162 protein-coding genes, 1 tRNA gene and 3 pseudogenes (1 of these 166 only partly in view) are annotated in these 179,278 nt (G+C 46.5%); 67 read left to right on the plus strand and 99 right to left on the minus strand.

From position 1 onward, the window contains the following. Positions 1-111 carry the 3' end of a lytic transglycosylase gene (locus tag EYR25_RS15700; protein WP_133181311.1) on the plus strand. It extends 1,437 nt beyond the left edge of the window, so only the last 111 of its 1,548 coding nucleotides appear in the window; its start codon lies beyond the left edge, outside the window; its stop codon occupies positions 109-111. Positions 112-312: 201 nt separating this feature from the next. Here the strand turns inward: EYR25_RS15700 and EYR25_RS15705 are convergent, their stop codons facing one another. The 3 genes from EYR25_RS15705 to EYR25_RS15715 form a co-directional block, all read right to left on the minus strand. Next, the gene (locus EYR25_RS15705; RefSeq protein WP_023265592.1) at positions 313-882 is read right to left on the minus strand and encodes a BsuPI-related putative proteinase inhibitor; all 570 of its coding nucleotides are present in this window, start codon (positions 880-882) and stop codon (positions 313-315) included. Between the two features lie 92 nt (positions 883-974). Continuing rightward, the gene (locus tag EYR25_RS15710; RefSeq protein WP_133181313.1) at positions 975-2,798 is read right to left on the minus strand and encodes an AsmA family protein; all 1,824 of its coding nucleotides are present in this window, start codon (positions 2,796-2,798) and stop codon (positions 975-977) included. 40 nt (positions 2,799-2,838) lie between these two features. Then, a complete protein-coding gene (locus EYR25_RS15715; protein WP_133181315.1) occupies positions 2,839-3,333 on the minus strand; it encodes a putative 4-hydroxy-4-methyl-2-oxoglutarate aldolase in 495 nt (164 codons plus the stop codon). A 218-nt stretch (positions 3,334-3,551) separates the two neighbouring features. On the opposite strand from EYR25_RS15715, the gene EYR25_RS15720 reads away from it, so the two are divergent. Further along, positions 3,552-3,872: a hypothetical protein gene (locus EYR25_RS15720; protein ID WP_023265589.1), complete on the plus strand. Its 321-nt coding sequence runs from the start codon at positions 3,552-3,554 to the stop codon at positions 3,870-3,872. Between the two features lie 174 nt (positions 3,873-4,046). Here the strand turns inward: EYR25_RS15720 and EYR25_RS15725 are convergent, their stop codons facing one another. Next, complete coding sequence (locus EYR25_RS15725) at positions 4,047-5,837, minus strand: DUF885 domain-containing protein (protein ID WP_133181317.1); 1,791 nt, start codon at positions 5,835-5,837, stop codon at positions 4,047-4,049. 311 nt (positions 5,838-6,148) lie between these two features. On the opposite strand from EYR25_RS15725, the gene EYR25_RS15730 reads away from it, so the two are divergent. Both EYR25_RS15730 and EYR25_RS15735 read left to right on the plus strand, forming a co-directional pair. Continuing rightward, positions 6,149-7,612 (plus strand): DEAD/DEAH box helicase, encoded by a 1,464-nt coding sequence (locus tag EYR25_RS15730; protein ID WP_133181319.1) that lies wholly within the window; start codon positions 6,149-6,151, stop codon positions 7,610-7,612. A 45-nt stretch (positions 7,613-7,657) separates the two neighbouring features. Continuing rightward, complete coding sequence (locus tag EYR25_RS15735; protein ID WP_133181321.1) at positions 7,658-8,155, plus strand: peptidylprolyl isomerase; 498 nt, start codon at positions 7,658-7,660, stop codon at positions 8,153-8,155. Between the two features lie 198 nt (positions 8,156-8,353). Here the strand turns inward: EYR25_RS15735 and EYR25_RS15740 are convergent, their stop codons facing one another. The 3 genes from EYR25_RS15740 to EYR25_RS15750 are packed head-to-tail and all read right to left on the minus strand — an operon-like array spanning position 8,354 to position 10,155. After that, positions 8,354-8,794: a YcgN family cysteine cluster protein gene (locus tag EYR25_RS15740; RefSeq protein ID WP_133182902.1), complete on the minus strand. Its 441-nt coding sequence runs from the start codon at positions 8,792-8,794 to the stop codon at positions 8,354-8,356. A 56-nt stretch (positions 8,795-8,850) separates the two neighbouring features. Next, complete coding sequence (locus EYR25_RS15745; RefSeq protein WP_133181323.1) at positions 8,851-9,852, minus strand: lytic murein transglycosylase; 1,002 nt, start codon at positions 9,850-9,852, stop codon at positions 8,851-8,853. Positions 9,853-9,876: 24 nt separating this feature from the next. Then, positions 9,877-10,155, minus strand: a complete 279-nt coding sequence (locus EYR25_RS15750) for a YcgL domain-containing protein (RefSeq protein WP_011717311.1) — start codon at positions 10,153-10,155, stop codon at positions 9,877-9,879. A 123-nt stretch (positions 10,156-10,278) separates the two neighbouring features. On the opposite strand from EYR25_RS15750, the gene minC reads away from it, so the two are divergent. The 3 genes from minC to minE are packed head-to-tail and all read left to right on the plus strand — an operon-like array spanning position 10,279 to position 12,041. Further along, a complete protein-coding gene (gene minC / locus EYR25_RS15755; RefSeq protein ID WP_133181325.1) occupies positions 10,279-10,944 on the plus strand; it encodes a septum site-determining protein MinC in 666 nt (221 codons plus the stop codon). A 27-nt stretch (positions 10,945-10,971) separates the two neighbouring features. Next, positions 10,972-11,781: a septum site-determining protein MinD gene (gene minD, locus EYR25_RS15760; RefSeq protein WP_023265582.1), complete on the plus strand. Its 810-nt coding sequence runs from the start codon at positions 10,972-10,974 to the stop codon at positions 11,779-11,781. Between the two features lie 2 nt (positions 11,782-11,783). Beyond that, positions 11,784-12,041 (plus strand): cell division topological specificity factor MinE, encoded by a 258-nt coding sequence (minE, locus tag EYR25_RS15765; RefSeq protein WP_007648439.1) that lies wholly within the window; start codon positions 11,784-11,786, stop codon positions 12,039-12,041. A gap of 188 nt (positions 12,042-12,229) precedes the next feature. On the opposite strand, the gene rnd is transcribed toward minE, so the two are convergent. From rnd to tsaB, 7 genes are all read right to left on the minus strand, one after another. Further along, positions 12,230-13,339, minus strand: a complete 1,110-nt coding sequence (gene rnd / locus EYR25_RS15770; RefSeq protein ID WP_165953587.1) for a ribonuclease D — start codon at positions 13,337-13,339, stop codon at positions 12,230-12,232. Positions 13,340-13,410: 71 nt separating this feature from the next. Further along, positions 13,411-15,084, minus strand: a complete 1,674-nt coding sequence (gene fadD / locus EYR25_RS15775; protein ID WP_133181327.1) for a long-chain-fatty-acid--CoA ligase FadD — start codon at positions 15,082-15,084, stop codon at positions 13,411-13,413. A 199-nt stretch (positions 15,085-15,283) separates the two neighbouring features. Then, complete coding sequence (locus tag EYR25_RS15780; protein WP_133181330.1) at positions 15,284-16,150, minus strand: alpha/beta fold hydrolase; 867 nt, start codon at positions 16,148-16,150, stop codon at positions 15,284-15,286. A 21-nt stretch (positions 16,151-16,171) separates the two neighbouring features. After that, complete coding sequence (locus EYR25_RS15785; protein WP_133181332.1) at positions 16,172-16,984, minus strand: class I SAM-dependent methyltransferase; 813 nt, start codon at positions 16,982-16,984, stop codon at positions 16,172-16,174. 131 nt (positions 16,985-17,115) lie between these two features. Beyond that, the gene (locus EYR25_RS15790; RefSeq protein ID WP_133181334.1) at positions 17,116-17,823 is read right to left on the minus strand and encodes a M50 family metallopeptidase; all 708 of its coding nucleotides are present in this window, start codon (positions 17,821-17,823) and stop codon (positions 17,116-17,118) included. After that, positions 17,816-18,124, minus strand: a complete 309-nt coding sequence (locus EYR25_RS15795; protein ID WP_133181336.1) for a hypothetical protein — start codon at positions 18,122-18,124, stop codon at positions 17,816-17,818. The genes EYR25_RS15790 and EYR25_RS15795 overlap by 8 nt, the downstream gene beginning before the upstream one ends. A gap of 143 nt (positions 18,125-18,267) precedes the next feature. After that, positions 18,268-18,978, minus strand: a complete 711-nt coding sequence (gene tsaB / locus EYR25_RS15800; RefSeq protein WP_133181338.1) for a tRNA (adenosine(37)-N6)-threonylcarbamoyltransferase complex dimerization subunit type 1 TsaB — start codon at positions 18,976-18,978, stop codon at positions 18,268-18,270. Between the two features lie 373 nt (positions 18,979-19,351). Here tsaB and hemB point away from each other — a divergent pair, with 373 nt between their 5' ends. Next, a complete protein-coding gene (gene hemB / locus EYR25_RS15805; protein WP_133181340.1) occupies positions 19,352-20,350 on the plus strand; it encodes a porphobilinogen synthase in 999 nt (332 codons plus the stop codon). A 95-nt stretch (positions 20,351-20,445) separates the two neighbouring features. Here the strand turns inward: hemB and EYR25_RS15810 are convergent, their stop codons facing one another. Further along, positions 20,446-21,351 (minus strand): bifunctional methionine sulfoxide reductase B/A protein, encoded by a 906-nt coding sequence (locus EYR25_RS15810; RefSeq protein WP_133181342.1) that lies wholly within the window; start codon positions 21,349-21,351, stop codon positions 20,446-20,448. Positions 21,352-21,728: 377 nt separating this feature from the next. Between EYR25_RS15810 and EYR25_RS15815 the strand changes: the two genes are divergently transcribed. Both EYR25_RS15815 and ylqF read left to right on the plus strand, forming a co-directional pair. After that, positions 21,729-22,568 carry an isopenicillin N synthase family dioxygenase gene (locus EYR25_RS15815; RefSeq protein WP_133181344.1) on the plus strand — a complete coding sequence of 280 codons (840 nt, stop codon included), beginning with the start codon at positions 21,729-21,731 and terminating at the stop codon, positions 22,566-22,568. 147 nt (positions 22,569-22,715) lie between these two features. After that, positions 22,716-23,657 (plus strand): ribosome biogenesis GTPase YlqF, encoded by a 942-nt coding sequence (ylqF, locus tag EYR25_RS15820; RefSeq protein WP_133181346.1) that lies wholly within the window; start codon positions 22,716-22,718, stop codon positions 23,655-23,657. Positions 23,658-23,953: 296 nt separating this feature from the next. On the opposite strand, the gene EYR25_RS15825 is transcribed toward ylqF, so the two are convergent. From EYR25_RS15825 to EYR25_RS15845, 5 genes are all read right to left on the minus strand, one after another. Beyond that, positions 23,954-24,394, minus strand: coding sequence for a hypothetical protein (locus EYR25_RS15825; RefSeq protein ID WP_133181349.1), 441 nt, complete (start codon positions 24,392-24,394; stop codon positions 23,954-23,956). Positions 24,395-24,730: 336 nt separating this feature from the next. Then, positions 24,731-25,033, minus strand: a complete 303-nt coding sequence (locus tag EYR25_RS15830; RefSeq protein WP_133180191.1) for a hypothetical protein — start codon at positions 25,031-25,033, stop codon at positions 24,731-24,733. 669 nt (positions 25,034-25,702) lie between these two features. Further along, positions 25,703-26,167: a low molecular weight protein-tyrosine-phosphatase gene (locus tag EYR25_RS15835; protein ID WP_165953588.1), complete on the minus strand. Its 465-nt coding sequence runs from the start codon at positions 26,165-26,167 to the stop codon at positions 25,703-25,705. 71 nt (positions 26,168-26,238) lie between these two features. After that, positions 26,239-27,255, minus strand: a complete 1,017-nt coding sequence (locus tag EYR25_RS15840) for a hypothetical protein (RefSeq protein WP_133181353.1) — start codon at positions 27,253-27,255, stop codon at positions 26,239-26,241. Between the two features lie 107 nt (positions 27,256-27,362). Beyond that, a complete protein-coding gene (locus tag EYR25_RS15845) occupies positions 27,363-28,262 on the minus strand; it encodes a DNA ligase (RefSeq protein WP_133181355.1) in 900 nt (299 codons plus the stop codon). A gap of 251 nt (positions 28,263-28,513) precedes the next feature. Between EYR25_RS15845 and EYR25_RS15850 the strand changes: the two genes are divergently transcribed. Further along, complete coding sequence (locus tag EYR25_RS15850; RefSeq protein WP_039978589.1) at positions 28,514-28,885, plus strand: diacylglycerol kinase; 372 nt, start codon at positions 28,514-28,516, stop codon at positions 28,883-28,885. Between the two features lie 152 nt (positions 28,886-29,037). Here the strand turns inward: EYR25_RS15850 and hdfR are convergent, their stop codons facing one another. Next, complete coding sequence (gene hdfR / locus EYR25_RS15855; protein WP_133181358.1) at positions 29,038-29,895, minus strand: HTH-type transcriptional regulator HdfR; 858 nt, start codon at positions 29,893-29,895, stop codon at positions 29,038-29,040. Positions 29,896-30,003: 108 nt separating this feature from the next. On the opposite strand from hdfR, the gene EYR25_RS15860 reads away from it, so the two are divergent. The 3 genes from EYR25_RS15860 (at position 30,004) to EYR25_RS15870 (ending at position 32,651) form a co-directional block, all read left to right on the plus strand. Next, positions 30,004-30,459, plus strand: coding sequence for a MaoP family protein (locus EYR25_RS15860; RefSeq protein ID WP_023268238.1), 456 nt, complete (start codon positions 30,004-30,006; stop codon positions 30,457-30,459). A gap of 20 nt (positions 30,460-30,479) precedes the next feature. Beyond that, a complete protein-coding gene (locus EYR25_RS15865) occupies positions 30,480-31,484 on the plus strand; it encodes an ATP-grasp domain-containing protein (protein ID WP_133181360.1) in 1,005 nt (334 codons plus the stop codon). Positions 31,485-31,787: 303 nt separating this feature from the next. Beyond that, a complete protein-coding gene (locus tag EYR25_RS15870; protein WP_133182906.1) occupies positions 31,788-32,651 on the plus strand; it encodes a hypothetical protein in 864 nt (287 codons plus the stop codon). Positions 32,652-32,705: 54 nt separating this feature from the next. Here the strand turns inward: EYR25_RS15870 and EYR25_RS15875 are convergent, their stop codons facing one another. Beyond that, a complete protein-coding gene (locus EYR25_RS15875; protein ID WP_165953509.1) occupies positions 32,706-34,331 on the minus strand; it encodes a M28 family metallopeptidase in 1,626 nt (541 codons plus the stop codon). Positions 34,332-34,490: 159 nt separating this feature from the next. Here EYR25_RS15875 and EYR25_RS15880 point away from each other — a divergent pair, with 159 nt between their 5' ends. Continuing rightward, positions 34,491-35,516 (plus strand): GGDEF domain-containing protein, encoded by a 1,026-nt coding sequence (locus tag EYR25_RS15880; protein WP_069454818.1) that lies wholly within the window; start codon positions 34,491-34,493, stop codon positions 35,514-35,516. 111 nt (positions 35,517-35,627) lie between these two features. Here the strand turns inward: EYR25_RS15880 and EYR25_RS15885 are convergent, their stop codons facing one another. Genes EYR25_RS15885 through pdsO form a run of 3 tightly spaced genes read right to left on the minus strand, consistent with a single transcriptional unit; the run spans position 35,628 to position 39,428 of the window. Next, the gene (locus EYR25_RS15885; protein ID WP_133181364.1) at positions 35,628-36,308 is read right to left on the minus strand and encodes a class GN sortase; all 681 of its coding nucleotides are present in this window, start codon (positions 36,306-36,308) and stop codon (positions 35,628-35,630) included. 9 nt (positions 36,309-36,317) lie between these two features. After that, positions 36,318-38,585 carry a marine proteobacterial sortase target protein gene (locus EYR25_RS15890; protein WP_133181366.1) on the minus strand — a complete coding sequence of 756 codons (2,268 nt, stop codon included), beginning with the start codon at positions 38,583-38,585 and terminating at the stop codon, positions 36,318-36,320. 45 nt (positions 38,586-38,630) lie between these two features. Then, positions 38,631-39,428 (minus strand): sortase-associated OmpA-like protein PdsO, encoded by a 798-nt coding sequence (pdsO, locus tag EYR25_RS15895; protein ID WP_133181369.1) that lies wholly within the window; start codon positions 39,426-39,428, stop codon positions 38,631-38,633. A 231-nt stretch (positions 39,429-39,659) separates the two neighbouring features. Here pdsO and pdsR point away from each other — a divergent pair, with 231 nt between their 5' ends. The 3 genes from pdsR (at position 39,660) to EYR25_RS15910 (ending at position 43,863) form a co-directional block, all read left to right on the plus strand. Next, the gene (gene pdsR / locus EYR25_RS15900; RefSeq protein ID WP_011622965.1) at positions 39,660-40,352 is read left to right on the plus strand and encodes a proteobacterial dedicated sortase system response regulator; all 693 of its coding nucleotides are present in this window, start codon (positions 39,660-39,662) and stop codon (positions 40,350-40,352) included. Positions 40,353-40,379: 27 nt separating this feature from the next. Further along, on the plus strand, positions 40,380-42,539 hold the full coding sequence (gene pdsS, locus EYR25_RS15905) for a proteobacterial dedicated sortase system histidine kinase (protein WP_133181371.1): 2,160 nt from the start codon (positions 40,380-40,382) through the stop codon (positions 42,537-42,539). 124 nt (positions 42,540-42,663) lie between these two features. After that, the gene (locus EYR25_RS15910; RefSeq protein WP_133181373.1) at positions 42,664-43,863 is read left to right on the plus strand and encodes a cystathionine beta-lyase; all 1,200 of its coding nucleotides are present in this window, start codon (positions 42,664-42,666) and stop codon (positions 43,861-43,863) included. Positions 43,864-43,975: 112 nt separating this feature from the next. On the opposite strand, the gene EYR25_RS15915 is transcribed toward EYR25_RS15910, so the two are convergent. Then, complete coding sequence (locus EYR25_RS15915) at positions 43,976-44,449, minus strand: CreA family protein (RefSeq protein WP_165953589.1); 474 nt, start codon at positions 44,447-44,449, stop codon at positions 43,976-43,978. Positions 44,450-44,500: 51 nt separating this feature from the next. Continuing rightward, positions 44,501-45,955, minus strand: a complete 1,455-nt coding sequence (gene yegD, locus EYR25_RS15920; RefSeq protein WP_133181377.1) for a molecular chaperone — start codon at positions 45,953-45,955, stop codon at positions 44,501-44,503. Positions 45,956-46,279: 324 nt separating this feature from the next. Here yegD and ppk1 point away from each other — a divergent pair, with 324 nt between their 5' ends. Further along, positions 46,280-48,442 carry a polyphosphate kinase 1 gene (gene ppk1, locus EYR25_RS15925; protein ID WP_133181379.1) on the plus strand — a complete coding sequence of 721 codons (2,163 nt, stop codon included), beginning with the start codon at positions 46,280-46,282 and terminating at the stop codon, positions 48,440-48,442. A 42-nt stretch (positions 48,443-48,484) separates the two neighbouring features. After that, positions 48,485-50,041 carry an exopolyphosphatase gene (ppx, locus tag EYR25_RS15930; RefSeq protein ID WP_133181382.1) on the plus strand — a complete coding sequence of 519 codons (1,557 nt, stop codon included), beginning with the start codon at positions 48,485-48,487 and terminating at the stop codon, positions 50,039-50,041. A gap of 70 nt (positions 50,042-50,111) precedes the next feature. On the opposite strand, the gene EYR25_RS15935 is transcribed toward ppx, so the two are convergent. Then, entirely contained in the window at positions 50,112-50,981 is an 870-nt protein-coding gene (locus tag EYR25_RS15935) for an ion transporter (protein WP_039978594.1), read from the minus strand. Between the two features lie 157 nt (positions 50,982-51,138). Between EYR25_RS15935 and EYR25_RS15940 the strand changes: the two genes are divergently transcribed. From EYR25_RS15940 to EYR25_RS15950, 3 genes are all read left to right on the plus strand, one after another. Continuing rightward, a complete protein-coding gene (locus tag EYR25_RS15940) occupies positions 51,139-51,654 on the plus strand; it encodes a L,D-transpeptidase family protein (RefSeq protein WP_039978619.1) in 516 nt (171 codons plus the stop codon). Positions 51,655-51,735: 81 nt separating this feature from the next. Then, the gene (locus EYR25_RS15945) at positions 51,736-52,344 is read left to right on the plus strand and encodes a VOC family protein (protein ID WP_133181384.1); all 609 of its coding nucleotides are present in this window, start codon (positions 51,736-51,738) and stop codon (positions 52,342-52,344) included. A gap of 236 nt (positions 52,345-52,580) precedes the next feature. Further along, positions 52,581-52,841: a DUF5062 family protein gene (locus EYR25_RS15950; protein ID WP_011717351.1), complete on the plus strand. Its 261-nt coding sequence runs from the start codon at positions 52,581-52,583 to the stop codon at positions 52,839-52,841. Between the two features lie 81 nt (positions 52,842-52,922). Here EYR25_RS15950 and EYR25_RS15955 read toward each other — a convergent pair whose 3' ends face one another. Together EYR25_RS15955 and EYR25_RS15960 are read right to left on the minus strand one after the other, a co-directional pair. Next, a complete protein-coding gene (locus EYR25_RS15955) occupies positions 52,923-53,843 on the minus strand; it encodes a M23 family metallopeptidase (protein WP_165953510.1) in 921 nt (306 codons plus the stop codon). A gap of 64 nt (positions 53,844-53,907) precedes the next feature. Next, positions 53,908-54,783: a 6-pyruvoyl trahydropterin synthase family protein gene (locus EYR25_RS15960; RefSeq protein WP_133181386.1), complete on the minus strand. Its 876-nt coding sequence runs from the start codon at positions 54,781-54,783 to the stop codon at positions 53,908-53,910. 527 nt (positions 54,784-55,310) lie between these two features. Here EYR25_RS15960 and EYR25_RS15965 point away from each other — a divergent pair. Beyond that, complete coding sequence (locus EYR25_RS15965; RefSeq protein WP_023268260.1) at positions 55,311-56,312, plus strand: cytochrome-c peroxidase; 1,002 nt, start codon at positions 55,311-55,313, stop codon at positions 56,310-56,312. A gap of 137 nt (positions 56,313-56,449) precedes the next feature. Here EYR25_RS15965 and yejK read toward each other — a convergent pair whose 3' ends face one another. Further along, positions 56,450-57,478, minus strand: a complete 1,029-nt coding sequence (gene yejK / locus EYR25_RS15970) for a nucleoid-associated protein YejK (protein ID WP_023268261.1) — start codon at positions 57,476-57,478, stop codon at positions 56,450-56,452. 77 nt (positions 57,479-57,555) lie between these two features. On the opposite strand from yejK, the gene EYR25_RS15975 reads away from it, so the two are divergent. The 5 genes from EYR25_RS15975 (at position 57,556) to EYR25_RS16000 (ending at position 62,988) form a co-directional block, all read left to right on the plus strand. Next, entirely contained in the window at positions 57,556-57,774 is a 219-nt protein-coding gene (locus EYR25_RS15975; protein ID WP_011622981.1) for a YejL family protein, read from the plus strand. Positions 57,775-57,840: 66 nt separating this feature from the next. Continuing rightward, positions 57,841-59,631, plus strand: coding sequence for a DUF3413 domain-containing protein (locus tag EYR25_RS15980; protein ID WP_133181389.1), 1,791 nt, complete (start codon positions 57,841-57,843; stop codon positions 59,629-59,631). Between the two features lie 488 nt (positions 59,632-60,119). Then, positions 60,120-61,052: a GGDEF domain-containing protein gene (locus EYR25_RS15990; RefSeq protein WP_133181390.1), complete on the plus strand. Its 933-nt coding sequence runs from the start codon at positions 60,120-60,122 to the stop codon at positions 61,050-61,052. 519 nt (positions 61,053-61,571) lie between these two features. Then, the gene (locus tag EYR25_RS15995; protein WP_133181392.1) at positions 61,572-62,039 is read left to right on the plus strand and encodes a hypothetical protein; all 468 of its coding nucleotides are present in this window, start codon (positions 61,572-61,574) and stop codon (positions 62,037-62,039) included. 103 nt (positions 62,040-62,142) lie between these two features. Further along, entirely contained in the window at positions 62,143-62,988 is an 846-nt protein-coding gene (locus EYR25_RS16000) for an MBL fold metallo-hydrolase (RefSeq protein ID WP_133181394.1), read from the plus strand. Positions 62,989-63,257: 269 nt separating this feature from the next. On the opposite strand, the pseudogene EYR25_RS21405 reads toward EYR25_RS16000, so the two are convergent. After that, a pseudogene (locus EYR25_RS21405) lies at positions 63,258-63,419 on the minus strand (IS91 family transposase); the annotation flags it as partial. Here EYR25_RS21405 and EYR25_RS21410 point away from each other — a divergent pair. Continuing rightward, entirely contained in the window at positions 63,361-63,828 is a 468-nt protein-coding gene (locus EYR25_RS21410; protein ID WP_243729979.1) for a site-specific integrase, read from the plus strand. The pseudogene EYR25_RS21405 and the gene EYR25_RS21410 overlap by 59 nt on opposite strands. A gap of 138 nt (positions 63,829-63,966) precedes the next feature. On the opposite strand, the gene EYR25_RS16015 is transcribed toward EYR25_RS21410, so the two are convergent. Both EYR25_RS16015 and EYR25_RS16020 read right to left on the minus strand, forming a co-directional pair. Continuing rightward, positions 63,967-64,043, minus strand: a tRNA-Pro gene (locus EYR25_RS16015). 196 nt (positions 64,044-64,239) lie between these two features. Further along, positions 64,240-65,715: an alpha/beta hydrolase gene (locus EYR25_RS16020; RefSeq protein WP_133181397.1), complete on the minus strand. Its 1,476-nt coding sequence runs from the start codon at positions 65,713-65,715 to the stop codon at positions 64,240-64,242. A 170-nt stretch (positions 65,716-65,885) separates the two neighbouring features. Between EYR25_RS16020 and EYR25_RS16025 the strand changes: the two genes are divergently transcribed. After that, positions 65,886-66,431 carry a DUF6942 family protein gene (locus tag EYR25_RS16025; protein ID WP_133181399.1) on the plus strand — a complete coding sequence of 182 codons (546 nt, stop codon included), beginning with the start codon at positions 65,886-65,888 and terminating at the stop codon, positions 66,429-66,431. Positions 66,432-66,521: 90 nt separating this feature from the next. On the opposite strand, the gene nadE is transcribed toward EYR25_RS16025, so the two are convergent. The 15 genes from nadE to EYR25_RS16100 form a co-directional block, all read right to left on the minus strand. Beyond that, complete coding sequence (nadE, locus tag EYR25_RS16030; RefSeq protein WP_133181401.1) at positions 66,522-67,352, minus strand: ammonia-dependent NAD(+) synthetase; 831 nt, start codon at positions 67,350-67,352, stop codon at positions 66,522-66,524. A gap of 136 nt (positions 67,353-67,488) precedes the next feature. Then, a complete protein-coding gene (locus EYR25_RS16035; RefSeq protein WP_023265734.1) occupies positions 67,489-68,793 on the minus strand; it encodes an inosine/guanosine kinase in 1,305 nt (434 codons plus the stop codon). A gap of 190 nt (positions 68,794-68,983) precedes the next feature. After that, complete coding sequence (gene hemH / locus EYR25_RS16040; protein WP_011717368.1) at positions 68,984-70,030, minus strand: ferrochelatase; 1,047 nt, start codon at positions 70,028-70,030, stop codon at positions 68,984-68,986. 80 nt (positions 70,031-70,110) lie between these two features. Then, complete coding sequence (adk, locus tag EYR25_RS16045) at positions 70,111-70,755, minus strand: adenylate kinase (RefSeq protein ID WP_133182910.1); 645 nt, start codon at positions 70,753-70,755, stop codon at positions 70,111-70,113. 141 nt (positions 70,756-70,896) lie between these two features. After that, a complete protein-coding gene (locus EYR25_RS16050; protein ID WP_133181403.1) occupies positions 70,897-71,760 on the minus strand; it encodes a tetratricopeptide repeat protein in 864 nt (287 codons plus the stop codon). Between the two features lie 117 nt (positions 71,761-71,877). Then, entirely contained in the window at positions 71,878-73,791 is a 1,914-nt protein-coding gene (htpG, locus tag EYR25_RS16055) for a molecular chaperone HtpG (protein WP_023265730.1), read from the minus strand. 313 nt (positions 73,792-74,104) lie between these two features. Further along, on the minus strand, positions 74,105-74,704 hold the full coding sequence (recR, locus tag EYR25_RS16060; RefSeq protein WP_023265729.1) for a recombination mediator RecR: 600 nt from the start codon (positions 74,702-74,704) through the stop codon (positions 74,105-74,107). A gap of 12 nt (positions 74,705-74,716) precedes the next feature. Then, positions 74,717-75,046, minus strand: coding sequence for a YbaB/EbfC family nucleoid-associated protein (locus EYR25_RS16065; RefSeq protein WP_047540411.1), 330 nt, complete (start codon positions 75,044-75,046; stop codon positions 74,717-74,719). A 169-nt stretch (positions 75,047-75,215) separates the two neighbouring features. After that, the gene (gene dnaX / locus EYR25_RS16070) at positions 75,216-78,293 is read right to left on the minus strand and encodes a DNA polymerase III subunit gamma/tau (protein WP_133181405.1); all 3,078 of its coding nucleotides are present in this window, start codon (positions 78,291-78,293) and stop codon (positions 75,216-75,218) included. Positions 78,294-78,422: 129 nt separating this feature from the next. After that, positions 78,423-78,974, minus strand: a complete 552-nt coding sequence (apt, locus tag EYR25_RS16075) for an adenine phosphoribosyltransferase (protein WP_023265726.1) — start codon at positions 78,972-78,974, stop codon at positions 78,423-78,425. A 181-nt stretch (positions 78,975-79,155) separates the two neighbouring features. After that, entirely contained in the window at positions 79,156-79,524 is a 369-nt protein-coding gene (locus EYR25_RS16080; RefSeq protein WP_133181407.1) for a YbaN family protein, read from the minus strand. Between the two features lie 120 nt (positions 79,525-79,644). Beyond that, positions 79,645-79,767 (minus strand): hypothetical protein, encoded by a 123-nt coding sequence (locus tag EYR25_RS21510; protein WP_011623018.1) that lies wholly within the window; start codon positions 79,765-79,767, stop codon positions 79,645-79,647. Between the two features lie 156 nt (positions 79,768-79,923). Continuing rightward, positions 79,924-80,664, minus strand: coding sequence for an HvfC family RiPP maturation protein (locus tag EYR25_RS16090; RefSeq protein WP_133181409.1), 741 nt, complete (start codon positions 80,662-80,664; stop codon positions 79,924-79,926). After that, positions 80,664-81,503 carry an HvfB family MNIO-type RiPP peptide maturase gene (locus EYR25_RS16095; RefSeq protein ID WP_133181411.1) on the minus strand — a complete coding sequence of 280 codons (840 nt, stop codon included), beginning with the start codon at positions 81,501-81,503 and terminating at the stop codon, positions 80,664-80,666. Before EYR25_RS16095 ends, EYR25_RS16090 begins: the two co-directional genes overlap by 1 nt. Positions 81,504-81,646: 143 nt before the next feature. Next, positions 81,647-82,075, minus strand: a complete 429-nt coding sequence (locus EYR25_RS16100; protein WP_133181413.1) for an HvfA family oxazolone/thioamide-modified RiPP metallophore — start codon at positions 82,073-82,075, stop codon at positions 81,647-81,649. Positions 82,076-82,334: 259 nt separating this feature from the next. Between EYR25_RS16100 and EYR25_RS16105 the strand changes: the two genes are divergently transcribed. Both EYR25_RS16105 and EYR25_RS16110 read left to right on the plus strand, forming a co-directional pair. Then, positions 82,335-83,282: a tRNA-dihydrouridine synthase gene (locus EYR25_RS16105; RefSeq protein ID WP_133181415.1), complete on the plus strand. Its 948-nt coding sequence runs from the start codon at positions 82,335-82,337 to the stop codon at positions 83,280-83,282. 163 nt (positions 83,283-83,445) lie between these two features. Next, the gene (locus EYR25_RS16110) at positions 83,446-83,805 is read left to right on the plus strand and encodes a TraR/DksA C4-type zinc finger protein (protein WP_133181417.1); all 360 of its coding nucleotides are present in this window, start codon (positions 83,446-83,448) and stop codon (positions 83,803-83,805) included. Between the two features lie 74 nt (positions 83,806-83,879). Here the strand turns inward: EYR25_RS16110 and EYR25_RS16115 are convergent, their stop codons facing one another. From EYR25_RS16115 to EYR25_RS16130, 4 genes are all read right to left on the minus strand, one after another. After that, entirely contained in the window at positions 83,880-86,528 is a 2,649-nt protein-coding gene (locus EYR25_RS16115) for a TonB-dependent receptor (protein ID WP_133181419.1), read from the minus strand. A 436-nt stretch (positions 86,529-86,964) separates the two neighbouring features. Beyond that, complete coding sequence (gene ushA, locus EYR25_RS16120; RefSeq protein ID WP_023265717.1) at positions 86,965-88,683, minus strand: bifunctional UDP-sugar hydrolase/5'-nucleotidase UshA; 1,719 nt, start codon at positions 88,681-88,683, stop codon at positions 86,965-86,967. Between the two features lie 363 nt (positions 88,684-89,046). Continuing rightward, positions 89,047-89,712 (minus strand): alpha/beta hydrolase, encoded by a 666-nt coding sequence (locus EYR25_RS16125; RefSeq protein WP_133181421.1) that lies wholly within the window; start codon positions 89,710-89,712, stop codon positions 89,047-89,049. Between the two features lie 52 nt (positions 89,713-89,764). Beyond that, positions 89,765-89,992, minus strand: a complete 228-nt coding sequence (locus EYR25_RS16130) for a DUF3389 domain-containing protein (RefSeq protein WP_039977262.1) — start codon at positions 89,990-89,992, stop codon at positions 89,765-89,767. Between the two features lie 388 nt (positions 89,993-90,380). On the opposite strand from EYR25_RS16130, the gene EYR25_RS16135 reads away from it, so the two are divergent. Beyond that, positions 90,381-92,309, plus strand: coding sequence for a M1 family metallopeptidase (locus tag EYR25_RS16135; protein ID WP_133181423.1), 1,929 nt, complete (start codon positions 90,381-90,383; stop codon positions 92,307-92,309). 276 nt (positions 92,310-92,585) lie between these two features. On the opposite strand, the gene EYR25_RS16140 is transcribed toward EYR25_RS16135, so the two are convergent. Beyond that, positions 92,586-93,074 carry an FKBP-type peptidyl-prolyl cis-trans isomerase gene (locus tag EYR25_RS16140; protein ID WP_011623029.1) on the minus strand — a complete coding sequence of 163 codons (489 nt, stop codon included), beginning with the start codon at positions 93,072-93,074 and terminating at the stop codon, positions 92,586-92,588. A gap of 209 nt (positions 93,075-93,283) precedes the next feature. Next, entirely contained in the window at positions 93,284-94,576 is a 1,293-nt protein-coding gene (locus EYR25_RS16145) for a lytic murein transglycosylase (RefSeq protein ID WP_165953511.1), read from the minus strand. A 407-nt stretch (positions 94,577-94,983) separates the two neighbouring features. Between EYR25_RS16145 and EYR25_RS16150 the strand changes: the two genes are divergently transcribed. Together EYR25_RS16150 and EYR25_RS16155 are read left to right on the plus strand one after the other, a co-directional pair. After that, positions 94,984-95,343 carry a DUF2750 domain-containing protein gene (locus tag EYR25_RS16150; protein ID WP_011072081.1) on the plus strand — a complete coding sequence of 120 codons (360 nt, stop codon included), beginning with the start codon at positions 94,984-94,986 and terminating at the stop codon, positions 95,341-95,343. Between the two features lie 57 nt (positions 95,344-95,400). Continuing rightward, a complete protein-coding gene (locus EYR25_RS16155) occupies positions 95,401-96,042 on the plus strand; it encodes a hypothetical protein (RefSeq protein WP_023265712.1) in 642 nt (213 codons plus the stop codon). A gap of 177 nt (positions 96,043-96,219) precedes the next feature. On the opposite strand, the gene EYR25_RS16160 is transcribed toward EYR25_RS16155, so the two are convergent. Together EYR25_RS16160 and EYR25_RS16165 are read right to left on the minus strand one after the other, a co-directional pair. After that, positions 96,220-97,164, minus strand: coding sequence for a chemotaxis protein CheV (locus tag EYR25_RS16160; RefSeq protein WP_023265711.1), 945 nt, complete (start codon positions 97,162-97,164; stop codon positions 96,220-96,222). A gap of 222 nt (positions 97,165-97,386) precedes the next feature. Then, entirely contained in the window at positions 97,387-98,001 is a 615-nt protein-coding gene (locus EYR25_RS16165; RefSeq protein WP_023265710.1) for a class I SAM-dependent methyltransferase, read from the minus strand. A 96-nt stretch (positions 98,002-98,097) separates the two neighbouring features. Between EYR25_RS16165 and EYR25_RS16170 the strand changes: the two genes are divergently transcribed. From EYR25_RS16170 to EYR25_RS16190, 5 genes are all read left to right on the plus strand, one after another. Continuing rightward, complete coding sequence (locus EYR25_RS16170) at positions 98,098-98,649, plus strand: LON peptidase substrate-binding domain-containing protein (protein WP_133181425.1); 552 nt, start codon at positions 98,098-98,100, stop codon at positions 98,647-98,649. A gap of 122 nt (positions 98,650-98,771) precedes the next feature. Further along, positions 98,772-99,440, plus strand: coding sequence for a sigma-70 family RNA polymerase sigma factor (locus tag EYR25_RS16175; protein ID WP_165953512.1), 669 nt, complete (start codon positions 98,772-98,774; stop codon positions 99,438-99,440). After that, complete coding sequence (locus tag EYR25_RS16180) at positions 99,433-100,128, plus strand: ChrR family anti-sigma-E factor (RefSeq protein ID WP_133181427.1); 696 nt, start codon at positions 99,433-99,435, stop codon at positions 100,126-100,128. Before EYR25_RS16175 ends, EYR25_RS16180 begins: the two co-directional genes overlap by 8 nt. 528 nt (positions 100,129-100,656) lie before the next feature. Next, positions 100,657-100,830, plus strand: coding sequence for a hypothetical protein (locus EYR25_RS16185; RefSeq protein WP_023265706.1), 174 nt, complete (start codon positions 100,657-100,659; stop codon positions 100,828-100,830). Between the two features lie 273 nt (positions 100,831-101,103). Continuing rightward, a complete protein-coding gene (locus tag EYR25_RS16190) occupies positions 101,104-101,364 on the plus strand; it encodes a hypothetical protein (RefSeq protein ID WP_133181430.1) in 261 nt (86 codons plus the stop codon). Between the two features lie 187 nt (positions 101,365-101,551). Here EYR25_RS16190 and EYR25_RS16195 read toward each other — a convergent pair whose 3' ends face one another. From EYR25_RS16195 to EYR25_RS16210, 4 genes are all read right to left on the minus strand, one after another. After that, entirely contained in the window at positions 101,552-103,024 is a 1,473-nt protein-coding gene (locus tag EYR25_RS16195) for a nicotinate phosphoribosyltransferase (protein ID WP_133181432.1), read from the minus strand. A gap of 10 nt (positions 103,025-103,034) precedes the next feature. Further along, positions 103,035-103,922 (minus strand): ribose-phosphate diphosphokinase, encoded by an 888-nt coding sequence (gene prs / locus EYR25_RS16200; RefSeq protein ID WP_133181434.1) that lies wholly within the window; start codon positions 103,920-103,922, stop codon positions 103,035-103,037. Between the two features lie 325 nt (positions 103,923-104,247). Continuing rightward, positions 104,248-104,961 carry an NUDIX hydrolase gene (locus tag EYR25_RS16205; protein WP_133181436.1) on the minus strand — a complete coding sequence of 238 codons (714 nt, stop codon included), beginning with the start codon at positions 104,959-104,961 and terminating at the stop codon, positions 104,248-104,250. A gap of 95 nt (positions 104,962-105,056) precedes the next feature. Next, positions 105,057-106,007 carry a 1-aminocyclopropane-1-carboxylate deaminase/D-cysteine desulfhydrase gene (locus EYR25_RS16210; protein ID WP_165953590.1) on the minus strand — a complete coding sequence of 317 codons (951 nt, stop codon included), beginning with the start codon at positions 106,005-106,007 and terminating at the stop codon, positions 105,057-105,059. A 284-nt stretch (positions 106,008-106,291) separates the two neighbouring features. On the opposite strand from EYR25_RS16210, the gene EYR25_RS16215 reads away from it, so the two are divergent. Continuing rightward, positions 106,292-106,699 carry a YccF domain-containing protein gene (locus EYR25_RS16215; RefSeq protein ID WP_133181440.1) on the plus strand — a complete coding sequence of 136 codons (408 nt, stop codon included), beginning with the start codon at positions 106,292-106,294 and terminating at the stop codon, positions 106,697-106,699. A 62-nt stretch (positions 106,700-106,761) separates the two neighbouring features. Here EYR25_RS16215 and EYR25_RS16220 read toward each other — a convergent pair whose 3' ends face one another. The 3 genes from EYR25_RS16220 to EYR25_RS16230 form a co-directional block, all read right to left on the minus strand. Then, positions 106,762-107,631, minus strand: coding sequence for an alpha/beta fold hydrolase (locus tag EYR25_RS16220; protein WP_133181442.1), 870 nt, complete (start codon positions 107,629-107,631; stop codon positions 106,762-106,764). Continuing rightward, entirely contained in the window at positions 107,631-108,656 is a 1,026-nt protein-coding gene (locus tag EYR25_RS16225) for a M14 family metallopeptidase (protein WP_023265697.1), read from the minus strand. The genes EYR25_RS16220 and EYR25_RS16225 overlap by 1 nt, the downstream gene beginning before the upstream one ends. A 220-nt stretch (positions 108,657-108,876) precedes the next feature. Next, positions 108,877-109,635: a substrate-binding periplasmic protein gene (locus EYR25_RS16230; RefSeq protein WP_133181444.1), complete on the minus strand. Its 759-nt coding sequence runs from the start codon at positions 109,633-109,635 to the stop codon at positions 108,877-108,879. A gap of 396 nt (positions 109,636-110,031) precedes the next feature. Here EYR25_RS16230 and EYR25_RS16235 point away from each other — a divergent pair, with 396 nt between their 5' ends. After that, positions 110,032-110,241 (plus strand): PGPGW domain-containing protein, encoded by a 210-nt coding sequence (locus EYR25_RS16235; protein ID WP_425057229.1) that lies wholly within the window; start codon positions 110,032-110,034, stop codon positions 110,239-110,241. A gap of 65 nt (positions 110,242-110,306) precedes the next feature. Here EYR25_RS16235 and EYR25_RS16240 read toward each other — a convergent pair whose 3' ends face one another. Together EYR25_RS16240 and EYR25_RS16245 are read right to left on the minus strand one after the other, a co-directional pair. Next, on the minus strand, positions 110,307-112,019 hold the full coding sequence (locus EYR25_RS16240) for an AMP-binding protein (protein WP_133181448.1): 1,713 nt from the start codon (positions 112,017-112,019) through the stop codon (positions 110,307-110,309). A gap of 128 nt (positions 112,020-112,147) precedes the next feature. Further along, complete coding sequence (locus EYR25_RS16245) at positions 112,148-112,528, minus strand: DUF6508 domain-containing protein (protein WP_023265694.1); 381 nt, start codon at positions 112,526-112,528, stop codon at positions 112,148-112,150. A 301-nt stretch (positions 112,529-112,829) separates the two neighbouring features. Between EYR25_RS16245 and EYR25_RS16250 the strand changes: the two genes are divergently transcribed. From EYR25_RS16250 to EYR25_RS16260, 3 genes are all read left to right on the plus strand, one after another. Beyond that, complete coding sequence (locus tag EYR25_RS16250) at positions 112,830-113,291, plus strand: EVE domain-containing protein (protein ID WP_133181450.1); 462 nt, start codon at positions 112,830-112,832, stop codon at positions 113,289-113,291. A gap of 58 nt (positions 113,292-113,349) precedes the next feature. Then, entirely contained in the window at positions 113,350-113,682 is a 333-nt protein-coding gene (locus EYR25_RS16255; protein ID WP_133181452.1) for a hypothetical protein, read from the plus strand. A 447-nt stretch (positions 113,683-114,129) separates the two neighbouring features. After that, complete coding sequence (locus EYR25_RS16260) at positions 114,130-115,389, plus strand: lipopolysaccharide biosynthesis protein (protein ID WP_133181454.1); 1,260 nt, start codon at positions 114,130-114,132, stop codon at positions 115,387-115,389. Positions 115,390-115,510: 121 nt separating this feature from the next. Here the strand turns inward: EYR25_RS16260 and EYR25_RS16265 are convergent, their stop codons facing one another. Next, entirely contained in the window at positions 115,511-116,305 is a 795-nt protein-coding gene (locus tag EYR25_RS16265) for a TIGR00266 family protein (RefSeq protein WP_133181456.1), read from the minus strand. Positions 116,306-116,464: 159 nt separating this feature from the next. Next, the gene (locus tag EYR25_RS16270) at positions 116,465-117,379 is read right to left on the minus strand and encodes a LysR family transcriptional regulator (RefSeq protein WP_069454782.1); all 915 of its coding nucleotides are present in this window, start codon (positions 117,377-117,379) and stop codon (positions 116,465-116,467) included. A 218-nt stretch (positions 117,380-117,597) separates the two neighbouring features. Between EYR25_RS16270 and EYR25_RS16275 the strand changes: the two genes are divergently transcribed. Together EYR25_RS16275 and hppD are read left to right on the plus strand one after the other, a co-directional pair. After that, positions 117,598-118,758 (plus strand): homogentisate 1,2-dioxygenase, encoded by a 1,161-nt coding sequence (locus tag EYR25_RS16275; RefSeq protein WP_133181458.1) that lies wholly within the window; start codon positions 117,598-117,600, stop codon positions 118,756-118,758. Between the two features lie 113 nt (positions 118,759-118,871). After that, positions 118,872-119,912 carry a 4-hydroxyphenylpyruvate dioxygenase gene (gene hppD, locus EYR25_RS16280; protein WP_133181460.1) on the plus strand — a complete coding sequence of 347 codons (1,041 nt, stop codon included), beginning with the start codon at positions 118,872-118,874 and terminating at the stop codon, positions 119,910-119,912. A gap of 125 nt (positions 119,913-120,037) precedes the next feature. On the opposite strand, the gene EYR25_RS16285 is transcribed toward hppD, so the two are convergent. The 7 genes from EYR25_RS16285 to EYR25_RS16315 all read right to left on the minus strand — a co-directional run bounded on the left by EYR25_RS16285 (position 120,038) and on the right by EYR25_RS16315 (position 126,333). Beyond that, on the minus strand, positions 120,038-121,441 hold the full coding sequence (locus EYR25_RS16285; protein ID WP_133181463.1) for a GGDEF domain-containing protein: 1,404 nt from the start codon (positions 121,439-121,441) through the stop codon (positions 120,038-120,040). Between the two features lie 176 nt (positions 121,442-121,617). Then, the gene (locus EYR25_RS16290; protein WP_133181465.1) at positions 121,618-122,175 is read right to left on the minus strand and encodes a sugar O-acetyltransferase; all 558 of its coding nucleotides are present in this window, start codon (positions 122,173-122,175) and stop codon (positions 121,618-121,620) included. Between the two features lie 130 nt (positions 122,176-122,305). Beyond that, entirely contained in the window at positions 122,306-122,788 is a 483-nt protein-coding gene (locus EYR25_RS16295) for an Atu1372/SO_1960 family protein (protein ID WP_023265684.1), read from the minus strand. Continuing rightward, entirely contained in the window at positions 122,785-123,789 is a 1,005-nt protein-coding gene (locus EYR25_RS16300) for a glycine betaine ABC transporter substrate-binding protein (protein ID WP_341785841.1), read from the minus strand. Before EYR25_RS16300 ends, EYR25_RS16295 begins: the two co-directional genes overlap by 4 nt. Before the next feature lie 266 nt (positions 123,790-124,055). Then, the gene (locus EYR25_RS16305; RefSeq protein WP_133181468.1) at positions 124,056-124,517 is read right to left on the minus strand and encodes a VOC family protein; all 462 of its coding nucleotides are present in this window, start codon (positions 124,515-124,517) and stop codon (positions 124,056-124,058) included. A 21-nt stretch (positions 124,518-124,538) separates the two neighbouring features. Next, positions 124,539-125,717, minus strand: a complete 1,179-nt coding sequence (locus EYR25_RS16310) for an L-dopachrome tautomerase-related protein (RefSeq protein WP_133181470.1) — start codon at positions 125,715-125,717, stop codon at positions 124,539-124,541. A 4-nt stretch (positions 125,718-125,721) separates the two neighbouring features. Beyond that, positions 125,722-126,333 (minus strand): YbhB/YbcL family Raf kinase inhibitor-like protein, encoded by a 612-nt coding sequence (locus EYR25_RS16315; protein WP_023265680.1) that lies wholly within the window; start codon positions 126,331-126,333, stop codon positions 125,722-125,724. Between the two features lie 363 nt (positions 126,334-126,696). Between EYR25_RS16315 and EYR25_RS16320 the strand changes: the two genes are divergently transcribed. Together EYR25_RS16320 and EYR25_RS16325 are read left to right on the plus strand one after the other, a co-directional pair. Beyond that, entirely contained in the window at positions 126,697-127,026 is a 330-nt protein-coding gene (locus tag EYR25_RS16320; RefSeq protein ID WP_165953513.1) for a hypothetical protein, read from the plus strand. 162 nt (positions 127,027-127,188) lie between these two features. Further along, complete coding sequence (locus EYR25_RS16325) at positions 127,189-127,812, plus strand: LysE family translocator (protein ID WP_133181474.1); 624 nt, start codon at positions 127,189-127,191, stop codon at positions 127,810-127,812. A 109-nt stretch (positions 127,813-127,921) separates the two neighbouring features. On the opposite strand, the gene EYR25_RS16330 is transcribed toward EYR25_RS16325, so the two are convergent. After that, positions 127,922-129,187 carry a GNAT family N-acetyltransferase gene (locus EYR25_RS16330; protein WP_133181476.1) on the minus strand — a complete coding sequence of 422 codons (1,266 nt, stop codon included), beginning with the start codon at positions 129,185-129,187 and terminating at the stop codon, positions 127,922-127,924. 109 nt (positions 129,188-129,296) lie between these two features. Between EYR25_RS16330 and ggt the strand changes: the two genes are divergently transcribed. Beyond that, positions 129,297-131,036, plus strand: a complete 1,740-nt coding sequence (ggt, locus tag EYR25_RS16335; protein WP_133182919.1) for a gamma-glutamyltransferase — start codon at positions 129,297-129,299, stop codon at positions 131,034-131,036. A 259-nt stretch (positions 131,037-131,295) separates the two neighbouring features. On the opposite strand, the gene EYR25_RS16340 is transcribed toward ggt, so the two are convergent. Continuing rightward, positions 131,296-133,389 (minus strand): TonB-dependent siderophore receptor, encoded by a 2,094-nt coding sequence (locus EYR25_RS16340; protein WP_133182921.1) that lies wholly within the window; start codon positions 133,387-133,389, stop codon positions 131,296-131,298. A 356-nt stretch (positions 133,390-133,745) separates the two neighbouring features. On the opposite strand from EYR25_RS16340, the gene EYR25_RS16345 reads away from it, so the two are divergent. Beyond that, the gene (locus EYR25_RS16345) at positions 133,746-133,961 is read left to right on the plus strand and encodes a hypothetical protein (protein WP_133181478.1); all 216 of its coding nucleotides are present in this window, start codon (positions 133,746-133,748) and stop codon (positions 133,959-133,961) included. Positions 133,962-134,322: 361 nt separating this feature from the next. On the opposite strand, the gene EYR25_RS16350 is transcribed toward EYR25_RS16345, so the two are convergent. From EYR25_RS16350 to EYR25_RS16360, 3 genes and pseudogenes are all read right to left on the minus strand, one after another. Further along, positions 134,323-135,300 (minus strand): transposase, encoded by a 978-nt coding sequence (locus EYR25_RS16350; RefSeq protein ID WP_133181480.1) that lies wholly within the window; start codon positions 135,298-135,300, stop codon positions 134,323-134,325. A gap of 87 nt (positions 135,301-135,387) precedes the next feature. After that, positions 135,388-135,747 (minus strand): annotated as a pseudogene (locus EYR25_RS16355) (transposase); the annotation flags it as partial. A gap of 914 nt (positions 135,748-136,661) precedes the next feature. Further along, positions 136,662-138,263 carry a dipeptidase gene (locus EYR25_RS16360; RefSeq protein WP_133181482.1) on the minus strand — a complete coding sequence of 534 codons (1,602 nt, stop codon included), beginning with the start codon at positions 138,261-138,263 and terminating at the stop codon, positions 136,662-136,664. 273 nt (positions 138,264-138,536) lie between these two features. Here EYR25_RS16360 and EYR25_RS16365 point away from each other — a divergent pair, with 273 nt between their 5' ends. After that, positions 138,537-140,765, plus strand: coding sequence for a M3 family metallopeptidase (locus EYR25_RS16365; RefSeq protein ID WP_133181484.1), 2,229 nt, complete (start codon positions 138,537-138,539; stop codon positions 140,763-140,765). 104 nt (positions 140,766-140,869) lie between these two features. Here EYR25_RS16365 and EYR25_RS16370 read toward each other — a convergent pair whose 3' ends face one another. Continuing rightward, positions 140,870-143,311 carry an Ig-like domain-containing protein gene (locus EYR25_RS16370; RefSeq protein ID WP_133181486.1) on the minus strand — a complete coding sequence of 814 codons (2,442 nt, stop codon included), beginning with the start codon at positions 143,309-143,311 and terminating at the stop codon, positions 140,870-140,872. A 220-nt stretch (positions 143,312-143,531) separates the two neighbouring features. Between EYR25_RS16370 and EYR25_RS16375 the strand changes: the two genes are divergently transcribed. The 4 genes from EYR25_RS16375 to EYR25_RS16390 all read left to right on the plus strand — a co-directional run bounded on the left by EYR25_RS16375 (position 143,532) and on the right by EYR25_RS16390 (position 147,532). After that, the gene (locus EYR25_RS16375) at positions 143,532-144,845 is read left to right on the plus strand and encodes a dicarboxylate/amino acid:cation symporter (protein WP_039977043.1); all 1,314 of its coding nucleotides are present in this window, start codon (positions 143,532-143,534) and stop codon (positions 144,843-144,845) included. Positions 144,846-145,001: 156 nt separating this feature from the next. Next, positions 145,002-145,349, plus strand: a complete 348-nt coding sequence (locus EYR25_RS16380) for a hypothetical protein (protein ID WP_133181488.1) — start codon at positions 145,002-145,004, stop codon at positions 145,347-145,349. Between the two features lie 168 nt (positions 145,350-145,517). Further along, entirely contained in the window at positions 145,518-146,192 is a 675-nt protein-coding gene (locus EYR25_RS16385; RefSeq protein ID WP_023265451.1) for a response regulator, read from the plus strand. Further along, positions 146,183-147,532 carry an ATP-binding protein gene (locus EYR25_RS16390; protein ID WP_133181490.1) on the plus strand — a complete coding sequence of 450 codons (1,350 nt, stop codon included), beginning with the start codon at positions 146,183-146,185 and terminating at the stop codon, positions 147,530-147,532. Before EYR25_RS16385 ends, EYR25_RS16390 begins: the two co-directional genes overlap by 10 nt. A 14-nt stretch (positions 147,533-147,546) precedes the next feature. Here EYR25_RS16390 and EYR25_RS16395 read toward each other — a convergent pair whose 3' ends face one another. Further along, positions 147,547-148,242: a 2OG-Fe(II) oxygenase gene (locus tag EYR25_RS16395; RefSeq protein ID WP_133181493.1), complete on the minus strand. Its 696-nt coding sequence runs from the start codon at positions 148,240-148,242 to the stop codon at positions 147,547-147,549. Positions 148,243-148,358: 116 nt separating this feature from the next. Here EYR25_RS16395 and EYR25_RS16400 point away from each other — a divergent pair, with 116 nt between their 5' ends. Beyond that, on the plus strand, positions 148,359-149,621 hold the full coding sequence (locus EYR25_RS16400; protein WP_023265454.1) for an HD-GYP domain-containing protein: 1,263 nt from the start codon (positions 148,359-148,361) through the stop codon (positions 149,619-149,621). Positions 149,622-149,703: 82 nt separating this feature from the next. On the opposite strand, the gene corA is transcribed toward EYR25_RS16400, so the two are convergent. The 4 genes from corA to cobB form a co-directional block, all read right to left on the minus strand. Further along, the gene (gene corA, locus EYR25_RS16405; RefSeq protein WP_023265455.1) at positions 149,704-150,651 is read right to left on the minus strand and encodes a magnesium/cobalt transporter CorA; all 948 of its coding nucleotides are present in this window, start codon (positions 150,649-150,651) and stop codon (positions 149,704-149,706) included. Positions 150,652-150,777: 126 nt separating this feature from the next. Beyond that, positions 150,778-151,140 (minus strand): hypothetical protein, encoded by a 363-nt coding sequence (locus EYR25_RS16410; protein ID WP_023265456.1) that lies wholly within the window; start codon positions 151,138-151,140, stop codon positions 150,778-150,780. Between the two features lie 419 nt (positions 151,141-151,559). Beyond that, positions 151,560-152,009, minus strand: coding sequence for an ATP-binding protein (locus tag EYR25_RS16415; protein ID WP_133181495.1), 450 nt, complete (start codon positions 152,007-152,009; stop codon positions 151,560-151,562). Between the two features lie 7 nt (positions 152,010-152,016). Next, entirely contained in the window at positions 152,017-152,751 is a 735-nt protein-coding gene (gene cobB, locus EYR25_RS16420; RefSeq protein WP_039977046.1) for a Sir2 family NAD+-dependent deacetylase, read from the minus strand. Between the two features lie 256 nt (positions 152,752-153,007). Here cobB and fur point away from each other — a divergent pair, with 256 nt between their 5' ends. Next, the gene (gene fur / locus EYR25_RS16425; RefSeq protein WP_011716738.1) at positions 153,008-153,439 is read left to right on the plus strand and encodes a ferric iron uptake transcriptional regulator; all 432 of its coding nucleotides are present in this window, start codon (positions 153,008-153,010) and stop codon (positions 153,437-153,439) included. Between the two features lie 91 nt (positions 153,440-153,530). Here fur and EYR25_RS16430 read toward each other — a convergent pair whose 3' ends face one another. From EYR25_RS16430 to sdhC, 10 genes are all read right to left on the minus strand, one after another. Further along, positions 153,531-154,028: a GNAT family N-acetyltransferase gene (locus tag EYR25_RS16430; protein WP_133181497.1), complete on the minus strand. Its 498-nt coding sequence runs from the start codon at positions 154,026-154,028 to the stop codon at positions 153,531-153,533. 49 nt (positions 154,029-154,077) lie between these two features. Then, the gene (gene rnk, locus EYR25_RS16435) at positions 154,078-154,485 is read right to left on the minus strand and encodes a nucleoside diphosphate kinase regulator (protein ID WP_023265460.1); all 408 of its coding nucleotides are present in this window, start codon (positions 154,483-154,485) and stop codon (positions 154,078-154,080) included. A gap of 377 nt (positions 154,486-154,862) precedes the next feature. After that, on the minus strand, positions 154,863-155,735 hold the full coding sequence (gene sucD, locus EYR25_RS16440; protein ID WP_011622417.1) for a succinate--CoA ligase subunit alpha: 873 nt from the start codon (positions 155,733-155,735) through the stop codon (positions 154,863-154,865). Beyond that, positions 155,735-156,901, minus strand: a complete 1,167-nt coding sequence (gene sucC, locus EYR25_RS16445) for an ADP-forming succinate--CoA ligase subunit beta (protein ID WP_011622416.1) — start codon at positions 156,899-156,901, stop codon at positions 155,735-155,737. Before sucC ends, sucD begins: the two co-directional genes overlap by 1 nt. Before the next feature lie 118 nt (positions 156,902-157,019). Beyond that, positions 157,020-158,210 (minus strand): 2-oxoglutarate dehydrogenase complex dihydrolipoyllysine-residue succinyltransferase, encoded by a 1,191-nt coding sequence (gene odhB / locus EYR25_RS16450; RefSeq protein WP_133181499.1) that lies wholly within the window; start codon positions 158,208-158,210, stop codon positions 157,020-157,022. Positions 158,211-158,258: 48 nt separating this feature from the next. After that, a complete protein-coding gene (gene sucA / locus EYR25_RS16455; protein ID WP_133181502.1) occupies positions 158,259-161,078 on the minus strand; it encodes a 2-oxoglutarate dehydrogenase E1 component in 2,820 nt (939 codons plus the stop codon). Between the two features lie 214 nt (positions 161,079-161,292). Next, positions 161,293-162,000 carry a succinate dehydrogenase iron-sulfur subunit gene (locus tag EYR25_RS16460; RefSeq protein WP_133181504.1) on the minus strand — a complete coding sequence of 236 codons (708 nt, stop codon included), beginning with the start codon at positions 161,998-162,000 and terminating at the stop codon, positions 161,293-161,295. Positions 162,001-162,011: 11 nt separating this feature from the next. Next, positions 162,012-163,778, minus strand: coding sequence for a succinate dehydrogenase flavoprotein subunit (gene sdhA, locus EYR25_RS16465; RefSeq protein WP_023265464.1), 1,767 nt, complete (start codon positions 163,776-163,778; stop codon positions 162,012-162,014). Beyond that, positions 163,779-164,126 (minus strand): succinate dehydrogenase, hydrophobic membrane anchor protein, encoded by a 348-nt coding sequence (gene sdhD, locus EYR25_RS16470; RefSeq protein WP_011622411.1) that lies wholly within the window; start codon positions 164,124-164,126, stop codon positions 163,779-163,781. Then, the gene (sdhC, locus tag EYR25_RS16475) at positions 164,120-164,515 is read right to left on the minus strand and encodes a succinate dehydrogenase cytochrome b556 subunit (RefSeq protein ID WP_011622410.1); all 396 of its coding nucleotides are present in this window, start codon (positions 164,513-164,515) and stop codon (positions 164,120-164,122) included. The genes sdhD and sdhC overlap by 7 nt, the downstream gene beginning before the upstream one ends. Positions 164,516-164,931: 416 nt before the next feature. On the opposite strand from sdhC, the gene EYR25_RS16480 reads away from it, so the two are divergent. The 4 genes from EYR25_RS16480 (at position 164,932) to EYR25_RS16495 (ending at position 173,901) form a co-directional block, all read left to right on the plus strand. Next, positions 164,932-166,218, plus strand: a complete 1,287-nt coding sequence (locus EYR25_RS16480; RefSeq protein ID WP_011622409.1) for a citrate synthase — start codon at positions 164,932-164,934, stop codon at positions 166,216-166,218. 286 nt (positions 166,219-166,504) lie between these two features. Beyond that, entirely contained in the window at positions 166,505-167,569 is a 1,065-nt protein-coding gene (locus EYR25_RS16485) for an efflux RND transporter periplasmic adaptor subunit (protein WP_133181506.1), read from the plus strand. Between the two features lie 12 nt (positions 167,570-167,581). Continuing rightward, positions 167,582-170,845, plus strand: coding sequence for an efflux RND transporter permease subunit (locus EYR25_RS16490; RefSeq protein ID WP_133181508.1), 3,264 nt, complete (start codon positions 167,582-167,584; stop codon positions 170,843-170,845). Further along, the gene (locus EYR25_RS16495) at positions 170,842-173,901 is read left to right on the plus strand and encodes an efflux RND transporter permease subunit (RefSeq protein ID WP_133181510.1); all 3,060 of its coding nucleotides are present in this window, start codon (positions 170,842-170,844) and stop codon (positions 173,899-173,901) included. The genes EYR25_RS16490 and EYR25_RS16495 overlap by 4 nt, the downstream gene beginning before the upstream one ends. Positions 173,902-174,081: 180 nt before the next feature. On the opposite strand, the gene yqfB is transcribed toward EYR25_RS16495, so the two are convergent. Beyond that, positions 174,082-174,414 carry a N(4)-acetylcytidine aminohydrolase gene (yqfB, locus tag EYR25_RS16500; RefSeq protein WP_235056918.1) on the minus strand — a complete coding sequence of 111 codons (333 nt, stop codon included), beginning with the start codon at positions 174,412-174,414 and terminating at the stop codon, positions 174,082-174,084. Positions 174,415-174,683: 269 nt separating this feature from the next. Here yqfB and EYR25_RS16505 point away from each other — a divergent pair, with 269 nt between their 5' ends. Then, positions 174,684-174,917, plus strand: coding sequence for a DUF2986 domain-containing protein (locus tag EYR25_RS16505; RefSeq protein WP_023265470.1), 234 nt, complete (start codon positions 174,684-174,686; stop codon positions 174,915-174,917). A gap of 153 nt (positions 174,918-175,070) precedes the next feature. Here the strand turns inward: EYR25_RS16505 and EYR25_RS16510 are convergent, their stop codons facing one another. After that, entirely contained in the window at positions 175,071-176,633 is a 1,563-nt protein-coding gene (locus EYR25_RS16510; RefSeq protein ID WP_133181513.1) for an MATE family efflux transporter, read from the minus strand. Between the two features lie 149 nt (positions 176,634-176,782). Beyond that, positions 176,783-177,703, minus strand: coding sequence for an AraC family transcriptional regulator (locus tag EYR25_RS16515; protein ID WP_133181515.1), 921 nt, complete (start codon positions 177,701-177,703; stop codon positions 176,783-176,785). A gap of 206 nt (positions 177,704-177,909) precedes the next feature. Between EYR25_RS16515 and EYR25_RS16520 the strand changes: the two genes are divergently transcribed. From EYR25_RS16520 to EYR25_RS21565, 3 genes and pseudogenes are all read left to right on the plus strand, one after another. Next, positions 177,910-178,437: a (R)-mandelonitrile lyase gene (locus tag EYR25_RS16520; RefSeq protein WP_207953660.1), complete on the plus strand. Its 528-nt coding sequence runs from the start codon at positions 177,910-177,912 to the stop codon at positions 178,435-178,437. A gap of 96 nt (positions 178,438-178,533) precedes the next feature. Then, entirely contained in the window at positions 178,534-178,920 is a 387-nt protein-coding gene (locus EYR25_RS16525; RefSeq protein WP_165953515.1) for a cyclophilin-like fold protein, read from the plus strand. Between the two features lie 240 nt (positions 178,921-179,160). Next, positions 179,161-179,278 (plus strand): annotated as a pseudogene (locus EYR25_RS21565) (transposase domain-containing protein); the annotation flags it as partial.

A 179,278-nucleotide genomic window follows, 5' to 3' on the forward strand; every position in this document is an offset into this window, starting at 1 on the left:
AAAGTGACTGTTGCTGAACTGCTCGAATGGAACAGCTTAACGCCATCACAATACATTCAACCCGGTCAAGTGTTAAAACTGGTTGTGGATGAAAGCAATTTAAATGCTTAATGCTTTGCCGCTGTTTAAAGGCGTCAAAAATAAGCAAAGATAAGCTCTCAGCCAAATTCACCGGCTGTCACACTAAAATAAAAAGGCAGTAACCTAAGGTTACTGCCTTTTTCATTTGTAAATGATACGGTTATCCTTAGAACTGAGTTATCTTTTTAACCCCAATAAGTCAATGTTAAGCAAGTTTATTGTTGGTAAAAATTACTCAAGAGTAAGTAAAAACACTATGGGTGCCATTGCGGGTAATTCACTCTGCATCGCTTTACCTGCAAATTGCGCAGTTAAGTTTGCGCCTTCAGTCGGAATACCCGCTAATGCTTTGGCAGGAATGGCAAAAGTGACAATCAACTCTTCACCTGCTGCTAGCTGCGTATCACGCAGAGCTTGAGTAAACATCATATCGTCTGACCAAGCCCAAAGAGGCTTTCCTTGCACAGTCGTCAATACTAGATCCGCCGTCATGCCTGAATGATAACGCAGCGCAACCGCATTGGCTGATGGATTGCGAATCGTCAACGTCGCCTTAAGCGGTTGCTTAAAGTCAACAAATGTTCCGAGGGAGAGTTCACCTTTTAACAGACTCGGTGACGTAAAGGACGAGATCTGCTCAACTTTCAAACTTGGCTTTTCTTTTATCCCTTGTAGTTTCGCCGCTATCCCCGCAGTTTGCACCACTTCAGTCTGTTTCGCGGCCTCGGTACGAATATCCGTTTTTGGCTCATTAGACTGGGCTAGTGGCGCAAAACAACCCAATAGTTGTGCTGCAACCATTCCGATCCCTAGCGGACGTAAGATGCGACTTAAACTGAGTGTTGGTCGAGGCAGTGGCCTCGACACTTGCATGGAGGAGTGTTTTGTCATTCCTAAAAACCACCCAGTTTTTTAAGCAAGGAATCTTTTAATTTTTCCTTAGCTTTATCAGTCTCTTCCTTCAACTGATTATTTAACAGCGCTTGAGTATCTAACGCATATTCAGGTTTTTGAAAGGTACCAGTGATCGCAAGGGGAATATCAATCCCAGCCAACGCATCTTTTTCACTGCCGCCTTGTCCTTTGAGAGAATTCACAAGACTTGTCGTCAGTCGATAATCCAGCGCTTCGGTCAGCAGGTTTGCACTCCCCTTACCTGCCACACGTAATAGCGGTGATGACATGGCAAGATCAGGGTTTGTCGCCACACCATTCTCTAAAGTGAAGTTACCCGTCAAGCTCGAAAAGTCGGTTTTACGCTCTTCTTTGGTGTCGGCAGACATGTCCCCTTTTAACTTGGCCTGAGCGCTACGGATCATCTGTGGAATATTAACTCCGTAAAGAGCACCGTCAGTAATATCAAAACGGCCATTTGCAAGCAGATTTTTCTTCAACAGCTCTGGTATTAAACTCTTACCTTTACCCTTGACGTTGAAATTAGCCGTACCCGCCAGAATATCCAGCTCGGCTGCATCCTTAAGTAATGGACGAATTTGAACACCTGATATTTGCTTATCAAATTGATAACTTGCGACTTTAGTTCGAGCATCAACCTGTGCATTCACGATCAATTTACCTTGGTAAAGATCCGCCGTCAGTTGCTTAAGGTCAACCATCCCATTCTTAATGCCTAAATCCATCAACCAGTTTTGCGTGGACAAATTCGCCAGCTTGATGGATTTCACCGCTAATTTGAGTTTTACATCTAAGCCATTGACAGCACTAAGATCAGGCTCAACCGCTTGAGTTTGTGAAGGTGTGGCAGCGGTTTGCTTTTCTGCCGTGTCAGATTTTGGAAGCAAGGCATCGAGGTCAATGTCACCCAGTTGGAAATCCGCGCTAATTTGTGGCACTTTTCCAACGTAATTCACTGCGAGCTTACCTTCCGCATTGATATCCATCGCCGTAAATTGACTGATGTCAGCCGACAACTGTTTTTTATCTAATGCGATTTGACTGTTTACACTGACCTTCGCGGTCAGTTTTTTATTGGGGATCCCATCGCCTTCTACTTGAGTCTCTATATTGAGTTTCTCAACCATCAGTTGATTAAAGTCTTGGCTCAACTTGATTTGCCCTTCACCCTGACTGTTAATCGTCATATCCGGCAAGATCGCCGCAAATTCGTAAGCAATCGGTGCAAATTTGTCGAGGGAAAATGCCCCCAGTGTAAATTGCTTTAAGGTTAAGGTTTGAGTTTGTCCCTTAGCTTCATCAATCAAGTTGATTTCAGTATTGGTGATAGAAACGCCACCGACATCAATGCTCGTTAATTGTGCTTTGGCGCTGGATTCGGCTGGTGGGGTAACAGGCTTTTCTGTGCTCTTACCCGTCAAGCCATCGAGGCTCGAACTGCCATTTTTACGGGTGACCAAATTAATTTTTGCACCATCAAGGCTTAACTGTGCGATTTCAATTTGCTTACTAAAGAGTGGCATAAGTTCGACTTCTGCCACGGCTTTATTCACTTCTAGCATGGCTTTGGGCATAAATCCGTCAGGGTTTGAAAGAGAAATCCCCCCTAAATTGATCCCTATAGTTGGGAAAAATGTCCATGATAAGTCCTCACCGATGACGAGTTCACGACCCGTTTGTTTTTTTACTGCGTTGACAATTTCGGGTTTAAAATCATTAGGGTCAAAGAAAACAGTAAGATATAAGGCGACAGCGACAATTAAGGTCACCAGAATGGCTAAAAACCACTTAATGAATTTCATAGAAACATCCTTATCAATAACATCTTGAATTTTTATAAACTTAATTTAAAAAGGCGAAATTTAATAACTCCTCACTGATAGCAACACCGTTCTCATCGACATAGATCATCATCCCAGGCTTAACATTGACACCGCCTATCTCTATGGGAACATTTATTTGTCCTTGGTTTAACTTTTCAGTCTTGATGGGCATAGCGCCAAGTGCATAAACCCCTAAATTGAAGGTACTCAGTCTTGCCACATCCCGAACATAGCCATTGACAATCACGCCTTGCCAACCATTATCTAGGGCACTTTGTGCGATTAAATCACCCAATAATGCACGACGTGGCGAAGCACCGCCATCAACTACAAGCACTTTTCCATGACCCGGTTGAGCCAATATTTCTTTCACTTTGGAGTTATCTTCAAAACATTTTACTGTGACAACTTCCCCCCAAAACAAACGCTTACCACCATAAGGACGAAACTGGAGCGGTAATAATGTCAATTTCGAGGGGTAGTGATCGAACAAATCAGGTAGTAGATCAAGCATTTGGATCTCCGCTAAGTGAAAAGTTTAGACTACTCATTATTGTAGACCCCGACAAGTGTTATGCGAAACCCATCTTTTTATTTAGTTTTTATGCTTAAATACTTGGTCAGCATTGGCATTAACATTATAATCTGCGATAGTTAAACGAGTGTGACACCTCAAGGTGTACCCATACATTATTCTGCTTCTCAACTTTTCGTAATTAAAGTGAACACCAAATGACAACAGATCTGGATTTGCAAAGTGCTATCGCAGCACTCGATGAATATGGATATGAAAAAAAAGCCTCAACGGATCTTGAGCAAGCCCGTAATAAACAACAAATGGGAAAATATATCAAATCCCTCGACTACAGTTTGCGTCGATTATTGATATTGCAAGAAACCGTTAACGAGCTAGTAGAAGAAAAGAAACACGAGCTTGCACAACAAGAAAATATCCAAACCTATAAAACAAAAATCATCAATCTTTCTCGAGAGTTTAACATTTCTTACGAAGATGTATTAACTATCATGGCAGAACTGCAATCAACGAAATAATCCGCATATAGCAATCAATTTTGTTTATTCATTATCAATATATTCTTTGTTCTGAGTTGATAGCTTGCTCTTGCTGGTGTTGATAGATTGTTGCTAAATCCTCCTTGCAATTTGCGACATAAAATATAACAAGCGTCTAGAGCGCGTTTTGCACTCTAGACGCTTATAGTATTGCTATTTTTCTAACATTAACTGACGAATATATTTCACTGGCGCACTGCCATAGCTTAAAAACTTCTCATGGAATGCTTTTAGGTCAAAATCCTTGCCTTTAAGTTGCTTATATTCTTCACGGAAATCGTAAATTTCGCGGTAACCCGAGTAGTAACTGGTCAGTTGTACTTGGCTTAGGGTGGCACGGCGCCATTTGCCTTCCGCCTCAGCACGTTGCTGGAACGCCTCATCCATCATCAGACTAATGGCTTGCTCTTCGGTCATGCCTTTAACATGAATGCTGTAGTCTAAGATGGTGTTACAGATAACACGTAAATTCCACTTGTAATACATTAACCACATTTCAGGCTCGAAATTGCCATAACCCTCTTCAAGCATCATGCGTTCGGTATACACGGCCCAACCTTCGACCATAGCGCCATTGCCAAATAAGCTTTTCACTAAGCTTGGCGACTCATTGGAATAAACTAATTGGGTGTAGTGCCCAGGAATTGCCTCATGAATATTTAAAATCTGTAATATCCAGTGGTTATATTCGCGTAAATAGCTCTCAGCGGATTCATCACTCATACCATCGAGTGGTGTGACGTTATAATAGGTATTACCTAATTTATCATAGGGGCCAGGGGCACTAATCGAAGCTCCCGCATAACCCCGCATATACTCAGGGGTTTCACGCACGACTAATGGTTTTTTAGGATCTAAGGTCACTAAGTCTTTTTGATTTACAAATTCAATCAACTCAGGAATTTGTTTACGCACTTCGCTGACAAAGTCATCACGCTTAACGTGCTGTGTCGATAATTTATCAATCAATTGGCGAATCGCGATTTTATTGTCGGCAGGTTTTGGTGTAGTGAAATATTTTGGCCACAGCTTGTCGGTGATCTTCGCCATTTCACCTTGCACTCTTTCTTTATCCGCCACGGCTTTTTGATAAAGCTGTTTTGCTGTCATGCCCGCTTGGATATCAAAGGCAAACTTTTGCTCGTATAATTCTTCACCAATTCTAAAGCTGCGGGCGCCGTCTTTTTTAAGTTGGCTGACCTGGGTATTTAACCAAGTAATATGTTCATTAATCGCTTTGGTTGCCGTATCGAAACGGGATTTAAACAGCGATTTTTCCGCATCTGACAGACCCGAATCCGCCACTTGCTTCAATAAATCATCGGAGAAGACCGAAAACGCACCTTGGTTTTGCATCACAGCCAATTCGGTGTGTTCTAGGGTTGGCTGCTGGATATTGCTGCGCGCCGCGGCGTAATAAGCGGGGATATTTTCCATTCTGGCCAATACGGAACGTAATCTGTCATCCAGTGGCGCAAAGTTTTCATTGATGATTTGTGCAAAACCGCCCGCCACGTTATAGCTCGAGGGATCCCATTGCCAAGATTTAAAGTCGGTAATTTCCCACGCCATGCTGTTTAGCAGGTTATCAATTAAGTGATAATCGATGGTTTCGTTAGAACTCAGAGACTTAAGTTCAAACTGTTTCAGCTTTGCCTGCTGGGCTTTTACAAAGGCGAGCGTCTTAACACGGCTCGCTTCATTGGGGATTTCTAAATAGCCATCATTAACGTGTTTGCCGCTGTAGAGTGCCCAGGTAGGCGCTAATTGCCACAGGTCATCGATAAAGGTCTGGCTAAATTGTGCAAAGGCGCTGGTCTTCACATCAGCACTGACCGCGCTTGATTTGCTGGTATCGGCTGACGCTTGAGTTGATTGCGATTGGCAACCCGCAAGGCCTGTGAGCGATAACAAGATCGCAAGAGAGATGGCGGTTTTCTTCATTCTTTTTCGTCCTTTTTATATTTATGCGTTAATTCCAGTGCCTCGAGGCGACCGTAAGCGTCTAAAAACCTAACTTATCAGACGCTAATAAAAGGACTTAAGTTAATCATATCAGCCGCCTAATTGCAGCAGTGTTACGAGTGAATACATGCCCAGTTACAAATTTGTAAGCTCGAATGCCGATAGCGCCAACTATCAATCTGCGTGAGATAATCCCCTATTTCACTATCGCTACTGCTATAATAGCGACCTGCTTCGCTGTTCGCCTCAGGCCAACAGTTTGCCAATAAATCATTTAGTTGAGACTCTCAATGCCATTCTCCCAACTTGGATTACACAGCGCGCTTGTCAAAGCGGTGACTGAACTGGGTTACACGAACCCCACGCCGATACAGACAAAAGCCATTCCCAGCATTTTAGCGGGCAAGAATGTGCTTGCTGCGGCGCAAACGGGCACAGGTAAAACCGCCAGTTTTGTGCTGCCGCTGCTGCACCGCTTTGCTGACGCACCCAAGATCCGCCCTAAGCGAGTACGGGCCATCATACTCACCCCCACACGTGAGTTAGCGCTTCAGGTCGAAGAAAATATCAACCAATACGCCAAGTATTTACCCTTAACGGCCATGGCAATGTACGGTGGTGTCGACGCCGCGCCGCAAAAGAAACGGCTGATTGAAGGCGTCGATTTACTGGTGGCCACACCAGGGCGTTTGCTCGACATGTATACCCAAAGGGCCATTCGTTTCGATGAAGTCTCAGTATTGGTGCTCGACGAAGCCGACCGCATGCTCGATATGGGCTTTATCGAAGATATTAATAGCATCATCGAAAAACTCCCCGAGCAAAGACAAAACCTTTTATTTTCAGCCACCTTATCGAAACAGGTGAAAGCGCTGGCGAAATCCGCGATTCCGGACGCCATCGAAATTGAAATCAGCCGTAAGAGCGCGGCGTCAACTCATATTGACCAATGGTTGACCACGGTCGATAAAGATAAAAAGTCGGCGCTGTTAAGTCATTTGATCCAAGAAAATAACTGGTCACAGGCATTAATTTTTATCCAAACCAAACACGGCGCCGCCAAATTGGTTAGCCAGTTAGAAAAGCGTGGCATTGTTGCAGAGGCTTTTCACAGTGGGCGTAGCCAAGCGGTGCGCGAGCAACTGCTGATCGATTTTAAAGCGGGTAAAGTCTCCTTTTTAGTCGCCACGGGCGTGGCCTCACGCGGCATTGATATCGATGCCTTAGCGCGGGTGATTAACTACGACTTACCCGATGAAGCCGACGACTATATCCACCGCATTGGTCGTACGGGACGTGCGGGTAATCAAGGGGAGGCAATTTCCTTTGTCTCTAAGGATGATTTTAGAAACCTATGCGCCATTGAGCGCCGCTTAGGTCATATTATCGTGCGCAGGGAGATTGCTGGCTTTGAGCCGAAAAAAGTCGTGCCGATTTCTATACTCGATTTTGTGCCTAAATCGGCATCTACGACAGAGCGTAAACCCAATAAACTAGCCGAGACCAACCTACAATCTCGCCCCTATTCGAGTGGCAAACCGGGCACCTTTGAGACGACACAAGCCAAGAAGCATCGCAGTGCCAAGGCGGCTCCTGCGCCTAAAGCCCAAAAGGCAGGGGCTGATAGTCGCTCAGATACTCACTCAAATAGCCGCCCTGCTAACCCATTGCAAGGTAATCCATGGCAAAACAGCATCAAGTCGCAGGATGATAGCGAACCCCAGGCAAATCCTTGGCACAAAAGCACTAAGTGAATTAGCAGCTTATTAACGAATTAACTCAAAATAGCAGAAGCAAATATGACGATTATTTTTACAACCAACCTAGGTGATATCAGTATCGAACTCGATATGGAGCGCGCACCCGTTACTGCCAAAAACTTTATCCGCTACTGCCAAGAAGGTTTTTATGAACACACGATTTTCCATCGAGTAATCAAAGGCTTTATGATCCAAGGCGGTGGTTTTACCGCCAAAATGAAGGAAAAGCCCACCCACGAGCCGATTGTTAACGAAGCCAATAAAGGCCTATCGAATGTGTTTGGCACAATTGCCATGGCCCGCACCGACGCACCGCACTCGGCGACCGCGCAGTTTTTTATCAATACGGCCAACAATGAGTTCCTCGACCACACGGCAACCACGAACAACGGTTGGGGTTATGCGGTATTTGGTAAAGTCACCGCAGGACTCGAGGTCGTGCTGCAAATTGAAGGCGTAAAAACCACCCGTGTTGCAGGCCATGAGGACGTGCCCCGTGAGCCGATTATTATCGAAAAAGTGACTATTGTTGAATAAGTCACTCTATCTAATCGATGAATAGTGTGGCGTTGCTTAATACAGCAATAACGCCGCCATTCCTTGATAGATAAAACTTTGGTTTTAAAGCCTAGATAGAAAAAGGAGCAATCAACCCAATGGTTAGTTGCTCCTTTTTGTTTATTCACATCTGATTGTTTATTAACGTCTGTTAATAGAAACGCTGCTGCAATGGCGTTATTCCAGATCTTTCAGCGGCCACAGCACGATATGATCTTCAATATCTTTCACCCTGCGCTCATCCACCACTTTGCCTTGAATCGACATGCCCGCAAGGTGCATGGCCTCTTTAGAACCCGTGACTAGAGGATGCCAGCTTGGTAAGTCTCGACCGGATGCTAAACGGCGGTAGGCGCAGCTATCGGGGAGCCACGTCAGTTCATGGACGTTTTGCGGTGTGATCACAGTACATTGGGGAACGTGGCTAAAACGGTCACTATAATGCTTGCAGCTGGCAGTTTGATGATCGAGCAGTAGGCAAGCCGCATTGGTGTAATAGAGCTCTTCGGTTTCATCATCGATCAACTTGTTTAAACAACACTTACCACAACCATCGCAGAGGGACTCCCACTCCTGCGACGTCAATTCGGTTAACGCTTTATTCTGCCAAAATGCCATGTTTACGCTTATCTTCATATAAAAAACCCGCTTAATGCGGGCCATTTTACACCAATTTACTGGGGAGTTTTAATTCTCTCCGATAAATGCACCACAGAGATACCAAAATAATCGCCCTCACCTAAATAATTCACCGCTTGCCAGTGCATTAAAGCGCGGTAATTGCCATAGACCAGATATTTTCGGCCCTTGGCACCGTCGGGCATGATAAGCGAAGCGTGAATATCCTCACGATTTGGTAAATCCGTATTATCGAACCGCCTTACCCCTAGCTGTTGCCACTTGGCTAGGGTTTGGGATTGATTAAGTCCAATAAGCTCAGCCTTAAGAGCCGCCGGAGCTTGAACCTGACGTCCCCAAGTATCTTCACCATTCCAGCCCTGCTGCTTTAGCAAATTTGCGGCAGAGGCAAAGGCATCGGCCACATTGCGCCAAATGTCTTTTTTACCATCACCGTCGCCATCTTGGCCGTAGGCTAAATATTCACTCGGAAGCAATTGGGTTTGCCCCATAAAGCCTTTGTCATTGCTTTTAAGATCATCAAACTTAAGATGCTCTTTATCCATGATGGAAAGCGCAGCCATAAACTCCCGTTGGTAACGCGCCGTATCTTCGCCAGTAAAAGCTAACGACGCCATGACAGACAGCACAGGATAATCCCCCGACGCATCCCCAAAGTTAGACACTAAGCCCCAGAGCGCCACTAAAAACCGCGGCTGCACTTGATACTTATCGGCAATATGGGTTAATAGCACTTCATGCTCGTTAAAGAGTACGCGCGCCGTATCCACCTTCCATTCCGGCACCACTTCTGGCAGATAGGTTTCAAGGGTTTTTGATTGGCTTGGCGCTGCGGCCACATTGGCTTTTTTAAAGCGTTTTATCTGCGGAAAAGCCGTATTAATCGTCGCTTGGCTAATGCCTTGGGCACTTGCCTCTTGCTTAAGCTTAAGGAGGTAATCGTTGAAGGAGGCGTCTTGCCCGAGCGCGCTATGGCTTACCAAGGGCAAGAAAATCAATGTACATGCTGCAACGCGTTGAAGGAAGGTCTTTGGCATATACCTTTGTCCGCAGTTTATGGGCTAGTCTTTAATCCCAAGACTTTCTCTGTGTTCGGCCAATAAATTAACCTGCGGTGGCGGAATTTGTAAATAAAAACCCTTTTCCTCGAGTGCTGCTCTGACCTTTTGAATATCGGCGATACCGAGGGATTCACGCTTAGCGATGGGGAACACCATCACTAATTGAGGCACACCAAACATCTCCAACAACGCTTGGGGAACATCATCAAAACAGTCCCTTTTGTTCACAAATAAGTAAGTGTCAGCCTTTCGACTACTTTTATAAACCGCACATAGCATAAGAGTATAAATATCCAATAGTTCAAACTTGCCAGTCAATGGGGCACACTATAACATGGTCGCCTAGTAATTTAATTGTAAAATCAGCGAACCGACTGATGATTTCTGGAGAATAGTGCCGGGATGTCAAAACCTAGCTTAGAGTTAAAAGGCGCTTCTTTTACTCTTTCAGTGCTTCATATCAATAACAGCGACTTGAATGCTGTCATGGCTGAATTAGATAGCAAATTGGCACAAGCCCCTCAATTTTTTCTGGGTGCCCCTTTAGTCGTCAATCTCAGCGCCATCCAAGATAACGATTTCAATTTACATGGCTTAAAAGAGTTATTAGTTTCCCGCCAGCTCGTTATCGTGGGGATCACTGGGGCAACGACCTTCCTCAGCAATCAAGCCAAGACCCTAGGCCTTGCCATCGTCAAAGCGGGCAAACAGAGCGTGACGCCCCCGCCTGCCCCGCGTCAAACTAAGGTTTTGAAGCAAAATATCCGCTCAGGCCAGCAGGTCTATGCAAAAAATGGTGATTTAATCATATTTGGTGCCGTTGGTAATGGCGCTGAAGTCATTGCCGATGGTAGCATTCATATTTATGGCGCATTACGAGGAAAAGCCATGGCGGGCGCGGCCGGCGACAGCAGCGCGGTAATCATCGCCCATTCCCTCGAGGCCGAATTAGTTTCAATAGCAGGGCAATATTGGCTCGCTGAAAATCTACAACAACATAGCTCAGATAAAAGCGGCTGCATTCGCTTAAATGGCGAGTCGCTTATCGTTGAATCATTGCCCCTCTAAATGGCATAAAAAAGGATAGAGAGAAACATGGCACAAATTATTGTTGTCACTTCAGGTAAAGGTGGTGTTGGTAAAACCACATCCAGTGCGGCGATTGCAACTGGACTTGCACTACAAGGGCATAAAACTGTTGTTATCGATTTCGATATTGGCTTACGTAACTTAGATCTGATCATGGGCTGTGAGCGCCGCGTCGTCTATGACTTTGTCAATGTAATCAACGGCGAAGCCAATTTAAATCAAGCACTCATCAAAGATAAACGCTGTGAAAAACTGTTTGTACTGCCAGCATCGCAAACCCGCGATAAAGATGCACTGACCAAAGAAGGTGTGGGCCGTGTGCTCGATGATTTAGCGAAAGAATTTGAATTTATTATCTGCGACTCGCCCGCGGGGATTGAGCAAGGCGCAATGATGGCACTGTATTTTGCCGATATTGCAATTGTCACGACTAACCCTGAAGTGAGTTCGGTACGCGACTCTGACCGTATTCTGGGTATGCTGCAGAGCAAGTCACGCCGCGCCGAACTGAATTTAGAGCCGATAAAAGAGTATTTACTGCTGACGCGCTATTCGCCGAGTCGGGTAAAATCGGGCGAAATGTTGAGTGTTGACGATGTAAAAGAAATCCTTGCTATTGAACTACTTGGTGTTATTCCTGAATCACAGTCTGTGCTCAAGGCCTCTAACTCGGGTGTACCAGTGATTATCGATCAAGAGAGTGATGCAGGTGCGGCTTACAGTGATACCGTCGCGCGTTTGCTGGGAGAAGATGTTCCAGTTCGCTTCATTACGGAAGAGAAGAAAGGTTTCTTACAACGGATATTTGGTAGCTAATTATGTCTTTACTCGACTATTTCAAAAGCAAGAAAAAGCCTAGCACTGCGGTAATGGCAAAAGAGCGACTACAAATTATTGTGGCTCATCAACGTGGACAACGGGATACGCCCGATTATTTTCCTCAGATGAAACAAGAAATTATCGCCGTGATCCGTAAATATGTGCAGATTTCAGATGATCAAGTGTCTGTGCAGTTAGATCAGAACGACGATAACCTGTCGGTACTCGAACTTAACGTCACATTGCCAGACAGATAAGTCGAGCGTTGGCGTCATCCCCATCGCGGGGATGACGCTTTCTGCTGCACTTTTGTAGCGTCTTAGGCGAAATAACGTAAGCTTAGCTTTGATATAAGCGCTTGATATAAGAGATTAAGGTCTCAACAATTGCTAAAACCTCAATTCTGCTCCAGCTTTTAAATAAGCCTTAAACCACGTCTATAATATTAAACTTCAAGCTTTGCCAACGATTCGGCGGCAATCTGTCCACGCCAGCCACTTAAGACCGTCGGTAACTCACCCTGCTGTTTATCCCAACGCCATTGTAAATACTCATGAATATGACGTTTAGAGCCCAGCATCTCCATCGGGATAGCATGCTGCTCGCACAGTTCAGTTAAGCAGGTTTTTATGTTTTTAAAGGCCGATTTGTAACCTGGTTTAAGCGCTAAGACATCCACTAATTCGGGAGGATTGTTTAAATCCGCGGTCTGCATCACCCGTAAAATGTCTTTACCGTGAATGCGTTTCTCCTGCTCGGTCAAATCATTCAATTTGAGTAAATCGCCCATGCTCTTAGGCTGCTTCTTCGCTAGCGCGATCAGGCCGTGATCTTTAATCACAAAACCCAAGGCTAAATCCCGCGCTAAGGCTTTTTCTAAACGCCACTTAGCCAACACTTTAAGGTAGGCCAACTGATGCTCGGTGAGCTGAAAAGCATTTTTGACTCTTAGGTACGCAGTATCCATATCCGGCGTCGCTAAGCGCCCTTCTGTCATTCGCTCGCCTTCTTCATACAGCCAGCCTAAACGGTCTTGCGCCTTAAGCCTTTCGGCGAGTTGCGGATAGAGTTGATACAGATACAACACATCGTTGGCGGCATAGCTAAGCTGCGCCTCAGTCAAGGGACGGCGCATCCAGTCGGTGCGCGACTCACCCTTATCAATCACTTCACCTAAGCAGGTTTCCACTAACTTGGCATAACCTAGGCCATGGCCCATGCCACATAAAGAGGCTGCGATTTGGCTATCGAACAAAGGCGTAGGTTGACGCTGACCATAGTGGGCGAAGACTTCTAAGTCCTCGCTGCAGGAATGCACTAGCTTGATGATGTTGGGATTATCAAGCAAAGACCAGAATGCACTGAGATCTGGCAGCGCAACTGGGTCAATTAAGGCTAAGGTTTTACCATCATAGGCTTGAATGAGGCCAAGCTTAGCGTAATAGGTACGTGTGCGCACAAACTCGGTATCTAACACGAGCAGCGGACTCTGTTGATATTGAGCGACGAGGGCATTGAGGCTCGCTTCGTCGCTCACATACTGAAACACTGACAAATTCTTCTCCAGTTCCTGTGGGTTAAGCACCGTCCATAAAAACAAAAGCCGGCTCATTGCCGGCTTCAATCTTACGCGCGCTTCACTTCGTCTCGAAGTTCTCGTCGCAAGATCTTACCCACGTTGGTTTTAGGTAACTCGTCCCTAAATTCTACCAGCTTCGGTACTTTATATCCCGTTAAATGCGCGCGGCAATGCTTAATGATGTCGTCAGCGGTTAAAGATTTATCTTTTGCCACCACAAACACCTTCACTAATTCACCACTGGCGTCATTTGGTACGCCAACGGCAGCCACTTCAATCACTTTAGGATGTAATGCGACCACTTCTTCAACTTCATTGGGGAAGACGTTAAAGCCCGACACTAAAATCATGTCTTTCTTACGGTCGACAATATAGAAGAAGCCCTGTTCATCCATATAACCGATATCGCCAGTGGCAAGCCAACCATCTTTATCGATCACTTTGGCCGTTTCCTCTGGACGCTGCCAGTAGCCTTTCATGATCTGTGGACCTTTACCAAACAGCTCGCCTGTCTCGCCCTGCGGCAATACATTACCCGCATCATCACGCACTTGAATTAAGGTCGATGGCGCAGGGAAACCGATAGAGCCGTTGTAACCGTCTAAGTTATAGGGGCAGCAAGTCAGTAGCGGCGACGCTTCGGTTAAACCGTAACCTTCGAGTAAACGGGTTTTCGTGATGCTTTGCCATTTATCGGCCACAGCTTTTTGCACCGCCATCCCGCCACCAATGGATAATTTTAGGCGAGAAAAATCTAATTCCGCAAAATCGCTACTGTTCACTAACGCATTGAACAGGGTGTTGACGCCTGTCAGCGCGGTAAAAGGATATTTTTTCAGTTCGGCTACAAACCCTGGAATATCCCGAGGGTTAGTGATCAATAGGTTTTGGCTGCCCTTATGCAAGAACAGTAAGCAGTTCACTGTTAAAGCAAAAATATGGTAAAGCGGCAAGGCTGTTACCACAAATTCGCAGCCATCACGCAGTGCCGGTGAATAGGCACCATTGGCCTGTAATACGTTTGCCACCACGTTTTTGTGGGTCAACATGGCGCCCTTCGACACCCCAGTCGTTCCACCTGTGTATTGCAAAAAGGCTAGGTCATCAGCCGTGATAACGGGTTTGACATACTGCATTCTGCGCCCTCTTGAGAGGGTTTCACGCATTGAAAGTGCGTGGGGTAAATCATATTTTGGCACCAGTTTTTTGATGTATTTGACCACAAAGTTCACTAAGGTGCGTTTTGGCGCGCTGAGTTGATCACCTAAACTTGTGATAATCACGCTTTTTACTGGTGTCTGATCAACAACTTCTTCCAAGGTACGGGCAAAGTTCGATACCACAACGATGGCCTTAGCGCCTGAGTCGATTAACTGGTGCTTTAATTCGCGCGGAGTATAGAGCGGGTTAACGTTAACCACCACCATACCCGCACGTAAAATACCAAACAGTGCAATGGGATATTGCAGCAAGTTCGGCATCATCAGGGCGACTCGGTCGCCCTTTTGGAGTTTCAATTCATTTTGCAGATAGGCGGCAAACGCACGACTGCGTTCTTCAAGTTTACGGTAAGTTAGCGTGGCACCCATGTTGATAAACGCAGGTTGATCCGCATATTTGGCCACCGCCGTCTCGAACATATCGACGAGCGATGAATACTGATCCGCATTAATCTCGGCAGGTACATCTTTTGGCAAATGATTAATCCAAGGCTGATCCACAACTTTCTCCTAAATCCCCACAACTGCGGACACGGTATCCCTACTACCGTCAATACTCGACAAATACCGAGTTAAAATACCGACTTACATTTTATTGTTTTTGATTAACCCGCATAAATCATACGGGCGTTTTAATTTTGATCATCATCACATAAAAAAAACAAAAAACCTAGCGTCTTTTTTATGTAAGCAAAAGCAATTATTCGACAAACTGCTGGATTAAGTGCGCGACCCCTTTGGCGTTATCCATATGCACATGGTGGTCGCCCTCGAGCATATGTTCAGACAAGTGTGTGAACCATTTCCTCGCCTTAGGCAATGCCGCTTGCAACTGGCTAAAGCCCTGTTTGCCGCAAATCAATAATGTCGGAACAGAAACATGCTGCATCAATGCATCGACCTGCTCAAAGGTCAAACGCATAGGCGAATCGAGTCTTAATCTTGGATCGCTACGCCACGCAACACCATCGGTGGTTGGTTGCATATTGCGCTCCAGTAACAAGCGGCACCAAGACTCCGCTAGTCCCGTTAAGTGAACTCGGGCTTTTACTGCAGTATCCATACTGTCGTAAACCTTTAGCTGTTTATGCTTTTGCGCTAACAATTTCTCGTGCTGATAAAAACTCTTTCGCAGCCGCGTTTTCGCTTGAGTCGCCGACTCAAACAATGGGCTTAACGCCTCAATCAAAATCAGCTTGTTGACCTTTTCTGGAAAGGTTGCGGTATACGCTGAGGCAATAATGCCTCCTAACGAATGCCCAACGATAGCCAGCGGCTTTTGCGGCAATATCGTCAGTAACGCATCGAGATCGTATAAATAGTCAATCCAATGCAATGGATAATGTCCCGGCCGATGTGCTGAAAAACCATGACCGGGCCAATCTATGGCAAGTATCTGATAATGGGGCAAATACTCCGCGAGAGGCTCAAAACTGTTCGCATTGTCTAACCAGCCATGCAACGCGAGTAATAACGGCTTATCTTTCGCTCCCCATAATCGACCACTCAGCTTGATATGGGGTAACACAAACTCGACTTGATTTTTGGGGGCGAAAGATTGCCACATATTGCCTCTAATGTCAGGTGATTAGCGCGATTTTTTGATAAATTTGAGCGTCATGCGATCGCTCTCACCAATTGCTTGGTATTTTTCTTTATCGGTATCGCCCAAGGCAAACGAAGGTGGCAGCGTCCATACCCCCTTGGCGTAGTCCTTAGTGTCTTTCGGATTGGCGTTGATTTCGGAGCTTTCGGCTAAGGTAAAACCCACCTTTTTGGCCAGCGCGATCATCTCGTCTTGGTCCATGTAGCCCGTGCTCATATTCATGCCTTTATTGGCTCTATGTTCGACCACACCAAACACACCGCCATCTTTCAGCACTTTATAGGAGGCGGCGAACACATTTTCGAGTTGATCGCTTGAGGCCCAGTTATGTAAGTTACGGAAGGTTAATACTAAGTCCGCACTGCCATCGGCACCTAAATTCATCTTGGCCGGAGGGTCGAGAACCACCATTTTCGCATTGCCAAATAAGGCTTTATTAGCCGTCATCCAAGTATCGAATTTCGTCCCCGCATTAGCGCGGTAGCGATTACCTGGGGTGTCCGTGCTAGGGTTGGTTTCGAAACTGGCAGCAATATATTGTCCCTTAGGCGCAAGATAAGGGGCAAGGATTTCAGTGTACCAGCCATTACCAGGCCAAAGTTCAATTACGGTTTGTGTTGGAGTAATACCAAAAAATGTGAGGGTTTCGACAGGATGGCGATAAATATCGCGACTGGCGTTTTTCGCTTGGCGAAACTCGCTCTTAATGGCCTTATCCAAGCCTTCATCGGCATAGGCAATACCTGAACATAAACCAGCAATCAGCATACTGGCGACGAGTGTGACTTTTTTCATAATAATTCTCCTTGGATACCGAAGGCTTAAGCTAGCAGCCAATATAAAAAAATCCAAGAATTAGCCACACAAGTTGACCATTTAGGCTGTAAATATTTGTGATATCATCACGGCATTAATGCCGCCATAGATTAGCGAGACGTGGCTGAGTCCACCCGCCGCCACGCCATAAACAAGGCGCAGATACTGCAAAATAGCCAAATGGCGACCCAAATCCACGCCGGGATCCATGAACGCTCGGCCAGCAGCACTGCATCGCCCTGCCCTTCGAGCCCGAGCAATACCGTGGGGCTTGCCAGCGCATTGAGCATGATCATCAGGCCAATAATGCGTAAGAATTGCGTGAGAATTTTATTTTTGCTGAGTTTTAGCGGCAGTAATAACACAATCGTCAGCACAGCTAAAATGGCTAAGGTCAGTAAATCTCGCCCCCACAGCAGACCACTTAGCACCACTAAACCGCCTAAAAACGCAAAGCTTAAGCGAATGCCCTTAGGCCAAGTTGCCAACAAGTAAATAAGGTATCCCCAACAGGCTGCGCCAAAATAGCCTGCAAATCCAATCACCAGTGGCGAGCCACCTTGGCTAAAGCAAAAACCTGCACCATTGGGGAAGAGTTGAATATGACTCACTATGCCGCCACTGAGCACAGTTGCTATCCCATGGGATAACTCGTGAAAATAGCTCTCTAGCCACTTAAAAGGCACGCTCAGATAAGGAATGCGCGTCAATATCAGTGCCAGCATCAGTTCGATGATAAACAAACCACGGCTCGGCAAACCGCCGGTTAAACGAGGAGTAAAACGGGATTGAGAAGACACAGGCGCAGTATCAGGCATAAATATCCACACCCACCATCTGCTGAATTTCTTCACGTTTGGCGGCATGTTGCGTTTGTAGGTATTGGGCGATAGCCCCTTGATGACCTAGGGTACTTTGTTCGTATTCGAGCTGGGCACCGAGTCTGGATTGTAGGTTTTGTGATGAACTATCAGCGGTATCATCAAAGGCTAAGGCAGAAACCGCATCGAGCTCAATCACAGGGCGCGGCGCCTCCGTGGGCGACATTCCCTGTATGACTGCGGGGCGATTACTCGCAACCGCTTGTGTCAAACTCGTTTGAAGCGAATTTACCTGCATCGAAATGCCCAGTTTATATCCTATTTGCCCTGGTTAACCTTGCTAGGCGGTTGTGACGAGTGCCTAACTAAGAATTGATGTCTGCATCGAGAACCCATGCAGACAATCTAGATTCTAACGTATCACAGGGAAGAATGAACAGTTTATTCACGTCCCGGTAACTTTTTCCATGTCACAGTATCACGTAGGTACACAGGCTCGAGTTCATCGACACTGGTGGTTAATCCTGCTTTGATACCCGCTTCGGCCAGCGCTAACATGGCTCGGGCATCGGGATACTTCACCGCCGCTAAGGTGGTAATCCCGCTGCCTAACGCTAATAACTCGGGATAGACATCAAACCCCGTACCACAGCCTACAATCGCTTTGTTAAGATCGAATGTCAGCTCAACCTGCTCTGGCGAGCTCACTATCTCTTTACCGACTAAGGTGGCAATGCCATCGACAGCAACAAATTGACCCCAGTACACTTCTCCCATGCGCGCATCGATACAGCAGAGTACTTGCTCGGCAGCGTGCTCAGCAATCGCCATTTGTGCCATGGCCGCTAAGGTTGAAATGCCGATCACGGGTAGGTCTAACCCTAGGGCTAAACCTTGGGTCATGCTGGTACAAATACGGATCCCCGTAAAACTACCTGGCCCACGGCCGTAGGCAATGGCATCCAGTTTATCTAAGCCGACATTGGCTTGTTTTAATACGGCTTCCACCATAGGCAATAAACGCTGACTATGTTCCCGAGGCGCATCAGCTAACTCAGCAAAAACCTGTCCTTGATAATACAGGGCAGCCGAACAAGCTTCGGTACAAGTGTCGAGGGCGAGAATACAAACAGAGTCTTGGGGTGTTGTCATATAAAAACCGCGCTGTGGGCATAGTTGGACTCAAAAAGTGACTTATCGAAATCCTGCACTATACCAAGTGTAAATTGGCGCAAATGATAACATCAAATAATCGAAAGCAAAGGCTTAAAAACAGCGGCTAATGACTCGATTAGCTTAGCGCTGGGTTTGTGATCGCCATCACTAACTCAACAACCTCTTCAGCCTTTGGCCAAATACTGGGAAACTTTTACCCTATTTAAGGTCAGAGCAAACAGTGCTGAAGCTTTTGTCTCACTTAATCAAGTTCACCAAAGCAACAAGCACGTTCTAAGCATCGTTTTAACTCTCTCCCTTTGACGCGAAGCTTCGCGTGATGCTTTTACACTGTTAATAAGGAAATTCAATGAGCAGTACCAGAGAAAATCCCCTTAAACCCCTTCGCCGTTTAAGACGCCTACGCCGCACTGAAGCCATTCGTGACCTAGTGCGTGAAACCCATGTGTCCCTTGCCGACTTGATCCACCCACTCTTTATTGAAGAACACATTAACCAAGCTGTGCCCATTTCAACCCTGCCGGGGATCAGCCGTCTGCCCGAAAGTGCACTTGCCGATGAGATCCAAAAGCTCTATGCCTTAGGGATCCGCTATGTGATGCCCTTTGGGATTTCCCACACCAAAGATGCGCAGGGCAGCGACACGTGGGATGACAATGGCTTACTCGCGCGGATGATCCGCACCATCAAAACCGCCGCGCCAGAGATGATGGTGATCCCCGATATTTGTTTTTGTGAATATACCGACCACGGACACTGCGGCGTATTGCACCATGACGAAGTCTGTAACGATCAAACCGTGGCTAACTTAGTCAAACAATCCATTACCGCCGCCAAAGCCGGAGCCGATATGCTGGCGCCATCGGCGATGATGGACGGCCAGATTAAAGCCATTCGCCAAGGACTGGATGAGGCAGGCTTTGAACACATTGCCATTTTGGCCCATGCAGCCAAATTCGCCTCCTCCTTCTATGGGCCTTTTAGGGCCGCGGTGGATTGTGAACTTAGTGGAAACCGTAAAGGCTACCAACTCGATTACGCCAATGGTCGCCAAGCCTTGCTCGAAGCGTTGCTCGATGAAGAAGAAGGCGCGGATATATTGATGGTGAAACCCGGCACGCCCTATTTGGATGTGTTAAGTCGCCTAAGACAAGAAACCCACCTTCCCTTAGCGGCTTATCAAGTCGGCGGCGAATATGCCGGCATTAAGTTTGCCGCCCTGGCGGGCGCCCTCGATGAGCGCGCCGTCGTCACCGAAACCTTTATCGGGTTAAAGCGTGCCGGCGCCGATTTAATTGTTAGTTATTACGCAAAACAATATGCCGAGTGGTTAGCGCAATCCCGTTAATGCACTGAGTCTTCAGCCTATCAGGCAAGCAATTAACGAAAACGCCACCCTAATCGGTGGCGTTTTTTATCCGTCATTTTGGTCGCACATTAAGCCTATGCTTGTAGCTCTGCAAAAATGGCTCTGATCTTTTCAACCTTTGGCCGCACCACAATTTGGCAATAGGGCTGCTCGCCATGCAGGGCGAAATAGTCATTGTGGTAATCCTCAGCGGGATAAAATGACTCAAAAGCCACCACTTGGGTCACTATCGGCGCATCAAATACCCTTGCCTCGGTTAATTTGGCAATCATGGCATTAGTCTCTTCAATCTGCGCCGCATCGTGGGCAAAGACGACGGAGCGATACTGCGGCCCTTTATCATTGCCTTGGCGATTAAGCGTGGTGGGATCGTGACTCTCAAATAACACCTGCAGCAGCGTTGTAAAGCTGATTTGCGCGGGGTCAAACTCGATGTGCACCACTTCGGCATGCCCAGTTAATCCCGAACACACCGACTTATAATCGGCATCGCTCGCCTCGCCGCCCGAGTAACCTGAGCTGACGTTCAGCACGCCCTTAAGGCTCTTAAAAATCGCTTCAACACACCAAAAACAGCCCGCACCAAAGGTGGCAAAGGCTGTGTTATCCGTCGATGTTGCCGCCTCATCGGCCGCTTGAAACACCATGGAGACAGAATTAACGCAGTGGCGAATATTCTTCGGCGTTAAATATTCCCCTTCAAACACATGGCCTAAATGACCGCCACACTGACTACAAACGATTTCAGTACGGCGACCATCGGCGTCGACATGGCGACTCACTGCATCCGGAATTTCATCATCGAAGGCTGGCCAACCACAGTGGGCATTAAACTTATCTTTTGAGCGATACAAAGGCGCATGGCATTTTTTGCACAAATACACGCCTTTGGCGTCATGTTTATAGTACTCACCGCTAAAGGGACGTTCAGTGCCCTTTTCTTCTATGACATAGCGTTCAAAATCAGTCAGTTTGTTCATAAAAGTCTCCTTTAGCTCCTAAGGTATTCACCTGCATAAGACCGTTTATTCCTCAGGTTTATTGCGCCTCGGCCTGAATTGGCTTTTTGGCATAGTAGCCGCTTTAGTCGATAAAATCCTGTTGATTGAGCCATTGCTTAAATAACTGGAGGAAAATTCAGCAGTAATCTCAGTCCATTGTCTTGAGTGTTTGCACCAAGCAAAGTGCAAAGCTACACTTGCTGCGGGTCAATTCTCTACCCAAATCCTTTCTATTTTGGCCGCTTTGCACTAGGGCTTAGCGCACCATACTGATAATGAGATAAGTTGCAACGACTCCTTACCTTTATCCTTAGAAAGTGTTTGGTTAACAACCATATATAACAAGTAGAAACAATATGAAATTAGAAACCATTGATTATCGCGCAGCCGATAGCGCCAAACACTTCGTCGAATCCCTACGTGAAACGGGCTTTGGTGTGCTCTCTAACCACCCTATTGATAAAGAGCTGGTCGAAAACATTTACACTGAGTGGCAAGCCTTTTTCAATTCTGACGCTAAGAACGAGTTTATGTTCAATCGTGAAACCCACGATGGCTTCTTCCCCGCGTCGATTTCTGAAACAGCAAAAGGCCACACGGTTAAAGACATCAAAGAGTATTACCACGTGTACCCTTGGGGTCGTATTCCAGATTCTTTGCGCACCAATATTCTGGCTTACTATGAAAAAGCCAATGCGCTGGCCTCTGAACTGTTAGAGTGGATTGAAACCTACTCACCAGACGAGGTAAAAGCCAAATTCTCTATCCCGCTGCCAGAAATGATTGCCGACAGCCACAAAACCCTACTGCGCATCCTGCATTACCCACCGATGACGGGCGATGAAGAAATGGGCGCTATCCGCGCTGCGGCCCACGAAGATATTAACCTCATCACTGTGCTACCCGCGGCCAACGAGCCAGGGCTGCAAGTCAAAGTCAAAGACGGTTCTTGGTTAGATGTACCAAGCGATTTTGGCAATATTATCATCAACATTGGTGATATGTTGCAGGAAGCCTCGGGCGGTTACTTCCCATCGACCTCACACCGCGTGATTAACCCAGAGGGCACGGATAAGACTAAGTCGCGTATTTCACTGCCCTTATTCTTACACCCTAATCCTTCGGTAGTGCTGTCTGAGCGTTATACCGCCGACAGCTACTTAATGGAAAGATTGCGCGAGCTGGGCGTCCTGTAATTTCAACTACGCGTTAGCGAAATGAGTGATAAGCTCAAATTCGCATCAAGATTAAGCAATTAAGCGCCTTCGGGCGCTTTTTTTATGACATTCGTCGCCTTCAAGGTAGAATAGCCGTCTTTAGGTCATTTAGAACAAGGCGCTATCATGGCAATTCAATGGTATCCGGGGCACATGCACAAGGCACGCAAAGAGATCGAAGAGGCTATGCCTCAGGTCGATCTGGTGATTGAGGTGCTGGACGCCCGTATTCCCTACAGTAGTGAAAACCCCATGGTGTCAAAGCTTCGCGGCGACAAACCTTGTATTAAGCTACTGAATAAATCCGACTTAGCCGATCCTGATATCACTGCCCAATGGATTGAATATCTTGAACGTGAACAAGGGGTAAAAGCGACTGCGATTACTACACTGCAACCCGGTATGTTGAAAATGCTACCGGATCTTTGCCGTAAGTTAGTGCCGAGTCGTGATAAGACCGAAAAGGACATTCGCACTATGATCATGGGGATCCCTAACGTGGGTAAGTCCACCATTATCAATACCTTAGCTGGTCGTGTTATCGCCAAAACCGGTAACGAACCCGCCGTCACCAAAAGCCAGCAGCGTATTAATCTACGTAACGGGATTGTGCTCTCGGACACACCAGGGATTTTATGGCCTAAAGTCGATAATGAAGCCAGTAGCTATCGTCTCGCCGTCACAGGAGCCATTAAAGATACCGCCATGGAATACGAAGATGTGGCACTGTTTGCCGCAGCTTATTTCTTAAAGGCGTACCCGAAGGAAATTTGCGAACGTTATAACATCAGCGAGTTACCTCAGGATGATATGGCGTTACTCGAGGAAATTGGCCGTAAACGTGGTGCACTGCGTCCCGGTGGTCGCATCGATTTGCATAAGGCTTCAGAAGTGGTGTTACACGATTACCGCTCAGGTCGAATTGGCCTATTATCCCTCGAAACCCCAGCGATGGCCGAAATCGAGAAAGCCGAAGTGGAACGCATTCTGGCTGAAAAAGCAGCCGAGAAGGCCGCTAAGTTAGAAGCGGAAAAACTGAAACGCTCAGGGAAACGACATAACGTTTAAGCACTGTTTTTAATTGTTCGTGCAAGCCTCACCGAGCAATAGTCGCTAAAGAGACTAGCTTAAGTGATTAATTATATTGATTATTTAGATTAAAAAGTCGCTTTACAGTATGCATCAATAGCTCTCAGTTTGACTGAAAAGCCAGCGCGACCTTAGCGCTGGCTTTTTATTTGCCCAAAGTATTTCATGGTTCGCGAAGCAATCTCTCAATCTACAGCAAAATTTACTGCGAAGTTAGCAGTCATCGATTAGCGATAATATAAACCATAGCCCATTTATGTTTAGAGACTATTCCATCAGTACAAACCAGAGGCACTATTGGGCTCTAACACTGGGGTTTGGCCTGCGGCTATCATGTTGTAACTCAACATAAAGGGCACTCCACCCTCCGAAACCATTATATTATCCATCCAGCCAATCGGATTATTGAACAAGGAGTTGTCGTGATTTAATACCCCAATGGCGCCGTTAGCTTCATCAAAGTCCCAAACGACTGAGCCCCAGTGCCAGTTGAGCCCTTTTACATATTGCCAGCCGAGCAAGGCACCTAATGCGTAAATCACATCATCATCCATCAGTCGTTGATTTGCCCGATAGTCACGCGTCAGTTCCGTAATCGCCGCCACTATCTCCTGCGGCGGAGTCGTCTCAGACAAACTGAGCAATGCGAGCCCTTTTTCGGCTAACTGCTCGAGTTCTTTCTGTATTTCCTCAGATATCGCATTAATTTCAGCCATAATACCTCCCTTAGAATGAGCCAAATATCCAAAACAAGATACGGATAAAACCCATTAGTGCCAATACCACATTGGGATGAAAACACTAAAGCAGATCACCCATTGTAGATAAATCCATCAGCATGAAATGGGACAAAAGAGTGATTGCCCCTTTGCTTTAACTTGTCAGTTTCGGATGAAAATTTCTATGGAGATAACGCCGTGCTCAACGGCAGTTTGTAAGTTGTGGTTTTGTGGATTACTTTTGCGCAGCAAAACCACAAAGCCGCGACTTACAAACTGTCCAGCGCACGCAGTGCGCGAGTTGCAGCACTTTGTTATGTGCGACAGTTTTATTTATTCAATTTCTTGAATTACCCACTCACCACTTTCTATTTCATAAAAAGATAGATAACCCGACTTCAACCCTTTAAACCTAGAAATCCAAGGAAATTTTTCGAATATACAACCCATACAAATAACCATTCCGTCATCTGAGTCATTGGTGGAGTTACACATAAATTGCCAACCACCGTCATCCCAGTGCAGAACCTCAACTATTGGTCGATCTCCATTCATAACATACTTTGTTGTGACCGCTAGAGTGTCGTCACTAAAATCGAAAGGCCAATCTTCCTTTTTGTATAAATGTGTATGCACTTTCTTACTCCGCTCTCATTTCACATGACGCCCCGCGCATGCGCGCGAACTCGTGAGCGTCGCAGGGGCCGCAGGCCCCGAATGACGCGGAATGTTATGTGAGCTTTTAATAAAATGGGCTTTTACCATACTTTGATCTCAAAGATTTCCTGAAAGGTATAAAAGTTGCCACAAGAAAAAGGCAGACAACACCAATAAAAAACAGAACCCCTCTCATTACACCATGTTCATAAGCAATCAAACTCGCAGGCACAGCAGCAACGAATACAATGGTAAAAATTGCGATTCTATGACTATTCCAATACAGCAAGAAGTTACCGAGTTTCAGAAGATACCTCCGCCACATAACATTTTATTNGTGCGCATGCGCGTTTATCACGTTAGACCAGTAAAAATGCGCACGGTTAACTAGCTGTATGCAAAGAACTTATCAGCTTTCTGCCAAATACACCATCTGGAAAAACGCGCACGTATGTTGCTCTCAAAACCCTCAAAAACTAGCGTAATACGATATGACTGTATATCTAACCAGGATTCGGCTGTTATAGAGAAGCATTAAAGTGGAGGGCTAATAGATGAGATTTTGTAGGGTAACTCTTTCGTAAAGACCAGAACTAACAAACGTGTGCTAACAAGTTTTGGGGCAATAACGCTTTATTCAAGTTGCACTTAATCGTTATTCTTCCCATCCGTTTTTCCGGCTAACTGCGCTAATAAAGCGTCCATACTCTGTTCGAGTAGATCGAGGACTAATTCGAATCCTTGCGTACCGCCATAATAGGGATCGGGAACCTCATCCGTATCGCAATCACCGAAGGACAGCATCAGTTTTAATTTGTATTGGTATTCGGGTGGGCAACGGCGGCGTAAATCTGCGAGGTTGCTATTATCTGCCGCTAAAATAAGATCGAAATGCTCAAAATCGGCATCAATCACTTGCCTTGCTCGAATGCCGTCGAAACTTAATCCGCGTTTTTTACCTGCTGCGATTGAGCGGCTATCGGGTTGCTCCCCTTGGTGATAACCAATAGTGCCCGCCGAATCGACTTCGATATTAAGGCGGCGCTCGCGAATTTTAGCGCGGCAAACTGCCTCAGCGGTGGGCGAGCGACAAATATTACCCATACAGACCATTAAGATGCGTCGTACCGGCTGCGCTTTTGCAAACTCTTGATTGTCTAACAATTTAGCATCCTCTCGTGTTGTTACTTAGGTGTTGATGCCATTTGACCAAAGGCGGGGGAAATACATTTTTTGACTTCAAAATGGTAACCATACTGCTCATGGGCAGATTCGGTAATTTCAAGTATTTCATAGTCATTGAGTTCAATCACTACAGAGTCAGCTAACTTTTGGCAACGGCTGCGGCCATCGGCTTCAAATTTATAGGCAAATAAGGCAATTAAATCGCGGATCCCTTTGTAATAGCTATGGCCAAAAGCCTTAAGTGTTTCGGTTGTGTCGGTTTGATCAGGTGTGAGTTTGCTGCCTGCCTGTTCAAGACTGTCTTCGGCTTTAAGAATGGTTTCGCCTTCGTTAACTACCTGTTTATCTATCGAATCATGTTTTAACGCTTGGGTTTTCTTGGCTAAATCCCCTACCCAGTTTTCACCATCGGTAATCGCAACCAAGTTTAATAACAACACAACAGACAGAATCATACGCACCAGCGCGGTTGTTACCACAAATCGTCTTTTATTTCCTTGCTGCTTGGCTTCGAGTCCCAATATGCGTAATCCGATATGGAAAAACAAATAACAAGGGATCACCAATTGCAGTAAGAGTAAAGCGAGGATAGAGATACACACAAACCAAATCGGCAAATACAGCAAAATGGCAAAGTTATGGGTGTAGGACAAATGTGAGGCCGATACACCGGTGATTTCGTTCACCACACTGCCGCTCGCAGCTAAGGCAAAGTTAGCAATAACGGCATAAAACAGCAGGAAAATGGCTTTGCCTGCTAAAGTATGCCAAGCCGTAGCAAATTTCGGCCAAAACTCAATAATCAAGGCAATAGCAGTGATAACGGCAGCTACCCAAATTTCGGGTTGAAATAACATTAGTGCTAACAAAGCTAATACGTAACAACGCTGCGCCAAACTTAAACTGAGTAAAAGCTGTTTTGTTGCAACTATTGGATGCTTTATCCATTTGGGGACAACGAGGACGCCCTCAATTCGTTGTTTCCACGACGTTAATCCACGCAAACTTTCGACCAAAACTTGCTCCTTAGAATTTTTTTGTCCATTAATAATCAACACGATATATGGCAACTTTTACACTAACGAGCTCGATTTTTATCAAAGCGATACAATTTAGCAACTTATTATTGTTCCTCGGGGATTATATCGGTTCTTATCCGCAAAAAGCTCGCGAATCGCGGTAAACCATTTGCGGTAGTTCCTAAATATTTATAGGTAATTAGCGTACCAATGGCAGGTGGATGTTGACGCTCGGCTAAACTAAAGCCTGTACCAATACTAAAAATTCGACCATCCGGCGTTTGCACCCTTAATGCGCCCATTTGACCCGTAAACTGCCCTTTACCGGGAATATAGCCAATGACTTTGGCTTCGGCATCCAAATAAGGCTTTAACTTCATCACATTAGGATTTCGCCCCGGTGTATAGAGGGCTGAGCGACGATGGAGGATGATACCTTCGGCTCCCTGAGCGACTAAGACATCTAATTTTTGATACAGCGCCTCAATACTCTCCACGCTGACTTGCTCAACAACTTGAAGATAAATCGATTTATCAGCAATTAGCGTCTGCATATCTCGATATCGCTTTTCAAAACTCCCCTGCATCTGAGGTAAATCAAACACCATAAAGCGCACGTTTTGCCAGTCGTTTTCTTTGGGTGAGGTTTGCCGTATCAGCCCAGATATTGCTTCAAATTGCCCTCGCCCTATCCATAATTCTCCGTCCATGGGGATGGAAGGGAAGTTTGCGGTAAACCAACTTGGCGCAAGGATTGGATTTCCCTGACGAGTCACTAAACGTTTCCCATCCCAATAGCCACGTACACCATCGAGTTTTTCGCTGACGAAAAACTCACTGATTTGAATACGTTTCTCGCGAGAAAACTCGGTCGCTAATTGAATATTTGGTGTCTGGGGATTGGCGTAACAGACTGCCATTGTTAAGCCGTGTACACTAAGTCCTGCAACCCAATACTGCACTAGTGTAAATGTTAAAAACAGTGAGCGAATTGTAAGAGCCATTCCTTTGCCTCTTCAATAAAGTGGTATTGAGCATAAAGTCTAGCCTTAAGATTTGTCTAGCGCGAGTTAGAGCGCTGCCCGATAACACCTTAGCAGGACTGTGAATTTGTCGGTTTAATACTTTATACGCTGGGGTTATCGGGCTATACTGCGGCCTCTTTTTAAGCTCGCTCAAATGTTAACAGGTTAGTTATATTTTGCTTGAGCGGGTAAATGCTTCGCGAACAATCGCACAAGTTGATGGAATTATTATGAAACCAGCAAACAACCACGGTATTAAACGCATTTTTAGAGCGACGGGATTTTCGATGAAGGGCTTAAAAGCCGCTTGGATCCACGAAGCCGCTTTTAGACAGGAATTGATGCTTGCCGTGGTAATGCTACCCATCGCCCTATTGGTCGATATCAGCACCATGGAACGTCTAATGCTGATCTTAACCCTATTCATCGTGTTGATTGTTGAGCTATTAAACTCAGCGATTGAAGCTGTGGTTGACCGAGTAGGCAGTGAAATCCATCCACTGAGTGGTCAAGCAAAGGATATCGCCTCTGCCGCGGTATTTATGAGTTTAGCACTCTGCGCTATCACATGGCTTGTGGTGCTGCTACCACTGGTTATTTAATACGTGCAATTCAATGCCTGTTCTTTAGCGTAATCTTTAACGAGTGCATTTATCTGGCAAAGCGAAGTATCACTTCCCAACCATTTGTTCTGCAATAAAAAACGCCTTTTGGTTATCACCTAAAGGCGTTTTTAATGCACAGCTGTTACTGATCAGCGTTTATCTGCTGACTTATCGGCTAAAAAGCCAATTGCCTGTTTGATTTGCTCTAAGCGGTCATTCTCGGCCCAATAGGCAACATACACACTACGCGAAATGGCGCTCGCCCCCGCAACTAAATGCAGCTCACCCCGGTTCAACAATGGCTGAACCAAATGCTCGGGTAAAAACGCGCAGCCACCGTTATTTTGGATAAAATCCAAAGCGATACGGGCCGAACTTGTGTGTAATGTCGGCACGGGTAGAGCGGCATATTCCTGAGCATGGATAATATTAAATGCCGTGCCCCAATCCACTTTGACATATTGCCCAGCCTGCACTGAACTCACCGCGATACCAGCCGATTGAGACACGAGCAACAAATTAATTTGCCCCAATTGCACCAATTCAAATTGGTCAAGCTTGGGCGGATCAAAGGAAATCGCTAAATCAAGGGTGCGGTCCATCAACTGACGCGTCATTACAGTGAGTGGCAAAACCTCAGTCCGCAATGCCACTCCAGGTAATCCCACATGCAAATGCTGTAAATGCCCCTGCAAATAGGCATCCCAAATGTTGGGGCCAGCACCAATGGCAAGTTGAGTCGATTGTAACTGACTAAGCGAAACATCTTGCTTAGCACGCTCCCAAGCGGTTAATACCGCTTCTGCATGTCCCAGCATACGCTCACCCGCCGGAGTGGGTTGAATATTGTTACGTTGACGTTCAAACAAGGCCACACCGAGGATGCTTTCGAGTTGTTTAACCCGAAAACTGACCGCACTGCGGGTAAGGTAAAGATTTTCCGCAGCCTTGCCGAAATGACGAGTGCGGGAGACTTCTAAAAAGGTCTTTAGTAAATCGGTATCCATAAAAATTCTTGACCAACATTGGCAAATTTTTTTGATTTATAAATCAATAATACTAGCCAATACTCCACTTGCAAATCTTTGTATATCAAAAACTAGAAGGTAACAGCCATGTCTGAACAGTCTTTTTCAAACGCTAACAAGGGTTCTGAGACGGTGAACGGCTCAGCTGCCAGTTTCGTATCCCATAAACGTTTTTACGACGACACTAATTTTCCAAAAGGTTTTAAGCGCAGTGGCGACTTCACCAGTAAAGAAGCCGAACTGCTTGAATTACATGGCCATGCCATGAAAAACCTCGATGAAGGCAAGTCGCTCCCCGTCACCGCCGATGAAGCACAATTTGTCGAAGTCATCAAAGGAAACATCGCTCCCAGTAGCTTGTTAGAGCATATCTGGTTAAAGTACCGCAAACTCGCCTTAGGTAAGCCCTTTTATGCTGTGGTTGGCACGGTTCATTTGCCCGCCACTAAACCTGAGATTGAGCCAGTTGAAGCGGCATTCGATGTGGATGTCGAAATTGAAGATGACGTTCAGGACGAAGCTGAACCCGAGGATAAAGAATGAAAATGAAGGTTTGCGATTAAATGCGTGGGTGGATTTTATATAAAGAAACCGCGACTCAGCTAAAACCTGAATTGTATGAAATTGAGCGTCTATTGGCTGCCGCCAAGGCCGACAATATTGAGTTAGAAGTGTATGCTCCGGATGAGTTTGATCTCACCGTGACCAGAGAAGACAATAAGAGTATTTTGTTAAACGGTCAACCCGTTGAATTACCAGATTTTATCATTCCTAGAATGGGTTCTGGCACCACCTACTTTGCCTTGGCGATTATTCGCCACCTTGAGCGTTTAGGGGTGTACTGCCTCAATCCTTCTAAAGCCATTGAAATCGTCAAAGATAAGCTCTTTTCCCAGCAATTGCTGGCCGAGAAGAACTTGCCCACACCTAAAACCATGCTGGTAAAGTTCCCCGTCGATATCGAACTGGTTGAACGCCATTTAGGTTTTCCGGTGGTAATTAAAACCCTTTCGGGTTCGCAGGGAAGCGGGGTATTTTTATCCCATAAGGCCCGTGAATTTGATGACTTAATGCAATTGATCGAGGCGACCAATAAAAACGCCAACATCATTCTGCAGGAGTTTATCGCCAACAGCCATGGCCGCGATCTCCGTGTATTTACCATTGGTGGACGCGTGGCTGGCTGCTATGAGCGCCGTGGGCAGGAAGATAGCTTTAAAGCTAATGTTAGTGCGGGTGGTTCGGCACGTCCCTTTGAAATTACACCTGAAATCGAATGGCTGGCGACACAAACCGCCAATATTCTCGATTTAGATGTAGCGGGTATCGATTTGTTATTCGATAACGGCCACTACAAAATCTGTGAAGCCAACTCGTCCCCAGGCTTTGAAGGCTTAGAATCCTGCTTAAATGTGGATATTGCGGCGCAAATCCTGCACTTTATCCGCATCCGTCTAGGCATGTTCAACAAGGATGAAAAAAGCAGTGAGCCAATACAAACGCCCGCTGCCGAAGCAAATACAACAGCAAATAGCAGCACGCCAGAGGCAAATCCCGCCTCAAACTAACGCAAAAAGATTGTGTTGAAATCACTCTGCGGCCCAGTCTCTACTGGGCCGCTTTTTTGGCTGGACTATACATTTTCTTCACAAATCACCAAGATGCAAATTACCGTGATCCCTACCACAAGCTCGCCATACCAAGCTAAATAGCCGTACTACTTTTGTTTTAAATCACAAAACAAGGCAATTTCAAAAACAATTTATTCACATTTTGAAATTTGCTGTTACACTCCAAATGTCCATAAGCTTATGGCACTTAAGTCTGATGTTATCGCTGGATATAATAAGAAGAATACTGGAGTAACGTTGATTGCCACTCGCCTAACACCCCTAGTGATCGCCCTACTCGGCAGCAGCCCTGTGCTGGCGGGCGAATTTAGCGTTGAGCTAGGGGGATTTTATTCACAGTCTGACACTAACATGGAGGTGACAAACCCTGTTGCGGGTAATAACTTCACCTTAGACTATGAATCCGATCTGCAATTAGCCGAAAATGAGTTTTTACCCTTTGTTGAGCTAAGTTATCACTTCAACGAGCGGCATAATTTTTACCTCGACTGGAAACAACTGCACCGCAACGCTGAAACTCAAGCCCTAACTAAACCTTTTCAAATCGAAATTAACGATACCATTTACGATATCAAGGCGGGCGGCAAACTGAGCTCCACCTTAAATTTTGATATTGTGCGTGTTGGTTATGGTTATGATGCCTTCCAGGGCAGCAATTACGATGTGGGCTTTTCCCTTGGTTTACACACTATGTTTATCAAAACGGGCTTTGAGGGTGTGATAGGGGTTTGTCATGCCACTGAGCTGCTCAACAATGTCTGTGGAAGCCAAGCCATTCCCCGCATTGTTGATGAAAATGTCACCGCACCTCTGCCAGATTTTGGCTTATATGCCAACTATGAATTTATCCCCGGCTGGAAGCTTGCCACCCATGCCCAATATTTCTACATTAAACTCAATGATGTAAAGGGTGAATTAGTCGATATCAAACTCGGTATCGATGCTAATATCACAGATAATTGGCGCATGAGCGTAGCCTACAACTACTACAAGGTCGATGTGGATATCGCCCAAAAATCCCCGAATAAAGACACCCAAATCGCCGACTACAACATTTACTACAGTTTTATCGGCCCGATGCTTTCGGTAAGTTACGTTTTCTAATAGATTGATAAACATTAAAAAGGACGCCGAAGCGTCCTTTTGCATCTCATATGATTACTTTTTACGACCGTCCTGCTCACGCTTGGTCTTAAAGTCCGATGCCTCTAACCAATGTGGCCAATCGCTGCCATTGGCTAAGGTCGTTAGCATGCTCGCCATCAGATCTAAATCCTGCTTCACCCCTTCGAGTATCCAGTTAGGATCATAATCATCTGCACCTTTGTGGTATTTGTGGGCAATGTAGTCAGGATCCGTATCCCCAAGGCTCATAAATAACAAGCCGGGCACGCCTTGCTGGGCCAGAGCGAAGTGGTCCGATCTAAACATCAAACCATTTTGTGGTCTTGGATCGCCCTTCACCACCCGCCCCTGCGCCTTAGCGGCCTTATCCAAATAGGTTTCTAGCTCTGACACGCCCTCCCCATAGCGCAGAATATAATCCACACCTTGGTTCATATTCATGCCGTCGATATTCAAAAAGGCGACGATATTTTGAGTCGGTACACTGGGATGCTGAGCAAAGTGCTGGGCACCAATCAAGCCAGTTTCTTCTGCGGTAAAGGCACTAAATAGAATCGAACGCTCAAGCGGCGCACTCTGCGCTTGCTTGACAAAGTAACGCGCCAGCGCTAACACGCCCGCCACGCCACTGGCGTTATCCACGGCGCCATTAATGATCTCTGGCTTGCCATCTTCAATCACTGTACCTAGATGATCCCAATGGGCATGCATCATCACCACTTCATCGGGACGGCTCTTACCGGGCAACAGTGCCGCCACATTGTGGGATTCGGCGCGTTCAATCGTATTGTTTAAACTGACATTCGCCTTGAGTTTTAAGGGAACAGCCTTAAAGTTTGGCTTAGCGGCTTGTTGCTTTAAGGTATCGAAGTCCATGCCTGCCTTAGCGAAAATCTTATTGGCGACATCATGTTGCACCCAGCCCATCACGCCCACCTGCCCTTGGTTATTATTGGCATCGACCAAGGTGAACTTAGTGCCAGTATTGGAGTTTTGCACTACTCCCCAACCATAGGCGGCTGGCGCCGTCTCATGGACGATAAATACGGCTTCGGCGCCTTGACGCGCAGCCTCTTCGTATTTGTAAGTCCAGCGACCATAGTAGGTCATGGCATTGCCTTTAAAAACATTGGGATCTTGAGTCGCAAAACCTGGGTCATTGACTAACACAATCACGGTTTTGCCTTTGACATCAAGGCCCTGATAGTCATTCCAACCATATTCAGGCGCATTAATGCCATAACCGACAAACACCACATCGCTATTACTGAGGTTGACTTTATCGCTAATTCTCTGGGTTCTGGCGGTAAATTCACTGCCATTGGCAAACTTAAGTCCGCCGATATCGAGTTGCATATTTTGATCGGCGGTGATTTTCGCCAGCGGCACAGCCTGCAAATAGCTGTCGCCAAACCCCGGCTTGAGCCCCATCTCTTTAAAGGCTTTCTCAAGGTAATCGATGGTCAATTGCTCACCTTCGGATAAGGGCGCACGGCCACCAAAGGCATCACTGGCTAAGGTTTTGACATCAGTACGATACTGATTCAAATCTAGGCTGTCGCTGAAGGAAGAGGCGGCCATTGCAGGCAGTGAAAGTAAGGAACCTAGGGCACCAGCAAGGATGAAATTTTTCAAGACTTTCTCCCAAGTTATTATCATTATTTAATTTTAGCGATAAACTCTAACATATCCCCCCAAGCTTGTGGCAGGTAATTGCCTCAGCTTTTGGGCTTTTGTTGTAACGGGATTTGACGAGCCATATTGTTATCCATGTGTGATATGCATGGTTTATCGGATTATTTTTACTGGAATTTATCCATGTCACGAGATTTATTACAAACCGCAGCCTTGAATCTTAAAAAAGCGGTTCCCTTAATGCTCAAGCATCAAATTCCCACAACGCCAATCAATTATGCTCTGTGGTATACCTACGTGGGCGAACAAAACCCAGCGTTAAACGCCCAGCTCGATACGGTTATCGCCCACTACAACACTTGCCCACCAGTGAGCAGTGAGTTGTTGTTTCGCCAGTATGTCGCCGATCCTGTTGAGCTTGATGTGCGTGATATGCGGCTTAATCTAGAGGCCATGGCCACAGAGCTGTCGCAATCGATTCGGGATACGAATCTTGATGCAGCCGACTTCCAAAGCTGTATTAATAATAACTTTGCCAAGCTCAATGGTGTCGAAGAAGGCACGCTCAGTGTTGAGCAAGTGCTCGATTTAGTCCGTAATTTGGTGAAGGAAGCCGACAATATTCGCTCAAGCACCGAGTTTTTTACGACCCAATTGCAAAAAGCCCAAACAGAGATTGATGCATTAAAACAAAAGCTTGAAAAAACAGAAAAAGATGTACTTTACGATGCACTCACTGGCTGTTTAAACCGCCGCGCCTTTGATGCCGATATCGCAGGCATGTTGGCACAGGCTCCCGAGGGCACCTGTCTTATCTTGGTCGATATCGATCACTTTAAGGCCTTTAATGACAACTATGGTCACCAGCTTGGCGACCAAGTATTAAAGGTCGTTGCAAAGCGTTTGCAGGAAGCCTGCCGAGATGGCTGTAAGCTGTACCGCTTTGGCGGTGAAGAATTTGCCATTTTAGTGCCAAAGAGCCAATTACGAATCACCAGGCAACTGGCTGAAGCCATGCGCCGCGGGCTTGAAAAACTCAGCATCAAGGATCGACGCAAAGATCAACGTATCGACAATATCACCGCCTCCTTTGGTGTATCTCAGTGGCAAGAAAGACAATCAGTAATACAACTTATTGAAAATACAGATAAGTTGCTTTATGAGGCAAAACGTCTAGGCCGTAATAGAGTGATGCCGATAAACAATTAATGCTGACATTAAGGCAGAGCCTTCAGCTCTGCCCTAATTGATTTGCCAATTTTTTAGTTACCAGTCAACCTGCCCATTGTAGCGAGTAACTCAAGCTATCAACTCGAATGTTCAAGCCACTTTTGGCTCCAACGTCCTATCGACTGTCGCCCCTTCGGATTGAGCTGCAGATTCTGGCTCGACCGGGATAGCCTGCACCACAAAACGCAGTTCGGCACCGCCTTGCAACGCATCGAAGGGATAGCAGGTGATGAGCGTTAAGCGATTATCCGCACTTGGCGCCATCAACTCAGTTTGCGATTCATGCACCACTTCGGTCGCCACCACTTGGTAAACAATCTCCCTGCCCGCCGCTGTTTGCAGCGCCAAGCGACGTCCAACACTGATGCCATTTAACATCGCAAAATGCGTATCCCTGTGCCCAGCAATCACAGTGTTGCCTTGCGCGCCAGCGGGTGCACTCGACAGCACTAAGGCTGGCCCGAAGGCCAAGTTACGGCCAGATGCGCCCGCCAGCACATATAAGCTGTCGTTGGATGCCGGACCATCGAAGTGATTCGGTCTTTTAGCTTGCTCGATGGAGAGCTTAGCCACGGGATAGGTATCAGCCCAAGACCAAGGTTTATGGGACTGACCATCGATTAAGGTTTTAGCCCAGGCTTGTTCAATCAAATATTGGGCAAAGTGTGCTTTCGCTTGCATATAGAATCCTTTTCCAAACAACGTAATGCCTATTAATACCAATCCCACCAGCAACCCTATTTGTATCTGTTGAGTCATGCGCATACTCATAGACATAACTCAAGTATTCAGCGCTAATGACAACGCGCGTTGCTGCCGCTGCTGGCGACGAATCGACAGCGCCAACATCAAGGCAAGTAGTAACACGCCGCCTCCTAAGAGCATGTCGAAACGGCTTGAGGTCGATGTTTGTGGTAGAACACCCATTGGCTGCCAACCCAAAGGTAAATGCTGGCGCACCACCGCATCTCGGCTTATCGCATTACTGGTGATAGGGGTTAAATCCACCGCGACCAAGCTGGTATAGGGGCTGACTAAGTGATAGTTCAGCGACAGCGCCGTGACCTGCTCTTTGACCTTGTCATCGTTAGCGCCGTTTTTACTCAGCTCTAACGCCGCAATCTGTTTGCGCGCCCAGAGTAAATCGAGCCCGGCTGCTGGCTGCGCTACATCAGTTGCAGAATGGCTTGCGCCATTGGCTTGTAAAGATAACGACTGCTGCCAGTTTTTATGGCCCTGACGACCGGAGATCACCAGTTCCTGAGGCTCACGAGGATGGCGCTTTAGGCTAATCAATACCGGTTCACCGCGGTATAGATCGGGAATAGGTGCTGGCCAGTAGTCAGGCACAGAGCCATCGTCAAAACGCACCTGCAAATCGGTGAGCACTGGATACTGGATTTTGCCTAGCAATTGACTGATCTTTTGTTCCACCTCATCCACATCACCAATGTAAGTAAAAGTGCCGCGCCCAAGTTCAGCCGCACGCTGCATAAAATGTGAGTTCGGCGCCGAGCCAATGCCTACGGTGAAAAGACGGTTTTCGCCGATTTGATTGCGAATTAACTCAAATAGCGCTGCCTCATTGCCGACGGAGCCATCGGTCATAAAGATCACTTGTCTTAGCGACTTATCCTCACCCGAAGCAGTGTTAAACGCCTGCCTTGGCAGCGCAGCATTTAAAGCCTGCGCCATTTCGGTGCCGCCATCGGCCTGCAAACGATTCACAAACTGACGTGCCTTGTCCAAATTACTCGCGGTCGCGGGCAGTGGTGTTGACGATAGCAGGTATACATCGGAGTTAAATTCGATAATGTTAAAACTATCCTGTGGCCTTAAACCGCGCAGCGCATAACGCAGGGCATTTTTTGCCTGAATGATAGAATCCCCCGCCATCGACCCCGAAGTATCAATCACTAAAATAAGCTCACGGGGCAAGTTCAGTTGTTCACTCGCCTCAACTTTGGGCGGCAGGACCATCACTAAGCTGTAGTTATCTGTATTGCTAGTATTGCCAGTTGAACCAGTATCCGCACTTGCATTGTCGTCCTTTGACACATGGGTTTTGCCCGCTTGGTTGAATACCCAAGCCACGGGACTCGTGCCCTGCTTAAGACGCCATTGCAGCATAAAGTCACGATTGGCTGGCACACGATTGGCCAAGGCCGCCGTCAGTTGCCCCTGTTTTTCATCTATCGTAATGGGATGATACGGACTCACCACGGCTGATTTGTCCACGCCTTCACCAAGTTTGACCTTAATATCGGCCTTTAGCACAGGGTCTGCCTCGCTATTAGCGTCGCGGATCGGGGCGATAATCCGGTCAACATCGAACACTTGGCTGCTGGTCACGCGCTCACCATTGTTCCCACCGAGTGTTAAGCCAGGGATATAGCGCGGTGCCACCACCAGCGGAAAACGTAGGCTAAACAGCCCATCTTCATAGTGAATGGTTTCTTGATAACTGATTTCGACCACCAACTTTTCATTAGGAGCGAGGTTGGCGACTTCGGTCGTGAACATATTAGGCCGTTCTTGGCTGACTAGACTGGCGCGTTTTCCTTCGGCTTTGGCCTGCTCAAAAATCTGTTTTGCTTGCTGTTTTGGGTGAATTTGACCTTCGATGATCCGCTCACCAATGTGCAAACGCAGTGAGTCCACCGCCGCCTCATTGGGTAAAGGGAACAGATAGCGGCCATTGAGGACAAATCCGGTTTGATTACTGAACACCTGCTTTACGCTCACCCTATTGGTTAGCCCCGAGATCTGCATCGACACTTGCGTGTCCACGGGTAAGGACGGCATTAAACGGCCACTGGCGGTTTGATACACCAACATCCCTTGGGTGACATCATCGAAACTAAAAGCTGGCAATGTGCTCGCCGTATGTTCATCGAAGGTCGCGGCAATATTTTGCGGCGCCGATAAAGTACCCACACTGTTCGGTGAGGCTAACACCGCAAATGGTAGCCCCCAACAAATGGAGGCGCCGATCACTAGCATCGCCAGCGTTTGACAAACTTCTTTTACCCTTTTCCCTGTGATCATCACAAAGGCTCCTGATCTTGATTGAATACGATTGATATTGTTGAATTATTCGGTCACGCGGCTCGCCATCAGCCCTTGGTTAGGCTGCATGGTCAGAGTGACTCGGCGATCGAACACATCGGATTCACTGTCTTGCTGGTCATTGAGTGGCATTCTGGCGCCGAAGGCTTGGGTGGTGATCCGCTCGGGGGCTACGCCTTGCTTAATCAAGTATCCCCGCACTTCTAATAAACGTTGCTCCGAGAGCGCTTGGTTGTAGGCAAGATCACCTCGGCGGTCGGCATAACCTTTCAGCTCGAGATTGGACTCGCTCAAGCGCTTCATCACCTTGGCGACATTGTCTAATTGGGGCAAAAAATGGCTTTCAAGCTCCGCAGAGCCCGTACGGAACTGCACATTCATGCCCAGCGCCAACTCACTTAACAGTTGATGTTGCTCGGCGAGCAGTTCATCGAGTTGCTTTTGGGTTAAGGCATATTCGGCGGCGCGTTGCTCACTAGCCTGCTGTTTGGCCGCTAAGCTCGCCAATTGTTGGCGCTGCAACGCAATATGCTGTTGCTGGGTTTTGACTGTGTCGGTATCGGATACCGACTGGCCGATTAAAGTACCAGTAAATCCACCGATAATGGCGCCAACAGGGCCGCCAACTAAAGCGCCAAGTAGTGCTCCACCGCCAAGACCTATCAAGGCTTCGCCATCATCTTCCTCTTGCTCAATCATTAGCTCTGTCTGTGGCTCTAAGAGCAGAGGTTGATTTTGTAGCGACACCTTTGCCGATACATTGGCGATAGGCGCGGCGAACACACTTAGGATCAACATATTAATTAGCGTCTTTTTCATCATCTCATTCCTTTTGATTTGTGCTGCGCTTACCCGCCTAAGTCATTAGCGCGGCGGGTAAAACGGAATGAGCGTATTAAACACAAGCGCCATGGCATAAGCGGGGATGGAAAATGGCAATGCGACTATCAATTGTGGCAACAAAATGGCAATTGCATTTGGGAGCTTTTTTCAGAAATAAATTCCTGTATAGTCACGAAAACTTATCCCCAGCAGTCAATAGGAAGATGGCAAATGAAACGTATCGCCATTGTGGAAGATGAAGCGGCCATTCGCGAAAATTACAAGGATGTGTTGCAGCAACACGGTTACAGTGTGCAAACCTATGCCGACAGGCCATCGGCCATGTTGGCGTTTAATACCCGTCTGCCGGATTTAGCCATTATCGATATTGGCCTTGGTAATGAGATTGACGGCGGTTTTATGCTGTGTCAGTCCCTGCGCGCCATGTCGAACACGCTGCCGATCATCTTCTTAACCGCACGGGATAGCGATTTCGATACTGTGTGCGGCCTGCGTTTAGGCGCCGATGATTACCTGAGCAAAGAAGTGAGTTTCCCCCATTTGACCGCTCGCTTAGCCGCGCTGTTTCGCCGCTCTGAGTTAGCCACCAGTCAAACGCCGCAGGAAAATTTACTGGAGCGTGGACCGCTTACCATAGACGCCAATCGAATGCAGGTTTCTTGGAATCAGATCCCAATTGAGTTAACCGTTACCGAATTTTGGATGGTGCACGCCCTGGCCAAACACCCAGGACACGTCCGTAGTCGCCATGAGCTGATGCAGGAGGCAAAGATTTTTGTCGATGACAGCACTATCACCTCCCATGTGAAGCGCATCCGTAAGAAATTTATGGCTGCCGCGCCCGAATTTGATTGTATTGATACCGTTTACGGCATGGGCTATCGCTGGGACAGCCTAGCCTAAACCATGTAGCAGATTACCCAGCATTCTATGACACGTTTTCCCTTCGGTCTTCGGACTAAAGTTATTGGCCTTAGCCTGTTTTTACTCTGCCTACCTTGGCTGGGGTACCAATATGTGTGGGAGATGGAAAAATACCTGCGCCACGGTCAGGAACGCACCTTAGAGGGTACAACTCAAGCCTTAGCGACCGCCTTGCACGAGCGGCCGAAACTGTTCGACGGTCAGGCCAGCTTTTTAAAGCAGGTTGAAAAGAGTCGCGATCTCTATGCTTACCCCCTCGCAGGTGCGATCCTGCTCGATGGCAAACTCAATGAATGGCAGGAATATCAGCACAGATTTATCCAGTATGGCGAGGCGAATCTTATCATGCGCGCCGATCCCAGCGCGCCGCTCACCTTGAGTTTTACCCATATGGTGGGTCAGTACGATGGTTATCTGTATGCCTTTTTTCAGGTGGTCGATCCCAATGTGGTGTTTCGGGGAAAGAATGCCTTAAGCGTCGATAGAAACGATCACCTGTCGATTGCGACCCTTGCCCCCGACAATAAATTTAAACGCTATATCGTGGCTACGACTCAGCCCGGCTGGATCAGCGCCTTCGAGCTGCCCGCCAATCCTAAACAAACCGTGCCAGTGACACCCGAAGTCCGTATTCAAGGGCAATGGGCCACCACGGATGTGGGCTACAATATCGAGCTGCGCATCCCCTTAGACATGGTGGGCAGTAAACTCGGGTTTGCAATTTCTGATGTCAACGACAGCAAGTACCGCGATATCACTGCCGTTGTCGGCACCTCCGCCTTAGATACAGTCGATAAACTGGGTACAGTATTAGTGCCATCACCCGAAATTGAAAATATTATCAAAGGGATGAGCCACTACAGCTCACGGATTTGGGTGGTCGACAAACACGGGCGCGTGCTCGCGAAGTCCGGCGATATCCGTGATAGCAACAGTGTATGGACGCGCACCCTTGATGATGAAAACAGCAACTCTATGTGGCAACGTTTTCAGCGCGACTACCTGCACCCGCTCTACTATAAAATCCTTACTAAACCACCGAAGGATTTTATCGATTCCCTGCAAGACTCGACCGAACTCGACGGCAGCCATATTCAAAAGGCGCTCGCGGGACAACAAAGCTCGACCTGGCGACTGACTCCGGACAATAAGGCTGTGGTGCTTGCGGCCGCAAGCCCCATTTGGATTGATAACAATGTGATGGGCGCCGTGGTGGCCGAAGAAACCACCCACGGTATTCGCACCCTGCGTAACCGTGCGCTGGAAAAACTGTTTAACGTGATCCTGACCATTATGAGCATGGGCACCTTAGCGCTGTTTTTCTTCGCCTCGAGTATTTCGAATCGTATCCGCAAACTGCGTGATGAAGCCGAAAATGCCATCGACAGCCAAGGTCGTGTGCGTAATCATTTAAAACCCTCTAAGGCACGGGACGAGATTGGCGACTTATCCCGCAGTTTTGCCAGCATTGTCGGCCGTTTGGGCCAATATACCCATTATCTAGAGAATATGTCGTCGCGCCTGTCCCATGAGTTACGTACACCTGTAGCCGTGGTGCGCTCCTCTTTAGAGCACTTAAATCTGCAAACCTTAGATAAAGACACGCAAAAGTACGTCGATCGCGCTCAAGAAGGGGTGAGCCGATTAAGCATGATTTTAAACAATATGAGTGAGGCGACACGCCTCGAGCAGAGCCTCACTCAGGCCGATGTGGCTAAGTTCCCGCTGTCCCAAGTGGTGAGCGGTTGTATGCAAGGCTATCAAATGACCTACCCTGAGCAACAATTTAGCGTCAAAGTGCCTGAGCAGCCATTGATGATGCAGGGCGTGCCCGAATACATCGCCCAATTGATGGACAAGCTTATCGCCAACGCCATCGAGTTTTGTCATCAAGGCAGTGCGATTGAAGTGACCCTCACCCAAGTTGGCAAACAAGCTACCTTGCTTATCAGCAACTTAGGACCACAGTTGCCAGTGGATATGTCGGAGCAGATCTTCGACTCCATGGTCTCGGTGCGGGTCAATCAAGCCCAAGACAAACCTCACCTCGGGTTAGGTTTGTATATTGCGCGCCTTGTGACCGAGTTCCACCAGGGTAAAATTTTGGCCCGCAACCGCAGCGAAAACGATGGGGTCGATATTCTGGTCACCCTGCCGCTGAGCTAATCCATGCACTGTAACTTGAGGCAAACTCATCTGTTTACCTCCTGCCATTTTCACGGGCAGATGCTAAGATGACGGCCATCACAATGGATAACAACATAAAAACTGACTCGCCAAGGTAAGCCCTATGACAGATAAACATCAGCTAGCCACCCAAATCGTCAGCGTCGGTCGAGATAAAAAATGGACCAAGGGCGTGATTAATCCGCCCGTATTTCGCGCATCCACTATCGTCTTCGACACCATGGAAGACATGCGTCACGCCGCTAAAAACAAAACCAATGGCGAAATGTTTTATGGCCGACGCGGCACCCCAACCCATTTTGCGTTTCAAGCGGCGATCAGTGAGCTCGAAGGTGGCGCAGGTACGGCGCTGTATCCCTCGGGTGCGGCGGCGATTAGCGCTGCTTTGTTATCGTTTTTACAGGCGGGCGATCACCTGCTAATGGTCGACAGTGTTTACGAGCCAACCCGCGATCTTTGTAACCATATTTTGGCGGGTTTTAATATTGAGACCACCTATTACGATCCGCTGATTGGTGAAGGCATCCGCGCGCTTATTCGCCCCAATACTAAGGTACTGTTTTTGGAGTCTCCCGGCTCCATCACCATGGAAGTGCAGGACGTCCCGACCCTCTGCCGTATCGCCCATGAACACGGATTGGTGACCATTCTCGACAACACTTGGGCGTCGCCAATCAATAGCAAGCCCTTCGAGATGGGTGTCGATGTGTCGATTCAAGCCGCGACCAAATATATCGTCGGTCACTCTGATGTGATGATAGGCACCGCGACCGCCAACGAAAAACACTGGCCGCAGCTACGTGAGCGCAGTTATTTATTGGGGCAAACGACCTCCCCCGACGATGTGTATCTCGCCACGCGCGGATTACGCACCCTAGGCGTGCGCATGGCGCAGCATGAGAAAAATGCCCTTAAAGTGGCTAACTGGTTGAAAACGCGCCCCGAGGTTGACCATTTACGTCACCCCGCCTTTGATACCTGCCCAGGACATGAATTCTTTAAACGCGACTTTAGCGCAGCCAATGGTCTGTTCTCCTTCGTGCTAAAGCAAGGGGATCAGGAGGCTGTCACCGCCCTTGTTGAAAATATGCAGCATTTTAAAATGGGGTTTTCTTGGGGCGGTTATGAGAGTCTGATCCTAGGGATTTTCGGGATTGAAAAAATCCGCAGTGCTACCCAATGGGATGCAAGCAAGCCGTTGATCCGTGTGCATATTGGCCTAGAAGATCCCGATGATTTAATTGCCGATCTCAGCGCAGGCTTTGAGCGCTTTAATGCCGTTCTTGCCAGCAAGGCCAAATAAAGCTTAAACAAATTATGTGTAAAACAACGAAGGCGGGAACTTACCTGCCTTCAATTTGGCCCACCTTCATTTTGCCCCGCCATCGTATTACTTCGGCTTCAATTCACCTTTGCTATTTTGGCTGCGCCGCGCTTATTGCGGGATCAATCCACGCCTGAGAGCCGTATAAAGGCACGGTCGATAAGGCATGCTTGTGGCTACCATTGGTCTCTTTAGTTGAATAGGACAAATACAGCAGGGTTTGATTGGGTGCATCGTAAATTCGGCGCACTTTTAAGCTTTTAAATAAGATGCTTAAGGATTCGGTAAAGACCACTTCGCCGTGTTTACTCTTATCGATGTTGGCGATATCGGCAGCGGAAATCGGCCCCGTTTGACGACAACTTATGCCCATATCCGAAGGATCGGCAAAGTCGAGGTTCGCTTCGATACGGCTAATATGGCAGGTCACCCCAGGGATTTTAGGATCCTGCTTAGCATCGATAATCACATCCTTAGTGGTAAATAACCCAAGGCTTACTTTACCGACATCATCGCCACAGCCCGTGAGTACCGTCCCCGCTAGCGTCACGGCCAGCAAAGACATTACAGCCTTATTGACTCTTTTCATCTGTTTATCCTTATTCATCATCCTTCCCTATTGCGCAAAACACTTTTGTGCCCAGCGCGTTAACCCCGCCGTCACCGAGCCAAAGTGGTCACCGACGACCACGGGGGTGTCGGGATAAAGGCTAGTGATTTTAGCGTAAATCGCTGGGCTACGTGCGGTGCCACCCGTCACATAAATCACATCGGGTTTGCACTCAAGACTATCGGCATCCACGGACAGTTCCTCTGGCGCTAAGCCATTGCCCGCAAGACTCTTTGCCGCCTGAGTCAGCGCTTGGTGCATCAGCGCCTCTACCTTGGTGAGCGAAGGCTCAATCGCCGTTTCAAAACCTGCGCGACTCACTTCTGCCCGAAGTGACGCTTCAATAAAGTCCAGCGCACTCTCCGTCGTTTGCACCTCAGACAAAGCAATTTTGGCGCGCTCGGCTAGTCGTACAATTTGGTAGCTTAACTGCTGTTGCTGCACTTTGAGCAATCTTTTTAACAGCTGTGGCTGCTCGGCCTCTTTAATGAGTTCATCAATCAGCTTGCGAGTGCTTAAGGTGGCAAACTCGCGCTGGGCACTGATATCGTTGACGGCGACCGCATTCCAAAAGGGATTGCTTGGCATAGGTTTGCCATTACTCATAAGCGAGCCTAAACCAAAGTGCGGCATAAAGGCATTCATCGCCAGCGCGATATCCAAATCGTTCCCGCCAATACGCTGGCCGCTGTGGCCAAGGCAATCGGCACTGCGATCGAAACTTGCCTGATGCTTTGGCCCCATTTTAACCACGGAGCAGTCGGTCGTTCCGCCCCCCACGTCGACCACCAGCACGGTTTTGTCGGCACTGAGGCTGGCTTCATAGTCCATCCCCGCGGCTAAAGGTTCGAACAGAAATGCCACATCGACAAACCCCGCCCTTTTGGCGGCTAAGGTTAAAATGGCCTCGGCTTGGCGGTTACTCTCTTCACCACCAATGCCTTGAAAGTTCACTGGGCGGCCAATCACCGCATGGGTAATGCTTGCCTCTCCCTCGGATGCGATGCCCTTTTCAGCGAGTACGGCTTCGGCTCGCACTTTAATGTGCTGCATCATTAAGGTGACAATGTCTTCAAACAGGGCGACTTGCTCGGGTCTAAGACCGGTCGCGCCTAAAAAGGATTTTGGCGAACGGACATAAAAACCTTCTTCCGGCATTTCAAGATAAGCGGCCACGGCCTGCTCACCCACAAACACCGCTTGGGTTTCGGCATCGAGATCTAATTCGTGGCGCACCATACGGGCACGGCTCAATTGTGCGGCGCGCTTCTTGGCATAGTCTGCTTTCAATGCCTGCGGCAAGCCGCGGTAAACGGCCTCGGCAATAAGCTCCCTATCCATTGCATACACAGTGGAAGGTAAATAGGCTGAATCGCTCGATAAGGGTAACAGTGAAACGTCATCTCCCTGCATGATCCCAACGGCACAGTTGGCACTGCCATAATCAAATCCGACAAACATCCGCTTACCCCTACGTCAAACCACAATCAAAAAGCCGAGCAAGGTAACACAGTTTGTCCCAATCCCAAAGGAGGCGCTGCATAGTTCCCCTGCTTTACCTTGTAAATTCGCGGCTAAATGCAAGTTCATTTTAAAGTCATATTTCTGTCACACTTGTCATCAATCTGACATATTCAACTCGTATCTTTGAGCGCATATCACTTTCGCATGAAGGGAGGAAAAATGAGTAAATCCCTTCACTTTTCAGTAGCAAATCTGATTGCACTCCGATGGATGAATGCTATTGTATATTGCGCCATGACGCTTGCTTAAAGGAGCTGTGCAGTGTCCCCGAATACCGATAAATTGTCGATCGATAAAGAACTCTCTTGGTTATCATTCAACGAACGGGTGTTGCAGGAGGCCTGCGATCCCAATGTACCTGTTGTCGAACGGGTGCGCTTTCTCGGCATATTCTCCAATAATATGGATGAGTTCTTCCGAGTGCGGGTAGCAGCTGTGAGGCGTTCTATTTTGCTGTCATCTTTACAGGAAGGCCGCAGCAACAGCCGTCATCTTATGGCGAAAATTCAATCTAAAGTGATGGCACTGCAGGAGCGTTTCGACAGTATCTATGCCGAACTGATGCGAGAGTTAGTTCGCCGTAATATTTTATTAATCAATGAGAAACAATTAAGCGAGTTCCATAGTAATTGGCTTAAAAAACATTTTCGCGATCATTTTAAACGCCATATTGCACCGCTTATCGTCAATAACAATCGTGACTTAGTCAAACATATCAACGACGACGCGACTTACCTTTGCGTATGCTTATACACTAAGTTGCGCAGACAATATGCCCTCGTTGAAGTGCCCACCAAAAATGTGCCACGATTTATCGAGTTACCTGCCGAAAAATCTAAGGCAAAAAAATACTTAATCCTATTGGATAACATTATTCGCCATTGTGTTGACGATCTCTTTGGCCCCTTCTTCGAATACGATGCCATTGAAGTCTTTTCGATGAAGCTTACCCGTGATGCGGATTTTGATATCACCGATGAGCTCGAACAAACCCAGCTTGAAAAAATGACCAAGGGTTTGAAAAAACGCCTGACAGCTGAACCTGTACGTTTGGTGTATGACAAAGAAATGCCCGAGCATATGCTTGAAATGCTGAAGGAAAATTTAAACATCAGTTCCACTGAATGTTTGATCCCAGGCGGACGCTACCACAGCTTTAAGGACTTTATCGGCTTTCCAAATCCCGGCCGTGATTACCTTGAGAATGAAAAACTCCCCGCACTTAATAGCTCGGGTTTTGGCCGTAGCGCCAACAGTTTCGATGCGATCAAAATGGGCGATATTATGCTCAACTACCCGTATCATAAATTCTCCCATTTTACCGAAATGGTACGTCAGGCCGCCTACGATCCTGCGGTACGCTTTATTCGCATCAATCTTTACCGTGTGGCGAAAAAATCCCATGTGATGCAATCACTTATCGATGCAGTGAAAAATGGCAAGCAAGTGACGGCCATCATTGAACTACGGGCACGTTTTGACGAGCAATCTAACATTGAATGGACGCGAGTACTCGCCGAGGCGGGTGTAAAGGTCCACCATGGGATCACTAGCTTAAAAGTGCACTCAAAATTGTGTTTAATTGGCCGTGAAGAACAGGGGGAAATGCGGCTTTATTGCCACGTAGGTTCAGGCAACTTTAACGAAGGCACGGCGCGGGTTTATACCGATTTATCGCTGTTTACCGCCAATCAGGAAATCGCTCGCGAAGTAGAGCAAGTGTTTGACTTAATTGAGCATCCCTACCGCCGTGATAACTTCCAGCATTTGATTGTCTCGCCCTATGATGCAAGACAAAAGCTGACCTATCTGATTGATAAGGAAATCGTTAATGCCCAAAGCCATATTAAGGCTGCGATTACCTTAAAATTGAATAACCTGATCGATGAATCACTCGTTCAAAAACTCTATGAAGCCTCAGCTGCGGGGGTCAAAATCAAGTTATTGATCCGCGGTATGTGTTCGCTAATTCCTCAAATTCCGGGGATTAGCGACAATATCGAAGTCTATAGTATCGTTGATCGGTTCTTGGAGCACTCCCGCGTGATGCTGTTCCATGCTGGCGGCGAGAACAAACTGTTTATTAGCTCCGCCGATTGGATGAGTCGTAATATTGATAATCGTGTTGAAGTCAGTGTGCCTATTTATGATCCGCGTCTAAAACAAATGGTGATGGATATTTTATCGTTACAGTTCAACGATAATACTAAAGCGCGCATCATCAATAAGGAACAGAGCAATCCTTATCGTAACCGCGGTAATAAACGTAAAGTGCGTTCTCAAATTGCCATTTATCAATATCTGATTAATTATGAGAAACGGTTGCAGCAGGAATTTACGGCTAAGTTAGAAGCTGAAAAGCTTGAAGCTGAGCAAGCGCAGGAACTTGCCCACAATCCCGAATTACAGGCCAAAGCCAGCTAACGCTGGCTTTATCATCGTTTCGATTGCCTAAGGATAATCCGATTGGTTGCCACACATTCACAACCGCGACACTTTGTCGCTATCGACATGGGCTCAAACAGTTTTCACCTGGTTATCGCCCGTGAGCAAGACGGCAGCTTGCAAATATTACACAAAGAAAAACAACAAGTTCAGTTAGCGACAGGGCTTAATGCGCAGAACATCCTTAGCATGGATGCTATCGAGCGCGGCCTCAATTGCCTGCGGGATTTTAATCAACGTTTTTCCAACCTCGATCAAGCCCAGGTACGTTTAGTCGCCACTCACACCCTAAGGGTAGCCAAAAATCGTGAGCAGTTTATTGAAGCGGCGCTCAGCATTATGCCCTATCCGGTGGAGGTGATTTCTGGCCACGAGGAAGCACGCCTTATCTATAACGGTATTGCCCAAAGCCAAGTGCTGGGCAAACGCAATATCGTTATCGACATTGGTGGCGGCTCGACAGAAGTGGTACTCGGGCAAAAAAATACGCCTACCCATTTATCGAGCCTGCGCTGTGGCTGCGTGAGTTTTAACGAGCGCTTTTTTATCGATGGACAAATCACGCCTGCCTCATTTCGCGGCGCACAAAGCGCCGCCGATAAACAATTTGCTTCGCTCTCAAAAGAATATTTCAGTGGCGATTGGGACTTAGTGCTTGGCAGCTCAGGCACAGTCAAAGCCATTTGTGAGGCGATTCAAGAAGATCATGGCGATGAAATCATCACCCTCGCCCGCCTCAAACAATTAAAGCTGAAACTGATTAAGTGCGGACATATCAGCCAAGTGCACTTTGCTAATGTCGATGATAAACGCACGCCGCTCGTGCCCGCCGGGCTTGCTATTTTAATCAGCTTTTTTAGACGCTTACCCATTGAGCAATTGGAATTTAGTCCGGGCGCCCTGCGCGAAGGCGTACTCTACGAATTAGCCAAAATAGGCCAATATCAGGATATTCGCCACCGTACAGTTGAAAGCATTGCCCAACTTTATCATGTGGATATGCCCCATGCGACTAAAGTGCGTGACACCGCCATGGCACTGTTTGAGCAAGTCGCCGATGAATGGGGATTAAGGCCCCATGCGCGTTTGCTATCCTACGCCGCCACCTTGCATGAGATTGGGCTGCACATTAACTCAAAGGCATTACATAAACACGGCGCTTACATCATAAGTAACAGTGATTTACCGGGTTTTAGCGAGGCGCTGCAACAGGATTTAGCTAGGCTTATCGCCAACCACCGTAAGAAACCCAATGAATTGCTACTGGCCGAATTAGAGCCAGGCCACAAACTCACCCTCATTCGTCTCGCCTGTCTGCTGCGCTTGGCGGTGTTAGTGCATTTAGGCCGAATTGCCAAAGCCCTAGTGCTTGAGAAAATCCAAGTTGTTCCAGAGGGACTCATGCTAGTGCTGCCCAGCCATAAACGTAAAATCAGTTTGTTTATGAAGGATTTGCAGCGAGAACAGAAACAAATGGCGTCCTTAGGGATGCAGCTGCGTTTTGTATCTAGCCTAGGTGTAAATCAAGATAAAAATCTTGAGGTAAAAGACGACACGCTAAATACGGTCGCTAGCTAAGCCCTTCATTCCTTCCGCCCCTTCATCCCTTAGACTCGTTTAGCGCCCTAAGGGATGATTATACCTAATGCTATTTATCCCCTTTTCCTTGGGGCAATTCGAGTTTATCAAGCTCACAGCCGCAACGATTACAGTAGGTAGCATCGAGATCATGGCCCATCTTATGGCATTGGTTGCAGGAACGCAGGTCCCTATGCCGGCCCACTTCTTGGGAGATTTCCGCGGTTAAAATCCCCGTTGGGATCGCAATAATCGAATAACCCAGCAGCATAGTAAAAGCCGCAATCGCTTGGCCTAATTCGGTTTTCGGCGTGATATCGCCATAACCCACAGTCGTGATCGTCACAATTGTCCAGTAGACGGATTTGGGGATAGAGCTAAAACCATTCTCAGGGCCTTCGACCACATACATCACGGCGCTTAACACCATGATGATTAAACTCACCGAGAAGAAAAACAAAAACACCTTGCGGCTCGACTGCAGCATGGCCTTGAGCAGCAGATTACCTTCGCTTAAATAGCGCAGTAATTTTAGTACCCGAAAGATCCTAAATAGGCGCAGCACCCTGATCACTAAAGTAAAATTTGCCCCAGGAATAAACAGCGCCAGATAACTCGGCAGTACCGATAATAAATCGACTAAGCCGTAAAAACTGCGGGCATATAACACAGGGTGGGTCGCGCAATACAACCTTAAGCCATATTCAACAGTAAAAATCAGTGTAAACACCCACTCTAAAACGCGAATGATGTACCCATACTCTTGGTGAACCGCTTCGACCGTATCAAGGAAGACCAGCGCCACACTCAGTACAATACAAATGATTAAACCTATATCGAAGTAGCGGCCTGCTGGCGTATCAGTTCCAAAAATAATAATGCGTAACTGACGTTTTAATGGACTTTCAGCATCGTTTTTTTCAAGCGAATGGTCTGACATAGGGGAAAACTTCCTTGCGATAAAAAGCGTTATCTTTTGCAAATTCCCAAAGTCTGCCATGCAAATGCCACTAGCTCAAAATTATCTAGTCACAGACATAAAAATTTGCGGTATGATGCGCCAAAAACCTGTATCTGCGTCATTTTTAGAGGAAGACATGCGCGTACCCCTACTCATCAAAACAATTACTGCGGCCATGACTCTCGCCGCACTGATTTCACCCCAAGTGCTAGCGTCATCGGGTATAGGTAAAGTCGATTTGGTGGTGATCACTAAGTCTGAGTCCAATATGGCCTTATTGAGGGACGGCAAAATCCTCAAACAATATCGTATTGCCATGGGGGATTTACCGACGGGCCACAAGTTAACTGAAGGCGATCAACGTACGCCGCAGGGCCGTTATATTCTGGACTATAAAAAATCCGATAGCGCCTATTACAAGTCGATCCATATTTCTTATCCCAATGAAGAAGATAAGTTAAGAGCCAAAGCACTAGGGATCCGTCCGGGTGGCATGATTATGATCCACGGCCAGAATCCACGTTCACCTCTCTCACCCGAGCAGGCGCAGCAATACAACTGGACCGACGGTTGTATCGCCATTACCAACGCCGAGATGGATGAAGTGTGGAAAGCCGTAGATGAAGGCACACCCATCGAGATTTGGCCCTAAGCGCTAAGCTTGATTAGCCCTATGCGACTCAACGCCCAGTCAAATGGGCGTTTTTATTTGTACCCGCTTTAAGGATGTTTTATGTCAACAATCACTACAGAAGCTGAAGTATTCAGCTACGCCGCATTAGAACAGACATGGCCTGAGTTTGAGGCGAAGATCCTCGCATTTCTCGACCAATTAGGCTTAGCGGATAAGGCGCTGCATTGCGATCATGTCGCCTTGAGAGTGAACAGCATAGCTGCTGCCGATGCGCTCAAGCAGGCCTTTAGCGCACGCGGGCGGATCATCTCGGATAATCAAATCAATGGCCGCACTATCCTTATCATCGAACTGGATAAGCCCTTAACATTAGGCTGCTTTAGCATCGACTGTGTCGAACTGCCCTATCCCGGCGATACCCTTTATCCCCAGGAGGGCTGGGAACATATCGAACTGGTTCTGCCTTCAAATGCCCATGACTGTGACGGCCTAAGCCAAGAACTGGCTCAGTTAAGCCCATCACTTGTGCCCTTACTCCAAGGGCAAGCGGCTTCCTTAACCGAAGCGCCGATAAAAGTGAAATTCAGCTCGCCCAAGGGCGATAAAGAGCGCTTAGCCAACCCCACCATCGCCTTTAAACTAGCCGATGTCTGTATCAAAATTCACCCGCACAGCATAAAAGCGGTTATCGCCAGCGAACATGCGTAGAGGAAACTGCAATCCATTTGCGCCCCTTCTCGATGAGAGTGTGAGCCCCATACCAATTACTGACAATCGCCTGCATAAAACAGGCAGTTTGAGAAAAAGTTAGCAACAATAAAGGTGGAAATAGTCTAGTCTGTGACTATTAACGCTTTGATTCGCCATTAGGTTTTATCGATTTTTGTGTTATCGACCACGGGAATGCCAACAAGCTTCCCGTGATATCCATAAGGACGCAGCGCATGAAACCCCATAAGCATGAAGCACAGCTACTCAAACTCGCCTTGGATATTGGTATCGGCTACGCCAAAAAACGTGGTTTTGACGACTTTGATAAAGGTGTGTCGCCCAAGGATAAGGTGGAATGTATTTATCGGCTTTTAGTGACCGATAATTTGATCCAACCCTTAGCGAAAGATAAGGAGGATGGCCCGAATATGAAGCACAAGCTGGTACTGTGGATCATCCGCCATCTGCCGACTGATCACCCGTTATTGCAATAAGCGCTCAAGCATAAAAACAGGGCGCCAGTGATCGGGCGCCCTGTTAGGGGATAAGAGATAGACTAAGAGATGGTCGCGGGTTTACTTAGCGACTTTTTGTGCTTTTTGCGCTTTTTCCGCCGCCAGCACAGTCGCCATAGATGGCACTATGGTTGTCGGATCGAGGCGCATTTGAAACCAATTCACACGCCAATCTAAATGTGGGCCATTCGCTCGCCCTGTCGCACCGACTTCTGCCACGGCTTGCCCTTGCTTAACGGTTTCGCCCGCATTGACATAGAGTTTGCTTAAGTGCAAAAAGCTTGAACTCACGCCATAACCATGGTCGATGATCATAGTACCGCCCGAATAAAACATATCGGGAACCGACAGGCTGATCACGCCATCGGCAGGTGCCACTACAACAGTGCCGGTTTTCGCGGCGACATCCACACCAAAATGTGGGTTGCCAGGCACATCGTTATAAATCCGCTGACTACCATAGACACCCGAGATCCTGCCGGTTAATGGCCAAATAAACGACTGTAAAAATGCCGTTTGCTCGCTAAAAGTGCCACGGGCCGCTTTCACCTGCGCCGTATCTTTGGCCGCTCGCTCCTGCGCCACAGGATCGGGTTTCATGATCTTATTGCTGATGCCCTTAACGCTTTGAATATTGTATTCGCGCTGAGTGACACTGAGCGGTTTGACTTCGGTTAAGCCATCGGGATAGACCAAGCGTAGTTCTTGGCTTAGCTGCGCATCCCTGTCAAAACCAAAGGCAAAATGGCCGTCTGGTGTCACTTTTAATGCCTCACCGTTAAGACTTACCTGCGTGCCCGCCGGCGCTTTACCACGAATTAACGCGCCCTGCTGAAATTGCCCTTCAAAGCTCACCTGTGCCTGAGTCGATAAGCTAAACAGAGCAAAGAACGATAAGACTACCGCCTTACAACTGAGCGATGGTGTATTCGGCAAGGTTTTTAACAACTTAGGTAGGGCATTGGGTAAAGCGTTTAGCATCTTCTCAAAAATCCTTATTAAACAATAACGCCCTAAAGATTAGGGCGTTATAAAAATCGACGGGTTAATTGCCTTTACTTACGATGGCGCCTTTACCCACGCCTTCATAGGCGATCACAGTAAATTGGCTTGATGGCACTTTTGCCACTAAGGTGGTTGCCATATAGTCAGCCAACAATTCGACCGTGGTATCGTGCGGGATCAAATCACAGCATTCCTTGGGCATGGCCAGTTGAAAATCCCCCTGCGGCGCTTGATAGTGAAAGCCATAATGGCTGTCATCACTGATCCGCGTTTGTGGCGATAGGTTTAAGGTCCTCACTGACACTAAATCCTCTTCGCTACCGAGGTAGATATCGTGCCAACGCTTGGCCCAATATTCATCCCATTTCGGTGCAGGAATGCCGTTTTCAAACACTTGAACCGGGCTGCGATGACCATGGGCAATCCGCTGGCAATTGCCATCGTGTTTACGTAAACCATGGCTGTAATGATAGTAAGGCGAGTTCAGGATCTCATGCCTTAAGGTGAGGCTAATGCCTTCTACATTATCGGGCAGAGTTTCCCGCAGTGCTTTTTGTAAAAAGGCATTAACACTAGGAATATCAATCTTTTCCGATGGAACGAGTGCAAAGGCTTGGGAAGGACAAGCTAAGTGGATCTCACCGAGCGCACTATCGAAATCCATCCACACTCTATCGCCCTGCTGCTGCCAACGCACGCCACTGTAGGCGGTCGGCACTAATAAACGATGGTCGGCCACCGCATCAATTGTCTGCTTGATGGTTCGTTTCACTTTAGCGAAATCGAGCACCATATTTTGCTCGTCTAGGCCGCCTTCTAATACCACATCGACAATCCAGCTTTCCCCCACCATGCCACGCTTGGGGCAAAGGTAGGAAAAATCGATCACGGTTAAATCTTTTACAAACAGTTGCATTGACTCTCCTCGGCAGAAAAACAGTCCGCCTAAATAGGGATTGCGCCACTTAGCGATGGCCGAGCACGCTCACTTGGCCTTACACCAAGCTTACCCAAAAACAGTGAATAAGGATTCTAATCAATTCTGCCCCGCCCCGCGACAAATGAATCCGCTCTTAAGCGCATTTTATCTGGATAAGGTGACAAATGCGGATGAGTTAGCCAATGAGATGACTCGATCAACGGAGAAGTAAAATAAATGACATAGTAGAATATCATGATCCAAAGAATGGATAGAAAAAATCGCTGAGCGAGAAAGACCGTCTTACTGGCTAATTGATAGTGACGATTAGCATGCAAACCACTAAACGAAATCCCTCCAACCCTATCGAGATAATCAAACAAAAACAGCGAATTAGCTCACAAAAATCTAATCCAAAGCTGCGATAGACCCAATCGAAACAAGGCGTTATCCCTAGAGTCATTTAGTCATTACTATCAACTTATAAACCATACATAAAGCAAGGTTAATAAGGGAGAGACCAGATGATAAAACTCACCGCTATCGCAATCAGTATTATGACCATGTTGGGCGGACACTACGCCGTTGCAGCCGAGCCGATTGAAGTGATTACCCCAGCCAAAATCACCGAACCAGAAAAAGTCGAACTGGGTAAGATGCTGTTTTTCGAACCCAGACTGTCGAAATCAGGCTTTATCTCCTGTAATTCTTGCCATAATCTTTCTACTGGCGGCGTTGATGCCCTGCCCACATCGATTGGCCACCATTGGCAGGAGGGTCCAATTAACTCACCAACCGTGCTGAACGCCGACTTTATGCTGGCACAATTCTGGGATGGCCGCGCCAGCAACTTAAAAGAGCAAGCCGCAGGTCCGATTGCCAACCCGAAGGAAATGGGTTTTACCCATGAACTCGCCACCGAAACCATTGCCTCAATGCCCGCATACCGTGCGCGCTTTGCCAAAGTGTATGGCGATGAAAAAGTCGATATCGACCGTTTAACCGATGCCATTGCCGCCTTCGAAAAAACCTTAGTCACGCCAAACAGCCCATTCGATCAATATCTATTGGGTAAACAGGATGCGATTAGCAGCGAAGCCAAAGCGGGTTACCAACTGTTTAAGGATAAAGGCTGCGTCAGCTGCCATAACGGTCCTGCGGTTGGTGGCACTATGTTTATGAAGATGGGCTTAATCAAACCGTTTCATACCAATAATCCTGCCGAAGGACGTAAAGGCGTCACGGGTAAAGACGCCGATAAATATGTGTTTAAAGTACCGACACTGCGTAATATCGAGCTCACCTACCCCTACTTCCACGATGGCAGCGTATGGACGCTTGAAGAAGCGGTCAATACCATGGCGGATATTCAGTTAGGACAAAAGCTCACCGACAAAGAAACTAAGGAAATGGTGTCGTTTTTAAATTCGCTAACAGGTGAACAGCCGCAGATCACCCTGCCAATTCTGCCACCGTCGAATAAAGCAACACCGCGCCCTGTGCCATTTGCGGCAGCGACCAAGTAGGTCGAGCTAAACGGCACTTCAGAGAAGTCGCTTTCGCGCAAAAGATAAAGGCCGAGGATTCATCCTCGGCCTTTTGTTTAATATTTGATGCTTAAAAAGCGGACGCCTAAAGCTTAAGCGATCTAATCCAAAGTGAATTATTCGCCCTTAAGACGTCTATCTAACTGATCTTTTAAGTTAGCGGGCACGCCTTTAATCAAGAGCGTGTCGGAAATTGGATCGTAAATCACTCGCTGACCTAAATGGCCGCCATCGAAGCTAATGGTGACGCCGCCACCGGTCCCTGAAAACTTCTTCAATTGTCTTAAAGTCGATTTGTCGGCGGGGAATTCTTCATCCAGCTCATAACTGCCGCCACGGGCAAAGTCATAGAAAGACTCCATACCTTGGTCGGCGAGTTCATCGGCTAAATCTTTGATCTCAATGTCTGCACCTTCGTCAAAACGCTCGGAGCAATACTCAAACACTTTGTTACGGCATTGCTGACGTTCTTCTTTGGTCAGATCGCTGCTGGCAACAAAATCTTCCACCGCGTTCATTAGGGTCTTATTTTGCGCCTTGGTATTTACGCCTTCGACACAGCCCATAAAGTCGAGGAAAAAGTCCGCCACCTTACGGCCTGCTCGACCGCGGATAAAGGAGATGTACTTGCGGGAGTCCTTGTCGGCCTGCCATTCGGTAAGGTCAATACGCGCCGCTAATTGAATATTGTTTAAATCCAAATGGTTGTTTTGCGACAGCTCCATATCGTCAAGAACCGTCATCGACGACTTGGCACTCAGCAACGCCACAAACAAAAAGTCACTCGCCATGCTGGTATAGCAGGACATCAACAGGAATCCGCCTTGGCTAAAATCATATTTTGCCAACTCTTCCTGTAACAACTTACTGGCTTGACCGGTAAATTCGACAAAGCCTAAATCCCCTGCACGGTATTCCTGCAACGCATTAGAAAACGCAGGATTGGCTTCACCGTCATCACCGTGGATACCAAAATAACCAAATCCTTTGCCGGATTTGCTGGTATAGGTCTGATGCAATTCTTCCAGCATCATCTCGACAGCCTGACTGTTCAGCAGAGGTTGAGGACGTAAACGGCAGCGTAATTGCCCCTGACTGTCCTGGGAAATCTCGTGAATAATTGCTTGTTCGATGTTAATACTCATAAGCCCTGATAGTGATGCTGGAATAAATCCGCTATTATATGCCGCTAATCCATTCCAAAGTGAAACATTTTTTGATTATGGCAATCCAATCGAAATACTCAAACGCACAAGTTGAATCATTAATCGCCGAGATTTTAGCGGTACTCGAAAAGCACAAAGCCCCTACTGACTTAAGCCTGATGGCACTGGGCAACTGCGTCACTCACCTGCTCGAGCGCAAAGTACCAAGCGAGTCTCGCCAAGCAGTCGCTGAACAATTTGCAAAAGCACTCGCACAATCGGTGAAATCCAATTAAGTTAGTCGAGTAACAATCGTTAAAACAACATAAGATACAACGTCTTTTAGGAATAAGCGGATCACTATGGTCGAGCGAAAAAAGCAAATGAGCCGCGATCGCGTGTCACGACTCATCAACTGGGGACATTGGTTCGCCTTCTTTAATGGCCTGCTGGCTATGATTATCGGCACACGCTATCTGAGCAGTGTGGGTTATCCCGAAACTTGGTTTGGCTGGGGCTACCTCGCCGTCAGCACCATTGGCCAGTTCAGTTTTCTTGCTTTTATCGCCTACTTGATCTGCCTATTCCCGCTGACCTTAATCTTGCCTTATTCCAAGATTTTAAGGGGCTTAGCGGCGGTTATCGCCACCTTAAGCCTGTGTATCTTATTGTATGACACCATAGTGTATGCCGATTATGGCATGCACTTGAGCCCCTTCGCCTTCGACTTAGCCTGGGCCGATTTAAATGCCCTGCTCCACGGTACCTCTTATATTGTCACGCCGATTGCCATTTTGGTGATTGAGCTAACGGCGGCCAACTTCCTGTGGAAACGGATTGAGAAAATCCAAAAGCTAAATCTTGGCAATAAGGTTATTACCCTGATTGGGGTGTGTTTTGTCAGCAGTCATTTGATCCACATTTGGGCCGATGCTGCCGATATCACCGAAATTACCCGTTTCGATGATACTTATCCGCTGTCGTACCCAGCCACGGCGCGCTCCTTTATGGAAAGCCATGGTATTGATGGCTCTTCACAATCGAATGATGAAGCCAATCATGCGACCAGCACGCTCAGTTACCCCACGCAGCCACTACAATGCCAGGCCGACAGCAAACCCAATGTGTTAATGCTGACTATCGACAGTCTGCGTGCCGACATGGTGGACGCCAAGACCATGCCGTTTTTGCATCAGTATACTGAGCAGAATCAGAGCTTTACTCAGCATTACAGTGGCGGCAATCAATTTAGAACCGGCATGTTCTCCCTGCTCTATGGCTTACAAGGCAGCTATGGCGATGCGCGCATCTTCAATAGCACTAGCCCCATCATGACCCAAAGCTTTAAACAGGCGGGTTATCAGCTTGGCTTATTTATTCCCGAAACCAATCTGAATTTACGCTCCGCGCAGGCCATGTTTAATGACTTTACCCCCGTCATCGCCAAAGAAACCAATGGCAGTGCCGATGCGGACTTACACAGCGTAGGCCACTTTAAGCAATGGCAAAGCGTACAACAGAGACCATGGTTTGCCCTCGTCAATCTGAAGGCACCAGAGAATTTTGATACTCCAGTGGGCTTCCTTGGCATTGAAACCGTCAAAGCCAATGCCAATTTACAACCCGCGCAAAAGGTATTATTTAACCAATATCGCCAATCATTGAATTTTATTGATAAACAAATCCAAGCGATTGTGAGTGAGTTGCCCAGTGATACCTTAGTAGTGATCACCGGCGTTAATGGCAAGATATTCACCAGCAACAGCGATGAAGCCCAGCGCAATCTGTCACCCGAGAGTGTTAGAGTGCCTATGGTCATTCATTGGCCCAATGTCGGCGCCAGTAAGGTTAAATACCGCACCAGCCACTATGGTGTAGTACCTACCTTGATGACCCATATCTTAGGGTGCACCAATAACCCCACCGACTACAGTGCAGGCCGTAGCCTATTGCAACCGAGCCAAGAAACTTGGATTTACATCGGTGACAGTCGCATTTTTGCTATCTACCAACAGTCGGAAATCACCGTCATCGACCGCCATGGTAAATACCGCATTTACGATGAAAACTTTGAGCACAGACTGCATAAGAAGATGAGTGCGCCTGAGCTTATACAAGTAATGCGAGAAGGCCGTCGCCTCTATAATCACTAGGGCGTATTGACGTTTCAGGGTTATTTTTGCAGCAATTTAGCTGGCTTTTATGCAAGTCAAAGTCCGTGCTGTGTCGTTATTCTACATAAACGGACGATAACGCAGCATAAAAGCCTGCCAAATTCTGCCCGAAGGGTTTATCTGGCAAGCCATTGCTCTTACTTTCTGTTATAAGAGCCACTTGTCATTTAAGTAGCATAACGACACAACATTCCTCGTTTCGCGAGCACTTGCTTGCCAGAATGAACAAAATCTAATCTCGAAACGTCAACACGCCCTAATATAAACCCTGCTTTGTTAAACGTTTAAGCCCTAGTCAATACTAGGGCTTTTAGTTAGCAAAGTGTTTACATTGCCGCGCTTTAACATCAACAACTTAATCACATTCAGAAACTATTATTAAAATAATATCAGACTGTTAACTGATAAAATGTTAAAGTTATGGTATGACTTACTAAAGATAATGTTTATTTGGCTGATTTCATCCCATGACCATGATTAAAAACGATCAGAATCAAGCCTTTGACGCCATTCATACTATCCTCAACAGCCTAGACGCACTGGTCTATGTTTCCGATTTACACAGTTATGAATTACTGTACTTAAATGATTATGGAAGCGCCATTTGGGGCAATCCGGCAGGTAAAAAGTGCTATCAACTCCTTCAAGCTGGCCAAAATAGCCCCTGTGCTTTTTGCACTAACCATAAACTGATTGGTCCCGAGGGCGACGCCACTGGTGTGCATGTATGGGAGTTTCAAAACACGCAAAATAAACGTTGGTACCAGTGTCGAGATCAAGCAATTCGTTGGAGCGATGGTCGCCTAGTGCGGATAGAAATAGCCACTGATATCACTGAACGTAAACACATGGAACAGGCATTAATCGAGGCTAAGTTTATCGCAGAGCGCCTTGCAAATACCGACGAACTCACAAAACTCTACAATCGCCGCGCATTTTTCCACTTGGGGCGCCCTATCGCATACCAGTCTGGCCAAGCGCTGGCGTTTATTATGTTTGATATTGACCATTTTAAGCGAGTCAATGATCAATGGGGACACGCTACAGGCGATGCAGCCTTAATCCATATTGCACAGCTGACACAAACTAAACTGAGAAAAAATGATATTCTTGCTCGTTTAGGTGGCGAAGAGTTTGGGCTGATTTTACCCAACACCCAACATGAACAAGCATGGCAAATTGCAGAGTCGATTCGCCATGAATTTGATACACAGCCACTTTCCCTTGATGGACACAGCATTCATTGCACCGCAAGCTTCGGCATATCATCCTTGATCTTGCCTCAAATCAATCATCCCGATGAAGCACAAGCACTATTGGAGACTCTATTCAATAATGCCGATCAGGCTATGATGCGAGCAAAGCGCACAGGCAGAAATCGAGTCTGTGATGCGGAATAAACCACTACAAAAAAACTCTGGCCATTTAAGAATGGTGTAAGACTTGTGATGAGATAGCAACAATGCCAATCCTAACTAGCCCTCTCGCTGTTCGACCTGCTAAAAGCAATAGCCCCATTCCGTGTTTCGGCTCGTTAGGTCAACCGAAAATTCCCACACCTGCTGCCATACAAATTCTTATCTATTTGCCTATGTTTGGCCTTACCAGAAATCGACTAACAATGTATGGGTATACAGTCGTATTTAAATTTAAGTGTTTTGGTATGATTTTTAGACAAAATCAGTGCGCACTAATTCCATCCGCAATAAATAAAACGCTATAAAATCAACTAACTATAGAGGATTAGTTTTAGTTAATAGGTTTGAAAAACGCGCATGCGCGTTTTTCCAGATGGATTACTTATATGAAAAGCGGCAGAAAGCTGATAACTTCTTTACATACAGATAGTTAACTGTGCGCGTTTTCACTGGTCTAATGAGGTAAACGCGCATGCGCACTAATAAAATGTTAGGCGTTGTATGAAATTGCACCGATACTTTGATACTGATGACGGTTCTCTTCCAGAGTTGGAAGTTCGATATTCAGATCCGGATAACGTATCCAAAGCTTTCGAATTTCTATTCGCAAATAATGCCAGGAGTGTAACGGCCAGCGGAGGCTACCTTTGGATCAAAGCTTCGCAAAAAAAGAAGCCATTCACAGGTAGCGGTGATGCGTCATTGGTTGTTTGTGAATCAGCAGAGCCATTCCATGTAGTGCTAGCAGGTATAACCATTGCTAACTGCACGCTTCCCGATTTAGGAGTTCTCGTTATGCCCTCTAGCTTAACCATCGACTACCGAATGGGTAGTGCATGGGGAACGTCCGAGATCAACGCTCTGCTCATACTGCTAAAAAAGCTATGCGGGCTAGGTGGTACGCTTGTCGCTCCGTGGTGGGGTGCCGAATGCGAACATGAGTTCGCTGAAGCTCTGCGTCGCGCCTAACAAGTGGTTCAAGTCGTTCGCTCCGCTCACTCGGGACGGGCTAAAGCCCGCCCCTTAACCAAACGTTAAGCGTACACATCGGAACCGATGTCTAAAGGAAACTATGAAAATAACAACATTAGTGGATAACACTCGGCTGGACGGTAGGCAAGATTTGGCTGTTGAGCGTGGGTTATCATTACATATTGAAACTGAATCATTGAATATACTATTTGATATGGGTGGAGGAGATACGTTTTGTCAAAATGCGCCTCTACTAGGTGTTGATATCGAACGCGTTGATATTGCGGTTATATCGCATCGGCACCATGATCACTGTAATGGTGCTGTAGATTTTGTTTCTCACAATTCTAAAGCCAACGTGTTTTTGAAAGATTGCGAAGAAAAAAACTACTATTTTCGTGCTTATTGCTTCAAAAATGATGTTGGTATCAATACAGATTTACTAAAAGACAGCTATGAGCGGCTTGTATTCGTTAACCAAACAACTGAAATTGCGCCGAATGTATTTGTTATTACTGATATAAGTACCAAACACGAAAAGCCAAAAGGAAACCGGTATCTATATACGCAATCTCAAAATGGATGGGAATCCGATACATTTGACCATGAATTACTACTAGTGATAAAAGAGCACGACGGTTTAGTTATATTTACTGGTTGTGCTCATAGTGGAGTTCTTAATATGGTTGACACTGCTGTTAGCTATTTTCCGAGTGAGAGAGTTAAAGCAGTCGTTGGGGGCTTTCACCTAGTTGGGTTGCCACTATTCGATAGTATCGGTGGGACTAAGCAAGACATCAAAGACCTTGGTCGCGCATTGTTACAATACCCCATTGATAAACTGTATACAGGGCACTGCACAGGTAAGAAGGCTTATGGTCTGCTAAAAGGAGTACTCGGAGAACGTTTAGAGGCAATCCCCACGGGAAGCTGTATTAATGTATAGCGAAAAGTACGCTTAACAAATAAGGATAGGCCGCGCGTAGCCGCGACCTTATCCCAAGTGTTGAACAAGCCCGATGCTGGTTGTTGACACTTTATTATGCAAATAGCGGATTGAGAATGTGTACTGGCGAAGGTCTTATTTTCAAAGAGACTTTTATGCAGACATGGCCCGCCCTTAGCGAACGAGCTAATATTTTTATTACCTATTCATCAAGCTGTTATCGAGTCCTCATTCTGTTTGGTTAACCCGTTATCCTTATACTTCTCGCCTTAGGCGGTGATGTTAGCGTCTGTCGGTCGATGACGCATATGAACGCCCATAAAATGCATAGCTTGATGGCAACAAGGGCAATAGCGCACGGCTAAGGCACGTTTGACCTCTGGTAATACGGGGAAAGCGGCTCCTGCGACAGCTAACATCAGTTGGATTTGTGAAGAAAAAGAAGCCAGCCATGTGGCCATACCGATTGGTGAAGTATTAAAGGCCATTATCGATAAAAGCCGCGACGGGTTACTTTGCCCTTATGTGGTTCATCGCCGACCTGACAAACTCAATAAGCAAAGTGTGGCCACAGACCACCGCTATCAGCTTGATCCTAATTACCTTAGCAGAGCCTTTTCGGCATTAAGGGATGAGTTAGGTCTGTGCGACCATTTAGAAATGAGCCAGCGCCCGACCTTCCACGAGATCCGCGCGCTATCTGCCAGACTGTTTTCAGATATGGGTGTTGACCCTCAAGGTCGGATGGCTCACACCGATGCTAAATCCACCAAAATCTATGTGCGGGATCACCTGCAATGGACCGAAGTACCACACGCTGAGATTAAACTCAGCCATTAATAAAACTAAGGCAAAGCACTAATTGGAAGAAGAATTTTTGAATTCCGTTAGTCCCCCGTTAGTCCACCCTGACATAAACAAGCAGATACAAAAAAGCCCGCAACTGATTAAGATTGCAGGCTTTATTGTTTATGAATTTGGTCGGTATGAGAGGATTCGAACCTCCGACCCCTGACACCCCATGACAGTGCGCTACCGGGCTGCGCTACATACCGAAATTGTCAGTGTTTAATCGATTATTAAGTTAAACATTAAACACTTATTACTCAAAGTGCGATTAACTGGGGTTCACCTTAAGTGACGCAGACTTTAGCAATTGCCTCGCCTCTGTGCAAGTGCTTAGTGAACTGAGTTTGACTAACTGCTTAGTTTCTGGCCTGAATGACTCTATTTTCAAAATTTTATGCCCTTTCATTGGGCTTTGTTCGGCATATGACGTGCATAATATTGGTCAATGCGCGTCAACATGTAGGGGAAAAACGGATTCCATTTTTGGCGTAACATTTCGGATGCTGGAACACTATAAACACCACGTTCGCCACGGGATGCGGCGGCGCCTATCTGAATTCTCGTTGACTTCTCATTACTGATATTGCCATAAAGACCATCATCTTCAGCAAATGGCACTGCCACATGGGATAAGGAATACACTCCCTGTGGCCAATGCAGAGATAAGCTCTCCACCTCGGTAATGCTCTTTTCTCGAGGTATAAGCCCAAACTCACGCGCTTGAACTTGAGTTGTTTCACTATTGATATTTTCGATCAACGTCCCACGGTATTGAATCTTGTCGCTAGATGTCGGTAGTAAAGCTGGCAGCGGATCATCTGCCATCAATTTACTGTTGATCACAGTGCGGTTCATATCAAACAACACTAACTCATGGCCGTTTTCAGGCAGCACTTGGTAAAGTAGGTTCACTACCGCGGCACTTGACACTGTTGCATCAGCCACTGACTGAAAGCTTAAAATCGATGGGATTTGTTCACGTTGTGAAGGCGTTAACCCACTCAATAAGCTTTGATTTCGCAGCGCTAATTGGTAGACCACATCGCCCGCATTTACCGCAAAAGAAGTGTATTTAAAGGGATCGTATTCCATCTGAATACTGTTCCACTGCAACTTATCTAAATCGAGTAAACGGCCAATCCAACTCTGCCAACGGGCCGCTGCCGCAATTGGGGCAAGTCCAATAGCGGGCGACATAAAAATCATTCCCGCATAATCGGGAGCTTTTTCCTGATTGATTAACTCAAGCTCATGGTTAAGCGCTATCGCAGCACCCGTTGAAAAACCAATCACAAACAGCGGTTTACCTTTTAGCTCTTGTTTCATATGCGCCGTGGCTAAATTCACCGCGGCGGCTAAGTCCTGCCAATAGAGGCTAGTGAGACCGCTAGGGATAGTGCCATGTCCAGGGAGTCTTAAGCCAAGTACATGGGCTTTGCCCTTAAAATGTGCCGCCACATTAGACATTGCATAGGGTGAATCGGACATACCATGGAACAGCAATACACCATAGGGCGCATTGGCCTTGGGCCACTCGAAGGTGCGGTTCCAGTTATGGGGCCAACGGGCGGGATCCGACAAACTGTGCTTCACATAGCGATTAACAGGTGATGCATCTGTTACTGATACTTTATTGAGGACTTTCTCATCGACTTCGGCAAATAACTTATCTTCTAAGGCAATGTAATCACTAAAATTATCTAACTTTGTGTTATAGCGAAATTCGTTTTTAAGTTCAGTGGTGTGCCAAAGGGAGAGATCGGGCCTGGCATTAAGAAAATGTATGCCGGTTACCAACAGGGCAACGGCAATCCCCAAACAGGCATAACATGCCGCGAAAAATAAGTGCTTGGTTGAGCCTATGATGATGGCTTTCATTCTCGTCCCTTGGATCCCGTAAAATGCACAAGCAGATTATAAGGTTAGGTAAAAACAAACCTCAATCTTCATATTTATTATTGTTTGATGGCATTTTAATTGTCGCGATTAACTTTACTTAGGTTAAGATCCGCGTCACTTTTATTTGATATTCGCACATTCTACTTATTATGCACATTGGCCCAGCGGCTGCGCCCTATGCGTTTTATCTCCCCAATCCCCCACTCATGCCTGAAGATTGGCATTGGGACCAGGATAACGCGATAGCAGAACTCATCGCTTTAAACGGTAACCACTGGCGTAAGATCTTCACCATTATGGCCAAAATTTGCGCCCCCAGTGAAGATTGGCGCAATTATCGCGACAACTTATTGCTGACGGAGCAAATGTTGCTGATAGGCGCTAGAGCCCTCTCACCATATGCCAATATTCATATTGTCTGTGGGCAAACCGCGGCCACAGCATTAGGGATTGCAGCCAATAGCAACATCGCCACAGGCCCTCAGCAAAGCGCCAATAAGCAAACAGCCGACCAACAAACAGTGTTGCAATTGATGCAAGCCTCCCAAGGTAAACTGCAAGACATCACGACAATAATGCAGACTCAATCTTCACACTCGATATCAGTGCTACTCACGCCCTACTTGGATTACCGCCAATACTCTAATGCCCTGATTGCACTTACACGCTCGCATCTACAAAACGTATCTGCTTGATAAAAGTCCATAAAAAAAGCACCCGGATAGGCCGAGTGCTTTAAAAGAAAACCTAGATAGCATTGCCTATGCCAAGGTTAGTGATAAAAATCAGTCGTAGATGGTTGGAATGGGCTGGCGCTTATGTTGGGTGGCCTTGTAGATATTGATCAGCTTTTCTTCCACGGCCTTATCGACGGTTTTCCCTTCGAGGAAATCATCGATTTGCTCGTAGGTCAGCCCGAGCGCCACTTCATCTTCGAGTAGCGGTTTATTATCTTCTAAATCCGCCGTAGGCGCCTTGTAAACTAATGACTCAGGTGCACCAAGATAGGCCGCTAATTGGCGCACTTGGCGTTTATTGAGACCAAATAGAGGCGCGAGATCGCAGGCGCCATCACCCCATTTGGTATAAAAACCAGTGATGTTTTCGGCGCTATGGTCGGTTCCCACCACTAAGCCGCCGACTAACCCTGCTAATTCATACTGGGCAATCATGCGCATCCGCGCTTTGACATTGCCCTTCACAAAATCGACTTTCGACGCATCTGGTATACTCAGTCCCGCATCAGCAAACGCGGTTAAGGTGGCTTGGTGCACACCATCAACACCTTGATGCACATTTACTGTGACTAATTTTGATGGCTGAATAAATTGGCACGCTTGCTGAGCTTCGTGCTCATCCTTTTGGATCTGATAAGGTAAGCGCACCGCAATAAACTGATAACCGCCGTCAGGATGTTCACTATTAAGGCTATCAACGGCCAATTGGCATAAACGCCCCGCTGTTGAAGAATCCACACCACCGCTGATCCCTAATACCAACGCCTTGCTGCGGGCCTCTTTGAGCTTAGTTTTAATAAACGCCACACGGCGCTGCACTTCAAACTCAGGCTCAATCGCCTTGAGTACCTTCATTTCTCTTAAGATCTGCGCTTTCACCGAAAATTCCACCTTAAATATTCGCTGTTATTGGGAGCGGTAAACCGCCTAACGTTATCATTTATTTGCGCCTAAAAACAACAAGGGCAATAACGGTTTGCCGTTATTGCCCTGATTGACTCAAACCAGTGCTGGTTTATCTTTCCCAGTAGGATTCTTCTAAGCTGTCTTCACGCTCAGGTAAACCGCGGGAGAGACGCGGACTGTGCTGCGCCAACACCTCGTAAGCCACGCGGTTAGCGTACTTACAAATTTGTGAGAATGACGAATAACACAGGCCATCACGCTTATGCTTGCTTGAGCCTGGCACATTGGTCTTGTGGAAGGTATTGGCCGCCAAGTCATGCAATAACGCCGACAACGCACCATCGCCCGCACCATTGGTGTTGCCGATTTTCTCAGGGCCGCCCATGTAAGGGGAAATATGGGCATAGACTTTAATCGGGTTTTCGCAATCACGCTTAAGCTTGGGACGCGAGAACTCATAACGGTTAAATTCGGGGATAGCACCGGGCAGCAGTGTATGGCTAGTCTCACGCTTTTCAGCATCATCGGTATAACCTGCGGTGTAAAGCCCGATGGGACCTGCGGTGGTTAACACCATATCACACCACTCGAGGGCTTTTTCGCTGGCAAGCAGTGGATCGCGAAATCCGGTTAAGGCCTCACCTTCATCTTCGTTCATCGCCAAAATGGTCACATGCTCTTGGATAAAGTTTTGCCACCAAACGGGATCTTCTTCGATTAAGAAGCGTGTGCCTAAGGTCAATACCACGGGGACTTCGGCCGCTTTAGCGTATTCAATTGCGCACATGGCCGCATCGGTGATCCTGTCGCCGCCGCTGGCGCGCATTAAATAGGCGGTTAATACCAAGGCAGAGCTGCCCTGCACTACGTCTTTATCAATATATTCAGGAGTTAACTTATCCATCGCCCCTTTGCTGATCGCAAAGGTACGCTCACCACAATCCGAAATCAGGGTAAAACAACGGCCAATAGGACCATCGACGGGTTGCAGGAAGTTAAGGTCAACCTTTGAGGAGGTGTTACAAAGATAACGGTAAGCATAACTGCCGACTTCGATATTTTGGCTCATCACTCCAAATAATACTGAGCGGTCATCGGCCAAAATAGAATAATTGTGCACTGTGTTACCAATAGTGCCGCCCGCAAACTCATCGCTGATTAAATCGTTTTGTTTCAGCTCGGTATACAGGGCGTGCGCTTGCTCATCATTGATAAGCGTCGAATTACCCTTGGGTAAACCATAACGCCCGAGCAACTCATCCTCTACCTTGGCTTCGATATCCACTAAGGTTTGATCGATACCGCTGATATAAGTCGCAAAAGGTTGAGGTTGCTGGGTTAATTGCTCAAGCAGTGGGTCACGGGTTTTGACCGGAAAATAATGTTTCGATTTGCGCTGACCGGGAAACTTCATAGTGGCTCTCTTTTCCTGGCATCCATGCTAATGGGCATTACAACGAGCGTTGGCTCATCGTGTCCTAAAAATAATGAGTCTAGGCTAGAGAGATAAAAAATCCACTCCCGAGCCACAAGGGGCGCAGATTCTACCATAAAATCAGCATGAAACTAGGCCGTGTTTCGGTTTCAACGGGAGAAATTTACCGTCACTCTGCTCGTATCCATGGTTGAGCTTGTTCTTGCACCAGTTGCCTGAGCAGCTCGATATGGAGCTCATCATCATTTAAACAGGGAATAAAATGATACGCTTCGCCGCCCGCATGCAGGAAAGTCTCTTTACCGCCAATCGAAATCTCTTCTAAGGTTTCAAGGCAATCGGTGGCAAAGGCTGGGCAAATCACATCGACACTTTTTACGCCTTGACGGGGTAAATCGGCCAGCAACTCATCGGCATAGGGGGTTAACCACTCTTCTTTACCGAAGCGGGATTGGAAACACACCTGCCATTGTCCGTCGGTTAATTCCAGCGCCTGCGCCAGTAACTTGGCCGTCGCGCGGCACTGCTCAGGATAGGGATCGCCTTCAGTGGCATACCGCAGCGGAATACCGTGGAAGGATAGAATTAACTTGTCGGCCTGCCCATGGGTTTTCCAATGGCGTTTCACCGAATGCGCTAAGGCCGCGATATAGGCTTCATGGTCAAAATACTGTTTGCTAAAACGCAGCTCAGGAATGTCACGCACTTGGGTAAAATACTGCGCCACCGCATCGAACACACTGGCGACGGTTGAGCAGGAATACTGTGGATACAGCGGCAGCACCACGATACGTTCGGCGCCTTGGGCCTTGAGTTTGGCAAAGCCGCTCTCAATCGAAGGATTGCCATAGCTCATGCCCAGTTCCACCGGAATGGTTTGATTAAAGGTCGCGCTCAGATCCGTGGCTAATTTTTGTGCCTGCTGCTCGCTTATCACCATTAGCGGCGAGCCCTGCTCCGTCCATACGCTCTGATAAAGTTTGGCCACCTTGGCGGGTCGGGTGTTAAGGATTATCCCCTGCAAAATCGGCTGCCACAGCCAAGGGGACAAATCGACGACCCGAGGATCACTTAAAAACTGTTTGAGGAATCGCTTAACCGCTTTGGGAGTGGGTTCATCGGGCGTGCCGAGATTGACCAATAACACGCCAAACGCAGGAGAGGGAGAAGTCAATGTGTTACCTTTTATCAGCCAAATACCTCGGCAGGCTAACACTCGGTCGCCAATAAAAAAAGCCTGCAATCGCAGGCTTTTTCCTAATATGAGAACTTGTTCTCGAATTTAGCGAATGATGCTTATTTCAGCACGCTGGCTAACTGTGCACTCACAGCCGCAACCGACTGAGTACCATCGAATTTATGGTATTGAGTGTTACCCGCCGCAGCCACTTTGCCATAGTATTCAACCAATGGCTTAGTTTGCTCGTGGTAAATGCCTAAACGCTTACGCACTGTGGCTTCTTCGTCATCTGGACGAATTGCTAAGTCTTCGCCAGTCACATCGTCCTTGCCTTCCACTTTAGGTGGATTGAATACCACGTGGTAAACACGGCCAGAACCTGGGTGAACGCGACGACCGCTCATGCGCTTAACGATTTCTTCGTCTGGCACATCGATTTCGATCACGTAATCAATGCTGATACCGTTTGCCGCCATCGCATCCGCTTGTGGGATAGTGCGTGGGAAACCGTCCAACAGAAAACCTTTAGCACAGTCGTCCTGTGCGATACGCTCTTTAACCAGTCCAATGATCAGATCATCAGAAACCAGTTGGCCTGCATCCATCACTTTCTTCGCTTCTAAACCCAGCGGAGTACCGGCTTTAACGGCAGCACGTAACATGTCGCCAGTAGAAATTTGTGGGATACCATACTGTTCCATAATGAACTGGGCCTGGGTACCTTTACCGGCACCTGGGGCGCCCAATAGGATAATGCGCATCTCAAGAGTCCTCTTTTTCGCATTGATATTCTTCTTAGGGCGGCGATCTTCGCACATCTGGCCGCCATTGAGAAGGCTTTTAGCTTCGACTTTAGCCTCAGAAACCGTAAATAAATCGCAGTTTTGCGGCCAATATAATCTTTAATAAAGCAAGGTATAGAGCTTACGGCGGTACTGATTCGCCAGACTATTGCCTTGCCCAAGTGCCGTTAAAATTTCCATAAAGACTTGTTTTACCTTGCCATTTTCAGCAGTTAAATCCTTAGATAACACACTGTATAAATGCGCGAGCGCTTCTTCGTCTCGGTGGGCCGAATGCAGGGCCTTACAAAGTTCGAGTAATAACACTAAATCCTGCGGATTATGCTCGAACTTCTGCTGCAAATCACGAATTTCTGGCGTGTCCGCCGCATCCAAGGCAAGGGTTAATTTTGCCTTTAAGCTTTGGTAATAACTGTCTTGGTAGGCAAGACCAATCTGTTCGAGTAAAGTTTGCGCTTGGGCGAGTTCACCCTGCATCAAATACACATCGGCGAGCACCAAACTCACCTCAGCCGCCTGATGTGAGGCGCTATAGGCGTCTTTCAGTAACACAGCCGCAGTAGTTAAATCCTCCGCCGATACTTGGGTTAAGGCTAACAGGGCTTTGGCTTGCTCAAGCTGCAATTGCCATAAGGGTGGCAAGTGTTTCTCCAGCATAGCGCTCACCTGCGCCGCCTCCTGCATGCCCGCAAAGCCATCGATTGGCTGGCCCTTATCCAGTACTAAGGTAGTCGGCAGTGCTTGAATGCGGAAATAGTTCGCAATTTCCAGCTCAGTTTCGCAGTTCACTTTCGCCAGCACAAAACGGCCAGCATGCTGCGCGGCAAGTTGCTCGAGTGTTTGCACCATGGCAACACTCTGCGGCTGTGGCTGGGCCCAAAACACCATCACCACCAGTTGCTGCATCGAAGCATCAACCACTTGCTGAATATTGTCTTTCGTTAGATCGAGGATATTGTCCATGGTTTTCCTTACTCCCAAACTGGCACTTCTACTAGGAAATGCCCGAGGGTAATGCGACTCTTGGTGCCTAAAAGTGAATCGGGGCACTTGTGTCTCGACTCAAGTGCCCCGAATGTGTTACTTCAGACTTGCCAATAACATTTGGTTCATCAGCTTAATAAAGGCCGATGGATCCGCTAGGCTGCCCTTCTCCGACAATTGCGCCTGTTGCAATAACAGATTCGACCAATCGGCAAAGGCGGCTTCATCTTGAAGATCGTTTAAGCGCGACACTAATGGATGCGCAGGGTTTACTTCAAACGTCGGCTTGACCTCTGGCACTGGCTGACCAGCAGCCTGCATCAGTTTGATCATTTGCGTTGACATTTCACCTTCCCCCGTCACCACACAGGCTGGGGTATCGGTTAAGCGTGAGGTCACTTTCACATCGGCCACGCTTGCACCTAATGCCGCTTTGATGCGCTCAATCAGTGGTGCAGACTCTTCGGCCAGTTTCTCCTGCGCTTCCTTCTCGGCCGCATCTTCCAGCTCACCTAATTCCAGCTCGCCACGGGTCACTGAATGCAGTTGCTTCTCTTTGTATTCGGTTAAGTGGTTAATTAACCACTCGTCGATACGTTCTGACATCAGCAACACTTCGATGCCTTTCTTACGCAGCAGTTCTAAGTGTGGGCTGTTGGCGGCCGCTTCGTGGCTGTCGGCAACGATATAGTAAATCTTGGTTTGGCCTTCCTTCATGCGGCTAATGTAATCATCGAGTGACACAGTCGGTGCCGCGCTGCCCGTATGGGTAGACGCAAAACGCAGTAAGCCAGCAATACGCTCACGGTTTGCAAAGTCTTCCGCTGGACCTTCCTTCAACACTTGACCAAATTCGGCCCAGAATTTTTGGTATTTTTCCGCATCGTCTTTTGCCAGTTTTTCCAACATACCCAGCACACGCTTAGTGATACCGGTGCGCATTGCTTTGGTGATGTGGTTGTCCTGTAAAATCTCGCGGGACACGTTCAGCGGCAGATCGTTTGAATCAATCAAACCCTGCACAAAGCGCAGGTAAGATGGCATAAACTGCTCGGCGTCATCCATGATAAACACGCGCTGCACAAAGAGTTTCAGGCCATGCTTACGATCGCGGTTCCACAGATCCCATGGCGCTTTTGAAGGGATATACAACAGGTTAGTGTATTCCTGTTTACCTTCAACGCGGTTATGGCTCCACAGCAGTGCGTCTGTGTAGTCGTGGGAAATATGCTTATAAAATTCTTGGTATTCTTCGTCAGTGATCTCAGACTTGTTGCGCATCCACAGCGCTGTCGCCTTGTTCATGACCTTCCAGTAACCCTCGGTTGCAGGGATTTTTTCACCGTCTGGGCCATCGCGCTCAGGGGTGCCTTCCTGCCACATTTCTACTGGGATTGAAATATGGTCTGAGTATTTAGTGATGATGGAGCGCAGGCGCCAATCGTCAGCAAATTCTTTTTCGTCATCACGTAGGTGCAGGGTGATTTCAGTACCACGGCTGGCCTTAGTGATGGTTTCAACGGTGAAGCTGCCCTCACCTTCTGATTCCCACAATACAGCTTCATCGGCCTTATGACCGGCAGCACGGGTGCGTACTGTCACTTTTTTCGCCACGATAAAGGCTGAATAGAAGCCCACACCGAACTGACCGATTAATTGCGAATCCTTTGAGGCTTCGCCAGAGAGATTTTTAAAGAATTCAGCGGTGCCCGATTTGGCGATCGTGCCTAAATGCTCAATCACGCCATCACGGGTCATACCTACGCCATTGTCTTCGATGGTCACAGTGCCTTTTTCTTTGTCTGCGCTGATACGCACACGTAGCTCACCGTCACCTTCGTATAGCGCGTCGTTGGTCAACGCAAGGTAACGCAGCTTATCGGCCGCATCCGCAGCGTTGGAGACCAGTTCACGCAAGAAAATTTCTTTGTTGGAATACAAAGAATGGATCATCAAATGCAACAGCTGTTTGACTTCAGTTTGAAAACCATGAGTTTCTTGTTGTGACATGAAATTTTCCTTATTTGTTACGCAATTTGGTTAAAGCAAACGCTCAGTGCTTTATAAAATGGGGCTGTAAATCCACTTTTCAAGGGGGGAGATAAAATCACAGATCAAATGACGAAAAATAAGGCAACTTGAAGCGAAAACACGGCCCATGGCCCAGATATTTGGGCAGTTAGTCGTAACGAGGTAGGCTAACGCGGCAAACAAGAGCACTAAGCGCATCTGCTCAATACTCTTTAATCACATCATCCTGCGCCCATAAAATAAAAACCCGCAAGCACTGGGCTGGCGGGTTTTATCTTGAGTCCATCGCAGGCTACAGCGGGATACGCCCATTGAAGGACAGCGCTAAGGTGGTGCTGTCAACATATTCCAGCTCGCCCCCCACGGGAACGCCGTGGGCGATACGGCTGATCACCACTTTGTGGCGCCTTGCCATATCGGCAATAAAGTGAGCGGTGGCCTCACCTTCTACCGTGGGATTAGTCGCAAGGATCAGCTCAGCAACATCGCCCGAGGCTAAGTGACGCTCTAATAGCGCCAAGCCTAACTCCTCAGGCCCCACCCCATCGAGTGGTGATAAATGGCCCAGCAATACAAAGTAGCGACCGGTAAAATGTCCACCCGCTTCAATGGCTAACACATCGGCCGGCGTTTCGACCACGCAAATCGTCGACGAGGAGCCGCGCTTATGGCTAGCACAAATCGGACAGAGGCTTTCTTCAGTATAGGTTCGGCAAGACTGACAATGACCGATATCGCTCATGGCACTCGACAGCGCCGAGGCTAATTTAAGCCCAGCTTTTCTATCGCGCTCAAGCAATTGAAACGCCATACGTTGAGCCGATTTCGGCCCAACCCCTGGCAAACAGCGCAGGGACTGAATTAACTCGTCAAGCAGGGGACTAAATTTCATTGTCTATCTCAATTAAAATGGCATTTTCATGCCTGGTGGTAATTGCATACCGCCAGTCACTTCGGCCATTTTAGCTTTTTGGTTTTCTTCGATACGACGCGCTGCATCGTTACACGCTGCGGCAATCAAATCTTCCAGCATCTCTTTATCGTCTTCCATCAAGCTTGGATCGATTTCGACTTTACGGACTGTGTGTGAGCCAGTCATGGTCACTTTAACCAAGCCTGCACCTGATTCACCGACCATTTCCATGCGGGCAATTTCTTCCTGCATTTTTGCCATTCTTTCTTGCATCATCTGGGCTTGTTTCATTAGATTGCCCATACCGCCTTTTCCAAACATAGTCATTTCTCTTCTATTAGGGTTAGTCGCAAGCTTTTAAGCTGGCTAATCTTACTGAAATAAATGGGATTGGCAATCAATGCCGATACCCCATCGCTAATCTTATGATCTTGATAGCGAGTTTTTAACAAACTCTGCCACTCCAGGCAGCATATGCACAGAGGAAATATTACTCGGGCTCAGGTAGTGCGGGAATGAGTCCACTACGCTGGGCTAACAACTCTGGCGGATAAAGTAAACTATCCTGATCCAGCTCGGCGCCAAAACGGTTAATCAGCCATTGCACATTATCGTCCATCATTAGCGATTGGCGTGCCTGCTGCAGTAACTCTTGGTGAAAACGTTTGCGCATCTCTAAGGGCGTTTCCCGCGAAGGATCGCTTCCTATGACCACCTCAACCTGTCTTGGGTTCCCCAATGCGGCTGTCAATGCCTGCTCAAGCTGCTCAATCGCCACGGGCGCCGCTAAATGTTTCTGGTCAGGTTTTAGCAGCAACGGCAAAGGGTTAGCCTGCACCTGACAAATCGAGTTTACCGCTAACTGACGCACACGGCCGCCAATCTCTAGGCTCGCCATGAGCTTATACCAGTGCAAGTCTAAGGGATGACCGGTAATCGATTGCGCCAGCGCTAATGCGGTGGATGACGTTGGTTGTACTGTCTCATTTGGCTGTGACTGCACCGAATCTTGTAGCTGAGCCGGTTGCCGTATTTGTTGCTGCGTTAGTTGTGGTGTAAGTGCCTGAGGCGGCTGCGGCGCCGTATTCTTCTCAGGGCTTTGCGCAGCTGGCTCGCTCTTTTGTACAGGCTCTTGTTCTTGCACTTGCCCAAACGGTGTCGCTTCGCTATTCGTTGGTGATATTTGAGCGGCGACGTTCGCAGCGCCTAACTCATCAACAACTGTTTGCAGCACAACAGCGGTTTCACGCTGTAGGTTAGCACTTGCAGCCGATGCGTTGGCATCATCCATCCCTGCGATGGGCGCCTCTTCCCATGGTGGGCGATCGTTCGGATCTAGCTGCTGAGTTAGCGTGACATTTGATTGTGACTCAAGATGGAGCTCGGCCTCGAAATCATCGTCAAAGGGCAGCTCAAAGTCGTTATCGGACGTGTTACTAACCACTTGATGCTCGGTAGATGCATCAACTGAAGGCGTTTTATGCGATGGCGAGTGAGAGACTGGCGCGGTATGCGCACTCTGGCTCGGAGTTTTAAGCTTAACTTCCGCTGCCGACTTTTTTCCATCACCTTCCTTGGTGCTGAGCGCATCAAGATCGGATAACAAGGAGTCACGCGCCGCTAATACCGCCGATAAAATATCGTCATCCTCGAGGGAAACAGTAGTTGAAGCTGGAGGTGTTGAAGCCTGAGAGGTTGTTGAAGCGAAGCTTTCGCCAATAGACTGAGCACTGTCGCGATTAAGCGAACTCTCTTCCATGCCAGAGAATCCGCCCTGCTCCTCAGCCATAAATTGTGAATAATCATCCTGATAGGCATCGAGTGGCGCGGCGGCATAATCGTATTGTCCGTAATCCTCAGCGGAATATTCGTCTGGCGCTAGCGCATCTGTACTCTCATTAACACCCGCTTGAGCATATTCCTCTGCGGATAAGTCAACTACTGTTAATGCCGAGGGACAAGAATTAAGGCTCTCAGAATCCACCATCACAGCTTGATTATGCTCAGTATCAAGATTCGATGCCGGCATAGAAACTGAGCTCGACTCAGCGCTTAAGTCAGGGCTTACGTCAGTTTTTGAGTTAGGGCTTGATTCTGAAATTAAGACGGCCTCAGTACTCGATACCACACTTGCACCAAAGCCTTGGCTTTGAGCTTGGCTTAAGATCACTTGCTGCTCGGCAATTAAAGCGGCATTCAGTTCAGCCCCATCATCAATCGCATCATCGACAGCTAACATATCCTCAGCAGATAAGGCTTGTTGCGAAGCTGTAGCGTTCTCACTCTTAGCCATAGGCTCAGTCGTTGCTACTTGTGGCAGAGCCTGTAAGTCACGCTCAGCGGTTAGTGGAGTTTTTTTTTCAGCCACAGCCTGATTCACGGCCTGTTCTACCGCTGTCATATTGGATACGGGCATAGCCGACGTTGGCTGCTGAGCAGGCAAACTCACCTTTGCAGCATCTTCAACCAGCCAACGTTTTACTGGCTTTTCGGGAACAAATGCCACTGCCCGCAGCAGCGCCATTTCAAGGCCCGATTTAGGATTCGGCGCATGGGGTAAGTCTTTACGGCCAGTCAGTAAAATCTGGTAATACAACTGCACTTGTTCTGGCGCTAATTGCTCGGCAAAGGCCTGTATTTGTGCGCTATAAAGGGATTGTTGCGCGGCGGCTGGCGCAAATTGAGTCAAAGTAATTTGATGCAATAATTCTAGCAAACTGCGGAGCACTTCTTGGGCGTCCGCGCCATAGGCGAGCACCTGTGCGCAGCTTTGCATCAATACGCCGATATCGGCATCGGTTAAGGCTTTAAGTAAGCGCAGCACATGCTGCTCATCAATGCTACCCAACATAGATTGCACTTGATTGAGCATTACCGTGCCGCCACCAAAGGCAATGGCCTGATCGGTCAAACTTAAGGCATCACGCATACTGCCATTGGCCGCTTTGGCGAGCAGGGTTAAGGCTTCGTGCTCAAAGGGCAATTGCTCTTGGGTTAAGATATGCTGTAGCTGAGTGCCAATTTCCTGCTGGGTTAAACTCTTTAAGTTAAATTGCAGGCAGCGGGATAATACAGTCACCGGCAGCTTTTGCGGATCAGTCGTCGCCAGCAAAAACTTCACATGCTCTGGCGGTTCTTCAAGGGTTTTTAGCAGCGCATTAAAACTGCTACGGGAGAGCATGTGCACTTCGTCAATCAGGTAGACCTTAAAACGGCCACGGGTCGGGCGATATTGCACATTGTCTAAGAGTTCGCGGGTGTCATCGACTTTAGTGCGCGAGGCGGCATCGACTTCGATTAAGTCAACAAAGCGGCCTTGGGCAATTTCGACACAACTGCCACACACACCACAGGGAGAAGCCGTTACGCCCTTTTCACAGTTGAGGCCTTTGGCGAAGAGGCGCGCCAAACTGGTCTTGCCCACGCCGCGTGTACCCGTAAAAAGATAAGCATGGTGTAAACGTTGTTGCGTTAACGCATTCGTGAGCGCGTGCAACACGTGGCTTTGGCCGACCATCTGTTCGAATGTGGCAGGGCGCCATTTTCTGGCTAACACCTGATATGACATGGAACTCCCCAATGTGCATGACAAGAATGTTGGTACAAAAAAGGGGATCGCGCCCCGAGATAGTTGCAAGATAACATGTCAATTAGCGACATGCCATTAAACTATCCCTAGGCGCCTTTGGCTGAAGAATTATTCGCCTTCAAACTCACAAAGTTTAACCAACTCAAGACCTAAGGCAGTTAAACGGGCTTCGCCACCTAAATCAGGTAATGAAATCACAAAGGCCGCATCTTGTACTTCACCACCCAGTTGGCGGATAAGTTTTACTGTGGCTTCGATAGTGCCGCCAGTGGCCAGCAAATCGTCAACCACTAACACTTTGTCATTCGCGGTGATCGCATCGGTATGGATTTCAAGGCTATCGTGGCCATATTCCAGCTCATAGCTTTGGCTAATGGTCGCGCGTGGCAATTTACCAGGTTTACGTACTGGCACAAAACCAATGCCTAATTCCAGTGCTAAAGGCGCACCAAATAAGAAACCACGGGCTTCGGTACCCACAATCTTGGTAAAGCCTTTGTTGCGGTAATGCTCAACTAATAAATCGATAGTCGCTTTATAGGCGGCAGCATTTTCCAGCAGACTGGTCACATCGCGAAATAGAATCCCTTCCTTAGGATAATTAGGAATGGTTTTAATGCTTTGCTTTATCAAGGATAAGGTTTCTGTATTCATAGCCATTTAATTTAACTTAATCGTTTCGCCACGCGTAATTGCTGGCAGTAAAAACAAAACGTCCACAGCGAGTGTGGACGAGCTTTAATCATTCGCACAAAGCTTATGCCGCTTTGGTTTGAGTTGCAATAAGCAGCGTATTCAAGTGACGAATTGGTTACCAATTTGTGCCTTAGATCAAATGTGCTTAGGATTCGATTTCAGGGATGGTTTTAAGATACCAGAGTAATCCGCAAGCCATGGTGAGTAGCAGCAACTTCACCCATACAATCGGGACCACCAGGATACTGATGCTAAAACTGAGTCCCGTAAGTAACATCGCCCTGCGCTTAAGGCCTGGGCGCATTGCCCTATGTTGTTGCCATTGGGTCAGCGCATCGGCAAACCACGGGTGTGTCATCAACCACTGGTGTAATCGCTCGCTTGAGCGGGCAAAACAATACGCCGCCAATAGGATAAACGGCACAGTCGGCAGAAGCGGTACTACGATACCCAGCAGTCCAAGGCCCAAAGCAAGACAGCCTATCAATAAAAACAAACCGCGTTTCAATATCATAGTTTGTAGATGACCATATAGTTTGTAGATAAGTAAAGTATGTTAATGTGCCTAAAACATGAAAACAAAAGCCACTCAAAGAGTGGCCAGTAGTATACTCAATTTGAGATTAAAACCTGCTTAAATTAAGCCTAATTGCTTTAACCAAGTCAGGCTTGCTGGAAGCGTCGGCAACAGTAAGACTAAAATAAAACCAATAAAATACATAAAGTTAAATGGGTCTTTAAATGGCTGACTGCTCATTACAGCTCCTCAAATGTGTGCAAAGATAAGTGCGCAGGAATCATACAGTGATTAAGATCACAAAACGGGCGCCATTGTAGCGGTTTGTCAAATCAACAAAAACCCTTTTTATGTAAGGTTATTGCATTTATTTTGCTGATTTTAGCAACATACTACTTAAATCCCACGCACGATTCCTTTGACCGCGAGTTGCTCGAGTAACTCAATACAGCCTTGGGTTAAGATTTCCGGTTGCATGTGCGGATAAATCCCTTGCAGCCAGTTCAATATCTCATCGAGGCGACGCTGCCCTTGTTCTGCCAAATATCCCAGCACTTGCGCACTTAACGGCGTTAATTGCAAAAATCCCACCTCGCCCGCTTCATCCTGATAGAGGCAAAAAAACACTGGCTGCGGCAATGGCTCTTCTGGGCGATAATCTTGGCGGATCTGCTGCACCGGATACTGGTACTGGGCCACACTGGCCGTTGTTGCTAAACATAGATTAAGTTGCAGAATATCCTCTCTGGATAGCAAAACTTGCTCACTCGTTTGCTGCGCTGTTGCCACTCGCAGCTCGAGCCATTCATAGTGCGCCAACTCCAACATAAAGGGTGGATCACTTTCTGCTGGCGAATATTCAAATTGCAGAAACTGTAAAAACTCCCAAGCAATATCAATAAAAATTGGAGACTTACAATCGTGTTGGCTGAAAAAAGCCTGCACTAAGGCTTGCCACTGTGCATCGCTATAGAGACTTTTGAGCACGGGAAAGGCATTGGAGACAAAGCCCATCACATTATTAAAAAATAGCTCTCGGTAAACCTGCATCCGCTCGAGGGGCACACCGCTCGGCACTGGCTTTTGGGGATCACGAATATAATCGATAAAGGATTGCTGTACTTGCTTAAAATCCATCAGGCAATCCTCTTATCCAAACGATTTTTAGCCCGTGCTTGATAGGCATGGATTTGGTTAATCTCATCCAATAACTGCACCGTTTCAGGCAAATTAAAGTCACGCTCGAGCAGCGTCGGCAAGACGCCATGCTGGGCATAGCACTTATCCAACAGTGCCCAGACCGGATCGTTGATGTCGCTGCCATGGGTGTCGATCAGCAAGGTTTCTGACTGCTGGTAATGCCCTGCAATATGTAAATAGGCGATGCGCTCCGTTGGCATGGCCTTTAAATAAGCCTCGGCATCGTATTGATGATTTATCGAGTTCACATAGATATTATTCACATCTAACAGCAGCTTACAGTCGGCCTCTTCTAGCACTGCTGTCAAAAACGCCTGCTCACTCATCTGTGCGCTCGGCGCAGCATAAAAGGAAATATTCTCGAGGATCAAAGGCCGCTCTAAAATATCCTCCACCTGTTTGACCCGCGTCGCCACATGCTTAACGGCGTCATCGGTAAAGGGGATGGGCATCAAATCGTATAAATGACCAGCTCCTGAGCAATAACTTAAATGTTCTGAATAAACATCAATTTGGTGCAGATCCATAAACGCCTTCACTTGGCGGACAAACGCCAAATCTAAAGGGGCTGGACTGCCGATAGAGAGTGACAGACCATGACAGAAAAAAGTATGTTGCTCAGTAAGTTGCCTAAATTGCTTGCCGTATTTTCCACCGAGCGTCATCCAGTTTTCAGGGGCGACCTCTAAAAAATCAATAGCCGTTGGCAGCGCTTGGCAAAACTCACTGAGCATTTCACGCCGTAAGCCTAATCCAACCAATCCACTCTCTTGCATTGCTTTCACCTTTTACCTAGGGTGTGTTGACCTGTCGATATTACCTTTTCGTTCTGTCAAACTCATACTCGAATGCCGCTAAACAAAGGCCAGCAAAGGCTGGCCAAGTGTCAGAGCAAAAGCTTGATTGCTTCGACTCGCGTTTATTTCACTTCTTTTTTGACGGCGTCGGCCTTAGCTTCGACTTTTTCTGCGGTTTTCTTCATATCTGCACCGCATTTAGCTTCACCACATTTACCTTCGTGGGCTTTATCGGCTGCGGCTTTTTTCATATCGGCGCCACACTTAGCTTCACCGCATTTGCCTTCGTGGGCTTTATCTGCGGCCGCTTTCTTCATGTCGGCGCCACATTTGGCTTCACCGCATTTACCTTCTTTGGCTTTTTCGGCTGCGGCTTTTTTCATATCACCACATTTACCTTCGCCACATTTTCCTTCTGAACCGACGATTTGATAACCCGCTTCCATGGTTTCAAATCCGAATGGGTTGGTTTGCGCATTCACGGCGAATGCAGAACCGACCACGACTGTACCTAACGCTACTGCAACTGCTGTATGCTTAACTGACTTCATATGCTTCTTCCTTTTATTTGATGAATGGTGGCCAACAACAGTGTTGTAGCTGGCTTACTGCAAAAGACCCGCCCCATCTCGGTTTCATTTCAAAAAATATCACCAAATCACAGAAATAATCAAAATATGCTGATAGGAAGCAGAATTTAGTCGTAAAAATAACTCAAAACAGTCATCGCCCTTCCCTCGCAATGCTTTGTAACCACAGTCCAATAGGATAGAATGCACGCCCTTTGAAACTGGATATGGGTTTGTTGCAGTGCGCGTAATTTTGGCTCCGATGGAAGGCGTGGTTGACGACTTAATGCGAGATATTTTGTCTTCAATTAACCCCTACGATTTGCTTGTCACCGAATTTGTGCGCGTGGTTGACCAACTCTTACCAGAGAAAGTCTTTCTTAAACTCTGTCCCGAGCTGCTTAATGGTGGCTTTACCCCCTCAGGTACGCCCGTTCGTGTACAGCTTTTAGGGCAAGAACCCAACTGCATGGCCGAAAACGCTATGCGCGCGATTGAGCTAGGCTCCCACGGCGTCGATGCTAACTTTGGTTGCCCTGCCAAGATGGTCAATCGCAGTAATGGCGGCGCTGTACTGTTGCAGTACCCCAATACGATTCACGATATTGTGCGTGCGATGCGCCAAGCGGTGCCCGCCGAACATCCAGTGACGGCGAAAATTCGTTTAGGCTACGAAGACAAATCCCTGTTTATGGAGAATGCGCTAGCCGTGTATGAAGCGGGCGCGACTGAGCTGGCTATCCATGCCCGCAGCAAGGTCGATGGTTATAAACCACCCGCCTACTGGGAATACATCACCGAAGTGCGCGAGCGTTTGCCCATTCCAGTGATTGCTAATGGTGAGATTTGGAACAGCGATGATGCCAAGCGTTGTATGGCGGTGACAGGCTGCGACAGCATTATGATTGGCCGTGGCGCGATTTCGCTGCCCAATCTTGCCGATACCATTAAGACTGGCGCGGCGCCCTACAGCTGGGCAGATACATTGGGTTTGATGCTGAGCTACACCCAACGTGAACTGAGCGGTCGTAAGAGTGATTATTATCCGGCGCGAATTAAGCAATGGTTTAGTTACTTAAATCGCCAATACCCCGAGGCGGACACCCTGTTTAGGGAGCTGCGCATCTATAAAACCACTGAGGAAATTGTGCGGGTGCTGGAAGAGGCGCAGCTGCGTCTCGGCGAATAACTGTGGATAGCGCATAGGATAATCCCATGAGAAAGTGGTGAATTTTTAGGTAAACCACCACTTAATCCCCATAAATCGCACAGATACTTGATCTTTATCATAGTCGCTGATAGTGGAACTATTAGACTGAATGTCCAGAGTCAGATAAAACAGGCGATTTTACGTGAGCACCACCCATATCAGACAAGAATTGTCAGAGCTTGAAGCTAATCTAAGGAAGGAAATCGGCGCGCTCCCTCAGTTTATTGAAATACTTGGGGCACATCATGCCAGCCTCAGCTTAGGCGAATTGATTGACCTCCTAGCACAAAGTCACCTCGCTGAACATCCACTATTTTGCCGTTTAAACCGCCTCGATGCCGCCTTTTGTCAACTCGACTTAGGCTTATACGGCCTGTGCTCCGATTGCGAAACCGAAATCGAAGCCGAGCGCTTGACCCAAGATCCCACCGAGCAACGTTGCAGCAACTGCGCCGAGCATTATCTGCATGAGCATCGCCATGAGCTGCGTCTGAGTCATTAAGCAGCATCGATATATTCTACAAGCAAAAAAACCTCCGCAAGCGGAGGTTTGAGTTATCCAGGGAGAGGGATAACTTAAAACTTCTGATTAATTCTCAGATAATAAGTACGCCCCAACACATCATAGAGGCCAACGTTTACATCACGGTAATCGGCATAGGTGTAATAGTTTGGCGCATCGGCATCAAACAAATTATTCACCCCTACGGTAATTGAACCGTTATAAGCGTGCTGATAGGCAAACTGGATATTATGTTTAAAGTAATGAGAGTAATCGACGTAACGGTCTGTCTCTTCTAAAGTATTGTAGTAATCAGCAGATTGACTACCTATATACACCACAGTCCATGCTGCTGAAAAATCGTCATATTTCCAGCTAGTTGCCAAGTTTCCACGCCAATCGGGTGAATCGGTTGTACCGGCATAATCAATCATCTCTGCTTCAGCATTATCTTGCTTTTTAAAGTCAAGCACATGGGTCAGATCCAGCTTGAAGTTAAAGTCACCAATTGCAGTTTCGAGATTATAGGCGGTTACAAAATCGATACCTGAGGTTTCAACCGTCGCTAAGTTACGGACGCCTGCTTCAATATATTCGATTTTGCCATCTGCACCGCGATGAACATAGGGTGATGAGCCATTTTTGATTTCATCACGCAGAATATCGTCGACATCTACCGATTCAATCTTATTGTCATAGGTAATTGAAAAGTAGGATAACTCCACATTCCAATCATCAGTGACATTCCAGACACCACCTAACGTGAGTGAATTCCCCTCCTCAGCCTCGAGATTGGGATTACCGCCATACCAGGTTTTGTGCTGGTTATTGGTTGCACAGTAAATAGCATCAACATTACCTGGCTCGTTACACCACAGCGAATCGACTGCTTTTTCAAAACTTAAGGATTGCGAAGAGAACATCTCACTCATATTAGGTGCACGGAAGGAATCACCATAACTGGCCCGCAATAATAGACTGTCAACAGGTCGCCAGCTTAAACCAAACTTAGGAACCACGGCGTCGAAGGTCGAGGAGTTCACCACGGCCCCTTGTGCGCCAGTGAGCGAACCTTCCTGCTCGTAACGCTCATAGCGAACCGCGGCAGAAAACTCGACATTAGCCGGTAATCCAACTTGAAATTCTAAATAAGCTGCACTTCGATCACGGGTTGCATCAACATCATCGCCGCCAGAACCGCCCGAAATAATACCTGAGGCCGATTCAGGATCACTGGTTTGCTTAAACTTGATCATTTCATATTCAAGCCCACCCACCATAGCAACGGAGACATCGCCATTATCGACAAGCAGAGTTGACGCTAATCCATCAAGCTGAGTACTCTCAAATTTACCCTGATACACGCCTGTATGAGCCGCTTTGCGATACAACTCGGTCATTTGTTGATTCCATTGTGCGTAACTCATGCCCGAGGTATTGAAAATATCATACTGCTCAGAATCTATCGCTTGTTGAATGATTTCGTCATTAATTAAGTTGTAATTAAATGAATTTGTCGTCGAACGCGAATGCTGAGCATTTAATTCCCAATCAACACCATTACCTAAGTCAAACGTTCCGAGAAAACCGCCTAAAATATCGACATTATTGGTTTCCGTTAAGGTGTCGCGCTCACCAATTTGAGCTGAGCGCATATAAAGCGTCATGTCTTCGCCAATTGAATTATATTTGTTATCCGCACTCATCACGGGATAATTAGTTGACACTGGCGTTCCGGCATATCGAGTTTCAGTTTCAGCCAAAGAGGCAGATGCTCGGCCACGAAATTGAATGCCATCGGAGATCTCATAGGAAAAATTCGACAAAATTGAATTACGTGTTTGGTCACCAAATAATTTGGTCACATTGCCATGGTTATATAAACAGCGGCCAATATTATTACCATCGGTAGTGTCTACGGTATTTTCAGTTTGCTCACAGATTTCTGAATTACTATACCAACCGGATGCCGAACTACCATTAGGCACAGAACTAAAACCACTGTAGGCCGAATAACTCGGATCATCCATCTTCCAAATATCACGGTCCATTACCGCTTTGGTATCATAATATTCATAGGTTAACGTGATATTACCCTTATCTGTGTTATAACCCGTTGCAATCGATAAACGATTTGCATCACCACCATCAACACTCGGTTGTTCTGTGCTGTAATCAAGTTGCAAACCATCAAACTCTTTCTTCGTAATAATATTAATTACACCCGCAACCGCATCAGAACCATAGACAGCAGAAGCGCCATCACGCAGGATCTCAATACGTTCAACGATTGCCATTGGGATAGAAGATGTGTCGGCAACTGAACCAGAACTTGAACTAGTGCCAGGCATACGGCGGCCATCGAGCAGTACCAGTGTCGCCGATGAGCCTAAACCGCGAAGGTTAACATTGCTTGTTGAACTCGCCCCTGAACCATATCCCGAAATACCGCGCCATGAACCAAAACTATTAATAGCCGAATTATTTAATACATCAGCGACAGTTTTTTCGCCCGTCATAGCAATATCAGCGGCATTAATCACAGTCACAGGAGAAACCGTTTCCATATCGACCTGTTTAATACGTGAGCCTGTGACTTCAATACGCTCAACTTTAGTATTATCCTCTGCGGCTATCGTTATTCCTGAAAATAAAACACTAGCAGAACCCATAGTAATTAGACTAGCCCGCACAGCGTTAGCTGCTAACGTTAGGTGATGCATATATCTCTCCTTGAGGGTTAATTTATAAAACCCGACTTGTTGTTATTCTAGTTAAATTGCAAGTTTCCTTGACGTATCAATATTGTTAATTACAGCAAATTGCCGCAATCAAAAATAACAACAAAAGAACATATTGTTACATAGAGGACAAAACAACAGGAGGGAATATAAGAATTAAAACATAAGCAAACAATGGTTTAGATAAATAAAATACAACCATGTTATTAATTACGCAAATGATACAAATAACAGTCACCTGATAATTTTATGTTTACAAAAAATAAATAAAAACAAATCAGCAACAATAAGCAATAGATGTATCATCTTGCGAAATTGATTTTGGAATTAACCAATGCAGAGTAAAAATAGTGATGGATATAAATAATAATGCCACTCAGTTGAGTGGCATTATGGTATTAAATAACTTGCTCAAGAATTACAGCTTACAACCTTCAACACTGCTTGAGTTTTCGTAAACAATGTCGCCAACTGGGTTATAGTCAGCAGCTACGATTGCTTGCTTCTCTTTCAGGAATGAATACAGTAAGTCCGCATCCACGTAACCCGTTTGGATTGGGCTAGCCAGTTTTGGATAACCGTCGCCACCTGCAGCGTTAAAGCTAGGTACAGTGAATTTATAGCTAGCTGTCGCACTGAACTCTTTGCCATTGATTTCGCTGATATTAGCAGTCTTAGCTGCACAGTCGATGGTCATTTTCACGCCAGTGATCTGGGCATAACCACCCGAACCGATTTGGATACTGCCCACAGCGCCTAAGTAAGCCGCGACTTCAGTACCTGTCATTTCGTTCAGAGTGACCATGTTGCCGAAAGGTTGAACTGTCAGCACATCACGGTAAGTAATGTCACCCGCTTGGATAGAAGCACGCACACCACCTGAGTTCATCACACCAAAGTCGGCAGACACTTTACCGCTTTGTGCCATGGCTAACATGCGGCCTAAGTTGGTTTGCTTGTTACGTACGTTCGCACGTTCACCATCGAGCAGCGCATCAGTGGTTGCAATGACTTCGTCTAACTTAGCTTGGCCTTTCTCTTGGTAGTAAGACAACAGCTCTTTTAGCTCAGCATCTGGTTCAATCTTAGTGCCAGCCAGCTCAGTGGTTTTCTTACCAGCTTCGTCCAGTTTACGCATGTTCACTGGGATCAGCTTGTAGCTAGCTAAGTGCAATTCACCGTTGAAGTATTCGAAATCCGCACGGCCAACATACTTACCCCATTCGTGGGCTTGCATGATCCAAGTACCGTTTTGTTGATCTGGGGCGCAATCATCACCAGGTTTGAAGTTGGCATAAGACTTATTGTCGCTACCAGGTTCCATACACACTGGGTTTTGTGAGTGGCCGCCGATAACGACTTGCAGATCACCTTTATTTAACGCACGCGCCATCGCCACATCGCCTGGGGCGTTGCTACCGTTTTGAGCATCGGCATAGTGACCCATGTGAGTCGTTGCGAAGATAATATCAGCGGCTTTTGCGTCTTTAATTTCTTTAATAACTTTCGCCACTTCCACTTTAGGATCGGTGAAAATTAAATCACTAATAAATTCTGGGTTACCAATCTTGGCAGTGTCTTCTGTGGTTAAACCAATTACAGCCACTTTAAGACCGTTAATATCGAACACTTTGTAAGGCTCGAAATAACGCTCACCTTGACCACCCTCAGCGTTTTTACGATAAATGTTCGCCGCCAGCATTGGGAATTCGGCTAAACGACGCTGCATATCTAATACTGATAATGGATTGTCAAATTCATGGTTACCAACTGCCATTGCGTCGTAACCAATTTTGTTCATACCAGTAAAGTCAGGAATCGCATCCTGTAAATCAGATTCTGGGACACCAGTGTTGATATCACCACCAGACAATAATAATGTTTGACCGCCATTCTTACTGACTTCAGCACGAATTTGATCAATTAACGCTTTACGCGCTGCCATACCATATTCGCCATCACTGTTTTCCCAGAAACGACCATGGTTATCATTGGTGTGTAATACGGTAAAAGTTTTACAAGCACTGCCCGCTTCGGCACAGGTTGTAGGGACTTTATTATCATCATCACTATTACAACCTGCTAACGCTGCCAGCACAGCAGTTGCAATCAATCCTTTAATAAGCTTATTTGTCATTACATCAACCCCTTGATTTTAATTATTTTATCATAGAAAGATTGTGCGAGCACCATCAACTCTCGCGTCACGCATAATACCAAAGAATAAAGATGAATTGTGTCATTTTTATTAATAAACGTGACTTTAATGTGGGATATTTGGCGACTTTTAAGACAGATTTGTTTCAAATAAAAAATAAGCTAAATGGCTGATTTTGACATTTTCTTTTTATAAGTTAATTGTACTAAAAATAAAAATTTAATTCGTTATTTTTAAGCAAGTTAGCACCACCGCACCTGGCTGCCAATTGTTCTAAATAAAAAACACCAGCGGATTAAAAATCTCTTACCGCATGGTGTTTTTATAGGCATTTAGAATTTTCTACATTTCAAAACACTGTAGTAACCAAGTGCTAATCGCTTTTAATTGCACAGGAATGACAGAATGTGGCATCGGATACGTTTGCCATTGTACCGAATATCCACCCGCCTCTAGCGCATTCTTCGCTAATAAACCTGCGGATAATGGCACCACATCATCCTGTTCACCGTGCTGATGTAAAATAGGTGTTGTCGCATTGGCGGCACTTAATTGGCTGGGTAATACATCACCCGTCGGTAAATAACAGGAAAGTGCCATAATGCCAGCGAGTTTTTGAGGATAACGTAATCCCGTAAACAGGCTCATCACTCCGCCTTGGCTAAAACCAGCTAAAACGATGCGCTCGCTCGGAATACCAGCCGCGATTTGTTCATCAATCAAGGCTTGCACACTCAGCTCCGAGGCCATCACGCCCTGCATATCGGCTCTATCGTGCAAATCCATGCTTTTGATGTCATACCAAGCGCGCATAATGTAACCACCGTTGATGGTCACCGCTTGCTCTGGCGCATGGGGGAAGATAAAGCGAATACTGTGTCCCGCAGGCAATCCTAACGCTGGAACCACAGGTGCAAACCCTGCGCCCGAGTCCCCTAAACCATGTAACCAAATCACCGCCGCCGTCGCCTCAACTTGAGGCTCAATCACAATACGTTCAAGTGTCATAGTGACAAATCCCTTATAAATCAAAAGTTATTATTCTCGTCCCGCGAGCGCTTTACAGATAATCAATGCCGAGGAGGGCTTGCAATGCGTCGAGCTGATTTGTGTTATCTAATTTAATACTCCAACGCACGCCGCCGCCATTGGCGATGATCATCGGCGGCTCCAGCCTAAGGCTGATGTCTTCGGCCGCGGCTTGAAGCACCACATTGGCCATGTTCAGCCGGATCTGCACTTCAAATTCAGTGGCAATCAACTTACCCTGAGAAAATTCCACTAGCATAGCAATTCCGTTCTCGTGATAGTCACTGTCAAAACGCGCCATGATAGCAAAGTTATTTCGCCAAGGATGAACTTTTAAACTCGCATTAGGGTTGATGACAGAACACCATAGGTTGAGCAAGCTTAGGTTTATCCATCACCATCAAATCCATACAGCTGCAGTATTAGAGTGCGCTTACATCAAATCCTTATCCGCTCGGCATAGACTCTTAGCCAAGCCATTTAGCAATGGTAATCCCACAGTCTAGATAAAGTTTAATTACATTTTAGTGTCAGCTAAAGTGCCCCAAAGCAGAGCAGTTCGAGTAAAATCCCGCATCTGCGATGCAAGCCCGCTCACGGCTAGTACGCTTTACGCCATAACAAGAATCACAACACTGGGTGGTTATATGTTTTTATCCCGTCGTCCCCTCATTAGCAGCGCACTCTTGATGCTGCTGCCATTAGTACAATATGCCAATGCGGCCAATGCCTTACCGAATACCAGCCTAGCCAGCGTCACCGCCAGCCAAATGCACTCTGTCACCGATGAGCTGACCTTTGCCAATTACCAGCAAGTGAGCATTCATCACATCGCATTGGCATTAAACGTAGATTTTGCGCAGCAGCAACTCTCGGGGGACGCGATTCTCGAACTGGATTGGCATCAGGCCGGAAAAGTACTAGTGCTCGATACACGTGACCTTACGATTAACAGTGTCAGCATGTTAAATGCAAACGGCCAATGGCAATCCGTGCCCTTTAGTTTAGGTGCAGCCGATAAGGTCAAAGGCGCAGCGCTCACCATCAATCTGCCTCAAGAGCGAGTCGCTAAAGTCAAAGTTAATTATCATACCTCCAAGAATCCATCAGGCATTCAATGGCTGACTCCAGAGCAAACCCAAGGTAAGCAATGGCCATTTATGTTTAGCCAAAGCCAAGCCATCCATGCCAGAAGCTGGATCCCGCTGCAAGATACGCCCGCAGTGCGCCAAACCTACAGCGCCACTGTCACAGCCAAGCAAGGCATTAATGTCGTGATGAGTGCCGATAGAGAGAGCGTGTCTGCGACGCAAACCCAATTCACTATGCCGCAAGCGATTCCAGCCTACTTGATTGCGATTGCCGCAGGACATCTGCAATTTGCCGCCTTAGACGACACCTCAGGCATTTGGGCCGAGCCAGAAATGCTTGCTAAGGCCAGCAAAGAATTTGCCGATACGCCAGAGATGATTGCCATCGCCGCCAAACGCTACGGCGATTACCGTTGGGGTCGATACGATTTACTGATCCTTCCGCCAAGTTTCCCCTTCGGCGGGATGGAAAATCCGCGATTATCCTTTATTACCCCCACAGTCATCGCGGGAGATAAAAGCCTAGTGAGTTTAATCGCCCACGAGCTGGCCCATTCTTGGTCGGGCAATTTAGTCACTAACGCCACTTGGCGCGATCTCTGGCTCAACGAAGGTTTTACCACCTATGTGGAAAACCGCATTATGGAAGATCTCTATGGCAGCGACCGCGCCCTAATGGAGCAAACCATTGGTTACTCAGAGCTGTTGGCCGAATTAGCCGAGTTACCCGCCAGCGATTCAGTGCTGCATATTGACTTAGGCGATCGCGATCCCGACGATGCCTTTAGCGGCGTCCCCTATGTGAAAGGACAATTATTTTTGCGCTTCCTCGAGCATAAATTTGGCCGCGAACGGTTCGACACCTTTGTGAAAAGCTACTTCGATCACTTTGCGTTTCAAAGTATTACCACGGAGCAGTTTCGTAGTTACCTCACGCAGCAGTTATTGCAAAAATATCCCAATATCGTCAGTGAATCTGAAGTGGATACTTGGGTTGAGGGGCAAGGCTTACCCAGCTTTTTAGTGCCGCCGAACTCACACGCCTTCGATGATATCGATGCTCAGCGCCAAGCGTGGTTAGAGGGCAAACGTGATGCCCGCGCCCTAAACACTCAGGGCTGGACTGTGCATCAATGGCTACGCTTTATTAATGAAATGCCAAGGCTAAATCTCACAGAGCAGCAATTAGCCGAGTTAGATAAGGCCTTTCATTTTACTGGCACCCACAATAATGAAATCGCCTTTGCCTGGTATGCCCTCGCCCTCGATAACAGTTATTACAGTGTCCTACCTGCACTGAAACAACATTTAACCGAGATTGGCCGGCGCAGGCTGATTGTGCCTTTGTATCAAAAACTCGCGAGCAGCGAGTACTATGATTGGGCAAAAACCGTTTATTTGGCGGCCCGCAGTGGTTATCACCCACAGACCCAAGCGAGTCTCGATATGATGTTTAGTGATCAACCGCTGGAGCATACCCATTAAGCGGATCGCTTGTTTGGCTTGAGCGCAGGAAAGCCCGTGCTCAAGCCTCGCCACGAAACGTGGGCATAAGTTTAGCGGTGAATCCTTTGCACAAAAACCACGACGTTGATTGCGAAACTGTGATTGCAAGATTTTGATTACAAACCATGGCTTGCAAAACAAAGCATTAGCGCACAAAAAAGCCCAAACCTAGGTTTGGGCTTTTGTTTACTTATCTGGTCGTTATTCCCGGGCACGCCTGCTGTAGCAGAGTATTAATGGGAGAAACCACACAGATTAGTGGTGGTGACCGCCTACACCGTGGGCATGACCGTGAGCGATTTCTTCATCGGTCGCATCACGAGCGCCAACCACTTCGATATCGAAGGTTAAGTCACGGCCCGCTAATGGATGGTTAACATCCACAGTCGCCATAAACTTACCCACTTTGACGATAGTCACTTGGCGTTGACCCTGATCAGTATGAACCACAGCCGTCATGCCTGGCTTCCACACGCTAGCGCCTAACAGGTGCTTCACAGACACACGTTGCTGCGCCGCTTCACCTTCGATACGTTGACCATAGGTTTCAGTACATGGCAGAGTAACAGTGAATTTTTCACCAATCGCTTTACCATTAATCGCATTCTCAACACCAGGCATCATGTTGTCATGGCCATGTAAGTAAGCAATCGGCTCGCGACCTTCGTTTGTCTCGATCACTTCGCCTTTTTCGTCGCGCAGAGTGTAGTTAAACTGCACAACCATATCGTCTTTAATGCTCATCGAATATCCTTTGATTTGCTTCGATTTCAAATGTCGGCCGAGCTTAACAAAACTGGCCTTTGCACTCCACTGTTTTATCCCTGCGATGCCTCACCAAAGCTTAAGCGGCTGCGGATTAGCAGGCCTCGCACCTAAAGTGGCATAGGATTGCGTTAACCATAACCCACTTGCGGCAATATTCGCAGGAAGTACGACACAACCTAAATACTTTAGAGTGAAATCCCCAGTGCGCTAAAGACTTCAGGGCTTGGAAAACCGTCGGCAATCATATTCTTACTGCGCTGGAATGCTTGGATCCCCGCCGAAGAGTTACGCCCAAGTACGCCGTCGGGCTTTCCGACATCGAAGCCTGATTCATTCAGCTTGGTTTGCAACTGTTTGATTTGCTCGCGACTCAAACGTGGCTGCTCGGGCGGTGCCACTTTTAATGGTTCGCCGCCATTAATTCTATCGGCCAAATGACCGACGGTAATGGCGTAAAACTCGGAGCGGTTCCAACGCATGATCACATTGAAGTTCTCATAGCCTAAAAACGCGGGGCCAGTATGACCCGAGGGCAAATACAGCGCCGCTTTCATATCGATAGCGGGTAAAGGCAGTCCATTACTTTGCACGACGGATTGCGCCGCCCATTGGGATAGCGGCTGCGCCTGTTTGGCGCCAAGGTTTTCATAGCTGAAATTGCGCGGCAATATCACTTCTCGCCCCCAACGCTCATTGCGTTGCCAGCCTAAGTGCTGCAAAAAGTTCGCCGCCGAGGTAAGTGCATCTTCGGTGCTATTCCACAAATCGGCCTTACCGTCGCCATCCCCATCGATGGCATATTTTGCATAGGCCGAGGGCATAAACTGGGTGTGACCCATAGCGCCGGCCCAAGAGCCCACCATAGTGCTCTTATCAAAGCCGTATTTTTCTTTTAACTTAAGCGCTTGCATCAGCTCAGTCGTAAAATAGCCACTGCGACGCGGCTCACAGGCCAAGGTCGCAAGAGAATCTAACACGGACATTTTGCCTTTGTAGGAACCGTAGTTAGTCTCTAGTCCCCAGAAAGACAGAATATATTGTGGCGGTACACCGTATTCCTGCGCCAATTTATCGAGCAGCGCGCGGTGTTTTTTCAGTAAACGGCGTCCTTCATTCACCCGCCAATCGGTCGCCCGCTTGGTAAAATAGTTGTTGAAGGTTTGACTAAACTCGGGCTGAGCTTGGTCAAGCTCAATCACTTTAGGCACAAACTGCAAACTGGCGACTGTGTCTTGGATAGTGGCTTCGGATAAGCCTTCGGTACGTGCGCGCTCCTGTAGGTTAGCCACACAGGTCGGAAACGCCGCGGCATGGGCGGCGATAGTGTCACTGAGCGGCATTTCTTGCACGGCGGCCTGCGTCTCGGCGATCGCAGTTTGAGTCGTACCGCCGGAGGTTGGCGCGCTCGAACACGCACTTAAGCTCACACACGCGGCGATGCTGGCGGCAAGATAGGACATTCCTTTCAGTTTGATCAAATCAATTACTCCTACAGTCAGCGCTAAGAATGTATCTTAGCTGAGCGAGGCAAGAGGTGAATCCCCCCGAGCCAAGAGAGATACGATATTTAGCCATAAACAGGTTGCCGCTGTGTTGATAGGTCAAAAAAACAGGGCAACGGCCAAACATCCACGAAACTATTTTCTCCCCCAGAAAATCAAGTCAGATACTCACCAACAATCAATAATCCTTATTGGTGCCTCTGCTCGGCACATCCTGACCCATAGCGCCCGCTAACACAATGCTTATCACCACAAATCGCCGGATAAATTCACTTATTGCTCAGTTAACCAACAGCAAAAAAATCTTAGCAAAGAATCCCTTGGACTATCTATCCGTTGCCGTATAATGGACAAGTTAACAGCATACTTCAAAGAGACCTATCATGACTGAAATCAACGCGGCGTTGGCTGGCTTTATCGAAAACGTAAAAGAACATCAAACACTCTGGGGTTTGATGGATGAAACTGGCGAAGGCTGGGTCGTTTGTGACTCGGGCGAGTTCGAAGATACTGATGTTATGCCTTTATGGTCGAGTGAAGCGCAGGCAAAATCTCACTGCACCGAAGAGTGGAAAGACTACCAAGCGGTGGCCATTAGCCTCGAAGAATTCCTCGAGTACTGGGTATCGGATCTCAACGATGATGGCGTGTTGATTGGTGTTGATTGGCAGAGTGATGAAGACTGCTTAGAGTTAGATCCTATCGTTCTGGCGAAAGATTTAGTTGATGTTGAAGAGGTTTAATTCCATCAACCAAAACAGCATGTTTAAGGCATCAAGGGCTGAGGTATTTAGCTCTTGATGTCCGCTTTCCCTTGTATTGACATTCCCTTCGATAAACGTCACCTCTGTTGGTTTTGCGGCGAGCCGTGCAAAGACAGATTGGAATATCAAGCAGAGTCACATGCGCCCCACCCGGCTTTAGCCGTTCCTTGCTGCGCCGAATGCTTAAAACTGGCTAAAAAGCATACCTTAACCTCTATCTGGGATTGCCGTGTGGCGGTTAAAGATGCCCTAATGACCATTTATGCCAAGCACTTAGCCATTGGGATTAATTGGACGGAGGAAGAGCTAGCCGAGTCTGAGTTTTCCTGCAAAGTGTTTGAAGGCTTTAAAAAAAGCGCTTGGATGATGTATCAAATTGCCCGCGACAGAATAAACTTTCCGGGCTGGCCGATACAACTTGAAGGGGTTGAACTCGAATGCCAGTTAGACAGTACTCGCTTTGAGTTTGATGGGGTGACTTACACCTCTTTACCCGCGGCGATTCACTACTACAGCCAGCAATTCTGCTTAGATCCCGTATTTTTTGCCGAGCTTATTCGGTTAGTCGGTAGGCAGAGATTTAACTATGCTCTCAGGCTTGCGCGGATCCATATCGCCGCCGCCAAAGAGATGAAGCGCCAAGTCCTTGCCGATGTCAAAGCCGAACTCAGCCAATAATTCGTATCGCGGTAAGTCGTCTATATCACAGCAAATAGCCCGAGTTACAGCCAATAGTACGAGCCACAAGTGAAATACTAAAATCGAGTGCTGAAAATAACGAGGCCGTCAATCGCAGGTTGCTCAGTCGGCCCATTGATTTCACGTTTTATTGAGCAATCGGTTAAACCCGTGGCGTTATTTGCCAATAACTTGTTTTAATCTGTCCTGCACCACTTCCACCAGCAAGTCGGGCTGGAACTTAGAAATAAACCTGTCGCAGCCAACCTTCTCCACCATAGCGTTGTTAAAGCTACCGCTGAGCGAAGTGTTTAAGGTGATAAATAAGTCCGCCATCGCCTTATCGTTACGCACTTCATAGGTCAGCTTGTAGCCGTCCATCTCCGGCATTTCAGCATCGGTTATCATCATCAAAAGCTCTTTGGCGACATTTTTGCCTTCATCACGCCATTTTTGCAGTAAATGCAATGCTTGTAGACCATCGGATGCTTCAATGATTTCGATCCCGAGTTGGCCTAAGGTCTCACGCACTTGGCGCCTTGCAGTCGACGAGTCATCGACAATCAGTACCTTTCTGCCTGGCATTTTATCTAACAGACTTTCATCCAACACCCCTTCAGAAAGACGAACATCATAATGGATGATTTCTGCAAGAACTTTCTCAACATCAATAATCGACACTAATTGCGACTGACCTTGATACTCAATACGCGTGATAGCGGTAAGATAATTATTACGCCCTGCCGTTTTGGGCGGTGGCATAATATCGCTCCAGGTCATGTTGATAATGTGCTCGACCTTACCAACTAAAAAGCCCTGCACGCTGCGGTTATATTCGGTGATGATCATATTGGCATCATCTCCTGGAGGCACAGTTTTAAAGCCGATAGCTGAACGTAGGTCAATCACCGGAATCGACATACCACGAATATTGGCTACCCCAAAAATATGTGGATGACTACCAGGCATGGCATTCAAAGGTGGCAATTTTACAACTTCTTTCACCTTAAAGACGTTAATTGCAAATAACTGCATGGAGTTAATCCGGAACAGCAACAGCTCTAGTCGATTCTCACCGACAAGATTGGTGCGTTGGTCTACCGTTGCCAATACATTTGCCATAATGCTGCTTCTCTACTCTGGAGGAAAAAATTCCCTCAGCTGCTAAGGATTAAGCAAATTATAGCGGTAAACTTGCAATGAGAACCATGTGACATGTCGATTTTATCTAAAAATTACAATCACTCTGATAGCTAAATGATGATATTTTTGCTTGTTTCACCATTTCTGCCAGAATCGGGGCATCAAACTCGCTATGTGAACTGACAATCTTACCCTTTGGATTTAAGCAAGGCTTTTTTGAGCCAATACCATGCCACTTAGATTGAACAGATTTCTATCGCATAAAATGTTAAATCCCGCCTGACGCATTCCAGATAACCACTCTTGGTGGTTAAAGCGATTCTGCTGTGGATGTTCAAATAGTTTTCGACTCAAGGGATTACAAATAGCTGCACGGTATAAATCTTCCACCACAAAATAGCCATTGGGCTTGAGTACCCTTGCCACTTCAGCAATTGCTGCTTGCCAATCAGGAATATGGTGAAACACAGCAAAATTGAACACAACGTCAAACTGTGAGTCTGCAAAAGGTAATGAAGTAGCATCGGCAACGGTAAAATCCAGTTGTTTCAGCCCATGGGGTGACTCTTGCCAACGTGCCTTTGCGGCAGCGATCATCTCGGGATCAAGATCGACGGCAGTGACATGCTCTGCACCAAAATGGTCACGGATCAACTGAATGCCATTACCAAAACCACAACCAATTTCAAGAGCCTGTCGTATATCAGGGTGCGGCTTTGGCATCATTGAGGTCAGTAACGGCGCTTCGATATGATTTTGTAACCAAAAGCGCAGTGGATGTTGAACTAACTTTTTCTCGAATGGGTTTAACTTCATGATATCCCCTTATATGAGTAGCTTATTAGTTGAATCACTGATCAACTTCTGATTATGGTACGTAATGATATAGACATAAGTTCATCTGAGGCCACTATGAAATTACCTCTTTTTCCTTTGCCCATTTGTCTACTGCCAGAGGGATATACCCAGTTACGTATTTTTGAGCCACGCTATAAACGCTTAGTGGCTGAATCGCTCAAATCTGGTGAAGGCTTTGGCTTGTGCATGACGTCTGAAGAAGGGAAAACCCTATATCCTATCGGAACGCTAGCGCATATCATTGATTTTGAAACCTTACCCGATGGTATGCTCGGGATAAGTATTCAAGGGAAACAACGTTTTACCCTAGGTGAAATTGCTGTAGAACCTGATGGCTTAAAGCGCGCTGAAGTTAACCTTATTGATAATTGGCCAACGGCAGCAATCGAAGAGGATGAACGTTACTTGAGTGAAATGCTGCAAAACATACTAAAAGAGTACCCGCAACACCTTCAGCATTATCAAGTAGAGCAATTTAAGGATATTACGTGGGTATGTCAGCGCTGGTTAGAGATCTTACCCGTACAAGCGGCTGAAAAGTACACTTGTATCAATGCATTGGATCATCAATTAACGCTGGATTTATTACGCACAGTTATTAACTAAATTTGAGTGATCCATCATCTCACTCACTACGTATTGCTCCCTATGCTTATCGAATATCGACCGTAAAGAGATATCTTTTGTGATGTTCTTGCTGGATTGAACCTTAAGTAAAGAGCCGAATAATGGAAAATTTTCAATCACATTTAGCGCAAAATCGCTATGATAGGCAGTTATCATCCCCTATCGATATGGCTATGGAAAACGACCACACAATTTCGACAGCCAACGCGCCAAGTACAGAAACGGATCCTTTGACTAACGCACTTGTAAAAGTTGCGAATCAAAGGGATAAGGCCGCCTTTGCAGCCTTGTTCAGACACTTTATGCCCAAGATCCGAGCATTTGGTTTGCAAAGATTAAATCAACAGGGTCTTGCCATGGACCTAGTGCAAGAAACCATGACACTTGTTTGGACTAAAGCCCATTTATACAACGCAGACAAAGGCTCGGTAACGACTTGGGTATTTACCATTATGCGCAATCAGTGTTTCGATATGCTCAGACGTATTCAACACAACCGTGAAGATGCCTTTGGTGATGATATTTGGCCAATTTACGATGTTGCTGTAAATCAAGAAGACAATAAAGATCATAAATTTACTGCAAAACTACTTGCACATTTGGATGCCCTTCCCCTTGCACAACGTCAAGTGGTTCAAGGAATTTATATGCAAGAGCTCACGCAACAAGAATTAGCGGATGCCTTAAAAGTCCCGATTGGTACGATAAAGTCGCGACTCAGATTGGGGTTAGAAAAGCTGAAAAGCTTTTTGGAGATACAACATGATTAAACATCATCCCCATACCGATTTATTATTATCCCATGCACAAGGTGAATTACCTTTGTCCATGTCCATCGCAGTTGCAGCTCACTGTGCCCTATGCCATGAGTGCCAATCTCTCGTTAGCCGATATACAGATCAAGCGGCCGAACGCGCATTTTTAGCACCTAGCGAAGCCACTATTGAAAATGGAACAAGCGAAACCGATTCACCACAAGATGACGCTTGGTTGCAAATGCTATCGCACATTATGGCCTTGCCGGATGCCGTGCAGCAAGAAGCTGACCATTCTGTCAGTCCGACAGTTTCTGTTAATCACAAAAATGTGCGTTATGAAATACCTAGAGTATTTCGCCAACATATTGCCCATCCATGGCAACAGATTGGTAAAGTGAGCAGAATGCGCTTTGATGTGGATGAAAATAATACCCGTGCGAGCCTCTTACATATTGATGCCCAGGGTGAAATCCCACAACATACCCATAAGGGATATGAACTTACCTTGCTATTAGCTGGCGAGTTTTCAGATCTACACGGCCATTATGTTCCCGGTGATTTCATTATACTGGATGGTAACACTCAACATTCACCCATTACGAAATCCGGATGTCTCTGCTACACCGTATTAGATGCACCGCTATATTTCACTAAAGGGCTCAGTAAATTATTGAATCCGATTGGAGAGCTCATTTATTAAATTGGTCAATAACCAAACCGAAAAAAAATAAAACATATACGCAACAATTAATGCAACATTAAAACACCGATATTTCCTGCTGAGTAAAAAATAAACTTGCCAGCGGGAAATTTGCTGTTATACTGCGCAGCGTTTTGAGAAGTATCTTGTCGTTATCCTTTTTATATCGGTTTGTACATTGCCAAAAGTAATCGCAAACATGATCCTCACAAAGAAAGCCTACTTCAAGTAAGTCCCACAAAAATAATGAGTTAATGATTTTTAGCGTCGACTCAAAAACCGTGAACTATTTAATTCAGTCAATGTCATAGTATTGTCATTTTACTATGGTCAACTGGACTAATTGAGATATTCAATTGACATAATCGCTGATTTGCATTAGTTATCATTAACGCATCTCTTGATTAATGCTCTTGGAATGGGTAACCTCAAGACACATTAGTATCATCTTTCGCAACTATGCTAAGGATATTTTATTGTTATAACTTACTCACCTCAGTGTGAATTTAATTAAAAGGAGTGTGGCCTATGTCATACAAAATTAACGGACATGAAATTACAGTGAACTTTCCTGTAGATTCTATTTCAGTCAACAAAACCTCAATTGCTTTTACTGATAGACAAGGTAAAAACAAGCAGACTTTTTCAAAGCGCACCGAAGCCTTAAACTTTATGAAATGGCTATTATCGGCGAATAAATAAGTCTATATTCGTACTCCTTCGAGTATCAACAACAGTATTTAGGTTTATTCGGTTCCCATTTTCCTCACTATACCGAAGCCTAGTTGCTGCACAAGATAGCTTAATATCACGATTCGCTATCCCTCTTCACGTCGATATGACGAACTCGTTTGGTTCAGCCAGTATCTCTCTCACATAGATACACGCTGAACCAAATGTGTATTAATCTAGATCAAACCAAACCTCTTTAGCTTTTGCTAATATCTTCACACTTTCCTTTTGTGCAGTATTCTTATGTCAAAACCAAATACCAAGACCGCTATGCAACAGCTTATCGCTCAAATCCAGCAAGCAATTCCGCTGAACTTAAATGAAGCGCAAATGTGCCAAGGTGAGTGTTTAGGGTGCTCTAAAAAAATGCTTGAAATGTTGGATGCGGAAATCAGCTATTGGCAATACACCGATACAAGACCTGGCCTAAAGGACTTAAAACACCTCGAAAACATTGGTCGTCGAACTTATAAAATACTTAAACGAAACAAGCTAATCTCTTAGGTTTTTACCATTTAATTATGTTTGACTCGCCCATTTCGCAATAACTGCGCCATAACATCCTAACTTGTGAAAGTTGACTGGCAAGCGTATTCACATAAAAACGCATTGCCAGCCTATTCTTTTTCCGATTATCGATAGTGATTTAGATGGTTTAATACAGTAAAGCTTCAAACCATAAGCTGCCGGCTCAGCGACGAGATGCCACTAATCTTGCACGAATATCCGCCAGAGAATATTCCATTAATAATTCTCCATCGGCAAATACGGGAACAAACTCGCAATTGTTGACGTCTTGCCAGCTCGCTTGGTCTTTAAGATAGAACTGACCTTGCGCATCTTTAAATACAGCCACTAATCCCTTAGCGGATTTTTTAGTGCCGTCATCGGTTTTAGGATCTTTAAAGATTTCTCTGTCTTTGCCATCGACTTTTGCAAAGGTTGCTTTCACAGCATAACCGTCAGTATCTCGGGTCACGTGTTGATAGGTAAAACTACCAATCCCAAACACGATATTTGTCGAAGCAAAACCTTTAGCCTTTAAGCCTGCGCAGATAGCTTCAGCACGTTCAATGGTGATTGAATCGCCATAAATCAGTCCGACATGGCTATCAAGTAATTTATAACCTTTGGCTGTTGTACTGCCTCCAAAGACATCCCACAGACACTCAATAGCGCCTTTATATTCGGGACTCCCGATGGGTGCTTGTGGATCGCCACAAATGATCTTAACAGGACACCCGGTATCAGGTCTAAACACCACTTTGCCCTCACGGGCAAGAATCCGGTCTTTTAACGCAATCGTGAACTCTGTCATCACCTGCCAAAAATCCCAAGAATCAGAAACGATACTCACAATGCCGCTAGGGTAAATATCTTCTATCAAACGGCGGAACGTCTCTAATTCGTTCTCCATGCCACCTGCACACATCACGCTATGCTCAGTTGCAGCCACACTGCCACCGACAAGTTCTTTATCACTATCAGCAAGGTAATATTGTTCAAGAAAATCAATTGCAGGGATAGTATCAGTGCCTGTAAAACTGAGTAAATGAGCGGCGCCGCTCATAACCGCAGCCTCAGCTCCGAACATGCCGCGGAAACTAAAATCATGGCCCTGCCAATCAACAAAACCTATGTCGCCATCGGTTTCTAGCGCGTAAGCCTCAAATATTTTGCGGTAATGCAACGCGGTAGTGGCGCTAGTACACATTCCCCAAACATTTGCAGAAAGAATAGTTTCGAGGTAATTAGTCAACCAAAAGAACCGCTCATCGGTATTGTACAAAACCAAGCAAGGCACTTTTAATGGATACACAGAACCTTCCGGCAATGCCATGATTTTTATTGGTAAATAACCTAAATCATGCAACTCCTCAATATGCTGAGTACCGACATTATTTGGTCCAAGATAGTTATTAATACGGCGGGAGAATTGGCGGATCACTTGCTCTTTGGGCTGCAGAAAGAAATCGCGGTTCCAACTGTCAATTAAGTAATGCTTGATAAAATACTGCAGACCAAAAAACACCATTTGATCTGTATAACCACGACGGGATTTACGGGCGGTCAAGTTACTAAAAATCACTTGAGTATTATCGGGATATTGACGACGGTGGTCGACTTTGTAGCCATCAATGGCGGTAACGGGATTCAAATACATCATATTTTCCTTAATAATTCATATAACTCAAAACAGCATGGCAATCACAGAACTCGCTCGAAATATGTGTGGGAGTGCCTAAACTATCTGTACAAAATAACCTATCTATACCCGCATCACGCAGGGCTAACTCGTTGGCCTTATCTTCATAATGTGACACGATTAAAATGACGCTTTGGGCCCCCTTCTGCTTTAACTTAATGGCAAGTTCAATAAAGGTTCTGCCACCCGCGCAAATATCATCGACGATTAAGCAGGTTTTACCCGATAAATCATCACAGAACACTTCGGTGGCAATAATATGACCATTGACCACATCACGATGTTTGTCGGCCCTGATCACTGGCATTCCTTTTAACGCCTTAGCTAAGCCGAATACTTTCTTATTCGCTCCTGCATCGGGTGACACTAGCACTAGCTCACCGGTTAATTGGGCGGCTATCGCGGCGACAAAGCTATAGTTATCGATTACCTGTACTCGGTCTAATAATGCGGCAGTGACATCGCTGTGCGGGTCAAAAACGCTGACTGAAGCATATTGCTGCTGATTAATTAGACTGGCATAGACTTTTACCGATAAGGCCTCGCCCACATTACAGACTCTATCTTGACGGGCTCCAGGCATATAAGGCAGTAAAAGGTCGATCTGCTCTGCACCGCTACGGCGTAATGCATCAGTTAACAACAAGAGCTGGATCATGGAATGATCACCGCGATATCCAAAATAGATTGTGACGCGTTTCGCTGGAGAGACCAGCAGTTGAACATGATTCTCCCCTGCACCAAATTGAAATAAACGGTAGTGATTTTCATCGCTAGCGGCAGGGAGTCGATAAAAATTAGCCTGCTGATGTGATGGGTTAACTGCGCCTTGATACGTTTGAATGCCTAGAGACATATACACCTCCTGTCTATGCAAGATTGCTGCAATATACAGCACTCTTGTTGTCTACGAACAAATAATGTCTTATGGACACTAATGTGTAAAGTTGATTTTTAGACTATTTTCTACGGGATAACGGTAAGAGATAGACCTAAATTGCATATAATGTCTTTAAGACACTATATACAATTTAGCAATGATAATGGGGAAATGGGTATCGAAAAGTAAAGAATGGACGTATTACGGCAACATCGGCGGCTACATAGCCCTGATAATTCATGCTGCTGCACAAACAGTCTCTATTATTGCTCTGGGTAACAGCTTTAAGTGGCCAGCACAGCTAACATTCTAGATTTCTTAAGAATCGATAGGATGCCGTATCCGACTTCAAACGGTATAAATTGGCTGGACGGCCACGTTCAGTACGTTTTAAGCCCGTATCAATCAATAAATCGGCCTGTTCCACTCGCCGACGGAAGGATTTTCCTTGGATAGGCTTACCCAGCAAGGCTTCATGTACATGCTGCAGTTCTGGCAAAGTGAAAGGTTCTGAGAGTGCAAAGCCTGGCACTAAGGAATACAAGGCTTTCTGGGTTAAACGTTCGCGCGCTTGCTTGATTAACTGCAAATGATCAAACGCTAAGGGCATCTGTAACACATCCTCTAATGGCCACCACTTAGCATCACTCACCGAATCAATCTGAATTTGGCAGGCTTGATAACTCATCAACGCGGTATAACACACAGTCACCGACCAGCCTCGCATATCGCGATGACGATTACCAACAGTACAAAGTTGTTCAATATAAGGCGGCACTACTGCCGTTTTTTCCTGCAATTTGCGTAACACCGCTTCCTCAAGAGATTGGTCGCAAAGTTCGTCAATAAACCCTCCAGGTAATCCCCAAAAACCTAAAAAAGGATGATTTGAGCGTTGCACTAAGAGTACTTTAAGTTGCTGATCATGATAGGTAAACAATACGGCATCAACCGTCAGTAGCTGAGCCTTAAAAGCCTTAGGATCGTAATTGGCGAGATATTCTGCTTCAGTCATTAGTATTCCCCATAGTGCAACTTCATTAGCTTAACTTAGGCGTATCCTAGCTTCAAACACATTATGTCTTAGCGTCACTAAGTAAATCATCTGCTCTATAGGGTCGTGCGACTTTTACCAAATTTACGCTGATAACGTGGCAACATGGTTTCATTCCCGAGTAAGCCACCTTGATGGATATACATCACAGGACTTGCGCCCCACTGCGGTAAAAACTTTTCTAACACCATAAAACCTAAGGGATCGTAGAGTAATTCAAACTGCACATCACTGGCATTGATTCGCTGCCACATGGCATAAAACTCAGGATAGAGTTTACCAAAGTGGTATTTCTTCCCCACATTCAAAATCTGTGGATGCTCAGCTGCGTTAGGATTTAACTCATAAAACTGCTGCGCTAAATACTCATCGCCACCGACAACCGCGCAGGTAAGCACTTGAATATCTATTTGCTGACGCACAAAATACTGATTTAAAAAAAGCGCCGTCGTTCCAGTGCCTGCAGGTAAAAAAACCTTTAACTCGCTCATCCCCTGCTGCATTGCCCACGTTTCAATTTCGGTAGCTAACTGGCTAACACCATACTCCGCATACTGGCAGCGCCCACCCTCGGGAACAAACAAAGCGTTAGGCTCTGCAGGCAAGACTTGCTGCTCAATATAATCTTGGCAAGTCCAATTAGGCTCACGATGAAGAGAAGGATTGGCAGCAATCAGGCTTGATAAATCAATAACACGCGTACCATTAGCAATAGCAGCGGCATAGTTGCCCGTCGGCAACGTACAAACATGGTTAGCGATATGATCGACATAAAAATCGCACAGCCAGCCTTTCAGTTTGGCGAGCGCCGATAATGAATACAGTGAGTTGGCCTGCGCAGAGCCATAGCCTATAACCTTAGTCATCCCCGCAAACTCATGGTCTAAAAAATAAGCAAACTTACGCGCCTTATTGCCACTAAACGCAGGATGCAATAGATCGTCTCGTTTGAGAAATATCTCGCGTCCAGCGAAGGAAAAAGACTCAACTGGGCTGTTAGAGAGCAGGCTATGAGTCAACTGGCTATTAGATAACATGGATATACTCGAAGTAAACAAGGGCTGTAGTGTACCGCGAGCTTGTCAACATCGTCCGTATTTATTAAGCATTTTCGCGAAAATCTAGCGAATATCACAAATCCCCACCACAAACAAAACCATTATCTAATTGATATTTAGATAAAATTTTTTTGGCATAATTCTCGCTTACTCCATTTCAGAATCAATTAATGATCCTATGTGTTGGCCAATGCCAATCCAACACAGATTTAAAATGGGTTAAGGAGTATTTAATGTCGCTTTTACGGTTAATTTTCAATATTGCTTGGTTTGTCCTTGGTGGATTTGTGATGGGCCTAGCCTGGTGGCTCGCGGGAATTTTGTGTTTTATCAGTATTATCGGTATTCCCTTTGGTCGAGCCTGCTTTGTGATTGGCGAACTGACCTTCTGGCCTTTTGGGCAAGAACAAATGAATCGACGCCATTTAACGGGACGTGAGGATTTAGGCACAGGCGCCTTTGGCATGTTAGGCAATATTATTTGGTTCTTGCTGTTTGGCATTTGGTTGGCCATAGGTCATTTAGCCCATGCCCTCGCCTGCTTTGTGACGATTATTGGTATCCCCTTTGGGATCCAACATATTAAGCTCGCGCTATTAAGCCTAACGCCAATTGGGCAAACCATAGTCGCGAAAGCGTAATAGCAATAGTCGCGAAAGCGTAAAAACCATAATCTCTAAGGCGTAAGGCATATCACTCTGCACTACTCAGCCTCACTGGGTAGTGCTGATGTATAGTTAGGCAGCGATTGCACTAATCTTGCTTCGTGATAGTTCCTTTCTTCATCGAGTAAATCAGTGTAATCAGCAAACGGCTCACCCACATCCTGCTCAGGGGAGCAGATGATTTCAAAGAGATAATGCGCCAATTTAGCTGGCGCATCTATAGTGATGTCATGACCACAATAGGCTAAAACAACCAAGTCGACCTTAAAATGTTGTGCCAATGCCCTACTGGTTTGAATATTCACTAAGGCATCACGATCACCCGATAAAATACTCACAGGCACAGGCAAAAAGGCAGGACAACAATAGTGAAATGCCGCCCACAACTGGCGACACGCATTACTAAAATGTGGTGTCGACTCATGCCGATATTGGCTCCAGCGTGCAATCAAGACTTTATCGCGGCGATGGCGGTAACTGGTTAAGCGAACAATCGTCGATTCGATGGAATGAAGCCGACTCCCACGGCAACGTTTAAGCCAAGCACTTAGTACATTCAATCCATTAAATCGTTGATACCAAGGCGATAAGTTAGCCGCGCTGCTATTAAGCACAAACACATGTTTTATCTGCTCCGGGCGCTGTTTAGCCATTTCCATGGCGATCATACCTCCCATAGATAATCCCAGCAGATAAAAGGCTTGTCCCGCTAGCTGTTCATCTAGTTGTTGCCATACCGAGCTGGCATATTCAGCGATAGTTAAAGGACTGGCTTGGTGAGTGAGGATCCCATTGCCAGGTAAATCAGGGGTTAATACTCTGCAACCTCTTTGCCTTAACCTTTGATCAAAATCATTCCAATGGCGTTGATCCCGCATTAAGCCCCTAAGCAATACCCAAGTTGTCATCAAAAACGCTCCCGATACCAAAACTGCTGGGCACTCTGTGCCAATTGCGCGAGATCTTCGGGCGTAAGCCCTTCTAACTCCCGTGCGTACGCCGCCTCCATCAAAAACTGCATTAGCACTGTGTGCCGACGTAAAATCCTGTGGTGCCTGTGTGTTTTTTGCGGGTTAAAGAAGCCCGCAAAATTAAATATTTGCCTTGGATTTTTCTTAATCCATGCCCAAGAACCCATCTCTAAGGTCAAAGGCAGGAATGGAATATTGGCTTGAGGATCTTGGATATGATGCTGGCGATATAAATAATCCCAAATATCACCGTGGGTGCGATAAAACTGGCTCTGGGGTGCAAGCCGATAGTGGCCATGATGGGGGTAACTGGCTTCAAACAATTGTTTTAAGTGAAAAATAAAATGCGCATTTTCAAAGGACGCGCGCGTATGAGCATAGGGAAACCAGATATGATCCGTCAAACCAAAGCCTGAATGCGCATCGAGGGAAATCAGACTAGTGCTTTGTCTAAGCAATTGTTGCACGTAGGCCACCAGCCCCGCGGTTTCAAGCTCCATCCCGCCAAGGCCACGAAACCAAGGAAGCTTGGAGGAAAGCCGCTGCCCTCCAACCATAAAAGACACTTTTTCCCGGGACTCTATCGGCGCGTTGCGCATCAAGTCGACCTGATTACCATTACCGCGACTCCCCAGCAATAAACCGACCGGATTCACCACAGGCACAAAGGCTAAACGGATCTCAGTCAATAACTGTTGTAGGTGTTTATCCCAAGTTAAGCGCTGCAACAGGCTGTTAAGTAAGGCTAAAATCACTTGGGAGCCAATCCGCTCCACCCCATGCACGCCGCCCACAAATAGCACGGTAGGACACGGGCGCTCGGTAAGGCCTAGCTCGACACTGTAAAGTGGAAAATGTTGATGTCGGAATGGGATGTCTGCGAGGATCTGATATTTGAGCTTAAAATGATGACTATCAATGAGTTGTGATAGTGTATCTAACTCAAAAGGAATATTGTTCATATCATCCTAGACAATGAAATGAGTGTCGATTCATAGGCCTAGTGATATTACTAACGAACCACGACAAATTTATGACAACAGATATTTTGTTGCTAAACAAAGCATAAAAGCATATCGAGAAGGAATTTTGTTCATTCAGACAAGATAAACGAGGAGTAACAAACTGTTCTCGCGAATGACGGTCTGCGCTTATCATTCGCCTCAAAGGCCTGACAGAGATTTACCGTGGGGGGAGCTGCGATTCCTCTTGAAACAGCAGCTCACCCATAATGTTATCGATATCCACTTTAGCTAAACCTTGGTCAAACAAATCTCGCCAACGACGCCCTTCATCTGTATTACGAAAAGCCACATATAGCTGTTTGTTCGCTAACAGTTGTCGATTAACTTGCAATTTTTCAGCAAGCGGCTGTAGATGAGGTTGTTTGAGTAAGTAATGCAGCACATTAATATCAATCACAGCACCATCAACACGACCTGCGGCTACTTTTCTGATATTTTGCTCATCTGATGTCACTGCTTCTACAGGCTGCGCCCCTGTTCTAATCATCAAATCCAAGGCATCGGTATTGACATAATCTTTCACAACACCAAGTGTGTAGCGATTTAGATCTTCTAGATGTTGCCAGCTAATTGGGTGGGATTTTTGTTCGACAATTCCTAACGGACTCGCGCCAATAGATTTTGAAAATACAAACTTATCCGTCTCAAAATAATATTCAGGTAAATAGCCAATATAATCAGATTTAGCAGAGCCAGCTAACTTGACAGCACGACTCCATGGATAAAAATCCACAGCGAGCTGCTGATCCATTCTCTCTATAGCCGCTCTAGCAACAGCAATGCTTGCCCCTTGTTGAGGTAATTGTTGACCCGAATATGGTGGCCACAACAAGGATGTGAGTTTGAGTGTATCCGCATTAACACAGCTAATAAGCGAGAAAACACATCCAAAGAGCCAAAAAAGCCATCGAACCATAAAGCCTCCCCACTTAGTATTGGGCTGGTGGATACTTCAGGCAAAAATTTTTAACACTCCTTGTCGACAAACTAATAAGAGCATGCTGATGCTTTAAGGTTATCTTACAGTAGATTTATCTAAGGTAACCCCCATACGCTCTCGCCATTTTGCAATAACAGACGTTCACCGTTACAAACACTTTAAATTATAATCGCCATTTCCCCCACGGTAATGACTATTTGTTACATTTTTACGCTTAAAAAAACCTTAAGAATGAAGCTAAACTGCGAGAGAAAGTGAAAGCTGCAACACTGATTTTGATTTATCAGCAATTCAACATGTTAACTAGGGGAAGATATGCGAGCTTCGTTTAAAGACAACAAGTTGAGTAATATCCCAATGTCTATAAATCAAATGATCATCACGTTCATCGGCGCAATATTCACCTTGATCGGCGTGATATTTTTACTCTTACCTGGGCCAGGATTACTTTTTCTCCTTATCGGATTAACCCTATTAAGCACCCAATACCTTTGGGCAAAACGTTGGCTGCGTCTAAGTCAGCGACAATTAAGCAAGAGTGCAGCTTGGCTCGATAGCCAAATTCGGCGCCACCGCTGTTAATCTTGAGTCCCCACCTAAACATCAACCCAAGTCATCTGACTTGGGTTGATTTTTCTTAACACGCCCTAGGCATTAATGTCCTCATACAACTCTTGGTACATCAACTCACGCATTTTAAATTTCTGGATTTTTCCGGTGACTGTCATTGGGTATTGCTCCACAAATTTGATATAACGTGGCACTTTAAAGTAAGCGAACTTTTCGGTGAGGAAATGACGAATATCCTCCTCTGAAATCGTGGCGCCACTGCGAATTTTGATCCACGCGCACACTTCCTCGCCGTATTTATCACTGTGTACCCCAAACACTGCTGCATCTTGCACATCTTTATGGGTGTAGAGTTTCTCTTCAATTTCACGGGGATAGATATTCTCGCCGCCGCGAATAATCATATCTTTGATACGACCAACGATTTGTACATAACCTTGCTCATCCATTTGCCCAATATCGCCAGAATGCAGCCAGCCTTCACTGTCGATGGTTGCCGCCGTTTTTTCAGGGTCATTCCAATAGCACTGCATGATGCAATACCCACGGCTACAGACTTCACCGGGCGTATTAATCGGCAACACTTCACCAAATTCATCGACAATTTTCACTTCGGTATGGGGTAAAGCACGGCCAACGGTAAGCACGCGCTTCTCTACGGGCGAGTCAATTTCAGTAATGTGGTTCAGCGGGCTACACTCGGTTTGCCCATACCCAATTAACACTTCCTGCATATACATCAGGTTTTGTACCCGGCGCATCACTTCTTCTGGGCAAGTCGCTCCCGCCATAACACCGGTACGCAACGAGCTTAAGTCAAAGCGTTTAAATTCAGGGTGCTCTAACTCGGCAATAAACATTGTAGGGACACCATGTAATGCGGTACAACGTTCACGTTCTACCACCTCTAAGGTAGTCAGTGGGTCGAAGGAATCCCCTGGAAATACGGCTGCAGCCCCCTTAGCGAGGCACACAAGGTTACCGAGCACCATCCCAAAACAATGGTATAAAGGTACTGGAATGCAGAGCTTATCTTCACAGGTAAACTTCATCGCCTCGGCCACTAAGTAGCCATTATTCAGGATGTTGTGGTGCGATAAGGTCGCCCCCTTCGGGCTGCCTGTGGTGCCAGAGGTAAATTGGATATTAATCGCATCAAAAGGGCTAAGTGATTCGGCGATTTGCTCGAGCGCAGTCTTGTCCTCGGCCGTCACTTCAACCAATAAATCATCAAAGTTCAACATGCCGGGAGACTTTTCAGCCCCCATGCGGATCACAAATTGTAACTCGGGCAACGCCTTGGCCTGTAATTGCCCTGCGGCGCACACCTTAAGCTCTGGCGCTAACTCGTAGAGCATCTGCAAGTAATTACTGGACTTGAATTTATCGGCGCAGATCACCGCTCTACAGCCCACGTTAGTCAGGGCATATTGTAATTCTTCAGGTCGATAAGCGGGGTTGATACACACCATAATGGCGCCAATTTTGGCAGTGGCGAATTGGGTTAGACACCACTCAATATTATTGGGCGACCAAATGCCGACGCGATCCCCAGGACCTATGCCCAGTTTAAGTAAGCCTGTGGCCAAGGCATCGATTTGCGCAAGGTATTGACGATAATTCCAGCGGATATCTTGATGATTCACGACAACGGCTAACTGTTCGGGATAAGTGTTAGCGATATCGTTAAGGTACTGTCCTATCGTTTTTTCAACAAGCTCCGGGGAATTTGGTCCCCGGAACTCACTGTACTTAAGTGGGTTTGTTGCTTGGGTCGTTGAAACAGACATTAAGGCCTCCGTGCTTTTTTATTATGGTTAGCGGGATTCAAACTAACCAAACCTCGGAACATCTCACAAGTAAAAAAGCACGGTATTAGACTAAAGAGTAAGGATGTTCTATTACTAGAACATCTTGATTAACGGGTAATAAACGCCACCTGTTTATCAGTGGTTAACACCTCTAAACGTTGCAAACGCTCCATAATCGCCAGCAATACCCCTTGGCGGCGCATATTCTCTAACACCCCAGGACTGAACACTTCGAGGCGAGTCATCGCAGTTAATAACAGACGGCATTGAGCGACACTGGCATCACGGATATAAGCAGGTTTATCAACTAAGTAACTGTTGTTATACCAGTAATCCCAAGTGAAATTAGCAAGTAACCAGCCCTGAGTAGTTAAATCGCTGACAAATTCCAACATGCGATCGCGGTGCAGGCTCACATCACCCGCAGTGAAATCTTTAAGGTATTTAGTGAATAGGCCACTGTCTGTGGTCATTGCTGAAGTTTCCATAGCACACCTCACTGTCTCAACATCACTCATATAAGTCAGGTATTGAAATAAGGCTTGGATTAGGACCTTTTGGATTGGGACCTAAAGCTGCCTACATTGCATCTATTTGCGGCGTCATAGCACCAGTGCATAAGGCATACCAGACTCGATAGAGATGACAGGGTAAGCGGTGTTAACTGAACGCTGACTTAACGCTCTCAATAATCTGCTCAGAGTACGGTTAATTGTGGGGCAAACAAAAAGTAAGATAAACTCAATGCATTAACTCGAAGAGACTGGCTGTTTTTGTGAAGGATAAAAGATGAACTACTGGCTGATGAAATCAGAGCCCGACGAATTTAGTATCGACGATCTTAAGGCTTGCCCCAATCAAACCGAAGCTTGGTTTGGGATCCGTAACTACCAAGCACGTAACTTTATGCGAGATGCGATGCAAATTGGCGATCAAGTCTTCTTTTACCACTCAAGCTGCAAAGTCCCTGGTATTGTCGGCATTGCTGAAGTCGTGACTGAGGCCTATCCTGACAGCTCGGCCTTTGACCCAGAATCAAAGTATTTTGATCCTAAGTCCAACCCACAGCAGCCACGCTGGTTAAGGGTGGATATTCGTTTCGTCAAACAATTCAAGGAAATCATCCCCTTAAGTTTGATCAAAAGTTTGCCACAATTAGCTGATATGTACTTAGTATCCAAAGGTTCAAGGCTGAGTATTCAACCCGTTACCGCCGAGCAATGGCAAGCCGTACTGATGCTCACTCGATAACAGCTTATGTTGAGCTCAAAATTCATCCATACGAGGTTGAATTTAACAGAGCGCAAGTATGAATAAATTCACCACTTCACTGATTGGCGGAGTCGTTTTCAGCTTAATCCCCCCGATAAACGCTTTGGCAAAACACGATAATGATAAAAAGGACAAAGACTTACCTCCAGGCTTACAGAAGAAAGTCGATAACGGCCAACCTCTCCCGCCTGGATGGCAGAAAAAACTGCACCGTGGCGATATCCTAGATTACGATATTTACAACCGTGGTCGCGTTGTTGTGCCCTTAGACAAAGATGGCAGGATCAGCATCCAAGTTGAAGGCTCTATCATTAAGCTGGATGAAAAGCGTCGCAAAATCCTTGATATCGTCAATATCATTACTGATTAAGCGCGTCACTTATGGGTACGCTCTACTATTTTTAGAGCGTGCCATCGTTGCATACAAAGCTTTTATCCCACTCCCCTTGGCTTTCTTTCGATTACCACATCAATATTGCTATATTCACAACGCATGTTACAACTAAGTAACATGCTGATATTTATCATATCTTTACGTTCTGCAGTTTGGTCGTGAATCGGTAGAATGTTAAACTCTACAAATATTAAGCTGCGCATAAACATAAGATAAACGGCTACTGCGGTACGCAATAACTGAAGCCGTATCGATGCTAAGCATCTTAAAACCTTGGCGTGCAACACAGCTTCAACTCAATAAAACAAGCATCAAAAAAGCCATTATGTCGCCAACCTGATGGGATGATGTGCATGACGCACAAGCCAAATTGCATGCATCCCATCCTAATAATGATCGCAAACTGACGCTGGATTTTTGAATATGGAACAAACATCACTTCAACGGGTTAAGCAAGCGATTGTTGCGGGCTTCTGGGCATCTTTGGCCAGTATTGTCGTGGGTTTTCTATTCAAACTTTGGTTAGCACAATGGGTAGCCAAAGCCGATCTCGCACTCTATCACACTGTTATCGATATCATTTCCTTGTCGCTGATCCTGATGACAGGGTTTCGCTCCTCTATGGTGGTAACCTACTCACAAACCAAACAAGATGTGGATATCACCAATATATTCCGCTACAGCTTAATCGCCATGGTGCTGCTCGCGTGGGGCGTTGTGTTACCTTATATCAAACACAAACTCCACCTTAATGTAGAATATTTTCAATTGGTTGGTATTATTTTGAGTATGGGACTCAAGGTCTATTTTACCAATCAAATTGCCATGTACCGGCTATATGCCATTTCTAATCGCGTGACATGGCATGAGCCGCTTGCGCAAGTGACCAGCTTTTTATTTTGTTTTTATGGGTTACAACAAACTGCCATTGCATCTCTCTTTTATAGCATGACACTGTCATCACTCATCGTTGCCTTCTATATGTACTTCAAACGGCGCAAGGATATTGCCACTCCGCCCTTAACTGTTGTGCATTTTGATCCAGGGTTACGCAGTTTTATGAAGAAAAGCCTAACAGCCTCTATGGAAGCGGGTGCCAGTATCTTGATGATTTACATTACCGTACTGCTGACGATTGCCTATTTCAGCATAGATGAGCTAGGGGATTTCCAAGTGGTGGTGCGGCCGATGATCACATACCTCACCCTGCTTTTTGTCTTCCCCATCTACCGTTTTGTTCTACCCGAAGTCGCAGTGTGTGTGCGAGAAAAACGCATTGAGGAAGTTCAGCAAATCAAATCATGGCTGACAAAGGTTTCGTTGTGGGTCAGCGGAATATTTTTCGTGGTGATGTTATTCGCAAGCAAGCCATTAGTTGCTTGGTTATTCCCCGAGCAATACCTTAAAGCGGCTCCAGTGTTAATGCATTTTTCCATGTTCTTTATCTTTATGATGCTTAATGGCTATCAGTTAGCCAATCTCAAAGCCCATGGCTATTTTACCCAAAGCCTACTCATCCGCCTTAGCGGTATCCTCTTACTGATTGGCACTTTCTACGCTTATCGACTGTATACAGAAAATGTTGTAGCGGTGATTTTGGCCTTAGGCACAGGTTATTTAATGATGTATTTGATATCGAGACAGGTTGAAAAGCGCATTCAGCAAGGTCTTAAACACCAATAAAACCCGCTTAAGCAAACCAAAAACGACAATAAAAAGGCATCCCATAAGCTTGTTTGAGATGCCTTACCAATAGAAAGCGCGATGACTCGATTTTACGGTTTATGTCGATTCGACCGATAACTTAACGGCCATCAATCATACGGCCAAGCCCGCCGAGGACAGAACCTTCGCCGCGGTCACTACCACCTGCTGATGGTGCATGAGCAATAATACGATCCGCCATCCGTGAGAACGGCAGACTCTGTAACCACACAGTACCATGGCCCTTTAAGGTCGCTAAAAATAGCCCTTCACCGCCAAAAACCATCGATTTTAACGAGCCTGCGCGCTCGATATCGTAATCAATACCAGGGGTAAAACCGACCAAACAACCTGTGTCGACACGCAAGGTTTCACCTTTTAGTTCTTTCTTAACTAAAGTGCCTCCCGCATGGATAAACGCCATGCCATCGCCCTGCAAGCTTTGCAGAATAAACCCTTCACCGCCAAAAAAGCCTGTACCTAAACGGCGATTAAACTTCATGCTAACGCGAGTTCCAAGGGCTGCAGCGAGAAAACTGTCTTTCTGGCAAATCAGCTCGCCACCATATTGGGCGAGATCTATCGCCAAAATCGTACCGGGATAAGGCGCTGCAAAGGCGACTTTGCGTTTTTGATGCCCGAGGTTCGTAAAGTGCGTCATAAAGATGCTCTCACCCGTCAGCACACGTTTACCGGCCCCCATCAACTTGCCAAAAAAGCCTGACTCCGGCTCGGAGCCATCACCCATTTTGGCCTCAAAGCTGATGTCCTGCTCCAAATAATTCATCGCACCAGCTTCAGCGATCACAGTCTCATTAGGGTCGAGCTCCACTTCAACCAACTGCATACTGTGGCCGATAATTTCATAGTCCACTTCATGGCAACGTCTAGACATACAATTCCCCTTTACTCTGTCAGTCCTTATTGATTTGATAAGTCGTAAAACATAGTTCGATTTAGGACTTACTCTATGACATAAAATGTCAAAATGCGATTATTTTTATCTCAATTTTGCAGCAGAAAGTTGTTTCAAAACATGACAAGTAGCAGCGGATTAACCTAAACCCACCCCATTAAACTGCTCTGCCTTAGCAAATTCCTCTAGGATCAATTCAGTAAACAGCTTACCCGCACGGCCCAGGGGGCGCTCAAGGGTCGACACTAATTGGGGGATAAAGGTATAACGACTGCCACCGACAAAGTCGACCTCCACCAACTCACCGCTCAATAACTCCTCCTGCACTAAAAAGTCTGGCAGCCAGCCAAAGCCGAGTCCTTTTAATAACGCATTCTTTTTCATAATAAAACCAGAAAGATAAAACACTTTATCGCCACCGAATTGCAGCTCATCTCGATAGGTTTTATTGGGGGAGGAATCTTCGATGGTCAGCTCAACATGCTGCTGTAACTCAGGCAGACTGATTTTTTTTAATAGTGCCAGCGGATGTGAAGCACTCGTCACCAGCACGCTAGTAATCGCTGGCAGCGGCTGTGGGTGATAATAGGGGCCGGTGCGGTAGTCTTTAACCAACATCAGATCCGCATTATCACGTTCGAATCTATGCTGCACACCGCCGAGAAACTCCATGTTGAGCTGAATTTTCGTCGGGATTTGATGCTCAGCCATTCGTTTAAGCGCAGTCATAATCGGCTCCATCGGCAAGGCGCCATCGATCACTAACTCCAGTTTTGGTTCCCAACCTTCACTAAAACGACTGGCAAGATGTTCAATATTGGCAAGGTGTTGTAACAGTCTTTGCCCCTCGGCCAAGATCACCCGCCCTTCACTCGTCAGCTCGGCGCGGTATTGGTCACGGCTAAAAAGTTGCACACCTAAATGTTCCTCTAGCTTTTTGACCTGATAGCTCACCGCCGATTGCGCCTTATGCAACCGCTCGGCGGCCTTAGCAAAACTGCCCTCTTCCACTAACACTTGCAGGACATTAAAAGCATCAATATCGATGCGCATGGGGACTCCTTGGCGCGAATATAAATGTCACGCAAACGCTACGAAGCGTAAAGTAGTTAATACCATCTATTTTTTAGATTGAGATGACAGATTTATTATTCTTTTTTTTGTTCATCTAAGCAACTAAATTGATAAGAAGATCACAGTAATGCAACTTGCAACATAACAATAAGCCCTGTAGAGCCCTACTCACAGCGCATAAAACTCAAGGATCCACCATGCCATTTTATGTGAAACAAGGCCAAGTCCCCCATAAGCGCCATATCGCATTTGAGAAGGAAAACGGCGAACTATATCGTGAGGAGCTGTTTTCAACCCATGGTTTTTCCAATATTTATTCCAATAAATATCATCACAATATGCCGACGAAGGCGCTGGAAGTGGCGCCCTACCACCTCGGTCACGGTGCCCAATGGGAAGATTCTTTAGTTCAAAACTATAAATTGGACTCTCGCACGGCCGATCGTGAAGGCAACTTTTTTAGCGCCCGCAACAAAATCTTCTATAACAATGATGTGGCCCTTTACACCGCAAAAGTCACCCAAGACACCGCTGAGTTTTACCGCAATGCATACGCTGATGAAGTGGTATTTGTGCACGAAGGTGAAGGCACGCTCTACAGTGAATATGGCACCCTAGAGATTAAAAAATGGGACTACTTAGTGATCCCACGCGGCACCACACATCAGCTCAAATTTAACGATTACAGTAATGTGCGCTTATTTGTGATTGAAGCCTTTTCAATGGTGGAAGTGCCAAAGCATTTCCGTAATGAATACGGTCAATTACTCGAGTCAGCGCCCTATTGTGAACGCGATCTACGCACGCCCGTATTGCAAGATGCCGTAGTTCAACGCGGCGCCTTCCCGCTGGTATGTAAATTTGGTGATAAGTACCAACTGACCACCTTAGAGTGGCATCCCTTTGACCTTGTGGGTTGGGACGGCTGTGTTTACCCCTGGGCATTTAACATCACCGAATACGCACCTAAAGTCGGCAAAATCCACTTACCGCCGTCAGACCACTTAGTGTTTACCGCCCACAACTTTGTGGTGTGTAACTTTGTGCCGCGCCCCTACGATTTCCACGAGCGCGCCATTCCCGCGCCTTACTATCACAACAACATCGATAGTGACGAAGTGCTGTACTACGTTGATGGCGACTTTATGAGCCGCACCGGGATTGAAGCTGGCTACATTACCCTACACCAAAAAGGCGTAGCGCACGGCCCGCAGCCAGGCCGCACCGAAGCCTCGATTGGCAAAAAAGAAACCTATGAATATGCAGTGATGGTGGACACCTTCGCCCCACTGAAACTAACCGAACATGTGCAAAATTGCATGAGTAAAGACTACAACCGCTCCTGGCTAGAAAACTAACGCTGCACCACAGCACGAGTGAATGGCTTAACTAAGCCGACTAGCCGTAAGTCACCACAGTGTACAAAGCAACAAGAGTGACTGCGTGTTGAATTAATTAAGAGGAACAGATCATGGCAAGCGAACTCAATCCACTGGGCTTACTCGGTATCGAATTTACCGAATTCGCCAGCCCCGACAGCGATTTTATGCACAAAGTGTTTATCGACTTTGGTTTTTCACTGCTGAAAAAAGCCAAGAATAAAGACATTTTGTACTACAAACAAAATGATATTAACTTCCTGCTCAACAACGAGCGCGAAGGGTTTTCGGCAGAATTTGCCAAATCCCACGGTCCTGCAATTTGCTCTATGGGCTGGCGTGTAGAAGATGCCAGCTTTGCTCACCGTGTGGCGGTAGAGCGCGGCGCCAAAGCCGTAGCCGATTCGGCCAAGGATCTGCCCTATCCTGCAATTTATGGTATTGGCGATAGCTTAATTTATTTTATCGACACCTTCGGTGCCGACACCAATATCTATGCCACTGACTTTGAAGACTTAAGTGAACAAGTTATCACCCAAGAGAAAGGCTTTATTGAAGTCGACCACTTAACCAATAACGTCTATAAAGGCACCATGGAACATTGGGCCAACTTCTACAAAAACATTTTTGGTTTTACCGAAGTCCGCTACTTCGACATCAGCGGCGTACAAACCGCATTGGTGTCTTACGCCCTGCGCTCACCCGATGGCAGCTTCTGCATTCCGATTAACGAAGGTAAAGGCAACGATAAGAACCAAATCGATGAATACCTGAAGGAATACAATGGTCCAGGCGTACAACACTTAGCCTTTAGAAGCCGTGATATCGTTAAATCCTTGGATGCGATGGAAGGCAGCTCTATTCAATGCTTGGATATTATTCCTGAATATTACGACACCATTTTCGATAAAGTCCCGCAAGTGACCGAAAACCGTGATCGCATCAAGCATCACCAAATTTTGGTAGATGGTGACGAATCAGGCTATTTATTACAAATCTTCACTAAAAATCTGTTTGGCCCGATCTTTATTGAAATCATTCAACGCAAGAACAACTTAGGCTTTGGTGAAGGTAACTTTACTGCCCTGTTTCAATCGATTGAGCGGGATCAAATGCGCCGTGGCGTGCTGTAATTTCCGCCTTTAATCTCATAAGAAAAAACGGTACGCATTGCGTACCGTTTTTTATGTCCTATTGTCGCTTTTTGTTTGTCACTCTTCGCGAATGTTCTTTCGAACAAAAACTCTTGGTATTGTCCTTAAGCTTGATACTTTACAATCGTGTTTTTGCCCTTTGCTTTCGCTTGATACAAGGCCTTATCCGCCAAATGCAACAACGACTCGCCAGCGATGCCTTGCTGATACTCCACCCAGCCAATGCTCACAGTGCAGTAAATCGTGTGCTCCTCGGCCGCTATCGACATCTCTGCAAAGGATCTTCTAATACGCTCAAGCACAGGCTGCACCTGCGCAGCATCAATATCCCTAATCACAAGGGCGAACTCTTCGCCGCCTAGGCGCGCGGCTATATCTTGGCTACGGCTGTGATTGTGTATCAGCTGCGCCAACAGCTGGATGACCCTATCGCCCACACTGTGACCATAGGTGTCGTTAATCATCTTAAAGTTATCGAGATCCAACATAGCGACAGAGTAAGGCGTGGTTGATGTATCCAGATCCACTAGTTGTGGCATAAAACCACGACGATTTAATAAACCAGAGAGTGGATCATACAGGGCTTCTTGCTCTGCCGTTTGTTTGTCCTGCTCGGTGCGGCGCAACTGCGCTCTTTGTAGTGACACCCCAAAAATGGTCAATGCAGATGACAATACAAAGGCCATCATTTCGGTATTGGTTTGAAATGGTGTGGGATTAATAAAAGGACCATACCCCTGCGCCGTCGCTATAATCATAAACAGCATGGAGGCGCTACTAAAGAGTGCAAGGTAAAAGCGCGTCACCTCAAAGGACAGGACGATTAATAACGGTGGGATAATGTAAAACAACCAACCTAAGTCAAAATTTACGCCAATCAAACAAAATAGTGGCAGACCAATCAAAGGCAAAAGGAGATGACGCTTTTTAGTAATATTCAGTGCATTCGGTTCTACCCAACCTGCATAAAGCTGATACACCAACACTATGCCTAGAATATCGGCAAATAAGAACATTTGTCCCATCCGCCAAAATGCACTCGAGGGAATATAGCCGCCTAATACTAAATTTCCCGATAACAGGGCGCTCGAGCCTAAAATAGGCACTATGCACGCTACAACCACAAACTTCATCAAATCGTTTGCACTGCGAGTCCCAAGGGGTAAGAAACGTCGTAGCAAATACATAGACATAGCGGGAGAAAGCATATCAATCAACGCCGCTATCGCCGTATGGGCTATCGAGAGAATCAGCGAAGTATCCTGCGTCATTCCTTGATAATTCAGCATAAAGCTTGCCAGGAAGATAAGCGCCAACGCCTTACGCCCCCAGATTAACAGCATGACTAATGCCACGCCCGATGGTAGCCAAATCAAGGTGATATTCGCGGGCTGTAAACTAAATAAAGTTTGCCCCCAAGCGCCCGTCATCCAATAGATCACCGTCGCCAATAGCAGCGCAGCATTGCTCTGTCGAAGTGGAAAAAATGGCGTAAAAAGTGTATTCAATCCGTCATCAATCCTGCAAAGTGATAAGGCTATTAATCTGAATAAAGCTAACTAAACGCAAATGCGCGACACCATAAAGTGTAATAGGCGCAACAGTCTAGGCTAAGTGTAATAGATAAAAGGCTTTTTGCTTTAACACGCCTATTCACCACCCCGATTTACCGCTGAAGGCGCACTTAAACCGTATCGTGGATCTGTTTAATCACTTTACAAGGATTACCTACGGCGACACTGTTAGCGGGAATATCTTTATTCACCACACTCCCCGCGCCAATCACACAATTATCACCAATGGTCACGCCGGGCAACACGCAGACATTACCTCCTAGCCATACATGGTGGCCAATCTGAATAGGCTTACCGTATTCAGTTGTGAGGCGTGCACTGGGTTCAATAGGATGTGTCGCGGTAGAGAGCAACACATTGGGACCAAACATCACATGGTCGCCAATGGTCACTTGGCAAACATCGAGTATGGTTAAGTTATGGTTAGCGTAAAATTGCTTACCGATTTGAATGTTATAACCGTAATCACAAAAGAAGTTAGGTTCGATATGGCCGCAATTCGGGATAACCAACAATTCCCGCAAATACGCCATGCGCGCCTCAAGCTCAGTAGGATCCGCATGATTAAACCGATGACACATTAGTTTAGCCTGCATTCTTTCGGCTAATAAGGTTTCATCCGAAGCTTTATAGGGTTGACCCGCCAACATTTTTTGCTTTTCTGTCATCTAACTTCAACATTTGCTACTTGTTATAATGACGCAACCCTAACAATCGACTGGTAAAAACTCAAGAAACATAACAACTGCGAACAAAAATGAGTCGAAGGCGACTGAAAGCGCCGCCCAGCGTAAAGCGTTAGTCGGCATACAACTCAGCAAATAAATAGACTAAACATAAGCTGTTTAAGGGCATCACAGGATTAGTCCAAATCATCCGGCTATGTCGCCCAGCCTCGCCAAACACTTGCAGTAGCAAATCAGAAGCACCATCTAATGCTTGTGGATGCTCACCACAGGATTCGTGGACACTTAATACCCCCTCCAAACGATAAATTTGCTTGATCCGCGACAACTCACCGCACGCCTGTTTAAGCTGAGCAATAGCATTGAGCGCCGCAAGCCGGCAGGCCGCATAACCTTCAAGCAAGGTATGGTCGCGCCCAAGCTGCCCTTTATACATCAGCTCACCATTTAAGTAAGGAAACTGCCCAGAGGTCATCAGTTGCGAGCCAACAATCACATAGGGTTCATAATGCCCCAGGGCATTGGCGACTTCGGGCAAAGCAATCCCAGCCTCTGCAAGCCTAGTCTCTGGTGTACAATGATTAGGCTTGCTCATAGTGTGGCCTTCTTTATCATCTGCGTTAACAGTGGCGTAAGCCAAGCCGTCAATACTGCGGGATTGTTCGTTAAAAACTGTGATGCAACTTGATCTTCGCTTAATCCTAAGCGGTTCACACCATAATCTAACTCGGCAACAATTTGATTAGACAGTGTTATGTTATCTAACACGGTAATTTGATCAGGAGTAAAGTGCTCGATTAACTTATCCTCCCTTGCGAGCAATACGGCTCTGTCTTTGCCCCCAAGCAATCCCTTAACATCCTTAAGCTCACGAATTGCATATTGGTGATGTAAAAATTGTGGATGCCAGAGTGGCACAACGACCCACTCTTTTACCGACACAGCTGACTCAAATGCCGCGACGCAATCAGCTTGAGTACCCGTTCTAAACTGATAGCCCGCTGCGGTTAATTGGTATTCACGCATGATATTTTTAGAGAAACGGGTAATACCCGCCCCCTCACCAATACCTTGAATCATCGGCCGCATCCGTTGTTTTACCTCAGGTTTTAGCAGATCTTCGATGCGAGAAACCGCATCCTCTAGCACATAATCTGGAACTCCCCAGAGTGCGTACGGCTCGTAATGTAGTCCCAATTCTCGCGTTGCGACTTGGGTCTCAACATCCTGCTGATAAACGCCATGACTGTGAGGCAACCAAGCTGAGCTCAACAAATCTATCTGCCCAAGCTTGAGCCGATGAAAATTTGCCTCGTGCAACGCATAACTTATTTCAACTTGTTTGCCCATTAACCGCATTACGTGGGCAACAACTGCCGCCGTTACTCGATGAAAACTTAGATCTGTAACACCTAACTGGATCAGTTGCCCTGAGGCCTGCATCTGAGGCTTTTGACCATGTTCATATTGATTTTCTTGATTGATATTCGGTAAATTCATCGCTATCGCTCCGAGGCTTAATAAACTAGATGAGGCCATGCCGCCGACACTTAGTGCCTGTAATAATTGTCGACGCTTTGGGTCGATTGCTGTCATTTATACCAATCACATTAAATATCTAATCAGTTCAGAGCCTCACAGGCATCTCAATCCAAGGCGCATTGACGAAGAAATGGTTATTCCCTTTTAAGTCAATGTAACACGGGAGTGAGATGCCTGTGTGGCTCCCGAAGGGCGGGGTTGAACGGGCTTTATACTGCGTTTAAGGCTTTCGACAGAGCGCCACTATGTCTTCAAGCCTTCGCCTTGTCTAAAGCCCGTTTAACTCCCACTGAATGAACAGATATTTAATACGATTGGTATTAGGCTTCATCCTCAGGTAGAATCGCGAGCCTTTCCATTGCAATCCCGACCACAGCATTATCCCTAGAGTAAGGAAAAATCATTTCCACTGTGATACCGTTTGGATCTTCAATAAATAATTGATGCTCAAGAATTTCTGGAACAATTCGCTCCCTAAACGGGTATTTTAGTTGGCATAAATGCTGCTGCATTTGCGCAAGATCTGTCCCTCGAAACGATAAATGATCGACTCGACCAGAACCAAACTGGGCTGGACTTTCTCCTAAATAGGCATCCAAGGCCCGGCTACCGACCTCCACTAAATGCAGCACGGGTTTATCTGCCGCATAGAGCCAATGTCCAGGAAAGCCAAACCGAGGTCGCCATCCCAGTGTTAAACCCAACACATCTTGAAAAAACGCGACGGTTTCGGCCAACTTCGGGGTACGGATGGTAAAATGATCTAATCCAACAATGTTCATATGACTTTCTCCCTGTGAGTGTTAATTGCCAGGCACACCAGCAGCTAAGGGTTTAAAACGAAAGATATAATACGGCGGGTAGTTTTCTGCTTTGCCATGATTCAACGCCGCGGATAGCGGTAATTGTGCTGCGCCCGAATACAGGTAGCCGTCTTTGCCAAAGCTCACGCCATCGGGCCAAACCATACGCTCGTCATAGGCATAGGTTTGATACTGGCGCGAGTTCGCAGGGATGATGCCAATAGCACGCTCACCCACTTCGGTAAGGTAAAGATTATTAGCAGCATCAATGCTGAGGCCACCGTTGTTAGGTTTGTCGGCGTAGGCTTCCACCTTGGCAGATAAAGCTTGAGGGCTTAAATCCGGATTGAGCAAATCCTCCATTGCGACTCGGTAAACTTTGTCCTTGTTCATTGGTGCAAAGTAAAGCCAATGCTGAGCGCTATCTAAAGCGATACCATCGGCGCCAACATATACGTCAATTTGTTTAGGTTTGGCGCTGTGGCTATCGATAATAAGTGGCCGCTGCAAATCAGGCATCACACTGTTATCACCTTGCAATACCCGGCGACTCTTACCCGTGGTGAGATCAACTACGACTAACGCAGCTTTATCACCAATAGGACCCGTCGCAATGCCTTCGTCCGCGATGATGATGGCTTGATGGCGAGATGAAATCACAAAGTCATTGTGCTGTGACTGAGGGATCGATACGGGAAAAGGCAGATGAATAATCCGATCTAACTGATTTTTACGGGTATCCCACGCCACCAACTTAGGTTCGATTCGAGGCTCTGCTTGACCCGAGTCAAGCAGCCATACTTTATCTTGATTGTCGGTGCGCAGCCCTAAAACCCAATTCAAGCAGGTATCGGGATCTTTGGGTTTACCTTGAGGATCATGACATTGCTGCCAATCTGAGTTCGGAAAGGGAGTGACCTTACCGTTAGCCAGCAATTCCCCCACCTTGATATTTGGTTGATAGAAAGGATGGTAACTAAAGATAAGCCTATCGGTTGAGGTAAAACTAATGCCACCTACGGCACCATCGAGGCTGGCATAAACCTCAGGTTGAACTTGAGCAATGGCCTGTTGATCAGGCTGCTGTGCTATTACTTGTGATGCAACCAACACTTGGCTTACTAATAACAGATTAAGCACAAAGGTTTTATGGTAAGAACGTAATGCATATTTGTTCATTGGTTTAACCCTCTTTCGAACCCGCTAAGAAGGTCAAACTGGCTTCACCTAGCCTATGCTGCCACAGATAAAACCCAACTAAAGCGGGAGTAGCATTGGCATCTATCGGTAATTTGGCCACATCTAAAGCATGAACAGTCCACACATATCTATGCTCACGACCTTTAGGTGGGCAAGGTCCAAAAAATCCCGGCTTACCTAAATCCGTATTAGCTTCAACAGCATCAGCAGGCAATTCACCGCCATTGACGCCACCTGCTAATATATTGATTTCTTTTGGAATATTATAGACTACACGATGCCAAAAACCACTGCCCGTTGGGGCATCTTTATCATAAAAAGTCATCGCAAAACTTTGGGTGCCCTTAGGGGCATTCTCCCAAGTTAAAGAAGGTGCGATATTTGCGCCTGAACAGCCAAAGTTATTCCAATAATAATCGGCAGGAATTAACTCGTTAGCTGTTAAATTACTTTTTAAGTTAAACGGGGTTTGTGAACTCTCTAATAAGGTTGTTTCAGTCGCGTTAGCTTCCGCATTAATACTGGCCATATTAAAAATAACCACTGTTGCAACTAGTGAATATTTAATCGAATAACCAATTGAAAATTTTTGCATAATAAGATCAACTCACAGTAAAAAGTGTCATGATGATTAAGCATAACCTGGCTCAAAATTTTGATAAGCCACGCTTTACTGATATGAGTTTCAAAAATTATTAGATAATCGCCATGGATGAATCCTTAAAAAATAGGTTATGCTGCTTTATCAGAGGCACTATTTAACGTATTCGGCCTAATGTTATCTGGGAATATAAACAGTTTTTATCAAAAACCTTTATAATTAATGGAGGATAAATCTATGGTATCAACCCGCTACCAACCTTGGTTTCCCCTTGAGCGCAGCCTAAGCCCTTATCCTCTGATTAACTGCCAACTCAATAACTTATCGTTAACACTTAGTTGGCAAGGACAAAGCGGCATGCCTCTAGCCATGGAAATTTGTTTTCCAACTATCGCAGGGCTTCAAATCATTGATGAGTCCAGCTATCAAACCTATTGTCATCAACCCAATAATAACGAAACAGCATTCCCTTTAGAGCAAGAGTTAAATATTGATTTTATCAAGCGTGATGACTTTAGTTTGCCTTGGCCAGCATGGAAGTCGGTAAAAAATGCAAGGCTACATTGTTATGGGCAGTTAGGTGAGCATATTTATCAAAATTTATATAGTTATTATATTATTGGCCAAGAGACAGTTTATTTAATTGATACAGAATGCGAACCTGTAATTACTCAGTTATTGATTTAACTATCATTGCTTTCATCAATTTCAGCATATTACCCTTATGCTTACAGCCGTTTGTAACAGTAAGTAACATAATCGAAAGAAAGCCTGAGCACTGATCCGTTGCTAAATCAGTCATTTTGATTACACTAGCGTTCCAGTTATTTCACATCGAGAGCCAAAAACATGCCAGACTTTGCCTTACTTGCTGTTTTTATTCCGACTTTTTTCTTTGTTTCTATCACCCCCGGTATGTGTATGACACTCGCCATGACGCTTGGGATGAGCATTGGTGTGCGCCGTACCCTGTGGATGATGCTCGGCGAACTTGTTGGGGTAGCCTTGGTCGCGACCGCTGCGGTCATGGGAGTGGCCAGCATTATGCTTAACTACCCTGAGGTTTTTCAGATATTTAAATGGGTGGGCGGCATCTACTTAGGCTATATCGGCGTGCAGATGTGGCGCGCCCGAGGCAAGATGGCCATGCTTAGCGATGATGACACTAACCCAAAAGCCAGTAACTTTACGCTGATTTCACAGGGTTTTATTACCGCCATTGCTAACCCTAAGGGTTGGGCGTTTATGGTGTCACTTCTGCCGCCATTTATTAATGCCGAACGCGAGGTTGCGCCGCAACTTCTTGCCCTCCTAAGCATTATTATGGTGACAGAGTTTACTTCCATGTTGGCCTACGCCAGTGGCGGTAAGAGTCTGAGAATATTTTTAAGTCGCGGCGATAATATTCGTTGGCTAAATCGTATCGCCGGTAGCCTAATGATTGGCGTTGGGATCTGGTTAGCGGTGAGCTAATCAAGTATTCACTCTTGAGTGATATGTACTTAGCACATCACTCTTTTATGTAGACCCATTAGCGTCGCAGCAACGCATTTGTTGACGCGACGCTTCACTTTGGTGGTGGTTATTGGCCCTTTTTATAGGGCAACACTTCACACATCTGCTGCATATATACTTGCATTTGCGCGGCTTCCTCCTCGGTAAACTGTGCTATTGCTCGCTTAAAGTCAGGATGGGCAATATTGTGATAGGAATAGAGTGCCACAGGCTCAAAACCGCGCAGCACTTTATGTTCCCCCTGCGCGCCAGCATCAAAGATATCAATGCCATGGGTGATACAGTATTCGATGCCCTGATAATAACAGGCCTCAAAGTGTAATCCCTCAAGCTCAACAATACTGCCCCAGTAACGACCAAACAGGCATGTCTGCCCCTGCTCGTTGCGCCCCGTAAAATACAGCGCGCCCGCTAACATCTGCCCTTTCGCATCACTCACAACAAGCAAGACAATTTGCTCGGCCAACCGCTCGGCAATCATGTTAAAAAATGTTGGAGTTAAATAGCCCCTATGGCCGGAGCGCTTAAGGTAAGTTAATTGATAACATTCAATAAAATGCTGCCATTGCTGACGGCTAATCTCCGCTCCCGCGACAAATTGATATTGCAATCCATAAGGTTGGAGCTGAGCGCGCTCCTTGAGGATGTTTTTACGCTTACGGGAAGTCAGCACCGCTAAAAAGGCTTCAAAATCCTTATAGCCACGGTTATGCCAATGGAACTGGGTGCTTAAACGCCGAAGTGCTGTGTGATTAGATGCCTCTGAAAATAGCGCTTGCTGCGAAGACGAGACAAATAAACTATGCCAAGAAGACATAGGCGCATCCGCATTCGCTAATTGCTCATTTAAACACGTAAATACGACGCGACTTAGCTGCTGCGCTTCCTCTGCCAAAAGCGTAGGCGATAACCCCAACCGCCGCCCCTGCACCGGCGTAAACGGAATGGCATTTAACAATTTAGGATAATATTCAAGGCCATGGCGCTCATAGGCCTGCGCCCATGCCCAATCAAACACATATTCACCATAGGAGTGGGATTTTTGATAGAGCGGCATCAAAGCCAGCAGGGGTAAATCGATAAAATCAGCGGCATCTTTTGGACTAATGATGATATCAGCCTCAAACTCTTGCGCAAATTCACTGCCAGTGGCGTCGTAAACACACAAATGATGTGGCCGCCAGCCCGTTGCGGCACAGGCTGACAAACTCTGCTCTAAGCTGAGGAAATAAGCATGCTGGCAAAAGGGATTGTCCTTCCCCATCAATCGATCCCAGCTATTAGCGTCAATACTCTGCGCCGCGCTGGCAAAGGCCAATATCAGTTGTCTCATTCGTTGAATTCTTATCCGTTAAACACACTAAGCCAAGATCCAAGGTTGCAATTAAGCCTAATTCTCGGCACATTGCATAGTCAAAATGAAAATAAATTCAGGATTGAATATGCGCCGCGCAGTACCTTTTAGACCTCTTATTCTCGCCATCGCCATGGCACTGCCTTTGTTGTCATCGCCCACTCTCCATGCTGATGAGCCTTCGATTTTTAGCCAAATGGCCACGGCACAACCCGTATGGGCAAAACATGGTATGGTCGCCAGCCAAGAAATGTTGGCCAGTCGCACAGGGGTTGAGATCTTGAAACAAGGCGGTAATGCCGTCGATGCTGCGGTGGCGGTCGCATTCAGTTTAGCCGTCACTCTACCCCGCGCGGGCAATATTGGCGGCGGCGGATTTATGCTTGTCCATCTAGCCAAAGAAAATAAAACCATTGCCATCGATTACCGCGAAATGGCACCTTCGAAAGCGAAAAAAGATATTTTCCTCGATGAGAATGGCGATGCGGTGACTAAATTAAGCCGTGAGCATGGCCTGGCTGTCGGCGTACCCGGCACTGTAATGGGCATGAGTTTAGCCCTTGAAAAATATGGCACTATGACCATGGCGCAAGTCACTGCGCCCGCCATCAAAATGGCGCAGGAAGGGATTAGCGTTAGCCCAGATTTGGCGGTATCCCTTGCAGGTTTAAAACGCCGCATGAGCCAATGGCCAAGCACGGCGGCTATCTTCTATAAGGCCGACGGTAGCGACTACCAAGTAGATGATATTTTAAAGCAGCCAGAACTTGCCCACTCCCTGCAACTCATCGCCGAGAAAGGCACCAAAGGGTTCTATGAAGGTGAAACCGCAGAAAAGCTAGTTAAGGCCGTGCAAGACGCTGGCGGTATCATGACCTTAGAAGATCTAAAACACTACAAAGCCGTCGAGCGTGAACCCGTTCGCGGTCAATACCGTGGATATGAGGTGGTTTCTATGCCACCGCCGTCCTCAGGTGGCGTGCACATTATCGAAATGCTTAATGTGTTGCAGCAGTTCCCTATCGATCAATTTGGCCACAATACGGCGCAAACCATTCATGTGATGGCCGAAACAATGAAGCATGCCTACGCCGATCGCAGCGAGTATTTAGGCGATCCCGATTTTTATAAGGTGCCCGTCCAGCAGTTAACCGATAAGCATTACGCCCAAAAGATTGCCAGCCAAATTGCGCTAAACAAAACCACGCCTAGTACCGAAATTAAACCCGGTAATCTAGCACCCTATGAGAGTGATCAAACCACCCACTTCTCTGTGGTCGATAAATGGGGCAATGCGGTGTCTAACACTTACACCTTAAACTTTAGCTACGGCTCGGGTTTAGTCGCCAAAGGCACGGGAATTTTACTCAATAACGAAATGGATGATTTTTCCGCTAAACCCGGCACGCCTAACGGTTATGGCTTAGTGGGTGGCGATGCCAACGCGGTGGAAGGTAATAAACGTCCGTTGAGTTCAATGAGCCCCACCATAGTGATGAAAGACGGTAAACCTTTCTTAGTGACAGGCAGCCCTGGCGGTTCACGCATCATTACCACCACGCTGCAAATCATTATGAATGTGATTGATCACGGTTTAAACATTGCCGAAGCCAGCAATGCCGCGCGGGTACACCACCAATGGCTCCCCGATGAGCTTAGGGTCGAAACCAGCCTGAACCGCGATACTATTTCGTTACTCGAAGCCAAAGGGCATAAGGTGAAAGTACAATCGGCCATGGGCAGCACTCAATCCATTATGGTGACTGACCAAGGGATTTTTGGTGCCACCGATCCCCGTCATTCGGGTAGCGAAGCCGTCGGTTACTAATCACTGATTGGCATACAAGCGCTATGTAAATGGTATGGATAGGAGTGATAAGGCTAATTGCAAAGCAGCTCGATATTAAGCATTCAAGCTAAGCCGCGGATATTGACGTTCTCAGTAAAAATCTAATGAACAACAAAAGCAGGTTAGTATTTTTAGCAATGTTGGGCGTTACATTCACTAATCTCCTATCACTTCGTAATGTTAATGCCGTGTCTTAATAGACACGGCATTAACGGCTCTAGCTTACAGGAAAGAATATTTAAAAGTTGTAGCTTAGGTTTAACTCTATTTTCCTAGGTTCACCGAAGAAACCTTGGTTGTAAAAATCAATGCTGGAGTAATATTTTTTATCAAATAAGTTATTGATATTTAATTGGACTTTAGCATGATCCGTCAGTTGATAGCTTGTCATCAGATTGACTAGGTAATAGCTATCTTGCTCGGAACGCTCGCCATTAGGACCCGCTTTATCTTTGTAAATTTTACTCTGCCAGCTTAAGTTACCACCGACTGTCAGATCCGCGAGTGCACCATCAAAGTGATAAAGTGAGGATAAACGAATCAGATCCTTCGGTAGATGAGTGCTAAAGGCTGCCCCGTCTTGATCTTCCGATGTACTATGGGTATAGCTGAAAAACAGATCCCAATTTTCTGTTGGTTTACCGTTTAGCTCGACTTCATAACCTTGGTTACTGGTTCCGTCCACTCCACGCATTGGATAGCTACCATCGGGTAAAGGCGTGGGATAATTTGGGTCACGTTCTGCCACATTTTCCTTTTGCACTTTAAATACGGCGACACTGGCAGTCAGTTTCTCATCGAAGAAATCCCCTTTTGCCCCCAATTCAATATTGTTCCCCGTCATGGGATCTAAGCGCTTATTGTTCGCGTCTTTTGCATCCTGTGGCTGGAAAATTTCGGTATAACTGGTGTAAATCGAGATGCTATCGTTCAGGTTGTATATCAGGCCGGCATAAGGTGTAAAAACATCGCTATTGTTGTAGTCATCAGCCGCGTTTGATTCAAATTTATATTGGCTAATGCGGCCACCCAATAATAACATCCATTGATCATGTAAATTAATTTGGGTCGCGATATAGGCCCCTTTTTGCGTTTCCTCACCTTCCTGATAGATTGGCGTCGACGGGTAATTAGGTTCGGCAATTGAGCCATCCCATTCGAAGAAGTTACCAATACTTATGCTATTCAACGGGTAATAGGAATCTGCGGTTGTGTCTTGCTTAGAATACAATAAACCTGCGGTCAATTTATGCTCGCGACCAAAGAGCTCAAATGGCCCTGAGGCAAATAGCCGTGCGGCATCTTGTTTACGGGTCGATTGGTAGATCATCGCCGATGCCCCCATTCCTAACCCTGTCGTTTTATCCGGCGCGCCATAAAGATAAAGCAAGTGTCCGTCCATCTCATCTTCACGATGTTCGACGTCAAATTTAAGGTCCCAATTATTATCAAAATCATGTTCAAGCGTGGCAAAGACATTCGCGCCATTCCGTTGCCAACTCGACCAAGAGGCAGCCGTTGTGGTCGAGCGAGGGAGATCATTGGCCAAACTGCCATCAGCATAAAATAGCGGCAGACCACCCCAAGTTGAGCCTTTTGGATCTCGGTCACTGTAATCGGCACCTAGGGTAAATAAGGTACTGTCACTGAGTTTTGCCGTTACAACACCATAAATTTGGAGGTTTTCATCTTCGGTAAGATTAATGTAACTATCTGATTTCTCATAGGCAGCGGCAAAACGAGCCTGCACGGCACCACTATCCGTCACATCAACAGAGGCATCGCCTTCAACGCGGTAGCTATCCCATGAACCGACTTTTGCGCTGACATAACCACCAGGTGAAGCTTTAGGCCGTTTGCGGATAAGGTTAATGGCCGCCGATGGTTCACCCGCCCCCGTTAAGAGTCCGGTTGCACCACGAACAACCTCTACGCGATCAAATAATATGGTGTCGGTTGAAGCGTCATTAAAGAAACTCGAATAGTTAACGGGCACGCCATCAAACTGAAAATTGGTAATGGGATTTCCGCGGGAGCTAAAGAAATAGCGATTAGTTTCAGCTTTTTGAGCATAAACCCCTGGGGTTAAAAACATTAAATCGGCAACACTATCCAGTGAGAAACTCTGAATAAACTCTTGATCGATAATGGTAACTGATTGCGGAGTTTCCCTAAGAGTTAAGGGTAAACCTGTTGCCGTTGCGGCCTTATCTAAACGACTCCCCTTGATACTAATGACCTCAATATTGGTCGCGGACTTGTCTTCACTTGCGTAGGTGCCTGGTACGAATAAAAAACTCGCAATGAGTGTCGCTAACAGCGTTTTTTGCATCATGATTCCCCATCATTGTTGTTTAAGAAATGCATTTTAATTGAAAATAATTATCAATACACATTCTTGATAACAATTCTCATTACATTTACATTCACAAGTTGTAAAAATGTTGGGAGCATCACATGCTAAAGGCGAGTCCTCATTGTTGGTCGATGTTGCATGGCTAGGTAGCATCGCCATCTAAATTTATTCGATATCGTCTGCTTTATCGGTATGTAGGTTTTACGCTGCAAAAAATGAAACTCACCTTCAGTCCACCGCCATAGCACTCAATCATGATAAATAAGATTGACTCAGCCTTAACTCGCTCTTTATTATCAAGCTCTAACATATGAATTAAAAAGGAATTTATTGTGTCAATTGTATCGCTGATTTTGCTATTGCTCTTCGCTAGCATGATGTTTTTCGGTATGTTGAGTTATTCACTCGGGCGCAAAAAAACGACAAACCCTAAGCTCACAGGGATGCTAGGCGCAGTACTGGGATTATTCCCGTTATTGGGCGTTATTTTCTTGATTGTCTTAGTGCTAAAGGCAGACATTACAGTCCCGAGCTTTCCCCAAGGATAATAATCTGCTCTAGCTAAAATGCGGTTAACCTACCTGAATTTATTCCAACAGTTAATTTAGCTCGACCATATAGTCGTAAATCTAGCCACCCGTAAATCTAGCCACCCATTTCACCCGTAAATCTAGCCGCGTAAATCTAGCCACCCATTTTAAATCAAAAACTTAATGCACTTTATGTTTGCCTACAACTTGTCCGAGTTAAAATGGTTTAAATAGGGGCCATCAACAATCGTGGGGACAGCATCTAAGGCAATAAATTGCGCTAATTCCTTCAAAAATGGGGTATTTCAGACGAGATAAGTCATCCCTTAGTGCTTGGGATGTATTCTGGATGGGGCTTTTGAAGTGATATAAACAGTTGTCAGTTACTGTAAAAGTGCTGGCAGCATTTAGCAAAATGCCGTCGTCGCTTTTCTAAGTGTTCGCAGTAATCGGTCAGTTCTTGCAATGTGCCTACAGGACCATGAAATAGCTTGCCAAACTCGGTGGTCAGCTTGAGCCAATTGTCATGGGGGATATTTAATCTGTTCAGTATCTTGGTACTACTTTCACTGATGTATCCACGTTTATCGTTGCGAATAATTCGGCCGGTATCATCCACCAACTGAAGGTAATCTTTTAATGAAAACGCAATGCCATTGGGTTGGTCGTCGCACTCGTTACCAATAAACGGCAGGAGATTGCTTGGCTGCTCACCTTTTAATGCGGCCCGAATACGCAGTTGAATACTGGTATGGTCGGATTGTTCTGGTGTCTCAGCGAGTTGCGCTCGAATCGGATTTAAATCAACGTAAGTCATACAGGCTAATACCGCAGCTTCATCGAGTAGAGCTTGCGATTTGAATCGCCCCTCCCAGAAGCGACCTGTACAGTTATCCTCTTGGTTTGCTTGTCTTGCAATTGGTTCGTTGAGGCAGCGCATAAACCATGAGATATCGCATAATCGACTGCGATAAAGAGCGATTGAGTGCTTTAATCTGCTCACCTCATGGGCTTCAACTAACTCACCTTTCACGAATTTTTGCGTTAATTCATCGCCTTTAAACAACTTATGCCACTGCTCAAGCACTTCGCGGTCTGTCCAACGATTGGCCGTCTCGATATCGACTCGCAGCACCACATGCAGATGATTCGACATCACCGCAAAGGCTGCGATATCAATGGCAAAAACCGCTTCCAGTTCAAACAATAATGACTCTACCCAAGCGCGGCGATGGTCATAGTTTTTACCCGAGTAACTATCATCACCACATAAAAATGCCCGCCGCACCACGCGGCTACAGCAATGGTAATAGGGTGTGTCTTCAAGACTTATCTGAGTTCGGCGAGGGCGCGGCATACAAACCTCCTTGTTCAATGCCTAACCAAAGCATAGTCGGAGGTTAGCTACGTCGCCATTAAGGCTGGGTGTCCAAGTTTTGTTATTGTTGACCTCATGGGCTTCAACTAACTCACCTTTAGCGAATTTTTGCGTTAACTCATCGCCTTTAAACAACTTATGCCACTGCTCAAGCACTTCGCGGTCAGTCCAACGATTTGCCGTCTCGATGTCCATCCGCAGCACCACATGCAGATGATTGGACATCACCGTAAAGGCCGCGATATCAATAGCAAAAACCGCTTCAAGTTCAAATAATAATGACTCTACCCAAGCGCGGCGATGGTCATAGTTTTTACCCGAGTAACTATCATCACCACATAAAAATGCCCGCCGCACCACGCGGCTACNGCAATGGTAATAGGGTGTGTCTTCAAGACTTATCTGAGTTCGGCGAGGGCGCGGCATACAAACCTCCTTGTTCAATGCTTAACCAAAGCATAGTAGGGGGTTAGCTACCGCGCTATTGAGGTTGGGTGTCCATGTTTTATTCTCCGAGAAACACCACAACACTTTTACCGCGATTTAGCACTGAATCGGCTTCACTTAAACTTAAATATCTACGTCCCATTAATCTTCACCTGTCACATAACATTTTATTAGTACGCATGCGCGTTTACTTCGTTGGATAAGTGAAAACGCGAACAGTTAACTATCTGTATGTAAAAAACTTATCAGCTTTCAGACAAATACACTATCTGGAAAACGCGCATGCGCGTTTTCCAAACCGATTAACTTAAAATCAGCCACTATAGTTAATTGATTTTATAGAGTTTTACTTATTGCGGATGGAATTAGTGTGCACTGTTCTTGTCTTAAAATCATACAAAAACACCTAAATTTAAATATGACTCTATACCCATACATTGTTAGTCGATTTCTGGTAAGGCCAAACATAGGCAAATAGGTAAGAATTTGTAAGGCAACAGGTGTGGGAGTTTTCGATTGAGCTAACAAGCCGAAATACGAAATGGGGCATGAGCTTTTTAGCCGGATAAACTATTCAATGGTCGTAAAGATTGTCATTGTTGCAACTGTGACCGTTGGCGGCATGGATGCCGCCGTCGAGCCCTCAGGGAGGAGTTTATGGCGTGTCACAGGGGAAACAATGACAATTCATCCTGCACACCAGACGACAAACTTACTAGTTTTGGGGCAAAAGCTTTTAGCCAGATGAACTGTTGTTATCTTGTGTTAACGATTAAAAGCAATGGCGGTTATCTCGAATTAACCGCCATTGACTTATAAACATGCGAAGTAAACCTCCCCCACTCTCCAAAGTATTTCACCCATAGCTTCAATTAATCACAATTGAAAACGCACTAGTTTGCAGCGGTTAACTCAATAAAGGCGGCGGTGTACATTTTCAGATTCAGAATAAACTGTTTATGGGTAATAAATTCTTTCTCTGTGTGGCCAGTGTATTCCACACCCGGCATGGCGGGGCCAAAACTTAAGGCGTTGGGGAATAACTTACTGTTGGTTGAGCCGCCAATGGCTACAGGTTTGGGTGATGCTATGCCGGTAAAATGGGCAAACACATCGAGTAAGGTTTGTTGATGGGGTGCATCCTTCATCACCATAGGCTCGCCCCAATAACTTTCCACATCGATAAGAGTCACTTGATGCTCTGCTTGCCATTTGTTCAATGCATCCTTGGCTTGGGCGGAGAGTAACTCAGGCGTTTTGCCCACTGGGCGACGTAAATTAATGGTGACTTCCGTCCCTTTACTCGTTTGCGCAACGACTGTGGGAGCCAGCGTTAAGGCGCCCATAAAATCATCTTTATAGGCCAGTTCACCAAACTGCTCGGCATAAATCCCCAAACCCACTAACTCATTCATAGCGGCGACAGTGAGTGCCGCCGTGGTTTTAGGCCAAGTATATGGCTGCAGTAACGCGGCCAAATGCGTTACGGCATTTACCCCATCTTCAGGCGTAGAGGAATGAGCCGCCTTACCGTCGGCAAAAATATGCAAGTCGCATACGGCCTGCTCGCAAGTTCGCTCGAATCGATACTTCATCCCCTGCTGGTTGGCGGCGCTCGTTTGTAATTGTTCAAACAAGCTTGGGGTGATGGCATGAATTTGCGCCGCGGCTTGCTGCGGCACTTGGCTGGCAAAATAGCCGCCGGAGAATGCCGTTAGGCTAGGGACATTCGTTGCCGTGCCCAGCTCCTGCGTTGACTCGATATTCGGTACCGTAAAGCCAATCTTACTCCAACCCTTTTCGGCGGTGACCACTGGATACTCGGCATCTATGGTGATATTCATCTGCGCTGGAGTGTAATGGGCTAAAAAGGCCTTTAGCGGATCCCAATCGGACTCTTCAGCTAGATACACCAACAGTTCAATGCGTTTTTCCCGTTTGAGTTGTTTATCTTTGATGGCCTTCATCGCATACATGGCGGTGACAATCGCACCTTTATCATCTTCGGTGCCGCGACCTATCAGCTTACCAGGTTCAGACTCGGTATCCAGCACATAGGGACTCTTAGTCCAGAGGGCGGGATTGGCGGGTTGCACATCGCCGTGGGTGACGATTCCTAATTTCTCAACCTGTGATTGTTGTGCATCGACAGCATTAGCATCGAGGCCAATCAGCACCACATAACCGTGGTCGGCATAATCGAGTCCGAGTTCTTGGCTCAAGCTTTTTAAACTCGACTTAAAACCAATAAAGGCGGGGTTGGTATCGGGCGTTTTCCCCTCAACCGCTTGGGTATTAAAACTGATTAAATGCGCCAGACTCTCGACCATCTGCGTGTCATAGGTGCTCACCGCATAATCGGCCACCTTAAGCGCATCTTGGCTAAGCGTGGTTGGCGACGCTGCTGCTTGCGTCGATGTCCACAGTGCAGCGGCTAATAGGGAATAAGAAAAACGACGACAGAGGCGCGTATAGCTAAACTGAGGCAATTCCATAGAGGTCCTATTTATTATTTGTATGATTAGGGACTTACATTAAAACGCATCAAAGCAATGGCTTTATCCCTTGCCAAATATTGCCTTGATACGCGGCTCAGTTTGCCATAGTTCTTCGATTAAAAACCGCAGACTAACCATTTGTTACAAACAAAACACAAAATCGATGGAACCCTTAGTCGGATACATGCTAAACAGTCACCTTAAAATAATATTAATGGTTTGCAGTACCATTAATCCGACAGAATAATAATCACCTAACGGGGAATTGACATGAAGGGACTAAGCCTAAAATCACCGGCCCTTAACGCGCCAACACTTAAGCCGCGAGCCATCAAACTGACCTTTAGCGCCATCACGCTCGCCCTCGCCTTAAGTGGCTGTAGTGCACAACACAGCGATACTGCGGCGCAGGCGACAGTCGCACCGAATGCGATGTCGGCGCAGATCATCAGCCAAAATGCCAGCAACCCTTTCTTTAAACCCTATGATACGTTTATGGAAATTCCGGCCTTCGATAAAATTAAGCCCGAGCATTTCCTCCCTGCATTTAAGGCGGGTATCACCCAGCAACACGAAGAAATTCAAGCGATTGTTGATAACAAAGATAAACCTAACTTTGCCAATACCATTGAAGCGATGGAGTTTTCGGGCGATCTCGTCACCCGCGTATCCAACGTCTTCTTTAACTTAACTGGTGCAGATACCACTCCAGAGCTGCAAGCGATTTCCAAGGAAGTCTCGCCGATGTTATCGTCTGCCGAAGACGATATCTTACTGAACGATAAGCTATTTCAACGCGTTAAAGCCGTTTACGACAGCAAAGACAGCCTAAAGCTCAACACGGCGCAGGCTAAATTACTGGAAGACACCTATAAATCGTTCACCCGTGGCGGTGCTAACCTCAGCGAGCAGGATAAAACCAAGCTGCGCGCCCTGAACGAAGAAATCGGCAAGCTTAACTTAGCCTTTGGCGACAATCTGTTAGCTGAAACCAATGCCTTCGAGCTAGTAATTGATAAGCAAGCAGACTTATCAGGTTTACCCGCCGATGTGATTGCCACCGCCGCCGAAACCGCGAAAAAGCGTGGCCATGAAGGCAAATGGGTATTTACCACGTCACGCCCGTCTATCACGCCGTTTTTAACCTATGCCGATAATCGCGCGCTACGCGAAAAGCTCTATAAGGGTTATATCGAGCGTGGTAACAACAATAATGCCAATGATAACAAAGTCATTCTGGCAAAAATTGCCGCGCTGCGCGCCGAACGTGCACAGCTTATGGGCTATAAAACCCATGCGGATTTCGTGTTAGAAGAGCGCACCGCCAAGACACCAGAAAATGTATACGGCTTACTAAACAAAGTCTGGCCAGCAGCGCTTGCCCAAGCCAAGGCCGAAGTTGCCGATATGCAGGCATTAATCGACAACCAAGGTGGCAAGTTTAAGCTGCAAGCCTGGGATTGGGATTACTACGCCGACAAAATCCGTGTCGCAAAGTACAGCTTTAACGAGCAGCAAACTCGCCCTTATTTCTCCCTCGACAGCACTTTAAAAGGCGTGTTCTATACGGCCAATCGCCTCTATGGCTTAACCTTTAAAGAACGTACCGACTTACCCAAATACAACCCCGAGGTGCGTACTTGGGAAGTGTACGATAAAGACGGCAAGCTTATGGCCATCTTTATGGGCGACTATTTTACCCGTGATAGCAAACGCGGCGGCGCTTGGATGAACTCGTTCCGCAAGCAATACCATATGAACGGCGTCGATTCTAAACCCATAATTGTCAACGTGTTGAACTACCCTCGTCCAGCGGGTAATGAGCCAGCGTTACTCACCTTCGATGAAGCCAGCACCCTGTTCCATGAGTTTGGTCATGCGCTGCACGGCATGTTATCCAATGTCGAATATCGCTCACAAGGCGGAACGGCAGTACCGCGCGACTATGTAGAATTCCCTTCACAGGTCAACGAAAACTGGATGACTCAGCCTGAAGTGCTCGCGCAATTTGCGAAGCACTACAAAACCGGTGAAGTGATCCCGCAGGAACTGGTGAAAAAAATCCAAGCCGCCAGCAAGTTCAACCAAGGCTTTGCGACCGTTGAATATATGGCCGCCACTAAGCTCGATTTAGATTGGCACACCCTGACCGATACCACGCCTAAGGATGCCGCCAAGTTTGAGGCCGACTCCTTAGCCGCCATGGGATTGATTAATGAGATCAGCCCACGTTACCGCAGCACTTACTTCTCGCATATCTTCGCGGGCGGTTATTCTGCCGGTTACTACAGCTACCTCTGGTCGGATATTTTGGGCGCCGATGCCTTCGAAGCCTTTAAAGAAAATGGCATTTTCGATAAAGCGACCGCCGATGCCTTCCGTAACAACATCTTGTCTAAGGGTGGCAGTGACGACCCTATGTTGATGTATAAAAACTTCCGCGGTAAAGAAGCAGGCATCGAGCCTTTATTGCGTAGCCGCGGTTTACTTGCAGAGTAATCAACCGCCAGCATGGTAAATGCCATGCTGACGTTTTACCAAGTATCCAATCAAAAACAAACGGGGAGCATATAGCTCCCCGTTTTAATTAGAAATTTTAATGACTAATTAATTCTTATCGGCAAAGACAGAACTTGGGTTGCCACCCCACTTGGGGTTTCAACTTCAACAATGAAGGTGCCCGCGTTAGGTTTTTCCTCACCCTTAATGGACACACTAAACTCACGTCCAGCATTATAATTGCTGCTTGGCCATGTATATTCTGTGCCACTAGCTATTGAACCTGCACTTGCTTTAAATCTAACGATCGAGCCTGCAGGCATTTGTTGGTTGTGCAAATCAGAGATGGTGAAGTAAACCGTAGCGGCATCCTTACCAATGATATCAATACTCTGGTCTTTACTTAGGCTATAGCTATCGTCAATAAGTACATCCGCTCTAGGTGTTGCATAAGCAGTACTTCCTGACATCACTATCACTAAACTGCCTCGAACATAGAGTGATTTGGGCTCAGATATGCCATCTGCACAACCAGCATGAGCAGGAACAGAACAAAGTACACCATTGTATTTACTGTCTTTGAGGTCAAAAACACCATTAGAGTTAAAATCGATTAACTCTTCTAACTCGCCCCCCGCTTGGCCTCCAGACTGTTGAGGGTTGAAAAAGCCGTCCTCATTATAGTCGTTAAAAGCATCATCTAAATCGAAGGGTTTACCACTCACATCCTTTTGATTCAAAAAGGCACTAAATTCGGATGCATCAAAACGGCCATTACCATTAAGGTCAGGGAAAGATTCCTCACCAATTGCGGTAGCCGTTATGGTTGCTCTACCACCGTATTTTTGGCCGTAAAAGTTACCTAAATTAGCCGCGAGTGTAGCAACAGGTGGACGAACTAATGCGCCAGTAGCGTCTATCAACGTTTGGCCTTCAGGTCTGGCAAGTTGACTGGTCCATACCACACTACAAGTCCCTTTTACCGTTTGACATGCATCCTCAATCGCACCACCTTCAGTAGTGAATGAAACTGTAGTTCCATCTGGTACAGGGTTGTTAAATGCATCGGCTAAGCGAGCCGTCACTGTTACTTTAGTACCATCAACATCCCAACCTTCTGCATTCAATGTCGATGCAGATAGTGAAAAACTGTCTTGGTCAGGAATACCTGTAGATACAATTAATTGACTAGATTGACTAGAGATAACCGGGGACGAACCTGCGACAATGCCCGTGACACGAACAGAAGTAGCCACTGTACCAGTTTTAACGACAGTTTGGACAATCCCTTGGTTGTTAGTCGTCGCACTTACGGGATCTAATTCAATACCACCAGTTGTAGTGTTAAGACTAAAGTTAACTAGCTGATTGCTCACAGGATTACTGTTAGTATCCAACACTTTAAACTTAACTTCAGAAGACTCTGCACCACCCGTACCTAAAATGGCAATGTTTTGTGGCGTTGCTGAAAGAAATACGATACTGCCAACATTGGCAGGCATTACATTAATTGAAGCTGTAGCAGAAAGGTTTAAACCACCAGCATTGGCCGTCACATTAATGGGATCGGGACCCACACACCCCTTAGCTAAATAGGTCGTGGTGGCAACGCCATTCACAGAAGGTACAGGAGAACTAATCTCTGCTTCTGGAGAGGTTTTAGTGGAACATGAAGAAGAGAATTTAACATCGACAGGTTGAGTAAAAGGCTTACCTTGGTCATCCTGAATCACAACAGAAATTGTGGCTGTGCCACCTGCAGTTAAGTCAGTCACGCTGACACTTGCTTTACCAGCAACAAATGGATTGCCACTACCCATTACAACATTAGTTGCACCCACCACCACAACAGCCGTACCTTTTTCGCCACTGGCAAGCGAAGCAGTAATGGTTCCGGCACCTAAGGTATTGCCAGCATAAATATCAACACTCGCCTTTCCTTGACTATTGGTTACTGCAGTTTTTATCGGTAAATCACCAATATCATTATCAAAAGTCACAATCGTAGGTTTATTAATACCTGTCACTGTTGCGGTGAGTTTTCCGGGATTTAATGAGGTGATAGTTTGGATTGCGTTTCCGTTCGAATCAGTGAGAGCAAGATTAACTTGCGCACCACCGCCAGCCTCACCGCCATCGCCCTTCATAACAAAACCAATTTTGCCAGATTCGCCCGTATCTATTTTTGCAGTAACTGTACCTGCACCTGCGATAGTTGCAGTATTTAATATAATGGTCGCAATACCTTCGCCATTAGTTAATGCTGTCGCTGTAGCAGGGTCAAATGAACCGATATTGGAATTACTTAAACTAAATGTTACCAATTCACCAACTAACGCACCAGCTTTGGAGTCAACAACTTTAGCAGTTACTGTTGCGGGAGCTAAAGCGGAAATATCGGTATTGGAAATTCCCATAGTGACAGTGATAACACCTGGGGTTGGGGTGGTGCCAGAGCCATCATCGGAGATACTGCCTCCGCCTCCACATGCAACCAAGAATAATGAACATAATCCTGCAAGAAAAACCTTATACGCTGACTTCATTGTCAGGCTCCCTGTTACTCTGATGATAATACTAAGATTGACGCTTATAACTTATAGGCTAACATTACACAATTTTCACCTAACTTTTCCAATACTCTCTTATTTTATTTCTCATATTTTGCAGTTAGTTTAACATCGGAACTCATTTAAACTTCTGCATTTTCTTGCTAGGCTTGTCGTCGCCAATATTAGAATGTATAAAAAACACACAGGAATCCCCATGGCAACCTTATTACAAAAGAAATTCGGCCTTACAAGCAAAATTCTGTTCGGTATGGCAACAGGTATTGTTTTAGGCCTCATACTCCGCAATGCCTTTCCAGAAAGCGATATCGTAAAAGACTACATTACAGAAGGTTTCTTACATGTTATCGGCACTATTTTTATCTCAAGTTTGAAAATGCTAGTGGTTCCACTTGTGTTTATTTCATTAGTTTGTGGTACTTGCTCACTGAGTGAACCTTCAAAATTAGGTCGTTTAGGCGGCAAAACATTAGCCTTTTATTTATTCACAACGGCGATTGCTTTAATTCTGGCCATTGTCAGCGCGGTATTAGTTCATCCAGGTAATGCTTCGCTCGCTTCCGAAAAAATGGAGTACACCGCCAAAGAGGCGCCCAGTCTTTCAAGTGTCCTAATCAATATAGTGCCAACGAATCCGATGCAAGCCATGAGCGAAGGAAATATGCTGCAGATTATTATCTTCGCAGTGATCTTTGGCTTTGCGATTGCGCATATTGGCGAGCGTGGGAAACGTGTTGCCGCTTTATTCGAAGATTTGAATGAAGTGATTATGCGAGTCGTTACTTTGATCATGCAGCTTGCGCCTTATGGGGTGTTTGCACTGATGGCAAAACTGGCGTTAACACTAGGTTTGGGAACATTCGAGAGTGTGGTCAAATATTTCTTTGTGGTTCTCTGTGTATTACTTATCCATGCGTTTATTGTTTACCCTACACTTCTCAAACTTTTTTCAGGCCTCAATCCAGTAATATTTATTCGTAAGATGCGCGATGTGCAATTGTTTGCCTTTTCAACAGCAAGCTCTAACGCTACCTTGCCAATTACAATTGAAGCCTCAGAGCACAGACTCGGTGTTGATAACAAAATTGCCTCTTTCACCCTACCTTTAGGCGCCACCATTAACATGGATGGCACGGCGATTATGCAGGGTGTCGCCACAGTGTTTATCGCTCAAGTATTTGGTATTGAATTAACGCTGACCGATTATGCTGCTGTGGTTGTTACCGCCACGTTAGCCTCAATTGGTACTGCGGGCGTGCCTGGAGTAGGATTAATTATGCTCGCTATGGTGCTGAACCAAGTCGGCTTACCCGTTGAAGGTATTGCCTTAATTATTGGTGTTGACCGACTACTCGATATGGTGCGCACCGCAGTGAATGTCACTGGCGATTGCGTGGCAACGGTCATTATTGCCAAATCTGAAGGTGAATTTAACGAAACCGTATTCAACAATACCCAAGCGGGTAAAACTGCCGGTAGTTTTGATGAACAAGTGCATAAAGTCGAGTAAACCCTCTTTAGACTTTAAATTGCATTTTATTCGCTATACAAGCCCAACTTAGTTGGGCTTTTTATTGCTTAATCCTCATTATGTGAACAGGCAAATAGAATGATTGTTTTAATTCCACTACATTAGCCCATATCAAGATTGAGATAGGAGAAAACCATGTGGTGGAGAGTGGGTTGGATAATTGTTGCTTTTTGGCTACTGAGTGCACATTTTTTACGCTATGACCAGCTTGTTTTGATGGGCCTATATGCATTAGCGCCAATTGGATTATTCATCAAACATCCTGCCGTGATTCGACTATTGCAAGCAATATTGTGCATTAGTGTGGTCATCGTTTGGGGAACCACAGCAATAGATGCAGTGCAAATGCGCATCGCACACAATGCGCCTTGGATAAGGCTGGCCATTATCATGGGCGGCGTAATTTTCTTTAGTCTAGGCGCAGTTTGGAGCGCAAATGGAATATGCCGTAAATCCGTGCTTGATGAAAAGCAAGCGCTCTAGCTGTCATTATCTAAACTGCTTTAAAGACAATAGATTAGTATTAATTTTAACCACAGCTCTCGTTTGGTCAGCCGAGGTTAAGTTGCCATTGTCTAAAATAAGACAATATTTGGCTCCCGCGTATATTTTGCGTACACTGAGCCCAGTCGACTTTAAGGCATGAGAATTATGAGAATTTTGGTTGTTGAAGATGATCTTATTTTATCCCACCATCTAAAAGTACAATTAAGCGATTTGGGCAATCAAGTCCAAGTCGCCCTCACAGCCAAGGAAGGATTTTTCCAAGCGACTAACTATCCTATCGATGTTGCCATTGTCGACTTAGGTTTACCTGATCAGGATGGCATTAGCCTTATCCAACAATTGCGCGAAGAAGACGTCAAAGCACCAATCTTAATTCTCACCGCTCGGGTCAACTGGCAAGATAAAGTCGAAGGTCTCAATGCGGGTGCCGATGACTATTTAGTGAAACCCTTCCAGAAAGAAGAACTTGTTGCCAGACTAGACGCCTTAGTCAGACGCAGCGCAGGCTTTGTCAAACCCGTCATTAGCAGTGGTGAGTTAAAACTGGATCTTGCAGCTAAGCAAGTGACTCTCGGCAACGAGATTATGGAAGTTACCGCCTTCGAATACCTCATCCTGGAATATTTGATGCGCCATTGCCATGAAGTCGTCGCCAAACAGCGGCTACTGGATGTGATTTATGGCGACAAGGAAGGTGACCCGAACACGATTGAGGTGATGGTAAGCCGCCTACGTAAAAAACTCACTCGCGATGGCATAGACAACCCGATAGCCACCATTCGTGGCCAAGGTTATAAATTCAATTTACCATGCAACTAAAACTCAAAATGAAGAAACGTCTGCTCACGCGGATGTTTCTCACCTCGTTATCAATCATCACCTTAGTCGGATTTGGCCTCGCATGGATGGTCAATATTTTGCATGCGCAAAATAGCTATAATGAAGAAACTGCGCAGCTTATTGCCGAGATCCCTCAAGTGGCCGCCGAGCTTAGAGAACATGATCTTATTCCTGATACCAGTGCTTGGTTAGAGGAAAATAACAAGCAAGAGCGCTATGTGATGGCGAGCTGCGATGAAAAATTTAAACAGGTATGGACATCTTCCCTCGCTGTCGACCGTGGCTTGTTTGACACCTGCGAACGTTTCAACGAAATACGTAATGACTCCCCGCCTTACTACCTGACCATGGCCGATGACCGAGGTTACTTTGTGTATTTACTCGCGGTTGAAATCGCGGGAGTACATTACAACTTATTGGTAATGAAGGATGCCGCCAAGCTCGAGCAGGAATACAGCAAATTCAGTAAACGCACCTATATCCGTTTGGCCATGGTGCTCGCACTCGCGCTGATCCTGCTGGTCAGTGCGGCATATTGGGGGATGCGCCCGTTGGTACGGATGCAAAACGAGTTGCAATCGATTAACCAAGGCAAGACTAAATCGCTTTCAGAAGGCTACCCTGTCGAACTTGAAGGGGTCACTCAAGCCCTTAACCAACTCTTACAGCAATCAAGCGCGCAACAGCAACGCTATCAAAACGCGATGAACGATCTGGCCCACAGTCTTAAAACCCGCCTTGCAGCCGTTCATGCTATTACCGATGACACCAGTCTAACAAAGCAATCTGCTAATGAAAAAATCATGGAGCAGATAAGTCAAATGGATCAACTGGTTAAATATCAACTTAAACGTGCCATGTTAGGTCGCCAAGGCCTGAAACAAGAACACACCACTATCGCCCCGCTAGTCGATCAACTCGCACAAATGTTATTTAAAATTTACCGCGACAAGCAGGTGCAATTTAAGGCTAATATACCCGCAAACCTGCAATTCCCCGGTAATAAAGGCGATCTCATGGAGCTATGTGGCAACCTGATGGAAAATGCCTTCCGTTTGTGTATCAGCCAAGTGCAGGTCAGTGCTCGCCTAACGGAACAAGGTGATTTTGAATTAATTGTCGAAGATGACGGCCCTGGGGTTGAAGAAAAACTGCGACAAAAAATCATTCAACGGGGCGTGAGAGCCGACACCCAATCCCCTGGACAAGGCATTGGGCTGGCCGTATGTGATGAGATTGTCAGCAGCTATGCTGGCGAGCTCAGTATTGAAGAAAGCTACTTAGAGGGAGCACGCTTTCGTATTCGTATCCCCGTTTGAGTCATATCAGGCTGTTAAGCGTATACCGCGTATAACTGCTCAGCGCGGTTAAACATCACCCATGAAGTGGCTATATATTTATCGTTGCTCAGCGGCACATTACCGCGATGGGAATGGGTAAAGCCCGCGGGCGCAATCACCATTGTGCCTTTCTTTGGCGAGATTTTACGATCTTGATAATAAAACTCGGTTTCACCGCCCTCTTCCACATCGTTTAAATAAAACATATACAGCACGACACGGTGCAGCGCTTCATTGTGGTTTAACTGGGGAAATTGCTCCGAATGCCAATGGGGGTATCCGCCTTTATTTTGCTGATATTTCTGCACATTGATGCTGCCGCTTCGGTATAAATATTTAACTAATGCTTCGGCTCTAGGCTTACCTAAACGTTCAAAATTATTGGGTGTTAATGTGACAGCTTGCCCTTGTTCATCACTCACGGAAACAGCAACGGCTCCCATTAACGCCATAGAATATTTAGTAAAATAGTCGGCAGCACCCTTTAGGGTATAGGATAAAAGCTCATTTTTCAGGGGCTGTAAATCGGCAAAGTTATCAAGAGTGAGGTCGCGGCTAATCTTTTTTTCTAAATCCACACCATTGCCTGTTTGTCCATCCACAACGCCTGTGTGTTGCTCAAATGCAAGAATGAGACGATTACATAGGTCATTAGGTATTGCATTCGGGTATACTTCGATAAAGTCCATATAGGCTCAATGCTTCGGCTATTTTCTAATCTTACTATGCTGACACGTTAGTTAAGTAATTGTAAAGCTGCATCATTGATATAAAATAACCCCATTGGCTTCACGATAACAAGAATATGAAAAAAAGCTGTAAAGTTTCAGTCCATCAATTACAGGTCGGCAATTTTGTGCGTTTGCCCGTGGCTTGGAAAGATCATCCTTTTTTATTCAGTAGCTTCCATATCAAACAAGCTGCTCAGATTGAATTAATCAAAAATTTAGGTATAGAACATGTGATCGTGGATTTAGAGCGTAGCGAAACCGCGCCATTAAATCCTGAAGCAGTAAACCCTATAAAACTGCCTCCCAGCCCGGAAATCCATGATCTTAAAAATGATATGGATCTCTATAAAGCTGAGCAAATCGAAGTACAAAAGAAGCTTCGCCGAGACATCCATAAAACCGAGCAAAACTTCACCCGTTCTGTCGCTATGATGCGTAGCCTAATTTCCAAGTTACGTAACCGTCCTTTAAATGCTGTCGATGACGCCAAAGTGTTAGTTCACAGCATGGTAGAACAGCTATTAACCTCCGATAACCTAGTGCTGCATCTTATGAGTGATGCAAAGCAGGATGAGAGCATTTATTACCATTCTTTAAACGTGGCAATACTCTCGATGCTGATTGCCAAAGAGATGGAATGGGATCGCAGCGAAATAGAGTTAGTTGGCTTAAGTGCCTTATTTCATGATGTGGGCAAGCTTAAGGTCCCACCACAAATTTTGAAAAAAACCACACCTTGGTCTGCACCTGAACTCAACTTTATCAAGCAACATCCTTTGCTCGGGGTCGATTTACTCAAACTTGCCGAAAACTTCCCAGAGGCAGCCTTGCCTGCAATTACAAATCACCATGAGTTTCTTGATGGCAGTGGTTATCCCAAGGGATTAAAAGAAGCAGAACTTGATAAAATGTCGCAACTACTCGCGGTAGTGAATGAATATGATTCACTTTGCTATCCAAGTAACCAAGGTAAGGCACGCATGCCCTACGCGGCATTAGGGCACTTATACAAGCAGTATAAAACTAAATTAAATCAAGATTATATTGGTAAAATGATCAAAATGCTGGGCATTTATCCACCCGGAAGTGTGGTGGAGTTGTCGAGCGGTCAATATGCCATGGTGATGTCGGTCAATCTGCAAAAACTGCTTTGCCCGAAAATCCTTGTGTATGATGCACTGGTGCCCAAAGATCAGGCGCCGATTGTCGATCTTGAAGTTGAAGGGATAACGATAGTCCGCTGTCTGCCGCCCGCCGCACTGCCCGAAAAGGTACATGAGTATCTTAACCCGCGCGAGCGTGTCAGCTACTACTTTGGCGGTGATAGTCGTAAGTAGCCCATAAAAAACGATGAATAATCAAAATATAATAGCCGGACAATCTCCGGCTGTTATATTTGACATGCGTTTTAGCAAAAAACTAGAGCCAGTGTTTACGCTTAAAGAAGAAATATGTCCCTGCAGCACTGGCGAGCATCATCAATATCGCCATCGGATAACCATATTGCCAACCTAACTCCGGCATACCATGGAAGTTCATCCCGTAACTGCTGGCAATCAACGTGGGCGGCAGAAAGACCACGGCCGCAACCGAGAAGATTTTAATGATCTTATTCTGCTGTAAACCACTGAAACCCATGGCGGCATCGAGCAGAAAGTTTAACTTATCGAAGATAAACTGGCTGTGGGGCATTAACGACTCGATATCCGAAAGCATTTCCCGCAAATCTTTTAAATGTTCATCCGACAACTGCCCGCGGTAATACCTTTGCATATAACGCAGTGAGCGCTGAGTATCGAGCAAACTTAACCGAATTTTACCGTTAGAGTCTTCCTGCAAGGTAATAAGCTTGAACACATCATCGAGCTCTTCGCTCTCGAAAACTTGCTCACCGACATTTTCAAGCACTGTGTAGACGTCTTCAATCAAGTCGGAGAGATAATCCACTTTAAGATTAAACAGTTCGAGAAACAATTCCTGCGGGGTTGAGACTTCTAAACGACCAAGGCGTAAATAGTTACGTAACAAACGGATCAGGCCGACATCTTCCTCACGTATGGTCAACAGGAAATTACTGCGCAGGTTAAAGGAGACGTTGACGCCACGCACGTCTTGCCCTACGCGCTGAGGGAATAATGAGTTGATATGTAAGCCGTCGCTGTTTTGGTAAAAACGCGCCGAGGCCTCAATCTCGTTGATATCTTCTTCGTCGGGGACTTCTTCAACAGAAAAACGACTTAACCATTCTCGCTCTGCATCATCAGGTTTATAGAGATCCAACCATATGGTCGACGCTGGAATACTGTCTTGTGTGTTAATTTCAGTGGCCGTCAGTTGACGGTTTTCGTAGACATAGGCAGTAATCATGTGTCCTCCTGAAAAAAACTTAAGCTAAAAAGTCCACTTAAGTGCAGGCTAAAAAATTGTCGCTAGTTTAACGCATAACTTAGTAATGAAAAGGCGAGAGCGATAAATTCATAAAATAAATCTGTTTTAGTCTTCCAATATCTCTAGCCGCTCCGCATTAGAAAATCGAATATGTACTCCTTCAACCGTCACCATTTTGGCCTCAGAGATATCCCCTTTGCGCGCCTTATAGACGCCGGAGAGTACGCCGGCTGGGGACACTATGGTCACAGTCACGACCTTATGCTGATCCCGCCAATACCAAACACTGTAGCCTAGAAGGCTGAGCCCCAGCAGTAAAAATGCACCCCGCATGCCATATCGACGCCAGAGACTTGGCATAGCAGGAACATTCACTGTGGCTATGGCTTTAGCGTTAGGTTCACGCTTAGCCAGCAACAAAATCCCCATAATAATTACGGCTAAGGTAAGCAGCAGTTTTGTTAACAAGATACACTCCAGAGGGGGCAGACTTGTCGAATTATACTCGATATGCCTAAAAGGAAACTGTCATTAAGATCAAGCTTATGCAACTCTTATATAAGGTATTTGTGCTTAAGCTTGATGAGAGAATAGCGTAATACCAATCGTATTAACTATCTGTTCATTCAGAGTGAGTTAAACAGGCTTTAGACAAGGCGAAGGCTTGAAGGCACAGTGGCGCTCTGTCCAAAGCCTTAAACGCATTATAAAGTCCGTTCAACACCGCCCTCCGGGGGCCTCACTGGCATCTCACTCCCGTGTTACATTGACTTAAAAGGGAATAACCATTTCTTCGTCAATGCGCCTTGGATTGAGATGCCTGTGAGGCTCTGAACTGATTAGATATTTAATGTGATTGGTATAACAAGATGACAAACAAAGTCAGCTTAAAAATCCTCAAACTGTTTTGCCATTCGTCGAATTTGCGTTAACGGCACGCGATGGCGATTACGCTCGGCGCACAACTTTTGATGTGCATCGTCTAATGGTTCACCGATCAACACAATACGAACTTGATAACCGAGCGCTTTAGCCGCGACCTCGTATGCCATGTACTCCCAGCGGCAGAGATTAGTATTATCACAAATCACAATAGGCTGGTTATTGCTGAGTGCTTGAATAAATGCCGTTAAATTACGTTGGTGGTATTCGGAAAGTTTTTTCGCATCGAATCGGTACACCTCTCCCTCGTAGAAAAAACTGTCGGTCGAAAAAATACCACCTTGGCGGATACGCAACGCATCTTCTAACGGCAGATTAGCGACAAACTGCTCAACCCAATGGGATTTACCGCTCCCCGGCAATCCCCGCATAATAATAGCGAGTTTTTGCGTCATCCGTTAATCACTCATTCGGCAAGTCTGAGCCAATGACTTGTCCGGCCAAAATGGTCTCGACCAGTTTAGGTACTATATCACCCGCTTTACCAGTTAAATGATATTGAAACTGACTGTGTCTATCGGGCGAGACTAAATTGACCTCCACTGTTTGCGCGCCATGATGATTGGCCGTATCGACAAACCCAGCCGCCGGATACACTGTGCCCGACGTACCAATGGCAATGAATAAATCGCAGTTATCGAGTGCATCATGAATTCTGTCCATCCCTAACGGCATTTCACCAAACCACACCACATGGGGACGTAGTCTTTGTGCGGGAATGCAGCAGGTACAGCAATTATTGGGGCCGAAGGGTTCTCTTAATAAGAAGGTTTGACGCGAGCGTGGGCAGCGACCTTTAGACAATTCACCATGCATATGCAATAAGCGTCTTGAGCCAGCACGCTCATGTAAATCATCAATATTCTGAGTCACAACCAATAATTGACCAGAAAATTCCGCCTCTAATTTGGCTAAAGCAAGATGCGCCGCATTGGGCATCACTGTGCCACTGTGCAACTGCTCCCAACGACTGTTATAAAATCGCTCAACCAGTTCGGTATCGCGGGCATAACCTTCGGGAGTCGCCACGTCTTCAATATGGTGCTCTTCCCACAAACCATCTTGATCACGAAAGGTGCGTAATCCCGATTCAGCCGAAATGCCCGCGCCAGTTAACACCACAATATGCTGGTACATACCGCTTCCTTTTATTGTAATTATTCTGTCCATTGTCCCGAATTTTTACATTCGTGAACATTATTCCTTGGTATAACCTTACAAAAACTATGCTTGAATTGCCGCAATTTATTGTAATTTCGCGCTAAGAGACACAATTTATCTGCATATAGACTCATAAAGCTAGAACAAAGGTTTAAGTTTTTAATTTGACCCCCTATAATGGCATTCACTATCCACGGATGAACCTATTGGTTCTGCAATCAAGAGATTAGCAATGACAGATGGAAATCAAGCGCTCAAAAAAGCCGGTTTGAAAATCACCCTGCCACGAGTCAAGATCCTCGAACTGATGCAAGGACCTGAAAACCAACATATCAGTGCAGAAGACTTATACAAGAAACTGCTCGATTTAGGTGAAGAAATTGGTCTAGCAACAGTTTACCGTGTATTAAACCAGTTTGATGATGCCGGTATCGTATCTCGCCACCACTTCGAAAGTGGCAAAGCGGTATTCGAGTTATCGACTCAACATCACCACGATCACTTAGTTTGCCTCTCCTGTGGCAAAGTAATTGAGTTTTCAGATGAAGTGATTGAACGTCGTCAAGACGAGATCGCCAGCAAGTACAACATTAAACTGACCAACCACAGCTTATATTTGTACGGTCATTGCACCAACGATAAGTGCGATCATAACGACGAGTAAGCAGATTTAGCTCAATCTGGATATCAACCAGACAGGCCTAATTAAAAACCAGCCATCTAGGCTGGTTTTTTGTTGGAACGCTCAAGCACTGTTAGAGCAGCTTTGCGTACACATTCACTTTATGCCCCATAAACTCGCTAGGTTCACGCCAATGCATTCCTATGCTTTTAGCTACGCCTTCAGAGCCAATGTTACCCTCTAGGATCAATGCAATGATTTGCGTAATGCCAAACTGCGGGAACACGCTGACTGCCGCTTGAGCAGCTTCGGTACCAATCCCCTTGCCCCAATACTCGGGAAAATAGCGATAGCCAATTTCGACTTCATTATATTCAGGAATAAACTTTGGTCCGCAAAAGCCAATCACTTTATTATCGGCTTTATGCTCGACGGCCCAGCGTCCAAACCCACGCTGCTGATAATCCTGCGAAATCACGTTATGGAATAGCTCCCGCGCCTGCTCACGATCAGTAAAAGGTACGGTTGGAATGTATTTCAACATCGCAGGGTTACTGTTCATTAAATAGAGGGCATCGATATCCTGCTCAGTAAATGGTCTGAGCATTAAACGCTCTGTTTGTATAATCATATTGGCTTCCTTGATATTGCCCTCTACACACTAATATCCAGAGCTGCGATTAACGGTGAAAGTCACCGCTTCGCTCTGGCTGATACATAATTTCTTCGATACGTACTTTGACCATTGAGCCACCAGGGCCTGGCCACTCAATTTCATCCCCTTGGGATAAACCCAATAAAGCACTGCCCACGGGCGCGAGGATAGAAATGGTGCCCTCACCAGCCGCATCCTTGGGATAAACTAACCGTAAGCAGAAGGTATCTTGACTGGATGACACGCTAAATTTTACTTCAGAGTTCATCGTCACCACATTCCCTGGCATTTGCGCTGCAGGCACAATATCGGCTCGGTCGAGTTCCGCCTCCAATGCCGCACGCCCTGGGAAGGCGTTCGCCGGTAATGACTCCAGCAGACGCTCGATTCTTTCTAAATCGATTTCTGAAATAATAATCTTTGGTGTATTCACTGTCTTTCCCTCGTGTAAATAGATGCCCCTTAGGGTTAAACATCTGTGCTGGCCTATCCTCCCCCAATGGGATAAACCGATAAAAAAATACGCTCGCAGCTTAATGCCGCAACCGCGTGATAATTAAGTACAAGATTTATTGCAGAACAGCCGTGGTGCTTTAAGCGCAGGGCTTAGGGTTGTGGCTCTACTCGTGTATTCATACATCAATCAGGTGATGACGCCCGTAGAGAAACCCAATCTAACCCTTTATAACTCAAAATGCTAGCCTAGGCAGCGTTAGCTTGCCCATTCTCACACTTTACTGCTCGGCAGTCGCTAACAGACGCGCAATAAAAAAGGCGCCTTAGGCGCCTTTTCGTGTGTCAACGGTTAGATTACCAACCTGTTTTAGCACGCAGCGCTTTGCCGATATCCGCTAACGAGCGGACAGTTGTCACGCCCGCTGCTTCTAATGCAGCAAATTTGTCAGCAGCAGTACCTTTACCGCCAGCAATGATCGCACCCGCGTGACCCATACGCTTACCAGCAGGAGCAGTTACACCCGCGATGTAAGACACAACTGGTTTAGTCACGTTAGCTTTGATGTAAGCAGCCGCTTCTTCTTCAGCAGTACCACCGATTTCACCGATCATCACGATGGCTTCAGTCTGTGGATCGTTTTGGAACATTTCCAATACGTCGATGAAGTTAGTACCTGGGATTGGGTCACCACCGATACCTACGCAAGTAGATTGGCCGAAACCTTCATCAGTCGTTTGCTTAACCGCTTCATAGGTCAGCGTACCTGAACGAGAAACGATACCCACTTTGCCTTTTAAGTGGATGTGGCCTGGCATAATACCAATCTTACATTCACCTGGAGTGATAACACCTGGGCAGTTAGGGCCGATCATGCGAACGCCAGTTTCTTCTAGCTTCACTTTCACTTCCAGCATATCCAGTGTTGGGATACCTTCAGTGATACAAACGATCAGCTCGATACCACCGTCGATGGCTTCGAGGATTGCGTCTTTACAGAAAGGAGCAGGAACGTAGATAACAGAAGCAGTCGCGCCAGTGGCAGCCACAGCGTCTTTCACAGTGTTGAACACTGGCAGACCTAAGTGCTCAGTACCGCCTTTACCTGGAGATACACCACCGACCATTTGCGTACCGTAATCGATAGCTTGTTGAGAGTGGAAAGTACCTTGACCACCGGTAAAGCCTTGGCAGATTACCTTGGTATCTTTGTTAATTAATACAGACATTATTTGCCCTCCGCAGCTTTAACTACTTGCTCAGCCGCATCAGTCAGACTGTTAGCTGCAATGATATCAAGACCTGATTTAGCTAATACTTCACGGCCTAATTCAGCGTTAGTACCTTCTAAACGCACTACAACGGGAACTTTAACGCCAACTTCTTTAACAGCGCCAATGATACCTTCTGCGATCATGTCACAACGTACGATACCACCGAAGATGTTAACCAGAACGGCTTTCACATTGCTGTCAGACAGAATGATCTTGAATGCTTCAGCAACACGTTCTTTAGTCGCGCCACCACCTACGTCGAGGAAGTTAGCTGGCTTGCCGCCGTGCAGGTTAACGATGTCCATAGTACCCATCGCCAGACCAGCACCGTTCACCATACAACCTACGTTTCCGTCCAGCGCAACATAGTTCAGTTCGAACATTGCTGCGTGAGCTTCGCGAGCGTCGTCTTGTGATGGATCGTGCATTGCTTTGATTTTTGGTTGACGGAACAGCGCGTTACCATCGATACCAATTTTACCGTCTAAGCAGTGCAAGTTACCTTCAGTGGTGATAACCAGTGGGTTGATTTCCAGCAGAGCGAAATCGTGGTCAACGAACATAGTCGCCAGACCCATGAAGATCTTGGTGAATTGCTTCATTTGAGTTGGGTTTAAGCCCAGTTTGAAGCCAAGATCACGTGCTTGGTATGGTTGAGGACCAGTCAGTGGATCGATGATCGCTTTGTGAATGAGTTCTGGCGTTTCTTCGGCCACTTTCTCAATCTCAACACCACCTTCAGTTGACGCCATGAACACTACGCGACGGGTAGCGCGGTCAACGACTGCACCTAAGTACAGTTCGTTAGCGATGTCGGTGCAGCTTTCTACTAAAATTTTAGCAACCGGCTGACCTTTCTCATCAGTTTGATAAGTCACCAGATTTTTGCCTAACCAGTGTTCGGCAAAGGCTCTGATTTCTTCTTTATCGCCAGTGACTTTAACGCCACCCGCTTTACCGCGGCCGCCTGCGTGTACTTGACACTTAACAACCCATAAATTTCCGCCAATACGGCCTGCAGCTTCTACAGCTTCTTGGGCTGTATCACATGCAAAACCTTCTGACACTGGTAAACCATATTCGGCAAATAGGGATTTTGCCTGATACTCATGCAAATTCATGATGATCTATCCGTATACTTCTAATCAAATCCAACTGGCCCCACGGGGCCAGTCACGAGGGTATGTCTGACGCTTGTCTTTAACTAACAGGTTAAACTTAATCGTTTAGCGCGTTAGATTATAGGTCAAGTAGCAGACGAGTTGGGTCTTCCAAGAAGTCTTTAATGGCGACTAAGAAGCCAACTGACTCACGGCCATCGATAATACGATGGTCATATGAGAGAGCTAGGTACATCATGGGCAGGATTTCAACCTGACCATTGACTGCCATTGGGCGGTCTTTAATGGCATGCATGCCTAAAATCGCGCTTTGTGGCAGGTTTAAAATTGGGGTAGACATCAAAGAGCCGAAAACACCACCGTTAGTCACAGTGAAGTTACCGCCAGTCATATCAGCCACAGTCAGCTTGCCATCACGGCCTTTGATCGCCAGATCGCGGACTGCTTTTTCGATATCAGCTAGGCTCATGGTATCGGTATCACGCAGTACTGGGGTAACCAGACCACGTGGCGTTGATACCGCGATGCTGACGTCGAAGTAGTTGTGGTAAACGATATCGTCACCGTCGATTGACGCGTTTACTTCTGGGAAGCGTTTCAGTGCTTCAGTTACCGCTTTCACGTAGAAAGACATGAAACCTAAACGGATACCGTGGCGCTTTTCAAAGATATCTTGATATTGCTTACGGATATCCATGATTGGCTTCATGTTCACTTCGTTGAACGTCGTGAGCATTGCAGTAGAGTTTTTCGCTTCTAATAAACGGTTAGCGATAGTCTTACGTAAACGAGTCATTGGAACACGTTTCTCGCTACGACCCGCAGCGAGTGGTTGTACCGCAGGAGCCGCAGGGGCAGCAGCTTTAGGCGCAGACTTGATAAAGGCTTCAACGTCTTCTTTAGTGATACGGCCACCGACACCAGTGCCCTTCACTTTGCTCGCATCAACATTGTGCTCAGCCAGTAAACGACGTACAGATGGGCTTAATGCATCGTTAGACTCTTCAGTTGCAGCAGCAACAGGTGCAGCAGCTTCAGCTTCGGCTTTAGTCACTTCTTGACCAGAAACCGCACCCGCGATGAACTTAGCAATCACTTGCTCGCCCAGAACGGTGTCGCCTTCTTGGAACAGGAACTCACCGATGTGACCATCTTCTGGTGCAACCACTTCCAGTACGACTTTGTCAGTTTCAATATCAACCAGATTTTGATCACGAGAAACTTGCTCACCCACTTTTACGTGCCAAGTGGCGATAGTTGCATCGGCAACAGATTCTGGCAGTACGGGTACCTTGATTTCGATACTCATGAAAAACGATCCTTTTTTATAAAATGTCTATTACTACAGTCTTAGCTATTACAGCTTTAGGGCACTGTTCACTAAAGATTCTTGTTGGTGAGCATGCAGCTCTGGGTAACCACAGGCTGGTGCAGCAGATGCTTCACGGCCAGCGTAGGTCAGTTTTGCACCCGCTGGGATAGCAGCCCAGAAGTGATGTTGGCTAGAGTACCAAGCACCCTGGTTTTGCGGCTCTTCCTGACACCATACAAAATCCTTCACATGTTGGTAGTCAGCTAAGGCTGCAACCATTTCTTCATGTGGGAACGGATACAACTGTTCGACACGGATTATTGCAATGTTATTGATGTTTTCTTTACGGCGTTTTTCCAGCAGCTCGAAGTATACCTTACCGCTACAGAACACGACGCGATCGACCTTGCTCGCTTCTAACGTATCGATTTCACCGATCACGTTTTGGAAGCTGCCATTAGCCAATTCTTCCATGGTAGAAACCGCTAATGGGTGACGTAGCAATGACTTAGGTGACATCACCACCAGTGGACGACGCATTGGGCGCACCACTTGGCGACGCAGCATATGGTAAACCTGTGCTGGCGTTGATGGCACACACACTTGCATGTTGTGGTTAGCACACAGCTGCAAGAAACGCTCTAAACGGGCACTTGAGTGTTCTGGACCTTGACCTTCGTAACCGTGTGGTAACAGCATGGTCAAACCGCATAAACGGCCCCACTTCTGCTCACCAGACGACAGGAACTGGTCGATAACCACTTGCGCACAGTTAGCGAAGTCACCGAATTGGGCTTCCCAAATCGCCAGACCACCTGGTTCCGCTGTCGCATAGCCGTATTCGAAGGCTAATACTGATGCTTCAGACAATACTGAGTCAGTAATGTCGATTGGACCTTGGTCTTCAGACAGGTTGCGCAGTGGCAAGTAAGTTGTCGCATCGTTTTGGTTATGCAGAACCGCGTGACGGTGGAAGAAAGTACCACGGCCAGAGTCTTGACCTGTAATGCGAACACGTTGTTTGTCTTCAAGAATCGTCGCGTAAGCTAAGGTTTCAGCAAAGCCCCAGTCGAGCAACTTCTCGCCTTTTGCCATTGCAACACGGTCACTATAAATTTTAGCAACACGTGAATGTAATGGGTGGCTTTCTGGTACGTAGCTCAGCTTGTCAGCTAAATTCTGTAAGCGTGATAGCGGTGTTGAGGCGTCATAAGCTTCGTCCCACTCGCGACCAATATAAGGTGACCAATCCACGGTGTGCAGTGTCATTGGACGCCATTCTTTCACCACACAGTCACCTTGGTCTAAGGCGTCACGGTAGGTGTTAATCATGCTAGTCACTTCATCAGCGCCGATTGTATTTTCAGCGATCAGTTTATCAGCGTAGATCTTGCGTGGCGTTGGGTGTTTCTTGATCTTGGCATACATCAATGGCTGAGTTGCACTTGGCTCATCAGCTTCGTTGTGGCCATGACGGCGGTAACACACTAAATCAATCACCACGTCACGTTTAAACTCGTTACGGTAATCAACAGCCAGCTGAGCAACAAAGGCAACGGCTTCTGGATCGTCTGAGTTCACGTGGAAAATCGGTGCCTGAACCATCTTAGCGATGTCAGTACAGTATTCAGTTGAACGCACATCGTGATGATTTGATGTGGTAAAACCTACTTGGTTGTTAACCACGATACGGATGCTGCCGCCCACTTTAAAGCCACGGGTTTGAGACATATTGAATGTCTCTTGCACGATACCTTGACCAGCAATTGCAGAGTCACCGTGGATCGTGATTGGCATCACCTGTAAACCGTCTTTGCAACCACGGCGGTCTTGACGAGCACGTACAGAGCCCATAACCACAGGGTTAACGATTTCAAGGTGTGATGGGTTAAAGGCCAGTGCTAAGTGCACATTGCCGCCCGGCGTTTCGAAATCAGATGAAAAACCTTGGTGGTATTTCACGTCGCCAGAACCATGGGTATCGGCGTGCTTACCAGCGAACTCGTCAAACAGTTCAGCGGGACGCTTACCTAATACGTTCACCAGTACGTTTAAACGACCACGGTGAGCCATACCAACGACGATTTCTTTCGTGCCCGCTTCACCTGCGCGGTAAATGATTTCGCGCATCATAGGGACTAACGCATCGCCGCCTTCTAACGAGAAGCGTTTTGCACCAGGGAATTTAGCGCCTAAATATTTTTCAATGCCTTCAGCAGCATTTAGGCCTTCGAGAATGCGGGTCTTAACGCTTTTATCGTAGTTGGCTCTACCTAAGGATGGTTCGAGACGTTGTTGGATCCAACGCTTTTCATCAGTATCGGTAATGTGCATGTATTCGGCGCCAATCGAACCACAGTAAGTAGCTTTTAGCGCTTTGACTAAGTCAGCCAGCTTCATGGTTTCGCCACCGTGGGCGAACGAGCCAGTGTTGAACTCACGTTCCATGTCTTCTTTAGTTAGACCGTGGAATGCGGGATCTAAATCGGCAACAGGTTCACGTTTCCACAATTCTAACGGGTCGAGGTTAGCCCCTTGGTGACCACGGAAACGGTGGGCGTTGATCAGCTGTAGCACTTTAACTTGCTTAGCATCCAACTCAGGATCGGTCACACGAGCGGCGCTCTTATGACGTCCTTCCATCGCTAAACTGCGAAAATAATCACGTACTTTGGAGTGAGCCGCTTCAGGCGCATCTTTAGAGGCACCGTTTACCGGAGGGAGATTATCAAATACCGCACGCCAATCGTCAGAAACTGACTGTGGGTCTTCTTGATAGGCTTCATACATCTCTTCTACGTAGGTCGAATTTGCACCGCTTAAGTGAGATGATTCGAGCCAGGCTTTCATGATGCCTTGGTGCATTGCTATTCCTTTCAAACTTTATACACGTGCTTAGCCATAGTTTTTATATGCAATCTCAAGCATTTACCTGCGACGCATAAATTTTGCCGCCCCTAGATATCCAGATTTCACGGCGCGTTGTCTTCCATTACATACACAAAAGAGCCACCTTCTATACCCAGAAAGTGACTCTTCGAGAGCTATATTATTATTGGTTTAAGCTCGGGTTCTCGCATTACACAGCTCGCTTAAGCAGCATTGACTTAATGTGACCAATTGCTTTAGTCGGATTAAGTCCTTTTGGACAAACGTCAACGCAGTTCATGATGCCGTGGCAACGGAACACGCTGTAGGCGTCGTCCAGCTCAGAAAGACGTTCTTCTGTTGCTGTATCGCGGCTGTCGATCAAGAAACGGTAAGCGTGTAGCAGACCGCTAGGACCGATAAACTTATCAGGATTCCACCAGAATGATGGGCAAGCCGTAGAACAACATGCACACATGATACATTCGTACAGGCCATCTAAATGCGCACGTTGTTCAGGTGACTGTAAATGTTCACGGGCAGGCATCTTCTCATCGTTGATGAGGTATGGCTTGATCTTCTCGTACTGCTTGTAGAACTGAGTTAAATCAACCACTAAGTCACGTACGACTGGCATACCTGGCAGAGGGCGAATTTCCAATTTCTTACCCTTAAAGGTAGAGATTGGCGTAATACAAGCCAAACCGTTTTTACCGTTCATGTTCACACCGTCACTACCGCAAACACCTTCACGGCATGAGCGACGGAACACTAAGGTTGGGTCCTGTTCTTTTAACTTGATAAGTGCATCGAGCACCATCATGTCAGTGCCATCAGCCACTTCAAGGCTGTAATCCTGCATGTAAGGCTTTGTATCTACATCAGGATTGTAGCGATAAACTGCAAATTCCAATTTCATCTTTGCAACTCCTAGTAGGTACGTTTCTTCGGCGGGAATGCTTCACGTAACTTAGGTGCCATGTTCACAGCACGACGGTCCATGGTTTCAGTCACAGGGTCAAACAGGGTGTGACATAACCAGTTATCATCATCACGCTCTAAATAGTCTTCACGTGAGTGAGCACCACGGCTCTCTGTACGGAAGTTAGCGGCATAAGCGGTGGCAATTGCCGTCGCCATCAGGTTATCTAACTCTAAACATTCAATACGTTGAGTGTTGAATTCACGAGAGTTATCAGACAACTTGGCATTTTCTAAACGCTTACGGATAGCTTTTAACTGCTCTAAACCTTCTGCCATTGCATCGCCACGGCGGAATACAGAGAAGTTTAATTGCATGCAAAGTTGTAAATCTTTACGAATTTGCGCAGGATCTTCGCCAGTTTTGTTGTTTTCCCAGCGGTTTAAGCGCGCTAATGTCGCTTGGATTTCTGCATCGGTCGCATCTTTTGGATCCGCAGTCTCATCGAGTGCTTTACCTAAGTGTTGACCCGCGGCGCGGCCAAAGACCACTAAGTCGAGCAGAGAGTTACCGCCTAAGCGGTTGGCACCGTGCACAGACACACAGGCAATCTCACCTACTGCGAATAAACCAACCACATCTTGCTCGCTGCCATCTTCATTCTTACGAATAACTTGACCGCTCACCTTCGTTGGCAAACCACCCATCATATAGTGACAGGTTGGCAAAACAGGGATTGGACCATCGGCCGGATCAATATGCGCGAAGGTACGAGAGAGTTCACAAACGCCTGGTAGACGGGCTTCTAAGGTCTCTTTACCTAAGTGATCGAGTTTCAGTAAGCAGTGTGGGCCTAATGGACCATCTAAACCACGGCCTTCACGGATTTCAGTCATCATAGAACGTGCTACCACGTCACGAGATGCTAAGTCCTTCGCGTTTGGTGCATAACGCTCCATGAAACGCTCGCCGTCTTTGTTCAGCAGGTAACCACCTTCACCACGACAACCTTCAGTCACAAGTACACCCGCGCCAGCGATACCGGTTGGGTGGAATTGCCACATTTCCATATCTTGCATCTGAACACCAGCACGCATCGCCATGCCAACACCGTCACCGGTATTGATGTGTGCGTTTGTGGTTGAGGCGTAGATACGGCCTGCACCGCCAGTAGCGAGTACAGTGGCTTTGGCTTTGAAGTAAACGATTTCACCCGTTTCGATTTCAATCGCAGTACAACCTACGATGGCACCGTCTTGGTTTTTTACTAAATCGAGGGCATACCACTCAGAAAACACTTGAGTTTTGTGTTTAACGTTCTGTTGGTATAAGCAGTGAAGCAGTGCGTGACCAGTACGGTCTGCCGCAGCAGCGGTACGCGCCGCTTGCTCACCACCGAAGTTTTTAGATTGACCACCGAAAGGACGTTGGTAAATCTTACCGTTATCGAAACGAGAGAATGGTAAACCCATGTGCTCGAGTTCAATAATGGCTTCTGGACCGGTTTGACACATGAATTCGATAGCGTCTTGGTCACCGATAAAGTCGGAACCTTTTACGGTATCGTACATGTGTTGTTCCCAATGGTCTTCATGGGCGTTACCTAACGCAACTGTGATACCACCCTGCGCAGATACGGTATGAGAACGGGTTGGGAATACTTTAGATAAAAGCGCACAGCTCTTACCTTCTTTAGAAATCTGTAATGCTGCACGCATACCGGCACCGCCGGCACCAATCACTACAGCATCAAACTCACGTACTGGAATACTCACTTAGACACCCCACACAATAACAATGCCGGCCGCCAGATAACAAAAGACGGTGACGACGAAGGTGAACTGTAAAACACCGCGTAACGAAGTGCACTTGACGTAATCCGTCAACACTTGCCATACACCAATCCAGGCGTGAACAAGCAGTGCAACCAGCGCAAGCAGGGTAAACACTTTCATTGGCAGAGCACTAAACAGGCCGTGCCAAACGTCATAGGTGAGAGGGGAACTACATGCAATAAAGCCAACCATGAAAATGGTGTAACAGGCGAGGATTACTGCACTAGCGCGTAGTAGAATAAAGTCATGAACACCACTGCGTCCAAAACTTGCTGCATTGGTTACCATACCCATAACCCCGCTAAAATTGAAAAGGCTACCGTCAGTACAAATACAGCTTTCGCTGAGGCGGTGCCCGAAGCCAACTCTTCCCAACGACCGGTATCCATTACTAAGTGGCGTAGGCCACCGAATAAGTGATAAGCCAGTGCAGTCAAAATGCCCCACATGATGAACTTCACAACGAAGTTATCAAACAGAGATTGTACGCCTGCGAAACTTTCAGCGGAGGCTAAAGATGAATTTAGCAACCAAATAAGAATGCCAACAGCGAATAGCATGATGACACCGGATACACGGTGAAGAATTGACACAATCGCTGTTGCAGGAAAGCGAATGGTCTGCAGATCTAAATGGACAGGTCTTTGCTTTTTCACGTTCTGCTCACTCAGCTCCATTGAGCATTTTTTTTGTTATGTGAACCGCTTTTGTACAAACTTTAAACCAAGGGGTAATTCAAGGCAAAAGTAAACACAAAAGCAAAGTTTAAACAAACAGATAACTATTTGAACACTCACCTATTTAACATGTAAATAAAGGGTGCTTTAACATCATCGTTTGCAGCCATTATTAGGCGGAGGCAAGTATACTCGCGGGAAATGTCAAATACAAACATCACAGAATGCAAATTTTGTTTTTTTAAGGATATTTTCACCTAAGTGCCAGTTGTGGCAAGGAAAGTAAAGCGTTTTATACCATGGTCTAACAAATTTAAACGCTTATTTAAATTGAAATGTGATCTAGAATGGCTGTAAAGTAATGGCGGTTTGACATGCCGCACTCACAGATAAGAACGAAGTAAGGAGAACGGGGTATGGCTGATTTAAAAGCCAAATTAGAATTACCAGGGAACGACTCGATAGAATTGCCAGTAAAGCAAGGATCCGCTGGTTTTGACGTAATCGATATCAGTAAACTTGGCAGCAAGGGTTACTTCACTTTTGATCCAGGTTTTCTCGCGACAGCCTCCTGTGAATCTGCAATTACCTATATCGATGGCGATCAAGGTATATTGTTACACCGCGGCTATCCAATCGAGCAACTCGCCGTTGACTCAGATTACTTAGACCTGTGTTACCTGCTGCTTTACGGTGAACTGCCGACGAAAGAGCAATATGCTGAATTTGTACACACAGTAAAAACCCACACTATGGTTCATGAGCAACTCGCCTTCTTCTTTAGAGGTTTCCGTCGTGATGCTCATCCTATGGCGATGTTGTGTGGTGTCACTGGTGCATTGTCTGCATTTTATCAAGACTCACTCGATGTCAACGATCCTCGCCACCGCGAAATCGCCGCGTATCGCCTAGTCTCCAAAATGCCAACGATTGCCGCTATGTGCTACAAGTACTCTTCTGGCCAGCCATTCGTTTACCCACGCAATGACTTAAGCTACGCAGGCAACTTCTTAAGTATGATGTTTGCCGTTCCGTGTGAAGAGTACAAAGTAAACCCAATCGTTGAACGTGCTATGGATCGTATCTTCATTCTACATGCGGACCACGAACAAAACGCGTCAACGTCAACCGTACGTTTAGCAGGTTCTTCAGGCGCGAATCCATTCGCGTGTATCGCTGCGGGTATTGCTTCTCTATGGGGCCCTGCACACGGCGGCGCGAACGAAGCTTGTCTACAAATGTTAGAAGAAATCGGTTCAGTAGACCGTATTCCTGAATTCATCGCCCGTGCGAAAGACAAGAACGACCCATTCCGTCTAATGGGCTTCGGACACCGAGTTTACAAAAACTTTGACCCACGTGCCAAAGTGATGCGTGAAACCTGTCACGAAGTGTTAAAAGAGCTGAAAGTACAAGATCCATTATTAGATGTGGCTATGGAACTTGAGCGTATCGCGCTGGAAGATGAGTACTTCATTTCGAAGAAACTCTATCCAAACGTCGACTTCTACTCTGGCATCATCATGAAAGCCATTGGTATTCCAACTAGCATGTTCACCGTACTGTTCGCATTAGCACGTACTGTGGGTTGGATTGCTCACTGGAAAGAAATGTTGGATCAACCTGGTCACAAGATCAGCCGTCCACGTCAGCTATATACTGGCGAGACTGCACGTGACTTCGTTAGCCAAGATAAACGCTAATCGGCATTTATAGATTCAAAGCGCCCACTGGGCGCTTTTTTATTGGGGTTTTCATACCCGCCCTTCGCTTTTCTTATCACTCCCTGCAACACAATCCCGAATGATCTCGCTTTAGCATATTTAGCATTTCTCATCACTTTTTAAACTTTTTAGCTACATTTAGTAAGTTTGCCTAATCTACAATCTGACAAATTTAAGTTAATCTACTGAAATTAATATAGTTTTAACTTTGGCATGTTTTCTGCTTTCAGATGGCATCACAAAAATGACAATAGGTAATACTCTTATGGAAAAGTCAACAATTGCTAAGTTCGCCCTGCCCGTGCTGTTAGTGTCAATGTTAGCGGCATGTGGCGAAGAGGAAGTGGCTAAAAAAGAAGAACAATATGCCATTCCCGTCGAAACTACTACCGTGATCCAGGGTAATGTGTCTTCGTTTTATAGCACTACCGCCACCCTCGAAGCCCCACAGGAAGCTAATGTAGTCAGCCGCATCGCCGGCCTTATCGAAGCCATTAATGTCGAAGAAGGCGACCGAGTAAAAAAAGGTCAAATCCTTGCGGTTATCGATGCCAAACGTCAGCAATACGATCTTGACCGCTCCGAAGCCGAAGTGAAAATCATCGAGCAAGAGTTAAACCGCTTGAAGAAGATGACCAATAAGGAATTTATCAGTGCCGACTCTATGGCAAAGCTCGAATACAACCTGCAAGCCGCCATTGCAAGACGGGATCTTGCTGAGTTACAAGTCAAAGAAAGCCATGTGGTCTCCCCTATCGACGGTATTGTTGCTAAGCGTTATGTCAAAGCGGGCAACATGGCTAAGGAATTTGGTGACTTATTCTATATTGTCAATCAAGACGAGCTGCACGGGATTGTCCATTTACCTGAGCAGCAATTAACTAGCCTACGTTTAGGCCAAGAAGCGCAAGTCTTTAGCAATCAACAGAGCAAAAATGCCATCCACGCGAAAGTACTGCGCATCAGCCCTGTGGTCGACCCACAGAGCGGCACCTTTAAAGTCACCTTGGCCGTACCCAATCAAAATGCGCATTTAAAAGCCGGGATGTTCACACGGGTCGAATTGAAGTATGACACCCATGAGAATGTGATCACTGTGCCCTACAGTGCCCTGATCAACCAAGACAACAAGCAAGCCCTGTATGTGATTGACGGCAGCAACGCGAGCCGCCGCGAAGTCGAAATCGGCTACCGCGAAGGTGACTCGGTGGAAGTCGTCTCCGGTATCAAACCCGGCGAGCAAGTCGTTACCCGTGGTCAGCAAAATTTGAAAGACCAATCCTTAGTTGAAGTCATTACCCCACTCGATTTGGCCTCAGCGAAGAACTGATAGGAGTCTTTCATGTCAATCATCAGCACCTCTGTTAAACGGCCAGTCACGGTATGGATGTTCATGCTGGCCATTATGTTATTCGGTATGGTGGGATTTTCGCGCTTAGCGGTAAAACTCCTACCCGATTTAAGCTACCCCACCTTAACCATTCGGACCATGTACGATGGTGCGGCGCCCGTTGAAGTAGAACAACTGGTCTCAAAACCCATTGAAGAAGCCGTCGGCGTGGTGAAAGGCTTGCGTAAGATAAGCTCTATCTCCCGCTCTGGCATGTCCGATGTAGTGCTCGAGTTTGAATGGGGCACCACTATGGATATGGCGAGCCTCGATGTGCGTGAAAAACTCGACACTATCGCCCTACCACTGGATGTTAAAAAGCCATTATTGCTGCGCTTTAACCCCAATCTTGACCCTATCATGCGTCTCGCGCTATCGGTGCCTAATGCGTCTGAGGCTGAACTCAAGCAGATGCGCACCTACGCCGAGGAAGAGCTTAAACGACGTTTAGAAGCCCTCTCTGGTGTGGCCGCGGTGCGTTTATCCGGTGGTTTAGAGCAGGAAGTGCATATTCAGCTCAATCAGGAAAAGTTATCCCAGCTCAATTTGAATGCCGATGACATTAAACGCCGCATCAACGAGGAAAACATCAACTTATCTGCGGGGAAAGTGATCCAAGGCGACCGCGAATATCTGGTGCGTACCCTTAACCAATTCAATTCATTGGAAGAATTGGGACAAGTGATCGTCTATCGCGACGCACAGACCTTAGTACGTCTATTTGAAGTTGCCACCATTACCGATGCCTTTAAAGAGCGCAGCGACATCACTCGTATCGGCAGCCAAGAGTCGATTGAACTGGCTATCTATAAGGAAGGCGATGCCAACACGGTCGCGGTGGCTAAAAAGCTGCGCGATGAGCTAGTCAAAATCAACCAAGATCCTAAGCAAAACAAACTGGAAGTGATTTACGATCAGTCCGAGTTTATTGAGAGTGCCGTTAGCGAAGTCACCTCGTCCGCGTTGATGGGCAGTATTTTGTCTATGCTGGTGATTTACCTGTTCCTGCGCAATATTATTCCAACGCTGATCATCTCTATCTCCATCCCCTTCTCGGTGATTGCCACCTTTAATATGATGTACTTTGCTGATATCAGCTTAAACATCATGTCATTAGGCGGTATTGCACTCGCCATTGGTCTCTTGGTTGACAACGCCATTGTGGTACTGGAGAACATCGACCGCTGCCGCAGCGAAGGCATGAGCAAGTTAGATGCCGCAGTGACTGGAACCAAAGAAGTGGCGGGCGCGATTTTCGCCTCCACCCTAACCACACTCGCGGTGTTTGTCCCCTTGGTTTTTGTCGATGGAATTGCCGGTGCCCTGTTCTCGGATCAAGCCCTCACAGTGACCTTTGCCCTGCTCGCATCACTCCTGGTGGCTTTAACTTCGATTCCAATGCTGGCCTCCCGCGAAGGCTTTACAGCACTGCCAGAACTCATCAAGAAAGCCCCGAAGGAAAAACCCACTACTAAGCTCGGTAAGTTAAAACACTACAGCGCGACGGTATTTTCCTTCCCGATTGTGTTGCTCTTTAGCTACTTACCGAGTGCATTGCTGACTTTAGCGTTAGTCATTAGCCGCTTCTTCTCTTGGCTGCTTGGGTTAGTGATGCGTCCGCTGAGCAGTGGTTTTAACTTTGTTTACCACGCTATCGAGTCGGTTTATCACAAACTGCTGGCGATAGCGCTGCGTAAACAAGTCGCCACCTTGTTACTGACCATTGGGATCACAGGTGCCTGTATTAGCCTGCTGCCCCGTCTTGGCATGGAACTCATCCCACCGATGAATCAAGGGGAGTTTTATGTGGAGATCCTGCTGCCTCCTGGCACAGCGGTCGGTGAAACCGATAAAGTGCTGCAACAACTCGCGATGTCGATTAAAGACAGGCCGGAAGTCAAACATGCCTACAGCCAAGCGGGCAGTGGCGGTCTCATGACCTCTGATACCGCCCGTGGCGGCGAAAATTGGGGGCGTTTACAGGTCGTTCTGAACGATCACACGGCTTATCACCAAGTAACGCAAGTGCTGCGTGACACCGCGCGCCGCATCCCTGAGCTGGAAGCCAAAATCGAGCAACCTGAACTCTTTAGCTTTAAAACCCCATTGGAAATTGAGCTAACGGGTTACGATTTACACTTGCTCAAACGCAGTGCCGATAGTCTGGTTAAGGCGCTTTCCGCCTCCGAGCGCTTTGCCGATGTGAATACTAGCCTGCGTGATGGTCAGCCAGAACTCAGCATTCGCTTCGACCATGCTCGCTTAGCCGCCTTAGGCATGGATGCGCCCACGGTCGCCAATCGCATCGCCCAGCGCGTTGGGGGCACGGTCGCCAGTCAATACACAGTACGTGACCGCAAGATTGATATTTTAGTGCGTAGCGAACTGAATGAGCGGGATCAAATCAGTGATATCGATGCGCTAATCATCAACCCCAACAGCCCACAACCGATTGCCCTGAGCGCCGTGGCCGAAGTGTCATTGCAATTAGGCCCATCGGCGATTAACCGCATCAGCCAACAACGTGTGGCCTTAGTGTCGGCCAACCTTGCCTATGGCGACTTAAGTGACGCTGTGGCCGAAGCGCAGCAAATTTTGTCGGCACAAGTGTTGCCCGCCTCGGTTCAAGCGCGCTTTGGTGGGCAAAATGAGGAAATGGAGCATTCATTCCAATCACTGAAGATTGCATTAATCCTAGCGGTTTTTCTGGTGTACTTAGTGATGGCGAGTCAGTTCGAATCGCTGCTGCATCCGCTGCTGATCCTATTCGCTGTGCCGATGGCGCTGGCAGGTAGCGTGCTGGGGCTCTATATCACCCAAACCCATTTGAGTGTGGTGGTGTTTATCGGCCTTATCATGCTCGCGGGGATTGTGGTTAACAACGCCATCGTACTCGTCGATAGGATTAATCAGCTGCGCACCGAAGGCGTGGACAAGCTCGAGGCGATTAAGGTCGCAGCCAAATCCCGTCTGCGCCCGATTATGATGACCACCTTAACCACCACATTAGGTTTACTGCCTATGGCCTTAGGTTTAGGCGATGGCTCAGAGGTTCGCGCACCGATGGCGATTACCGTGATCTTTGGTCTGAGCCTCTCAACCCTATTAACCCTGATTGTGATTCCTGTGCTCTATGCCCTGTTTGACCGTAAAGAGTTTACGCATACCGCCACAGAGCAAGATAACACAGCAGAAACTGCGGAGGCTCGCCTATGAACCTCACCCGTTTAGCGATAAAACGCCCTGTCACCACCAGCATGTTTTTCTTCGCTATCTTGCTGTTTGGTTTGGCTTCTAGTCGCCTATTGCCGCTCGAAATGTTCCCCGGCATCGATATTCCACAAATTGTGGTGCAAGTACCTTACAAAGGCTCAACCCCTGCGGAAGTTGAGCGCGATATCACTAAGGTGCTCGAAGAGTCACTCGCCACTATGGGCGGTATTGATGAGCTGGAATCCGAATCCTCCCAAGAGGGGGCGGAAATCGAAATCAATATGAAATGGGGTGAGAACGTCGCCACTAAAAGCTTAGAAGCGCGGGAAAAAATCGATGCGGTGCGGCATTTATTGCCCAAGGATGTTGAGCGGGTGTTTATCCGCCAATTTTCTACGGCCGATATGCCGGTATTGACCATACGTATTTCAAGCGACCGCGAACTCTCTGGCGCATTCGATTTGCTCGATAAGCAATTAAAGCGGCCATTGGAGCGCGTCGAAGGCGTCTCTAAAGTGAGCCTCTATGGCGTTGAGCAAAAGCAGATTGAAGTGCGTATTAATGCCAACCGCCTCGCCGCCAGTGGCTATTCGGCAACCGAGTTACAGACACGTCTTAGCCGCGAAAACTTTGTGTTGAGTGCTGGCACTTTGCGGGAAAGTAATCTGGTTTATCAGGTGTCTCCTAAGGGCGAGTTTCGCAATCTAGAAGACATTAAAGCCCTAGTGCTATTGCCAGGACTGACCTTGGGTGACGTTGCTGATGTGCAATTTGCGCTACCTGAGCGGACCGAAGGCCGTCATTTAGATAAGCATTACGCCGTAGGTCTGGATGTTTTTAAAGAATCCGGTGCCAACTTAGTAGAAGTGTCAGACCGCGTATTAAAGGTGATTGAACTTGCCAAGCAGGATCAACAATTTCAAGGTATTCGCTTGTTTATCATGGAAGATCAAGCTTCAGGCGTAAAATCTTCCCTCTCGGATCTGCTGCTGTCGGGATTAATCGGCGCCTTGCTGTCTTTTATCGTGCTGTATTTATTCCTGAGAAATTTCAAGATGACCATGATTGTAGTGTCATCAGTACCGATTTCGATTGGTATGACACTGGCCGCCATGTATCTACTGGGTTACAGCTTAAACATTCTGTCGATGATGGGGTTGTTATTGGCGGTCGGTATGCTTATCGATAATGCGGTCGTGGTGACAGAAAGTGTGCTACAGGAAAAGCAAGGCAAAACAATACAGAACGCTCAAGACAGTGAAAACGCAGTGATGGTAGGAGTCGATAAGGTTAGTCTTGCCGTACTTGCGGGCACTATGACCACAGCTATCGTATTTTTACCCAATATTTTTGGCGTAAAAGTCCAACTAACTATTTTCCTTGAGCATGTAGCGATTGCGATTTGTATTTCTCTGGCGGCCTCGCTGTTAGTGGCTAAAACATTAATTCCATTGATGTTGACTAAGTTCCACTTCGATATCACGCCAGAGAAAGCGCCAGGTAAGTTACAAAACTTCTACAATCGTAGCCTCAACTGGGTGCTGCTCCGTCCTTGGCGTTCAGGCCTGATTTCAGTGGCGATTTTAGTATCCACCGCCCTGCCGCTGTTAATGGTTAAACAGGATCAGGAGGACAGCCAAAGTAAGGAGCGCATTTACGTCAACTACCAAGTGGAAGGTAGGCATAATCTTAATGTGACCGAGGCAATGGTGAGCCAAATGGAAGAGTATCTTTATAATAATAAAGAGGAATTCCATATCGACTCAGTGTATAGCTACTATGCGCCAGACGACGCTTCATCGGTGATTTTGCTGAAAAAAGACTTGCCCATGCCATTGGATGAATTAAAGAAGAAAATCCGCAGCGGTTTTCCTAAATTCTCCATTGCGAAGCCCCAATTCGGTTGGGGTGACGATAACTCGGGCGTTCGCGTCACACTGACTGGTCGTTCCACCTCTGAACTTATCCATTTGAGTGAGCAAGTATTACCCTTACTCTCCAATATTAAGGGTCTAGTGGATGTGCGCTCCGAAGTGAACGGCGCACAGCAGGAAGTAGTGATCCGCATAAATCGTCAGATGGCGGCACGACTGGATTTAAAACTCAACGAAGTGGCTTCTAGCATCTCAATGGCCCTGCGCGGCTCACCGCTGCGCTCATTTAGGCACGATCCTAATGGGGAACTGCGTATCGAAATGGCCTATGAGAAGGAATGGCAAAAATCCCTCGAGAAGCTAAAACAACTGCCGATCGTGCGTATCGACCAACGTCTGTATACCCTTGATAACCTTGCCAGTATCGAAATTCAACCTAGGTTCGATACCATCAAGCACTATAATCGCCAAACCTCGCTTTCTATCGGGGCGAACTTAGATAACCTCACCACAGAGGAAGCTCAAACTAAGATCAAACAGGTGATGGAAAATGTGCGCTTCCCGAATGGTTATAACTATTCGTTGCGCGGTGGGTTTGAGCGTCAGGATGAAGATCAGAGCGTGATGGCTATCAATATGCTGCTTGCGATCGCCATGATTTACATCGTGATGGCGGCGCTATTTGAATCCTTGCTATTACCGACGGCAATTATCACCTCGATTCTGTTCTCGATCACTGGCGTCTTTTGGGCATTGCTGCTCACAGGCACGCCAATATCAGTCATGGCTATGATAGGGATCTTGATTTTAATGGGGATTGTGGTAAATAACGGCATCGTATTGGTCGACCAAATCAACCAGATGACACCGGATCTCGATAAGCTATCGGACACCATACGCGAAGTCTGTATTACCCGTCTGCGCCCGGTACTGATGACAGTGGGAACAACCGTACTAGGCCTAGTGCCACTGGCAATGGGCGATACACAAATCGGCGGCGGTGGCCCACCGTACTCGCCAATGGCCATCGCGATTATCGGCGGTTTGTCGTTCTCAACGGTGACAAGTCTGTATTTGGTGCCCTTGTGTTACCAACTGCTCTACAGAATGCGTTATCGCGCCGCGGTGCGACTGGGTGAATCAAACCGCATAGCCCAAAAACTTCTACCTTGGACGGTTAGTTAATTGATGTCTGCGATATAAGTTCGCATTCCACTCGAAAGATAATAGGCTGGCTTGCATCAAAACAAGCCAGCCTATTTTTTAAGCAGCACTTAGTCAATAGCGTTAACCAATTGGGTTAATCAGTAGACTAAATCAATGGGCTAAATCAATCGACTAAATCAATGGACTTAGTCAATTGAGTTAATTAATAGAGTGCGCCCTTGTATTCACAACACAAAAGCGAATTTGAAATAGCTGCTCAAGGCCAGGATAAATCTCTTGGATCACTCGGCGCAGCTCAGGCAGCGTCATATTCTCCTGGGCAGCATGTTGCTCTGTCAGCGCCGAAAACAATACAGGCACAACCTCAATCACCTTGATATCACAAAACCAACGGTCAGCTTCGAAGGTCGATACCGGTAAAATTTGCCCGGCAAATACATGGGACTCGGCTTCATCCCTTAAGGTAATGGTCTTAGCCCCTGATAAAATATCCTGCTCGAAACGCTCAAAGAAAGTGATCTTAGTTAACAAATGACCTCCGCCCATTGCTTTTTTAAAGTATTACAAATTGATGACTATCAATATGTTAAATAGGTAATTCGCGCTAATCTTGACATAAATAGAGTGCATTAGCCGTAAAAAACGCCATATTCTAGCACAGCCTTGATCTCGCTCTAGATACAACTTCGACTGCGCCTTAACAGCAAAACATGGAGAGATTGGCAATATTCAGTTAGAATCCAGCTTTAATTGAGCCACTGGACTCAGCCTGCATAGGCAAAAACCGAATTAGAGATGTTATGAACAAGAAGCAAAAGATCGTTAAGAAGATGGCTAAGCGCGAAAAAGCCAAACAGAACAAAATCGAGAAGCCCAAGGTAGGTGCAAAGCCGCGTTATATTTCTAAAGCGGAGCGCGCACGTCTTGAAGCCGAAACGCCAGAAGCCGTAGCCCTAGAAACTCTATTCCCTGAAGCGGCAGAAGACATTGCAGGTGTCGACGCTTCTAGCGCGGAAGATAAGGCGGCAAGTTAAGCCTCTTTGTGTCGTGACTCTCATGATGCTCGCACTCGCATAAAACGCTCTCGCGCTAATGCGAATATGCCAAACATAAAGGCCACTGAAAAGTGGCCTTTATGTTTTATCAATTTTTATCTCTTTAAATTACCAGGATGGTTATCTAAGGCGCTACGGCGTATTCGGTTTTGCTTTATCAAAATCCACTGCGTTAGCGGCCGCCTCGCATTCCTGCTCTTCGGTCAATTGGCCCATTTGCACATGGGAGGATGAAAACGGACTCGTAGATGAGGGCAGATTTTGGCCAACACAATTGGCAATTTCTTCCTCATCTCCCGCGAGTAGCTGCTGGCACTTATTCTGCGCCTCTTCGGTATCGCTCACGACAGGCTGTGCTGCGCTCGCGCAGCTTGCCAGTGCGACCTTATCGACTAAGCGGTAGGCCACCCACACGCCCATGATCCCAAAAAGAATCGAGCCTAATACTTGGCCGATTAACACACCGTATACCCCGCCCCACTGCGCGCCGAAATACACAAATGGCACAGTACCTAACGTCGCTTTACCCACGTTGAACAGGGTGGAATATTTAGCTTTGCCTAGATTATTAAACGAAGCATTGGCCACAAATAAAATGCCGGAGAAAGTAAAAAACACCGCGATATAGCTACAGAAAAACTCGATAAGCGCCGCGCTATCGCCTTTCATATCGAACAGGCTCACCACCTGCGATTTGAGCAAGAACAGCAATAGCGACATCACCACCACATACAAGGTACAAAATTGAATCGCCTTGGTTAAACTCTCACGCACCCGGTCGAATCTGCCCGCCCCAAAGTTTTGTCCAACAATCGGCCCAATGGCACCGGATAACGCAAAAATCATCCCAAAGGTGACTGGGATTAACCTGCCAAGCACCGCCCAACCGGCAACATAGGCATCACCAAAATCGGCAATCGCGCGAGTCACAAAGGCGTTACCAATGGGCGTAGCGATATTCGTCAGCATGGCAGGCCCGGCAATGGCGAAAATCGGTTTGAGATCTGCAACAAAATAGCTGAAGTTAAACTTACCTAGCAGTTGATGTTTTACCACTACCCCACGCCCTGCAATGATAAAGACCGCGATACGGGCAAGCACCGACGCCAGTGCCGCGCCTTCAATCCCCATGGCAAACAGAAAAATAAAAATCGGATCCAGCACCGCATTAACGCCGCCACCCGCTAAGGTCGACATCATCGACAGCTTGGCATCCCCAACGGCACGCAGCGCACCGCCAAGGGCCATCGCAAGGCAAATAAAGGGTAAAGAAGGCACCAAAATGTACAAATAACTCTCGGCAAGTTCGGCGGTATGGCCGCTCGCCCCCACCAGAGTCACTAATTCGGGGATAAAGCAGGTCACCAACACACTCACGAAGAGGCTGATTAAGGTGGTCACCGCCGCACTATTGAGCAATAGGCGTTTGGCCAGTTCCACATCCTTTGCGCCAATCGAGCGGGAAACTAACGCGCCGAGTGCAATCGACAGGCCGATACCAATAGAAGTGGTAAAAAACGAAATGCTGCCCGCATAACCCACCGCCGCGGCCAGTTCATGTTCACCAAGCAAACTTAAGAAGAAAATATCGAGCAAATCGACTACAAATAAGGCAGAAATCCCCACGGCGGCGGTCGAACTCATCACGAGGATATGACGAAGAATCGAACCTTCAACGAATTTGGCTTGGGTCATGGGGTTGTTTTACCTTGATCTATTGGATGGACTGACATCAAATCCAGTCTGCGGCTCTCGCCACTTTAGCAGTCTCTTGAATAGGTAAGCCTACCATGAGGCAGCGCACATAATAAATCATTTAAACGATTTGGTTTGTTACGAATAACTTACACACTCAGGCCGGTCGATGATAACCAATGGATATCGACATCTCGTTTGGGTGAATTGCCAAACAGACGCGAGTATTCCCGGGAAAATTGCGATGGACTCTCATAGCCTACACGATAGGCGGCTGCGGCAGCATCTATGCTCTCGCTTAACATCAATCGGCGAGCCTCCATCAAGCGTAACCGTTTTTGATATTGCAGAGGACTCATCGAGGTCAGTTGGCGAAAGTGATGGTGAAAGGTCGACTTACTCATTCGTGCCATATCGGCTAAATCATCAATGCTAAAATGCTGGGCAAAATTCACCTTCAGCCACTCGATAGCATGCGCGATACGTAAACCGTGGCTGCCCGCCGAGACTATTTGCCTTAAGCGCGCGCCCTGCTCACTGATAAGCACTCGCCAAAAAATCTCTCTTTTAATCAGAGGCGCAAGCACAGGAATCGACTCAGGCTCATCGAGTAAGGCGACTAAACGGCTGAAAGCATTCAGCAAGCTTGGGGTGGAATGGCCTAAAATCATGCCTTGGTCGGTAACCGTATCCTTTTGCCTCGCTAAGGGCGTTTGCAACATTAATTCACTCATCACCGCCAAATCGAGTTTTAGCACGACACCGAGGTAAGGTTTTTCAGCACTGGCCTCTAACACTTGCATGGTGGCGGGTAACTCTAAAGACGTGATTAAAAATCGACTCGGATCGTAGATAAATACCTGTTCCCCCAAGGTCATGCTCTTCGCGCCTTGCACCACAACCGCAATACTTGGCTCGACAATACAGACTGAATGGGAGGTGGGCGCATTCTGCCGATAAAACTCGAGTCCCTCGACCTCAGATGATGCCCATTCGACGCCAAGGGTTCTTTTGGCCACATTGTCAGCAAGCACTTGGGAAAAACAATCCACCATTTGCATCTCACTCATCAGTTTTCACCCATTTTTATCAGTAGTAGTCGGCACTCAGTCATCTGAATTTATCTTACTCGCTACCTAACTCGTTAGCATACGAAATGCCTAACAATTGGAGAATTAGGCAAGCATTACCGACGAATGAACTACCCTGCGCGTCAGCAAGTGGCAAGAATAAGGATCCGAATAAGTGATTTTTCGCCACTGAAAAGGATAAATCGATGAAACCCATGCATTTTGGATTAGGCTCCCTGCTATTGTTAACGCTTGGCGTTCAGGCAACTGAGCCAGTGCCAGCATCAGTGCCGGTATCAGGGACAAAGCCTAAAACAGCGATTGCCATTGAGCAAATTAGTATTGCCCGCAATGGCACTCAGCTCCCTGCGACGGGGCTCGAAGACTATTTTACCGGCCGAGTGCGCGTTGAGCCTTTGTTTCAGGCCAAGGGCGAAGGTCGCGCATCTGGCGCCTTAGTCACCTTTGAGCCGGGCAGTCGCACCCATTGGCATACTCATCCAATAGGGCAAACCTTAATCGTCACCTCAGGGATGGGCTGGGTACAGCAAGAAGGTCAAACACGCCTTGAAATCCACCCGGGGGATGTGGTGCAGATCCCTGCGAATATCAAACATTGGCATGGCGCGACGGGCAGCACACCCATGACGTATATCGCCATACAAGAAGCCAACGCGGGTAAGGTGGTCACATGGCTAGAAAGTGTCTCCCCAGCCCAGTATGACAAGCCCTGAATCAAGCTTAGCGACTCTTCGCCAAAGCTAGCTAAACCAAAGCAAGTTAAACCAAAGCAAGCTACAAACGCCATGACGCAATCTAAGGAGACTTCGATGAACATTAGTGTGACCGCAAACGGCAAAGCATATCGATTTATCCTCCTCGATAATCCAACGGCAAAGGATTTCTACGCCCGCTTACCCTTAAGACTCACGCTTAAGGACTATGCTAATACCGAAAAAATCGCCATGCTCGAGCAAAAGCTCACCAAAGCACAGGCCCCAAAAGGCACCAGCGCTAAACGCGGTGATATCACCTATTACGCCCCTTGGGGTAATTTAGCCCTGTTCTATAGGGACTTTGGCTACGCCGATGGTTTAATTGCGCTCGGTACTCTTAGTAACGAGACGAGTAACGAGACGAGTAAAGCGATGAGTGAAGAATTTGTCGAACTGCTTAGCGGCAAAGATCTCGAGGTGGTGTTCGATAAACTGCCCTAACCATCAAAAGCAAAACATAAAAGCAAAAAAGGCGACACTGAGTTTAATGCAGATCGTTTTAAATAGTTGAACGATCTTTCAAGGGCTTCATAATCAGCCGCAACCTAAGTTGCGGCTGATTTTTTTATGTCTGAATTTTCTAAAGAGCTACTTGTTACTGCTGAATTTTGCCAATCGCAGGATATTGATGTATTCGCCAAACATGTTCCCATTGATTGGGTGGCTGAGGCTGTGCAACAAACTGGCAGGGCATCACTTCGAACCCGTCGTTTCCCTGCAGAGCAAGCTGTTTGGTTGGTTCTAGGCATTGGTTTGATGCGTAACCGCTCGATTCAGCAAGTCTGTGATACGCTCTCAC

Origin of the sequence: Shewanella decolorationis (assembly GCF_004354305.1) — a bacterium.
Taxonomy (GTDB): domain Bacteria; phylum Pseudomonadota; class Gammaproteobacteria; order Enterobacterales; family Shewanellaceae; genus Shewanella; species Shewanella decolorationis.

Coding starts and splice junctions, on each gene's coding strand:
- EYR25_RS15950 (WP_011717351.1), top strand. CDS start 52,581: ATGAAACCCCATAAGCATGAAGCACAGCTACTCAAACTCGCCTTGGAT.
- EYR25_RS16250 (WP_133181450.1), top strand. CDS start 112,830: ATGAACTACTGGCTGATGAAATCAGAGCCCGACGAATTTAGTATCGAC.
- EYR25_RS15780 (WP_133181330.1), bottom strand. CDS start 16,150: ATGTGGCAATCTTTCGCCCCCAAAAATCAAGTCGAGTTTGTGTTACCC.
- EYR25_RS16360 (WP_133181482.1), bottom strand. CDS start 138,263: ATGGAATTGCCTCAGTTTAGCTATACGCGCCTCTGTCGTCGTTTTTCT.
- minD (WP_023265582.1), top strand. CDS start 10,972: ATGGCACAAATTATTGTTGTCACTTCAGGTAAAGGTGGTGTTGGTAAA.
- EYR25_RS15810 (WP_133181342.1), bottom strand. CDS start 21,351: ATGAACAAACTGACTGATTTTGAACGCTATGTCATAGAAGAAAAGGGC.
- EYR25_RS16275 (WP_133181458.1), top strand. CDS start 117,598: ATGCCATTTTATGTGAAACAAGGCCAAGTCCCCCATAAGCGCCATATC.
- EYR25_RS16385 (WP_023265451.1), top strand. CDS start 145,518: ATGAGAATTTTGGTTGTTGAAGATGATCTTATTTTATCCCACCATCTA.
- EYR25_RS16090 (WP_133181409.1), bottom strand. CDS start 80,664: ATGGATTTTAAGCAAGTACAGCAATCCTTTATCGATTATATTCGTGAT.
- EYR25_RS15945 (WP_133181384.1), top strand. CDS start 51,736: ATGTCAACAATCACTACAGAAGCTGAAGTATTCAGCTACGCCGCATTA.
- EYR25_RS16215 (WP_133181440.1), top strand. CDS start 106,292: ATGTCGCTTTTACGGTTAATTTTCAATATTGCTTGGTTTGTCCTTGGT.
- EYR25_RS16140 (WP_011623029.1), bottom strand. CDS start 93,074: ATGAGCATTAAAGACGATATGGTTGTGCAGTTTAACTACACTCTGCGC.
- hppD (WP_133181460.1), top strand. CDS start 118,872: ATGGCAAGCGAACTCAATCCACTGGGCTTACTCGGTATCGAATTTACC.
- EYR25_RS15750 (WP_011717311.1), bottom strand. CDS start 10,155: ATGCTATGTGCGGTTTATAAAAGTAGTCGAAAGGCTGACACTTACTTA.
- EYR25_RS16510 (WP_133181513.1), bottom strand. CDS start 176,633: ATGACCCAAGCCAAATTCGTTGAAGGTTCGATTCTTCGTCATATCCTC.
- EYR25_RS16190 (WP_133181430.1), top strand. CDS start 101,104: ATGTCAAAACCAAATACCAAGACCGCTATGCAACAGCTTATCGCTCAA.
- EYR25_RS16255 (WP_133181452.1), top strand. CDS start 113,350: ATGAATAAATTCACCACTTCACTGATTGGCGGAGTCGTTTTCAGCTTA.
- EYR25_RS15725 (WP_133181317.1), bottom strand. CDS start 5,837: ATGAAGAAAACCGCCATCTCTCTTGCGATCTTGTTATCGCTCACAGGC.
- EYR25_RS15730 (WP_133181319.1), top strand. CDS start 6,149: ATGCCATTCTCCCAACTTGGATTACACAGCGCGCTTGTCAAAGCGGTG.
- ylqF (WP_133181346.1), top strand. CDS start 22,716: ATGGCAATTCAATGGTATCCGGGGCACATGCACAAGGCACGCAAAGAG.
- ushA (WP_023265717.1), bottom strand. CDS start 88,683: ATGACAAATAAGCTTATTAAAGGATTGATTGCAACTGCTGTGCTGGCA.
- EYR25_RS16195 (WP_133181432.1), bottom strand. CDS start 103,024: ATGTATTTGAATCCCGTTACCGCCATTGATGGCTACAAAGTCGACCAC.
- EYR25_RS15715 (WP_133181315.1), bottom strand. CDS start 3,333: ATGCTTGATCTACTACCTGATTTGTTCGATCACTACCCCTCGAAATTG.
- EYR25_RS16375 (WP_039977043.1), top strand. CDS start 143,532: ATGGCAACCTTATTACAAAAGAAATTCGGCCTTACAAGCAAAATTCTG.
- EYR25_RS16225 (WP_023265697.1), bottom strand. CDS start 108,656: ATGAACAATATTCCTTTTGAGTTAGATACACTATCACAACTCATTGAT.
- EYR25_RS15865 (WP_133181360.1), top strand. CDS start 30,480: ATGCGTGGGTGGATTTTATATAAAGAAACCGCGACTCAGCTAAAACCT.
- EYR25_RS15880 (WP_069454818.1), top strand. CDS start 34,491: ATGTCACGAGATTTATTACAAACCGCAGCCTTGAATCTTAAAAAAGCG.
- EYR25_RS16245 (WP_023265694.1), bottom strand. CDS start 112,528: ATGGAAACTTCAGCAATGACCACAGACAGTGGCCTATTCACTAAATAC.
- EYR25_RS16325 (WP_133181474.1), top strand. CDS start 127,189: ATGCCAGACTTTGCCTTACTTGCTGTTTTTATTCCGACTTTTTTCTTT.
- EYR25_RS16515 (WP_133181515.1), bottom strand. CDS start 177,703: ATGAGTGAGATGCAAATGGTGGATTGTTTTTCCCAAGTGCTTGCTGAC.
- EYR25_RS15815 (WP_133181344.1), top strand. CDS start 21,729: ATGAAATTAGAAACCATTGATTATCGCGCAGCCGATAGCGCCAAACAC.
- EYR25_RS16150 (WP_011072081.1), top strand. CDS start 94,984: ATGACTGAAATCAACGCGGCGTTGGCTGGCTTTATCGAAAACGTAAAA.
- EYR25_RS16310 (WP_133181470.1), bottom strand. CDS start 125,717: ATGAACAAATATGCATTACGTTCTTACCATAAAACCTTTGTGCTTAAT.
- EYR25_RS15940 (WP_039978619.1), top strand. CDS start 51,139: ATGCGCGTACCCCTACTCATCAAAACAATTACTGCGGCCATGACTCTC.
- EYR25_RS16380 (WP_133181488.1), top strand. CDS start 145,002: ATGTGGTGGAGAGTGGGTTGGATAATTGTTGCTTTTTGGCTACTGAGT.
- EYR25_RS16155 (WP_023265712.1), top strand. CDS start 95,401: ATGTCCGCTTTCCCTTGTATTGACATTCCCTTCGATAAACGTCACCTC.
- minC (WP_133181325.1), top strand. CDS start 10,279: ATGTCAAAACCTAGCTTAGAGTTAAAAGGCGCTTCTTTTACTCTTTCA.
- EYR25_RS15790 (WP_133181334.1), bottom strand. CDS start 17,823: ATGCCTGATACTGCGCCTGTGTCTTCTCAATCCCGTTTTACTCCTCGT.
- EYR25_RS15720 (WP_023265589.1), top strand. CDS start 3,552: ATGACAACAGATCTGGATTTGCAAAGTGCTATCGCAGCACTCGATGAA.
- EYR25_RS16050 (WP_133181403.1), bottom strand. CDS start 71,760: ATGGACAATATCCTCGATCTAACGAAAGACAATATTCAGCAAGTGGTT.
- EYR25_RS16270 (WP_069454782.1), bottom strand. CDS start 117,379: ATGCGCATCGATATTGATGCTTTTAATGTCCTGCAAGTGTTAGTGGAA.
- EYR25_RS16260 (WP_133181454.1), top strand. CDS start 114,130: ATGGAACAAACATCACTTCAACGGGTTAAGCAAGCGATTGTTGCGGGC.
- EYR25_RS15885 (WP_133181364.1), bottom strand. CDS start 36,308: ATGAGTATGCGCATGACTCAACAGATACAAATAGGGTTGCTGGTGGGA.
- EYR25_RS15835 (WP_165953588.1), bottom strand. CDS start 26,167: ATGGTCTGTATGGGTAATATTTGTCGCTCGCCCACCGCTGAGGCAGTT.
- EYR25_RS16460 (WP_133181504.1), bottom strand. CDS start 162,000: ATGAAATTGGAATTTGCAGTTTATCGCTACAATCCTGATGTAGATACA.
- EYR25_RS16025 (WP_133181399.1), top strand. CDS start 65,886: ATGCACATTGGCCCAGCGGCTGCGCCCTATGCGTTTTATCTCCCCAAT.
- EYR25_RS15825 (WP_133181349.1), bottom strand. CDS start 24,394: ATGGCTGAAATTAATGCGATATCTGAGGAAATACAGAAAGAACTCGAG.
- yejK (WP_023268261.1), bottom strand. CDS start 57,478: ATGAGTATTAACATCGAACAAGCAATTATTCACGAGATTTCCCAGGAC.
- dnaX (WP_133181405.1), bottom strand. CDS start 78,293: ATGTCATATCAGGTGTTAGCCAGAAAATGGCGCCCTGCCACATTCGAA.
- prs (WP_133181434.1), bottom strand. CDS start 103,922: ATGTCTCTAGGCATTCAAACGTATCAAGGCGCAGTTAACCCATCACAT.
- EYR25_RS15890 (WP_133181366.1), bottom strand. CDS start 38,585: ATGATCACAGGGAAAAGGGTAAAAGAAGTTTGTCAAACGCTGGCGATG.
- EYR25_RS15935 (WP_039978594.1), bottom strand. CDS start 50,981: ATGTCAGACCATTCGCTTGAAAAAAACGATGCTGAAAGTCCATTAAAA.
- EYR25_RS16305 (WP_133181468.1), bottom strand. CDS start 124,517: ATGAACATTGTTGGATTAGATCATTTTACCATCCGTACCCCGAAGTTG.
- EYR25_RS16315 (WP_023265680.1), bottom strand. CDS start 126,333: ATGCAAAAATTTTCAATTGGTTATTCGATTAAATATTCACTAGTTGCA.
- EYR25_RS16350 (WP_133181480.1), bottom strand. CDS start 135,300: ATGCCGCGCCCTCGCCGAACTCAGATAAGTCTTGAAGACACACCCTAT.
- cobB (WP_039977046.1), bottom strand. CDS start 152,751: ATGTACCAGCATATTGTGGTGTTAACTGGCGCGGGCATTTCGGCTGAA.
- EYR25_RS15795 (WP_133181336.1), bottom strand. CDS start 18,124: ATGCAGGTAAATTCGCTTCAAACGAGTTTGACACAAGCGGTTGCGAGT.
- EYR25_RS16065 (WP_047540411.1), bottom strand. CDS start 75,046: ATGTTTGGAAAAGGCGGTATGGGCAATCTAATGAAACAAGCCCAGATG.
- EYR25_RS16525 (WP_165953515.1), top strand. CDS start 178,534: ATGAACATTAGTGTGACCGCAAACGGCAAAGCATATCGATTTATCCTC.
- EYR25_RS16020 (WP_133181397.1), bottom strand. CDS start 65,715: ATGAAAGCCATCATCATAGGCTCAACCAAGCACTTATTTTTCGCGGCA.
- EYR25_RS16480 (WP_011622409.1), top strand. CDS start 164,932: ATGGCTGATTTAAAAGCCAAATTAGAATTACCAGGGAACGACTCGATA.
- EYR25_RS16000 (WP_133181394.1), top strand. CDS start 62,143: ATGAAAATAACAACATTAGTGGATAACACTCGGCTGGACGGTAGGCAA.
- minE (WP_007648439.1), top strand. CDS start 11,784: ATGTCTTTACTCGACTATTTCAAAAGCAAGAAAAAGCCTAGCACTGCG.
- hemB (WP_133181340.1), top strand. CDS start 19,352: ATGAGCAGTACCAGAGAAAATCCCCTTAAACCCCTTCGCCGTTTAAGA.
- EYR25_RS16400 (WP_023265454.1), top strand. CDS start 148,359: ATGAAAAAAAGCTGTAAAGTTTCAGTCCATCAATTACAGGTCGGCAAT.
- sucC (WP_011622416.1), bottom strand. CDS start 156,901: ATGAATTTGCATGAGTATCAGGCAAAATCCCTATTTGCCGAATATGGT.
- EYR25_RS15915 (WP_165953589.1), bottom strand. CDS start 44,449: ATGTCTTTGCTGGCCGTGACGCTAGCGGGGACGGTACTCACGGGCTGT.
- EYR25_RS15955 (WP_165953510.1), bottom strand. CDS start 53,843: ATGCTAAACGCTTTACCCAATGCCCTACCTAAGTTGTTAAAAACCTTG.
- pdsO (WP_133181369.1), bottom strand. CDS start 39,428: ATGATGAAAAAGACGCTAATTAATATGTTGATCCTAAGTGTGTTCGCC.
- odhB (WP_133181499.1), bottom strand. CDS start 158,210: ATGAGTATCGAAATCAAGGTACCCGTACTGCCAGAATCTGTTGCCGAT.
- EYR25_RS15745 (WP_133181323.1), bottom strand. CDS start 9,852: ATGCCAAAGACCTTCCTTCAACGCGTTGCAGCATGTACATTGATTTTC.
- EYR25_RS16520 (WP_207953660.1), top strand. CDS start 177,910: ATGAAACCCATGCATTTTGGATTAGGCTCCCTGCTATTGTTAACGCTT.
- EYR25_RS16185 (WP_023265706.1), top strand. CDS start 100,657: ATGTCATACAAAATTAACGGACATGAAATTACAGTGAACTTTCCTGTA.
- EYR25_RS16330 (WP_133181476.1), bottom strand. CDS start 129,187: ATGAGACAACTGATATTGGCCTTTGCCAGCGCGGCGCAGAGTATTGAC.
- EYR25_RS16125 (WP_133181421.1), bottom strand. CDS start 89,712: ATGACACTTGAACGTATTGTGATTGAGCCTCAAGTTGAGGCGACGGCG.
- EYR25_RS16295 (WP_023265684.1), bottom strand. CDS start 122,788: ATGAGCAAGCCTAATCATTGTACACCAGAGACTAGGCTTGCAGAGGCT.
- EYR25_RS16035 (WP_023265734.1), bottom strand. CDS start 68,793: ATGAAGTTTCCCGGTCAGCGCAAATCGAAACATTATTTTCCGGTCAAA.
- EYR25_RS16505 (WP_023265470.1), top strand. CDS start 174,684: ATGAACAAGAAGCAAAAGATCGTTAAGAAGATGGCTAAGCGCGAAAAA.
- EYR25_RS15980 (WP_133181389.1), top strand. CDS start 57,841: ATGGTCGAGCGAAAAAAGCAAATGAGCCGCGATCGCGTGTCACGACTC.
- EYR25_RS16240 (WP_133181448.1), bottom strand. CDS start 112,019: ATGTCTGTTTCAACGACCCAAGCAACAAACCCACTTAAGTACAGTGAG.
- EYR25_RS16220 (WP_133181442.1), bottom strand. CDS start 107,631: ATGACAACTTGGGTATTGCTTAGGGGCTTAATGCGGGATCAACGCCAT.
- EYR25_RS15875 (WP_165953509.1), bottom strand. CDS start 34,331: ATGATAATAACTTGGGAGAAAGTCTTGAAAAATTTCATCCTTGCTGGT.
- htpG (WP_023265730.1), bottom strand. CDS start 73,791: ATGTCACAACAAGAAACTCATGGTTTTCAAACTGAAGTCAAACAGCTG.
- EYR25_RS15860 (WP_023268238.1), top strand. CDS start 30,004: ATGTCTGAACAGTCTTTTTCAAACGCTAACAAGGGTTCTGAGACGGTG.
- sdhD (WP_011622411.1), bottom strand. CDS start 164,126: ATGGTAACCAATGCAGCAAGTTTTGGACGCAGTGGTGTTCATGACTTT.
- EYR25_RS16390 (WP_133181490.1), top strand. CDS start 146,183: ATGCAACTAAAACTCAAAATGAAGAAACGTCTGCTCACGCGGATGTTT.
- EYR25_RS16235 (WP_425057229.1), top strand. CDS start 110,032: ATGATCATCACGTTCATCGGCGCAATATTCACCTTGATCGGCGTGATA.
- EYR25_RS15910 (WP_133181373.1), top strand. CDS start 42,664: ATGACAGATAAACATCAGCTAGCCACCCAAATCGTCAGCGTCGGTCGA.
- EYR25_RS16080 (WP_133181407.1), bottom strand. CDS start 79,524: ATGATATTGAAACGCGGTTTGTTTTTATTGATAGGCTGTCTTGCTTTG.
- pdsS (WP_133181371.1), top strand. CDS start 40,380: ATGACACGTTTTCCCTTCGGTCTTCGGACTAAAGTTATTGGCCTTAGC.
- EYR25_RS15965 (WP_023268260.1), top strand. CDS start 55,311: ATGATAAAACTCACCGCTATCGCAATCAGTATTATGACCATGTTGGGC.
- EYR25_RS16395 (WP_133181493.1), bottom strand. CDS start 148,242: ATGGACTTTATCGAAGTATACCCGAATGCAATACCTAATGACCTATGT.
- sucD (WP_011622417.1), bottom strand. CDS start 155,735: ATGTCTGTATTAATTAACAAAGATACCAAGGTAATCTGCCAAGGCTTT.
- EYR25_RS16430 (WP_133181497.1), bottom strand. CDS start 154,028: ATGATTATACAAACAGAGCGTTTAATGCTCAGACCATTTACTGAGCAG.
- EYR25_RS16495 (WP_133181510.1), top strand. CDS start 170,842: ATGAACCTCACCCGTTTAGCGATAAAACGCCCTGTCACCACCAGCATG.
- EYR25_RS16135 (WP_133181423.1), top strand. CDS start 90,381: ATGTTTTTATCCCGTCGTCCCCTCATTAGCAGCGCACTCTTGATGCTG.
- EYR25_RS16100 (WP_133181413.1), bottom strand. CDS start 82,075: ATGAAGTCAGTTAAGCATACAGCAGTTGCAGTAGCGTTAGGTACAGTC.
- EYR25_RS16115 (WP_133181419.1), bottom strand. CDS start 86,528: ATGCATCACCTAACGTTAGCAGCTAACGCTGTGCGGGCTAGTCTAATT.
- EYR25_RS16165 (WP_023265710.1), bottom strand. CDS start 98,001: ATGAAGTTAAACCCATTCGAGAAAAAGTTAGTTCAACATCCACTGCGC.
- hdfR (WP_133181358.1), bottom strand. CDS start 29,895: ATGGATACCGATTTACTAAAGACCTTTTTAGAAGTCTCCCGCACTCGT.
- EYR25_RS16290 (WP_133181465.1), bottom strand. CDS start 122,175: ATGACAGAAAAGCAAAAAATGTTGGCGGGTCAACCCTATAAAGCTTCG.
- EYR25_RS15785 (WP_133181332.1), bottom strand. CDS start 16,984: ATGAAAAAAGTCACACTCGTCGCCAGTATGCTGATTGCTGGTTTATGT.
- EYR25_RS16170 (WP_133181425.1), top strand. CDS start 98,098: ATGAAATTACCTCTTTTTCCTTTGCCCATTTGTCTACTGCCAGAGGGA.
- EYR25_RS16485 (WP_133181506.1), top strand. CDS start 166,505: ATGGAAAAGTCAACAATTGCTAAGTTCGCCCTGCCCGTGCTGTTAGTG.
- yegD (WP_133181377.1), bottom strand. CDS start 45,955: ATGTTTGTCGGATTTGATTATGGCAGTGCCAACTGTGCCGTTGGGATC.
- tsaB (WP_133181338.1), bottom strand. CDS start 18,978: ATGACAACACCCCAAGACTCTGTTTGTATTCTCGCCCTCGACACTTGT.
- EYR25_RS15845 (WP_133181355.1), bottom strand. CDS start 28,262: ATGGCTCTTACAATTCGCTCACTGTTTTTAACATTTACACTAGTGCAG.
- EYR25_RS15995 (WP_133181392.1), top strand. CDS start 61,572: ATGAAATTGCACCGATACTTTGATACTGATGACGGTTCTCTTCCAGAG.
- EYR25_RS16205 (WP_133181436.1), bottom strand. CDS start 104,961: ATGACTGAAGCAGAATATCTCGCCAATTACGATCCTAAGGCTTTTAAG.
- EYR25_RS16230 (WP_133181444.1), bottom strand. CDS start 109,635: ATGGTTCGATGGCTTTTTTGGCTCTTTGGATGTGTTTTCTCGCTTATT.
- fur (WP_011716738.1), top strand. CDS start 153,008: ATGACAGATGGAAATCAAGCGCTCAAAAAAGCCGGTTTGAAAATCACC.
- EYR25_RS15710 (WP_133181313.1), bottom strand. CDS start 2,798: ATGAAATTCATTAAGTGGTTTTTAGCCATTCTGGTGACCTTAATTGTC.
- EYR25_RS15960 (WP_133181386.1), bottom strand. CDS start 54,783: ATGCAACTGTTTGTAAAAGATTTAACCGTGATCGATTTTTCCTACCTT.
- EYR25_RS21510 (WP_011623018.1), bottom strand. CDS start 79,767: ATGAGCAGTCAGCCATTTAAAGACCCATTTAACTTTATGTATTTTATT.
- sucA (WP_133181502.1), bottom strand. CDS start 161,078: ATGCACCAAGGCATCATGAAAGCCTGGCTCGAATCATCTCACTTAAGC.
- pdsR (WP_011622965.1), top strand. CDS start 39,660: ATGAAACGTATCGCCATTGTGGAAGATGAAGCGGCCATTCGCGAAAAT.
- EYR25_RS16340 (WP_133182921.1), bottom strand. CDS start 133,389: ATGCAAAAAACGCTGTTAGCGACACTCATTGCGAGTTTTTTATTCGTA.
- EYR25_RS16370 (WP_133181486.1), bottom strand. CDS start 143,311: ATGAAGTCAGCGTATAAGGTTTTTCTTGCAGGATTATGTTCATTATTC.
- EYR25_RS15740 (WP_133182902.1), bottom strand. CDS start 8,794: ATGGCATTTTGGCAGAATAAAGCGTTAACCGAATTGACGTCGCAGGAG.
- EYR25_RS16180 (WP_133181427.1), top strand. CDS start 99,433: ATGATTAAACATCATCCCCATACCGATTTATTATTATCCCATGCACAA.
- recR (WP_023265729.1), bottom strand. CDS start 74,704: ATGAAATTTAGTCCCCTGCTTGACGAGTTAATTCAGTCCCTGCGCTGT.
- EYR25_RS15990 (WP_133181390.1), top strand. CDS start 60,120: ATGACCATGATTAAAAACGATCAGAATCAAGCCTTTGACGCCATTCAT.
- EYR25_RS15735 (WP_133181321.1), top strand. CDS start 7,658: ATGACGATTATTTTTACAACCAACCTAGGTGATATCAGTATCGAACTC.
- EYR25_RS16095 (WP_133181411.1), bottom strand. CDS start 81,503: ATGCAAGAGAGTGGATTGGTTGGATTAGGCTTACGGCGTGAAATGCTC.
- apt (WP_023265726.1), bottom strand. CDS start 78,974: ATGGCTATGAATACAGAAACCTTATCCTTGATAAAGCAAAGCATTAAA.
- EYR25_RS15705 (WP_023265592.1), bottom strand. CDS start 882: ATGGTTGCAGCACAACTATTGGGTTGTTTTGCGCCACTAGCCCAGTCT.
- EYR25_RS16265 (WP_133181456.1), bottom strand. CDS start 116,305: ATGTCTAGACGTTGCCATGAAGTGGACTATGAAATTATCGGCCACAGT.
- EYR25_RS16365 (WP_133181484.1), top strand. CDS start 138,537: ATGAAGGGACTAAGCCTAAAATCACCGGCCCTTAACGCGCCAACACTT.
- corA (WP_023265455.1), bottom strand. CDS start 150,651: ATGATTACTGCCTATGTCTACGAAAACCGTCAACTGACGGCCACTGAA.
- EYR25_RS15850 (WP_039978589.1), top strand. CDS start 28,514: ATGAAACCAGCAAACAACCACGGTATTAAACGCATTTTTAGAGCGACG.
- sdhC (WP_011622410.1), bottom strand. CDS start 164,515: ATGGAGCTGAGTGAGCAGAACGTGAAAAAGCAAAGACCTGTCCATTTA.
- EYR25_RS16415 (WP_133181495.1), bottom strand. CDS start 152,009: ATGACGCAAAAACTCGCTATTATTATGCGGGGATTGCCGGGGAGCGGT.
- adk (WP_133182910.1), bottom strand. CDS start 70,755: ATGCGCATTATCCTATTGGGCGCCCCAGGTGCCGGTAAAGGTACCCAG.
- EYR25_RS15975 (WP_011622981.1), top strand. CDS start 57,556: ATGGCAATCCAATCGAAATACTCAAACGCACAAGTTGAATCATTAATC.
- ggt (WP_133182919.1), top strand. CDS start 129,297: ATGCGCCGCGCAGTACCTTTTAGACCTCTTATTCTCGCCATCGCCATG.
- EYR25_RS16320 (WP_165953513.1), top strand. CDS start 126,697: ATGCCTCTAGCCATGGAAATTTGTTTTCCAACTATCGCAGGGCTTCAA.
- EYR25_RS16300 (WP_341785841.1), bottom strand. CDS start 123,789: ATGACAGCAATCGACCCAAAGCGTCGACAATTATTACAGGCACTAAGT.
- EYR25_RS16130 (WP_039977262.1), bottom strand. CDS start 89,992: ATGCTAGTGGAATTTTCTCAGGGTAAGTTGATTGCCACTGAATTTGAA.
- EYR25_RS16160 (WP_023265711.1), bottom strand. CDS start 97,164: ATGGCAAATGTATTGGCAACGGTAGACCAACGCACCAATCTTGTCGGT.
- EYR25_RS16175 (WP_165953512.1), top strand. CDS start 98,772: ATGGAAAATTTTCAATCACATTTAGCGCAAAATCGCTATGATAGGCAG.
- EYR25_RS16490 (WP_133181508.1), top strand. CDS start 167,582: ATGTCAATCATCAGCACCTCTGTTAAACGGCCAGTCACGGTATGGATG.